Raw genomic sequence first — 224,189 nt, forward strand, 5'->3', positions numbered from 1 at the left:
CCTCTACTCACCCGCTGTCATTACGGGGCTCGCGAAGCGAGAGCCCGGAATCCATCGGACGGCGCAGACGGAGGGGGAATGGATTCCGGGCTCGTGCTGCGCACGCCCCGGAATGACGAGCGAGACTTTGGCCAGGCGCCCCACTACTCACCCGCCGTCATTCCGGGGCTCGCGAAGCGAGAGCCCGGAATCCATCGTGCAGCAGAGACGGAGGAGAAATGGATTCCGGGCTCGTGCTGCGCACGCCCCGGAATGACGGCTGCGAGCTATGCGACGATCTCGTTCAACACCTTCATCAGCGCCTCCGGCGCCGTGACATTCGGCGCATGGCTGGCGTCGAGCTCGACATAGCGCCAGCCATCCTCGTTCCTGGTGCGCTTCGCGAACTGGCCGAACACGTCGCCCGGCGGAATGCGCGTGCAATAGATGTAGCTGCGCGGCATCGCCGGCTCGCCGTGCCCGAGCCTCAAGCGTGTCTCGAAGCACTTGATCGGCATCGGGACACGGCGCGGGTTAAGCCAGTCGAGATCGTCTTGCGGGGTGTCGGGCGGCGGCGGATTCGGCGGGATGCGATAGCCGTCGCCGGCGGCTGCTGCCCTTCGCATCGGCTCGCGCCCGCCCTCATTGAGATCGAACAGCGACTGCCCGTCCCGCGGGACGAAGGCGTCGAGATAGATCAGCTGCGTCACGCGCTCGCGCGCGCGATCGGCGACGCCGGTCGCGACCATGCCGCCATAGCTGTGGCCGAGCAGGACGATGTCGCTGAGATCCTCGAAAGCGATGACATTGAGGATGTCCTGGATATGCGTGTCGAGATCGATTGCGGGGCTTGCCAGATGCGCGCGTTCACCGAGGCCGGTGTAGGTCGGCGCCACCAGGCGGTGTCCCGCCTGCGCCATGAGCGGGTGCATCTTCTTCCAGGACCATCCGCCGGACCAGGCGCCATGACAGAGCAGGAAGGTCTTCGCGCGTGCGGCCATCGGCGTTTCCATCGTTCCTGTTGGTACGACGGAGTGTACTGGCCGGCCGCGCGATGTAAACGCCGCTCAGGCGGCGCGGGTATCCGCCTTGACCAGAACCGGTGCAAGCTCGCCGGCCTCGCGCCTCAGCTTGCTCGCCTCGAAACCGTGCATGCCGAGCTGCCATTGCAGCCCGACGATGGCGCCCTTGGTCGGTTGCAGCAACGCGAGCGAGGCGACCAGCGTCACCGGCAGCCACACCGCGAGTTGCAACCATTCCGGCGGCGCATAAGCGGCCTCGACCGCGAGGATCGCCGGCACCACGAGATGGCCGACCACGACCATCACGAGATAGGCCGGAAAATCGTCGGCGCGGTGGTGAGACAGCTCCTCGCCGCAATGGTCGCAAGCCTCCGTCACTTTTAGGAAACGGCCGAACATGTGCCCTTCCCCGCAATTCGGACATTTGCCGCTGAAACCGCGCCACATCGCCTTTGCCAGAGAGACCGGCGCCAGAGAGACCGACATGACCACACCTCTTCCTTTTCGACGATCCATACAATAATATCCTGTATCCATACATTCAAAGGATATGGCGCCAAATTGCATGGATTGGACCCCTACAATCTCGGAGCTGAGCGGCCCGCGCTACCAGCGCATCGTCGATGCGATGGAGGCCGACATTGCCGCTGGCCGGCTGCTGCGCGGCCAGCAATTGCCGACGCAGCGTGCGCTGGCAAAGGCCCTCGGCATCGACCTGACCACGGTGACGCGCGCCTACACCGAAGCGCGGCGCCGCGGCATCATGGAAGCCCGCGTCGGACAGGGCTCGTTCGTGTCGGAGACCAGCGCGCGCCGCGCGGTCGACCTGCCGCATCCCGTCGCGATCGACCTGTCGATGAACGTGCCGCCGCATCCGCTGGAGGCGCAGCTCGACGAGCGCATCATCGCCGGCATGGAAGCCATCCGCGCACAATCGGGCCTGACGGCGTATCTCAACTATCAGCCGCCCGGTGGCAGCGCGCATGAGCGCGAGGTCGCGGCGCGCTGGCTACGCGCACGCGTTCCGCATGCGCAGGCCGACAGGCTCGTGATCTTTCCAGGCACGCAGACGATCCTGTTCAACCTGCTCGCCCATGTTGCGCAGCCGGGCGAAACCGTGCTGACCGAAGCCCTCACCTTCCCCGGCATCAACGCCGCCGCGGCCCGGCTCGGCGTCAAGCTCGTCGGTGTCCCCATGGACGAGGACGGCATCCTGCCGGATGCGCTGGCAAAGGCCTGCCGCGTGCACAAGCCCAAGGCCGTCTATCTCATTCCGACGCTGCACAACCCGACCACGGCGACGCTGTCCGCCGAGCGGCGCGGCGCCGTCGCGAAGATCATCCGCGATGCCGGCACCATCCTGATCGAGGACGACGCGTACGGGCTGCTGGACCGCTCGGCCTCGCCGATCGCGAACCTCATTCCGGAGCAAACCTATCTCGCGACCACGCTGTCGAAATGCATCGCGCCCGCGCTTCGCGTCGCCTATCTGGTGACGCCCGACGGCGACACCCAGCGTGACATGCGCGCCTCCTTGCAGGCAACCGTGCAGATGCCGGCACCGCTGATGGTCGCACTGGTGACGCATTGGATCGAAAGCGGCATTGCCGATCGCATCATCAGCGCCATTCGCAGCGAGGCAGTCGGCCGCCAGCAGCTTGCGCAACGCACGCTGAAGGGTTTTCAATTCCTCGCCAGGCCCGCCGCCCATCATCTGTGGCTGCGGCTGCCGGAAGGCCGGCCCGATCTCGCGGCACATCTGCTGCGGAACGGCCTTGCGATCGTCGCGGGCGATGCCTTCACGGTCGACGGATCGCCGCCGCATGCGGCCCGCGTCTCGCTGGGGGCGGCGCGCAATAGATCGGAACTCGCGGAAGCGCTGCGCATCCTGGTCGGCGCGCTGCAGAAGCCGGCCGACCCCAGGCAGATCGTTTAGATCACCGACGATGACGGCGATGGGCGGAGCGCGCGGGGGATACCACAGGTGACGGATAGGCCTGTGATGCATACGCATCGCGCGGCATTGCCTGCTGACCGAGAGCCGCGCGGCCGGCGGGCGTGAGCTGGCCGCCGTTCAGCACGTCGCGGTCGGGATGGGCGGCCTGATACGCCGCAGGCTCCGAAAATTGCGCCTGGGCCATTGTCGGCATCAACGCCGCTGCCAGCAGCGCGGCTGCAGCGGCCATCTTGGTGCGGGTCATCGTCATTCTCCATTATCGCCTTCAGCCGATCCGGACCAATGATCGCACCGGGCGGTCAAGGATTGAAGTACGACCGTCATGTAGGTGCGTCTTTCGCGAATGCCCGAACGCCGCAGATCACGCTTGCGTGCAGGATGGATTGACCTGCAAGGCGGCAGGCATGTTATGCGAGCGATGGCGATCGAAAGAATCCGGGATCGCCCTTCGCCACAAGGCTAATCTGTTGGAAACGCTCACCTACGTCCTGCTGCTGTTCGGCGCCCTGGCCGGCGGATTCGTCTCGGGCCTCGCCGGGTTCGGCACCGCGCTGATGGCGCTCGGCATCTGGCTCTACGTCCTGCCGCCCTCGCTTGCGGTCCCCCTGGTGCTGATCTGCTCGGTGATCGCGCAGACCTCGACGCTGCCCTCGATGTGGAAAAGTTTCGACCTCTCGCTAGTTTGGCCGTTCCTGATCGGAGGTCTGCTCGGCGTGCCGCTCGGGACCATGCTGGTCGCCACGGCCGATCCGAAGGTATTCAAGCTGAGCGTCGGTGTGCTGCTCCTGATCTTTTCGAGCGCGCTGTACCTCAACAAGAGACCCCTCGCCTTCAAGTTCGGCGGCAGGATCGCCGACGGCGCGATCGGCTTTGCCGGCGGCATTCTCGGCGGCCTCGCCGGTCTGTCGGGCCCGCTGCCCATCCTTTGGGCCAACATCCGCGGCTGGAACAAGCACGAGCGGCGCGGCATCTTCCAGCTCTTCAACTTCACGGTGCTCGCCACCGCGCTGGCGTTGCAAACGGCATCAGGCCTGGTCGAGCTGAAAGTGGTCTGGCTCGCACTGGTCGCGTTTCCGGGCACGCTGATCGGCGCATGGGCCGGCGCCAAGGTCTATCACGCGCTGAGCGACAAGCACTTCGGCGATGTCGTGCTCGGCCTGTTGTTCCTGTCGGGCCTGGGCCTCGTCTGGAGCAGTGTTGGCACGCACTGAAGCGCGACGACGTTTGAATCGTCATCGCGCTTTCCCATTTCATCCTTTGACAGCGCGTTGCCGGGGCCTTCGCCCCGCCGCCGCGCGCCTCACTCCGCTGCGATCTGTCCGAGCTCCACCACCTGGCGCTCGAACAGGCCGCGATAGATGCCGCCTTGCCTGGCTGCGAGCACGGCATGCGTGCCCTGCTCGACGATCTCGCCGCGGTCGAACACCAGGATGCGATCGAGGCTCCTCACCGTCGACAGGCGGTGCGCGATCACGATCGAGGTCCGGCCTTTCATCAGCCGCTCCATCGCCTGCTGGATCAACGCCTCCGATTCCGAATCGAGGCTCGACGTCGCCTCGTCCAGGATCAGCACCGGCGCATCCGCCAGGAACGCGCGTGCCAGCGCCACGCGCTGCCGCTCGCCGCCCGACAGCTTGACGCCGCGCTCGCCGACCAGGGTGCCGTAGCCCTTAGGCAGGCGCAGGATGAAGTCATGCGCGTTGGCAAGCCGCGCCGCCTGCTCGATCGCCTCGAGGCCGGCGCCCGGCCGGCCATAGGCGATGTTCTCCGCGAGCGTGCGGTGAAACAGGATCGGCTCCTGCTGCACGATCGCGATCTGGCTGCGCAGCGATTGCTGCGTGGCGAGCGCGATGTCCTGCCCGTCGATCAGCACGCGGCCGCCGGTGACGTCGTAGAGGCGCTGCACCAGCTTGACGAAAGTGGTCTTGCCGGAGCCGGAGCGGCCGACCAGGCCGACGCGCTCGCCGGCGCGGATCCTGACCGACAAGCCGTCGTACAGCGGCGCGCGATGGCCGCCATAGTGGAACGTGACGTCGTCGAACACAATCTCGCCGCCCTCGATCGCGATCGGCCGCGCGTCGGGTGCATCGGCGATCCCGATCGGCTCGTCATGGATCGCCACCAGTTCGTCCATGTCGTTGACCGAGCGTTGGAGGTTGTTGATGTGCATGCCGACGTCCCGCAAATAGGCGTGGATGATGTAGTAGCTTGTCAGCACATAGGTGACGTCGCCGGGCGAGGCGTGGCCCGCCATCCACAGCAGCACCGATCCGCCGATCACGGACGCGCGCAGGCACAGCAGCAGGGACAGCTGCGACATCGCCGTGTAATTGTAGCGGTACCAGGTCCGCCGCACGCGCACGCGCCAGCGGTTGATGACACCGGCGAGCCGCGTGTCCTCCCGCGCTTCCGCGCCGAAGGATTTCACCACCGCATTGCAGGTCAGTGCATCCGCCAGCGTGCCGCCGACCTTGGTGTCCCAGGCATTGGAGACGCGGGCCGCCGGTGCGATGTAGCGGGTCGAGAGCACCACCGTGATCGTGACGTAGAAGATCGCCCCGATCGCGATCACCACGCCGAGCGAAGCCCAGTGCATCCCGATCAGGATCATCGAGCCGACCAGCACGAGCAGCGAGGGCGCCAGCGCCATCAGGATGGTGTCGTTGAGCAGGTCGAGCGCCCACATGCCGCGGGTGATCTTGCGCACCGTGGAGCCGGCAAAGGAGTTCGCGTGCCAGTCGGTCGAGAAGCGCTGCACGCGGGTGAAAGCCTCCTGCGCGACGTCCGACATGGTCTTGAGCGTGAACGGCACGATCGCCTGGAGACCGACCAGACGCAGCACCACGGAGGCCGCGCCCAGCGCCACGATGGCGCCAAACGCGACCAGCGCGGCGTGCCGCGCATCGGGGTCGGAGGGACCGCGAGTCAGCGCATCGACCAGATGTCCGGAGAATACCGGCATGAACAGGTCAGCGACGGTTGCACCGAGCAGGCCGCCGGCCACGACAAGGCCGCGCCAGGGCTGCTTCAGCCAGTGCCGGAATACGAAGGGCAGCACGACCCGAATCGCCGCGGGTTTCTTTGACAGAGCGGTCATGACATCACCCGGCCGCACGCGCGGGCCGGCTCCATCGATGGACGCAGACCGGCCACGAAGGCCGGAACGGCGTCACGTAAGACTGATTTTGACTTGGGAGGTGGAGCGATCGGGGCGCCGGGTCGAAACCTGGGCCCAATCGAAGCTGGCGGAAGAGGCCTCTAAAAGGCCGCGTACATTCCGAGCAGCGAGATCATCGAGCGCGGGCATACGATCTGCGAATGCGACGAAATCATGCAAATCCCTCCCGGTTCGAATGAATGAGGTGCGGTTTATAGATGTGTCGTTTTCGATTTGCAACGGGGCCCGTGCGAGATCACGCACGAGTGTTGCAATTTGGTGCGCGGCGCCGCCGCTACTCTCCGCCGTCATGCTCCGCGAAGGCGGAGCATCCAGTACGCCGCGGCTTCTCGGTTCTAGCCGCGCTGTCTCGGCGGACTGGGTCGCCCGATCAAGCCGGGCAATTGCATATGGAAGCAATCTCGCCTGTGGCCATCCTTCGAGACGCCCGCCGTTGGCGGGCCCTCAGGATGAGGACCGAGTGTGTTGCGCTAGTTTCAACGAGCACCGATGCTGCCTAGCCTCATCCTGAGGGCCCGCCGGAGGCGGGCGTCTCGAAGGACGAGGCGCGCGCTCAGTTCGCGCAAAGCACCACATGCGATTGCCGTGCGGTTGAAGGCCGGACGACGACACCGATCTGTGGCCCGATCAATGCGCGTCGCCGCCGGCGCCGAACGGCGAGGCCGGCTTGTCGAGCAGCGCGACCAGCAGGCTGAGGCCGAGATAGAACAGCGTCAGCGTGAGGAACACGTCGCCGAAACTCATCACCACGGCCTGGCGGTGCACGATCTGGCTGAGCTGCTTCATCGCCATCAGCGCGGAATCCCCGAGCCCCTGGAATTTCTGCATGAACATGGTCAGCGTTTCGGTCGCGGTCGCATTGCCCCAGGTCACGCGCTCCTGGAGGCGGGTGATGTGCAGGTCGGTGCGGTCGTTGAGCACGGTGTTGATGACGGCAAGGCCGACCGCGCCGCCGAGATTGCGCATCAGGTTGAACAGCCCGCTCGCGTTCTTCACCTTCTCGGGCGGCAGCGTGCCGAGCGCGACATTGTTGGTCGGCACCATCGCGAACATCATGCCGATGCCACGCAATATCTGCGGCACCAGCAGCTCGTAGAAATCGTAATCGCGGGTGATCCAGGTCATCTGATAGGAGCCGATCGCAAACACGATCAGCCCGAACGCGATCATGTAGCGCATGTCGACCTTGGCCATGAGCCGGCCGACCAGCGGCGCGACCAGGAACATGGTGATGCCGGAGACGAACATGGTCTCGCCGATCATCAGCGCGCTGTAGCCCCGCACCTGGGCGAGATAGAGCGGATATACGTAGGTCAGTCCGTAAAGGCCGATGCCGATGCAGAATTGCAGGGTGCAGCCGACGGCAAAATTGCGATCGGAGAAGGTGCGCAGATTGACGATCGGCTCCTCCGCCGTGAACACGCGCCAGAAGAAGGCGATCGCCGAGATCGCGCAGATCCAGGCGCAGACCGCGACCGAGGTATCCTGCATCCATTCATATTGCGGGCCTTCCTCCAGCACATATTCCAGCGTCCCGAGGAAGCTGGCCATGAACAGCAGGCCCCACCAGTCGAAGCGATCGAGCAGCTCGAAATGCGGCTCGTCGAAATCGACCAGCACCAGGACGCCGATGGTGATGCCGATCCCCGGCACGACGTTGATGAAGAACAGCCAGTTCCACGACATCAGGTCGGTGATGTAGCCGCCGACCGTCGGCCCGATCGTGGGTGCGAGGGTTGCGACCAGCCCGATGATGGGGCCGACGATGTGGAATTTCGTGCGCGGAAACACGGTGTAGGCCGAGGCGAACACCGTCGGGATCATGCCGGCACCGAGGAAGCCCTGCAGCGCGCGCCAGAGGATCATCTCCTCGATCGTGGTGGCGAAGCCGCAGAGCAGGCTCGCGGCGGTGAAGCCGGCCGCCGAGATCGCGAACAGTAGCCGCGTGCCGAAGGCGCGCGACAGGAATCCGGAAAGAGGAATCGCGATCACCTCGGCGATCAGATAGGCGGTCTGGACCCAGGAGACTTCGCTCGAGCTCGCCGACAGCCCGGCCTGGATCTCGCTCAAGGAGGCCGAGACGATCTGGATGTCCAGGATCGACATGAACATCCCGAACACCATGATGATGAACGCGAACAGCCGCTTCGGCGCAATGCGCTCCGATGCGGGATCCGCCATCATGGCAGGCGAAGCGGTGGTGGCGGTGGCCATTCTCTCACTCAGCTCGCGCGAGAGGGCGCGGTCCACCTCTCCCCATCGGGGAGAGGTCGATTTGCGCCTGACGATGCGCAGCATCGTCCAGTGCAAATCGGGTGAGGGGCTCCAGCTTCCACGAGAGAGCGTAACCCCTCACCCGGATCGCATCTTCCGATGCGATCCGACCTCTCCCTTCGGGAGAGGTGAAAGAGGGAGCAGCGCTCGTCTCGATCATCACAGCGATCCTACTGCGGATGGACGGTGGGATCGTCGAGATCGACCTCGCTGTCGGCGTCGGCCGCACCCTTGTTGGTGTCGACGGTCGCATACACCGACATGCCGGCGCGCAGCAGGTTCTGCTTCGCCACCGATTTCGGCACGCGGATGCGGACCGGCACGCGCTGCACGATCTTGGTGAAATTGCCGGTGGCGTTGTCGGGCGGCAGCAGCGTGAACACCGAGCCTGCACCCGCCGCGATGCTGTCGACGACGCCGGAGAACTTGCGCATGCCGTAGGCATCGACCTTGATCGTCACCGGCTGGCCGGGACGGATGCGCTTGAGCTGCGTCTCCTTGAAATTGGCGTCGATATAGACGTCGTCGAGCGGCACGATGTTGCCGAGGCGCTGGCCGACCGCGACGAAGTCGCCGGTGTTGACCAGGCGGTTGGAGAACGTGCCGTTGACCGGGGCGCGCACCGCGGTGAAGCTAAGGTCGCGCTCGGCCTTGGCGAGCGTGGTCTTGAGCTCGGCGAGCTGCGCCTGCGCTTCGGCCTGCTGCGCCTTGGCAACGTCGACATTGCTGACGGCGACGTCGTAGGCGGCCTTTGCAGCCTTGACCGCGGCAGCCCCCTGATCGCGCCCGGCTTCCGAGCTTTCGAAGGTGGCGCGCGAGGCAAAGCCCTTGCTGCTCAGCGCCTGCTGACGCTCATAGTCGAGGTCGGCGCGCTTGAGGCCGGCTTCCGCGGAGACGAGCTGCGCTCTGGCCTGCGCGACCTGGCTGTCGAGCGCGGCGACCTGGCGGCCGATGCGGTCGATGGTGGCCTGCTGGGTCGCGATCTTGGACGCGGCGGCTTCGACCGCGATCTTGTAGTCGCCGTCGTCGATGCGGAAGACGATGTCGCCTGCCCGCACCGGCGTGTTGTCGGCGGCGAGGATCGCGGCGATGTGGCCGGCAACGCGCGCGCCCAGCATGGTGTTGTTGGCACGGACATAGGCATCGTCCGTCGAGATGTAGAAGCGGCCGACCAGCGTGTAATAGCCGACATAGCTCGCGGCTGCGAGCGCCAGCAGAAGACCGACACCCATCAACACGAATTTGCGCTTGCCGGATTTCGGCGCAGCGGCAGCGGGCGCGCTTGGCGCGGGAGCGGCTGGCCTGTCCGCCGCCGGCCTCTCCGGCTCCACCGGGAGCGGACGCTTCGCCTCCTCGGCCGATGGGTTGCGGGAGTGCTCCGCAGGGAGCGGGGTCGTCGCGGACGCAGCATCACCGCCCGCCTGATCCCCCACCTCGTCCTGACGAAGGATGCGAGCGGTCTGGTCTCTCGATACGGCCATGAAGGCCTCCCACAAAAAAGCGCGACCAGAGGGCGGCCGCGGTGCAGCCAGTTCCTCTCGCGGATCTAAATATCATTGACCGAACGGTTCGGTCAATATAAAGAAATGTCTCGCCGCGATTGTACTGCGCCAGTCCTTATTCGGGTTTCATGGCGTTGATCCCGATCGAAAAACCTTCCGAGAGCCTAAACCAATGGTTGTAGCCGCCAGCGAAGATCGCCCAGTCGTCCAGGAGGAGGACAGCTCCAAGCGCCGCCAGATCCTGGACGGTGCCCGCAAGGTGTTCATGGATCTGGGTTTCGACGGCGCCAGCATGGGCGAGATCGCGCGCGCCGCGCAGGTCTCCAAGGGCACGCTCTACGTCTACTTCGCCGACAAATCCGCGCTGTTCGAGGCCATCATCGAGGAGGAGGCGCTCCAGCATGGCCAGGTGGTGTTCAGCTTCGATCCTGCCCGCGATGCCGACGCCACGCTCAGGGAGTTCGGCCTCGCCTATCTTCACCTTGTCTGCCGGCCCGGTGGCGGATCGGCGATCCGGACCGTCATGGCGATCGCCGAACGCATGCCTGATGTCGGCCGCCGCTATTATGCGCGGGTGCTGGACAAGAGCATCAACCGCCTCTCCGATTATCTCAGGGCGCGTGTGGTCGCGGGCGATCTCGATATCGGCGATTGCGATCTTGCCGCCTCGCAGTTCATGGAACTGGCCAAGGCTTCGCTGTTCCTGCCCTTCGTATTCCAGGCCGCACCGGCGCCGTCGGAACAGCGCATGGCCGAGGTGGTCGACAGCGCCACGCGGATGTTCCTGGCGGCGTACAAGGCGAAGTAGCAGCGCGTTGCGCCTGCAGACGGGGCCGCACTATATTGCGGCCATGTCTCGTGATCTTCGCCCGCCGGTCGACATTCTCCACTACGAGATCGTCCAGGAACAAGCCTCGGCGCTCGGCCGGATGGGCCGCGCGCTCGAACAGGCCTTGGCGCGCTTGCGCGAGTTCGATGCCGCCCACGCAGGCTCGGCGACGCCGGCCTCAATGCAGCCGGCGAGGCACAAGCTGGTTCTGGCAGCCGGCCAGGCGCTCTGGATGTTCGTGGTCCAACGTGAGGCGACGGGCCTGCGCGACAGCCGCCACATCATGCGCACCTACAACGTCCCGGCCGAGGTGCAGCGCTGCATGGGGCTGGCGCCGTCGAAGCAGGCGTAGATCGCAGATTGTAGCCAGCATGAGCGCCGCCGCCTATTCGTCGATGTAATCGTCGTCTTCGCGCCTGTGCGCGGTGCTCTTGCGCGCGCCGATCGAACCGGTGACGGAGGGATCGCGCGCGTTGGCATAGGGTCTGCGCGATTGCGCGCGCGAGGCAACTTCGTCGCCCGACACTGCGGCTGGCTGGCAGATCAGGCGACGGCTCGGGCGGCGCATCAGATCGACGTGGATGTGGTCGTAGTGAAAGACGTTGGAGCCCGGCGCGAGCACGGTCGTGAAATGCGCGCAGGCCCCTGCCTGCACGTCGCGCAGGAAGCCCTGCTCTTCCGGCACGCCGCGCCAGCCGTCCTTCACGGTCACGCGGCGGCCGTCGGCCAGCACGAAGGCGGAAATGTCGAGCGCGTTGCCGAAGGCGTGCTCGGAGATGTGGGCCCGCGAGTTGCCGTTCATGCCGCGGCAGGAATAGGCGGAGATCTGCTTGATCTCGGCCACGCGCACGCCGAACCAGCGCATCGCCGCGGGCTGCACCGTGTCGGCGAGCCAGCGGTCGAGCTCGGACACGATCGGGCAGGCCAGCGTCGCCGTCGGCTTGATCGCGACGGGCCCGACGGCCGTGACGGGATTGCCCTGCGCCGGACCAAGGCGCGGCAGGGGCTGCTGCGCCGGCGGCTGCGAGTAAGGCGCCGGCCGTGTCGGATAGCTCGGCGCATTCATGTAGCGCGCGGCTCCGGCAGCATCGGTGCCTTCGGGCGGCAGATCGATCTCGTCTTCCTGCGGCGCCACGCCAGGCGCGTTCAGCGACATCGGCCCGGTCGAGGCCCCATAGCCGGACGGCTGGCGCGTCGGACTCTCGGGATAGTTCGACCGCGGCGGATAGGACGAGGCCGGGTAGTTCTGGCCCTGCGGATAGTTCGATTGCGGCTGCCTCACGGGCCAGCGCGGCTGGCTGCCGATGCTCCCCGGCGGACGCAATGGCTCGTCGGCAAAGCCATACGTGCCGGAGGCTTCGCCGATCGCTGCGACCTTGAGTGGAAATTCGGCGCCGCACTGGCCCGGGCCGGAAATCGGGTCGATGCGGACGATGTCCGCATTCTCCTTCACCGCGCCCGATTTCAAGCATGCGGCTTCCGCCTCGGCCCGCCACGGTTCGCGTTCGGCCTGGAAAAAGCCGCGTCCGCAACCCGCTAGCGAAACAAGGACGATGGAGCCGACGAGGTACAAACGAACTCCGCGCGTCATGGACGCACGTTCGGTGAATTTACTTAAAGACTCTTCAACGTATTGATTTCAGTATTCTTTAACCATGATGGCCCGGGCTTGCCTGGACCCTGCCGCCGATCCGCGACAACAAGGCTGACTTTTTTGTTGAGACACTCTCTGTTAACCATGCCGGTCGCGGCAAAGCGCGCGACCATCGGGGAGTGACCTCATGACGTTCGGCAGCAGACTGAGCGTTATCACCGCCTACCTCGCCATGGCCTTCGTCGGCGCCATCGTGCTCGGGATGGTCTAGGGGCAACAATCGACCGCACGGATTCCTCTCCTTCTCCCATTGCGGGAGAAGGAGGCGCGAAGCGCCGGATGAAGGGTTCTATCCTCCCGCGCTTGTGCTCGTGGATGAAACCCCTCACCCCGGCGAGCCCGTGTCTTCCAGCGGAGCTGCCCTCTCCCACAAGGGGCGAGGGCACAGTAACGCGCAGCGCATCACGAAGAGCTACGACCGCGCGCTCCATTCGGGTGACGTCGTGATCAGTTGCTCGCGCGGCGCCTCGACGCGCGTCCAGTCGTTGCCAGAGCACCAGAAGCGGCCGAGTGCGCAGGCTTCGACACGCAGCTTGCCGGAGCTCTTCAGCGTCATCCTGGCGTGATAGGTGTTGCCGCTGGAGCGGCTGTAGATGCTGCCGGTCCAGACATCGTGCTTCTTCGGCTTCATGTTGACGAGCACGCTCTCGCCCCTGCGCGAGGCGTCCGTCAGCGCGTAGCCGCACAGTGCAGGTCCACAACGCTCGATGCGGACGGTGCCCTTGGCGCCGGCGCTCTCCCATTCGCCAAGCGGCGTGTAGCTCTCGCCATTGCCAGGCTGCGCCACCGTTGCGGCCTGCTTGATCTGCGGACTCGGGTCGACGGCCGGCGGATCGCTACGCGGCGCATCGAGCGCGACGGTCTTCGGCTGATCGAGGCGCGGCAGATCAACGCGCGGCAGGCCGGGGGCCGGCGCGTCGAATTTTGACGTCTCGATCCCCGACGTCTCCGATCTTGACGGCGGCGGCACAACGGGCTGCGACGTCGCCGCGGCAAGGACGGGAGGCACCAACGGTTGCACGGCGGTGATTGCTTGTGGCGGCCGAGCCGGCGCTTCTGGACAAGCCGGCTGCGGCGCCTGGACGACCGGCGCGGGCGTTGATGGCAAGGCCGGTGCGCGGGCATCTGCCGTCGGCCGCAGGCTGCGATTGGAAGACACCGTGACACAGGAGGCGGATCGGCAGTTGCGCGGCGCCTCGACATGAAACCGGTGGCCGCCAATCGAGAAAGTGCGCGAGCCGGCCTCCGCCGTAGTCGCGACCGCCATCAGCGCGATCGATGTGCCAAGACAAATTGCGAGCCAAGTCGCAAGCCGGATCGCAAGCCGCTGCATCGGCGTCTCCCTCGATGTCGCGACAACTCTAGCAAGCCAGGTGCAGCTGAATGTGCGCTACCTCACCCAGGCGGCCGCGCTCGTTGTGATGCCGGTCACAGAACGCCTGACCGCCGCGGCGTAGGGTCGAGCCACGCTTCATCCACCAGCGACCAGTCCATCGGGACCGCGCTATTTTCGGAGGTTGTCATGAACAGGCTCACCATCGCCGCCGCCGCGCTCTTCCTCGCTTCGACGGCTGCCGCGCACGCCGGCAATTCGATCTCGTTCCAGATCGAGGGCCAGCGCATCCGCATCGAGACGCCGCGCAACTGCGCTTCGCTCAATTGCGTGACCATCGTGGCGCCCGGCCTGTCCGACAAGCCGATCAAGCTGAACAACATCAACCTCAAGGGTCTCGGCGGCTCGAAGGATGATGACGAAGATACCACGCCGGCTCCGGCGACGACGACGGCGCAGCCCGCGCCGGCCCCCGTCCAGCAGCAGCCCGTGCCGCAGGCGACCGCGCCGGCCGCACCAGCCGCGACAGCACCCGTGACCCCGGCCGCGAGCGTTGCTGCCGCTCCCTCCGTCGGCTTCGACGGCACGCAGCCTGCTCCCGTCGCTGCGCCTGCTCCCGTGACCGCCCCCGCACCCGTCGCTGCTGCTCCGGCACCGGCTCCCGTGGCGGCCGCGCCGGTGGCAGCGGCGAACACCCCGATCGGCATTTGGGCCACCGAAGAGAACAAGGGCAATGTCCGCGTCGAGCAGTGTGGCGTCAATCTCTGCGGCTACGCCGAGAAGACCAACGAGCGCGTCCTGATCAACATGAAGCCCGAGGGATCGAAGTGGAGCGGCCGCATTCGCGACCCCAACTCCGGCCGCAACTACGATTCCACGATCTCGATGAAGGGTCCGAACACGATGCGCGTGCAGGGCTGCGCCTTCGGCGGCATGTTCTGCGGCGGCCAGACCTGGAAGCGCGTGAGCTGATAGCGAAGGTGTCACATCGCAAAGCATACGACGTCGTCATGCCCGGGCTTGTCCCGGGCATCCACGTTCTTGGTGCCGCACGGCAAAGCGTGGATGGCCGGGACAAGCCCGGCCATGACGTTGCCGAAATAGCCGACCCCACGCTCGCATCGCGCGCTGTTTGAACCTTCCTCTCTTGCCGCCCATGTTCATCCGCCATTCAGCTGCCCGCGGCTGAAATCCGCAGCTCTCGCCTCGCGTTCTCACCGGACCTCCTCGTGACTTCATTGGTAGCCTGGCCCCGCCTCGTGTTCGCGCTCGCCCTGTTGGCCTTGCCACTGGCCGGCAGCAACATGGCATTCGGCTCCGAGGCCATCGAGCTCGCCCAGGCGCAGCCGCAGGCACAGCCGATACCCGGCCCCTCCCCGACGCCGTCGGCCTCACCGACACCCGCTGCAGACGCGCAGCCCGCCGCCGTCGAGCCGATCGGCAACGTCGCGACCGTGACGGGGATCGCGACCGTGATCCGCGACAAGAATTCCTATCCGCTGCGCGTGCGCGACGACATCTATCTGAACGACATCGTCCAGACCTCGTCGAACTCCTCGCTCGGCATTACCTTCGACGACGCCACGACGTTCAATCTCTCGGCCAGTGCCAGGATCACCATCGACAATTACGTCTATGAGGACGGCGGCAAGCAAAATTCGGCGATCTTCGACATCAGCAAGGGCACCGTCGCCTTCGTGGCGGCCGCGGTGGCGAAGACCGGCGACATGAAGATCACGACGCCGACGGCAACGCTCGGCATCCGCGGCACAACGGGCGTCGTCGACGTGCCCGAGGGTGCGGCGGCGAACAGGGCGCGCAACGTCAACATCAAGCTCTACCCCGACGCCGATGGCCGGGTCGGCCACATCGAGGTCGCCGACCGCACCAGCGGAACGCGGCTCGGCGCGCTGACGCAGGCCTCCAGCGGCTTCGCGATCCGGCCGGGTGCAGGCGGCGGCGTCATGCGCTTTGCCGCGGTGCCGCTCGCGATTCCGACCCAGCAGATCGCGCGCGACCGCGGCTTCGTCAGCCAGGTGCATCTGACGCAGACGGCGGGCCGGCAAATTATCGTCGAGCAGCGCGACTTCCGTCGCAGCAATCCGGGCGCGCTCAGCCGCATTCCTCGGCCGGTCCAGCCGCAGCAGCAGCAATTGCGGCCGGCGACGACGCCCGGACAACAGCGACCGAACGGCCAGCCCGGCCAGAACATCCGTCCGGGTCGGCAGCAGCCGGGTACGCCCGACCGGCAAGGCGCGCAGCCGCCGCAGCGGCAGGGACAAGGCGGCGCCATGCAGCCGGGTGGTCGACGCGCAGGCCAGGAGCAGCAGGGCCAGCAAGGCGCAGGTCGCCCGACAGGCGCACCTCGCCGGGGAGAAGCAACGCAGCCGGGCGCCGCCCCGCAAACCCGGCCGCAGCGCGCTGGACAGATCCAACCCCCGCCCAGCGGAATCATGCCGCCGCAGCCGGGCCGGCCGGCCGCGGCTCAACAGCCAGGCCTGCAGCGCCCCGGCGGATTCCGGCAGCGCCTCACACCGCCACGAAACCCGGCGCCATATCCGAAGGACAGGAAGGAGCGGCGGTGACAACGCCGCGCCTCCGTCGTTGCGAGGCTGGCAGAGCGGCGTGAACAGCTCTCATGCCTCGCCGCGCAGCCACGCCTTCACCTTCTGCAGCAAACCGTGGCGCAGCTCGTTGACGGACGCCGCCTCGGCCGGCGTCAGCGTCTGCAAGGCGGCATCGATGTCGTCGGCCGTTGGCGCCGGCTCAGGCGGCGGCGACGCTGCTAGCCCCGCCGCCGCGAGCGCGATCGGACCAACCTGGTTGAGGAACGCGCGTTCGTACTCGCGCGACAGGCGCGCGATTGCATCGTCCAGCGTCAGCCAGTCCACCGCCTTGACGTCGTTCATCAGCTTGCGGATCGGTCCGCCGCCCGCCTCCATCCGCCAGAAATGCACGACCTTGGAGCGCCCGCCGGATTGGTAAACCAGCGTCCCCAGAAATTCGTGCACGGCGACGTCGTGGCCGGTCTCCTCCAACACCTCGCGGTGCGCCGCTTCCTTTGGAGTCTCGCCGTCGTCGAGCTTGCCCTTGGGAAGGACCCATTCGTTGCGCTTGCGCTGGCGCACGACCGCAATCAACGGCGCCGAGCCACGCCGCAGCACAATACCCCCCGCGGCCAAGACCGGCGCCCGCGCCATCGCTCACACATCCAGAATCGTCGTCCCCGACAGACGATATAGCCAGCGGGGACGGCAGATTGAAGGCTACTTTCTCCTCAAGAGCGCTTGACCCGCACGAATACGCGAGCCCTCGGCGATGCCGTCGCAGAAGTTGAAATCGCCGGGCGCCAGGATGATGATGGTCGAGCCGTGCTCGAACCAGCCGAGCTCCTCGCCCTTGGCCACGTTGACGTCGCAAGGGAAACTGACCGGCCCCTTCGTCTGCGCGTTCAACACCATGTCGAGGAAGTGCAACCGGATGCTCGCGACCAGGATCGCCGCAACGGGCACCAGTGTCACCGCCTCGCCGGTAGAGAGGTGGGTGCGGATCACCGCGCGCTCGTTCTTGCAGAACAGCCGCTCGACACGCTTGAGCGCGATCGGGTTGACGTTCCAGACATCACCGTGGATCAGCGTGACGCGCTCGATGCGTGCATCGTAGGGCGCGTGGAAGCGATGATACATGCTCGACGTCAGCCGCAGCGTGACGAAGGAGCCGTTGCGGTGCTGATCGACCAGAGCGGAATCGCCGAGCAGATCCAAGAGCGAATAGGGCGCGCCCTTGACCTGGAACAGCTCGCTGTCGGCGATCCTGCCGTGAGCGCCGACGATGCCGTCCGACGGGCTGGCGACAACGGAAGGATCCGGATCGAACGGCCGCAGGCCCGGCTTGAGCTCGCGGGTGAAGCAATCGTGCAGGCTCCTGAAATGCGTCTTGCGCGCCTCCGACAAATCGAGATCGGAGAACAGCTTCCACAGCGCGATTGAGAAATCCCGCACCATCGGATTCTCGATCTTGGAGAACCAGCCCATGAAGCGGGTCAGGGCCGCGCGGGGGATGCGGTTGGTCAGCAGGAAGTTGAGGTCTTCCTGCTGGGTGAAAGAGGCGATGAGGGCTTTGACTGTCATGAATCTGTCAGCTCGCAGGGTTAGCGCTTGTTGTCATGGAAACGACACTCCCGATTCTCTCGATGTCCGTGGCCGCCGCAGCCTCCGCTGCCGCCGTCTTCCCGAAGCTGAAAGCGCGGGTCGAGTTGTCCCGAGCCAAGCACCGCTCGCTCGCGGGGCATTCCAAGATGTCGCGCCGGGTGGCGCGACTGCTGCCGTTCTACGAGTACGGAGAGAGCGATTATTTCTCCTGCGACGGCGCGCCCGCGAACATCGCCGCGCAGCGCAAGGACGGCTTCTTCCGTCTCGCCGCCCTCTACGCCGAGCGCTACCCGAAAGGGCGCGCGATGACGAAGGAAGCGGCGGAGACCATCTCCGACCTGAATTTCACCGAGAGCTACCGCGTGCCGTTCCAGTTCTCGCGTCTCGTCCGCGAGCACCTGGGCCCCTCGACCTTCATGGAATCGTCCAGCGGCGTCACCGTCACCGATGTCGACGGCAACACGTTCTACGACCTCACCGGCTCGTACGGCGTCAATATCTTCGGCAACGATTTCTACAAGGAGTGCATCGAGGGTGCCGAGAAGCGCGCGCATGCGCTCGGCCCCGTGCTCGGTCCGTACCACCCCGTCATCCTGGAGAACGTGCAGCGGCTCTGCCGGATTTCCGGCCTCGACGAAGTCTCGTTCCACATGTCCGGCACCGAAGCCGTGATGCAGGCGGTGCGGCTGGCGCGCTACCACACCAAGCGCACCCATCTGGTCCGCTTCGCCGGCGCCTATCACGGCTGGTGGGGCGACGTGCAGCCCGGCGTCGGCAATCCCATTCCCGCGCACGAGACCTACACCCTCGCCGAGATGTCGGAGAAGACGCTGCATGTCCTGCGCACGCGCCGCGACATCGCCTGCGTGCTGGTCAATCCGTTGCAGGGCCTGCATCCCAACGCCAACGCGCCCGGCGATTCCTCGCTGGTCGATTCCTCCCGCGGCGGCCATTTCGATCGCGCCGCTTATACCGAGTGGCTGAAGAAGCTGCGCGAGGTCTGCACCGAACGCGGCATCGTCCTGATCCTCGACGAGGTCTTCGTCGGCTTCCGCCTCGCTGCCGGCGGCGCCCAGGAGTATTTCGGCGTCAAGGCCGACATGGTGACCTACGGCAAGAGCCTCGCCGGCGGGCTGCCGGTCGGCGTGGTCTGCGGCAAGAAGGAGTTGATGCGCCGCTTCCGCGACGATCGGCCCGCCGACATCTGCTTCGCCCGCGGCACTTTCAACTCCCACCCCTACGTCATGACGGCGATGGACGAGTTCCTGAGCCGCCTCGCCAGCCCGAATTTCCGCGCGGTCTATGAGAGCCTCGACGAGACCTGGAACGGCCGCTGCGGGAAGCTCAACCGGATGATGGAGAGTGCCGACCTGCCGGTTCGGTTCGCCAACTTCTCCTCGATCTGGACGGTGAAATACACCACGCCGTCGCGCTACAACTGGATGCTGCAATATTACCTGCGCGCCGAGGGCCTGGCGCTTAGCTGGGTCGGGACGGGACGGCTCATCTTCAGCCTCAACTACACCGACGCCGACTTCACCGAGGTCGCCGACCGCTTCGTCCGCGCCGCGCAGAAGATGAAGGCCGACGGCTTCTGGTGGCACGACGGCGCGCTCACCAACAAGCAGATCAAGCGGCAGATTCTGAAAGAGATGCTGGCCAAGCGCTTCGGGCGCTGAGGCCGGCTCTCTCCACAAAGCTTCTGTCATTCCGGGGCGGTCCGCAGGACCGAACCCGGAATCTCGAGATTCCGGGTTCGATGCTTCGCATCGCCCCGGAATGACGGGACTTGGGGCCGCGCTCGATCCCACCTCCCCCCACGCCGGGAGAGGCGAAGCAAACACCGCGTTCACAGCCCCCAACACGTGGATGCCCGGCACGAGGCCGGGCATGACGTAATCATCAGACATCGGAATGGGTTCTGAGAGCCGCGCGCTCAGGCGTGCTGCTCTTCGAGCACGGGCTCGCCGACGAGACCCAGCGTATGCTCGGGATTGAGGTGCAGGCCGGGATCCATCAGCTCGCCGCGCATCAGCGCGAGCGGGGCCTTGTGATAAAGCATCAGGTCGTGGAAGGGGTCGGTCAGAATCTTGGTCATCCAGACGAGGCCGGTTTCGACGTCGCGGATGAAGAACAGATGCACGGTGCGGAACAACAGGCCGCCGCCGCCGACCACGAGCCAGATCTTCGCCACCTGGCGCATGAAGTCGGTCGCGCTCGCCCACGGCGTGAACAGGCCGAACAGAGTGGGATCGGCCAGCAGCACCAGCGGCGAGAGCGCCCAGATCGCCATCAGCACGACCTTGCGCTGAAGGTTGTAACCGACCTTGATCTCTTCCTTGTATTCGTGCGTCGCCTGGTTGACGTGATCGTAAGTGTGCGGCTCGAAGAAGAAGTGACCGGCCTGGCGCGAGGTCATCGACACCAGCCAGCCGACCAGCGCTGACACCACGGGGTCGATGAACAGCCAGACATAGGCGAACAGGAAGCTCAGCGCGCTGACGAAGTGCAGGCTCTGGTTGATGCGGCTGTGGTGATAGTAGCGATGGTCGTCCCAGCGCTGGATCCGCAGCTGCTCGAGATAATTCTTGATCATGCTCTTCCCCAAGATGCTTTCGGGTACGGGGTTAAAGGGATTCGATGTAGGCCGTGTGACAACATCATCTTGTCATGTGACGATGCGCAGCGGCGCGGTGACGCACGGTTCACACTCTCTCCTCATCCTGAGGAGAGCGGAACGCGCGTCTCGAAGGATGAAGGCCCGGCTGCAGTAACGAGGCCTTCATGGCTCGAGACGGCGCTTCGCGCCTCCTCACCATGAGGAGGGGCAGTTACGCCGCCTTGGCGAGCTCGACCTTGCGGAAGCGCACCAGCGAGAAGTGGCCGAGCGGCGGGATCAGGCGGCGCTCGGCGAGCTCCATGCCCTTCGCACCGGCGAGCCATTTGGCATAGCGAGACCAGGCGAATTCGGCGGTGCGGAAGCCGAGCGGACGCACCACCGGCTGCAGCTTCTGCTCGATGAAGCGGCGCATGCCGGTGTCGGCGCTGACGCGGGTGAGGATGATCAGTTCGCCGCCCGGGCGCAGCACGCGGGCGAATTCGTCGAGCGCCTTTTCCGGGTTCGGCACCGCGGTGACGACGTACTGCGCCATCACCACGTCGAAGGAATTGTCGGGGAATTCGAGCTTCTCGGCGTCCATCACCGCGAGGCCCTCGACGTTCTTCAGCTTCTGCTCCTTCACGCGGCGGCGCGCCTTGTCCAGCATCGCTTCCGAAATGTCGGTGCCGAAGATGCGCAGGTTCGGTGCGTAGAGCGGCAGCGAGATGCCGGTGCCGACGCCGACCTCGAGCACGCGGCCGCCGATCTTGTTGGTGGCCGCAATCGCCGCCTGCCGGCCCTTGGCGAACACGCCGCCGAACACGAGATCGTACACCGGCGCCCAGCGGTCATAGGCCTGCTCGACCGTGCCGCGGGTGAGGTCGAGCTGCTGGGTGCCGTCAAGGTTCATGATCTTGGCCATCGATGGTTCTCGCTGTGGTTCTGATTGAAGGTCAACCGCGCACCGGCCGCCGCGCCATGCGAGGCGAGGCGCGCAAGGCGCGGCTGGGCTGAAGTGAGGTGAGATTGCCGACAAACTGGCGCGCGCTGTTCTCCCAGGAGCGCTCCAGCGCGAAGTTTCGGCAGGTCTCGCGCGACATCGTGAGCGCGCGCAGGCACGCGGCGCGCAGATCGTGGTCGATCGCGCCGATCGGATGATCGGCAATGACGTCCTTCGGACCCGTGACCGGAAACGCCGCCACCGGCGTGCCGCAGGCGAGCGCCTCCAGCTGCACCACGCCGAACGTGTCGGTCAGGCTCGGAAACACGAACACGTCGGCTGCGGCGAGATGCGCGGTGAGATCCGCGCCTTTCTTCTCGCCGAGGAAGATTGCGGCGGGATATTTCTTCTCCAGCGCAGCCTTTTGCGGACCGTCGCCGACGACGACCTTGGTGCCGGGCAGATCGAGCGAGAGGAACGCTTCGAGGTTCTTCTCCACCGCCACGCGCCCCATCGTCATGAAGATCGGACGCGGCAGGTCGAGCTGTGCCGGAGCATCGGGATGAAACAGCTCGGTATCGACGCCGCGCGTCCAGAAGCCGAGCCGCTTGAAGCCGCGCTCGGAGAGCTCCTGCCGCAGCGAAGGGGTCGCCACCATGGTCATGGCGGCGGCATCGTGGAAGTGGCGCAGCACGGCATAGCCGACACTTGCGGGGATGCCGGTCCGCACCGCGACATATTCCGGAAAGCGCGTTGTGTAGGACGTGGTGAAGGCAAGCCGGTTGCGGCGGCAATAGGCCCGCGCGGCCCAGCCGATCGGGCCCTCGGTCGCGATGTGCAGCGCGTCAGGCGCCGCGGCCTCGATCCGCCGCGCGATCTCCTTCGCCGAAGGCAGCGCAAAGCGCAGGCCTGGATAGGTCGGCACCGGCCAGGACGGAAAGCCGTCCGGGGTGAGGAAGGCGATCTCGACATCGAGTGCCTTGGCCGCGTTCGCCAGCGAGGTCAGCGTCCGCACCACGCCATTGACCTGCGGATGCCAGGCGTCGGTCGCGATTAATACCCGCATCGGAAAATCCCGAGAGTTTGATGATTCTCAGGCATCGACCATCAACGAAGGATATTTCAGGCGTGTGACGTCATCGAAATGTCGGCGGGCTGTTTTGTTCGTTAACGGACGCCTACGGCCACGAAACTGTCATGAAACAATCCTTGCCGCCGTGAAACCATTTTCGGCTTTCCGCGCAAATGTCCCGAAACGCTTTGCCGTTAGTGATCTTACGCAACGGAGCACCGAAACGGTGCCGCGGTGAAAAACAACACCGAGCAAACAGGGGCGATCACATGTTCAATCTGGACACCTTCAAGACCTATTCGCGCGTCGTCGCGTTCGGTGCAGTAGCGATCTCCGCGGTCGCATTCGCCGGTGCGGCCAACGCCGCTCCGATGCAGATCTTCCCGTTCTTCCAGCCGTTGCCGCCGACGGCCGCGCCCCAGCCGTTCCAGCCCTATCAACCCTATCAGGCGCCGACCTATCAGACCGAACCGTCCGAGGATCAGGACGCCGTCGAGGTGCCGGCCCGCTTCCGCCGCCAGACCGTGTCTTATGCAACGCGCGAAGCGCCGGGCACCATCATCATCGATACGCCCAACACCTATCTTTATTATGTGCTCGGCAACGGCCAGGCCTTGCGCTACGGCATCGGCGTCGGCCGCGATGGCTTCACCTGGTCCGGCATCCAGTCGGTGAGCCGCAAGGCCGAATGGCCGGCCTGGACGCCGCCGCCGGAAATGATCGCCCGCCAGCCCTATCTGCCGCGCCACATGGCCGGCGGCCCCGGCAACCCGCTGGGCGCACGCGCCATGTATCTCGGCGGCACCATCTACCGCATCCACGGCACCAACGCCCCCGAGACCATCGGCAAGCGCGTCTCCTCCGGTTGCATCCGCATGACCAACGAGGACGTCACCGACCTCTATTCCCGCGTCAACGTCGGCACCAAGGTGATCGTGCTTCCGATGACGGAGCGCCGTGCGGACCTCGGCACCGCAACGCGATAAAGCGACAGGACACGTGACGCAAACGGCCCCGGAACCCCCCGGGGCCGTATTCGTTTGCCCTCGGCATTCCCGACGCGCGCTTGCTTTGGCGCAGGTCCCCGATGGAGGCGCAAATGCAATCACGCCTGCAATCCTCATCCAGCCCATGGCTGCACGCGATCGCCGGCGCTGGAGCATTGACGGTGCTTCTGTTCGCGCCGTCCGCGCTCGCGCAGCAATCCGCGAACGACGACGCCGGCAAGCAGGCCTTCAACAATTCCTGCCGCACCTGCCACTCCATGAAGGAAGGCGACAACCGCCTCGGCCCGAATCTCAACAAGATCGTCGGACGCAAGGCCGGCTCGTTGCCGGACTACAGCTACTCCTCCGCAATGAAGGAAGCCGGCTTCAACTGGGACCAGGACAAGCTCACCCGCTTCATGGTCAAGCCGGATGAGGTCGTGTCCGGCCACAAGATGCAGCCCTATGGCGGCATCTCGGCGGAAGAGGCGGCGAAGGTGGCGGCGTATTTGCAGGCGGCATCAGGCTCGCAGTAACGGCGTAGGTGCCGCGTGCTGAGGCTTGCATAGGAAATCGCGGCGCATCCTTCGAGACGCCCGCCTATCGGCGGGCCCTCAGGATGAGGGCGGAGTGCGCGGTCGCAATTTATCCGTGGTACTTGCGCTAGGTCCTAGCTGCCAGTTAGCCTCATCCCGAGGAGCGCGCCCTTGCGCGCGTCTCGAAGGACGAGGCGTTCACACCGGGCTTATCGGCCGAGCGCGCTCCAACCACCGCGATCAGTTTGAGCCACGCCGCTGAATGAAGCGCGCTCATCAGGAGATACATCGGTGCCATACCGCTCAGCCAAGGTCCGGCGCCGCACATCGCATCCGCCGGACCGCCGCTCAGAGCCGTCAGCAGCGCCATCATCGCGAAGGTCGGCGTGGCCGCCAATGCCAGCCATCCGGCGAGGCGGCGCGCGGCGGCGACGCCGTTGAGCCTGGGGACCGCGCTGACCGGCCCCGTCATGCCCGCTCTCCCGCCGCCTCCTCGCGAAACGCCTTCTCGCCGGCATCCGAGATTTCCACCCATCTCTTGTCCGGCGCCGCGCCTTCCGTGTAGCTGTCGTGCCAGTTCCACCATTTGTAGGTCGGCGTCTGCGGATAGCCCTGCGGCGAGTCCTCCCACACCTCCTGGCGGCCGAGCGGGGTGATGTCGAGATAGTTCCAGGTGCCGCCCATCTGCTCGTCGCCGCGACTCTTGACGAAATAGGTGCGGAAGATGCGGCTGCCGTCGCGATAGAACACATTGGTGCCGTGCCATTCGCCGACGCCGAAATCGGCATCGAAGCCGTCGGTGATGGTGACCCACGGCATGGTCCAGCCCATCCGCTGCTTCAGCCTGATGATGTCGGCTTGCGGCGCGCGGGAGGCGAACACCAGCGTGGTATCGCGGGCGTTGAGATGCGCGACATGCGCGACCTGGTCGGCGACCATGGAACAGCCGCGGCAGGCGTGATCGGGCCAGCCGAACACGCCGGGCTCGAAGAAGGCGCGGTAGACGATCAGCTGCCGCCGACCCTGGAACAGGTCGTGCAGACTGAGCTTGCCGCCAGGCCCCTCGAACGCATAGGTTTTGTCGACAGCCATCCACGGCATGCGCCGACGCTCGGCAGCCAGGGCATCGCGGGCACGGGTATGCGCCTTTTCCTTCGCAAGCAATTCCAGACGCGCCGCCTCCCAGTCCTGAGGCGACACCACCGGCGGCGTCTGCATGGCGGTCTGTTCGCTGGTTCCTGCGTTCTCAACTGATGTCATGATGACTCTCCAAATTCATCTGCGCTCCTGCCAACGATGTTTGCCGGCTCGCGGCTGCGTGGTGGGAGTAACAAGTGTGGCGCGATTGACATGGAATCGCTGATCACGGCCGCAGCGCGCGCGCTGGAGGCCGGCGATCCGCTCGGCGCGCTGAACCGCGTCGCGCTGCGCAACGATGCGCCGTCGCTGGCGCTGCGCGGCATCGCGATGGCGCAGCTCGGCGATCTCGGCAAGGCGAAGACATTGCTGCGCACGGCGGCGCGTGCCTTCGGGCCGCGCGAGGCGGTGGCGCGCGCACGGTGCATCGTGGCGGAAGCCGAGATCGCGCTGGTCTCCCGCGAGCTGAACTGGCCGGTCAAGACGCTCGCGGCGGCGCGCGCGACGCTCGAAAAGCACGGCGATCTCGCCAACGCCGCCCATGCCGGCCATATCGAGGCGCGCCGGTTGCTCCTGATTGGACGCCTCGACGAGGCCGAGCGTATCCTGGTCGAGATCCGTCCGGCGCGGCTCCCGCCCGCCTCCCAAGCCGTCCGCGAGCTCGTGGTGGCCGGCATCGCCATCAGGCGGCTCAGGACGAAAGACGCGCGCGCGGCCCTCGGCCGCGCGGCGCACGCCGCGGGGTTGGCGGAAATCCCGGCACTCGCGGCTGAGGTCGACAGCGCGAACCTCGTCCTCGACACGCCGGCAGCACGCCTGATCGCACGCGGCAGCGAAAAGCCGCTCCTGCTCGGAGAGGTCGAGAGGCTGGCGACCTCGACGGCGTTCGTCGTGGACGCTTTCCATCACGTGGTACGCAGGCGAGGCGTCGTCGTGCCGCTTGGAACGCGGCCTGTGCTGTTTACGCTGGCGCGTCTGCTGGCGCAGGCGTGGCCCGCGGATGTCTCGCGAGAGACGCTGATATCGGGCGCCTTTCATGCCAGGCACGCCGACGAATCGCACCGCGCACGCTTGCGCGTCGAGATCGGACGTCTCCGTACCAAGCTCAAAGCTCTCGCCGACATCAGCGCGACGAAACAGGGCTTCGTGCTCGCGCCGCGGAAGACGCGCGACGTCCTCGTGCTGGCGCGGCCCAATGAGGAAAAGCAAGCCGCTGTTCTGGCCCTTCTCGCCGACGGCGAGCCATGGTCGAGCTCGGCGCTCGCACTTGCGCTTCGCATCAGCCCGCGCACCGTGCAGCGCAGCCTCGACGAGCTGGCGCGGTCGGGCAAGGTGCAGTCGTTCGGACACGGACGGTCGCGCCGCTGGATGACGCCGCCCGTTCCGGGTTTCCCGACAGGCTTGTTACTCCCTGTCCCGCTCCTGAAGACGTAGGATACGCGTTGAGCACAGGGATCGAGCACATGAAACGTTCGGCTGCCGAGATCGTCACGGAGTATGGGCCCTTTCCAGGAGTCGAGGACGTGCATGGCGTCACCTATGACGGCAGGCATGTCTGGTTCGCCTCCGGCGACAAGTTGAATGCCTTCGATCCGGCCGACGGCAGGATCGCGCGCTCCATCGACGTCGCCGCGCATGCGGGAACGGCGTTCGACGGCCGCCACCTGTTCCAGATCGCCGAGGATCGCATCCAGAAGATCGACGCAGCCTCGGGCAAGGTGCTCGGCACGATTCCGGCGCCGGGCGGCGGCGGCGATTCGGGTCTTGCCTGGGCCGAAGGCTCGCTCTGGGTCGGGCAATATCGTGAGCGCAAGATCCATCAGGTCGATCCCGAAACGGGAAAGGTCCTCCGCACCATCGAAAGCAAGCGCTTCGTGACCGGCGTGACCTGGGTCGACGGCGAGCTCTGGCACGGCACCTGGGAGAACGAACAGAGCGATTTACGGCGGATCGACCCGGAAACGGGCAAGGTGATCGAGCAGATCGACATGCCTGCCGGGACGATCGTGTCGGGGCTGGAATCCGACGGCAGCGATCGCTTCTTCTGCGGGGGCGGCAATCGCGGCAAGGTGAGAGCGGTCCGCCGTCCGAGGCGTTAATCTTATCGTGATTGCTTCAGGCCCGGCCAGCGCGCGTTCTCTGCCGTAAACCTGTTCGCCCCAATTCCACCCTATCGGTGCGCTCTAGCGCCTTCCTCGCCCGCCCTGTAAAATCCCCGCTGGGGCGGCTTGGGGGATTGATGCGTCTGACATTGAACCTGAAGACTATCGTAATCGGGGTCGCAGTGCTCGCGGCGTCGTTCTTCATCAGCCTGAAGGCGATGGATTGGCTCGCGCCGCGCGCCGCCAACCCGGCGCCGCCGGTCGCGCAACTGCCGCCGCTGCCGCCGGCGTCGAAGAGCTCTATCGTGGTCGCGCCGGTCGCCATCGCGCTGTCTGCGATCCGCGAGCAGGCCGAGAAGGCGGCGCCGCGTAATTTCGCCGGCAAGGCCGAGAACCCGATCTCGCAGATCCTGGAGAACGCCGACATCGGCTGGTCCGCCGTGCGCGGGCCGATGGCGACCACCGGCGACAAGGACGTGCTGACGATCTCGACGCCGCTCACCGGCAAGCTGAACGTGACGGGCTCGCTGTCGTCGAAAGCCACCGGCGCGCTCGGCGATGCGCTCGGCAGCGTGCTCGGCGGTGACGCCGCGAAGCGGATCGGCGCGGTGAACATCAAGAACCTGAATGCCAGCGCCGAGATCAAAGGCAACGTGGTCGTCACCTCGCGCCCCAAGCTCGCCGCCGCCTGGCATCTGGAGCCCAATCTCGGCGCCCAGGTCAATCTCGGCGACACCAACCTCAACGTCGCCGGCGCCAAGGTCAACGTGCCGGCGCAGGTGAAGCCGCTGATCGACAAGAATGTCGGCGAGCAGATCAACATCGTCTCCGAACGCATCCGCAACGATCCTTCGCTGCGCGAGAATGCGAAAGTGCAGTGGGCCAAGGCCTGCCGCTCGATTCCGCTGCAAGGCTCGGGCTCCGCACTGCCGCCGCTCTGGCTCGAAATGAAGCCGATCCGCGCCATCGCGGCGCAGCCGCGCGTCGACGCGCAGGCCGTGACCCTGCTGCTCGGCTTAGAGGCCGAGACACGCGTCACCGCGACGCCGACCAAGCCCGACTGTCCCTTCCCGGACAAGATCTCGATCGTGCCGCCCACCGGCACGGGCGTGAACATCGGCGTGCCGATCGACGTGCCCTTCACCGAGATCAACAAGCTGATCGCAGGGCAGATGGTCGGCCGCACCTATCCCGAGGACGGCTCCGGCCCGGTCGACGTCACCGTCAGGAGCGTCAACGTGACGCCATCGGGCGAGCGGCTGCTGATCTCGCTTCTGGTGCGCGCCAAGGAGAAGAAAAGTTGGTTCGGCCTCGGCGCGGAGGCAACCGTGCACATCTGGGGCCGGCCGGTGCTGGACCAGGCGCAGCAGACGCTGCGACTGACCGACATCGAGCTCGCGGTGGAATCGGAGGCCGCCTTCGGCCTGCTCGGCGCCGCCGCGCGCGCGGCGGTGCCGCAGATGCAGCAAGCACTGCTCCAGAGGGCGACGCTCGACCTGAAGCCGATCGCTGCCAACGCGCGCGAGAAGATCGCCGCCGCGATCGCCGACTACCAGAAGAGCGAAGACGGCCTCAAGGTCGATGCCAGGATCGACAGCCTGACGCTTGCCGACATCGCCTTCGATTCCAAGACGCTCCGCGTCGTCGCGGAAGCGGGCGGCATGCTAAATGTGTTTGTAACGAAGCTGCCGACGAAGTAGCGCGTCGTGAGGCGAACAGACGCGACAGCGCGCCCGGTGAAAACCGGGCGCGCTTCGCTGAAGTTCAGAGCCTGATTACTCCGCGTACTTGAACTGCGGCATGTTCTTCAGCTCGTCCTTGCTCGCATTGAACACGGCATGATCCGGGTACATTTTCGATGCGGACGACGTCGTCGTGGTCGCCACAGGCCTGTCGGTGCCGGTCGCAGCGCCAGTCGTCGTGCCGGCGGGCCTGGTGCCCGTGTTCGCGGTGGTCGAGGCAACGGGCTCATTGACGAACTTCAGCTTCTCGTAGGGGACGGCAACGAGATGCTCGCCCATGCCGAGGAAGCCGCCGACGCCGATCACGGCAATCTTGATGTCACCGTTCTTGTCCATCAACAGATCATTGATCGAGCCGATATTCTCGTTGGCCTCGTTGTAGACCTTCAGCCCGTCCATCTTGGACGTGCGCCACTGGCCGGTCGCGGTGGTCGAGGCAGTCGCGGCGGTGGAGGTGGTGGTCGTGGCCGTGGCCGACGGCGCGGCCTTGTCGCCGGTGGCGGTCGGCGATTGCGCAAACGCAACGGTCGTAAGCAGGGCAGTGCCGGCAAGACCGGCGACGATCGACTTCATCATGTTGTCTTCTCCTTCACAGAAAACTTGTGCAGAGAAAACAGCGCTGGCCACGCCCGGTTCCGTGAGCGCCGCAATTTCGTCGCGCATCTGCGAACGTTCCTGCGTCACTCAGGAACATTTTGCTCTGCACGGTCCCCGCCGACGATCATGCACCCTGGGAGAAGCACGACCTCGGCGGGGCTCGCGCTGACCTGCGTGGTCAGCTCTTGTAGTCGATCAGAAGCGCGGAGAAATCAGACTTGGCGGATGAGCTGCCGTTGGCACCGTAGGACGATGCCGACGATTGCGACTGCTGCAGCGCCTCCAGGAATTGCTGGAGGATCTCGGCGGTGGTCTGGTCGGTCGAGCTGCTGCTCGTGGAATCCGTCGACGTCGAATCCGAAGAGTCCTCGTCCGGCGGCGGACCGGGCGGTGGGCCGCCTGCGCCACCCGGTCCACCCGCGCCGCCCGCGAAGGCAGACTGAAACACGCTTTTCAGCTCCTCCGCCTGGTCGGATGTCAGCGTCCCGTTCGACACTTCGCTCGAGATGAGGTCGTCGATCTTCGACTGCATCTCCTCCTTGGAGGGAGGCGCGCCGCTCGATCGGCTCTGTTGGAGCGCCGTGTCGATATCCGTCAGCGCCGTCGAGAGCGCGGACTGGTCCGACGACGCGATCGTGCCGGCCGAGACTTGCGACTGCAATTCCTGCTGAAGCCGCTGCAGCGGCGATTGATGGTTGCCGGCGGAGGCCGCCGAGATCGTGGTCATGATGGCTCCCTTGGTTTTGCGGGTTTTCGCCGCGGACCACGCCACGGTATGGTTAACGGCCTTAACGAGGACTTGCCGCTCGGCGGTGGGGCGATTGCCGCCTGTTGCGGGGCCGGCGGACAGAAACAATCCGAAACAAAAATCTTCGCCATTCGGCCCGAATTTTGGACCAACAAAGCGCATGGCCACTCCCAATCCCAATATCCTGGTCGTCGAGGACGACCGCGAAACGCGGACGCTGATTGCGAAATACCTGCGCAACAACGCCTGCAACGTCACTGCCGTCGGCGACGGCCGCGAGATGTCGCGCGCGATGGCCGACCACCGCGTCGACCTCATCATCCTCGACGTCATGCTGCCCGGCGAGGACGGCCTCAGCCTGTGCCGCAAGGTGCGCGCCCAGTCACTGACGCCGATCATCATGCTGACCGCGCGCGGCGAGGACGTCGATCGCATCGTCGGCCTCGAAATGGGGGCGGACGATTACCTGCCGAAACCGTTCAATCCGCGCGAGCTGCTCGCCCGCATCAACGCGGTGCTGCGCCGCCAGGCGGCTGCGCAGGCGGCCAGCTCGGTCGAAGGCGCCTCGACGCTCGCCTTCGAAGGCTGGCGCATCGATTTGCGGCTGCGCGAATTGCGCAATCCCGAAGGCGCGCGCGTCGCGATGACCAGCGCCGAGTTCGATCTGCTCAGGACGTTCTGCGAACGGCCCGGCCGCGTGCTGTCGCGCGACAGCCTGCTCGACCTCACGCAGGGCCGCAACACCGGCTCGTTCGAGCGCTCGATCGACGTGCTGGTCAGCCGCATCCGCCGCAAGATTGAGCCCAATCCGGCCGACCCGACCCTGATCAAGACGGTGCGCTCCGGCGGCTATTTGTTCACGCCGAGAACCGAGATTGCGGGCGCCGAAGCCGAACGGGCGGAAGCGGCGAGTTCCGAAGCGGTTGCGCTCCCCCCGGGCAGTTGATGGCGCGCCGATGAAGCCGTTCGGATTCTTCCACCTCAAGGGGATCGGCGGGCAGATCGCCGTGCTGGTGCTGGCCTCGACCGCCGCGCTCCATCTCGTCGTCACCACAGCCTTCCTGATCAGCCGGCCCGACCGCCATGACGCGCCGCCGGACGCGACGCATCAACTGGCCGATGCCGCGCTGCTGCTCGGCTCGGCCGAGGCCGGCGAGCGTCCGCGCCTGCTCGCCGATCTGGCGCGCGCCTTCCCCGGGCTCGGCATCGAAATGCTGGCGCCCGGCACTGCAAACCTCGAGGACAGCGACGCCCCGCACCTGCGCGGGATGCGCCGCCAGCTCGGCCGCGCCTACGGCACCGGGCTGCTGGCGTCAGGCGGCACCGCGCCGCGCGTCGGCGTGCGATTGCCCGACGGGGCTGTGATTGTCGGCCAGGTCGATGGCGGCCCGCGGCCATGGTTCTGGGGCAGCCCGTGGCTGATGGCGCTGATGAGCACGTTCATCTGCGTCACGGTGCTCGGCCTGTGGGCCGCGCGCGCGCTGACGAGGCCGCTGTCGTCCTTCGCCGAGGCCGCGGAAAATTTCAGCCTGGACGGCACCGCCGCGCCGTTGCCCGAGCGCGGCCCGGAAGAGATCCGCTCGGCGGCGCGCGCGCTGAACCGCATGCACGAGCGCATCGCGCGGCTGATGTCGGATCGCACGCGGATGCTGGCGGCGATCAGCCACGACCTGCGCACGCCGATCACGCGGTTGCGCCTGCGCGCGGAGTTCATCGAGGACGAGGCCAACCGCAAGCGCATGCTGATGGATCTCGACCAGATGCGCGCGATGCTGGAATCGGTGCTGTCGCTGTTGCGCAACGACCGCAAGATAGAGGCCGTGACGCTGGTCGACATCGCCAGCACGCTGCAGCTGGTCGCGGACCAGTTCGGCGACATGGGCCATGTCGTACGTTACGAGGGCCCCGCATCGGCGACCGCCGCGGCGCGGCCCGACGATCTGCATCGCGGCGTCACCAACCTCGTCGAGAACGCGGTGCGCTTCGGCGCCGATGTGACCATCCGCCTCGCCGTCGCGGGCGCAACACTCGTCATCGACGTCGAGGACGACGGCCCCGGCATTTCGGATGCGCGCAAGCAGGAGATGCTGGAGCCGTTCGTGCGCGGCGACGACGCGCGCACCATGGACGAATCCACCGGCTTCGGGCTCGGCCTGTCGATCGCCCGCGCGATCGCGCTGGCCCATGGCGGCGAGCTGTCGCTGCACGACCGCGTCCCGCACGGCCTGATCGTGCGGATGCGATTGCCGATCTCGCAGGCGAGCCGGCTCGCGGCGTGATCAAGCCGCGAGCGGCGGGTGCTCGGCCGCAGCCGGATCGAAGATCGCGACCGCTTCGAAACGGTAATTGCAGGCGCGGCACGTCCAGAGGTAGGAAATCCGCCCCGCACCGGGTTCCACCCAGTCGGGCTGGTCGATCGGCGTGCCGCATTGGGCGCAAGGGTTATGTCTGGGGATGTCGGTGGTGTATGCAGTGACGAGGTCGGCTTTTGTCATGGCACCTCTCCCGATTTGCAGCGCTTGCATACTCGCTTTCGCGAGGCAGCGCGAATAGACAGGCGTGCTGTCGCGAGCGGGGTCTTCGCCCCGGCAGCTCGATTGCGCCAGCTTTGAGTCGTAACGGCGGCACGGCACCGCAAAAACATCGACGGCGGCGTTTGGCCACATCATCGCCGCGATCTCGTCGCCTAACGGCAGCGGGCGCAGGCAATTTGAGGATATCTGATGAAAATTTTACGCGTTGCCGCGCTGCTGGCGGCCGGATTGATTTTGCCGCAGGCCGCTCTTGCCGGCGAAGCCGAATATGCCGAGATGGTCGCGGCCCATGCCCGCGCCAATGGCGTGCCCGAAGCGCTGGTGCATCGCGTCATCATGCGCGAGAGCCGCTATCAGCCGCACCTCGTCGGCCGCGGCGGAACCATCGGGCTGATGCAGATCAAGCTCGCGACCGCCCGCGGGGTCGGCTACACCGGCGATGCCGCCGGCCTGCGCGATCCCAACACCAACCTCACCTACGCCGTGAAGTACCTCGCCGGCGCCTATCGCGCCGCCAATGGCGACCATACGAGAGCCGTGCGTTATTTCGCGGGCGGCTATTACTACGCCGCGAAGCGGCAGCGCCAGGAAACCGTGCAGGTCGCAAGTATGGGCGACACCATGGGCCAGGGCGGTATGGGCCAGCCTTGGCTGGAGCCGAACGGCAATCCGCAGCCGATGTTCGGCGCGCCGACGCCGCGGAAGCTCGCCCAGCGCGTCCGCAACGCGCGAGCGCAGGTTCCGCACGAACCGTCATTCCGGGGCAGTCCGCAGGACTGAACCCGGAATCTCGAGATTCTCAGGTGCGCAATTGCGCACCGGAGTTCGGCTCTTCGAGCCGCCCCGGCATGACCGGCCTGTGCCGACACGCGTTGACACCGCCCGTCACTGTCCTACATTAGCACCGTTCCGAGGGGTGCTCCGAGGAGGAGCTGAGATACCGCTAAATGGGCAATCCTGCCCAAGACCGCGGTGACCCTTTGAACCTGATCCGGGTCATGCCGGCGAAGGGACAGGGATGTTGCAGACGACCAAGCGACCGGATTCACCGGTATCCGTCATCGGCGCAGGCATTGCCGGCGCCTGGCAGGCGCTGCTGTTCGCGCAGGCCGGCCACGCCGTCACCTTGCACGAGCGCGGTGACGAGGCGATGACGGACTCGACCAGCCATTGGGCCGGCGGCATGCTCGCGCCCTATTGCGAGGCCGAGGTCGCGGAACCCATCATCAGCCGCCTCGGCTTGCGCTCGCTCGATCTGTGGCGGCGCGAGCTGCCCGACACGCCGTTCAACGGCTCGCTCGTGGTCGCCCATCCGCGCGAGCGCAACGATTTCGAGCGCTTTGCGCGCATGACCGAGGACCACCGCCGGCTCGACGCCGCAGGCCTTGCCGCGCTCGAACCGTCGCTGGAAGGCCGCTTCCGCGACGCGCTGTTCTTCCCGGCCGAAGGCCATGTCGAGCCGCGCCGCGTGCTGCCGCAACTCCACCAGCGCATCCGCGCCGCCGGCGGCACCATCCAATTCTGCAGCGACGTCACCGCGAGCGAGCTGGCCAACCTGGATCCCAAAGCCATCGTGATCGATTGCCGCGGGCTCGGTGCCCGCGACGAGCAGAGCGAGCTTCGCGGCGTCAAGGGCGAGATGATCCTGATCGAGACGGACGAGGTGCAGCTGGCGCGCCCGGTGCGGCTGATCCATCCCCGCTGGCCGCTCTACGTGATCCCGCGCGAGGACGGCCTGTTCATGCTGGGCGCGACATCGATCGAGGCCGAGGACACCGGCGTCAGCGTGCGTTCGGCGCTGGAATTGCTGGGCGCCGCCTACGCCGTGCATCCCGCGTTCGGCGAAGCCCGCATCGTCGAGTTCGGCTCGGGGCTGCGGCCCGCTTTTCCCGACAATTTGCCGCGCATCGGCGTCCGCGGCAGCCAGATCAGCGTCAACGGCCTCTACCGCCACGGCTTCCTGATCGCGCCCGCGCTCGCCGAGCTGACGCTCGCCTATGTCCAGCGCGGCCAGATCGACAACGAGGTGATGCAGTGCGCGTGATCGTCAATGGTGAGCAGCGCGAGGTGACTTCCGCCAGCGTCGACGCGCTGCTCGCCGAGCTCGACTACGAGGGCACCCATTTCGCCATCGCGCTGAACTACGACGTCGTGCCGAAAAGCCGCTGGGCCGAGACGCAGCTCAAGGCCGGCGACGAGATCGAGATCATCACGCCGCGGCAGGGAGGGTGAGGTGATGAATGCCGCCGCAAACTCCGCCGTCATCCTGAGGTGCGAGCCGCCTTCGGCTCGCCTCGAAGGATGGCCGCAAGCGGCGCCGTCATCCTTCGAGGCGCGCAAGTGCGCGCACCTCAGGATGACGGTCTGTGCAAGTCGCCTGAGAGGAAATTGAAACCATGGTGACCTTCTACGGCAAGACCTTCTCTTCCCGCCTCCTCATCGGCAGCGCGCTCTATCCCTCGCCCGCGATCATGCAGGACGCCATCCGCGCCTCCGGCGCCGGCATCGTCACGGTGTCGCTGCGGCGCGAATCCGCCGGCGGCAAGACCGGAGACGCCTTCTGGAAGCTGATCCGCGAGCTCGACGTGTCTGTGCTGCCGAACACCGCGGGATGCCGCACCGTGCGCGAGGCGGTGACGACGGCCAAGCTCGCGCGCGAATTGTTCGGCACGAACTGGATCAAGCTCGAGGTCATCGCCGACAACGACACGCTGCAGCCCGACGTCGTCGGCCTAGTCGAAGCCGCGAGCATCCTGATCAAGGACGGCTTCGAGGTGTTCCCCTATTGCACCGAGGATCTTTCGGTCGCGAACCGCCTGGTCGACGCCGGCTGCAAGGTGGTGATGCCGTGGGCCGCCCCGATCGGCAGCGCGAAGGGAATCACCAACCGCGATGCGCTAAAACTGCTGCGCGAGCGGCTGCCCGACATCACGCTGGTGGTCGATGCCGGCCTCGGCGCGCCCAGTCATGCCGCGCAGGCGCTCGAGCTCGGCTATGACGCCGTGCTGCTCAACACCGCGATCGCGAAGGCCGCCGATCCCGTCGCGATGGCGACCGCCTTCCGTCTCGGCTGCGAGGCCGGCCGCACCGCTTACGAGGCCGGGCTGATGAACGCCCGCGATTTCGCCTCCCCCTCCACCCCTGTCGTTGGGACCCCGTTCTGGCATGCAATATCCTGATCGCTTCTATCCCGTCGTCGACAGCCTGCAATGGGTCGAACGCCTGACCAGGCTCGGCGTCGGCACCATCCAGCTGCGCGCGAAGGAGCTCGACGACTCCCAGGCGCTTCAGATCGTCTCCGACGCGCTGGCGATCACCAAGGGCACGCAGGCCAAGCTGGTCGTGAACGACTATTGGCGCGCCGCGATCGTCGCCGGCGCGGAGTATCTGCATCTCGGCCAGGAGGACCTCGCTGACGCCGATCTCGGCGCGATCCGCGAGTCCGGCCTCAAGCTCGGCATCTCCACCCATGACGATTCCGAGCTTGCCACCGCCCTCGAAGCCAAGCCCGACTATGTCGCCCTCGGCCCGATCTTCTTCACCACGCTGAAGTCGATGCGCTTCGAGCCGCAGGGCATTCCGAAGATCACGGAATGGAAAAAGCGCATCGGCGCCATCCCGCTGGTCGCGATCGGCGGCATCAAGTTCGAGCACGCCGCGGAGATCTTCGCCGCCGGCGCGGATTCGATCGCGGTTGTCTCGGACGTCACCCAGAACCGCGACCCCGATGCCCGCGTGCGGCAATGGCTCGGCCTGAAGGAGGCAGAGTGATGCGCCTCGCTCTCACCTCACCCACGCTGTCATCGCCCGGCTTGACCGGGCGATCCAGTACGCCGCGCCTTCTCGGCCCTAGCCGAACCGCCTCTGGAATACTGGATCCCCGCCTTCGCGGGGATGACAGCCGAATTTGTCTCTCGCGCAGCGACGCCAACGAACTGAGTTAAGGAGGATCCCCATGAACATCCGCTCCAATCCCGACAAAACCGTGCCCGCCGTCACCACCGGTCCGCTGCCCTCCTCGCGCAAGATCTTCGCGACCCCCGACGCCGCGCCTGACATCCGCGTGCCGCTGCGCGAGATCATCCTGTCCGAAGGCGCCGGCGAGCCCAACCTGCCGGTCTACGACACCTCCGGCCCCTACACCGACCCTGATGTCACCATCGACGTCAACGCCGGCCTGCCGCGCAACCGCAAGCAATGGGTCCTGGAGCGCGGTGGCGTCGAGGAATATGAGGGACGCCAGGTCAAGCCGGAGGACAATGGCGGCGTCTCCACCGACAAGGCCGCGCGCGCCTTCTCGGCCTATCACAAGCCGCTGCGCGGCCTCGACGGCCACAAGATCACCCAGCTCGAATTCGCCCGCGCCGGCATCATCACCAAGGAGATGATCTACGTCGCCGCCCGCGAAAACCTCGGCCGCAAGCAGCAGCTCGAGCGCGCCGAAGCCGCCCTCGCCGACGGCGAGAGCTTTGGCGCCTCCGTGCCCGCCTTCATCACGCCCGAGTTCGTCCGCGACGAGATCGCGCGCGGCCGCGCCATCATTCCCTGCAACATCAACCACAGTGAACTCGAGCCGATGATCATCGGCCGCAACTTCCTGACCAAGATCAACGCCAATATCGGCAACTCCGCCGTGACCTCGTCGGTCGAGGAGGAGGTCGAGAAGATGGTGTGGGCGATCCGCTGGGGCGCCGACACCGTGATGGACCTCTCGACCGGCCGCAACATCCACACCACCCGTGAGTGGATCCTGCGCAACTCGCCGGTGCCGATCGGCACCGTTCCCATCTATCAGGCGCTGGAGAAGTGCAACGGCGATCCCGTCAAGCTGACCTGGGAGCTCTACAAAGACACCCTGATCGAGCAGTGCGAGCAGGGCGTCGACTATTTCACCATCCACGCCGGCGTGCGCCTGCAATACATCCACCTCACCGCCAGCCGCGTCACCGGCATCGTCTCCCGCGGCGGCTCGATCATGGCGAAGTGGTGCCTGGCGCATCACAAGGAAAGCTTCCTCTACACCCATTTCGACGAGATCTGCGACCTCATGCGCAAGTATGACGTCTCCTTCTCGCTGGGTGACGGATTGCGTCCGGGCTCGATCGCGGACGCCAACGACCGCGCGCAGTTTGCCGAGCTGGAGACGCTGGGCGAACTCACCAAGATCGCGTGGGACAAGGGCTGCCAAGTCATGATCGAAGGCCCCGGCCACGTGCCGATGCACAAGATCAAGATCAACATGGACAAGCAGCTCAAGGAGTGCGGCGAGGCGCCGTTCTACACGTTGGGACCGCTGACCACCGACATCGCGCCGGGCTACGACCACATCACCTCAGGGATCGGCGCGGCCATGATCGGCTGGTTCGGCTGCGCCATGCTCTGCTACGTCACCCCGAAGGAGCATCTCGGCCTGCCCGATCGCAACGACGTCAAGACCGGCGTCATCACCTACAAGATCGCCGCCCACGCCGCCGACCTCGCCAAGGGCCACCCCGCCGCGCAGCTGCGCGACGATGCCCTCTCCCGCGCGCGGTTCGAATTCCGCTGGACCGACCAGTTCAACCTCGGCCTCGACCCCGAGACCGCGAAAAACTTCCACGACGAGACCCTGCCGAAGGAAGCCCACAAGGTCGCTCATTTCTGCTCGATGTGCGGCCCAAAGTTCTGCTCGATGAAGATCACGCAGGACGTGCGGGACTACGCGGCGACGCTGAACGATCCCAACAGCGTGGGGATGTCGATCAGCGGCACCGCCGAGGACGGCATGGCCAAGATGAGCGCGAAGTTCAAGGAGATGGGCGAGAGCTTGTATCTGGATGCTGAGAAGGTGAAGGAGAGCAATCGGGTGTTGTGAGGCAGTTCTCCGTTTGTCATGCCCGGCTTGACCCGGGCATCCATCGAAATTTGAGAGGCCGGCGGAGAGCTCGGCCTCTCTTCGTTTGACACTGTTTCGATCCAGTATGGTGGTGGAACGCTGGGACCGCTAGCTACGACGATTTTGGTACTCTTGTTCCGTGAGGTCCTCCAGCTCTAGATCTCCGATTGCAAATGACCAACTCGTCCTCTGGATGACCCGGTCATTTTGGCGATGGCCGAGAAACCACCTTGTCACCTGATAGAGTTCCCATCCTATGATGGGACCGAAATCAAAGCGCTCGCTAAATCCAATTGCCATTTCTATCGTCTTCCCGTTTTACCGCCGGTAAGCAAGCTGGATAAGCGTAGCGAGGTCTGGTGTCTTTGTCGTCCCGCATATCGCTCCGCTCCTGCGGGCTACAGCCGCGGTCAATTGACGTGCCCCAGCCCACCCCCCACCGCCTCCCCGACCTCCTCCGTCCCGACCTCCGCCTCGTTTTCGTCGGCACTGCCGCCTCGACGCGCTCGGCCGAGCTCGGGCACTACTACGCCCATCCCGGCAACCGCTTCTGGCGCGCGATCCACGAGGCCGGGATCACGCCGCGACGCTATCAGCCAAGCGAGTGCGCGTCGCTGATCGAACTCGGGATTGGCTTCACCGATCTGTCCAAGACCGGCGCCGGGATGGATCACCAGATCGCGGCGGAGACGATCGACGTGGCGGGGTTCAGGGCGAAGATGGAGAAGTACCGGCCGCAGACGATTGCGTTCACGAGCAAGAAGGCGGTGAGCTTGTTTTATCGCCGGCCGTCAGCTGCGATTTCGCTGGGGCGGCAGGTGCGCGACGAAAGCTTGCCGGAGATATTTGTGCTGCCGTCGCCGTCCGGTGCGGCTTCGGGGCATTGGACGATCGAGCCGTGGCGCGAACTTGCGGCGTGGATCGCTGCGTAGGGTGGGTTAGACGCGCGACTGCGCAAGGCGCAGGCGGCGCGGCGTAACCCACCGCATCTGTCGCCACGGACGCACAAGCTGCGTAGGGTGAGCAAAGGCGCTCTTGCGCCGGCGCACGCTCTTTCCGTGTGTCCGGCAGGTCGTGGGCACGGCGCGCGAAATGCGCGCCTTTGCCCACCCTACGGCGCTGCCGGATTGCATCTGCTCCCGTGTCCCGGCCAAGAGTAGCGCAGACCCCTATCATCGTGAAAAAAATCCAATCCGCCCACATCAATTAGAGATTGTTCGATGGTATAAGACCCCCTGTAATTGATCCATATTTGGCAGCCGCAGGGGTATTTCATGCGATTCAAATCTCGAAAGACCAATGGCTATCAGGTGTTCGCCGTGTCCGGCACCAACACCGTTTCATTCGGCATCGACTTCAAGGACGCCGACACAAAGGGGCTGCTCGGCTTCGCCGTCGAGCGAAGCGATCCGGCGGAGAAGGAGAGATACTTCATGTTCGGGTACAAGGTATTTCCGTCCGTTGTTCCAAACCCCGACGAAACGACGACGGTCAAGACCTTCGACCATCCGGTTCAGAGCTTCGTCTGGGACGACTTCACGGCCAAGCCGAAACGAACCTACGAGTATCTCTTCCATCCGCTGAAAGGCACACCGAAGAATCTGGATCGGAGCGCTCCGCCGATTTCGATCGAGGTGCGCACCGAGCCGCTGTTCTCGTCGAAGAAGCACGACGTGTTCTTCAATCGCGGAATTGCCAGCAGCCAGGCTTATGCCCGCAAGTTCGACAACAAGAAGCCGGACAAACTTGATCCAGAAAAGCGCAAAGAAGCCATGGAGTGGCTGAGCCGGAGCCTCGACGAAGCGATGCTGGAATTCATCGCCAACGCGAAGAAGAACGACACATTGCTGTGCTGCTTCTACGAATTTCGCTATCTGCCCGTTGCCCAGGCACTGAAGGCCGCAGCAGACCGCGGCGTCGAACTGCAGCTCATCGTCGATGCCAAGGTGAACGAGAGCACCGACAACAAGGGCGTGTTTCACGAAAGCTTTCCGCGCGAAGACAATCTCAGAATGTTGAAAGAGGCCGGCATTGCGAAGAGGAACGTCATCCTGCGCGAAGCGAAGCCGAATGAAATCCAGCACAACAAGTTCATGGTCCTGCTGAAAGGGAAACGCGCGGAGCCCGCCGAAGTGTGGACCGGGTCCACCAACCTTTCCGACGGCGGCATCCACGGCCAGACCAATGTCGGCCATTGGGTCCGCGACGCCCGTATCGCAAGCGAATTCAAAGCCTATTGGGATCTCCTCAGCGAAGACCCAGGCCCGAAGGACGGCGACGACGCCGCGACGGTCAGGCGCAAGAACAAGGAGCTCAGGGCCGCCGTCGAAGAGTTGCAGGAGACGCCGGCATCATTGACCGACGTCAAATCCGGCACCACCTCGATCTTCAGCCCGCGAAGCGGCTCGGACGTTCTGGACATGTACGCCCACATGATCGACGACGCCAAGAACGTCTCCTGCATCACGCTCGCATTCGGCATCAGCGAGGTGTTCAAGAACCTTTTCAGCGACAACACCTCAGCGAGCCACATCGCCTTCTTCCTCCTCGAGAAGGAGGACAAGCCGAACCCCAGGAGCAAGAAGGCGTTCGTAGGTCTCAACGCCGACAACAACGTCTACAAGGCGTGGGGTTCGTTCTTGCGCGATCCTCTCTACCAATGGACCCGCGAGACGAACGCCAAACTGCTCAAACTCAACAAGCACGTCAGCTACATTCACTCGAAATTTCTTCTGGCCGATCCGCTCTCCGACGATCCGATCGTCGTGACGGGCTCGGCGAACTTCAGCAAGCCGTCCACCAACGACAACGACGAGAACATGCTGGTCATCCGCGGAGACCGCCGTGTGGCGGATATCTACTTCACCGAGTTCAACCGGCTTTTCTTTCACTACTATTTTCGCTCGGTCCAGGAATCCACACTGAAGCTCGACGAGGACGAGAAGCGCAAGCGCGACCGGGAGAGCCTGTTCCTGGCAGAGGACGACAGCTGGATCAAAAAGTACAAGCGAGGGAGCTTGAAGCAGAAGCGCGTTGCAATCTTTTCAAGCATGACTGGCTTCAGCTAGATCGTTCGGGAGACGGTCTCCTGTCCACACACGGAAATCAATAATGGTCCCGCATGTCGCAAACGCTCATGCGGGCTACAATTGTGCGGAGACATTCGTGCTGCCGTCACCTTCCCGGGGGTGCGTCGGGACATTGGACGATCGAGCCTTGGCGCGAACCGGCGGCGTGGATCGCTGCGGAGGTGAATGAAAGCTAGCGCCGCACACGCGGTGTCGTAGGGTGGGCAAAGGCGCTCTTGCGCCGTGCCCACGATCTCTTCGCTGGTCCGGCAGGGCGTGGGCACAGCGCGCGAAGGGCGCGCCTTTGCCCACCCTACGAGATCTGCGCTCGGGTCCCGGGCAAGCGTAGCGTGACCCGGGACCCAGAAGCTTCGGCACGCGTCGTCATGGGCCCCGGCTCGGCAGCGCATCCCGCCGCGCTGGACGATGCTTCGCATCGCCATGGGCGCGCTGCACTGCGTCCGGGGCACGCCACCAGCGACACGACATCACTCCTCGAACAATTCCTTGAACAGCGTCTTCGCGCGTGCGAGTCCTTCGTCCGTGAACACCACCGACTTCACCCTGCCGACGGGATCGTCGATCATGCCCTTGTCATGCAGGCGGCCGAGCACGCCCCAGTCGAATCCTTTCCAGGCCCGATAGCCGTCGTGCAGGGTGAGATAGAGCAAGGCTAGCGCAGCGTCGTCAAGCGGCGCACTGACGTAACCCGGATGAGCGTCAGCGATATCCGGGGAGCCCGTTCCCGCATGTCGCTGCGCTCATGCGGGCGACCAGACCACCGTTGCGTCCGTCGCCATACCCCGTCATGCTTGCGACACCCCCCAGAGGAGCACGCCCATGCTGACCCTCTACTCCTACCCCCAACTCTTCGGTGTCGCCGACAACAACGGCTACGGTCTGAAGGTCTATGCCTTCCTCAAGCTCGCGGGCGTGCCGTTCGTGCATGAGCACGTCTTCGACACCTCCGCTGCGCCGCGCGGGCAGCTGCCCTACGTCGTCGACGACGGCGAGACGATCGGCGACAGCGAGACCATCATCGCGCATGCGACTACGAAATATCGCCTCTCGATCGACGCCGGCTTGTCCGCGGAGCAGCGCCGCACCAACCATCTCATGACGCGCATGCTCGACGATCTCTACTGGGTGATGTCCTATTCGCGCTGGAAGGACGAGCGCTTCTACCCGGCGTTCCGCGACGGCTTCATCGCGCAGCATCCGCAGGTCGGTAGCGAAGGCTTCGAGAAGGCCAAGGCCTACAACGCGCAGCGCTATCATTTCCAGGGCATCGGCCGCTACACACCCGAGCAGGCCTACGCGCGGGGGCTTGCGGATTTGCAGGTGCTGGCAGAGATCGTGCCGGCCGCGGGCTTCGTCCACGGCGCGGCGCCGACGAGCTGTGACGCCGGCATCTACGGCTTCATCGCGAACATCTACTACTTCCCGATCCCGACGCCGCTGAAGGCCTTCGTCGATGCGCACGGAAATCTCGTCGCGCATTGCGAGCGGGTGCATGCGATGGTCGAGAAATCGTAGGGTGGGTTAGCTTCGGGCGGCGCGAAGCGCTGTCCGACGCGTAACCCACCACTGTTCGTCTCCGGAGACGTCAAAGAGGTGGGTTACGCCCCGCGGACTCGCTTCGCGCATCCGCAGGGCTAACCCACCCTACGGCACCTCGCCCTACCTCATCGTGATCGCAAGCCCGCTGAGATCCGCATTCGCCATCAGGCCGACCTGCGTGCCGGTCAGCTCCAGCACCGCGCCCTTCTGGTTGGAGAGCACGATGGCGCGAGCGCCGCGGCCGACGGCGAGGCCGGCACCGGCGGCGCCATAGACGCCGGCGACGTCCGAGGGGCGGTTGATGTTCGAGACGCGTCCGCGCAGCACGGTCTTCGATCCCCCGAACACGAGGCCGTAGTCGAGGCCGCCGGTGGAGAGCGCGTAAGTGCGGCCGCGGAAGTTGAGCACGCCCGAGCCGCCCGAGCCGCCGATGATCCAGCCCGCCTTGTAGATCGTCAGCGTCACCGTGCCGCTATCGGCCTGCGCGGCGGTCGAGAGGCCGGCCAGAGCGGCGATCGCGACCAGCGCGGCGCGGAAGATGGATGCGAGCTTCATGGGTGTCTCCGGGGGCTATTTTTTCAAGAGTGGATTCGAATCAGACGCGGCGAATGTATCCGATCGATCGCGGCGGCAACATGATGGGGTGGATGGACGTGGGTTGCGGGCTGTTGCAACACCCCAACTGTCATCGCCCGCCTAGTGCGCAATTGCGCACAGGGGCGGGCGATCCAGTACGCCGAGAAGGTTGTGATCGAGCCGAGAAGCCGCGGCGTACTGGATGCCCTGCCTGCGCGGGGCATGACAGCGGAGATTGGAGCCGCGCACCGACCTTCGCCAGCATGCCATACTACCCCTGTATTGCCCGGCGGAGCAAGCGAATGCTTCGTCTTTTACGAATTCTGGAAAACATCAATGATTTCCGTGCGGCGCCTACTGTGCATGGGGTTGTTTTCGCACTTTCGTTTTGCGAGGCTCCTCCCTCGCCCCCGTCCATGCGTCCCGCGACCGTCCTTGAGGTGACCCCATGCCGATCCAGCATTTCGCGCCCCCGCCGCACGTCAAGGCGCCGCCGCTGTCGTTTGCGACGCGCGTCGGCGATCTCCTGTTCGTCTCCGGCATTCCCGGTTTCGACGCATCGGGCGAACTGCCCGACGACTTCGAGGCGCAGTTCGCCAACGTCGTCGTCAACATCCGCCGCGTGCTGGACGAGGCCGGCGCCACCTTCCGCGACCTCGCCAAGGTCAACGTGCTCTTGACCCGCGCCGGCGACGTCGCCGCCATGAACGCGCTCTATGCCGGCGCCTTCGGCCCGCCGCCCTATCCGGCGCGGACGACGTGCGTGGTGCAGGCGCTGCCGAGGCCGGAGATGCTGATCGAGATCGAGGCGGTGGCGTCGCTGGCGAGGTGAGCGTGTGGCCGGCCGGGCACGCGGCCGAACCAAATGCCATGGAACGACTGACATGTCCGTGAGCCGCCGCGCCCCGGCTTGCAAAGGTCCTGCTTTTACCGCACGAACTCTAGGATCCACTTTCCCACAGGAGATACTTCATGCGTCGCGTTCTCGCCCTCTGTGCCATCGCCGGCATCGCCAGTTCCGTGTTCGCCGTGCCGGCCTCGGCGGCGGTCGGCTACTACGTGATCCGCTGGGACAACACCGGCATCTGCCAGGTCTGGAACGAGGACTTGAAGTACAAGCCGTTCCAGATCGGGGTGTCGACCTACAAGGTCGTCAGCAAGCCGTTCCCGACCTTCCAGCAGGCTTCCGACCTCCAGATCAAATTGCGCTCCGAGCGCAAGTGCACGCTCTGAACGCGCTCACGACGGACCGGATTCAAAGGGCGGGTCGCGCGAGCGATCCGCCCTTTCCTTTTGAACCTCGGCGCCAGGCGGAACTACTCACGTCTTGTCCGGGGCGCAGGCCCAACCGCGTCCCGCACCACCCCTCCCGCCATTGCCGGGAGGCGCGTCACGTCATTTATTTGAGGAGCTGATCATGCGTCGTATTTCCATGCTGTGCGCTGCCGCCGGTGTTGCCATTACCGCCTTCGCCGCCGCGAGCCCGGCCGAGGCCAGCTATCACCTGATCCGCTGGCAGGACAGCGGCTTCTGCCAGATCTGGGACGAGAGCATCCCGACCACGCCGTGGCCGGCCGGCTATCATCGCGCAAGCGCGAGCGTGCCGACCTTCATCGACGCCCTCATGGTCAAGGACGCGGCGCTCAAGAGCGGCAGCTGCAAGTGGTGAGGTAATCGACCGGCGGACGAAAGACGGGCAAGGACGTGCATGCGTCCTTGCCCGTTTCTTTTCGTGCTCACGCGTCCTTGTGCGCGCCGGGATGAATCAGGACGTCGCGCGCGGCGGCAAGGTCCATGAAGGCCTGCGCGCTGCCGCCGTGGTCGGGATGCATGCCCTTGGCGGCGCGGCGATAGGCCTGGTTGATGTCCTCGCAGGTGAGCTGCACGGCGAGCGGCAGGCCGAGCACCTTGCGGGCGCGGTCCTCGCTGGAGAGCTTTTTCGGCTTGGCGTTGCGGCGCCCGAAACGCGGCGCGGTCAGATCGTGAATGACCTCGAGCACGACACCGACGCGGCGCTGCGCCGCCAGCGCGACGCTGTGATCGTCATTGTCGACGGCCTGGCGCAGCACCGGCAGCGCCTGCTCGGCGGCCTGGCGCAGCGTGACGTCGCCGCTCATCCGCGCGATCTCCGCCACGAGCCGGCCGAACTCGGCCCAGTCGGCGGATTGCGCCGACCGCACCCGTTCCAGGGCGAGTTTCCAGGTTTCGAGCCGTTCCATCATGCGCGCAACGTTTAGCAATCATGATCAGTATGCCAAGGCCGCCGTTTCCGACCCCTTAATTTCGAGTTAGCTTTTCGCAACACTTCGAAACCAAAACGGGAGGAATATGTCATGGCGCTGCTCGCCAACCACATCGCCGTCGTCACCGGCGCCGGTTCCGGCATCGGCCGGGCAATCGCGGCCGGTTACGCGCGCGAGGGCGCGCAAGTGGTGCTGCTCGACGTCAATGCCGAGACGGTGGCGGAGGCGGCGCAGGAGATCCGGACATCGGGCGGCAAGGCCGAGAGCTTTGCGCTCGACGTCACCAGGCGCGAGGATTGCTTCGCATTGGCCGGGCAGGTTGCCGACAATGTCGGGCAGGTCTCGATCCTCGTCAACAACGCCGGCATCACCCGCCGCAACGCCTTCACCGCCGAGACCGAGACGGTGGCGAAAGACTGGAACGACATCATCGCGCTCAACCTCAACGGCGTCTTCAACATGACGCAGGCGTTCCTTGTCCCCTTGCGCGCCAGCAAGGGCCGCATCGTCAACATCGGCTCGATCCAGTCCTTCGTGCATCTGCGCACGCCGAGCTCGGCGGCCTACACGACCTCGAAACACGGCGTGCTCGGTTTCACCAAGGCGCTCGCGGCCGAGCTCGGCAAGGAGGGCGTGCGCGTCAACGCGATCGGCCCCGGCTTCATCGAGACCAACATCAACGCCAATGTACGCGCGACCAATCCGGCGCTGGTGCAGGCCTTCCTCGATCACACGCCGCTGGCGCGCACCGGCAAGCCCGAGGATATCGTCGGGCCAGCGATCTTCCTGGCATCCGATCTGTCGGCCTATGTCACCGGAGCGATCGTGATGGTCGACGGCGGCTATCGCACGGTGTGAGGGAAGGCCCCCGCCAATCGCGGCCGCATCTTGGCATTCTCAAGGTCATCTGGTGCGATCGGGCGCGCTTAACCTTTCGTTAACCAAACCCGCCCACCGTAGATCTACGGCTTGGGGGTCGTTTGTTCTCGATCCGCTTTCCGACGATGGAAGCGGGCGTTGATCGGGGAGTGTATTGATGACCACTGTTCATGTCGCTGCGTCCGACCCGGGCGTCCAATTTCTTGCACCCAACCAGATCGTTCCGCTTCTGATCGGCGCCACCGTCGACGAGGTCGAACGCGAGCTCGTGCTCCAGACCCTGGCGCGCTGCGACGGCAACCGCACGCGCGCCTCGCGCGTGCTGGGCCTGTCGGTGCGCACGCTGCGCAACAAGATCAGGCTCTATGCCGCCTCCGGCATCGAGGTGCCTGCCTGTCAGGACTGACGCGACGTTCGCGCGCTTCGACGTGGACGGCGTCCCCGCGATGCGCGGGCAGAATTGCTGCTGTCGTCAAACGCCGCTAAGTAGCTGGCTTCGGGTGAAGGGAGCAGCGGCGTGGCAGACGATCAAGGACGACGGCCGGGACCTCAGGGTCCGCGCGGGCGACAGGGCGAACCGGGACGGCCGGGACCGCAGGGTCATCCCGGCCGGCGCGGCCCTGACGGGGCGCGCGGCAAGCCGGGGCCGCAAGGCAAGCCCGGGCCGATCGGAAAAGCCGGCCCACCCGGCAAGCCCGGTCCGCAAGGCAAGCCGGGCGAAGCCGGCCCGCGCGGGCCGGCCGGCGCGCCGGGTCCAGCCGGACCGCAGGGACCGGCAGGGCCTCAAGGCCCGCGCGGCGAGCCGGGTCCGCCCGGCCAATTGCCGTCGATCGAGCAGGTGCTGCCATGGCTCGACCAGCTGTTCGACGCCTGGGACGAACGCCGCCGCCAGCGCGAGCGCGAAGCCGCCGAACGCGAAGCGCTCGAGGCCGCCGTCCAGGAGACGGACGAGGCAATCACCGACGACGAGAGCGATGACGGCGACGATAACAAGAAAAAAAGGAAGAAGAAGAAGCACGGCCACAAGGACTGACGGAGCGGCCTATCTCGGCCGATCCTCGCGCCGCGGCAGCATGCCCATGCGCTCGAATTGCCAGCGCATGGCGCGGTACCAGAGATAGCCGACCGCCGCGCCGCACAGGGCGAGGATGATCACGTTGGCGCTCGAGAACGAGCCGCTCCACCACATCATCCACGCGGTCCACAGCAGCGTGAAGACGGTGGCGCCTGCTTTCAGAGGAAGAAGGGGACGGCTCATGGTCGTGCTCCGGGCGATCAAAACCCCGGCGGCCACCATCGCAAGCCGAGGCAGTGGATTCCGTGAGCCAGATCACGGACCGCCTTGTCCGAGCTCACGAACCAAAGCGGAGCCGCGAGCGCTCTTTCGCCCTCTCCGCCTCAACCTCGCGGTCGCGCGCCGGCGAATGCGTATGCAGCGAGGTCAGGAGCCTTCGCGCCGCCTCGGACACTTCGGCCACCGCACGCTCGAACGCCGCTTCGTTGACCTGCGACGGCTTGTTGAATCCGGACAGCTTTCGCACGAACTGCAGAGCGCTGGCGTGGATCTCATCCTCCGTTGCCGGCGGCTCGAAGTTGAACAGCGTCTTGATGTTGCGGCACATGCAGTCTCTCCCGGCGTTTTCCTGAAGACGAAGGTCTGAGCCGAAATCCTACATCCGCCTTCTCACTTCTGCGAAGTCCCGCGTCGATACGCCGACCGAGTCGGTGGATGCGCACCGCCACAAGCTTGCATCTCGCAGCGCATCATATGCGGCGCACCGACGCCGCATATTATTTGAGCATGCATTGCAGCGACGGCTCAGGCTTAATCCGTGCCAACGGTACGAATCGACGCGCAGGACAACCGCGCGCCAATGGCACGATCGGCGATGAGGAGGATCGCATGCACAGGCTCGCACTGTGCGTTTGGCTGGTCGCAGCGACGGCGCTGGCAAACGTTGCGTTCGCGCGCGACAACGGCCAATACGATCACGTCCCGCCCGACATCCGCGCCTGGTTCAAGAGCGTGATCGCGCCAAACGGGGTTCCCTGCTGCGACATCTCCGACGGCCACCGAACCGAATACGACGTGCGCAACGGCGCATATTGGGTGCCGATCGAGGGACAATGGCTCGAGGTGCCCGGACGCGCCATCATCCGCGACCAGGGCAATCCGATCGGCCAGGCCGTGGTGTGGTACGTCCACCATCGCGGCGCCATCATCATCAGCTGCTTCGTGCCTGCGGATGCGGTGTAGGCTTCGACAACAAGGCAGGATGGATTTCGTTGGCTGTAGAAACCTGATCGGGTAGCTTGACGCCAGCTGACAGGAGGCACGCCATTGACCGATCTTAACGCCGAAGATCTCGCCGCGATCTATGCCAAGCCGACCCCGCGCGTGATCGCGAAGGCACGGCCCGCGATCGATGCGCATGCGAAGAAGTTCATCGAGATGTCGCCGTTCTGCGTGCTCGCGACGTCAGGGGCGGACGGCAGCGTCGACGCTTCGCCGCGCGGCGGCGGCATCGGCTTCGTCCAGGTCGCCGGTCCCAATCAGTTGCTGATGCCCGACCGCTCCGGCAACAACCGCATCGATAGCTTCCGCAACGTCGTCGAAGGCTCGGGCTTCGTGCATTTGTTGTTCTTCGTTCCGGGGATCGACGAGACGCTGCGCGTCGGCGGACGCGGCACGTTGTCGGCCGATCCGGACCTGCTCGCCGCGATGGTCGAGTTCGGCAAGCTGCCCCGCGCGGTCCTCAACGTCGCGGTCAGCGAGGTTTATTTCCACTGCGGCAAGGCACTGATGCGCTCGAACCTATGGTCGTCGGAGAAGATGCAGCGCTCGGTCATGCCGAGCATCGGCGCAATCATTCACGACCAGACCGGCCTTGGCGAGCCGGCAAGCCAGGAGACCGTGGAAGAGCTCTACAAGACGCAGCTCTAGGTCGCGCGGCAATTATGGTGTCGTCCCGGGGGGCGAAGCGAGCCCGGGATCCATAACCACATACGTGGTTTGGCGAAAACTCGGAGTTACCAGCCTCGCGCCACGCTCTGCCCCAGGGTGATGGATCCCCGCTTTCGCGGGGATGACAGCGGAGTGTGTGGCAACGACGTCTGTCGCGACGCTGGAGCCTAGTGCCCGTCGCCTTCGAGCCCGCCGACGTGCTTCTGGGTGTAGAGCTCGAGGCCGATGCGGCCGATCAGGTCGAGCTGGGTTTCGAGGAAGTCGATGTGGTGTTCCTCGTCGCTCATCAGCTTCTCGAACAGGTCGCGCGTGACGTAGTCCTTGACGCCGTGGCAGTAGGTCGCCGCTTCCTGATAGAGCGCCCGCGCGCTCATCTCGGCAGCGAGATCGCACTCGATGATCTCCTTGACGTTCTGGCCGATGCGCAAGGGGTCGAGCACCTGCATGTTCGGAAAGCCGTCGAAGAACAGGATACGCTCGGTGAGCTTGTCGGCGTGCTCCATCTCCTCGATCGACTCCTTGCGCCAGACCTTGGCCATGTCCAGGAGGCCCCAATTGTCGAGGAAACGGTAGTGCAGCCAGTACTGATTGATCGCAGTCAGCTCGTGACGCAGCGCCTTGTTGAGATAGTCGATGACTTTTGCGTCGCCCTGCATGGTCCACTCCAGCTCTTGCAGTCCAAATCGGCCCTAACCGAGTTTAGAACGCTTCTAAATGACTTTCGGGAGAAGGGCAACCAGCTACGCAGACGAAGCGGGGGGAAAAGCTCAGCCGAACGTGCTGAAGTTTTCAGCAGGCCGCGAGGGCAAACTCGGCGGGTTCGGCCGTCTCGTCATTGGCGGCCACGGTGTGGGTGTGGGGACAGCCTGTGCAGCAGGACTGCGCGCACGGACCCAGCGCCTCGTCGATGATGGTCTTGATGGTCCGGGCACAGCGACCGCATTCGGCACTACAGCCGAGACATCCATAGACTTGCTTGGCATGACGCACGGCATCGTCGGCCTCGGCGACGGCAGCGCGGATATCCTCATCGCTCAGCACGTTACAGGAACAAACGATCATGGAAGCGGCAGGCCCTTCGGTGATGCGCCATCATCGATATTTAACGAGCCGGCCGGATGCAAAAGGAAAAACCGGTATTTGAAGCTATTCCAAACTGGCCCGATCAAAGCCTAGAACGGCTCTAGAATAGGCCCTTGCGCTGGATCAAGATCGTGGTCGGCCTAGTCGCCGCCTCCACCCCCTCCGCCGTCGCCACCCCCTCCGCAATCTCCCCCAATGCTGCCACTATCGCCGCTGGAACAGTTGCCCGCCGAGCTCTCCGAGCTGCCGCCGGAAAACCAGCTTCCCAGCGCAATGCCGTCACTCGCTCCGGAATAGCTGTTACCTCCGCTCCCGCCATCGCCGCCGGCGGTCGCACGGGAGCGCCGTGGCCGATTCTGGACGTGCGCGATCCAGCCATAGCCGATCGCGCAAACGACTCCGGCTGCGACCAATGCACTGACCATCGCGCTACTCATCATCCTCTCCCGGTGAAGCTGCGGTCCTGCCACTTGGTCGCCCCCGCCAAGGGGGCCGTTCATTGATCATTCAAGCGAAGTATGGAACCTTGCGTCCCAAACAGTTCCCGCGTGTTTATGCGAAAGGTCAAGCCAATGAAGAAGCTGCTCCTGGTGGTCGCCGCCGCCGCTACCGTCGCCATAGCGGCCGGAACACCGGCCCAAGCCCAGCGCGGTGTCGCTGCAGGCGTGGCGGCTGGGATCATCGGTGGTGCCATCGTCGGTGGAGCGCTGGCCTCTCCGTATTATTACGGACCCGGCTATGGGTATTATGGGCCGGGCTACTACCCGCCCCGCTATTACGCTCCCGGTCCGGGCTATGTTGCCGACGACTATTACGGCGGCTGCGTCTGGCAGAAGCAGCGCTTCTGGGACGGCTATGCCTGGCGCGTCCGCCGCGTCCGAGTCTGCGGCTGAGGCGCGCTGACCGATTCAGTACGGATGCTGCGTTCATCCTGGGGCCCGAAAAACACCGCTTTTTCTCGTCACAGCTCCGTGTGCGTTTACCGTGGGTTGACCAATTGCGCGCTTCCTAGCTGCAAGGCCAATACCATCAGAGTGTGCGTGAACCTTTGAAACCCGGGTGCCTCCGACGAGAGGAACCCATCTTTCAGGAGAGCCAAGAGCATGAAGAAGACTTTAGTTGCCGCCCTTACGGTCGCGACGGTCGCCGGTTCGCTGGTGACCGCAACGCCGCCGGCGAAAGCCGGTGACAACATCGGTGCCGGTATCGCGGCCGGGCTGATCGGTGGCGCGATCGTCGGCGGCGCGATCGCCTCGAGCCGTCCGGCCTATGGCGGTCCCGTTTACGTGGCCGAGCCTGGCCCGCCGCCCCCGCCCTGCTACTGGCAGCGCCAGCGTTATTGGGACGGGTATGGCTGGGTCGTCCGCCCGGTTCGCGTTTGCTACTGATCTGATCGCTTTGGCGCATGCGCGCCGCGATCGGAAAGCCCGGCCGAGCACCTCGGCCGGGCTTTTTATTTGCGCACGCTATCGCGCCGCCTGGATCGAACGCAGCACCTCTTCACTCGGCCAGCAATCGACCTTGAGGCCCGCCGACTTCTGATAGGCACCGAGCGCCGCACGCGTCTGCATGCCAGCCTTGCCGTCGATCTTGTCTTTGTAGAGCCCGATCCGGGTGAGCCCGCGCTGCATCGTCTCGACATCCTTGGTGCGTAGCTGCTTGGAGGCCACCCAGGGCGTCGCGAACGGCAGCGGATTGGTGATGCGGTCGGCAAGGTGGCCGACGAACAGCACGTAGAGGTCGGAGAAATTGTACTCCTTGATGACGAAGTAGTTCTTCGTGGTGAGGAACGACGGGCCGTAGATGCCTTCGGGCTGCAGCAGCGAGGCCGGCTGCGCCTGCTCGGCGGCGTTGAGCTTTTGGCCGCGCACGGGGACAAAGCCTTCGCGCATCCATTGGCCGATCGGCTTCGTCACCTCGGGTACGCCCGTGGTGCAATCGGCCTTCGCAGGCGCCTGTACCTCATAGGCCCAGCGCACACCGCTCTGCCAACCCTTGTTGACGAGCTGCTGCGCGGCGGAAGCCAGCGCATCCGGCACCGAGCGCCAGATGTCGATGCGGCCGTCGCCGTCGAAATCGACGCCGTGCTTGTAATATTCCGAGGGCAGGAACTGCGTGAGCCCGGTGGCGCCGGCCCAGGACGAGCGCATGTCCTTGCGTGTCACCACGCCCTCGCCGAGAAGCTTGAGCGAGAGTATGAACTCGTTGCGATACTGGTCCTTGCGCCGGCCGACATAGGCCTGCGTCGCCAGCACGCGCACGAGATCATAGGGCAGCGCGTAGCGGCCGTAGTCGGTCTCGCGGCCCCAGATCGCCAGCATCACGGTTGCCGGCACGCCAGACTTGTTTTCGATCTCACTCAGGACAGGGCGATATTTCTGCAGGAGCCGCTGGCCCTCGCCCGCGAGCCGCGCGATCGACGCTTCCTTGACGTAGTCGGCAGGCACCTGCACGAACTCGGCCTGTGACGGCGCGCCCGTCGCCGGCCGTCCCGGCAGGATCAAATCGGGCAACTTGTAGTCGGGCTCGAGCCCGCGCGTCTCTCGATCGAACGTCGCCCGCGAGACGCCGGCCTGTTGGGCTTCCGGCCACAGCGAGGCGATGAACTGCGTGAAGGCCGCGTCTGCGGCGCGGGCGGATGTCGAGCCGCAGGTGACCACGATCACCGCAGCGATGAGCGCCCGCCGCATCATGCAGGACTCACCGCGTCAGCTTCTTGTACTTCACCCGGTGCGGGATGATGCTGTCCTGGCCGAGACGGCGCATCTTGTCCTTCTCGTAATCCTGGAAGTTGCCCTCGAACCATTCGACATGGCTCTCGCCTTCGAAGGCCAGGATGTGGGTCGCGATGCGGTCGAGGAACCAGCGATCGTGGCTGATGATGACGGCGCAGCCGGCAAAGTCCTCTAGCGCCTCTTCCAGTGCGCGTAGCGTGTCGACGTCGAGGTCGTTGGTCGGTTCGTCGAGCAGCAGGACGTTGGCGCCGGACTTCAGCATCTTGGCGAGATGCACGCGGTTGCGTTCACCGCCGGAGAGCGCGCCGACCTTCTTCTGCTGGTCCGCCCCCTTGAAGTTGAACGCCGAGCAATAGCCGCGCGAATTGACTTCCTTCTTGCCGAGCAGGATCAGCTCGTTGCCGCCGGAGATCTCCTCCCACACGGTCTTCTTGCCGTCGAGCGCATCGCGCGACTGGTCGACATAGCCGAGATGCACGGTCTCCCCGACCGTGATCGTCCCAGCATCGGGCTTCTCCTGCCCGGTGATCATCCTGAATAGCGTGGTCTTGCCGGCGCCGTTGGGGCCGATGACGCCGACGATGCCGCCAGGCGGCAGCTTGAAGGTGAGATTGTCGATCAGCAGGCGGTCGGCAAAGCCTTTGCTGAGGCCTTCGAAATCGACCACGTTGGCGCCGAGCCGCTCGGCCACCGGAATGATGATCTGCGCGGTCTGGGTCTGCTTCTCGCTCGCTTTCTTGAGCAGTTCCTCATAACGCTGGTAGCGCGCCTTCGATTTGGCCTGACGTGCCTTCGGCGATGACGCCACCCATTCCTGCTCTCGGGCCAGCGTCTTCTGGTGCGCGGCGTCTTCGCGCCCTTCCTGCTCCAGGCGCTTCTGCTTCTGCACCAGCCAGGACGAGTAATTGCCCTCGTAGGGAATGCCGCGGCCGCGGTCGAGCTCGAGGATCCAGCCCGTCACGTTGTCGAGGAAGTAGCGGTCATGGGTGACGATCAGGATCGCGCCGGGATAGTTGCGAAGGTGCCCTTCCAGCCACGACACGGATTCGGCGTCGAGATGGTTGGTCGGTTCGTCCAGCAGCAGCAGCTCGGGCTGGTCGAGCAGCAGCTTGCACAGCGCGACCCGGCGGCGCTCGCCGCCAGAGAGTTTTGTCACATCGGCATCGTCGGGCGGGCAGCGCAGCGCGTCCATGGCCTGGTCGACCTTGCTGTCGAGATCCCAGAGGCCCTGGGCCTCGATCTCGTCCTGGAGCTTGGTCATCTCGTCGGCAGTCTCGTCGGAATAGTTGACCGCGAGCTCGTTGTAGCGGTCGAGGATCGCCTTCTGCTTGGCGACGCCCTGCATGACGTTCTCGCGCACTGAAAGTGCAGGGTCGAGCTGCGGCTCCTGCTCGAGGTAACCGACGCGGGCGCCCTCGGCGACCCAGGCTTCGCCGGTATATTCCTTGTCGAGGCCGGCCATGATCTTGAGCAGGGTCGACTTGCCCGAGCCGTTGACGCCGAGCACGCCGATCTTGGCATCGGGGTAAAAGCTCAGATGGATGTTATCGAGCACCTTCCGGGTCGGGTAGCTCTTGGTCAGCCCCTGCATGAAATAGATGAACTGGCGCGCCATGGGTCCCGTGACACCTTCAATTTGAGGAGATTTGCTGTCGCCGATGTAGCGATCCCGCCCTCAAAGGGCAATGTTTTCCGTCCGTTCACCACGGATGAATACGGTCCAGACACCATCCGGGCCAGATCCGGACAATTGAAACCATCTTTTAATCAATCAGGCCGAATGCTCGGTCTCGCGCGGCAACAGCGCCCCTCGCTCAGAACAAGCGGGAGCATAGCGAGACAGCGTCATGGCTCTGATCGACACCCATTCACTTCCTGTTCCGGCCGAAGCCGGCAGCTCCTCCGCGCTCGGCTCGGAGATCAAGGGTTTCTTCAAGCGCTTCTTCGCCACCGCCTTCAACCCCTACCGGCCCGAACTGCACTACATGCGCGGCCCCGGCCCCGCGTGGCGCGCCAAGCACGGCATGGATGCGCCGGTCCGGCTGAAGCGCCGCGATCTCTGAGCCGCTTGCCTGTCGGATTTTGACGACGCGAGCAGCTTGCGCGCGGGACTGATTGCGCGCAACCATGGTTCCGACGATGGCGCCCCGCCCGCGCCGTTACCTCACGCCATGGATGACCACTGATGAGCCGGCTGCGCTGCGCAATTCTCGATGATTACTTCAATCTCGCCCTGGACGTCGCGGACTGGTCGAAGCTATCCGACCGCATCGATGTCACCGTGTTCAGCCATCCCTTCGTCTCCGAGCAGGCCGCAGCCAGCGCGCTCGCCGACTTCGACATCATCTGCGCGATGCGCGAGCGCACCGCTTTCCCGAAGAGCCTGTTCGAGAGCCTGCCGAAGCTGAAGCTGCTGCTGACCTCAGGCATGCGCAACGCGGCGATCGACATGGAGGCAGCCAAGGCACGCAACATCGCCGTCGGCGGCACGCAATATTCCCGCGATCCCACCGCGCCGCTCACCATGGGCCTGATCCTGGAACTGACCCGCGGCATCGGCCGTGAGAACGCGCGCATGCATGCCGGCGAGCCCTGGCAGAGTTTTGCCGGCGTCGAGATCGAGGGCCTGACGCTCGGCATCGTCGGGCTCGGCAAGCTCGGCAGCAAGATGGCGGGCATTGCGAAGGCGTTCGGCATGAACGTGATCGCCTGGAGCCCGAACCTGACGCCGGAGAAATGCGCGGCGGCCGGCGTCGGCTACGCCACCAAGGACGAACTGTTCGCCAAGGCCGACATCGTCACCATCCATGTGGTGCTGAGTGAGCGCTCACGAGGTCTCGTCAGCCGTGCCGATCTGGCGCGCATGAAGCCAACGGCGTTCCTCGTCAACACCGCGCGCGGGCCGATCGTGGACGAGCAGGCCTTGCTCGAGACGCTGCAGCAGCGGAAGATCGCGGGCGCCGGGCTCGACGTGTTCTCGGTCGAGCCGCTGCCGGTCGACCATCCCTTCCGCAAGCTCGACAATCTCGTGCTGACGCCTCACCTCGGCTACGCCACCACGGACGGTCTGCGCATCCATTACGACCAGATGGTCGAGGCAATCGACGCCTTCACGAAGGGCGCAGAGCTGCCGCGCCGGCTGGCCTGAAACGACAATGGGCGTGCCCCAAGGCACGCCCATTGCAATTCGAACTCTTGTCGCAGCGCTCAGCGCACGGTGACCGGTGCGGGCAGCGGCGGCACCACGGTCGGCTGCGTCCCGGGGACCGGGCCGGCCTGGGCCGACATCGGAGCCGGACCAGCAACACCGGGTGCGGCTGCGCCCGGGGTCGGCGCGGCGGAGGCAGTTGCTGTTCCCGGCGGCGGGCCGCCCGGCAGCACGACCACGCGGGTGCCGACCTTGACGCGCTCGAACAGGTCGGAGACGTCCTCGTTCAGCATGCCGATGCAGCCGGAGGAGACGAACTTGCCGATCGTCGAGGGCTGGTTGGTGCCGTGGATGCGGTACACCGTCGAGCCCAGATACATCGCGCGGGCGCCGAGCGGATTGCCGGGGCCGCCGGCCATGAAGCGCGGCAGATAGGGCTGGCGCTCGATCATCTCGGTCGGCGGATGCCAATCCGGCCACTCGGCCTTGCGGGTGATCTTCTGCACGCCGGTCCAGGTGAAGCCGTCGCGGCCGACGCGGACGCCGTAGCGGATCGCCCGGCCATTGCCGAGCACGTAATACAGGTAGGTGTTCGGGGTATCGACAACGAGCGTGCCGGCCGGCTCCTTGGTCTGGAACGAAACCTCCTGGCGGCGCAGGTTCGGCGGCAGCTGCACCGGCGCGGCATCGGGCTGCTCCTCGGGCGGCAGCGCGGCCAAGGTCACCGGGCGGCCATCGGTGCCGACGGGCGGTTGGCCGGCCTGAACCGTGCCGGTCGCGGCGGGACCACCGACGGCCTCGGGCGGACGGAGGCCGTCATTGGCCGGCGCCTGCTGGGGAGGGCGATCAGCGTAGATCACCGCCGGCGGCGCGGCGGGGCGGCCGTAGCGGGGATCATCCGGCGACATCACGGGCCCTTGCGGCGGGGCGGCCGAGTAGACCGGCGGAGCACCCGCCGGACGGCCGTAACGCGGATCATCCGGCGACATCACCGGACCCTGCGGCGGCGCCGCCGAGTAGACCGGGGGCGCGCCAAGGGGGCGGCCATAGCGCGGATCGTCGGCCGGACCGGGCGGCGGCAGCGAAGCATGCGGCATCGCATCGTCGTCGTCATCGAGCGCGTCGAAATTGGGCGTGCGGTCACCGGGCCGGTATTCGGCCGGGGCACCGTAGCTGGGCACCTGCTGGACCGGATAGCTCTGAGCCTGGGCGAGCGAGGTTCCCGCCGCAGCGACTGTTGCGGCAGCGCATATCGTCAGAAAGTGTTTGATCATCATCGCTCTTGTATAGTCCCGAAGCCCGATCGGACCGTTAACGGCCAGATGACGGAAGATCGCGGCACATTCAAGACATATCAGGCCTATTTGCGCCGGACTTGCCGATTTGTGATCCCAAGACGACCGTTGCCCCGTTGCATCACGGGGTTGAAATCGCATCGCACCATCAAGGCCTGCGATGTTCGGCCGCGTTTTTAACGGAGCGAGGCGCAAACGTTGCGATATGGTCGAATCAGCCTGATTCGCCGCCTTTTTGAGATCTGATTCCGCGTGGCGATGCGGCAAGCAGTACCGTCACCGCGTTCGGATAGCTCTTGGGTCCCGGTCGTCTCGTCGCCGGGGCGGAAATTCGCAATCGTTCGATGCTTCCCGGCTTTCGCTTCCTGTTTGCCGCGATCCTGCTGTCAACCTCCATCCTGGTGTTCGGCCTAGGCGCCGCCGCGCTGCTGCGGGCGACCCATCAGCAGTATGTCAGCAACCCCGGCTGGCGGAACGGCCCGCAGGAGCAGGTGTTTGCGCAAGTGCCCGAGCCGGCCCAGCCGGTGCTCGCAGTGTTGCGGGACGAACCGGAGGTTTCCGCAGAGCCAGCACCGTCGCTGCGCGACCGAGTGCCGACCATCGGGCTGCCCATGAGCGAGCCCGAACAGCTCGCCGCGGTCGCGAGCGAGGCCGAGGCTCAGCCCCAGGACGCCGCGCCCGCAGCCGAAATTCCGGCTGCCGAATCGGCCAAGCCTGAAACGACCGTGGAGGCGGCAGCGCCGGCTTCGATCGACACGTTGACCCAAGCCGACACCACGGCTTCGATCGCCGAAGTCCAGCCTGCCGCAAGCGGCAGCGAGCCGACCGCCGCCGATCCCAGCGCCACCGCCTCCGCGACCGCGGCCAAGGTCGCCGCGCTGAACGATCCCGCGACCGCGGCCGTGAAGGATGCGCCCGCCAAGGCCAAGACCGAGAGCGGCAAGTCGGACACCAAGGCAACCAAGCGCACGGCGAAAGCCAAGAAGCGGCCCCGCGTGGTGCGGCGCCCGCCGCCTCAACAGCTCCAGCAGCAGCTCGATCCGTTCGGGCAGCCGCAGCAGCCGGCCTTCGCGACGTCCACGACCGCGCGCACGCGGTGAGTACGTGGATGGCCGGGTCAAGCCCGGCCATGACGATGTGGAAGCAGCGAGGCTACGCCGGGCCAGTCGCAATCGCCGGGCCGCCGGCCTGGCCCCATTCCGACCAGGAGCCGTCGTAGAGCGCGGTGTCGGTGATGCCGAGGCGATAGAGCGCGAGCGTCAGCACGCCGGCGGAGACGCCCGAGCCGCAGCTGGTCACGATCGGCGCGTCCAGCTTGACGCCGGCGGCCGTGAAGGCGGCGCGCAGATCCTCCAGCGGCTTCATCTCACCCGTCGCGGCGTCGAACAGCAGATTGTAAGGCACGTTGCGGGCGCCGGGGATGTGGCCGGAGCGGATACCCGGCCGCGGCTCCGGCGCGCGGCCCTCGAAACGGTCGGCGGCGCGCGCGTCGATCACCTGCTCCTTCCGGCTTTCGACGTTGGCGATCAGCTGCTGCATGCTGCGCACGCGGTTTGCGTCATAGTTCGCCCTGAACGTTGCGGGCGTCGGCTTGACCTCGCCACTCTCGGTCGCGCGCCCCTCGGCGCGCCACTTCTTCAGGCCGCCATTGAGGATGCGCACATTGCCGTGGCCGTAGGACAGGAACATCCACCACGCGCGCGGCGCGGCGACCCAGCCGCCGGCATCGTAGAGCACGACGGTGTCGCCATTCCCGATGCCGAGATTGCCGACGTCGCGGCCGAACTGCTCGGCGCTCGGAAACATGTGCGGCAGCGGGTTGGAATGGTCCGACACCGCATCGACGTCGAAGAACACGGCGCCGGGCAGATGCGCGGCGAGATAGTCGTCCTTCGGCAGCGGCAGCACGCCGGGCAGCTTGAAGCTGGCGTCGAGGATCTTGACGTTGGCGTCGCCGATGTGGGCGGCGAGCCATTCGGTGGAGACGAGGGGGTCGGTGGGCATCGGTATTTCCTTGTGGTCATTCCGGGGCGCCCGGAGGGCGAGCCCGGAATCCATCGGGCGGCAGAGTCGGTGGATGAATGGATTCCGGGCTCGCGCTTCGCGCGCCCCGGAATGACGAGTGGAGGGAGTGAGGCTCACCCCTTCTTCTTCGGCTCCCACTTCTCCACCGGCCCGCCGGCGTCGCGCCAGGCGGCGTAGCCGCCGGCGATGTGGGCGACGGGCTTGAGGCCCATGTCCTGCGCGGTCTTGGCGGCGAGCGCGGAGCGCAGGCCGCCGGCGCAGTGGAACACGAACTTCTTGTCCTCCTGGAAGATCGGCTTGGCGTAAGGGCTCTGCGGGTCGATCCAGAATTCCAGCATGCCGCGCGTGCAGGCGAAGGCGCCGGGGATGCGGCCGTCGCGCTCGATCTCGCGGGGATCGCGGATGTCGACGATGACGACGTCGCCATTCTTGGAGATCTCGATGGCGTCCGTGGCCGAGAGCGTCTCGATCTCGGCATTGGCCTCGTCGATCAGCGCCTTGATGCCGCGGGTGATGGTCTGGGGCATATACCTCTCCCTCTTGTCATTCCGGGGCGCGCGCAGCACGAACCCGGAATCCAATTCTCTACACATATTGCGGCCCGGTGGATTCCGGGTTCGCCCTTCGGGCGCCCCGGAATGACGGCGGGAGGCATCAGTGCGTCAATTCCTTCATCGCGTTCTCCAGCCCCTCGATCGTGATCGGATACATGCGGTTGGCGAAGATGCGCTTGATGATGGTGGTGGATTCCGAATAGTCCCAGTGCTTCTGCTGCACCGGATTGAGCCACACGGTGTGCGGATAGGTGCGGATGATGCGATCGAGCCAGACCGAGCCGGGCTCCTCGTTGACATGCTCGACCGAGCCGCCGGGCACCATGATCTCGTAAGGCGACATCGAGGCATCGCCGACGAACACGACCTTGTAGTCGTGCGGGTATTTGTGCAGCACGTCCCAGGTCGGCGTGCGGTCGGTGAAGCGGCGCTTGTTCTGCTTCCACACGCCTTCATAGAGGCAGTTGTGGAAGTAGAAATACTCCATGTGCTTGAACTCGCTCTTCGCCGCCGAGAACAGCTCCTCGACCTGCTCGATATGCGCGTCCATCGAGCCGCCGATGTCGAAGAACACCAGGAGCTTCACCGCATTGCGCCGCTCGGGGCGCATGTGCACGTCGAGATAGCCGTGATTGGCGGTCTCGCGGATGGTGGTGTCGAGATCGAGCTCGTCGGGTGCGCCGGTGCGGGCGAACTTGCGCAGGCGGCGCAGCGCCACCTTGATGTTGCGAATGCCGAGCTCGACATTGCCGTCGAGATCCTTGAATTCCCGCTTGTCCCACACCTTCACGGCGCGGTTGTTGCGGTTCTTCTCCTGGCCGATGCGCACGCCTTCGGGGTTGTAGCCGTGCGCGCCGAACGGCGAGGTGCCGGCGGTGCCGATCCACTTGCTGCCGCCCTGGTGCCGGCCCTTCTGTTCCTCGAGGCGCTTCTTCAGGGTCTCCATGAGCTTGTCCCAGCCCATGGCCTCGATCTGCTTCTTCTCTTCCTCGGTCAGGTACTTTTCGGCGAGCTTCTTCAGCCACTCCTCGGGGATCTCCGCCTTCTCCATGGCGTCGAGCAGGTTTTCCAGCCCCTTGAACACCGTGCCGAACACGCGGTCGAACTTGTCGAGGTTGCGCTCGTCCTTCACCAGCGCGGCGCGCGACAGATAATAGAAATTGTCGACCGAATAGTCCGCAAGGTCGGCGTCGAGCGCCTCCACCAGCGTGAGGTATTCGCGCAGCGTCACGGGGACCTGCGCATCGCGCAGAGAAGTGAAGAATTGCAGGAACATGGGTGACAGATTGCCCGTCGGGGGGCGAACGTCAAGGGGCGGAGACCGTCGCGCGACGCTGGACCGGCAGGCTTTTTGCTCTAGAATTGGCGGCCTCGAGGGGTTGTTTTGGGGACGTTTGCAATGGGAATTGTCGCAGCGCTGATCATTGGCGCCATCGCCGGCTGGCTCGCCGGCAAGATTGTCCACGGGGCGGGATTTGGGCTGATCGGCAACATCGTCGTCGGCATCATCGGCGCGCTGGTCGCAAGCTGGGTGCTGCCGCAGCTGCACATCCAGCTGGCAACCGGCACGGTCGGCGCCATCGTGGACGCGACGATCGGCGCGGTGATTGTGCTGGTCATCCTTTCGCTGATAAAACGGGTCTGAAAGCCTGACCGAACCAGGAACGGCCGCCGCGTGCGGCCGTTCGCTTGTCGTGACCAAGGCAAGGCCTGGGAACGACGACCAACAAGGACGTACGATGAAATTTACCGGCACCAAGGACTATGTTGCGACCGACGATCTCAAGGTCGCCGTCAACGCTTCGATCGTGCTCGAGCGCCCGCTCCTGGTGAAGGGCGAGCCCGGCACCGGCAAGACGGTGCTGGCGGAGGAAGTGGCGAAGGCGCTGAATGCGCCGCTTCTGACCTGGCACATCAAGTCTACCACCAAGGCGCAGCAGGGCCTCTACGAATACGACGCGGTGTCGCGCCTGCGCGACAGCCAGCTCGGCGATGCCAGGGTCTCGGACATCAAGAACTACATCAAGCGCGGCAAGCTGTGGGAAGCCTTCACCGCCGAGCAGCGCCCGGTGCTGCTGATCGACGAGATCGACAAGGCCGACATCGAGTTCCCCAACGACCTGCTGCTCGAGCTCGACCGCATGGAATTCCATGTCTACGAGACCGGCGAGACGATCAAGGCCAAGCAGCGCCCGATCATGATGATCACCTCCAACAACGAGAAGGAGCTGCCGGACGCGTTCCTGCGCCGCTGCTTCTTCCACTACATCAAGTTCCCCGATGCCGACACGATGGGCCGCATCGTCGACGTCCACTTCCCCGGCATCAAGAAGCGCCTGGTCGAGGAAGCGCTGCGCATCTTCTTCGAGGTGCGCGAGGTGCCCGGCCTGAAGAAGAAGCCGTCGACGTCGGAGCTGCTCGACTGGCTCAAGCTGCTGCTCAACGAGGACATGAGCGTCGAGCAGCTGCGCGAGCGCGACCCGCGAAAACTGATCCCGCCGCTGCACGGCGCGCTCTTGAAGAACGAGCAGGACGTGCATCTGTTCGAGCGGTTGGCGTTCCTGAGCCGGCGGGAAGTGTAGGGCTCTCGTGTCCCGGACGCGCTGCAGCGTGGAACGCTGCTGCGCAGAGCCGGGACCCAGAACGCGGCACGGCACAATACGGCGACATGGGCCCCGGCTCTGCAGCGCACCGCAAGGGCGCTGCGCTGCGTCCGGGGCACGAGAGCGGAACGCGGCGCACGCTCTCTTCCCCTCGTCATTGCGAGCGAAGCAAAGCAATCCAGAATCCCTCCGCGGCGGCAGTCTGGATTGCTTCGTCGCAAGCGCCCCTCGCAATGACGGAGCAAGCGGCATCGCCGGCGTTCTCCGACTCGCGTCTTGACCTGCAGACACGCCTTCGCAGCCTCGCGGCGCATCGCCCGAGCTTTGCTTCATTCCGTCGCCCCAAAGGAAAGAGGGCGCAGGGAAGGCCAGGTGCCGACAGGCACCCGCGGTCTGCTGCGCAAAAAGGCACACGCAGAACACCGCACAGCAGCATACAGGTGTCGCCGAACACTCGGCCTTCCCTGCGCGATGGTCGGACGGCTTATGCCGTGCTCTCCCGGGAGCCGAACTTTCCCTCTGGCCTCCCTCGCCCCGCGAATTGACGATGCCGTCCGCCCGGTTGGGCTCACGCGCATCTCCGCAAGAGGCTTGACCGTAGCAACGACGGCCAGGACCACACGGTTTTGCCGTACGCAGCTCATCCGGCTTGGCCAAGAGGCTTCGCCGGACTTCAGCGCCGCTCGTCCGCACGAAGCCTCGGGCTCACAGGGACTACCCGCCCTGCCCGCGCCTCTCGCGCACGACGCTGCCGCGTCCACCGCAACCCGGCCCGAGTTTCGAACGACTCGCGAACCGCCCCTCTTCGTCGGGCCGGGCTGCTGCGATGTATGCCGCAATTCCGAATTTCGGTAAAGTGGAATATTTTTGCGAGGAGGGGTTGACGAGGTGCGGGGTGTTTTGCCCGACGGGCAGTTTCGTAGGATGGGTATAGCGCAGCGAAACCCATCATCGTTCCGCGTTTGCCGAGGCGCTATGGGTTTCGCTGCGCTCTACCCATCTTATGGTTCCTTGCGAACTTTTCGGACCACACGCTTTAGTCGATATCCGTATAGACCTGAAATGGAAGATCGAGCGCGTGCGACAACTCCATAATTGGCGAGATCATCGATGCGCTAATTTTCCGGCTCACGCGAATGAAGATAAGATCATCGGAGAATCGCATCTGCGAAATCAACGCATCCAGCTTGCGGGTTTCAAATCCATCCATCCAACGTTTCAACCGCTTGCTGCGTAGAATTGACGGCTCTTCGTCGCTCGGGCCGGCTTCAAGCCGCTGACGCGCCCAGTTCCTCGCGTCGCGCGGAGAAACTCGCTCGAGGTCGGGATCGAACACAATAAAGCATACATGAGACGCTTGCCCATGCAGGCCAGGAAGATGGAAATTTTCCTCTGCCGGTGCAGCCCGCGGCAGCACGTCGTCACCAAACGCGACACGGAGGCCATGCTTCTCTGCCAGCTGCCACGCCCTGAAGACGCCCTGAAGACGCCCTGCGCCCCCACAGACGTCGCAAAGGTCACGTCAATCACATTCCGATAGCAGCAATATTCCGTACCATTGGCGTCGTCCGAGTGCGCGTCGCCAATAAGCGGAAATGAACTGCGCATGTCTTCAAGCCATTTCTGCAGCCGGGGCGAGGACAGTTCTGGCGTAGCTTGACCAAGCTTCGTGACCCTTTTGATCTCGCGCTCGATCCAGCTGCGTGGAACCGATCCCTCCGAAGCGACGCGCTCTTCAAATACGAAGACCGAGACACCCATAAAACTGGCCCTCCACGATTGCTAGTTGCGCTCCGCCCTACGATATTGCTCACGCCGCAGCCAAACTCATCATCATTCCGCGTTTGCCGAGGCGCGATGGGTTTCGCTGCGCTCTACCCATCCTACGGCTCCTCACCCACCCTACGCGCTAGAATTGCGAGGCCAGCGTCCGTCTTTTGCCGCACCGAAAAGAAGCCCCACCGTCATCGGCACCTTGGTTCTCCGTCCAAGGAGCGTCTTCACTGGACTGCTCAGCTCAAACCCTTCCCCGCCGAAATACATGTCAAAATCGAATTCCGACATGTCGACGTTGAACTGATCAGAAAATCTGCGCATGAAGTCTATCGCGTCATCTCCGTCGACGCCCAAATCCCAAGCGACGTCGGTGCCAAGCGTGATCTGCTTGCGCGTCAACGTCTCTGCCCGGACAAAAGAAAGCAAGCTTTCCAGAAGCCATGCCTCCCGGGTTCGTTTGATGTCGTTCACGACGTCCGGATCACTCAAGTCTCGGTGCCACCAATGGTTTACGAGATCCGGCGGCTGCTCCGTTCGTCGCCTACCGTCTGCAGCGGCGAGCAACTTGATGAGGAGCCGAACACGCGAGGCAGCTCAAATTCCGGAAGCGTCGCCACCTTCGCCAATTGAACCCGGAGGTTGGGCATTGCAATCAAGACGCACGGGGTAAGCGTCGGCTTCAGCTGCGACTCCGCAATTGCAATTGCCGCATCTTCAGGCTTAGGCCCTGCCTGCAATATGAAGTTGCCCAAGCCGCGAAGCAGCCTGCGCTTGTTGTCCCCGCTCTGCGCGCCGAACCAAGCCTCCCCTTCTGCATCGCTTGCGATCCCCTGCGCCAATTGGTTCAACAGGATCTCTTCATGGACATTCAGCATCGTGCCACCCATGGCGGCGCTGCCCCCCAGCACACGACTAGGGGCCGTGACTCGTCGCCGCCCACTCCAGCGCCGGAAGCACCGTGCCGATGAGCAGGCCATATGAGAAGGCTTTCTGAACTGGTGTGCTCCGAGGAAACCATGCGATTCCGCCCATGAAGCACATTGTCGCCCAGAGGCCAGCAAAGAGCGTCCAATCGCGCCAGCCCACGCGCAGCAGCAGACCGAGCGGGATAGCGGTGCAGAGAAAGACGAGGCCGCAGACGGCGATCTGGCCGACGGATTGTCGCTCACGCGAAGAGATCATCATGTTGCCACGCTTGCGTTGATCGCGAGGAGTCTATTCGCGCTTTGACAATTTAGAATAGCACCTTGTAGCGTAACGACGGACGATCTCCTAGTCCGCGCCAACGATCCAGAAGGGAGGCGAAGTGCGAAGTTCGTATCTGGAATTGCCCGCGGACTTCGACGACTAGGGGCGGAAGTGGAAGCAAAAGGATGGTTTTCCGAGGCTCGGATCATTGCGTCAGGGGTTCGCTACCGGATCAATTTTTATGATCAGGCGCGCCTCGGCCAACAGGTTCAAGACGAGCTTGCGCGCGGCCGCGCCTTCTTTGAACCCAATCTGGTCATCGTGCCCGCTGTAACACGCGCCTATATGAAAGCGGCAGCGGAGAACTGGCGCGATCGGGCGAAGTGCACTCTCTCATCGCGGAGCCATAAGCTCGTAGGGTGGGTTAGCGTCAGCGTAACCCAGCGCCTTCGCTTCCGCGTCAACAGAAGTGGTGGGTTACGCTACGCGGACTGCGCTTCGCGCAGCCGCGAGCTAACCCACCCTACGGGACGCTTCTTCTTGGCTAGTCCGCGAGCTACGCTAAATCGCTTGCGGCTTTTGTCCGCCATTGTTCCATGGACTCGAGAATGATTGTTGTGGGCCAACTTGGATCAGCCTCTTTCCTGCCGGACCACGTCAAGTGAACTTCGGCTACTCTTCCATCTTCCAGTGAGACAAGAACGTCGTCGCGGTCATCTCGCTTGGCTTGTACCTTGATCGGCAAACCGGCAAGCGGGTGACGATCGCCGACCTCCTTCCTTAACTCCTCTTCGAGAAGAAGGCGTTCCCGTTCATCATGATCTGACGCCAGGGTTCAATCACCTCACGCCATCGCCGTATCCGGAATCCTTGCGGCTTCCATCGGCACCTTGCCGCGGATCAGGTCGGAGGCACGATCCGCGATCATCATCGTTGACGCGTTGAGGTTCGCCGAGATCATGCGCGGCATCACGGAGGCATCGATGACGCGGAGGCCCTCCAACCCGTGGACGCGGAGCTGGTCGTCGACCACCGCCCAGGTGGAATCTGCAGGGCCCATGCGGCAGGTGCAGCCGGGGTGGAAGGTGGTGGTGCCGCGCTCGGTGGCGGCGTGCAGGAATTCGTCGTCGGTGTTGACGTTGGGGCCGGGAAAGTCCTCGTAGGCGTAATAGGGCGAGAGCGGCGCGGACTTCAAAAGCTTGCGCGCCAGCTTCATGCCGCCGACGACGACGCGGCGGTCGAGCTCGGCGTCGAGATAATTGGTCTGGATAACAGGCGGTGCGAACGGATCGGACGAGCGGATGCGGACATAGCCGCGGCTCTCGGGACGCTGCTGCCAGGACGCCACGGTCATGCCGGGCTCGTCCTCGAGCTGGCCCTGCACGCCTTCCTTGTAGCTCGCCGGCGTGAAGGTGAGCTGGAGGTCGGAGCTCTCGGCACTCTCGCCGGAATGCCAGAAGCAATAGACCATGGTCGGCGACAGCGAGAGCAGGCCCTTGCGCTGGGTCGCCCATTTCAACGCCTCGATCCACAGCGAGAGGCCGCGGCGGAGCTCGTTGATGGTCTTGATGTCCTTGACGCGCGCCACCGTGCGCGGGGCGTAGTGATCTTGCAGGCCCTCGCCGACGGGCAGCGCGTGACGCACTGCGATGCCGTGCTGCTGCAGCAGGTCGGGCGAGCCGATGCCGGAGAGCTGAAGCAGCTGCGGCGAATTATAGGTGCCGCCGGAGAGGATGACTTCCTTGTTGGCGCGCACCTCGACGGGCGTGCCGCCGCGGCCGCCCTTCATGTAGCGCACGCCGACGGCGCGCTTGCCCTCGAAGATGATCTCGGTCGCGTGCGCGTGGGTGTGCACGTGCACGTTGGGCCGCTTCATCGCCGGCTTCAGAAACGCGGTGGCGCCGGACACGCGCAGGCCGTTGTTGATGGTGCGCTGGCAGTAGGAGACACCCTCTTGCGTCTTGCCGTTGTAGTCGGGATTGCGGGGAATGCCGAGCGAGACCGCGCCCTCCATGAAGGCCTCGCAGAGCGGATCGCGCCAGTTCATGGTGGTGACGATGAGATTGCCGTCGCGGCCGCGATAGGTGTCCTCGCCCTCGCCGACCCGCTTCTCCAATCGCCGGAAGTAGGGCAGCACGTCGGCATAGCCCCAGCCGCGATTGCCCATCTGCGCCCAGGTGTCGAAGTCCATGCGCTGGCCGCGATTGTAGATGTGGCCGTTGATCGAGGACGAGCCGCCCAGCGTCTTGCCACGCGGCGCGTAGATGCTGCGCCCGCCGGTCCACGGACCGGGCTCCTGCTGATAGGCCCAGTTGATGCTCTTCATGTGGAAGGTCTTGATGAAGCCGGCCGGCAGATGGATGTAGGGATGCCAGTCCGACGGCCCGGCTTCGAGCACGCAGACGCTGGTGTTCGGGTCTTCGCTGAGGCGGCTGGTGAGCACGCAGCCGGCAGAGCCGGCGCCGACGATCACGTAGTCGAATCTATCCATGGTCCCTCGACCGCCCCTAGCATGTTTCGAGATTGGGTGAATTGCAGCCGCGGATTCCGACACCTCTCCCGGAGGGAGAGGTCGATTTGCTCTCGGCGATGCGCAGCATCGTCCGGTGCAAATCGGGTGAGGGGCTCAGGTCCCACGAGAGAGCGGTCCCCTCACCCGGCGCTACGCGCCGACCTCTCCCTATGGGAGAGGTGGCCGAGCCCGCGGCGACATCGTTACGAATAGCACACATCATCCCTAGCGCGGCTTGTCGTTGAGTTGAAACTCGAGATGCGCCTGCACCGTCGGCCATTCGGCGGCGGTGATGCTGTAGACCACGGTGTCGCGCAAGGTGCCGTTCGGCGCGATCTGATGGCTGCGGAGGATGCCGTCCTGCTTGGCGCCCAAACGCTCGATCGCGCGGCGGCTCTGGTGGTTGAAGAAATGGGTGCGGAACTCGACCGCGATACAGTTCAGCGCCTCGAAGGCGTGCCGCAGCAAGAGCAGCTTGCACTGCGTGTTGAGCGGGCCGCGCTGCGCGCTCTTGCCATACCAGGTCGAGCCGATCTCGACGCGGCGGTTGGCGGCATCGATGTTCATGTAGGTGGTCATGCCGACGATATTGCCGGTGGCGTCGAACACGGTGAACGGCAGCATCGAGCCCGCAGACTGAAGCCCCAGGCGGCGGTCGATCTCCTTCGCCATGCCCTCGGGCGTCGGGACCGCAGTGTACCAGAGCTTGAAGAGTTCGCCGTCCTTGACGGCCGCGACCAGCCCTTCGCGGTGATCGTGCGACAGCGGCTCTAGACGAGCGTGCTGTCCACGCAGGGTGACGGGATCGGGCCAGGGCATTTCTCACTCCATAATGACTGCCGTCATTCCGGGGCGCGACGAAGTCGCGAGCCCGGAATCCATAACCACCGCCTGGGGTTATGGATTCCGGGCCTGCGTGCTGGCGCACGCATCCCGGAATGACGACGGATGTATTGGCACGGCTTTGTCCAGATACATTCACTTATTCAAGAAATTCAACGGCAAACCGCCGCGCGGCCAGTCCATGGCGACCAGTTCGCCCTTGCCGGACAGCGTGATGTAGGCGGTCTTCAGCTCGGGGCCGCCGAAGGCGATGTTGGTGGTGACACGGTCGCTGGTCGGGACCTGCTCGACCAGGGTGCCGTCGGGCGCGATCACCGAGATGCAACCGGAGACGAGGGTGGCGACGCAGACATTGCCGCCCGCTTCCACCGCGAGCGAATCGAACATCTGGTAGCCGCCGAGGCCGCAGATCGGTTTTCCCCGCTCGCCACGATAGATCACGTCGCGCGGCTTGAGCGTGCCGGGCGCCGAGAGCTCGTAGGCCCAGAGCCGGCCGGTCGGCGTCTCCGCGATGTAGACGGTGTTCTCGTCCGGCGACAGGCCGATGCCGTTCGCCGGCAGGATGCCGTGCACGATCTCGACGAGCTCGGTCATGCCGGGCTTGAGGTAATACATGCCGCCGACGTCCATCTCGCGCGCGCGGCGCTTGCCGAGATCGGAGAACCAGAGGCCACCCTGCTTGTCGAAGACCAGATCGTTCGGCCCGCGCAGTGCGTGCTCGCCGCATTTGGTCACGAGGGTCTCGACCTTGCCCGACTGCAGATCGACGCGCTGGATCGCGCCGCCGAGATAATCGTCGGGCTGCGGACCCGGCATGATCATGTTGCGGGTCGGGATCCAAGAAAAGCCGCCATTGTTGCAGATGTAAATCTTGCCGTCGGGCCCGAGTGCGGCGCCGTTCGGCCCGCCCGGAATCTTCGCCACGATCTCCTTGCGTCCGTCGGGATAGACGCGCGTCAGGCGCTGTCCCCGGATCTCCACCAGCACCACCGAACCGTCGGGCATCACGACCGGCCCTTCGGGAAATTCGAGATCGGTGGCGAGAACGCGGATGTTGGGCGTGGCAGTGGACATTTGGGACCCTCCCGGCTGCTTGTTATGACTTGCACGGGATGTCCGGCACGGGCCCCGCAGGCAAGATTTGCCTGCGGTTATGACAAAGTCGCCAAGGCTTGCCAAGCAAGCGGGACGGTATGCCAGCTTTGCATGCTACTCCCGCACGGGTATCCAGATCTCGAAGCCGCCGTTGCCGGTCGCGGGATCGAAGGTTTCGCCGTAGCGCTCGAAGTTCGGCGCATCCGCAGCCGTGAGGCCGGACGCCGGCAGCCACTGATTCCAGATCGTGTTGACGGTGCGGCGGATCGAGGCGACGTGCTCAGTATGCGTGAACACGGCGTAGCGCTGCTCGGGAATGCGGATGCGGCCGTAGCGGCGCGGCAGGTCGGAGAAATCGGCGACCTCGACCCCGGCGATGTAGTCGAAATTGCCGGCATCGTCGCCGTTGCAGCAGACGCCGTAGGCGACTTGATGGCCGACCCGCGCGGGGATGTCGGCGACCTCCTGGTTGAAGCGGTGCCACAGGCCGGGGATCATGGCGCCGTTGTCGCAGGAGATGCGCTCGGCGGGACCGGCGACCAGGAAGGCCTTTGCGGTCTCGAAGCGCGGCGGGGAAAGATGGTCGAGGATGGTGGAGTCCATGAGGATCGGCTCCTGGAGCTGGAGATGGCTGACGCAAGTCGCGGCCCGGACCGCTTCCGGCGTGGTGCCGAACTGGTCGCGGAACGCGCGGGTGAAGGCTTCGTGCGAGCCGTAATCCGCCTCCAGCGCCAGTGGCAGGATGTCCGGTGCGCCCTTTGCGAGGCTGCGCGCCGCCTCCGTCAGCCGCCGCGCACGTACGTAGCGCATCACCGGAAGACCGACGGCCGCGGCAAACGCACGCACGATGTGGAACCGCGACACGCCGGAGATCGCGGCGATCTCGTCGAGCGTCATCGGCTCGGCCAGATGGCTCTCGATGTACCAGAGCGCACGCTGGGCTGGGTTCACGGGTATCGTCCTCGTTCGAAGCGCGGCGATGTTGCGCCGGTCGGCACCGCTCTGCTTGATCGGCATTGCTGTCGCTCGCATGAGGATAGCCGGCCAAAGGCCGCTGGCAACGCCCCGATCTTCACGGCTACACTCGCCTGAACCGCTCACGAGAAAGAGGAACCGGGTCATGGACATCACCAATGTGCGGGCGCACCATATCCGCATCCCCTATGACGCCGGTGTCGCAAGCTTCCGCCAGGGCGCTTCGGCCATTTCCGCGCTCGACATGGTGCTCGTCGAGGTCACGACCGATTCCGGGCTGACCGGCTGGGGCGATGCCTTCGGCTATGTCTGCCCGCGCACCACGCGCAGCGCGGTCGAGGAGATGATCGCACCCCAGGCCCGCGGGCTGAAGGTGCCCGATGCGGCCGGCATTCCCGCTTTCATGGAGCAGATCCAGCGCAACCTGCATCTGTTCGGCCGCTACGGCATCACCATGTTCGCGATCTCCGGGCTCGACATCGCGCTGTGGGACCTGGCGGCGAAGGTGAAGGGCGTGCCGCTGCATCGCCTGCTCGGCGAGACCAGGCGCACGGCCATTCCGGCCTATGCGAGCCTGCTCCGGATCGGCTCGCCCGACGACATCGCCGCCGAATGCAGGAAGGCGCTCGCGCTCGGCTACGGCGCGATCAAGCTGCACGAGACGACGGCGCCCGCGGTGTTTGCCGCGCGCGAGGCGATCGGGCCGAACATTCCGCTAATGGTCGACATGAACTGCCCGCTCACGGCCGAGCAGGCGATCGGCTTCGCGAAAGCCTGCCGCGACGCGCAGCCGATGTTTCTGGAAGAGCCGGTCTGGCCGCCGGAGGATTTCGCCGCGCTTGCGCAAGTGCGCAGCAAGGGCGGGCTCGACATTGCCGCCGGCGAGAATGCCTGCACCGAATATCAATTCCGCCAGATGATCGAGGCGGGTGCGGTGAGCCACGCCCAGCCCTCGGTGACCAAGGTCGGCGGCATCACGGAGTTCGTGAAGGTCGCGGGCCTGGCCGATCGGGTCGGCGTCAAGATCGTTCCGCATTCCCCTTACTTCGGCCCCGGCCTGCTGGCGACGCTGCATCTGCTCGCGACACGCGACGACGGGCTGGTCGAGATGTTCTACCTGAAGCGCGAAGCCTGCCTCTGGGGCGGCCGCATCGATGCCGATGCCACCGGCCATGTCGCAGTGCCCTCCGGCCCCGGGCTCGGCTACGAGCCCGATCCCGGCGTGATGGAGCGCTACCGCGTGGCGTGAACGGCGCGCCTATTTCGCGTCCTTGGCCGGCGGCGCGTCCTGCTTCTTCTTCAGATCCTCGACGGTCTTCGCCTGCGCGGCCTGGAGATCAGCAAGCGTCTTCTGCAAGCCGGCGAGATTCGTTTTCAGCGCGTCGATCTGGCGATTGGCGGCATCCAGCTTCTGCTGATGATCGAGGGCAAGCTTGGTAATCGTCTTCTGCAGGAAGTCGACATTGCTCTGCAGGCAACTGGTACGACGCTCCATGGTCTTCTCGACCGTGCAGATCTCGATGCCGGGCACGTCCTGCGCGAGCACGGGCGGGACTGCCTGCGTCGCGAGCAGCAACATTGCGAAACAAATGCCGACATTTCGAAGCAGCATGAAGGTTCCTCGCCCGATGATCACGGCAATTTGCGCTTATTGTGCGTAGCTGCCTGAAGCTACCACACTCGCACCGCATTCTCGCGTTGAGCTTGCATCGTTCCCTGGGACGGGGAACGATGATCCGCGCGCGGAAGAAGTGGGCGCTCTTTCCGCGGCTTTGTTTAGGGGAGAATATTGGAATGGCAACGCGCGATAGACGTTTGGCGGAATTCGACGGCGCCGGAGAACCACCGCCGGGCCTGCCACTCGAAGTGCTGTGCGAGGACCACAGCGGGACTTATCAACTGCCTTTCGCCTGCCGCTACGTCGAGGGACGCTGGCAGAACAACGAGGCCGGCATTGCGGTCGAAGCAACCGTGATCGGCTGGCGCCTGCCGCGCGTGAAGCAGCGCGGGGCTGCCTGAAGGCGGCGTCAGTCTCAAAATGCGACGGCGCCGCGCTCCGCCTTAACCTTCGGAACGCGGCCTGAACGAATCACGTCCGAATCAGCCGAATCGCCTCGTACGCACCTGTTCACGGCTAGATCTCGCTGCGGTTCGGCCAGCGCGCACAACATCTGCGCAGCTCGCCGGATCGCAAGCGCCCGCCACTGGCGCCAAAGGTTAATTGTTGCAGAGGCATAGCGGCGCGGTCGGTGCGGGAGGGCATTCGCCGCCGAAACAGGCAGGGGCGCAAAGCACGTGCCTAATATTCGACCTCAAGCTCCTCGATCTCGGCCGGCTCTTCCTTCGCCGCCGCGATCCATTCCCGCATCTCGGGCATGGCCATGATGGTGTCGGCATAGGCCTTCAGGCTCGGCTCCAGCTTGACGTCGTAGGTCACGAAGCGCGTCACCACCGGCGCGTACATCGCATCCGCCATGGTGCGCTGCGCGCCAAACAGGAAGGGGCCGCCCGATTTCTCCAGGCAGTCGCGCCAGATCAACCAGACGCGGTCGATGTCGGCCTGTGCCCGCGACCAGATCTTGAAGCCGGGAAAGTGTCCCTTCAGGTTGACAGGCAGCGAGGCGCGCAGCGTGGTGAAGCCGGAATGGATTTCGCCCGAGATCGACCGGCAATGGGCGCGCTGGATGCGGTCTGCAGGCAGCAGGCCGGCGTCCGGCATCACCTCGTTGAGATATTCGGCAATTGCCAGCGTATCCCAGACCACGGCGCCCTCGTGCCGCAGGCATGGCACCAGGATCGACGAAGACAGCAGCAGGATTTCGGCGCGCGCCGACGGATCGTCGGGCGCGGTGACGATCTCCTCGAAGTCGAGCCCGGAGAATTTGGTCAGCAGCCAGCCGCGCAGCGACCAGGACGAGTAGTTCTTGCTGCTGATGGTCAGTGTCGCCTTCGCCATATGACCCCTTCCCTGGTCCCGATCAGCACGGCGGCCCCCAGGAGGCCTGTGCTTTGCATGGCGGGAGCAGCAAGCGACGTGCCAATTCTGCGGCGGCCGATCTGGCGCCCTTATTGCATAGCAGCAACGGACGGGTGGGCATTTCAGTATGATGTCAATGTACTATCAGGCTTTTCAGAACCACATGGACCTGACGGCGCCATGGCGAGCGGGCGCTTCGTCCGCACTTAAATTCCTCAATCTGGTCCCCCAGGGCGTATCGGAGCAGGTCGTCGGCCGGCTGTCGGCCGCGCTGGAGCTGATCTCGCGCTCGACCCTCACGTACGATCGGCCCGCCTATGGCATCGGCAGCGTGATGGTGGGCAACCGCGAGGTCGCGGTCAGCGAGGAGATCGCCTACGCGACGCCGTTCGGCTCGCTGCTGCGCTTCAAGAAAGAGGGCGTCGGCGAGCAGCCGCGCATGCTGCTGGTGGCACCCATGTCCGGCCACTTCGCGACGCTGCTGCGCGGCACCGTGAAGACGCTGTTGCAGGACCACGACGTCTACATCACCGACTGGCACAATCCGCGCGACATTCCGCGCAGCGAGGGCCGCTTCGGGCTCGACGACTACACCGAGCATCTGATCGACTTCCTGGGGCAACTCGGCCCGCGCCCGCACATGGTCGCGATCTGCCAGCCCTCCGTCTCCGCACTCGCGGCCGCGGCGATCATGTGCGAGGACAACCATCCCTCGCGCCCGGCGACGCTGACGCTGATGGCAGGTCCCATCGACACGCGGATCCAGCCGACCAGGGTGAACGAATTCGCCAAGAGCAGGCCGATCGAATGGTTCGAGCAGAACCTGATCAACTACGTGCCGGTGCAGTGCCGCGGTGCCTTGCGAAAAGTCTATCCCGGCTTCGTGCAGCTCACCGCCTTCGTCTCGATGAACCTCGAGCGCCACATCAAGCAGCACATGGACCTCGCCAACCACATCGCCAAGGGCGAGAAGGACAAGGCCGCGACCATCAAGACGTTCTACGACGAATATTTCGCCGTGATGGACCTGCCGGCCGAGTTCTACATCGAGACCGTGCGCGACGTATTCCAGGAGCACCTCTTGCCGCAAGGCAAGCTGATGCACCGCGGCCGTCCCGTGAACACCCGCGCCGTCAGCCGCATGGGCCTGATGACGGTCGAGGGCGAGAAGGACGACATCTGCTCGATCGGCCAGACGCTGGCCGCGCAAGACCTCTGCACCGGCGTGCGCGCCTATCGGCGCGTCCACCACATGCAGGCCGGCGTCGGCCATTACGGCGTGTTCTCGGGCAAGCGCTGGAACAACGAGATCTATCCGCTGCTGCGGGATTTCGTGCACGTCAATTCGTGAGGGGCCTTGAATTCGTGAGGCGCCTTGAATTCGTAAAGCGACCTGGCGCAGCAGCAAAGCAGCCTCGACCGCGTTCCTAGCTCATCCTTCGCCGCAGCGTTGCCGACGGCGTCTCGCCGAATTTCTCGCGGTAGGCGCCAGCCATCCGGCCGAGATGGGTGAAGCCGAGATCGAAGGCGATGTCGGTGATGGAAGTGTCGGGCGCGGCTTGCGCGAGGCGCGCGTGGAGGCCGGCGAGCCGCAAGCCGAGCAGCATCTGAGAAATGGACACGCCGAAGTGGCGGCGGAAGCCGAGCTGGAGCGCGCGGATTCCGATGCCGGCCGCGCAGGCGAGCGCCTCGAGATCGAGCGGCTCGCCGGCATTGTCCGCCAGATGGTCGCGCGCGGCGCGGAGCGCGCGCGGCAGGCGCTCGGCCTGCCCCGAAAACGTTGCAATCGCATCCGACAGGCCGTGCCGCTGGCGATTGAGGAGATGATCGAGCAGCAGCTCGCGCCAATCCGCCATCGCCACCGGCGAGAGCCGGCCTGATGGCCCGAGACGCTCGGCGAGCGTCATCAACCCGGCGAGGCCGGCCTGCAAGGTGCGTCCGGACGGCGCTTCCAGGTCGATTACGGGATCGAACTCGACCGTGCCGGTCGCCCTGCCCGACAGCGCCGCGGCGCGCTGCTCGACCATGCGGCGGTCGAGCAGCAGGATCGCCTGTGCGCAATCGCGCCACATCATCCGGGTCGGGATGGTCGGCGACAGCAGCGACGCCGCCCGGTTCGGCGCGACATCGAGCTCGCCGACGCCTGCACGAATGCGGGCGCTGCCCGCGAGCGGCACCTGCACCAGGAAGAAGCGATCGAGACAGCCGGGATCGATGCCGACCGATCCGCCATAGGCGACGTAGTTGATGGAGAAGCCGTCGAAATCAGCGCAATTGTGCCGGGCGGAGAAGCCGGCCGCCCGCACCTCTCCGGGCTCGAGATCGTGCGGGCAGAAGATGCGGCCGATCTCTTCGGCGGCCTCGTCGACATCATCCGTGGTGACGCGGGCAAAGGCCGCGAGCCGCTCGGCTGCGGGTGCCCTTGCACTCATTTCCTGCACGGCTGCGGACATCGTCGACCACGCTTCGCGTCGCGGAATTGCTTTAAGCCTATAATAGTTCAGCGGATGCGAAAAGGGCCGTCGGCGACGTCGCGTGCTGCACGGCAACAATAGTGCCCGGATTCGTTTAGCGGATAGACAGCCGGCCCGAACCTGGCGGAAGCTCCGTCCCCGCCGGTATCCATGAGGAGGTGAGCATGACTGCACTCGAAAAGGGCATTACTGCAAACGGCACGGGCTATGGCGGCAAGAGCTGGAACATCCTGGGCCAGGTCTATTTCCCCAAGGCCGTCACCGACTCCACTTTCGCGTTCGAGACCAACAGCGATCCCGGACAGTTCGTGCCGGTGCACATCCATCCGACACAGGACGAGTTCATCCTGGTGCAGGAGGGCACGCTCGACCTCAAGCTCGACGGCGTGTGGGTCAAGGCCCATGCCGGCGACCTCGTGCGCATGCCGCGCGGCATCCCGCACGGCTATTTCAACAAGTCCGACAAGCCCTGCCGCGCGCTGTTCTGGGTCTCGCCGATGCAGAAGCTGGAGGCGCTGTTCGAGCAGCTGCACAATCTGACCGACCCTGCGGAAGTGGTCCGCATCTCGGCGCTGCACGAGGTCGACTTCCTGCCGCCCGAGGCCAACGACTAGCCGTCGCCGCTTCCTCCGCTTTCATCTGCCTGCAGCCCGGCCGGCCGCGCCTTGCGGCCGAACGCCGCCGCTTGCGCGCGAAACAGATCGAGCAATCCCATGGTCAGCCCAAAACATGTCTGCGTGATCGGCGCCGGCGTCTCCGGCCTTGCCGCCGCGAAAGCATTCTCCACCCGCGGCCACCGCGTCACCATCGTCGAACTCAGCGCCGATCTCGGCGGCGTCTGGGAGCCGGCGCGCTCTTATCCCGACGTGCAGACGCAGAGCCCGAAGGAGCTCTATCGCTACACCGACCGCGCCATGCCGGACGCCTATCCGGAATGGCCGACCGGGCCGCAGGTCCACGCCTATCTCGCCGATTACGCCAGGAGCTTCGGCCTCGACCGCATGCTGCGGCTCGACACCGACGTCGCCGGCATGGCGCGCCGTGCCGACGGCAGGCCGGGCTGGACACTCGCGCTGAAAACCAGGGATGGTGCGACGACCAGCGAAGATTTCGATTTCGTCGCGGTCTGCACCGGGCAATTCAACGAGCCGCGCGAGCTGCATTGCCCCGGCGAAGACGCGTTCCTGGCGCAGGGCGGCCAGATCCTGCATTCGTCGAAATACGGCGATCCCGCGCTGGCGAAAGGCCGCCGCGTCGTCGTGCTCGGCGGATCGAAGTCCGCAACCGACATCGCGGTCAACGCGGTGAAATCGGGCGCACGCGAGGTCACGATCGTGATGCGCGAGCCGGTCTGGCGCATTCCCTACTTCATCGGCGGTCTCGTCAACTTCAAGCGCATCCTCTACATCCGCGCGCAGGAGGAGATGTTTCCCGGCTGGGGCGCGAGTGCGATGGCGCGACTCGCCCAGCGCATCGCCGCGCCGCTCATCTGGGCAAACTGGCGCGGGCTGGAGAGCCTGTTGAAGGCCCAGCTCAAGCTGAAGCAATGCAGGATGGTGCCGAAAGAGCGGATCGAGGACGGCGTCAACTGCTCGGTGCCGATCGCAACGCCCGGCTTCTATCCGATGGTCGCCGACGGCCGCATCAAGGCGGTGTTCGGCACCTTCGACCATTATGAAGGCGACAGCATCGTGATGAGCGGCGGTGAGCGCATCGGGGCCGATGTCGCCGTGCTCGCGATCGGCTACAAGCTCGGCGTGCCGTTCCTGCCCGAGTCCTACCGGCAGAAGCTGGTGGACGCTGACGGGCAGTACCGGCTCTACCGCCTGATCGCCAACCCCGACCTGCCCGACATGGGCTTCGTCGGGTTCAACTCGTCGTTCTGCACCGTGCTCTGCGCCGACCTCGCCGCCAACTGGCTGGTGCGCTATGCCGACGGCCAGCTCGCCAACCAGCCGACCGCGCAGGCGATGCGCGACAACATCGAGATGATGCTGCATTTCAAGCGCGTCGAGCGGCCGGCCGCGGGCGTCTATGGCGGGCTGTGCGTCGCACCCTATCACTACCGCCATTTCGACGAGCTGATGGCCGACATCGGCGCGAAGAACCAGAAGACCGGCGGACTCAAAGGACGCTTCCAGCCGCCGGATGCCGATGCTTACGGCAAATTCCTCGCGACGGCGCCGGACTATCGGACGGCGTGAGAGGAGAATTGCGGCAGCTCGCCTCTGGCGTCTACGATCTCGCTGGCCATCGAATCGACGGGAACCAGCCAGAGGATCGGCCATGGGATCGAGACGACTTGCCACCGCGGCGCTTGCTGCTGCTGCCCTCTTCGTCGCGGCGCCGGTCCATGCGCAGAGGGCACCGTCGCCGCAGCAATCGGAGGCGCTCGCCAATTACGAGCGCGCGCTCGGCGACTTCAAGTCCATCCTCGCCGAGCGGCGGCGTCAGATCGAGGCCAAGGAGCCGCTGCCGAACCTGCCGGGACAGGCGCTCTATCTCGCCCGCGTCGCCGTCATCAGCACCTACAAGGATCTCACCGACGCCATGCCGTCGCGGATCGGCCGGCCCAACAAGTTCGAGATTCCCCCGGCCTATTTCGACGCCGACATCGAGCCGCTAATTGAGGAATACGGCAAGCTGTTCGACATCATGGAAGCGCCGCCTGCCGGCGCGCAGAACTCGCCGACGCCGTTCAAGGACGTCGTCGATCTCGCCGTTGCGATCGCGCGCGCCAAGGGGCTCGCGCCTGAACATGCCGAGATGGCAGGGCGCATCAGCCTCGGGCTGTTCTTTGCCGAGACCAACGGCAAGCAGAACGTCCGCAATGCGCGCTCCAACACCTATATGGGCAGCTTCCAGACCGGCCCCTCCGAAGACCGCAACGGCCGACGGAAATGGGAGAAGATCAAGGGCGACGTCGCCGCGATCGATCCGCACCTGAGTGCGCGCGACGACAAGGAAGAGGCCCGGGCCCGCGGCACCGATCAGCGCTTCAACCATTGGACCAACGTGCGCAACGGGTTGATGAACGCGCATGCCGACCTGTTCCGCGAGATCCCCGGCATCGTCAAGACGCTGCCCGACCCGATCGACCAGATGAAGCTATTCCAGTTGATCCAGATCGTTCCCACCCCGACGCGGTCCGCGCTGAAATCGGGCGATCTCCTGAACTACCGGGTCTCCAGCCCCACGATCATGAGGTACCTGCGCAACAACAGCATCTTTGCCTTCGGACAGGCCGACCGGGCGCGAACCTCGGCCAGCTACCGCGAGATCTTCGGCGCGATGTGGCTGTTCGACCGGAAGTTCGAGAAGGCGATGGCGAAGCATGCGGAGCTCAAGCGGCGGTAGTGCCGCGTGCGAGCGGTATCGCTCCTTGCTGAGCTGGGTACGAAACACAGGAGGCGATCATTTCTGCGCGAAGGGCGACCGGTTGATCGGTCGCCCTTCTCTTCATTCTTCAAATTGCGGATCAATGGTGACAATCCGCGGCCATACCCGCGTTCTCAGTAACGCATTAGGCCCGGTCCGCCGAAGCGATAGTTGATACGTGCGGTTACAATATCAATGTCCTGACCGATGCTGTTGGTCGTCGCAACGCCTCCGGGCGCCGCCGCAAAGCCCAGAGTCCGACGATCGAGGAAAATGTGATCGTACTCCACGCCGACCGACCAGTTGGGCGCGAAACCGTACTCCATGCCGGCGCCGACGCTGGCTCCCCAACGCGTATCGCTGCTGCTGTTGATCAAGGCACTGGTCGCCGTGAAGGTGTGGGTGTAGCGGCTATCCACCACGGCGGCGCCGCCCTTCACGTAGAGCAGCGCGTTGTTCCAGGCCCATCCGACCTGGCCCGTGAACAGACCGAAGGCGCGCACCCGGGAATTGATGGTGAGGTCACCCGGCGCGAACACGAAGGCCGGCGACGATACCCGCGATCCGTTCAAGTCGGCCCAGTTGCCCTGCGCTTCCAACCCGAACACCCAGGCCGCCGATTGCCAGCGATACCCGATCTGACCGCCCGCGACGGCGCCGTCTGAGTTGTGACACCCCTCGCTTGCCGTGAAGGGCGCGCCGGCGAAGCTCACGAAATCCCAGCAGTTGCGGGTGGTGCCCCATCCACCGTTGCCGCCGATGTAGAAGCCGCTCCAATCGTAAACCGCCGCGATGGGCGGCGGCGCCTTGACGTAGGGCTTGGCTGCCATATCCGCGGCGTGAGCATGCGTACTCAACGCCAGTGCCGCCACGGCGACACCGGCAAGGATTGTCGTTTTCATGTGGAGTCCCCTTTCAGCTAAATGCCGTCATGACTAGACAACAATCATCAATGCTTCGCTGTAACCGTGAAACCACGGGCACGTTGAAGTTGCGCCAAGAGAGTTCCCCTCAGAGTTGAGCGTGTGGCGCGAAAAGCTCATGTGAATCAATGAAGCTTGGCGCCAGCGCGCCGCAACATCTCGGAACCCAGTCCGTTCGGCGCGACGCTACCTGTCCTTCCGAATCGAAAAACGATTCTTTCGCTTCTCGAAGGCGAGGTATTGCTCGATGGCGGCCTGCAGTTCATCGGCCAATTCCAACCGCCGCTCGGGCGTGTTGAGACCGCGCTGAAGCTCGAGCACCCGGCCGGCCATTTCCTGGCATATCTTCGCAAGCATTTGGTTCATGGCAGCGCTTCCCTCGGGGGTTGGAACGAGAGGAAGTCGGTCTTGGATCACCTCCGACCCCGACCCGAAAGCTCGCGCCGGAGCGTAATGAGTCTGCGATGGCCGCAAACGGGCATAGCGACCAAGATCAAGGGTCTCGGAAATACTCGACCACCGTACTCCGTTCCTATTCGGCGCGTCAGGGGCTTTGTCTTCGTAAGGCTTTGCGCCGCGTGGCGTCGGTCGTGGTGGGCAATCAGGGCGCGCCAAGGAAGCGGGTTGCAAGTGCCAGCGCAGGTTGTAGTCTCGCGGTGACATCGACCACACGGACAATTCCATGCGCATTCTCGTTCTCGGCGGCAGCCAGTTTCTCGGGCGGGCTGTTGCGAGCCATGCTTGCACGGTCGGTCACGACGTGACCTGCGCAGCCCGCGGTCTTGCAGGGCCGATTGCGCCCGGCGCCCGCTTGGTGCGGATCGACCGCGACCTGGCCGACGGACTTGCGCCGCTCACGGGCGAGACGTTCGACGCCGTGGTCGATGTCTCGCGTCATCCCGGCCAGGTCCGCCGCGCGGTCGCCGCGCTGAAGCGGCCACGCGTGCATTGGACCTTCGTCTCGACGATCAGCGTCTACGCGGACAACCGCATCCCCGGGCAGCGCGCCGACACGGCGCCGCTGCGCGAGCCTGTTGCGGCGGAGATCGCGCACAGCACCGAGGCGATCTACGGCGCCGCCAAGGTCGCTTGCGAACAGGCGGTTGGCGACGATGCCTTCATCTGCCGCGCCGGACTGATCGCGGGGCCCGAGGACCCGACCGGTCGGTTCGCCTACTGGCCGGCACGGCTTTCGCGCGGCGGCGAGGTGCTGGCGCCGGGATCGCCTGATGATGCCGTCCAGTTCATCGACGTGCGCGATCTCGCGCAGTGGATCGTGCATGCGGCGGAGACCGACCTCACCGGGATCTATGACGGGATCGGGCCGATCCGCACGCGCGGCGAATTCCTCAGGGAATGCGCATCCGCGCTGGACGCGTCCTGCACCTTCACCTGGGTCGATCGCGCCTTTCTGGAATCGCATGACGTCAGGCGCTGGGCGGGCCCGCGGTCCCTGCCGATGTGGCTGCCCTTGCCGGACTACGCCGGCTTCCTGACGCGCGACACCTCGCCGGCCCGCGCGGCCGGATTGACCTCGCGGCCGATCGCCGACACGGCCCGCGATACGTTTCACTGGCTCCGCGACAGCAACGGCCCGGTCGTCGGTCTCACCGCCGACGAGGAGAAGGAGGTGCTCGCGGCGTGGCATGCGCGAGAGCCGGTTGCGACCGAATTGTAACATTGTCGTCCGCAACGCAGTCCGGCAATATCCGGTGTGGACCGTCGATCGTGCGCGCGATGAAAAGCGGTTTGTGCTGACAAATCTGTCAAAGGCCACACAGCAGTTTGCGACTCAAGGCGGGGGACTGCCATGGGTATGGTGTTCCACGCCCGTTCATTTGTTGCTAGCCTGCCGCACCGACAGACACTCATCGGGGGCTACCGCATGACCTCAGCGAATCCCGCATCTCCCGCACGGCGCGATGGAGCGTGGAGACATGTTGGGCGGGGCTTGGCGCGAGCCCTGCCAAAGGGCTTGGCTGCGGCAGCCGCCGTGGTCGCGCTCGCGGGCTGCGAGGACAAGAACACGTTCGTGGCGCCGCCGCCCCCCAAGGTGGACGTCGCGACGCCGGTGCAGCGCCCGGTGACGCGCTACATCGAGGCCACCGGCAACACGGCGCCGATCAAGAGCGTCGATCTGGTCGCGCGCGTGCAGGGCTTCCTGCAAACGATCGACTATCAGGACGGCACGTTCGTCAAGCAGGGCACCCAGCTGTTCACGATCGAGCCCGAGACCTACAAGCTCAAGCTCGAGCAGGCGCAGGCGGCCGAAGCCGGCGCGCAGGCCTCGCTGCGACAGGCGGAAGCCGACTACAAGCGGCAGGCCGATCTGGTGCAGCGCCAGGCGGTCTCGCAGGCCACGCTCGACACCTCGACCGCCAACCGCGACAACGCGCAGGCCAACCTCCAGCAGGCCCAGGCCAATACGAAACTCGCCGAGGTGAATTACGGCTACACCAAGGTGACGGCACCGTTCGACGGCGTCGTCAGCGCGCACATGGTCTCGATCGGCGAACTCGTCGGCGTCTCCTCGCCGACCCAGCTCGCCACCATCGTCGCGATGGACCCGATCTATGTGAACTTCACCGTCAACGAGCAGGACGTGCTGCGCATCCGCGCCGAGGCGACCCGCCGCGGACTGACGCCCGCGGACATGAAGCATTTCCCGATTCAAGTGGGGCTCCAGACCGAGACCGGCTATCCGCACGAGGGCAAGCTCGACTACGTCTCGCCGACCCTCAACCAGTCGACCGGCACGCTGGCGGTGCGCGGACTCGTTCCCAACGACAAGCGGGTGCTGCTGCCCGGCTATTTCGTTCGGGTCCGCGTGCCTTTCGACCAGGAGAAGAGCGCCCTGCTCGTTCCCGACACCGCACTCGGCAGCGACCAGGGCGGCCGCTATCTGCTGGTGGTCAATGGCGACAACGTCGTCGAGCAACGCAAGGTGCAGATCGGCCCCGTCGACAACGGCCTGCGCGTGATCGAGAGCGGCCTGAAGCCGGAGGACCGCGTGGTGACCGCGGGGCTCCTGCGCGTCATCCCGGGCCAGAAGATCGACCCGCAGGTGACGAAGATCGAGCAGACCCAGGCCTCGAGCAAGTAGGGGCGGCCAGCCATGATCTCAAAGTTCTTCATCGAGCGGCCGGTCCTCTCGAACGTCATCGCGCTCTTGATGATCCTGATCGGCGGCGTGGCGCTGTTCAACCTCGCCGTCGCGCAATACCCTGATGTGGTGCCGCCGACGGTGCAGGTCACCACGCGCTATCCCGGCGCCAGCGCCAAGACGGTGATCGACACCGTTGCCTTGCCGATCGAGCAGCAGGTCAATGGCGTCGAGGACATGCTCTACATGCAGTCCTACAGCGGCGCGGACGGCACCTACACGCTGACCGTGACGTTCAAGATCGGCACCGACCTCAACTTCGCGCAGGTGCTGGTGCAGAATCGCGTCTCCAGCGCGTTGTCGCAACTGCCGCAGGCGGTGCAGAACCAGGGCGTCACGGTTCAGAAGCGATCGACCTCGATCCTCCTGTTCGTGACGCTGACCTCGCCGGATGCGCGGTACGACAGCCTCTTTTTGAGCAATTACGCCACCATCAACATCCGCGACGAGCTCTCGCGCCTGCCGGGCGTCGGCAACGTCACCGTGTTCGGCGCCGGCCAATATTCGATGCGGGTCTGGCTCGATCCGAACAAGCTGCAGGCGAGGAGCCTGGTGCCCCAGGACGTCATCCAGGCGATCCAGCAGCAGAGCCAGCAGGTCTCGGCCGGCCAGGTCGGCGCACCGCCGACGCCGCCGGGCCAGGCGTTCCAGTACACGCTCAACGTCAACGGACGGCTCGAGGACACCAGCCAGTTCGAGAACATCATCGTCAAGACGGGCACGAGCGGCGACGTCACCCGCGTGCGCGACGTGGGCTGGGTCGAACTGGGCGCGCAGACCTACAGCCAGATCTTCTCGCTCAACAAGCAGCCCGCCGTCGGCATCGGCGTGTTCCAGTCGCCCGGCGCCAACGCGCTCCAGGTCGAACAGGCCGTCGAGAAGAAGATGGCCGAGCTCGCCAAGCGCTTCCCGGAAGGCATCAAGTACGACACGCCGTTCGACACCACCAAGTTCGTCGAGGCCTCGGTGCACGAGGTCTACATGACGCTGATCGAGGCCGGCCTGCTGGTGCTGGTCGTGATCCTGGTGTTCCTGCAGGATTGGCGTGCGATGCTGGTGCCGGCGACGACCGTGCCCGTCACCATCATCGGCGCCTTCGCCGCGATGGCGGCACTCGGCTTCACCATCAACATGTCGACGCTGTTCGCGATCGTGCTCGCGATCGGCATCGTGGTCGACGACGCCATCGTCGTGGTCGAAGGCGCGGCCCACAACATCGAGCAGGGCATGAACGGCCACGACGCCGCGATCCGCGCAATGGACCAGCTGTTTGCGCCGATCGTCGGCATCACGCTGGTGCTGATCTCGGTGTTCCTGCCGGCCTCGTTCCTCGCCGGCCTCACCGGGCGGATCTATTCGCAATTCGCGCTGGTGATCGCGGCGACCGCGCTGCTCTCCGCCATCAACGCCGCGACGTTGAAGCCGACGCAATGCGCGCTATGGCTGCGGCCGGCCGTGCCGCCGGAGCAGCGCAATTTCTTCTATCGCGGTTTCAACGCGGTCTATGACCGCGTCGAGCGCGGCTACAGCCGGCTGATCACCTTCCTCGTCAGGCACGCTACCGTCTCGGTCGCCTTCGCGCTCCTGGTGATCGGCGCCAGCGGCTACGGCCTGTCCCGGGTGCCGACCGGCTTCCTGCCGATCGAGGATCAGGGCTACCTGATCGCGGCGGTGCAGTTGCCCGACGGCGCCGCGCTGGAGCGGACGCAGGCCGTGCTCGACAGAGCGAGCGGCCTGATCAAGGACACCCCCGGCGTGGCGCAGGTCATCACCATCGCCGGCATCTCCGCGCTCGACAACAGCGCCAGCCTTGCCAATGCCGGTGTCGCCTACATCATCCTGAAGGATTGGGACGCGCGCAAAGGTCCCGGCGAGGATTTGCGCTCGCTGGTGTTCGGGCTCAACGACAAGCTCGCTGATATCATGGAGGCGCGCACCATCGTGCTGCCGCCGCCGCCGATCCAGGGCATCGGCAACGCCGCCGGCTTCTCGATGCAGGTCGAGCTGCGCGACGGCAACAGCGATTTCGCCAAGCTGCAGGCCATCACCGCGGCGGTGGTCTCCAACGCGCAAAGCCAGAGCGCGCTGCAGCGCGTGCAATCATCGTTCCGCGCCTCGGTGCCGCAATTCAACGTCGAGATCGACCGCGTCAAGACCCAGACGCTGCACGTGACGACGGACCAGGTGTTCGCGGCGCTGTCGACCTATCTCGGCTCGTCCTACGTCAACCAGTTCAACAAGTTCGGCCGCGTGTTCCAGGTCTACACCCAGGCCGATCCCGCCTTCCGCGTCACCGAGCGCGACATCGCCAACATGCAGGTGCGCAACTCCAACGGCGACATGATCCCGATCGGCACCGTCGCCAAGATCACGCCGGCGACCGGCCCGTCGCTGATCAGCCTCTACAACCTCTATCCGTCCTCGACGGTGATCGGCCTGCCGGCGCAGGGCTATTCTTCCGGGCAGTCGCTGAAGCTGATGGAGGAGGTCGCCGACAAGACGCTGCCGCCCGGCACTGGCTACGAATGGACCGCGATGTCGTACCAGGAGAAGGCGGTCTCGAACCAGATCTACTGGGTGTTCGGCCTCGCCATGCTGCTGGTCTATCTGGTGCTCGCCGGCCAGTACGAGAGCTGGTACGCGCCGATCTCGGTGATCCTCGCGGTGCCGCTGTCGCTGCTCGGGCCGATGCTGGTCCTCTCCGCGCTCAAGATCGACAACAACCTCTATTGCCAGATCGGCCTGATCCTGCTGATCGCGCTGTCGGCCAAGAACGCGATCCTGATCGTCGAGGTCGGGCTCGAGCTGCACGGCCGCGACGGCAAGCCGATCCTTGAGTCCGCGATCGAGGCGGCGCGGGCCCGCTTCCGCCCGATCCTGATGACGTCGTTCGCCTTCATCCTCGGCGTCGTCCCGCTGGTGCTGGCGACCGGCGCCGGCGCCAGCGCGCGCAAGTCGATCGGCATCACGGTGTTCTCGGGCATGCTGGCCTCGACCTGCCTCGCGGTGCTGTTCGTGCCGGCCTTCTTCGTGGTGGTGCAGCGCTTCGAGAACTGGCGGGCGGGGAAGAAGGCGGTGAAGGTGCAGCCGGTGGCCGAGGTGAAGACTTAGCTGTTTCTGATCCGCTCGAGACAAAAGCGCGAAAACAACCCCATGCACAGTAGGATGGGGTTTAAAAGGCTTGTTAAAATTTCGGTCTTGCCGAAGTGACTTGCTACGTCGGGCAAAACAGGCGCAGAATGGCATGATGGGCGGCATGGAGAGGCCTCGTGCCCCGGACGCTGCGCAGCGCCACTTCAGCGATGCGCTGCAGAGCCGGGGCCCATGTCTCGATGAAATGCGCAGCCTCTGGGTCCCGGCTCGGCGCCGCAACGCTTGCGCGTTGCAGCTTGTCCGGGACACGAGACTTCACACCGTCTGCGGCGTCCGGATCTCGCGGGGCAGGATCAGTGCGGCGGCGATGGCGAGCAGGCAGAGCGCGGCGAAGGCGTGCAGCATGGTGACGAAGCCGCCCTGCTCGTAGAGCCAGGCAACCAGGCCGACGGAGGCGCCGGCCGCGGTGAAGCCGACGAAATAGCGCACCGCATAGGCGCGCGAGCGCCACTCCTCGGTGGTGTATTTGCCGACCATGGCGTCGTTCACCGTGACCTGCCCGAACGCGCCCATGACGATGCCGATCGACACCAAAATCAGCGGCAAATTGTTCAGGCTCGCGGCCAGATACAGGAACGGCGCCAGCATGAACGACAGCGGCAGCGCCACCGTCTTCAGCGAATAGCGGTCGAGCAGCCGGCCGATCGTGTACTGCGTCATCGCGCCGAACACGTAGACGCCGGCCGCGATGACCCCGAGCAGCGCCGGGCTCCTGGTCAGGTCCGCAAGGCGTTCGGCGAACAGCTTCGGCAGCGCCACGGTGACGGCGTTGAAAGTGGTCGAGATCGCGATCACCACGATCAGCAGCGCCAGGATCACGCGCCACATGTCCTGCTTGGCCACCCGCGCCTGCGCCGCCGCCTGCTTCGAACCCTTGCGGTCCTCGTGCACGACCAGCATCGCAAAAGCGATGCCGATCAGCACCGTAACCACGCCGGGAACGATGAAGGCAAAACGCCAGCCGAGATATTGGCCGACCACGCCGGTGACCAGCGCCGAGGAGGCAACGCCAAGATTGCCCCAGACGCCGTTGATGCCCATCTCGCGGCCGAGCCGGTCGGCATAGGACACGATCATGGCGGTGCCGACGGGGTGATAGATCGAGGCGAAGATGCCGATCGCAAACAGCGCCGCGCCGAGCTGCGCCGGCGTCTGCACGAAGCCGACTGCGACCATGGACAAGCCGATGCCGACGAAGAAGATCAGCATCATGTGGCGGCGGCTCCAGCGGTCCCCCAGCCAGCCGGTCAGCAGCGAGCCGGCGCCGAACGCCACGAAGCCTGGCGTCGCGTAGGGCAAGAGTTCCGAATAGGCCATGCCGAGCGCCGGGCCCATGATGATGACGGCGGCGGCGAAAATCAGCATCGCATAATGGTCGATGAAATGGCCGGCGTTGACGAAACCGATGACCCGGCTGGGGCTGTTCATTCCCGAATCCTCTCCTGCTCCGAAATGAGTTATATGTCCTCCCCATGACGGGATGCTGCCAATGACTGTCTTGCAAACGCCAATCTTGGAAACGCCAATCCTGCGCGAGGTCCGGAGCAATCACCGCTCGCCCGCGGGCGTGCATCTGGTCGCCCGCGACTATCCGAAGGGGATGCGGATCGATCTGCACATGCACCGCGAGGCGCAGCTGATCTATGCGGCCAAGGGCACGATGCAGGTGACCACGCCCGGGGGACGCTGGCTGGTGCCGCCGGACCGTGCGGTCTGGGTGCCGGCCGGGCTCGAGCACGCCATCGACCTGCTCGCCGACATCGAGATGCGTACGCTCTACTTCGATCTCGCCTGGCTGAAGCGCGAAAAGCGCTATCAGGGCTTGTCCAGCGAATTCGTGGTGCGGGTGTCGCCGCTGCTCAATCAGGCGATCCTCGCCCTGTTCGACGGGCGCAACACCGAGGAGCGCACTGAGCTGCTGGTCCGGCTCGTGATGCTGGAACTGCACCAGGCCGAGGATTCCGCGACCTTCGTGCCGCTGCCGCGTGAGGTGCGCTGCCGCCGCGCCGCGATGATCGTGCTCGACGATCCCACCGGCCTGCACGACATCGACACGCTGGCGCGCGAGGTCGGAACCTCCGCGCGGACTCTGTCGCGGCTGTTCTCGAGCGAGACGCAGCTGAGCTTCAAGAGCTGGTGCCAACGTGCAAGGATTGCGGCCGCGATCCAGCTGATATCGACGGATGCAAATGTCTCGGTGAAGCAGCTCGCCACCCAGCTCGGCTACGCCAGCGTGCCGGCCTTTTCGGCGGCGTTCCGCCAGGTGACGGGGCGCACGCCGACGGAGTTTGCCTCACACTCGGTGTCGTCGCCCGGCTTGACCGGGCGACCCAGTACGCCGAGGCGGCTCGGCTAGAATCGAAAAGCTGCGGCGTACTGGATGCCCCGGTCAAGCCGGGGCATGACAGCGTGCTTTGGAGACATAGCCTGGTTTCACATGCAACAAACTTGCGCTTGATTGTGATCGGCTTCCGCCCAAATCTTGTGTAAACTTCCGCAACGCACAAACCGGAATTGAAAAGCCCCGATGGCCAACGCCTTCTTCTCCGACCTGCTCGCCACCATCTCCGAGCGCGGCCGCACGCTGCTGCGCCGTGGCGATTCCGCCGACACCAAACGCGATGCCGATGGATTGCTCGAGCTCTGCGATGCGCTGCTGTCGGGGCGCGGCGAAGCCTCCGGCACCGCGATGGCGCGCGAAGTGCTCGACGTCTACGGGGAGCTCGATGCGACCGGGCGCCGTGCCTTCTTCGAAGGGCTCGTGCGCGATTTCGGCCCGGATCGGGAGCGCCTGTCCAAGGCGATCGAGCAATGGCGCGCCGAGCCGAGCGACGAAGACGCCAGCTCGTTGCATTTCGCCTCGGAGCCGCGGCGGCAGGAGCTGATCCGCCGGCTCAACCGCGCGCCCGGCGGCACCGGCGATCTCGTCGCCATGCGCGCCGATCTGCTCGGCATGATGAACGGGCACACCGATCTCGCCGCGCTCGACCGCGACGTCTCGCATCTTCTCTCTTCGTGGTTCAACAGGGGGTTTCTCGTGCTGCGCAGGATCGACTGGTCGACCCCGGCCAACATCCTCGAAAAGATCATCCGCTACGAGGCCGTGCACGAGATCTCGGACTGGGACGATCTGCGCCGCCGCATCGATCCGGTCGACCGCCGCTGCTACGCGTTCTTCCATCCGGCGATGGTCGACGAGCCCCTGATCTTCGTCGAGGTGGCTCTCACCGAGACGATTCCCGGCGCGATCGCCCCGCTGCTCGCGGTCGACCGCCAGCACCTGCCGATCGAGAAGGCCCGCACCGCCGTGTTCTATTCGATCTCGAATACACAGCGCGGCCTCGGCGGCATCTCCTTCGGCAGCTTCCTGATCAAGCAGGTGGTGGAAGAGCTGCGCCGCGAACTGCCGAAGCTCGACACCTTCGTGACGCTGTCGCCGGTGCCGGGCTTCATGGCCTGGGTGAAGCAGGACAAGGATCTGCCGCTGTCGGACGAGGACCGCGAGACGCTGAAGCGCCTCGACGATCCCAGATGGTTCGAGAGCCCGGAGACGACCGCGCTGCTCCGCGGCGTGCTGGAGCCGCTGGCGGCGCATTATTTCCTCAAGGCGCGCACGCCGAAGGGCCGCCTGATCGATTCCGTCGCCCGCTTCCATCTCGGCAACGGCGCGCGGCTGGAACGCATCAACTGGCTCGGGGACCTCTCGCCGAAGGGCGTGCGCGAGTCCGCCGGCGTGATGGTCAACTATCTCTACCGCCTCGACGACATCGAGAAGAACCACGAGGCCTATGCCAATGACGGCGAGGTCGTGGCCTCGAGCGCAGTGAAGAAGCTGCTGAAGGGTGAAGGACGGCGGCTGCTGGATATGCGGTTGTCGTAACGACAAACTCAGCTGCCGTCCCGGACAAGCGCAGCGAAGCGGAGCGCAGATCAGGGACCCATAGCCACAGGGAGACATGGTTACGGGGACTCGGAGTTGCCTGCTCGCGCCATTGCTCCTCCCTGGGGTTATGGGTCCCCGCCTTCGCGGGGACGACACCGTTGTTGACGCGGCCGTCTCGCCTCGAACTCCGAAGCGCCCCTACTCCGCTAGCGCCTTCATCTCCTTGTACAGATCCGACTTGCCTTCGAAGCCGATGCCGGGAAGGTCGGGCATGGTGATGTGGCCGTTCTCGACGCGCACGCCGTCGGGAAAACCGCCATAGGGCTGGAACAGGTCCGGGTAGCTTTCATTGCCGCCGAGACCTAAGCCCGCGGCGATGTTGAGCGACATCTGGTGGCCGCCATGCGGGATGCAGCGGCTCGGCGACCAGCCGTGGGTCTTCAGCACTTGCAGCGTGCGCTGGTATTCACACAGGCCGTAGGACAGAGCGCAGTCGAATTGCAGCCAGTCTCGGTCGGGGCGCATGCCGCCGTAGCGGATCAGGTTGCGGGCGTCCTGGTGGCTGAACAGGTTCTCGCCTGTCGCCATCGGGCCCGGATAGAACTCAGCGATCGCGGCCTGCAGCGCGTAGTCGAGGGGATCGCCGGCCTCCTCGTACCAGAACAAGGGATAATCGCGCAGCATCTTGGCGTAGGCGATCGCGGTCTCCAGATCGAAGCGGCCGTTGGCGTCGACGGCGAGCTGCGCGTCCTTGCCGATCTCCTTCAGCACCGCCTCGATGCGGGCGCGGTCCTCGGCGATGTCAGCGCCGCCGATCTTCATCTTGACGACGTTGTATCCGCGATCGAGATAGCCGCGCATCTCGGCCCGCAGCATCGAGAGATCCTTGCCGGGATAGTAATAGCCGCCGGCGGCGTAGACGAAGACGCGCGGATTGGCGGTCACGCCGTGACGTTCGGCGAGCAGGCGAAACAGCGGCTTGCCCGCGATCTTCGCCACCGCGTCCCACACCGCCATGTCGATGGTGCCGACCGCGACCGAACGCTCGCCATGGCCGCCCGGCTTCTCGTTGGTCATCATCGCGGCCCAGACCTTGTCGGGATCGAGATTGTCCCCGGCCGCAGTTAGCAGCGACTTCGGATCGGCTTCGAGAATCCGCGCAGCAAACCGCTCGCGGATGAGGCCGCCCTGCCCGTAGCGGCCGTTGGAATTGAAGCCGTAGCCGACCACGCGCTTGCCGTCGCGCACCACATCGGTGACGACGGCGACGAGGCTCGTCGTCATCTTCGTGAAGTCGATATAGGCGTTGCGGATCGGCGAGGAGATCGGTTTGGTGATCTCCAGGACGTCGACGATGCGGACGGACATGGACGGTTTTCCTGGCTGGATCTCTCCGCTCGTCATGGCCGGGCTTGACCCGGCCATCCACGTCTTTGCCACGGAGCAAGTCTGAAGACGTGGATGCCCGGGTCAAGCCCGGGCATGACGACAGAGTGCGGGGCGACGGGCGTCTATTTCTTATCCCTGAAATACGGCTCGACCGGGCCGTGCACCTTGATGGTCAGCGGGTTGCCATGGCGGTCCTTGGCATTTCCTGCGGTGACGCGGACCCAGCCTTCGCTGATGCAGTACTCCTCGACATTGGTCTTCTCGATGCCCTTGAAGCGGATGCCGACGTCGCGCGCCAGGATGTCCGCGTTGTAATAGGGGCTGTTCGGATCGACCGACAGGCGGTCGGGAAATTCGTCGCTCATGATTGTCTCGCTCACAACAGTGTTTCGATTTGATTCCGCAATCCTTCGGGCCGTGCGGTCGGCGCGTAGCGCGCGATCACGCGGCCCTTACGGTCCACCAGGAATTTGGTGAAATTCCATTTGATGGCGGCCCCTAACAGCCCGGATTGCTGGCGTTTCAGATACTCGTACAACGGATGCGCCTTCGGCCCGTTGACGTCGATCTTCGCAAACAGCGGAAAGGTGACGTCGTAGTGGGTCGAGCAAAATTCCTGGATCTCGCTCGCCTGTCCCGGCTCCTGCGCACCGAACTGGTTACAGGGAAAGCCGAGCACGGAGAAGCCGCGCGGCGAGAGATCGCGATGGAGATCCTCGAGGCCGCGATATTGCGGCGTGAAGCCGCATTTGCTCGCGGTGTTGACGATCAAGAGCACCTGTCCCTCGAAACGCCTCAAGGCGACCTCCTCGCCGGCGAGCGAGTTGGCCTTGAAGTCGTAGATATCAGTCATCACTAGCCCACGGGATCGATCGGCGATGGCGGCACGCCGCCGGCCTCGATCGCCTCGCCTGCGAGCAGACAGAGATCCTCGCGATAACGCCCCGACACGATATGCACGCCGACCGGCGCCTTGCCGACCAGGCCTGTGGAGACCACGAGGCCCGGCAATCCCATGAAGGGAATGGCGATCTGCGGCAGCTGCGCTTCCCAGACGCGCTTGAAAGACTCCTCGTCCTTGCGGTCGAGGTGATCCGGAAACGGCAATTCGCCGGAGACCGGCGTCAGCAGCACCGCGTATTTTTCGAAGAACAGCATCCATTCACGCGTCAGCGTAGCGCGCCGCGTCAATGCCTTGGCGTAATTGGCCTGGTCCATCGGCGTGACCCTGGCGCGATTGCCGCGCAGGCACGCGAGTGCACCGGGATCGCCCTCGCGCTCGGCCGCCTCGAGCTGCGCCTCATATCCGTCGCCGAGCCAGAGCTTGATCTGCCAGTCGACCGCCTCGCGCATCGGCGGCGTGTCCTCGATCACGTCGACGGTCCAGCCTGCGCGTTCAAGCCGTTTGCCGGCATCGCTCACCGCCGCCTTCACCTCGGCCGTGGTGGCAAGGCCGCCCGGATTGAGGCAGAGTGCGGCGCGCTTGTCCCGGGCCGGGCCTTGCAGCGGCACCGGCACGAACCAGGGATCGCGGATGTCGCGGGCCGACATGGCTTCGAGCGAAATCCTGAGATCGTTGACGGTGCGCGCCAGCGGCCCCGACACCGCCATGATCTGCGGCCCGATCGGGCGTTCCGGCAGCGCGGGATTGAAGGCGGGAATGCGGCCGAGCGTCGGGCGCAATCCGTGCACGCCGCAGGCATAGGCGGGATAACGGATCGAGCCGGCGATGTCGGTGCCGTGGGCGATGTGGCCGATGCCGGCCGCGACCGCCGAGCCGGCGCCGCCGGATGAGCCTCCCGGCGTCAGCGAGGCATCCCTGGGGTTCTTGGTATCGCCGTGGATGAGATTGGTGGTGAACCAGCGGTAGGAGAAGGCCGGACAATTGGTGCGGCCGAGCAGGATGGCGCCCGACTTTCGGAAATTGGCGACCACCGGATTGTCCTCGCGCGCGATGACATCGCGCTGGAGCTTCAGGCCGTTGGTGGTGGCAAAGCCTTCCTGGTCGACATTGGCCTTGATGGTGACGGGCACGCCGGCAAGCACGCCGGGATCCTCCCCCCTCCCGATGGCGGCATCGACGGCATCGGCCTGCTTGAGCACGTCCTCAGGCCTGTGATCGATCACCGCGTTGAGCTGGGGATTGACGGCATCGAGCCGGGCCAGCCCGGCCTTGGCGGCCTCCCGGGCGGACACTTTGCGGGATTTGACGAGGGTGGCGAGGTCGGCGGCCGACAGGCGCCAGAGATCTTGCATGGCTTGCTCCGTGTAACCGGCGTCTTTTAGCGCCGGGAACGCGGCAAAGCCATGCGGATTTCGCGGGGGCGAGGGCGACGTCATGTTGTCTCAGATCGCGCCGGAGGCGCGGGTGAAGGCTCTCTCCTCTTGGGAGTTCTCGCTTGCGGAGTCACCCTCTCCGCAGCCCTCCCCGCAAGCGGGGGGGAGCGCACCGCCGCCGCGGCTGCGTCTCACTACGATCTCGACAGCTACAGCTAATGCCTTGTCGCCGACGGATCCGGCAGGTCCAGCAGCGCCTCGGTGAAGGGGAACTCGAGCACGATCTCGCCTTCGGCGTCGGTCACCTCGATCACAGCATCCAGCAGCGCCCGCTGGGCGCCTTCTGACTTCACCACCTCCAGGATCATCTGGCGCGCGACCTCCCAGGCGCGATCGGGGTTGCGCAGATCCTCACCGTCAGGATCCACGATCAATTCGTCGCCGATACGGGTGTTGAAGAAATATCTGGGCATGCCTGATCCAATAGGGTCCCTGTCCCCGAAGTGAAGCCGTTCCGCACTCACAACTCGTTTATCCCGACAGGGATCACGACCTATCGGCAATTCTGCGAATGAACTCGTACATTTCCAAGGATGCAAGACGCTCTCTTTGCAGTGCAGCAATTCTGCCAGCTACGACCGAGGTCGGGAAAATTTCACTGGCGAACTTTTCCGCCGGCATTAGTTTAACAAGCGGGCGGATACGTCCCGAATTCGCAAAGAGATGGAGAGCCGAAATGGCCTGGAAAGCCCCGAAGATCGTCGAAGTGCCCTGCGGCATGGAAATCAACATGTATGTGAGCGCCACCCGCAAGTAAGCGGTTGGTGGAAACGCGTTCTGCGCAGGTGGATCTTTCGGCTCCGCATTCGTTCGGTCACGATGCGTTTTCCGGACAACAGGATTGTGTCGGCCTGAGATCCACCTCGCAAATTTGCCCGCCAGGAGACGGATCATGCTTCGCGTCGTCGTCCTGGGCGCCGCAGCCGGCGGCGGAGTTCCCCAGTGGAATTGTGGCTGCGAGGGCTGCCGGGCGGCCCGCAATGGCGGGCCTGAGCTGCACCGGACGCAGGCCTCGGTTGCCTTCAGCGGCGACGGCCAGAATTGGTTCCTGATCAACGCCTCCCCCGACCTGCGCCAGCAATTGAACGCCACGCCGCAACTGCACCCCAGGGAGGGAGTGCTGCGCCATACGCCTGTCGCAGGCGTGATCCTGACCAACAGCGAAGTGGATGCGGTGGCGGGCCTGCTGTCGATGCGCGAGAGCTCGCCATTCACGATCTACGCGCATGAGAAGGTGCTGGCGATCCTGGCCAGCAACAGCATCTTCAACGTGCTCAACGAGAAGCACGTGCGGCGCCAGCCGATCGTCATCGGCGAGCCATTCGAGCCGCGCCTCACCGACGGCGCGCGTTCCGGACTGGAAGTGCTGCCCTTCGCGGTCGCGGGCAAGTCAGCCTGGTATCTGGAAGGCAAGACGCATCCCGGCGGCAACGGAGGCGATGGCGATACGCTGGGCCTGAAGATCACCGACAAGTCGACCGGACGATATTTCTACTTCATCGCCGCCTGCGCGGAGGTGACCGACGCGCTCAAGGCCGAAATCGACGGCGCCGCGCTGGTGTTCTTCGACGGCACGGTCTGGCGGGACGACGAGATGATCAGGGCCGGCCTCGGCCACAAGACCGGCAAGAGCATGGGCCATGTCGCGATGTCCGGCGCGGACGGCGCCATCGCGCGGCTGGCCGACCTCACACTCGACAGGAAGCTGTTTCTGCATATCAATAACTCGAACCCGGCGCTGCTGCCCGGCTCGCCCGAGCGCAAGGCCGCCGAGCAGGCGGGCTGGCAGATACCCGCGGATGGAACGGAGATCGTGCTGTGAACGCCGCATCACTGACTGGAATGACCGCGCTCTCGATCGGCAGGGACATCCGGCTCACAAGCGCCGAGGAGCTGGAGGCGGCGCTGCGCCATATCGGCGCGACGCGCTACCACAGCCTGCATCCGTTCCATAAGCTCCTGCACGGCGGCAAGCTGAACAAGGGCCAGGTGCAGGCCTGGGCGCTCAATCGCTACTATTACCAGAGCACGATCCCGATCAAGGACGCGGTGGTGATCTCGCGGTTCCGCGACCGCGCCACGCGGCTGGAATGGCGCCACCGCATCGAGGACCATGACGGCGACGTCGGCAGCGAAGGCGGCATCGAGCGCTGGCTCAAGCTGACCGAAGGGCTCGGGCTCGACACGGCCTACGTGGAATCCACCGAAGGCATCCTGCCGGCGACGCGCTTTGCGGTCGAAGCCTATGTCCATTACTGCCGCGAGAAGAGCCCGCTGGAGGCGATCGCCTCCTCGCTCACCGAGCTGTTCGCGCCGAACCTGCATGAAGAACGCATCGCCGGCATGCTGGAGCATTACGATTTCGTCAACCCCGACATCATGAGCTACTTCAAGCGCCGCCTGACCCAGGCGCCGCGCGATGCCAATTTCGCGCTCGACTATGTCAAGGCGCACGCGACGACGCCGGAACAGCGCGCGCAGGTCTGCAACGCGCTGATCTTCAAGACCAACGTGCTGTGGGTGCAGCTGGACGCGCTGCAGCACGCCTATGTCGAGGGCCACATTCCGCCGGGCGCGTTCGTGCCCAAAGCGAGCTGAAGAGGAACTGGGATGGCCGGGCCGCGTCACATCAGCGTCAGCGAGGCAAGCCGCCCCGTGCTGCCGCGGCATGCCAAGCTGAAATATGACGAGACGCGGCAGGTCTGGGTGATCCTGGCACCGGAACGCGTGCTGGCGCCGGACGAGATCGCGGTCGAGGTGCTGCAGCTGTGCGACGGCAAGCGCAGCGTCGGCGACGTTGCCGACCAACTGGCCGCGAAATACGCCGCGCCGCGCGAGGCGATCCTCACCGACGTCATCGCCATGCTGCAGGATCTCGCCGACAAGGGCTTTCTCACCGAGATCAGGGAGAAGACGTCATGAGCGACGTGACCATCCCGCCCAGCGACAGCCTCGCGGTGCTGGAGAAGCAGCGCTCGACGGCGGAGACGTTCGGCATTCCGCTTGCCGTGCTGCTCGAGATCACCCATCGCTGCCCGCTGCAATGCCCCTATTGCTCCAACCCGGTCGAGCTCGACCGTTCGGGCAAGGAGCTGACCACGGCGGAATGGAAGAAGGTGCTGACCGAGCTCGCCGAGATCGGCGTGCTGCAGGTGCATTTCTCCGGCGGCGAGCCGACCGCGCGCAAGGACCTGGTCGAGCTGGTGAAGCACGCCAGCGACGTCGGGCTCTACACCAACCTCATCACCTCCGCCGTACTGCTGACGCGCGACAAGCTCGGCGAGCTCGCCGATGCCGGGCTGTGCCACGTGCAGATCTCCTTCCAGGGCATCGAGGAAGGGCTCGCTGATCGCGTCGGCGGCTACAAGGGCGGCCACCGCAAGAAGCTCGAGGTCGCGAGGTGGACTCGCGAGCTGGACCTGCCGCTCACCGTGAACGCGGTGATGCACCGGCAGAATCTGCACCAGCTCCCGGACATCATCCAGATGGCGCTCGATCTCGACGCCGACCGGCTCGAGGTCGCCAACGTGCAGTATTACGGCTGGGCGCTGAAGAACCGCGCCGCCTTGATGCCGACCGTGGCGCAGCTCGACGAATGCACACGCACCGTCGAGGAGGCGCGCGAGCGGCTGAAGGGACGGCTGACGATCGACTATGTCGTGCCGGATTATTACGCGCTGCGGCCGAAGAAATGCATGGGCGGCTGGGGCCGGCAGTTCTTCAACATCTCGCCGGCCGGCAAGGTGCTGCCCTGCCACGCCGCCGAGAGCATCACCGGGCTCGATTTCGAATCCGTGCGCTCCAACCATTCGATCGCCTGGATCTGGCAGAACTCCGAGGCCTTTAACCGCTATCGCGGCACCGGCTGGATGAAGGAGCCGTGCAGATCCTGCGAATTCCGCGAGATCGATTTCGGCGGCTGCCGCTGCCAGGCCTTCGCGCTGACCGGTGACGCCGCCAACACCGATCCGGCCTGCGCGCTGTCGCCGCTGCACGAGACCATCTTCAAGCAGGCGGAAGCCGAGGCCGGGGGCGAGAACAGCCGCTTCCTCTATCGCAACTTCGCCGGCGGCACTCTGGAATCCGGGAATGATGCCTGACGCCGACGCGGCCACTTCCGTCAAACGCGCCGATCCGTTTGCGCCACTGACCTCCGAGATGCTCGACGTCGGCGACGGCCACGAGATCTACGTCGAGAGCGTCGGCTGCAGCGACGGCATCCCCGCGATCTATCTGCACGGCGGGCCCGGCAGCGGCTGCCAGCCCGACCATCGCCGGCTGTTCGATCCCGAGCGCTTCCGCGCCGTGCTGTTCGACCAGCGCGGCTGCGGCCGCAGCCGGCCCAAGGGATCTCGCACGCACAACACCACGGCGCATCTGATCGCGGACATGGAGAGGATCCGCGAGAAATTCGGCCTCGAACGCTGGATGGTGGTCGGCGGCTCCTGGGGCGCGACGCTGGCGCTGGCCTACGCCGAAGCGCATCCGGAGCGGGTGTCGGGTATCGCGCTGCGCGCGACGTTTCTCGGCACCCGGGCCGAGGTCGAGGCAGCCTTCACGGCTCGCCTCCCGCAATTCTATCCCGCACTCTACGAGGATTTTCTGAACGTGCTGACGCCCGAGGAGCGCGAGCGGCCGGTGGAAGCCTATTATCGCCGCATCCTCGATGCCGATCCGGCCGTGCATGGCCCCGCGGCGCGCGCCTGGCACGACACGGAGCGCGTCTTGTCGGAGCACAAGCCGGCCAAGACGCGGCTCGACCTGGCGTCGCTGAATGTCTGGCGGACATTGCCGGCGACGCCGTTCATGGAAGCGCATTACTTCATCAACGACAGCTTCATGAGCGAGAACCAGCTGCTGCGCAATGCGGGCCGGCTCGCCGGCATCCGCGGCATCATCGTGCAAGGGCGCTATGATCTGTTGTGTCCTCCCGCAACTGCACAGGCCCTTGCGAAAGTATGGCCGGGTTCCGAGCTTCGCATCGTGGAAGAAGCCGGACATTCGCTCTATGATGGCGGCGTGAGGGACGCGGTCATGAAGTCGATCGCCGACCTCGCATCGAAGATTTCGCGCTAGGTCTATCCCCTCATCCTGAGGAGCGCGCCCTTCGCGCGCGTCTCGAAGGATGAAGGCCGAGATGCGGCAGCCGGGCCTTCATGGTTCGAGACGCGCGAAGACGCGCTCCTCACCATGAGGGGTGAGCATGAAAGGACAAGAACAATGCCGCTCGCCGGAAAAGGCATGCTGCTGACGTCGATGAATGTCGATGCAGCTGACGAAGCCGATTTCAACCGCTGGTACGATCGCGAGCATCTGGAAGAGCGCGTCGCGATCGACGGATTTCTGGAAGCGCGGCGCTATGTCGCGCATGCCGCCAATCCCAAATATCTCTCGCTGTACTCGACCGAAACGCTCGACGTGCTCGACAGCCCCGCCTACCGGGCGCGGCTCGCCAACCAGACCGAATGGTCGCGGCGGACCATGGCGCATTTCAAGGACATGCTACGCGTTGTCGCGCGTATCACCATCAGCAAGGGCACCGGCCGCGGCGCCGCACTCGGGGTGGTACGGCTGCGCCCGACCCGCGACACTGCCGGCGCATGGCGTGATGCACTGCAAGAAAAGCTGGCGCCGGAGACGCACGACGGCATCATCTCCATGCATCTGCTCGAAAGCGAACCCGAATTGTCCGGCGCGACGGCGGATATTCCGGCGGTGCGCAACGAGGGCGCGCGCGACTGGTTCGTGCTGATCGACGGCACGCATGTCGGCGCGGTCTCCGCCGTGATCGCCGAGCGCTTCACGGGTCCTGCCGCATCGCCGCTGCCACCTCCCATATCCGTCGGCACGTACTGCCTGATGTGGGACCTCGCGAAGAGCGACATCGCGTAGGGGTGACCTCACAATTGCGATGTGGAGGCAGGCGTGCGCCTCTCTTCTGTCATTCCGGGGCGGCGCGTAGCGACGAGCCCGGAATCCATTTGTCCACTGACTCGCAGTCCGATGGATTCCGGGCTCGCGCCTATCGGCGCGCCCCGGAATGACGGAGAGTGATGCTGCAGCGCACGCATCTCGCGTGCGGCGTTAATGCTGTGTGCGCGTAGCTCCCATGAAAGCCGGTCCGCGCGCAAATTTGCCGTTGTACTTCGGAACGGTTCTAATAAGCTAACTCGATGAGGTCATTCAGAAACCAGATCGAGACGCGTTAAGCGTCCGCCACGCTCAACCAAAAAAGGCCGCGGGGTCGTTGAGCCTGCGCGGACAGGGTAGGAATGAAACCGACCGATATCGCGGCCCCCGACTACTTTCACAAAGTGGTCGATTGCCAATGGGCCTGTCCAGCGCACACCCCCGTTCCCGAATACATCCGACTGATCGCCCAGGGCCGCTACAGCGACGCCTACATGATCAATTGGAAATCGAACGTGTTTCCCGGAATCCTGGGCCGCACCTGCGACCGTCCGTGCGAGCCGGCGTGCCGGCGCGGGCGCGTCGAGGAGACTCCGGTGGCGATCTGCCGCCTCAAGCGCGTCGCCGCCGATTTCAAGGACGACATCAAGCAGAGGCTGCCAAGGCCCGCGCCGAAAAACGGCAAGCGCATCGCGCTGGTCGGCGGCGGCCCCGCCTCGCTGACTGTGGCGCGCGACCTTGCGCCGCTCGGCTATCACTGCACCGTGTTCGATGCCGATCCGGAAGCCGGCGGCATGATGCGCACGCAGATCCCGAAATTCCGCCTGCCCAATTCGGTGATCGACGAGGAGACCGGCTACATCCTGGGTCTCGGCGTCGATTTCAAGGGCGGACACCGCATCGAGAGCATGAAGGCGCTGCTCGCGGAGAAATATGACGCGATCTTCGTCGGTTCCGGCGCGCCGCGCGGCCGCGAGCTCGACATTCCCGGCCGCAAGGAGGCAGCCAGCAACGTCCATATCGGCATCGAATGGCTGGCCTCGGTCTCGTTTGGCCACATCGACAAGGTCGGCAAGCGCGTCATCGTGCTCGGCGGCGGCAACACCGCGATGGATTGCTGCCGAACCGCCCGCCGCCTCGGCGGCGAGGACGTCAAGGTGATCGTGCGCTCCGGCTTCGAGGAGATGAAGGCCTCGCCCTGGGAGAAGGAGGATGCGCTCCACGAGGACATTCCGATCCTCAACTTCATGGTTCCGGTCGCCTTCGTGCACGAGGGCGGCAAGCTCACCGGCGTCACCTTCCAGAAGGTGAAGGCCGAGTACGACGCCAAAGGACGGCGCAATCTCGTTCCATCAGGCGAGCCTGACCAGACCATCGCCTGCGACGACGTGCTGGTCGCTGTGGGACAGGAGAACGCCTTCCCCTGGATCGAGCAGGACTGCGGCATCGAGTTCGACAAATGGCACATGCCCAAGGTCGATCCCAAGACCTTCGCCTCGACTAACCCGAAAGTGTTCTTCGGCGGCGACGCCGCGTTCGGTCCGAAGAACATCATCTGGGCGGTCGCGCACGGCCACGACGCCGCGCTGTCGATCCACAAGATGCTCTCGGGCGAAGACATCAGCGAGCGCCCCCTGCCCGACGTGCAGGTCTCGTCCCAGAAGATGGGCATCCACGAATGGAGCTATGACAACGACATCTCGCTCGACAAGCGCTACAAGGTGCCGCATCGCGACAAGGTGGTTGCGCTCAAGGACATCCGCGCCGAGGTCGAACTCGGCTACGACGTCAAGCTGGCGCTCGGCGAAGCGCATCGCTGCCTGAACTGCGACGTGCAGACCGTATTCTCGACCTCGCTCTGCATCGAGTGCGACGCCTGCGTCGACATCTGCCCGATGGACTGCATCACCTTCACCGCCAACGGCGAGGAAGACGATTTGCGCCATCGCCTGAAGGCGCCTTCGCTGCACCCCGACCAGGACCTCTACGTTTCCTCCGATCTGAAGACCGGGCGCGTGATGGTGAAGGACGAGGATGTCTGCCTGCATTGCGGGCTGTGCGCCGAGCGCTGTCCCACCGGAGCCTGGGACATGCAGAAATATTTCATCGAGATGACCCACGCAGGTTCGACATGTCCGACAAAAAGCCGATCAGCAGCGTAAACGACTTCGTCGTCCGCTTCGCCAACGTCAACGGCTCGGGCTCGGCCAGCGCCAACGAGATGTTCGCCCGCGCCATCCTGCGCCACGGCGTGCCGGTGTCCCCGCGCAACATCTTCCCGTCCAACATCCAGGGCCTGCCGACCTGGTACGAGGTGCGGGTGACGGAAGACGGCCATCTCGGCGCCCGCGGCGGCGTCGACATGATGGTGGCGATGAACCCGCAGACCTGGGACAAGGACGTCGCCGGCATCGAGCCCGGAGGCTATCTGTTCTACGATTCAACCAAGCCGATGCCGTCGACCAAATTCCGCGACGACATCACGGTGATCGGCGTGCCGCTGACCGCGATCACCAACTCGACCTATACCGACCCGCGCCAGCGCCAGCTGTTCAAGAACATCATCTATCTCGGCGCGCTCAGCGCGCTGCTCGACATGGACCCGAAGCTGATCGAGCAGCTGATCGGCGAGCAGTACAAGGGCAAGGAGAAGCTGCTCTCCTCCAACGTCCACGCGCTGCATCTCGGACGCGACTGGGCGCTCTCGAACCTGAAATGCCCGATCGGGCTTCGCGTGAGGAAATCCGACAAGGTCGGCGACCGCATCTTCATCGAAGGCAACAGCGCCGCCGCGCTCGGCGCGGTCTATGGCGGGGCCACGGTGTGCGCCTGGTATCCGATCACGCCGTCCTCTTCCGTTGCGGAGGCCTTCACTGCCCATTGCAAGAAGTACCGGCACGATCCTGAGACGGGCAAGGCGAAGTACGCGATCGTGCAGGGCGAGGACGAGCTGGCCTCGATCGGCATCGTGATCGGCGCATCCTGGAACGGCGCCCGCGCCTTCACCGCGACCTCCGGCCCCGGCATCTCGCTGATGACCGAGTTCATCGGCCTCTCCTACTTCGCCGAGATTCCGGCCGTGATCATGAACATCCAGCGCGCCGGCCCCTCGACGGGCATGCCGACCCGCACCCAGCAATGCGACATCATCGCCTGCGCCTATGCTTCGCATGGCGATACCAAGCATGTGCTGCTGTTCCCGGAAGATCCCGCCGAAGCCTTCGAGTTCGCGGCGGCCGCCTTCGACCTTGCCGAGCGGCTTCAGACCACGATCTTTCTGATGCTCGATCTCGACATCGGCATGAACCACCGGCTCTGCCGTCCGCTGAAATGGGACGATGCCAAGCAATATGATCGCGGCAAGGTGATGACCGCAGAGATGCTGGACGAGGGCCGCGACTTCGGCCGTTATCTCGACGTCGATGGCGACGGCATTCCCTACCGCACCTATCCCGGCACGCACCCGACCAAGGGCTCCTATTTCACCCGCGGCACCTCGCGCGACCGCTATGCGCGCTATTCCGAGGAAGGCTCGGTCTATGCCGACAACATGCAGCGCCTGGTGCGCAAGTTCGAGACCGCGCAGGACCTGGTGCCGCGGCCGCTTCAGGCCAATGCGGAACGGCCGACCAAATATGGCGTGATCTATTTCGGCTCGACCTCGCCGGCAATGGACGAGGCGATCGGCCTGTTGGAAACACGCGGGCATCAGCTCGACCGGCTGCGCATCCGCGCCTTCCCGTTCCACTCGAGCGTGGCGAGCTTCCTCGCCGAGCACGATTTCGTCTACGTGGTCGAGCAGAACCGCGACAGCCAGCTGCGTCAGCTCATCGTCAACGAAAACGGCATCGATCCCGTCCGCCTCGTGCCGATCGTGCACTATGACGGCACCCCCATCACCGCCCGCTTCATCGCCAAGGCGATCGGCGACCACCAGGACCACCTCAAGGTGACCCCGCTGCGAAAGGCGGTGAGTTAGCTACGGGACGAACGCCGGGCTGGGGCGGCGGCCAGGCGCCGATAGGGCGCATTCGCGCCAATTTGTCGCGGGGCTCGCGCCGCGCTCGGCGTTCCGATGCGAAATGCTTCACACTCGGACCAGCTCGAAGGTGAGAGGATCGTCCGGCATTCGATCCCTGCGCGCTTCGAGGAAACTGACATGAAGGCAGTTGTACTGGCTTGTGTTCTTTGTCTCGTCGTGACCGGGCCGGCGGCGGCCCAGCCCGCCCCCTCGCCCACTCCGACCATCACCGTCACACCAACGCCCCGCCTGTCGGCGCTGCGGTTGACCAAGGCGACGGCAGTCCTCAAGACCGACGCCTTGCGCCGCATCGATCGCAGCATCGTCGATAAAAACATCGCCGCTCACTCTATTCCCGCTACAAAACTGATAGACGCGCGGCTGGGCAGCGCGGTCGCAGGCTTTCAGCAAAAGCTCGAGCAAATGCGACTGCAACAAGCCGCCGCCCACAAGCAGAATCCGCAATTTGTCGGCGTCATTGATTCCGTCAAAATCGGCGACACCGAAATCAGTCTCGAGCGTCGCAGAGTTCGCACCGGGCGCGGTGTCCAGAACCTGCTGCTGACCCGGTTCGGCGGGCAGTATGTCTATGACGGCGACTTGATAGTACCATGGACCGCGATCGAAACAGGCAACGCCGCCGGATTCTCCGCTGGCGTGGCCGGCACGTTCGGGAAAGGTTCGCTGTGGGACGATGCAATCATTCCCTTCGAGGCCGATTCCAACTTCTGTTGCAGGGACGCGCTTGCCGATGCCATAGCGTTCTATGAAGCGAATACCATCTTCCGCTTCGTTCCGCGCGACGGCCATGAAACCTATGTCCGCTTCATCAACGCCGAAGCGTTCACCACAAGCCGTACTGACCTGGGCAAGGCGCAGGGCGAGAACATCATTCGTATCCAGGGTACCAGGCTCAGCGGGCAACCGGTTGACGCCTTTGCCCTGAGCGGAACCATTCAACACGAGATCGGACACAAGCTCGGACTCATCCACGAGCACCTGCGTTCCGATCGAGACAAGTTCATCGCTCGCAATCCGTCATGCGCGGTCAACAACATATTCCAGGGCATCTATGAAGGCTGGATCGATGCTGGACAGGTCGCCATTGTCGACGATTCGGCCGAACTCCTCACGGGCTACGACTTCGACTCGCTCATGCACTACAATTTCCTGCTGGACACGAACGGCGATGGCTTCGGCGACTGCTCGACTTGGGTCCGCATCGCCACTTGCCCCGGTCGCGATCCGACGTCACCGGCCTGCAACAGCACCTTTTCGTCCGATCAGCTGACCAGCCGGGACATCGAAGGCCTGCACAAGCTTTATGCCCGCATACCGAACGATCCGGAGATCAGGACGTTCTCGGGCGACAATGTGCGCCACCGGGGTCGCAAGGTCGATCGCTGTCTGCAGGGACTCCCGTTCGGACAGAATGGCTGCTCGGCTGAATCCCGCGGCGCAGCCGCGGATGCATTCTGCAGGGCCAAGGGTTTCCAACATGGTGTCGGCATCACCACCGAGAGCGCCTGGGGCGAACATTCCGGATATGATGTGGTTGTCGGCTGGAAGAACGTGTGGGGGACCGACGTCATCTCCTCAGTCACCTGCGAAGGCCGAAGCTCCGATCCCGAGGCCGTCAGCAGCGGCGATCTGGAGGCCCAGATTTTCACCAGAGACGAGATCAAGGTCGGCGGCCGGCGGGTGGATCGCTGCGTTCATGGCGACAGGATTATCGGTGACCGCTGCAGCGAAGAAAACCAGCAACGGATTGCGGGCAGATTCTGCGAGCTCAAAGGCTTTGACCGCTCGTCGTCCGAAAGTACTGACTTCGCAGTGGAGATCAATGCGACGGGGTTTCACCCGTCGACCAATGAGTTCAACAACGTCAGCAGCCTCGATATATTCACCGAGGTGACCTGCGTGCGGCGCCCCCGGGCGAGAGCCGCGACAAGCCTCAGTTTCAGCGGCGCAGAGGTAGAGCATCGGGGCAAGCGCATCGATCGGTGCTTGCAGGGAACGAGCTTTGGCGAAGACGGCTGCTCGGCGGCTGCGCAAAGGCGCGTGGCCAGGGAATTCTGTCGGGTCAAGGGTTTCCGGGACGCCAGCAACGTCCAACTGCAAGGCGACGTCGGCGAACACTCGATCTTCGACAAGGTGGTCGGGTGGAAAAACGCCTGGGGGACGGACATCATTTCGGCGGTCCGATGCGAAAACGAGACGGAGGACGCTGCGGCTGTCCGAACCAACGCGCTGGAAGAACGGAGATTCAGCGGAACCAGGGTCAAGCTATCCGATCGGCATATCGATCGGTGCGTCCACGGGGACGGAATCTCGGGTGATCGCTGCAGCGTGGTCAATCAGCGGCGGATTGCGGACAAGTTCTGCGAGCTCAAGGAATTCGATCACGCGACGGTGTTTGCGACGGACGGCCGCGTCGACTTGAACACGACAGGCTTCCGACCAAGAACGGACGACTTCCAGGACGTGAGCAGCCTCGACGTTTTCACGGAGATTACCTGCGTCCGGGCACCGTCATAGCCAGAAGTCGAGGGATCGCTTCCTTCCAAAGCGAGCCTCATTCATAGACTTCTGCACTGCAAGCAAACTGCTGCACTGCGAAATAAAGTGGTGCCAGCTCGGTTCGCATCCGCGCTGGTCCGCTCGGTCCTGTATCAATTTTCCTGCAGATCGGGTAACAATGCTGTCGCGTCCACGAGAGGTGCGCCGGCAACATGACCTACATCGCAAAACCGAAATTCCATCATCCGGGCCTGAAGAAGAACGCGCTCGGCTATACGCATCGCGACTACGAGGGCAAGATCTCGACGCTGTGCGCCGGCTGCGGCCACGATTCGATCACGGCCTCGATCATCGAGGCCTGCTACGAGCTTTCGATCGAGCCGCACCGGGTGGCAAAAATCTCCGGCATCGGCTGCTCGTCGAAGACGCCGGACTATTTCCTCGGCAATTCGCACGGCTTCAATTCCGTACATGGCCGCATGCCCTCGGTGCTCACGGGCGCCAACCTCGCCAACCGCGATTTGATCTATCTTGGCGTTTCCGGCGACGGCGATTCCGCCTCGATCGGCTTCGGCCAGTTCGCGCATTCGATCCGGCGCGGCGTCAACATGACCTATATCGTCGAGAACAACGGCGTCTACGGCCTGACCAAGGGCCAGTTCTCGGCGACCGCCGACCGCGGCTCCAAGAGCAAGAAGGGCGTCACCAACACCGACAACGCCATCGACCTCGTCGCAATGGCGCTGCAGCTCGGAGCCACCTTCGTGGCGCGCAGCTTCTCCGGCGACAAGAGCCAGCTGGTGCCGCTGATCGCAGCCGCGATCCGCCACAAGGGCGCATCCTTCATCGACGTCATCAGCCCCTGCATCGCCTTCAACAACCATGCCGGCTCGACCAAGAGCTTCGACTATGTCCGCGAGCACAATGACGCGGTGAACCGGCTCGACGTGCTGGTCGGCCGCGATCCCATCGCAGTGGACTACGCGCCGGGCACGGTGCAGATGGTCGAGCAACATGACGGCAGCAAGATCGCGCTGCGCAAGATCGACGCCGACTACGACCCGCACGACCGGCTAGGCGCCCAGACCTTCCTCGCGCGCCACGCCGCCAAGGGCCAGATCGTTACCGGGCTTCTCTACGTCGACCCCGATGCGGAGGACCTGCACGAGCACCTCAACACGGTCGAGACCCCGCTCAACACGCTGGAAGCCGACATGCTCTGCCCGGGCTCGGCGGTGCTGGACAAGATCAACGCCAGCCTGCGGTGACCCTACCGGACGCTTGAACGTGGAGCGCCGGCGCCGCGACTAACGGCAGACCGGCCCGCCACCCTGCGGGTCATTGCCGCCACGCGTTCGGTGCGACCATGAAGCTTGCTCTTGTCCTTCCGCTTGCCCTTGCCGCATTCGTCGGCGCGGCCCAGGCCGAGGACGGCGACGACATCCGCGAGGCCGGCAAGGCCGAAACAGCGACCTTCAATACCCGGATGTATGCGGGCGCGCCCGGCAACAAGACCTATGCCTGCTTCGTCCGCCGCTACGATGCCGACCATCTGGCGCGGCATCCGAAGCAGAAGGTCGCCGCGATGAAGCTGCTGATCTCGGCGGAGGTCGACCCCGAGGACAGGGAACTGCATACCTCGTTCCGCCTCGGGTTCCGGTACCGTCATCGCAGCGGCGATTTCGACTCCAGCGGTTCCTGCAACCACGTCGTGTTCACTGCGAGCGGCGGCGGCGAGGTGCGCCTCGGCTGCGGCGTCGACTGTGACGGCGGCGGCATCGGCGTCGCGCTCTCCAGGGACGACAAATCGGCGATCGTGCGGCTCGAACGTGTCAGGGTCTGGCAGAACAACAAGCCGGACGACGACGCCGAGCATTCGCTGACAGCGGGCGCCGATGACAAGATTTTCCGGCTCGACCGCGCCGACAACAGCGAGTGCGCTTCGCTCGTGACCGACCGCAAGGAGCTCGCGGCGCTGCGCCACAAGTGATATGCCTGCGGCAACGCCAGGCAATCCAGGGAGAATGCCATGAACCGCCGCAGCATCTTGTGGAGCGCCGTCTCGGCCTTGGGTGCAGCGCTCGGCGCTTCGAGCGCAAAAGCCGCGACCGATGCCAGCGCCGGTACCAAGCTGAAAGTCGTGTACCATCTCAGCGACGCCGAGAAGGTCCAGTTCGTGCTCGGCAACATCCAGAACCACATCGACGGGGTCGGCGGCCCCGAGAACGTGACGATCGCGCTGGTGATCCACGGCCCGGCGCTGAAAGCGTTTCACTCCGCACAGGCCAATCCTGACGTCAGCAAGCGCGTCGGCGATTTCTCCAAGGGCGGCGTGGAGTTCGCTGCCTGCGGCAACACGATGAAGGCGCAGAACGTCACGCTCAACGAGCTGCTGCCGGGCTTCGTCAACGCCGAGAATGGCGGCGTGGTGCGTTTGGCCGAGCTGCAGTCGCAGGGGTATCTGTATTTGCGGCCGTAGGGATGCAGGGCCGCCGCATGGTATTGGACCAGCCGGGTGGCCGGTTCTGGCAGACGGGCTCGACTGGATCGACGATCTCCTGAAGAGGCTGGGCGAGGTCATGAGACAACGACTTGCGAAGCGCGCCGCGAAGGTGACGGACGCAGCCTCGCCCTCCAAGCTGATCGACGGCAGGATCAAGGAGCTCGGCGACTGGCGCGGCGAGATGCTCGCGCGCGTCCGCGGCCTGATCAAGGACGCGGATCCCGACGTCGTCGAGGCGTGGAAATGGCGTGGCGTTCCCGTGTGGGAGCATGACGGCATCATCTGCACCGGCGAGACCTACAAGCAAGTGGTGAAGCTGACCTTCGCCAAGGGCGCAGCGCTGGCGGATCCTACCGGGTTGTTCAATTCCAGCCTCGACGGCAACGTCCGCCGCGCGATCGATATTCGCGAGGGCGAGGCGATCGACGCGAAGGCGTTCAAGGCGCTGATCCGCGAGGCCGTGGAGCTGAATGCGTCGAAGAAGAAGCCGGCCAAACGTTCCGCATAGTGAAGCAGCCACGAACCTCTTCCTTCTCCCCTTGTGGGAGAAGGTGGCGCGAAGCGCCGGATGAGGGGTCTCTATCGACACGGGAATGTGCGGAGCGATACCCCTCACCCCAGTGCGTTTGTCTCCCGGCGTCGCTGCCCTCTCCCACAAGGGGCTATCGGATTCACACATCTCGAAAAGAGAATCTTCTTCAATGAGTTAGCTGAAGGCCGATATTGGGCACTCACATGCGACGGAACCGAAGAAAGTGACTCGAATGACTCGCATTTCCGGATTGGCGGGCAGAAGGCTCCGACAGAGATGTGTGAACATAGTAGCCCACAAGGGGCGAGGGCACATTAATGCGCAGCTCGCTCTTTGCCCCGCGTAGACCGCCTCACGCCACGGCGGCCGGGACCGGGCGCGGGCTGACGACGTATTCGCGCAGGACCTTGTCGTTTGCGTCGACCTCGATCAGCGCGACGTCGTAGGTCCAGAGATCGGCGAGGTGCTGGAGCACGCGCTTGGCGTCGGTCTCGTTGAGCTGCGAGCCCTTGATGACGTGGTGATGCAGGATCAGGCGGCGGTTGCCGGCGAGATCGACGTCGACCACCTCGATATTGGCGTCGATGAAGCCGACATCGTGCTGCCGCGCCAGCTCGCGGCGGACGCGGCGGAAGCCGCGCTCGTCGTGGATGGCATCGACGCGGATGCCGGCACGCTCCTCGGGATCGTCGTGCAGGTGGAACATGCGGAAGTGCCGCATCAGTTTCGGGCTCAGGAACTGGCCGATGAAGCTCTCGTCGCGGTAATTGGCCCAGACGTCGCGCAGCACGCCCATCACGTCGCCCTTGCCGGCGATGTCGGGGAACCACTCGCGGTCCTCGTCTTCCGGCCTGGTGACGATGCGCTCGATATCCTGCATCACGGCAAAGCCGAGCGCGTAAGGGTTGAAGCCGGAGAAACGGGGATCGTCGAACTCGGGCTGGAACACCACGTTGGTGTGAGACCCCAGGAATTCGAGGAAGTTGCCGTCGGTGATGCGGCCCTGCTCGTGCAGCTTGGTCATGATGCGGTAGTGGACGTAGGTCGCCGTCCCCTCGTTCATCACCTTGGTCTGGCTCTGCGGATAGAAATATTGCGCGATGTGGCGGACGATACGGAGCAGCTCGCGCTGCCAGGGCGCCAGCCGCGGCGCGCTCTTCTCCAGGAAATAGAGCAGGTTCTCCTGCGGCAGGCCGAGCAGCTTACGGCGGCGCTCGACGCTGAGCGTCGAGCGGCTCTTGGCGGCCCCCTTCGGCACCGTGCGCCAGAGGTCGTTGAAGACCTCCTCCTCGTGCTGGCGGCGTCGCCCGGCCCGCTTCTCCTCGGCGCGCAGATCGAGCTTCTTCTTGCCGGGGTAGCGGTCGATGCCGTGCGACATCAGCGCATGCGCGGCATCCAGCGTGCGCTCGACCTCGATGCGGCCGTAGCGGTCCTCGCACTGCATGACGTAGTTCTTGGCGAAGTCGAGATAGTCCAGGATGCCGTCGGCGTCGGTCCACTGCTTGAACAGATAATTGTTCTTGAAGAAATGGTTGTGGCCGAAGGCGGCGTGCGCGATCACCAGCGTCTGCATCGTCGCCGTGTTCTCCTCCATCAGATAGGAGATGCAGGGCGAGGAGTTGATCACGATCTCATAGGCGAGCCCCATCAGGCCCTTGCGGTAGGACGCCTCGTGAAAGGCAAAGTGCTTGCCGAACGACCAGTGCTTGTAGAACAAGGGCATGCCGACCGACGAATAGGCGTCCAGCATCTGCTCGGCCGTGATGACCTCGATCTGGTTCGGATAGACGTCGAGCCCGAGATCCTTCAGCGCCACCTCCTCGCAGGCATCGGTGATGCGCTGCAAGGTGTGAAAGTCCCAATCGGCGCCTTCGAACAAACGTTCCGTCATGGAGCGGCCTTCTCCTGGGCAGTGTCGCGGCGCTGGAACAGATCGTGGAACACCGGAAAGATCTCGCTGCGCTCCGAGACCTTGCGCATCGAGAGCGGCGCGCCGCTGTTGCGCAGGCGCTCATAGAGGCTCCAGAGCGAGGAGTCGGAGAGGTCGAAGGCGCTGCCGCCGGCCTCGCCGACCTCGAGATAGGCGAAGAACTGGCAGACCGGCAGGATCTTGTCGGTCAGCAGCATCCCGGTGAGCTCGCCGTCGGAATAGGAATTGTCGCCGTCCGAGGCTTGCGCGGCGTAGATGTTCCAGTCCGACGGATTGAAGCGCTCGCGCACGATCTCGTGCATCGCCTGCAGCGCGCTGGAGACCAGCGTGCCGCCCGAGGCCGGGCCGTAAAAGAAGGTCTGCTCGTCCACCTCCTCGGCACGGTCGGTGTGGCGGATGAAGACGATCTCGACGTGCTTGTAGCGCCGCTTCAGGAACACATAGAGCAGCATGTAGAAGCGCTTGGCCAGGTCCTTCATGTGCTCGGACATCGAGCCGGAGACGTCCATCAGGCAGAACATCACGGCCTGCGCGACCGGCCTCGGCACCGTCTCGAAACGCCGGTAGCGGATGTCGAGCGGATCGATGAAGGGAATGCGTTTGGACTTCGCTTTCAGCGCTTCGAGCTGGGCAATAAGCCCGGTACGCTCGTCCTCGTCCGTGCAGGCGGCGATCGCAGCTTCGAGCTCCTCGATCTCCTCCTTGCGGGGACGCTTGAGCGCGATGCGGCGCGCCAGCGCGAGCTTCACCGTGCGGCTCACCGAGATGTTGGCGGGCGAGCCCGACGTGGTGTAGCCGGCGCGCTGGATGCCCTCGCTCTCGGTCTGCGCGATCTTGCGCTTGGCGAGATCGGGAAGCTCGAGGTCGTCGAGGAACAGATCGACGAACTCGTCGCGGGACAGCACGAAGCGGAAGGCGTCCTCGCTGTCGCCTTCGCCAGGGCCGGAATCCTTCGCGCTGCCCTGGCCGGAGCGCTGGAGATAGTCGCCCTCGACGAACTTCTTGTTGCCGGGCAGGACCATGTCCCGCGTTCCGCCCTCACGGCGGAAGCGCGGCTCATGCATCCCGTCGAGCGGAATGGTGACCTCACCACCCTCCAGGACGTCCTTGATGTCGCGTTCCTGCGAGGTCTTCTTGACGGCGCCCTGCACCAGGGACTTGGCCCGACGCAAGAACCGCTGGCGGTTCTCAAGACTCTTGCCGCCTGGATTCAGGCGCCTGTCAATAATGTGAATGGGCACTTTACCATTCGCCTCCCAGCGGCCTCAGCCGGCCTGCTTCACGCGCATGTACCATTCGACGAGCCGGCGAACCTGACGCTCGGTGTAGCCGCGCTCCACCATGCGTGCGACGAACTCGCCATGCTTCTTCTCCGTCTCGCCGTCCTTCTTCGATCCGAAGGAGATGACCGGAAGCAGGTCCTCGACTTGGGAGAATATCCGCTTTTCGATCACATCGCGAATCTTCTCGTAGGAGGTCCAGGTCGGATTCTTGCCACCGTTCTGGGCCCTGGACCGTAACGAGAATTTGACGACCTCGTTTCGGAAGTCCTTGGGGTTGGCGATGCCCGCCGGCTTCTCGATTTTCGTCAGCTCCTGGTTCAAAAGCTCGCGATCGAGCAGCTGGCCGGTATCGGGGTCCTTGAAGTCCTGATCCTCGATCCAGGCGTCGGCATAGTCGACGTAGCGATCGAACAGGTTCTGGCCGTAATCCGAATAGGATTCCAGATAGGCCTTCTGGATCTCGTTGCCGATGAACTCGGCGTAGCGTGGCGCCAGATCCGCCTTGATGAACTCGAGGTAGCGCTTCTCGACCTCCTCGGGCAGCTGCTCGCGCTTTATCGACTGCTCGAGCGCGTACATCAGGTGGACGGCGTCGGCGGCGACTTCCTGCGGATCGTGGTTGAAGGTGGCGGCCAGGATCTTGAAGGCGAAGCGGGTGGAGACGCCATCCATGCCCTCGTCGACGCCGGCGGCGTCGCGGTATTCCTGGACGCTGCGCGCCTTCGGATCGGATTCCTTCAGGCTCTCGCCGTCGTAAACCCGCATCTTGGCGAACATCGTGGAATTTTCGTGCTTGCGCAGGCGCGACATCACCGAGAACCGCGCCAGCGTCTCCAGCGTCGAGGGCGCGCAAGGCGCCGACGCCAGCTCGGAACCCTGGATCAGCTTCTCGTAGATCTTCTGCTCCTCGGTGACGCGGAGGCAGTACGGCACCTTGATGACGCAGATGCGGTCGATGAAGGCTTCGTTGTTCTTGTTGGCCTTGAAGCTCGCCCACTCGGCCTCGTTCGAGTGCGCGAGGATCACGCCGGTGAACGGGATCGCGCCGATGTTCTCGGTGCCGATGTAGTTGCCCTCCTGCGTCGCGGTCAGCAGCGGGTGCAGCATCTTGATCGGCGCCTTGAACATCTCGACGAACTCGAGCACGCCCTGGTTGGCGCGGTTGAGGCCGCCGGAATAGCTGTAGGCGTCGGGATCGTTCTGCGCATAGGTTTCAAGCTTGCGGATGTCGACCTTGCCGACCAGCGAGGAGATGTCCTGGTTGTTCTCGTCACCGGGCTCGGTCTTGGCGATCGCGACCTGGCGCAGCCGCGACGGCTGGATCTTGGCGACCCGGAACTGGGAGATGTCGCCGCCGAAAGCTTCAAGCCGCTTGTAGCACCACGGGCTCATCAGGCCGGTGAGACGACGGCGCGGAATGCCGTACTTCTCCTCCAGCATCGGACCGAGCTGATCGGGATCGAACAGACTGAGCGGGCTCTCGAACACGGGCGAGAGTTCGTCGCCGGCCTTGAGCACGTAGATCGGATGCACTTCCATCAGCGACTTCAGCCGCTCGGCGAGCGAGGACTTGCCGCCGCCGACCGGGCCGAGCAGATACAGGATCTGCTTGCGCTCTTCGAGACCTTGCGCCGCGTGGCGGAAGAAGCCGACGATGCGCTCGATGGTTTCTTCCATGCCGTAGAAGCCGGCGAAAGCCGGATACGTGCGGATCGTGCGGTTCAAAAAAATACGGCCAAGGCGTGGGTCCTTGGCCGTGTCAATCGTCTGGGGCTCGCCGATCGCTGCTAGAAGTCGTTCGGCCGCGTTGGCATATTTCATGGGATCGCTTCGACACGATTCCAGATATTCCGCCATCGACATGTCGTGTTGGCTTCTCGCCTCGAACGACCGAGCGAAAGCGTTGAATAGAGAATCGTTGTACATGATCCCTCTCCGCGTGAGTTCCGCTACAAGCTGAAACGAAAGCAGTTACCGGACCGTTCCTCAGGCCGTTTTCGAATCAGCGTGAGCACATGACGATCATTGGACACCCGGGTGCCGGCTCGACGCAACGCACAACGTAGGCACTCCGTGAGTTAGGAACAGGCACCTGCCTGTAATTTGTGCGAATCTTTGTCTATTCTGGCTCATTTCCAGAAAATGTCACTCGCTCGCAACATCCGGGCGTTCCCGGGGATGGCTCCATCCGGCATCGCAGCATAGCGAGCCGGGAGCGGCGATCTTATGACACTGGCAGGGCAATGCTTTGGGCCGCGTTCATCTTCCTGCTGCATTGCGGGGTGCCGGCACCTCGCGCGTCGCGCCGAACGCGCAGCACCGTGACACAATCGCTGCCAAGCGAATGACGACGCGACCGTTCCGCTCGTAACGGCCGGCTTGGGATGCTGCGGAGCTGCCTTCTTGTCGCGGCCGCGACAATCATCAGCCGATCTCTCCGCCATCGATCGTGTGGCAGAAATTCACGCCAGCACGACTGCGAAGGACTCGATGGCGACGTCCCCCTGGTCGAGCGCAGCATTCAGATCGGCCAGATGGCCAACGCCATTTTACACAACAGTGAATGCGACGCCGGGATCGCCATGATCGCGACGGAGTTGCACCTGAGGGTATCACTCCCCGCCCCTTGATTGGTTCCCAGCGGGGCGCATGTAGGCTACAGGATAGCGCGTCAGGACCGGCGCGAAAACCCTCGTCCGCAGGCTTGGAGATAATAAGCATCATGAATCCCGTCAAAGAACTGGAAAAGCACGGACAAGCGGTCTGGCTGGACTTTCTGGCCCGTGGCTTCATCGCCAAGGGCGACCTGAAGCGGCTGATCGATACCGACGGCGTCAAGGGCGTCACCTCCAATCCCTCGATCTTCGAGAAGGCGATCGGCAGCTCGGACGAATACGACGCCCCGATCGGCAAGGCGCTGAAGCGCGGCGACCGCACCGTGGCCGACCTGTTCGAGGCCGTCGCGATCGAGGACATCCAGGCCGCCGCCGACGTGCTCCGCCCTGTCTATGACCGGCTCAGGGGCGGTGACGGCTATGTCAGCCTCGAGGTCTCGCCCTATCTCGCCATGGACACACCAGGCACGGTCACCGAAGCACGGCGGCTGTGGAAGGACGTCGGCCGCAAGAACCTGATGGTGAAGGTGCCGGCGACGCCGGAGGGCCTGCCGGCGATCGAGACGCTGATCGGCGAAGGCATCAGCATCAACATCACGCTGTTGTTCTCCAAGGCGGTCTATCTCGAGGTGGCAGAGGCCTACATCGCCGGTCTGGAGAAATACGTCGCCGGCGGCGGCGATCCCTCGCATGTCGCGAGCGTCGCGAGCTTCTTCGTCAGCCGCATCGACAGCGTGGTCGACAAGCAGCTCGACGAGAAGATCGCACGCGCCAACGATCCCTCCGAGAAGGAGCGGCTCGCCGCGCTGAAGGGCAAGGTCGCGATTGCCAATGCCAAGCTGGCCTACCAGGACTACAAGCGCCTGTTCGCAGGTCCGCGCTGGGACAAGCTCGCCGCCAAGGGCGCGAAGCCGCAGCGCATGCTGTGGGCCTCGACCGGCACCAAGAACAAGGACTACAGCGACGTCCTCTATGTCGAGGAGCTGATCGGCCCCAATACGATCAACACGGTGCCACCGGCGACGCTCGATGCGTTCCGCGACCACGGCACGCCGCGCGACAGCCTGGAGGAGAACATCGACGACGCAAGGCGCGTGCTGGAGGAGCTGGAGCGCTCTGGCATCTCGCTCGATGCGATCACCGAGGAGCTGGTCAAGGACGGCGTCAAGCAGTTCGCCGATGCCGCCGACAAGCTCTACGGCGCGGTCGCCCACAAGCGCGCCGTCGTGCTCGGGCCCGCGCTCGACCGGCAGCAGCTTGCGCTGGGCGACGGGCTCGGCAAGGCCCTGGCCGAGAGCACCGAGGAATGGCGCGCATCCGCCAAGATCCGCAGGCTGTGGCAGCGCGACAAATCGGTCTGGACAGGTGCGGACGAGGACAAATGGCTGGGCTGGCTCGACAGCGCCGCCAAGGCCGACGTCGCGGACTACGAGGACTATGCCGGCCGCGTGAAGGGCCAGAAGTTTTCCGACGCCGTCGTGCTCGGCATGGGCGGATCGAGCCTCGGACCCGAGGTGCTGGCCGAGACCTTCGGCAAGAAGCCCGGCTTCCCCAAGCTGCACGTGCTCGACTCCACCGATCCCGCGCAGGTCCGTGCGATGGAAGCGAAGATCGACATCGCCAACACCGTCTTCATCGTCTCCAGCAAGTCCGGCGGCACCACCGAGCCGAATGCGATGAAGGATTATTTCCACGCACAGGTTGCCAAGGCGGTGGGTGCGAAAGTGAAGACCGGCCATCGCTTCATCGCGGTGACCGATCCCGGCTCGTCGCTGGAGAAGGCGGCCAAGCAGCTGAGCTATGCCCGCATCTTTCACGGTGAGCCCTCGATCGGCGGGCGCTATTCGGTGCTGTCGCCGTTCGGCCTGGTGCCGGCGGCCACCGCCGGCATCGACGTCAAGACCTTCGTCAAGCATGCGCTTGCAATGGTTCGCTCCTGCGGTCCGGACGTGCCGCCCTCTGAAAACCCGGGCGTGCAGCTCGGCCTCGCCATGGGTCTCGCCGGCCTCGAAGGCCGCGACAAGGTGACGATCCTGGCTTCGAAGAAGATCTCCGATTTCGGCGCCTGGGCCGAGCAGCTGATCGCGGAATCGACCGGCAAGGATGGCAAGGGATTGATCCCGATCGAGGGCGAGCCGCTCGGCGATCCCTCCGTCTACGGCAACGACCGCTTCTTCATCGACATCCGTGTCGAAGGCGAAGCGGACGCCGCACATGACTCCCAGCTTGCCGCGATCGAGGCAGCGGGGCACCCCGTGGTGCGCATCGTCATGAAGTCGATCGAGCATCTCGGACAGGAGTTCTTCCGCTTCGAGATGGCGACGGCGGTGGCCGGCAGCATCCTCGGCATCAACCCGTTCGACCAGCCGGACGTGGAGGCCGCCAAGATCAAGACCCGCGAGCTCACCGCCGCGTTCGAGAAGACCGGCGCGCTGCCTGCGGAAGAGCCGGTGGTCAGCACCAAGGACGCCGATCTCTACACCGACGAAGCCAACGCCACGGCGCTGCGCGCTGCCGGCGCCAATGGCGATCTCGGCTCCTGGCTGAAGGCGCATCTGTCGCGTTCGGGCGACGGCGACTATGTCGCGCTGCTCGGCTATATCGCGCGCGACAAGGCCACGATCGACGCGCTCCAGGCCATGCGGCTCGAGGTGCGCGAGAAGCGCCACGTGGCAACTTGTGCCGAGTTCGGGCCGCGCTTCCTGCACTCGACGGGACAGGCCTACAAGGGCGGCCCCGACAGCGGCGTGTTTCTCCAGATCACCGCTGATGACGCACAGGATCTGCCGGTGCCGGGCCAGAAGGCGAGCTTCGGCGTGATCAAGGCGGCGCAAGCGCGCGGCGATTTCGACGTGCTCACCGAACGCGGCCGGCGCGCGCTGCGCGTGCACCTGAAGGGCGGGCTCAAGAAAGGCCTCGCGGCGCTCAATGCAGCGCTGAGCGACGCGCTGAACTAAGGGAATAATGCAGATGCAACTCGGCATGATCGGCCTCGGCCGAATGGGCGGCAACATCGTTCGCCGCCTGATGCGCCACGGACATTCGACCGTGGTCTACGACAAGGATGCCAAGGCGGTCGCAGGTCTTGCCGCAGACGGCGCGGTCGGATCGGCGACGCTGGAAGAGTTCATTGCAAAGCTCGAGCGCCCGCGCACGGCCTGGGTGATGCTGCCGGCGGGCCACATCACCGAGACCACGATCGAGGCGATCGCTGCCGTGATGCAGGACGGCGACGTCATCATCGACGGCGGCAACACCTTCTGGCAGGACGACGTGCGCCGCGGCAAGGCGCTGAAAGCGCGCGGCATCCACTATGTCGACGTCGGCACCTCGGGCGGCGTCTGGGGCCTCGACCGTGGCTATTGCATGATGATCGGCGGCGAGAAACAGGTGGTCGACCGGCTCGACCCGATCTTCGCCGCGCTCGCGCCCGGCGCCGGCGACATTCCGCGCACGGAAGGACGCGAGGGCCGTGATCCCCGTATCGAGCAAGGCTACATCCATGCCGGCCCGGTCGGCGCCGGCCATTTCGTCAAGATGATCCACAACGGCATCGAATACGGCCTGATGCAGGCCTATGCCGAAGGCTTCGACATTCTCAAGAACGCCAACATCGAGGCGTTGCCGGCGGATCACCGCTACGATTTCGATCTCGCCGACATCGCCGAGGTGTGGCGGCGCGGCTCGGTGATCCCGTCTTGGCTGCTCGATCTCACCTCGACCGCGCTCGCCGACAGTCCGCAGCTGGCGGAATATTCCGGCTTCGTGGAGGATTCCGGCGAAGGCCGCTGGACCGTGAATGCGGCGATCGACGAGGCCGTTCCGGCCGAGGTCCTGACCGCGGCGCTCTACACACGTTTCCGTTCCCGCCGGGAACACACCTTCGCCGAAAAAATTCTCTCCGCGATGCGTGCAGGGTTCGGCGGCCACAAGGAGCCGAAGCAGCCGGGCGCAGCGAAGCCGAAGTAGCGTGTGCAATAAAGCTAAGGCCGACAATTCGTGACAAAAGACCCGCAACCCAAGCGCAAGCCGGACAATTGCGCCTTCGTCATCTTCGGGGTGACCGGCGACCTCACCCACCGGCTGGTGATGCCGTCGCTCTACAATCTGGCGGCCGAGAACCTGTTGCCGGAAAAATTCTGCGTCGTCGGCGTCGCCCGCAAGAGCCAGTCGGATGACGAGTTGCGCCAGAGCCTGATGAAGGGCCTGCGCGAGTTCGCGACGCGGCCGGTCGACGACGACGTCGCCAGGCAGCTGCTGGAATGCGTCACCTTCGTCGAGGCCGATCCGAAGGACCCGCCGTCGTTCGACCGCCTGCGCACGCATCTCGATTCGCTGGAATGCGCGCAAGGCACCGGCGGCAACCGTCTGTTCTATCTGGCAACGCCGCCGGCCGCCTTCGCGCCGACCGCACGCGAGCTCGGCCGCACCGGCATGATGAAGGAGAACGGTGCCTGGCGGCGGCTCGTGATCGAAAAGCCGTTCGGCACCGACCTCGCCTCGGCCCGCGCGCTGAATGCCGAACTGCTGAAGATCATGGACGAGCACCAGATCTACCGGATCGACCACTATCTCGGCAAGGAAACGGTACAGAACATCCTGGTGCTGCGCTTTGCCAACGGCATGTTCGAGCCGATCTGGAATCGCAACCATATCGACCACATCCAGATCACGGTGGAAGAGAAGCTCGGCGTCGGCCATCGCGGCGGCTTCTACGATGCCACCGGCGCGTTGCGCGACATGGTGCCGAACCATTTGTTCCAGCTGATGTCACTCGTGGCGATGGAGCCGCCCGCACGCTTCGACGCGCATTCCGTTCGCTCCGAGAAGGCCGACGTGCTCAACTCGATCCAGCAGCCAAGCCGGGAAGAGGCGCTGAAAAATTCGGTCCGAGCGCAATATCTTGCAGGCCGTGTCGGCGACGAAGAGATCAACGATTACCGAAAGACCGCGGACGTCAAGCCCGACAGCACCACCGAGACCTTCGTCGCCCTCAAACTGATGATCGACAATTGGCGCTGGGCCGGAGTGCCGTTTTATCTCCGCACCGGCAAGGCGCTCCGCCACAAGCGGACGGAAGTGGCGATCAAGTTCAAGCAGGCGCCGCTGTCGATGTTCTCAGGCACGGACATCGACCGCCTGTCACAGAACTTCCTGACCATCGGCATCGCGCCGACCGAGACCATCGAGCTCCAGTTCAACGCCAAGATCCCGGGGCCGAGCATCACCATCGACGGCGTCGAGATGAAATTCCGCTACGGTGACTATTTCCGCGTCGATCCCTCGACCGGCTACGAGACGCTGATCTACGACTGCATGATCGGCGACAATATCCTGTTCCAGCGCGCCGACGGCATCGAGGCCGGCTGGCAAGCGGTGCAGCCGTTCCTGGACGCCTGGAAGAGCGTGGGCAGCAACGGCGTCGAGACTTATGAAGCCGGCAGTGACGGCCCGAAATGCGCCGAAGAGCTGCTCCGGCGCGACGGCCGAAGCTGGCGGAAATACTCGTGATGACGGCGGACCAGCCGAAGCTGATCGTCGAAGCCGATGCGGAAGCTCTCGCCCGCGCCGCGGCCGAACGCGTGATGGCGCGGATCGCGGCCAATCCCGGACAGATCGCAATCTGCCTCACCGGCGGCTCCAGCCCGAAGAAGCTCTATGAATTGCTCGGCAGCGAGGCCTGGCGGGGCAGAATTCCGTGGGACCGCGTGCACTGGTTCATCGGCGATGAGCGCTTCGTGCCCGCGAGCGATCCCCTCAACAACATGGCGGTCGCGCGCGCGACCTTTCTCGATCGCAACGCGCCGGCCGAACACATCCATCCGATTCCCACCGCGAGCGAAAATCCCGATCGCAGCGCCGAGGCCTATGCGCGCGAGCTGCAAGTCTTCTATGGCGCAGACCGGCTCGATCCGGCGCGCCCGCTGTTCGATCTCGTCCTGATGGGCGCGGGGCCGGACGGCCACACCGCCTCGCTGTTTCCCGGTTATCCCGAACTCGAGGAGACCCGACGCTGGGTCGTCGGCGTGCCCAAGGCCAATGTCTCCCCATTTGTGCCGCGGGTCTCGCTCACCCTGCCCACTTTGGCCTCCTGCCGCGAGATGCTGTTCCAGATTGCCGGGCACGACAAGCGGCCGATCTTGACGCGCCTCTGCAATGGCGAGAACCTGCCGGCGGTGCGCGCACACTCGAACGGCGAGACCGTCTGGCTGGTCGACAAGGCCGCGCTTCCGGAGGACATTCGTGAGCCGCGCTGACGCACCTTGTGCCTTAATCGTGATGGGCGTGTCGGGCTCGGGCAAGAGCACGGTCGCCAAGGCACTCGGCGAGCGGCTCGGCTGGCGTTTCGAGGACGGCGACAGCTTTCATCCCCCCAGCAATGTCGAGAAGATGCGGGCGGGCCATCCGCTCACGGACGAGGACCGCTGGCCCTGGCTCAATGCCATCGCCGACGAGATCGCGCGGGTCTGCGAACGTGGGGAACACGTCATCATCGCCTGCTCGGCGCTGAAGCATGCCTATCGCGACGTGCTGCTGCGCGGACGCGACGACGTCCGCTTCGTGTTCCTGAAGGGCACCAGGGAGCTGATCGCCGAGCGGCTGGCGCAGCGCAAGGGGCACTTCATGCCGCCCGGGCTGCTGGCGAGCCAGTTCGACACGCTCGAGCCGCCGGAAGCGGGCGAACACGTAGTTACCGTCTCCATCGACGAGACCGTCGAAGCGATCGTGGACGGCATCGTGCGCCAGCTGAAACCGAGCCGCGCAACACCCAAGGTTCTGCCATGACACCCATCTCACTCGTGGTCTCCGACGTCGACGGCACGCTGCTGACCAAGGACAAGACGCTGACGGAGCGCGCGAAGGGCGCGGTGCAGCGGCTGCACCAGGCCGGCATCGGCTTCACCATCACCTCCAGCCGACCCGCGATCGGCATGCGCTTCCTGATCGAGCCGCTGGCGCTGTGGCTGCCGGTCGGCCCGTTCAACGGCTCCTCGATCGTCGATCCCGAGATGAGGCCGGTCGAGCAACACCTGATCCCGGCGAGCGCAGCCGAGCGGTCGCTGCAGATCCTCCGCGAGTTCGGCGCCGACGTCTGGCTGTTCACCACCGACAAATGGCTGATCGACAATCCGAGCGGCCAATACGTGGCGCACGAGCGGCACACGATCCGCTCCGACCCTACCGTCGTGACCGACTTCTCGCCGTATCTCGCCGGCGCCTGCAAGATCGTCGGCGCCAGTGCCGACGCCGCCCGTCTCGCGGCGTGCGAGAAGGTGATGCAGGAAGCTCTCGGCAGCGAAGCGACCGCGGTGCGTTCGCAAACCTATTATCTCGACATCACCCCGCCCGGCTTCGACAAGGGCACGTTCGTGCAGGCCATGGCGAAGCGCCTGGGCATCTCGACCGACGCAGTCGCCACCATCGGCGACATGCAGAACGACCTCGCGATGTTCCGCGTCAGCGGCACCTCGATCGCGATGGGCAATGCCGCCGACAACGTCAAGGACGCGGCGACGCACGTCACCGCGAGCAACGAGCAGGACGGCTTTGCCGAGGCGATGGAGATGATCTTGAAGCGGAATGGGGTGGTCTGACGGCGGTCGGTGGTGTCACCTCTCCCGCTTGCGGGAGAGGGAGCGCACCGTCCTCGTGGGAGGCAAAGGCCTGACGGCTCTGCTACTGCTTCGACCGCTGCATCGCAGGCTTTTCGCTGTTTTGCCTAGCCGCCGACAGGTTCTGTGCCGTGTTGATCAGCGCGATGTGGGTCAGCGCCTGCGGGAAATTGCCGGTCTGTCGGCGGGCCACGGAATCGTATTCTTCGGCCAGCAGGCCGACGTCGTTGGCGATGCCGACCACGCGGTCGAGCAGAACTTGCGCCTTGTCGAGATCGCCCGAGAGCACATAGGCATCCGCGAGCCACAGTGTGCAGGCCAGGAATGCGCCTTCGAGCGGCGGCTGGTCAGGGGGAAGCTCGCGCGGGTCGTGCCGCAGCACGAAGCCGTCCTGCATCAGCCGCGTCTCGACGGCAGCGATGGTGCCGCGGATGCGCGGATCGTCCGGCGGCAGGAAGCCGACGGCCGGCAGCAGCAGCACGCTGGCGTCGAGCATCTTCGAACCATAGGACTCGACGAAAGCATTTTCCTCCGCATCGAAGCCATTATTGCAGACGTCGCGATGAATCGCGTCGCGCAAGACACGCCAGTGCACGAGTGGCGCCTTGAAGCCGAAGGTCTCGGCGCTCTTGATGCCGCGATCGAAGGCGACCCAGGTCATCACCTTGGAGAAGACGTAGTGCTTGGGCTGGCCGCGCCGCTCCCAAATGCCGTGATCGGGCCGGTCCCAAACTTCGGCCAGATGCTTGAGCACGGCACGTTCCAGCGTCCAAGTCTCTTCGTCCAGCTCGAGCTTCGCCATGCGCGATTGGTGGAAAGCGTCGATCAATTCGCCATAGACGTCGAGCTGCAGCTGCGCATGTGCGGCATTACCGACGCGCACCGGCTTCGCGCCCTCATAACCGTCGAGCCAGCCCGCTTCCCATTCCAGCAGGCGCCGCTGGCCCCAGATGCCGTACATGATCTGCATGTTCGCCGGTGAACCCGCGGCGGCGCGCAGCAGCCAATTGTGCCACGCCAGGGCTTCCTCGGTGTAGCCCGAGTTCATCAGCGCCAGCAGCGTGAAAGTGGCATCGCGCAGCCAGCAGAAGCGGTAGTCCCAGTTCCTGCCGCCCCCGAGCTTTTCGGGCAAGGAGGTGGTCGGTGCCGCGACGATGCCGCCTGTCGGCGCGAAGGTCAGGGCCTTCAGCGTGATCAGCGAACGCAGGACGAGCTCCTGATAGTCGCCGTCGCGGGTGCAATGGCCGGACCAATCCTCCCAGAATCTTTCGGTCTCCCGAAGCGCCAGTTCGGGATCGATCGGCGCGGGCGGGTCGAGATGCGAGGGACCGTAAGCCAGTACGAAAGGCACGGTCTCGCCTTCCTTGACCTCGAAGTCCGAGACGGTGGTCAGATCCTCGCCGCGGGTCTCGACCGGCGTGCGCAGCACCGTCATGTCCTGGCCGGCTACGGCCAACAAGGAATGGTCGATTTGCCGCACCCAGGGAATGTCGGCACCGAAGCCGAAGCGGATGACGAGCTCCATCCGCATCTTCACGGTGCCACGGATGCCGCGGACCAGCCGCACGATGTCGGACGCCTTGCCGCGCAGCGGCATGAAGTCGATCAGCGCGACGGTGCCGTCTTTCGTCTCGAACCGCGTTTCGAGGATGAGGGTATTGCCGAGATAGCGCCGCGAGATGGTGGCTGCACCCTCGCTGGGCGCGATCAGCCAGCGGCCGTTCCTGTGCGTGCCGAGGATGGCGGCAAAGCAGGCGTCGGAATCGAAGGCGGGCCAGCACAGCCAGTCGATCGAGCCGTCGCGCCCGACCAGCGCCGCGGTCTCGCAATCGCCGATCAGCGCATAGTCCTCGATCTTCTGAGACAATGTCGTTCGAACCTTGCAAGCCCCGCCGATCAACTCCCGCCGTTCAACGACCGTTCCCGCGTCGCCGCTCGCAAGGCCGTGAGGTCGACCTTCGAGGCGATCTTGTCGAGTGCGACAGGAAGACGCTGGCGCCAGTTCGGATGCTCGTCGATGGTGCCGGGAATGTTGGGCTGGTCGACCACGCCGAGCAGATCCTCCAGCGACACCGCAAGCAGCCGCGACGGCGTCCGCGACAGGAAGGCGAGCACCGAATAGAGATCGTTCGCCCTGATGCCGCTCTGCCGCAGGATCTCGTCGAGCCTGCCGAGCGCATCCCAGCGCGCCTGGTCGGTCTCGCCGGGATCGAGCCCGAGCGAGCGCTTCATCCTGAGATCGCCGAACGAGCGCCAGCCGGCATAGGTCGACAGGTCGTGCGTGTTCAGCGTGACCAGGGCGTTGGGCCGGTAGTGGTCGACATTGCGGAAATGGCCGGCATCGTCGCGCTCGAACATCATGACCAGATAGGACCAGATGCCGAAATCCTGCATCGTCTCGCGGAAACCTTGCGGCACGGTGCCGAGATCTTCGCCGATCACGATGCATTTGTGGGCCGCGCTCTCGCAAGCCACCGCCGCCAGCAGCGCCTCGAACGGCATCTGCACATAGGCGCCGTTGTCGGGCTTGAAGCCGCGCGGCACGAGATAGAGCCGTTTCAGGCCAAGAACGTGATCGAGCCTGATGGCGCCGGCATGACGCATCGAGGCCGCCAGCATGTCTGCGAACGGCACGAAGGACTTCGCCTCTAAGCCACCGGCGTTGAAGCCGGCAAGACCCCAGTCCTGGCCGATGGTGTTGAGCACGTCGGGCGGCGCGCCGACCGCGAGATGGCGGGAAATCGCGGTCTGCTCGTTCCAGGCATCGAAGCCGTTGGATTGCACGCCGACGGCCACGTCGAGATAGAGCCCGACGCGCATGCCGAGCTGGCTGGCGAGCGCCTTGGCGGCATGGAGCTGGCTGTCCGCCGTCCATTGCACGAACTCGACGAACTCGATCTCGCGTCTATCAGGACCCTTGCGCAGCCCGGCGCACTTCGCCTCGTCCGGCTGCTGCCATTCCGCCGGCCATTCCCACCACGGCCCGGCGAAGCGATGGCGCAGCACCTCAAAACAGGCAAAGCGCGACAACAGCGGCGCGCGGGCGGCACGGAAGTCCTCGAACGCCTTGCGGCGCGCCTCGCTCGCGCTCGTCACGAAACTGTCGAAGGCGGCGCGCAGACCGCGCCATTTCAGCGCCGCCATGTCGGTATAGGGGACGCGATCACCCTCACGCAGGCGGGCCGCGATCGCGGCCGCGTCGGGCACAAGCTCCGCCGAGAATTCCGGGATGGCCTCGATGTCGATATAGAGCGGATTGAGGAAGAGCCGGCTGTTCGGCGAATAGGGGCTGCAGTCGGCCGGCTGGTCGTCGAACAGCACGTGCAGCGGATTGAGCCCGACACCGTCGGCCCCGAGCTGCTTGGCGAGACGGACGAGGCCGGCGAGATCGGTGAAATCGCCGATGCCCCAATTGCGGTCCGAACGGACGCTGTAGAGCTGCACGGCGAGCAGCCAGCCGCGATCGAAATCGCCGCCGAAGCAGCGTTCCGGCGCCACGATCATCGGCACCTCTTCGCTCACCCCGCCGGCATCGGTCAGCGTCAGGCGGTAGTATCCCAGCGCCAGGCCGTCGGGCCAGGCGATGACGGGTTCGCGCGTCTCGCCTCGCGCGATCACAGTGCCATTGTCGGTGATCTTCCACTGCAGCGGTGGGACGCCCAGGGCGGCCAATTCGGTGCGCGGATGTCCCAGCGCACGCACAACGACGGGCGCGCTGACGAAGCGGTAGACCCGCTTCTCCGGCAGGGCGTCGAGGATGGATTTGAGCGCCTCGGGCGCGGTCACCCGCAGCTTGCCGAGGGCGTCGACGAATTCCGATTGAACGCCCTTGGTCTGGGCTTGAGCTAAAAGATCCATTCGGCACGCAGCTTGCAGGCCATTGTCCGGCCAGGGTTATTGATTTTAACAAAGTCGCGAAAGAGGTTAGCCAGATTTAACTCGCAGACTGCGCTTGCCGTTCCCCAGGGAACCAATGACACACAAGCGGCTTTCTATCATGGTACCAGCGTGGGTTCCCCGACAAGGGAAACGGGCTCCTGCTTTCTTGTCAATGGCATCACCGTGAACAAGACAATTCAAACTGTCGAGAGTGCTGCGGCCGGCGGCGCTTTCCTGATCGAGGACGTCTATCCCTCAATCGACGGCGGCCGCTTCGCCGTGAAGCGGATCGTGGGCGAACCGGTCGAGGTCTGGGCCGACATCTACCGTGACGGCGAGGCCGTGATATCGGCCGCGCTGATCTGGCGGAAGGAGCAGGAGCGCGAATGGCGGAGCGAGCCGATGACCCATCACGGCAATGACCGCTGGTCCGGCGCATTCGCGCCCCCTGAGCCCGGCCAATATGTCTACGCGATCGAAGCCTGGACCGACGAGTTCGCAACCTGGTCGCACGCGGTCGCGCGCAAGCGGCGCACCGGCGTCGATGTCAGCCTCGATGCGCTCGAAGGCGCTGGCCTTTTGACCAAGGCGCATGGCGCGGGGCAGGACGCCGCCGCGATCATCATCAGGCAATGCGAGGATTACTTGCGGAACGGCGACGTCGCCGCGCTGCTCGCAACCGAGCTCGGCGAAGCCATGGCCGGGAGCCAGTCCCGGCCCGACCTGACGCGCTCGCAGCCTTTCCCGCTGACGATCGACCGCGACAGGGCGCGCTTCAGCGCCTGGTATCAGATGATGCCGCGCAGCCAGAGTGCCTTGGCAGGCCGGCATGGCACGCTGCGCGACTGCATCGCGCGCGTGCCCGACATCGCTGCCATCGGCTTTGACGTGCTCTACTTCACGCCGATCCACCCGATCGGCCACACGAGCCGCAAGGGCCGCAACAACGCCCCGGTCGCGGGCGCCGGCGATCCCGGCTCGCCCTATGCGATCGGCTCGGCCGCGGGCGGCCACGATGCGCTGCATCCCGAGCTCGGCACCATCGAGGATTTCCGCGCACTGGTCGCCACCTGCCTCGAATACGGCCTCGAGCTGGCGCTCGACTTCGCCGTGCAATGCTCGCCCGACCATCCCTGGCTGACGCAGCACCCGGAATGGTTCAAATGGCGGCCAGACCGCTCGGTGCGGACGGCGGACGGCCCCTATTCCGACATCGTCATCCCCGATTTCAACTCCGTCGACAGGGCCGGGCTGTGGAACGCCTTCCGCGACACCATGCTGTTCTGGATCGACCATGGCGTGACCATCTTCGCCATCGACAATCACGACACCGCGCCGCTTGCGTTCTGGGAGTGGCTGATCCGCAACATCCGCCGCCGTCATCCCGAGGTGATCCTGTTCTCCAAGACCTATGCACGGCCGAAGCTGATGAAAGGCCTCGCCAAGCTCGGCTTTGCGCAATCCTTTACCTATTTCCCCTGGCGCACCTCGCGGTGGGAGCTGGAGCAATATCTCGGCGAGCTGACACGTCACCCGGAGCGCGATTTCTACCGTCCGCACATGTTCGTGAACACGCCCGACCTGTTGCCCTATCACCTCCAAAGCGGCGAGGCTTGGGCGTTCAAGTCGCGCATCGCGCTGGCGGCGACGCTGTCGGGCAATTACGGCATCCATAGCGGCTTCGAGCTGCTGGAGCACGAGGCGATTCCGGGCCGCGAGGAATATCTGGATTCCGAGAAGTACCAGATCAGGCAGCGCGACTGGAACAAGCCCGGCAACATCAAATCCTACATCGCCGCGCTCAACCGCATCCGCAACGAGAATCCGGCGCTGCAGCAGACGACAAACCTGCGCTTCCTCGGCATCGAGGACGGCGAGACGATCGCTTTCGTGAAGGAGGCGACCGATCCGGCCAACACCGTCGTCATCGTGATCGCGCTATCGCGCCATCCGCGCGAATGCTGGCTGCCGCTCGGCGACGTCACCGTCGACGCGGGTGGGCAGCGCCACCATGTGACGACACTCGAAAACCTCATCACCGGCGAGCAGTCCCGCATCGAATGGGGCGGGATCAAGTTGCGTATCGATCCCGACCGCGATCCGGCACTTCTGTTCCGCTGCCTGGCGTAAGGGTTCACGCCATGAATGTTCTGTCTTCCGTCGACACCAAGAAGATCGAGGCTGCCGAGATCGTGGATGAGCTCTGGTACAAGGACGCCATCATCTACCAGCTCCACGTCAAGGCCTTTGCCGACAGCAACAACGATGGCATCGGCGACTTCGCCGGGTTGACCGAGAAGCTGCCCTATCTCCAGGAGCTCGGCGTCACCGCGCTGTGGCTGCTGCCGTTCTACCCCTCTCCGGGCCGCGACGACGGTTACGACATCGCCGACTACGGCGCGGTCAATCCCGATTTCGGGACGATGAAGGATTTCAAGCGCTTCATCCAGGAAGCGCAGAAGCGCGGCTTGCGCGTCATCACCGAGCTCGTCGTCAACCACACCTCGGACCAGCACAGATGGTTCAAGCGCGCGCGGCGCAGCCATCCGGGCTCCAGCGCCCGCAACTGGTATGTCTGGAGCGACACCGACCAGAAGTACCAGGGCACGCGCATCATCTTTACCGACACCGAGAAGTCGAACTGGACCTGGGATCCCGAGGCAGGCGCATTTTACTGGCACCGCTTCTTCTCGCACCAGCCGGATCTCAATTTCGACAATCCGCGCGTGGTCAGCGCCATCATCCAGGTGATGAAGCGCTGGCTCGATGCCGGCGTCGACGGCTTCCGGCTGGACGCCATTCCCTATCTGTGCGAGCGCGAGGGCACCTCGAACGAGAACCTGCCGGAGACGCATGCGATCATCAAGCGGCTGCGCCAGGAACTCGACGCGTATTCAAAGGGCAAGCTGCTGCTGGCCGAGGCCAACCAATGGCCCGAGGACGTGCAGGAATATTTCGGCCGCGGCGACGAATGCCACATGGCCTACCATTTCCCGCTGATGCCGCGCATCTACATGGCGATCGCGCAGGAAGACCGCTTCCCGATCACCGACATCCTGCGCCAGACGCCCGACATTCCGGCAAGCTGCCAATGGGCGCTGTTCCTGCGCAACCACGACGAGCTGACTCTGGAGATGGTCACCGACGTCGAGCGCGACTATCTCTGGACCACCTACGCCAACGATCCGCGCGCCCGCATCAATGTCGGCATCCGCCGGCGCCTCGCGCCGCTGATGGACAACGACCGCCGCAAGATCGAGCTGATGAACTCTCTGCTGCTGTCGTTCCCGGGCACGCCGATCATCTATTACGGCGACGAGATCGGGATGGGCGACAACATCTATCTCGGCGACCGCAACGGCGTGCGCACGCCGATGCAATGGAGCCCGGACCGTAACGGCGGCTTCTCGCGCTGCGACCCGGCCCGGCTCTACGCCCCTCCGATCATGGATCCCGTCTACGGGTACCAATCCGTGAACGTGGAGGCGCAATCGCGCAGCCTGTCATCCCTGCTCAGTGCCACCAAGCGACTGATCTCCGTGCGGAAGTCGACGCTCGCCTTCGGCCGCGGCACCATGACCTTCATCCGCCCGGCCAACCGCGCCGTGCTTGCCTATGTCCGGCAGTACCGCGACGAGGTGATCCTCTGCGTCGCCAATCTCTCGCGCGCCGCACAGGCCACCGAGCTCGACCTGTCGCCGTGGAAGGACCGCATCCCCCAGGAGATGCTCGGCCGCACGCGCTTCCCCGCGATAGGCGAGCTGCCCTACATGATCACGCTGGGACCTTACGGCTTCTACTGGTTCCAGCTGCAGGAGCGCGACAAGTCCGAGCCGGTGACGCCGCGCGCCGTGCCGGAGTTCGAGACGCTGGTCGTGCCGGTGAACTCCAACTGGGTCTCGCTCGCCCGCGAGCGCGGCGTGTTCGAGCGCGACGTGCTGCCGGGATTCCTGGCGCGGACGCGCTGGTATCCCGAGAACAATCCCAAGCACATCCGGACCACGCTGACCTCCGCGGTACCGTTCAGCGACATCGGCGACAACCGGCCCTGGATCGCGTTCTTCGAGACGACGCGGGACGAGGTGACGACGCGGTACGTGATGCCCATGCAGATCGAATGGGTGCGCTTCGACCGCGAGCGCTTCAACCCGAAGGCGCTCGCCGCCGTCCGCCAGGGCGCACGCGAAGGCACGCTGCTCGACGTCGCGACCGACCAGATCTTCATCGGTCTGTTCTTGCGAGGTCTGTCGCAAAACCTGGTCGTGGACGAGAACAATCTGCGGCTGGAGTTCAAGGCTACCAGCCGTTTTGCCGACTACACCATCAAGGAGCCCGAACGCATCCGCGCGATCGAACAGTCGAACAGCACCGCGCTGGTCGACAACAAGTACGTCGCCAAGATCTATCGCCGACTCGAATGCGGCATCAGCCCCGAGATCGAGATCGGCTACTACCTGACGGAGGTCGCCAACTTCCCCAATACGCCGGCACTACTCGGCAGCGTCGAGCTGGTCGAGGGCAACCAGCGCAGCGCGCTCGGCGTGCTGCATGCCTGTGTCGAGAACCAGGGCGACGGCTGGACCGTCACCACCGGATATCTCGACCGCTATATCGACGAGCAACGCGTGGCGCCGGCGGACGAGATGCCGCGAGAGACCCAGGAGCAGGCGCCCTATCTGCATTTCATCGCGCAGACCGGCCGGCGGCTCGCCGAGCTGCATGTCGCTCTCGCCGCGGCAAAGCCCGACGATCTCGCCCCCGCGCCGATCGAGCCCGCCCAGATCAAGGCCGCGCTATCCGACCTCAAGGCGCGGGCCGGGCGGGTTCTGGAGCTGCTTGCCGACAGCCGCGACGGGCTGCGGGAGACGGACCGGCCCCAGGTCGACCGGCTCATCGCCGCGCGCGTGGACCTGCTCGACCGCGTGAATGCGCTCTTGCCATCCGACATCGACGGGTTGAACATCCGTCATCATGGCGACTTCCGGCTCGGGCAAACTCTGATCGTGAAGGACGACATCTTCATCATCGACTTCGACGGCGATCCGCGTGAACCGCTGGCCAACAAGCGCCGCAAGGCGCCGGCCGCCCGCGACGTCGCCGCCTTGATTCGCTCGATCGACCTCTCGGTCCATGCGGCGCTGGGCCGTGCGCGTACCGGCGGTTCCGACGAGCAAGACCGGCTCGTGGCCGCGCTCGACGAATGGCGAGAGCGCGCCACCGCGACCTTCCTGTCCGCCTACCGCGAAGCCATGACCGATCGCAGGCTATGGCCGAAGGATCGGCCGTGTGCGGACGGCCTGTTGAGATTTTACCTGCTTGATCAAGTGTTCGACGAACTAGAGTACGAGCTGTCCCACCGGCCTGAGGGGCTTCATGCGCCGCTAACCGGACTGCTTCGCATTCTGTCCAGTGCCGAGAGCGAAGCCCATGCCTAAATTGCCTGCCGAAGCCTATGCCATCATCGAGGGACGCCACTCCGACCCCTTCCACTATCTCGGGATACATCCCGAGGGCGGCAAGAGCGTCGTCCGTGCGTTTCTGCCCGAAGCCGTCAATGTCGAGGCCGTGGGCGAGCATGGCGAGGTCGCCGCGCTCGACCGCGTCCACGACGCAGGCCTGTTCATCGGCTCCCTGCCCAACGGCTCGAAGCACTACCAGTTGCGGGCAAAATTCGGCGACAGCGTCGTCGAGTTCGAGGATGCCTACCGCTTTCCGCCGATCCTGACGGATTTCGACCTTTACCTGCTCGGTGAAGGCACCCATCAGCGCATCTACGACAAGCTCGGCGCGCATCCGATGCGGCTCGAGGGTGTCGACGGCGTCGGCTTCGTGGTGCTGGCGCCCAATGCCAGGCGCGTCTCCGTGGTCGGCGATTTCAACTTCTGGGACGGGCGGCGTCACCCCATGCGGGTGCGCGGCAACGGCCATTGGGAATTGTTCATCCCGCATGCGAAGTCCGGCGATCACTACAAGTTCGAGATCATCGGACCGCATGGCCATCTGCTGCCGCTGAAATCCGACCCGCTGGCCTTTGCCAGCGAGCTGCGCCCGAAGACGGCCTCCATCGTGTTCGACGAAGCGCATCTGCCGCGGCCGCGCCCGGCCCCCGACGGCATCAATTCACTGTCGGCCCCGATGTCGATCTACGAGGTCCATCTCGGGTCGTGGCGGCGCAAGGACAACAATGAATGGCTGACCTATCGCGAGCTGGCCGAGCAGCTGCCGGCCTACGCCCGCGACATGGGCTTCACCCATCTCGAATTCCTCCCGGTCAGCGAGCATCCCTTCGACGGCTCCTGGGGCTATCAGCCCACCGGCCTTTATGCGCCGACCAGCCGCTTCGGCACGCCCGATGATTTTGCTGCTCTGGTCGATGCCTGCCACCGCAAGGGCGTCGGCGTGCTGCTCGACTGGGTGCCGGGCCATTTCCCGGACGATCCGCACGGGCTCGGCCATTTCGACGGCACCTCGCTCTATGAGCACGCCAATCCGCTCCAGGGCCGCCATCTGGACTGGGGCACGCTGATCTACAATTACGGCCGCACCGAAGTGACGAACTTCCTGGTGTCGAACGCGCTGTTCTGGCTGGAGCGCTACGCGATCGACGGCCTGCGCGTCGATGCGGTCGCCTCCATGCTCTATCTCGACTACAGCCGGCCGCCCGGCGCGTGGATTCCGAACCAGCATGGCGGACGGGAGAACATCGAGGCGATCGACTTCCTGCGCCGCGTCAACACCGAGGTCTTCGCCCGCTTCCCGCAGGCGACCACCGCGGCCGAGGAGTCCACCGCCTGGCCGCAGGTCTCGCGGCCGGTCGAATTCGGCGGGCTCGGCTTCGGCTACAAATGGAACATGGGCTGGATGCACGACACGCTGAACTACATCAGCAAGGACCCGATCCACCGCAAGCACCATCACGGCGACATCCTGTTCGGCCTGCATTACGCGTTCTCGGAGAACTTCATCCTGCCGCTGTCGCATGACGAGGTCGTGCACGGCAAGCGCTCGATCCTCGGCCGTATGCCGGGCGACGAGTGGCAGCGCTTCGCGAACTTGCGCGCCTATTACAGCTTCATGTTCGCCCATCCCGGCAAGAAGCTGCTGTTCATGGGCGCAGAGATCGCGCAGAGCCGCGAATGGAATCACGACGAGTCGCTCGACTGGCACCTGCTCGAGTACAAGTACCATTCCGGCGTCCAGTCGCTGATCCGCGACCTTAACCGGCTCTATCGCGCGGTGCCTGCGCTGCACCAGATGGATTGCGACCAGGCCGGCTTCGAATGGCTGATCACCGATGACGCCAATCGCAACGTGTTCGCCTGGCTACGCAAGGGATTCGACGAGCATGCGCGCTGCCTGGTCATTCTCAACTTCTCGCCGAACGTCTACCAGAACTATCGCGTCCGCGTGCCCTTCGGCGGCAAGTGGAAGGAAGTGCTCAATTCGGACTCCGCCCATTACGGCGGCAGCAATGTCGGCAACATCGGCGAAGTCCATGCCGAAGACGGCGAGCTCCGCCTCACCATTCCGCCGCTTGCCGCGATCTTCCTTGTTCCGGAAAGCTGATCGATGCGCCTGACTGCTGGATCGCCGGCACGCCTCGGCGCAAGCTGGGACGGACGCGGTACGAATTTCGCGCTGTTCTCCGCCAACGCGCAGAAGGTCGAGCTTTGCCTGTTCGACATGCAGGGCCGCCGCGAGCTCGAGCGCATCGAGCTGCCCGAGAAGACCGAGGACGTCTGGCACGGTTATCTCAACGACGTCTCGCCCGGCCAGCTCTACGGTTACCGCGTGCACGGCCCTTACGAGCCGGAGCACGGCCACCGCTTCAATGCCAACAAGCTGCTGCTCGATCCCTACGCCAAGCGGCTTGCCGGCCGCCTGGTCTGGAGCGATGCGCATTTCGCCTACCGCACCGGAAGCGCGCGCGAGGATCTGTCGTTCGACCGGCGCGACAATGCGCGCGGCATGCCGAAGGCGGTCGTGGTCGACGAGACCTTCAACTGGGGCCGGCGCGAAATCCGGCCCAACATCCCCTGGGAAGACACCATCATCTACGAGGCGCACGTCAAGGGCCTGACCCAGAAGCGCGACGACGTGCCGCCGAATCTGCGCGGCACCTATGGCGGCCTGTCCTCGCCCGCCATGATCGAGCACCTGAAAAGGCTCGGCGTCACCACGGTCGAGCTGCTGCCGGTGCACAGCTTCGTCGACGACCGCATCCTGATGGAGAAGAAGCTCGCCAATTACTGGGGCTACAACACGCTGTCCTTCTTCGCGCCGGAGCCGCGCTACGCCCAGGACAACGCGCTGGATTCCTTCCGCACCACGGTGGCGCGGCTGCACGACGCCGGCATCGAGGTGATGCTCGACGTCGTCTACAACCACACCGCCGAAGGCAATCACCTCGGCCCGACGCTGTGCTATCGCGGCATCGACAATGCCTCGTATTATTGGCTGAACCGCGAGAACCCGCGCTATTACGACGACTTCACCGGTTGCGGCTCCTCCGTGAATCTCGCCCATCCGCGCGTGCTGCAGATGGTGATGGATTCCCTGCGCTACTGGGTCGAGGTCTGCCATGTCGACGGCTTCCGCTTCGATCTGGCCACCACGCTGGCGCGCGGGCCGAACGGATTCGATCGCGGTAGCTCCTTCCTGACGGCGGTGCGGCAGGACCCCGTGCTGGCCACGGTCAAGCTCGTCGCCGAGCCGTGGGACCTCGGCCTCGGCGGCTATCAGGTCGGCGCCTTCCCCTCGCAATGGTCGGAATGGAACGACCGCTATCGCAGCGCGATGCGCCGCTACTGGAGCGGCGAAGGCAGCCTGATCGGCGACATCTCCAGCCGCATGACGGCGTCGTCCGACCTGTTCAATCACGACGGGCGGCGGCCGCGCGCCAGCATCAACCACATCACCGTCCACGACGGCTTCACGCTCGCCGACCTCTTCAGCTACAACGAGAAGCACAACGAAGCCAACGGCGAGGATAATCGCGACGGCTCCAACGACAATCACAGCAACAATTGCGGCGTGGAGGGTCCGACCGGCGATCCCAAGATCATCGGCCTGCGCCGCCAGCTGCGCAAGAACGTGCTGGCCTGCCTGATGCTGGCGCAGGGCGTCCCGCTGATCCTCGCCGGCGACGAGGTCGGCAATTCGCAATCCGGCAACAACAACGCTTATTGCCAGGACAACGAGGTCGGCTGGGTCGGCTGGGACAATCTCGGCAAGGAGGGCGACGACATGATCGATTTCGTCGCCCATCTCGCCGACATTCGCCGTAGGTTCTCGCAGCTGCGCAGCCATCGCTGGCTCGATGGCCGGCCCAAGGACGGCGTCTCCTACGGTGCGCTGTGGCTGACGCCCGAAGGCAACGAGATGACGGAGAGCGACTGGACATTCCCGGATGGGCGGTTCCTCTCCTATGTGATGGGCCCGATGGAACCGGGTGGGGCCGCGATCTTTATCGTACTGAACGCCGCTCCCGAAGAGATCGCATTCAAATTGCCGAAAATGCCCGAATACCAGAGCTGGCAGCAGATCCTGAACACGACGGATGCCAAGCTGAATACGATCGACTTCCTGCCGGGGAGCGACAGCAAGGCGCCGCCGCGCTCGGTGCTCGCCTTCGCGGGCGCGCTATGAGGCCCTCCTTCGGGGCAAGGCCGACGAAGGAGGGCGTGTCGTTCCGGCTGTGGGCGCCGGCGGCGCGGCGTGTCGACCTCCTGCTCGACAGCAGGCACGTCATGCAGCGCCGCCAGGATGGCTGGTACGTCGCCGAGATTGCCGGCCTGCCCTCCGGCAGCACGTACAAATTCAGGATCGACGACGAGATCGACGTGCCGGACCCCGCTTCGGCCTTCCAGCCGGAGGACGTGTTCGGCCCGAGCGAGGTGATCGATCACGACGCCTTCGCATGGCGCGCGCGCGAATGGCGCGGTCGTCCCTGGGAAGAAACGGTGCTGATCGAGACCCATGTCGGCACCTTCACGCCCGAGGGCACCTACCGCGCCATGATCGACAAGCTCGATCATCTCGCCGCGACCGGCATCACCGCGCTGGAATTGATGCCGCTCGCCGATTTCGCAGGACGCCGCGGCTGGGGCTATGACGGCGTGCTGTGGTATGCGCCCGACAGCGCCTATGGCCGGCCCGAAGACCTGAAGACGCTGATCGACGAGGCGCATCTGCGCGGGCTGATGGTGTTCCTCGACGTCGTCTACAACCATTTCGGCCCGGAAGGAAACTACCTCGGCCGCTACGCGCCGACGTTCTTCACCGACGCGCACACGCCGTGGGGCAGCGCGATCGATTATCGCGTGCCGCAGGCGCGCGCCTTTGCCGTCGAGAACGCGCTGTCATGGCTCAGCGATTACCGCTTCGACGGCCTGAGACTGGATGCTGCCAACCACATCATGGCGATCCCAGGCGAGCAGTCCATGCTGCAGGACCTCAGCGTCGCCGCCGGCGAACTCGCCAAGGCCACGGGACGCCACATCCATCTCGTGCTCGAGAACGGCGACAACCGCGCCAGCCTGCTCGACGCCGCGCAGGAGCCGCCGAACGGCAAATATCGCGCACAGTGGAACGACGATTATCATCACGCCTGGCACGTGATGCTGACCGGCGAGCATGCCGGCTATTATGGCGACTACCAGACGCCGCGCATGGATCTCGCGCGCGCGCTCGCCTCCGGCTTCGTCTACCAGGGCGAGATCTCCGAGTTCTGGGGCAAGAAGCCGCGCGGCGAGCCGAGCGGCAAGCTGCCGCCGGCGACCTTCGTCAACTTCCTGCAGAACCACGACCAGATCGGCAACCGCCCGCTCGGCGAACGGCTGGAAAGCCTGGCATCGCCACAGCAGATCGAGGCCGCGCTCGCTGTGACGCTTCTTGCGCCGATGGTGCCGATGCTGTTTCAGGGCAAGGAATGGGGCTCGACGGTCCCCTTCCCGTTCTTCTGCGATTTCCAGGGCGGATTGGCCGAAGCCGTGCGCAAGGGGCGCAAGCAGGAATATGCCTGGGCTTACGAAAAATACGGCGACGAGGTCCCCGACCCACTCGATCCGGCAACGCTGCAATCGGCCGTGCTCGACTGGACCGGCCGCACGCCGGAGCAGAACGCGCGATTAGCTCTCGTGCGCGACCTGCTCGCGCTGCGGCGCAAGGAGATCGTGCCGCGCTTGAAGGGCGCAAGCTTCGGCGATGCCGAGGCAGCCGACAACGGCCTCCTCACCGCCCATTGGCGCATGGGCGACGGCGCGACCTTGCGCCTCGTCGCCAATCTGTCGGATCACGAGATCGTCGCCACGCCCGGTGCGGGCACGCCGATCTGGGGCAGCGGGGCCGGCGAGCGGCTCCCGCCCTGGTCGGTGGTCTGGCATCTCGGAGGTTAGCATGGCTCCCCCGATTCCGCTCGCCACTTACCGGCTCCAGCTCACTGCGGATTTCGACTTCGACAAGGCCGCCGCGGTCGTGCCCTATCTGAAGGCGCTGGGGATCACGCACCTCTATACTTCACCGGTGATGAAGGCCCGCAAGGGCTCGACCCACGGCTACGACACCGTCGACCACGGCCAATTTAATCCCGAGCTCGGCGGCGAGGCCGGCTTTGCGCGGCTGAGCGATGCGCTTCAGCAGCATGATCTCGGGCTCATCATCGATTTCGTCCCCAACCATGTCGGCGTGCATTTTGCCGACAACCCCTGGTGGCTCGACGTGCTGGAATGGGGCCAAGCCTCACCGCACGCCGTCTCCTTCGACATCGACTGGGATCAGCTGGCTTTTCGCGCCCGCGGCGGCGTGCTGCTGCCGATCCTCGGCGCGTCCTATGGCGAGGCGCTGGAGGGCGGCGATATCGAGCTTCGCTACGCCCCCGATGAAGGAAGCTTCTCCGCCTGGTATTTCGAGCACCGCCTGCCTATCGCCCCGGAACGCTATGGCGAGATATTGCGGATGATCGTCAAGGAGGCGGACGCGGCGGACACGGAGCCGGGCAAGCGCCTGCTCGCGCTGGCGGCACGCTACACCGGATTGCGCCGGCCCAATCGCAAGGAAGCTCCCGCCTTCAAGTCCGAGCTGAAGGAGATCTCAGGCGCTGCCGACCTGATCGCGCAAGGCCTTGCCGCCTATCGCGCCGCCAAGGACCGCCCGGCGCAGACGCTCGCGCTGCATCATCTGCTCGAACGCCAGCACTACAAGCTCGGGCACTGGCGGCTCGCCTCCAGCGACATCAACTATCGCCGCTTCTTCGACGTCAACGGGCTCGCAGGCCTGCGCGTCGAGGACGCGAGCACGTTCGCTGCCACGCACCGCCTGGTCAAGCAGCTCGTTGCAGAAGGAAAGCTGCAAGGCATCCGTCTCGACCACATCGACGGCCTGCGCGACCCCGCACAATATTGCCAACGATTGCGCCGGCTGGTGCGCGATGCCCAGGGCAATACAAAGCCGTTCTACACCGTGATCGAGAAGATCCTGTGCGAGCACGAGCGCCTGCCGCATTTCGCCGGAGTCCAGGGCACCACCGGCTATGAATGGATGAACGTCATCACCCATGTGCTGATCGATCCCAGGGGGCTGGAGGCGCTGGACGAGACCTGGCGGCAGATCAGCAACCGGCCGCCGCAGCTTGCGCCCTACGTCAAGGACGCAAAGCGCCGGGTGCTGGAGACGCTGCTCACGAGTGAATTCACCGTGCTGACGCGCCTGCTCGCGCGCATCGCCAACGGACATTACTCCACGCGCGACTTCTCGGCCGACAGCCTGCGGCAGGCGCTCGAGCTTTATGTCCTGCATTTCCCGGTCTATCGCACCTATCTGACGCATAGCGGTCCGACTGCTCCAGACCGCAAGCTGATCGACGACACCATCGCGCGCGCCCGCCGGGATTGGTTTGCCGCCGACGAAGGTATCTTCGACTTCCTGCGCGATGCGCTGACCATGGACCTGCTCAAGCCCGGCCGTCCCCCGCACAGCGCCCCGCGCGTGCGCCGCTTCGCGCTCAAGGTGCAGCAATTCACCGGGCCGATGATGGCGAAGTCGCTGGAGGACACCGCGTTCTATCAATTCCACCGGCTGCTCGCGCTGAACGAGGTCGGCGGCGATCCCGCGAGTACCGGGCTCACCATTCCCGACTTCCATGAGGCCATGCAGGCCCGCGCCAGGGAGTGGCCGCACGGCATGACCGCGACGGCCACCCACGACACCAAACGCGGCGAGGATGCCCGCATGCGGATCGCGGCGCTCAGCGAGATTCCCGGCGACTGGACCAGCGCGGTGGCGCGCTGGAAAGTGCTGAACGCGCCGCAGCTCACGTTGCACGGCAACTTCCGCGCGCCATCGGCGACGTTCGAATACATGCTCTACCAGACCCTGCTCGGCGCCTGGCCGCTCGAGGAGCCGGCCGATTCCGGCTTCGTCGAGCGCATCCAGGCCTATGCGCTCAAGGCCGCGCGCGAGGGCAAGGAAGAGACGAGCTGGCTCAACCCGCATGAAGCCTATGAGAACGGCATCCAAGACTTCGTCGCGAAGATCCTCGACCCCGCCAGGTCCGCGGAATTCCTGGAGGCGCTGCAGACGCTGGCGCGCCGCGTCGCACTGCTCGGCACGCTGAACTCGCTGAGCCAGCTCACGCTCAAGGCGATGCTCCCCGGCGTGCCGGACTTCTATCAAGGCACCGAATTCTGGGACCTGTCGCTGGTCGACCCCGACAACCGCCGGCCGGTCGACTTCGCTGCACGTCATGCAGCCCTGTCAGCGTTGGAGGCGCCGGATTGGAGCGGTTTGACCAAGGCCTGGCCGGATGGCCGGCTCAAGCTGGCCTGGACACGGCATCTCCTGGCACTGCGAAGCCGTCTTCCCGATATTTTCGTCCACGGAGGCTATCAGCCGCTCGACGTGCGCGGCCCGCATGCCGACCACGTCATTGCGTTCGCTCGCACCCACGGACGCACGGCGGCCATCGTCGTCGTCGGACGTCATTTCGCGCTGTTTACGCAAGGCGGCCGGGACTGGCCGGCGCCGCTAGGATTCGACGGGGCCGTCGACATCTCCGGCTACACAGGGCCGGGCCTTGACGGCAACGAACTGCCGCTCGCGCAAGCCTTGCGTGATCTACCCGTGGCCGTCATCGAGGCGCGCAGCACGACTGCAGCGAAGCGTGCGCCCGCCTGAAGTCACTTGCCGCCATCCTTGGTGAGCAGCAATTGCCCGCGCTTCTTGATGGTGGCTTGCGCCATCTCGGCAAAGCGCTGCAACAGCCAGGGCAGCACCACCTCGACCCGGACCTGATCGTCGCCGACCTCGACCTGACCGCTCGCGACCTGCCCGAGCGCGCGGATGCGGAAATTCATGCAGTCGCCGCTCCAGCGCTCCTCCTCAACCTGCATCACGGGAATGCTCGCCGCGGCCCGGCCGAGCCCCGTCTTGAGCCGGCGCACCGCCTCCTCGCGCCCGAGACGATGCGGAATTGAAACGACGAGCGGTGCTGACATGGCGGGACCTCTTGTGACTGACTTCAGATAGTCATGCCGGGTCGATCCACAAAGGTTCCATGCGCGTTCGATCCGCCCGCCGTGTTTCAAAGGCGGAACTTTACAATCTGCGATAAGTTGCCCCCTCACAACGGGACAGGTGCAAACGACCCTTTCCATGAAGGGCTGAGGAGATTCGCATGTCAATCGGCACGATCATTCTGATCATTCTGGTCATCGCTCTGCTGGGCGGGTTCAGCGGCATCGGCGGCGGGCCGTTCTACGGCACCGGCTATTACGGCGGGGGTGGCCTTGGCCTCGTCATCGTCATCTTGCTGATCCTGCTCCTGATGGGGCGGATATAGTCGCGCAGTCATTCCGGGGCGCGCGCAAGCGCGAACCCGGAATCTTGCGCCGCATAATCTCTGGATTCCGGGTCTGCGCGATCGCGCAGCCCGGATGACGTTTTGGAAGGCGCCTACTTCACCTTCCCCGCCAGCTTCTTCATCGCCGCCTTGATCGAAGCGGCCGCATCGTCATAGCTCTCCCAGGCCTTCGTTCGCGCCAGCAGGCCCGGCACGGTGCGCAGCGTGTAACGCTTTGGATCAAGATCGCTCTTCACTTGCGCCCAGGTGACCGGCATCGACACGGTCGCGCCGGCGCGCGCGCGCGGCGACAGCGGCGCGACCGCGGTCGACATGCGGTCGTTGCGCAGGTAATCCAGGAAAATCTTTCCCTCGCGCAGCTTCTTCGACATGTTGAGCAGATAGCGTTCGGGATCGTCATCCGCCATCCACTGGCAGACGCCCTGCGCGAAGGCCTTGGCCTCTTTCCAGCTCACCTTGTCGCGCGCACCATGGCGCAGCGGCACCACGACGTGCAGGCCCTTGCCGCCCGTGGTCTTGCAGAAGCTGTCCATGCCGAGATCGGCGAGCCGCTGCCGCATCTCCTTGGCGGCCTCGACCACGTCGGCAAACACGACGTCGGGCGCCGGGTCGAGATCGAACACCAGCCGGCCTGGTGTGTCGTAGGCGTAGGGCGCGCAATTCCAGGGATGCAGCTCGACGCCGCCGATCTGCGCCACCGCGGCAAGGCCCTCGACGCGATCGATCTGGAGATACGGCTTGCGGTCGCCGGAGACCCGCGCCAGCTCCAGAAGGTTCGAGGTACCCTGCATCGCGTGGCGCTGGAAGAAGGATTCGCCCTTGATGCCGTCGGGGGCGCGGATCAGCGAACACGGCCGCCCTTTGAGGTGCACGATCATCCATTCGCCGACGGCTTCGAGATAGCGCGCAAGGTCCAGCTTGGTCACGGGAGCGCCCTCGCCGTCATCCGGCCAGAGCGGCTTGTCCGGCTTGGAAATGACGACGCCCATCACCTCGGCATTTTGCGCGGCCTTGTTCGACGACCGGCCCGCCTTTGTGCGCGCCGGCTTCCGGGCTTTGGGCTCGGCAAGCTCGGTATCGACGGGCTTCTCCGCCTCGACCTCCTCGGCCGGCTTGTCCTGCCGCAATCCCTTGAACGCGGCCTGGCGGATGTTGCCGTCGGCGGTGAAGCCGGCGAATTCGATCTCCGCGACGAGCTCCGGCTTCAGCCAATGCACCTCGCGGGACTTCTTCGGCGCATTCTTGCCGCCGAACGGGCTTTGCTTGGCCTCCACCGCCTTCAGGACGGGCATGAGGTGCTTGACCTTGTCGGCGCCGAAGCCGGTGCCGACCATGCCGACAAAGGCGAGATGATCGCCGCGCTGGACGCCGGCCATCAGCGAGCGGAATTTGCCGTTGGTGGTCTTGTAGCCGCCGATCACCACCTCGTGGCCCGCGCGGCATTTCGACTTGACCCAGCTCTCGGTGCGGCCGGACCGATACGGCGCGCTGAGCTTCTTCGACACCACGCCTTCGAGCTCGAGCTTGCAGGCCGATTGCAGCACGGCATCGCCGCCGCTCTCGAAATGCTCGACATAGCGGATCTGGGTCGATTTCCGCTTGCGCTTGTCCAGCAGCTTCTTGAGCTGCGCCTTGCGCTCGTCGAGCGGTAGCCGGCGAAAATCCTGACCCTCTGCGAAAAGCAGATCGAAGCCGAAGAAGATCAAATCGTCGGTCTTGCCGTCGGACAGCGCAGCCTGCAGCGAGGAGAAGTTCGGCGCGCCGTTGTGGTCGAGCGCGACGATCTCGCCATCGATGATCCCATCCGGCAGCGCCGCCGCTTCCTTGGCAATGGAGCCGAACTTGGCGGTCCAGTCGAGACCCTTGCGCGTCTTCAGCGTCGCCTCGCCGTCCTCGACCCGGAGCTGCACGCGATAGCCGTCGAACTTGATCTCGTGGCACCAACCCTGGTCCCCGGGCGGCCGCTCGACCAGCGTGCAGAGCTGCGGCGCCACGAAGTCCGGCATCGCCGAGACCTTCCTGGCGCTGGTCGCGGTCGTCGCGCTCTTCTTTGCCGCTTTGCCGCGCTTCAGCGCGGTACGCGGCGCCGGCTTCACCGTGCGCCCTTTCGTTTCCTCGGCACGGTTGGACTGCCAGACTGCATCGGCCTTGGCCTTGCCGCCCCTCGCCAGCATGAACGGCCTCGGCGCGCGGCCCTTGCCTTCGGCGATCTGCTCCATGGCGCGGCCGGAGGCGACGGACTTGTCCTGCTCGAGAATATCGTTATCCGCGCCTTCGCGGACGTACTCGTCACGATGCTTGATCAGGAGCCAGTTGGTCCGCTTCTCGCCGCCGCGGTTGCGCATCCGCACCAGCACCCAGCTACCGTGCAGCTTCTCGCCGTGCAGGATGAACTTCAGGTCGCCCTTCTTGAATCCCGCTTCCGGATCGTCCGCCTCCCAAGTGCCGCGGTCCCACAGCATCACCGTGCCGCCGCCATATTGCCCTTCCGGAATCGTGCCTTCGAAATCGCCATAATCGAGCGGATGATCCTCGACCTCGACGGCCAGCCGCTTGTCGTGCGGATCGAGCGATGGGCCCTTCGTCACCGCCCAGGACTTGAACACGCCATCGAACTCGAGCCTGAGGTCGTAGTGAAGCCGGGTGGCATCATGCTTCTGGATCACGAAGCGGCGCTGCTTCGAGGGCGCGATCGCCGTCTTGCCCGAAGGTTCGGGCGTCTTCTCGAAGTCCCGCTTCTGTCGGTAAGTGGAGAGTTTCTGCAGCACGACCGATCCCGCTTCTCTTTCGGCACTCAAAGCCTATCACGGCGAAAGTCCCGCCCGGAACCAAAACCCTATGGGACGGTTGGGGTTCCAAATCGCCTTGAAGCAAAACGCCTTGAAAACGCTGGAGAATGGAATGGCCCCGCGCGCCTATTGGAAGGGAACGTTGAAGCTGTCGCTGGTCAGCTGTCCGGTCGTGCTTTATCCGGCGACGACGGCGGCCGAGAAGACGCGGTTTCACCTGATCAACCGGGAGACCGGAAACCGGCTCAAGCAGCAGATGATCGATTCCGAAACGGGCGACGTCGTCGAGAGCGACCAGAAGGGCCGCGGCTACGAAGTGCGCAAGGGCAAATATGTCGAGATCGAGCCGGAAGAGCTGGACGCGGTCCAGATCGAGAGCAATCACACCATCGATATCGAGAGCTTCGTGCCGCGCGAGGAGATCGACCAGCGCTTCCTCAACCATCCCTACTACATCGCCCCCGACGGCAAGGCCGCGGTCGACGCCTTCGCCGTGATCCGGGACGCCATGAAGGACCAGGAGCGCGTGGCGCTCGCCAAGATCGTCCTCACCAACCGCGAGCACGTCATGGCGATCGAGCCGCGCGGCAAGGGCCTGCTCGGCACCACCCTGCGCTTCCCCTACGAGCTGCGCGACGAGGACCAGTTCTTCGACGACATCAAGAGCCCCAAGATCACCAAGGATATGGTCGAACTCGCCGGCCACATCCTGCAGACCAAGGCGGCGCATTTCGACCCCAGCAAGTTCAAGGACGAGTACGAGAACGCGCTGAAGGCGCTGGTGAAGCGCAAGGCCAGCGGCAAGAAGATCGAGCTGCCGGAGCCCGAGGAGCGGCCGAGCAACGTCGTCAACCTGATGGATGCGCTGAAGCAGAGCCTGAAGGGACGCGGCGGCAAGAAGGCCGCAGCGAAGCCGCACCCGCGCCGTGCGACCGGGCGGAATCGAAGTGCAAAGAAGGCGCATCGGTCGACGGCGCGGCAGAGGAAGGCGGGCTGATTTACTCCGTCCTTGCGGAAGCAGGCGGGCGCCACAACTTCCGTCGTCATGCCCGGGCTTGCCCCGGGCATCCACGCGCGTCCTGGTATGCCGATAGACGTGGATGGCCGGGTCAAGCCCGGCCATGACGAGTTTGCCTCAGGCCGGCACGCGATGCCGCGGAGCTACGCTCAATCCCCCGCCTTCAGCCGATACCCGATCCCCGTTTCCGTCAGCACATATTGCGGCCGCTCCGGATCGGCTTCAATCTTCTGGCGGAGCTGGCGGACATAGACGCGCAGATATTGCGCGTCGGTCAGCTCGTCCCAGAGCTCCCGCAGCAGGAAGCGGTGGGTGAGCACCTTGCCAGCATGCTGCACCAGCACCCGCAACAGGTCGTACTCCTTCGGCGAGAGCTTCACCTCGCGCTCGCCGACCTTGACGATGCGGCGAACGAGATCGACCGAGAGATCGCCGGTGCGGAACACCGGGCGCTCGCCCTTGACCTGAAGCTGGTGGCGCAGCGCGGCGCGCAGGCGCGCCAGCAGCTCCTCCATGCCGAATGGCTTGGTCAGATAATCGTCGGCGCCGAGATCAAGCGCCTGGACCTTGCCGGCTTCGTCGCCCCGGCTCGACAGCACCACGATGGGCACGCCTTCGTTGCGGGTGCGGATGGTGCGGAGCAGCTCGTGCCCCTGCACGTCGGGCAGGCCGAGATCGAGAATGATCAGCGCCGGCTCTTCGGCAAGCTTCTCCAGAGCCATCTTTCCGTTCGACGCCTCCAGGATGTCGTAGCCTTGCGTGGTCAATCCCATCCGCAGCAATTTGCGGATCGGCGGCTCGTCGTCGATGACCAGGACCTTGATCGGAGCAGCGCTCATGCGGCGGTATCCAATGCGTGGCTCTCTGCCGGAACGGGCAGCCGAATCGTCAGGACCGCGCCGCTCCGCCCGCCGCGATTGGCGGCGGAGATCGTGCCGCCCATCGCTTCGACGAAGCCGCGGGAGATGGCAAGTCCGAGCCCCGTCCCGGGGCGGACGTGATCGCCCTTCTGCACGCGGTAGAACTTGTCGAACACGCTTTCGAGTTCGCCGGGCGGAATGCCGGCTCCCTCGTCGGCGATCTCGAGCACGACCTGACCACCGTCACGCCGGCCACGGATCATGATCGTGGTCTCCGGCGGCGAATATTTGGCCGCGTTGTCGAGGAGGTTGAACAGCACCTGCTCGAACAGCACGGCATCGAGCTGAAGCATCGGCAGCTCGGCGGCCAGCACCAGCTCGACCTTGTGCCGGCTGAGGATCTTGCTGGCGCGCCGCAGCGCGCTGCCGACGATCTCGCCGAGGTCGTGCAGCGCCGTGTTGGGCACGATGGCGCCGGATTCGAGCTTGGTCATGTCGAGCAGATTGGCAATGAAGCGGTTGAGCCGCTCGGATTCGTCGATCACGGTGGCCAGCAGGTCGCGCTTCTCGGTGTCGGAGAGAGCGCCGGCGAGATCGCGCATGGTGGAAGCCGCTCCCAACACGGAGGCGAGAGGCGTCTTCAAATCGTGCGAGATCGAGGTGAGCAGCGCCGAGCGCAGCCGCTCGGATTCGACGGTTCGCTTGACCCGGTCCATGTCCTCGACCAGCAGCACGCGCTCGATCGCGAGCGCGCCCTGGTCGACCAGCGCATCGAGCAGCCGGCGCTGGTCCGGCGTCAGCAGCGGGCCGGTGCGATCGTTGTCGATGCCGATCACGCCGATCGGGCCGCGCCCGGTGCGCATCGGCAGGAACAGCCGCTTGGCGCCCGGCAACGTGTCCGAGCCGCGGCCGGCGGGGCGATCGTTGCGCCAGGCCCAGTTGGCGGCGGCGAGGTCGGCCTGATCGAGCTCGTCTTCGGGCGGATAACCTGACTTCACCGTGAGCAGGCCCGCGTCCGGCAACAGCAGCACCACGCGCACCTTCAGCATCAAAGCGATCTGGTAGGCGCTGGCCCACAGCACGTCGTCGAGCGTCGCGGTGCCGGCGAGCTTGCGGCTGAAGGCATAAAGTTGCTCGGTCATCCTGACCCGGCCTATGGCAGTGTCGGCCTGGATGCGCACGCGCGCGGCGACATTGGAGACGATCATCGCCACCACCAGGAACAGCAGGAAGGCGGCGACATTGGTCGGATCGGTGATCGTGAAGGTGTAGAGCGGCGGCAGGAAGAAGAAATTGTAGCACAGCGACGCCGCGACGGTCGCCAGCAGCGACGGCCATAAGCCATAGCGCACGGCAACCGCGACCACCGCCGTCAGCAGCACGAGGTCGACGTTCTCGATGCCGAACCGGGGCTGGATCAGCTCCGCGGCGCCGAGGCCGATCAGCACGATCCCGAGCGCCTTCAGATAGGGCAGCGGATCGAACGGCTCCGACCGGGCGGCGGTCTGCACCGCGGTCTTGGGCGCGGCCTCGCCGGGCATCTCGTCGCCGGCGATGACGTGGACGGTGATGTTGCCGGCGCGGCGCACCAGGTCGTGCACGACCGAGCCGCGCGTCATCTCGAACCAGCGCGAGCGGCTCGACTTGCCGATCACGATCTGGGTGACGTTGTTGCCTTGGGCGAAATTGACGACGTCGTCGGCAATGCGGCGCCCGACGGCGGGAATGGTCAGCGCTTCGCCGCCGAGCGATTCCGCCAGCCGCAGCGTATCGGCCAGCCGATCGCGCTGCTCGTCGGACAATTGCAGGGATCGCCGCGTCTCGATCGAGATCGCGGTGAACGGCGCATGCAGCCGGTCGGCCAGCCGCTTGGTGTAGCGCACGAGGCCGGCGGCGCGGGGATCCTCGCTGACGCAGACGAGGATGCGCTCGCCCGCGGCCCAGGGCCCGGCAATGGCATTGGCCTGCATATGGGTGAGGAGCTGCTCGTCAACCCGCTCGGCGGTGCGCCGCAGCGCCAGCTCGCGCAGCGCGGTGAGATTGCCCGGAGAGAAATAATGCTCCAGTGCCCGCTCGGCCTGCTTGGGCACATAGACCTTGCCCTCCTTCAGCCGCTGGATCAGATCGTCCGGCGTCAGATCGATCAGCTCGATCGCGTCGGCGCGGTCGAACACCGAGTCCGGCACGGTCTCGCGAACCCGGACATGGGTGATCTGGGCGACGACGTCGTTCAGGCTCTCGATGTGCTGGATGTTGACGGCGGTGTAGACGTCGATTCCGTGGGAGAGCAGCTCCTCGACATCCATGTAGCGCTTGGGATGGCGGCTGCCCGCCGCATTGGTGTGGGCGAGCTCGTCGGCCAATGCGATCTGCGGCCGCCGCGCAATCACCGCATCGAGATCCATCTCCTCGACGATCTGGCCGCGGTAGTCGAGCCTCTTGCGCGGGACCACTTCGAGGCCGCGCACCAGCGCCTCGGTCTCGGCGCGGCCGTGGGTTTCGACGAAACCGACCACGACATCGATGCCGGCCTTGCGCTTGGCATGGGCGCTCTGCAGCATCTCGTAGGTCTTGCCGACGCCGGGGGCGGCGCCGACGAAGATCTTCAGCTTGCCGCTCGCGCTCTCCTCCCGGCGCGCAGCTTCCAGCAGCGCCTCGGGAGACGGACGTTGTTCGGGATCGCGGCGCTCTCGGACCATCAGGGCAGTATAATCATCCGTCCACTGCGAGCCTAGACGGCTACTTCGCCGCCATGCGGTCGAGCCCGAGGTTCAACGCCAGAACATTGACCCTGGGCTCGCCGAGGAAGCCGAGCAGACGGCCTTCCGTGTGGGCGGTCACGAGCTGCCTGACCTGATCTTCCGGCATATTTCGCGCCTTGGCCACGCGCGGCACCTGGAATTGCGCCGCTTCCGGCGAGATGTTCGGGTCGAGGCCGCTAGCCGAGGTCGTCACCAGGTCGACCGGCACGGCCGCGTTCGGATTCTCGCTCCTGAGCTTGTCCACATCCTCCTTCAGCCGGTCGGCCAGCGCCTTGCTGGTCGGGCCGAGATTGGAGCCGCCCGAATTGGCGGCGTTGTAGGGGGCCGGCACCGTCTTGGTCGAATCATTCGGGTCCGGCGCAACCGTCGCCGACGGGCGGCCATGGAAATACTTGTCGTCCTTGAACTCCTGCCCGATCAGGGCGGAGCCGATCACCTTGCCCCCCTTCTCGATCAGGCTGCCCTGCGCCTGTGTCGGGAAGATTGCGCCGGCAATGGCCGTCATCGCCAGCGGATAGGCCAGGCCGGTGATGGCGGTGAGTGCCAGCAATAGGACGATGGCGGGGCGGATTTCTCTGAGCATGTTAAGTCTCCAATGATTTTGTCATTGCGAGCGAAGCATCTCTCCCGTCGTTCCGGGGCGGTGCGAAGCATCGAACCCGGAACCTCGAGATTCCGGGTTCGCCTCTTCGAGGCGCCCCGGAATGACAGAGAGAATTTGCTCCTCGCATGACAACGGTCAAGCCAAGTGGAAGGCGGTCACGACGAGGTCGATCGCCTTGATGCCGATGAAGGGGATGACGATGCCGCCGAGGCCGTAGATCAACAGGTTACGCCGCAGCAGCGCGCCAGCGCCGACGGCGCGATAGGCGACGCCCTTCAGCGCGAGCGGGATCAATCCGATGATGACCAGCGCGTTGAAGATGATCGCCGACAGGATGGCGCTCTGCGGGCTCGACAGGTTCATGACGTTGAGCACGCTGAGCTGCGGGTAGAATGCCAGGAACATCGCCGGGATGATCGCAAAGTACTTGGCCACGTCGTTGGCGATCGAGAACGTGGTCAGCGCACCGCGGGTCATCAGGAGCTGCTTGCCGATCTCGACCACCTCGATCAGCTTGGTCGGGTTGGAGTCGAGGTCGACCATGTTGCCGGCCTCGCGGGCGGCCTGGGTGCCGGTGTTCATGGCGACGCCGACGTCGGCCTGCGCGAGCGCCGGCGCGTCGTTGGTGCCGTCGCCGCACATGGCCACCAGCTTGCCCTTGGCCTGCTCGTCCCGGATCAGCTTGAGCTTGTCCTCGGGCGTTGCCTGCGCCAGGAAGTCGTCGACCCCGGCTTCGGCCGCGATGGCGGCAGCCGTCATCGGATTGTCGCCGGTGATCATGATGGTGCGGATGCCCATGCGGCGCAGCTCCGCGAAGCGCTCGCGAATGCCGCCCTTGACGATGTCCTTGAGCTGGACGATCCCGAGCAGCCTGCCATCCCTGGCGACAGCCAGCGGCGTGCCGCCCGATTTGGAGACCTCGTCGGCAATGGCGCTGATCTCGCGGCCCGCCTCCGACAAGGCCACGGGCTGCATGGCCCGCGCCGCATTGCCCGAGGCGATCGCGGTCGGTGCCCCGCCGCCGACATAATTGAGGATGGCGTCGACCGCGCCCTTGCGCACCGAGGAGCCGCCGGCATCGACGCCACTCATGCGGGTCTGGGCCGTGAACGGAACGAAGGTCGCGCCCAGCTCCGCCATGTCGCGGCCGCGGATGCCGTACTTCTCCTTGGCCAGAACGACGATGGAGCGGCCTTCCGGCGTCTCGTCGGCGAGCGAGGCGAGCTGGGCGGCGTCCGCCAGTTCCTGCTCGGTGACGCCTCGCACGGGACGGAACGCGGTCGCCTGCCGGTTGCCGAGCGTGATGGTGCCGGTCTTGTCGAGCAGCAGCGTGTCGACGTCTCCGGCGGCCTCGACCGCGCGGCCCGACATCGCCAGCACGTTGAAGCGGACGAGGCGGTCCATGCCGGCGATGCCGATCGCCGACAGCAGCGCGCCGATCGTGGTCGGGATCAGCGTCACGAACAGCGCCACCAGCACGATCACCGAGATCGAGCCGCCGGCATAGGCCGCGTAGCTCGGGATCGTCACGGTGGCGAACACGAAGATGATGGTGAGGCCGGCGAGCAGAATGTTGAGCGCGATCTCGTTCGGCGTCTTCTGCCGCTCCGCGCCCTCGACCAGCTTGATCATGCGATCGATAAAGGTCGAGCCCTGGGCTGCCGTGATGCGGACGCGGATCCAGTCCGACAGCACCTGCGTGCCGCCTGTCACCGCCGAACGGTCGCCGCCGGACTCGCGGATCACGGGCGCCGACTCGCCGGTGATGGCGGCCTCGTTGACGGAGGCGACGCCCTCGATCACCTCGCCGTCCGAGGGGATCGTGTCGCCCGCCTCGACCAGCACGAGATCGCCGACCTTCAGGCTGGTGCCCGAGACGAGCTTGTAGTCGCCGCCCACGCCACTCAGGAGCTTGGCCTGGCTCTCGGTGCGAGTCTTCCGCAGCGTCTCGGCCTGCGCCTTGCCCCGGCCCTCGGCCACCGCTTCAGCAAGGTTGGCGAACAGCACGGTGAACCACAGCCAGAGGATGATCTGGAAGGTGAAGCCGAGATTCTCGCCGCCGGTGAGAAGATCGCGCAGGAAGATCACGGTGGTGAGCGCGGCGACGATCTCGACCACGAACATGACGGGGTTCTTGATCATGGCGCGCGGATCGAGCTTGGCGAAGGCCGCGCCGATCGCCGGCATCACGATCTTCGGATCCAGCATCGCCGAGACGGGCATGCGCTTGTTGGGTTTATGGACGGGTTCCATGGAGGTCACTCCGAAAGAGCTGGATCAGAACAGGTTGCCGGCGTTCATCGCGAGGTGCTCGACGATGGGGCCGAGCGCGAGCGCCGGGAAGAAGGTCAGGCCGCCCATGATCAGGATGACGCCGACGACGAGGCCGACGAACAGGCCGCCCGTGGTGGGGAACGTCCCCATCGACGGCGGGATCGATTTCTTGGCCGCGAGCGAGCCCGCGATCGCCATGGCCGGCACGATCATGAAGAAGCGGCCGACGAACATCGCGCTGGCAAGCGTGAGATTGTAGAAGAAGGTGTTGCCGGTGAGGCCCGCGAAGGCCGAGCCGTTGTTGGCCGCCCCCGAGGTGAAAGCGTACAGCACTTCGGTGAAGCCGTGCGGCCCGGCATTCGCCATGGAGGCGACCGCCGCCGGATAGACCACGGCGACGGCGGTCCAGCCGAGAATCATCAGCGGCAGGACGAGAATGGCGAGCATCGCCATCTTGACCTCGCGCGCCTCGATCTTCTTGCCGACATATTCCGGGGTGCGGCCGACCATGAGCCCCGCGACAAAGATCGCGAGGATGACGAACAGCAGCATGCCGTACATGCCGGCACCGACGCCGCCGACGATGATCTCGCCGAGCTGCATGTTGATCAGCGGGATCATGCCGCCGAGCGCAGTGAAGCTGTCGTGCATGGCGTTGACGGCACCGCAGGAGGCCGCGGTCGTGATCACGGCGAACAGGGAGGACGCGACGATGCCGAAGCGGACCTCCTTGCCTTCCATGTTGCCGCCGGTCAGGCCCAGCGCATGCATTGTCGCGGTGCCGCTGGCTTCCGCCCAATAGCAGACGCCGACGCCGGCGACGAACAGCACGCCCATCACCGCGAGGATCGCCCAGCCCTGGCGCTGGTTGCCGACCATCCGTCCGAACACGTTGGTGAGCGCCGCGCCGAGCACGAAGATCGAGAGCATCTGCACGAAGTTCGACAGCGCGGTCGGATTCTCGAACGGATGCGCGGCGTTGGCATTGAAGAAGCCGCCGCCATTGGTGCCGAGCATCTTGATCGCGACCTGCGAGGCGACCGGGCCGACCGCGATGGTCTGCTTGGCCCCCTCGAGCGTGGTCGCCTCGACATAGGCCCCGAGCGTCTGCGGCATGCCCTGCCAGACCAGGAACAGCGTGTAGACGATGCAGATCGGCAGCAGGACGTAGAGCGTGCAGCGGGTGACGTCCACCCAGAAATTGCCGACCGTGCGTACGGAGGCGCGGGCAAAGCCGCGGATGAGGGCAACGGCCAGCACGATGCCGGTCGCCGCCGACAGAAAATTCTGGTGCGTGAGGCCGACCATCTGGGTCAGATAGGACAGCGTGCTCTCGCCTCCGTAGTTCTGCCAGTTGGTGTTGGTGATGAAGGAGATCGCGGTGTTGAAGGACAGATCCTCCGCAACCGCGGACTGCCCGGCCGGATTGAAGGGCAGCATGGCCTGGAGCCGCATCAGGCCGTAGATGACGAGGAAGCCGCCGACGTGGAACAGCAGCATGGCGACCGTGTAGGTCAGCCAGTGCTGCTCGCGCTTCTCGTCGACGCCGGAGATCCAGTAGATGCCGGCCTCGATCGGGCGCAGGACCGGCGACAGGAAGGTGCGCTCGCCGCCAAACACGCGCGTCATGTACCCGCCGAGTGGCTTGGTCAGCGCGACGACGATCGCGCAATAAAGAATGATCTGGAACCAACCGATCACAGTCATGGCATTAACCCTTCAGGCTTTGGGTCCGGCGCAACAGCGGCAGGAGCAACGCAAGCAGGCCCGCAACGAGCGCGGCGTCGGCCAGCAGCAATTCGACAAGCAGCAGCACGGCGTCAAAACCGCTCGGGCCGCAGCAGTGCATAGGTGAGATAGATCAAGAGGCCGAACGAGACGGCGCCCGCGAGCGTGTAATCAAAGATCATGGCCCGCTCCGTTACAGCCGTTCACAGGCGTAGGTGTAACCGATCGCGAGGGCGAAAAAGGCGACGGCGAGCGCCACCATCAGAAGGTCCATCATGAAAGTGCTCCTCGTTGCGACAACCTTGGACGCAACCCCATTTTCTGCTTCCGGCAGCCCGCTTGCGATGAATCAATCACGGCACATGTTCCGTGGCGCCCGCCGGGAGCTCTCACCGCGCTGAAGTGCCATCCGGGACATAGGTTTTCGAGATGAGGGCTATGGCAAAGTTATAGGAATCTCATAAAAGCCCGCCCCCTCGCACGGTCACAGGCAGGCTGATCGGCTGCCCTCTCCGCGTTCGCCGGGTGAGTGGAGCATGGCGCAAAGCCCCGCACCTTTTATGATATCCCTATATCTCCCGCCCCCTCATCATCTCGTTTTCAAATGCCATTCCAGCCATCTTGGAGAGGCCGGCCGACTGACCGACGCCAAATTCCAGGAGGCCTGACATGACCGCCGCTTTCCGACGTTACGATGCACCATCACTCGGCGACCGCTTGGGCAATGCGCAGGCGATGACGCGGCCGCTGATGCTCGACATCATCGCACACGCCTGCCGGCGCATCCCCTCGCGCGGCCAGGACGGCCGCACCGCACGCCTCACGCGCCTGATCGACGCCGAGGCCTGGGCGGACGCGGCGCTGGTGCTGATGGAGCTGGAGCTGCCGATGTGGCAGGTCCGCCGCATCGCCTATGACGAGGGCGAGTGGCATTGCGCGCTCTCGCGCGAGCGCGAGCTGCCGGACTGGCTGGATGCCGCGGTCGAGGCGCGCCATGCCGACCTCGCGCTCGCCCTGCTGTCGGCGTTCCTCGAGGTGCAGGGGCTGGCGGCGGATGTACCGCGGCCCAGCGTTCCTTTTCGTCCTGCCGTCCGTCCTGCGCCGGATCCGCTCTGCGAGCCGGTGGTCTGCGACAATTTCGGCTAGACTCGCCCGACGGATCGACGCCATGCCGCAAGCTCCGGACATGCTGCGCACGCTGAGCCCGCGCGCGTGATCGCGCGATTCGCCGTCCGTCTCGTGCTCCTCATGGGCTTTGCCGCATTCGGCAGCGTCGGCTTCGGCCGAAGCCTCGCCGTGCTGCTCTGGATGTCGATCGTCCTGTGCGCGCTCGCCAGCCTCGTCAGGCGGGAGCCTCTGTTCGGGGCCGCGCTCAATCATTGGGACGAGGCAGTCGCCTTCGCCGCGCTGTTCGCGCTGGTCCACATCGTCATCGATCCGGCCTGAACGGCACAGCGCCGGCTTTATAACCTTCCTATGAGATCGCCGCGCACTCGCCCTCGAAATCATATTCGCGGCTGGCGATATTGAGCACGCCGGCAAGGAGATGCGTCCGAGGCCGGCATCGTTCAAAAGGATCAAACCCGTGAAACTCGTCGAACCTCCCTCGTGCAGCTCGCCTTCGACCGTCGTCTTCATCGGCAGGAATCGCCGGGGACAATGGGTCGCCCAGGAGCAGAACGGCCTCTATGGCGGCCTGTTCGTCAGCCGCGCCCAGGCAATCAAATATGCGCTGTTCGAGAACGGACAGCATCCCGAAACCATCGTCGAGTTGCCGCGCGAACTCGAGCTGGACATGGGCAAGCGCCCCGACATCATCGTCTCGCGGAGCGCCGCTTGAACCGGCGCCGACAGGCAACCACCATGCTCATCCCTCCCGCTGCCTGGTTCACCGGATTCATTCCTGACCTGCCGACCCCGTTCGACGCGGCGGATGGGATCGACCTCGAGGCGTTCGCCGCGCTGTGCGAGCGACAGGTCGCGGCCGGCGTTCCCGCCATCGTGGTCTGCGAGACGGCCGGGGAAGCGCCGACACTGTCGCCGGCCGAGCAGGAGCTCGTCATTCGCACCGCGGTCGACGTCGCCCGCGGCCGCGTGCGGGTCATCGCAGGCGCCGTCTCGAACTCAACCAGCCACGCCATCGAGCTTGCGCGGCGCGCGGAGGCGGCCGGCGCCGACGCCGTCATGTCGGTCGTGCCCGCCTACAACAAGCCGATGCAGGAAGGCATGCTCGCGCATTTCCGCACCATCGCCGGCGCGATCGGCCTTCCCGTGATCCTGCACGACATTCCCTCCCGCACGCTGCGCCCGCTTGGCGACGAGACGCTTCTGCGCTTGCTCGAATCCCGTCAGCTCGTCGCTCTGCGCGACGGGAGCGGCGACATCACCCGTCCGATGCGGCTGTCACGCAATCTGCCGGCGAATTTTCGCTTTCTCTCCGGCGACGACAGCACTGCGTTCGCTTTGATCGTGGACGGCGGCGACGGCGCCATCTCGGAGGTCGCCAACATCGCTCCGGATCTCTGCCGGACGATCTTCTCGCATGTGAGGCAGGGCAGGCTGCAATCCGCCCGCTACCTGCACAAGCGCCTGATCCCGCTCATCGCCTGCCTGTCCAGGGAAAGTCCTGCCGCGCTCAAATACGGTCTCAGCGTCCTCGGCCTGACGTCGGCCGCCACCCGGCTTCCGATCGTGCCGATGGACGCCACGGCGCAGAGAGGCGTAGTGCGCGCATTCGCTGCGATCGCCGACGAGGAATTGATCGACAGCATCGGAGCCTGACGCGGCGAGGCCCGTCCGGAATTGCATGCTCAACCCTCTTGATGGATCTGACAGGCTGCTCCACCCCTGGAAGCTGGCGCTGCTGCGCCTTGCCGTGACGCGAGATGAAGCCGACAGGCTCAACGTTGCAGCACTCGCGGCGGAGCTCGATCGCCTCGGGGGACGGCGCACCGCCGACGAGACGTTCCACTTCTTCCGGCGAACCAGTTCGCAGCTCTGCGCGGCGATCAGCGGGGAGCCACAGAACGCGTCGGACATTCTGGACCGGTTCTGCCAGCAAATCGAGGAGCCGCGGCTGCGCCTCGCTTTTGCCGCGGCGGTCGGGATCACGCATTCGGATCCCGCGCCGTCTCGGGCCCCCCGACCGAAGCGGAGCCGCAATCTCTTCAGAGGTCTGCCGGCGCGTGGATCGGCATCTTTATGACATTCCTATGCGGATGCGCCGGCGCTCATCTCGCAATCCTACGCAACGATGGACATCATAAGCGGCAGATTGGAGCGGCCGTCTTGCTGCGCCAGGGACAAGGACTTCCACGATGTCGATCCTGACACATGGTTTCGACCGGCCCTTCGAGGCCGAACGCACGGCGCGCATCTCCGAAGCGCGCAAGGCCCGGCTCGAGCGTATCGCGCTCCAGGCGCTCGGCCTGCTCTCGATGGGCAGCGTGCTCACCGCGCTGATCGCGCTGAGAACCGCAATCCATGTCTGGCATCTCCCCGCCTGACCGGCGCGGCAGACGTCATGACCTTGCAGATGTGTGAGGAGGCCGCCATGGCCGCGATCGCCCTTCAGGCCGTGCACCGCCTGCCGGCGTCGCGAACGACGGCGCCTGAAATCGGCGCGACAACGGCACTGAGGCCACTCGACCCTGATGTCGTCAGTGCCGCCATTCCCGCTTTTTTCATCGGACGTAACCGTGGCGGGCTCTGGGTGGCCCGCGAGGCCAGGGGGCGCGTCGGCGGCCTCTTCCTGTTCAGGAGCTCCGCGATCGATTTCGCCAACCGGCAGAGCGCACCGGCACGATGCGCGCTGGTGTTTCCTGCCGAGACCTTCGAGCTCGACGTCGCGAACCAGGGCAATCCGCTCGACGCGCTGGCGGCGCGATGGCTGAGCGGGGTGAAGCGGCGCCTGGCGCGCCTTGCGAGGTAACGACATGGTCGAGCTCAAGATCATCATGCTCGTCGCATTGATGGGCGCATTGCTGCTCGGCATGCACATCACTGCGAGCCCAGCCTCGGACCGGTAGCAAGCAACCTTCAAGGGAACGCTGGAGCAGGCAGTCGCCGTGACCGTTCTGACAATGACGCTGAGCCTGGTCTGGGGCGGCATCCTGGCGCTCGTGATCACGCTGGTGGCGCGCGGGCTTGGAGTCTAGCTCATCCGCTCCGCTTCGATCAGCCGTGCCAGCTCCCCCGCGGTGACCTCGATCGGCCGGCGGCTACGCTCGACGCGGGCCTGGATCAATGCGCCCTGCAGCGCCGACGTGCAGAGCACGGCCAGCGCCTCCGCCCGCGGCCTGGCGAAGCCGTCGGCGACCAGCTTGTCACGCAGGATCGATAGACGCGCGGCATAGGCCTTGCGACCGGCCTCCGACACGGCCCGTTCGCGCGGCGCAAGCTCGAGCAGGACGGTCGTGATCGGGCAGCCGTTGCGGAAGCCGGAGCCCTGCATCCAGCCTGCCAGCAGCCTTGCGTGCGCGCGCAGGAGCTCGCCGGTCGAGCCGCACTCCGCCGCGAGCTTGGCGACCGTCGCCGCGACGCGGCGGCCCGCCTCCTCCACCGCTGCCACCGCGATCGAGGATTTTCCGTCCGGAAAGTAATGGTAGAGCGAGCCCTTCGGCGCGCCGCTGACGTCGACGATGTCGTTGAGGCCGGTGCGGGCAAATCCCTGCCGGCGGAACAGGGTCACCGCGGCATTGATGATGGGCTGACGGTGCTTTGGCACGGCCGGCATGGCACTCTCCTTCGGTCAAGAATTATATTGATTGGTCTACATCAGCCTCCGACAGTCAAGACATGACCATGACAGGGAGAGGCAGATGCCCAAGGGAGTGACCTACGAACTCGGAGACGGCGTGGCGCGGATCGGGCTCGACGACGGCAAGGTCAATGCGATGTCGGCCGCGATGCTGGGCGAGATCGCAGCCGCCTTCGACCGTGCCGAAACGGAAGCGGAGATCGTGGTGCTGCGCTCGGCGCGGCCGGGCGTCTTTTCCGCAGGCTTCGACCTGAAAGTGTTCGCCTCGGGCGATGCTGCCAGGAGCCTCGAGATGGTCCGGGCCGGCGCGGAGCTTGCGCTGCGGCTGATGTCCTTTCCGCACCCGACCATCGGCGTGATGGAGGGCCATGCTTACCCGATGGGGACGTTCCTGCTGCTCGCCTGCGACGTCAGGCTCGGCGCCCGCGGACCGCACCGCATGGGGCTGAACGAGGTCGCGATCGGCATCGCGCCACCCAGCTTCGCCATCGAGCTCGCGCGCAGCCGCCTGCATCCGGCCTGGCTCAGCCGGACCGCCACGCTGGGTGAGATGTACGAGCCGGAGGAGGCGTTGACCGCTGGTCTTCTCGATCGCGTGGTCGCGCCGGAGATGGTCGACACCACGCTCGATAAGATCGTCGCTGACTTGCGCGCCATCCACAAGCCGTCGCATGCAGCCGCGAAGAGGCGCCTGCGCCAGCCGGCCATGGACGCCATGCGCATGGCGATCGACCGCGAGCTGACCATGGCGGCCTACGAGGCGAGCAACCGCGCCCGGAGCGCCGTCGCGATGCCCGGTTAGGCCGCGTCTCTCACGGAAAGGGCCAACCCGATCTGGCGCAGTTTCACGGAACCGTGTAGATCGGTTTCATGAGCATCGGCAACGTCAACGTCGTCACCCATCCCCTGGTCCAGCACAAGCTCTCCTTGATGCGGGAGAAGGACCGCTCGACCAAGAGCTTTCGCGAAATCCTTAACGAGATCGGGATGCTGCTGGCCTACGAGGTGACGCGCGACCTGCCGCTGGAGCTGGTGGACATCGAGACGCCGATCGCGCCGATGCAGGCCCCCAAGATCGCCGGCAAGAAGCTCACGCTGGCGCCGATCCTGCGCGCCGGCGTCGGCTTCCTCGACGGCATGCTCGCCTTGATGCCTTCGGCGCGTATCGCCCATATCGGCCTCTACCGCGACCCCGAGACGTTGCAGGCCGTGGAATATTACTTCAAGGCGCCGCAGGACCTGTCGGACCGCACCGTGATTCTGATGGACCCGATGCTGGCGACCGGCAACTCCGCCTGCGCCGGCGCGTCCCTGCTCAAGGCGCGCGGCGCCCGCGATATCCGCTTCGTCTGCCTGCTGGCCGCCCCTGAAGGCATCGCCCAGTTCGAGAGCGAGCATTCCGACGTGCCGATCTGGACCGCCGCGATCGACGAGCGGCTCAACGACCACGGCTACATCGTGCCGGGCCTCGGCGATGCCGGCGACCGGATGTTCGGCACAAAGTAGACAGGTTGGCGCGATCGGGTTAGTCCGGTGGCATGAGCGCCAACGACGTGTCATTGCAATCGCTGATCCGGATCGAGCCCGCCGCCGATCCTGCCTTCATATGCGACGGCGCAGCCGTCTCTCGCGCGGAGTTCTCCGCGAAGATCGAACAGACCGCCGCCTGGCTTGCCGCGCAAGACATCGGCAAGGGCGACGTCGTCGCGGTGTGGCTGGTCAACCGGGTCGAATGGCTGACGCTGCTGTTCGCCGCCGCACGGCTCGGCGCGGTCGTCGCCGCCGTCAATACGCGCTACCGCAGCGCGGAAGTCGCGCACCTGCTCAAGCTGTCAGGCGCGAAGCTCATGGTCGTCGAGGCGGCATTCCGCGCCATCGACTTTACCGCCATCCTTGCGGGCATCGCCAAGGACGAGGTGCCGGCGCTGCAACGGCTCGCGGTGGTCGGCGCGGATGCCATCCCGGCACACTGGCCCTGCGTGCGGTTCGATGCGTTCGACACGCCCTACCCGCCGGCTCCAAAGCCCCAGGATGATGTCGATCTCCCCGTACTGCTCTACACGACGTCAGGCACGACCAAGGGGCCGAAGCTCGTCGCGCATTCGCAAGCGACGCTGGCGACGCACGCCGTCTCCGTCGCACGCGCGCTCCAGCTCGATCCGCAACGCCATTCGCTGCTGGCGATGCTGCCGTTCTGCGGCACCTTCGGCATGACGAGCCTGCTCGGCTTCGTCGCAGCCGGCGCGACCGTCCATGTGCTGGACGCCTTCGAGGCGGCGCCGGCCGTGAAGATCCTTCGGGAACAAAGGATCACGCACTCTTTCGGCTCCGACGAGATGTTCCGCCGCATCCTCGCGCCCACAGATGCGCCACGTCCGTTTCCGCACCTTGAAGTCTGCGGCTTCGCCGCGTTCCAGCCCGGCTGGCGCGAGTTGGCGGCGGAGGCTGAAGCGCGCGGCTTGCCGCTTTACGGCCTGTACGGTTCGAGCGAGGTGCAGGCGCTGTTCTCGATCGCCCGCCCCGGGGACGCCTTCGCCGATCGCATCGAGGGCGGCGGCTGGCCGATGTCGCCGGACGCGAAAGTGCGGGTGCGCGATGCCGAGACCGGTGAGCTTGCCCCCAGTGGCGTGTCCGGCGAGATCGAGATCAGCGCGCCGTCACGCTTTCTCGGCTATTTCAACAATCCCGACGCCACGCGCGAGGCGATCACCGCGGACGGGTTCTTCCGCACCGGCGACATCGGCCGGCTGCGCGGCGACGGCTCCTTCGTCTACGAGACCCGCGCCGGCGATGCGATGCGGCTCGGCGGCTTCCTGGTCGCGCCCGGAGAGATCGAGGACGAGCTCAAATCCTGCGCAGGCGTCGCCGACGCCCAGGTCGTCGCGGTCGATCTGAGGGGCCAGGCGCGCTGCGTCGCCTTCGTGATCCCGGCAGGGGAGCTGCCTATGCAGGAGATGCTGTTCGCACGCCTGCGCGAGCGGCTCGCCGGCTACAAGGTGCCGGCGCGGATCTATGTCGTGGACGCCTTCCCCGTCACCGACAGCGCCAACGGCGTCAAGATCCAGCGCGCCAGGCTCCGTGCCATCGCGATGGAGCGGATCGCGGCCGAATAGGCCGCCTATCTGGCTTGCGCCAGACTCGTTCAGTACGACTTCGCGAGTCCCAGCACCTTCTCCGCGATGAAGCTCAGCGCCAGTTGCGGGCTGACCGGCGCGATGCGCGGGATCAGCACTTCGCGCAAGTAGCGCTCGACGTGGTATTCCTTGGCATAGCCGAAGCCGCCATGGGTCATCACCGCCTGCTCGCAGGCCGAGAAGCCCGCTTCGCCGGCGAGATATTTCGCGGCATTGGCCGCGGCGCCGCACGGCATGCCCTTGTCGTACTGCCAGGCCGCCGACATCACCATCAGCCAGGCGGCCTCGAGCTCCACCCAGTTCACTGCGAGCGGATGCTGGATGCCCTGGTTCTTGCCGATCGGGCGATTGAACACGACGCGGGTCTTGGCGTATTCGGTGGCGCGAGACAGCGCGAGCTTGCCGAGGCCGACCGCTTCCGCGGCAATCAGGATGCGCTCGGGGTTCATGCCTTCGAGGATGTACTCGAAGCCCTTGCCCTCTTCGCCGATCCGATCCTCCATCGGAATTTCAAAGTCCTCGAAGAACAGCTCGTTGGAATCGACGATCTTGCGGCCCATCTTCTCGATCTCGTGGACCTTGATCCTGGTGCGGTCGAAATCGGTGTAGAACAGGCTGAGGCCATGCGTGGGCGAGCGTACCTCTTCCAGCGGCGTGGTACGCGCCAGCAGCAGGATCTTGTGCGCGACCTGCGCGGTCGAGATCCACACCTTCTGGCCGTTGACGATGTAGCGGTCGTTCTTGGCGACCGCGCGGGTCTTGAGCTGCGTGGTGTTGAGGCCGGTGTTCGGCTCGGTCACCGCGAAGCACGCCTTCTCGCGGCCCTCGACCATCGGCGGCAGCATGCGCCTGCGCTGCTCCTCGGTGCCGAACACGACGACGGGATTGAGGCCGAACACGTTGATGTGCACGGCCGAGGCGCCGGACATGCCGGCACCGGATTCGGCGATGGTGCGCATCATGATCGCGGCTTCCGTGATGCCAAGCCCGGAGCCGCCATATTCCTCGGGCACGCAGATGCCGAGCCAGCCCGCGTCCGCCATCGCCTTGTGGAAATCGTGCGGGAAGCCGCCGTCGTGGTCCTTCTTCAGCCAGTAAGCGTCGGGAAAGCCCTCGCAGACCTTGGCGATGGCGTCGCGAATGGCTTCCTGCTGCTCGGTGAGCGCGAAATCCATGGTCTTGATCTCCTCCTCGGGAGCTGCGCCCGCGCCATCTCCCTTCGCATTCTCCGCGCAAACCGTTAGCCGCTTGCTGCGCCCGAACGTGCCTCACCCGCGTTCTTAGCTCGAAAAGCAGCGCACAGATACGTGAATTTATCCGCGAACTGTGTCTACCATGCATGGGGTCATGCGGCGCAGGCTGCGAGCGCGCCGTTATTTCGCAAGGAGGAAACCGCGATGGCCGGGCTTTACTTCGAAGACTTTTCCGTGGGCCAGGAGTTCAGGCATCCGCTGACCCGGACCGTCACGGAGATGGACAACACCATGTTCAGCCTGCTGACGCTCAATCCGCAGCCGCTGCACATCGACGCGCATTTCGCCGAGAAGACCGAGTTCGGCCAGCGCATTTTCAACAGCCTTTACACCCTCGGCATCATGATCGGCATGACGGTCTATGATACGACGCTGGGGACCACCGTCGCCAATCTCGGCATGACGGACGTCACCTTTCCAAAGCCGGTCTTCCACGGCGACACGTTGCGGGCGACGACGAAGGTGCTTTCGGTGCGGGACTCAAAATCGCGGCCAAGGGCCGGCATCGTCGAGTTCGAGCACCACGCACTCAACCAGAAAGACGAGATCGTCGGCACATGCCGCCGCATGGCGATGATGCACAGGAGGCCGGTCTGATGCGCTCGATGCTGTTCGTGCCGGGCGATTCCCCGCGCAAATTCGAGAAGGCGAGCGAAGGCAAGGCCGACGCACTGATCATCGATCTCGAGGACTCCGTCGTCGCCGAGAAGAAGCCGGAGGCGCGCACGCTGACGCTTGCGATGCTGAAGAGCCGCCCCGGCCCGCATCAGCTCTATGTCCGCGTCAACGCGCTCGACACCGGCCTGACGCTGGCCGATCTCGCCGCGGTGATGCCGGGCAGGCCCGACGGCATCGTGCTGCCGAAATCGCAAGGCGGCGACGACGTGAGGCAGGTCGCAACCTGGCTCGAAGCTCTCGAAGCCGCAGCCGGCATCGCGATCGGTTCGACCCGCATCGTCTGCGTCGCGACCGAGACCGCCGGCTCGATCTTCGGGCTCGGCAGCTACAGGGGCTGCTCCCCGCGCCTCGCCGGGCTGATGTGGGGCGCGGAGGATCTGTCCGCTTCGCTCGGCGCCACCGAGAAAGCCTCGGGCGGCGTCTTCCACAGCCCCTATCGCCTCGCGCGCGACCTCTGCCTGATGGCAGCGGCCGCGGCCGAGGTCGCCCCGATCGACACCGTCTACACCGACATCGACAATCTGGCCGGCCTCGAGCAGGAGACGCGCGCCGCGCGGCGCGACGGTTTTTCGGCCAAGGCGCTGATCCATCCCAAGCATGTCGACATCGTCAACGCGGCCTTCGCGCCAACGGAGGCCGAGCGCGCCTGGGCGGAGAAGGTGATCGCGGCGTTCGCGAGCAATCCCGATTCCGGCACGCTGCGGCTCGACGGCCAGATGACCGACAAGCCGCACCTTCGCGCCGCGAAGAAGATCCTCGGCCAAGCCTAGATCGGAACGCAAGCTCGCGACTCCGAACATCTTGACACGCTTCGCTTGCTGCCTATTTTTTCCGCCGAGAAGAGACTTCTCATCCTCGAAAATCAAAGGACCAACACGACCGTCTGGAGAGACGATGATGATCGATGAAAATCTGGCCCGCATTCGCGCCCACCGCAACAACATTCACCGCTACCGGCGCCTGCTGCGAACGAAGCTGTCGGAGCTGGAGCGACATTTCATCGAAAGACGCCTCGCAGAGGAGCGCTCGGCGCTCGATGCCTTGACGGCGACGGCATTCCCGGTCGCGTTCCGCGCTTCCGCAGCGCAGGCCAATGCGATGGAGGTGTTGCAATGACCAATCAGCGCGACCTGCTCATTCGAGGCAGCGAAAAAGTCATAGTCCATTATGAGCTGCTTCTGGCCAGCGCGAAGAGCGAGCACGAGCGCGAGCTCTACCGCCAGCGCATCGAGCGTGAGAAGAGGCTGATCCGGGACCTGCAAGGCGAGCCGGATCACCGCGCGGCCTGAGCTGGAAGATCGCAGGCCCCTGGACGATGCGGCGGCATCGGCAGTGGGCTCCCTCCCCCGCTTGCGGGGGAGGGTTGGGGAGAGGGTTTCTCCGCGCTGGGATTATTGAGATTGACTGAGGATTTCCCTGTGCGGCGAAAGCCCTCACCCGCCGCGATCTGCGAGCGCGGCGGCCTCTCCCGCAAGCGGGAGAGGCGGAGCAAGCCGGACGTGCCCGTGTAATTCATCTGCCATAGCAGGGAATGGAGCGATTCCGCGGCTCGTCTCCGCATTCGATTCAGCGGACGAGGCGATTGGGGCCGGCCTGCGCACTGCTCGGTTGGTTCGCCGGCGCCACCTTCACATTGGCCGTGAACGGCGCGCCGTTGCGCAGCAGCGTGAGCTTCACGTCCTCGCCGACGCGCGCGAGGCCGATCGTGTTGCGGAGCTGGGCGGCGGTGCGGATCGGGCGGTCGTCGGCTCCGGTGACGACATCCCCCTTGCGCAGGCCTGCCCTCTCCGCAGGCGAATCCGCCGCGATCTCCGCGATGACGGCGCCCTGAGCGAGTCCCTTGTTGACCGAAGGATGCAGGTCCTTCAGCGACACGCCGATGCGGCCGCGCTCGACACGGCCGCTCACGATAATCTGCTCCATCACCTTGCGGGCCATGTTGATGGGAATTGCAAAGCCGATGCCGACATTGCCGCCGGCGGGCGAGATGATCGCCGAGTTGATGCCTACGAGCTCGCCGCGCAGGCTGACAAGCGCACCGCCGGAATTCCCGGGATTGATCGCGGCGTCGGTCTGGATGAAATCCTCATAGCCCTGCTTGCCGAGGCCGGTGCGCCCCAGCGCGCTGACGAGCCCCGAGGTCACGGTCTGGCCGAGGCCGAAGGGGTTGCCGATCGCGAGCACGAAATCGCCGACCTCGAGCCCGTCGCTGTCGCCGAAGGCAAGCGCCTTGAGCCCGGCCGGGTTCTGGACCTGGAGCACGGCGATATCCGTGGGCGGATCGCGGCCGATCACCCTGGCGGAAAACTGCCGGCCGTCCTTGGTCGTGATCTGGACCGCGGACGTGCCTTCCACGACGTGATTGTTGGTCAGCACGTAGCCGCGCTGGGCATCGACGATCACGCCGGAGCCGGTGGCGTTGACCTCCTTCTCGATCTGCCGGGGAACGTCGAAGAACTCGCGGAACAGCGGATCGCGATAGAGCGGATTGTCCTCGCGCACGCGGCCGTGCACGGAGATGTTGACGACGGCCGGCGTCACCTGGCGCACCAGGGGCGCCAGCGTCGGCACCGGGCCGCCCGTCTTCGGATCTGCAATCTGGCCGGCGGCAGGCTGCGATGCCGTGAGCGTCAGCACCAGCAAGGTCAGCAACAGCAGACGCACAGCATTCATCATCGTCACCCTGCCGCTTCGCGTTGCGCGGATATGCGAGATTGTCGTTTTAGCCCTCGCCGCGTGATGCGACGATCCAGCCCTGCAGGGCCAGCAACGGGACGACCCAGGCCGCCGAGGCCTGGCCGACCAACACGAGGCCGAGAACGGCCGGCGTGACCATCATGCCGCCTGCCTCTCTTCGGCGGCCCAGGGCCGCCGCAGCCGCATCGGCACGCCACCGCCCCGCGGCGGTTCGTCATTGTCGTTGTCGCCGTCGAGCTTGCGCAGCGCACCGAGAATGTCGACGAGCCTGACGGTGTGGCTTATGCCGGGAATTTCGCGCAAGGCCGGACAGGATTCGACGGCGTACATGTCGGAGGCCCAGGACGACAGGATGATCCGCTTCTCCGGCGCGGAGAGATCCCTCGCATTCAGGACCTCGGCCGGCGAGTCGTAATGAGCGGCGGGATGAAACAGCGGGTTGAGAGTGCCTGGATTGGTATTCACGTTGGTCATCGGTCGTGCCTCCCTCAAGCTCCTTTCCAAAGGGACGGGGTGTTGACGGCGGGACGGCGGCGCCGATCGCCGCAGTCCCGCCATTCGATTGATCGAGCGCTCAGGCTGCCTTTTTCTGCTCGATCTGCGATGCCGCAGGAGTGCCGCCCGCGATCGGAATCCGGCGCGGCTTCATGGCTTCCGGAACCTCGCGGACGAGGTCGATGATCAGGAGCCCGTCCTGGAACGACGCCTGCTTCACCTGGACATAGTCGGCCAGGTTGAACACGCGCCGGAACGGACGCGCGGCGATGCCCTGGTACAGATATTCGCGCGCGGCGGTCTCGGGCTTCCGCCCCTCGATCGTGAGTGCGTTCTGCTCGGCCGTCACCGTGATGTCGCTGGGCCCGAAGCCCGCCACCGCAAGGCTGATCCGGTAATGGTCCTCGCCGGAGCGTTCGATGTTGTAGGGGGGATAATTGTCCTCGGTCGCCTGGCGCAGCGTGCTGTCGACGAGGTCGGCCAGGTGGTCGAAGCCGATGGTGGAGCGCCACAGCGGCGCGAAGTCGAAACTGGTCCTCATAACCAAGTCCTCCTGAGAGCAAGATGGATACGAAGGAGCGCAGGACGGGGTCTCAGACGAGGGTCCGAAGGCCGGCCCGGCGCCCGTACCGGACCCGATCAGGCATCCGGCACACCGCTCTCGCGGCGAAAAACGACTTAGAAAGCCGGAAATCGCTTTCAAGGGGGCGGGCCAAAAAAAATCTTGGACCGTCGCCCCCCCTGGCGGCCCGGACCCTCAGGATCTCAGCGGGTCCCGGGCCGTCTCCGGCGCCAGCAGCGTGGCGATGATCGTGATGATCGACAGCGCGATGATGTAGACCGACACCGCCCAATAGGAGCCGGCCCAAGCGAGCAGCGCGGCCGCAATCAGCGGCGAGAAGCCGCCGCTGAGCGCGGCCGCGACGTTGGCGCCGAGCGAGGCGCCGCTGTAACGCACCTTTGTGCGGAACAATTCCGGCATGAAGGCGGCCTTCGGCCCGAACAGCAGCGCATGGGTCAGCGTCATCGTGACAACGAGCGCGAACGTGATCAGCGCCGGATCCCTGGTGTCGAGAAACCAGAACAGCGGAAAGGCCAGCGCCACCGTGAACACGGCGCCGGCCAGATACAGCGCCTTGCGACCGAAGATATCGGACAGCCAGCCGGCAATCGGCAAAGTCGCGAACTCGACGATGGCGGCATAGACCACCGCATCCAGGATCACCTGCCGTGGCAGGCCGAGCTTCGTCGTGGCGTAGACCACGGTGAAGACGGTCAGGAGGTAGGCGAGCCCGACTTCCGACACCGTGATGCCGACGGCGAGGAGAAAGCTGCGCCAGTCGCGGCGGAGCACCTCGAGCACCGGCTGCGCCAGCACCTCCTTGCGCTCGACCACTTCCTTGAAGTGCGGCGTCTCCGCAAGCTTGAGCCGCACGATGAAGCCGACGCCGACGAGCAAGATGCTGATCAGGAAAGGCACACGCCAGCCCCAGCTGAGGAAGTCCGCCTCGGGCAGCTTCGTCATCAATGCGAAGATGCCCGTGGAGGCGGCAACGCCGACGGGAAATCCGATTTGCACCAGGCTGCCGTACAAGCCGCGGCGTTTTCCGGCGTGCTCGATCACCATCACCACCGCGCCGCTCCATTCGCCGCCGAGCCCGATGCCCTGAACGAAGCGCAGGCAGATGAGCAGGATCGGCGCCCAGATGCCGATCTGATCGTAGGTCGGCAGGCAGCCAATCAGGAAGGTGCCGAGGCCCATCGCGATCATGGTCGCGACCAGCATGGTCTTGCGGCCGAGGCGGTCACCGTAATGCCCGATGATGGCGCCGCCGATCGGCCGCGCCACGAAACCGACCGCATAGGTCGAGAATGCCACGAGCGTGCCGACGAAGGGATCGAAGCTTGGGAAGAACAGCTTGTTGAAGACGAGCGCCGCGGCCGTGCCGTAGATCAGGAAATCGTACCATTCGATCGCAGTGCCGAGCGCGCTCGCCCACACCACATGCGCCGTCGCCGATTTCTCCGCGGAAGCGGAAACCCCCACTGCTGCCGTCATGCCCTGCCCCACCGATTCCAGTGGGCATCATGAATAATCGGGGTGAGGGTTGCAACCTGCCCGCGCACTTCGTCGCTCTCGTGCCCCGGACGCAACGCAACGCCTCTTCGGCGGTGCGCTGCAGAGCCGGGGCCCATCTTTCCGCGAGCCGTCTGTGCGGCATGTGTCCCGGCTCTGCGCAGCAGCGCAACAGCGCTGCAACGCGTCCGGGACACGAGAGCTTTGGCTGCCGCTAGGGCAGAACCCGCCGTCCGATATTATTCGCGATTGACAAATGCATTCGCTATTATCTAATTTACCGCTACAAAAACCTGCCGCACCAAGCGGCCAATAAGAGAGGAAACGACGATGAGAGGGCTCCTGGCCTGCACGATGCTCGCGGCCATGACTTCCGCGGCGATGAACACCGCCGCCACCGCGCAAATCTCCGACGACGCAGTGCGGATCGGCGTGCTGACGGATCTGTCGAGCTGGGGCCGCGACAATTCAGGGCCGGGCTCAGTCGAGGCCGCGAAGATGGCCGTGGAAGAATTCGGGCCGACCGTGCTCGGCAAGCCGATCGAGATCATCAGCGCCGACCACCAGATGAAGACCGACGTCGGCGTGCAGATCGTGCGCGGCTGGTTCGACAACGGCAAGCTCGACGCCGTCGTCGACATTCCCAATTCCGGCATCGCCATCGCCGTGCACAACATGGTGCGCGAACGTGGCAAGGTCGCCCTGCTCTCCGGTCCCGGCGCGAGCTCGCTGACCGACGAGCTGTGCAGCCCGAACACCGTGCACTTCACTTATGACACCTATGCGCTGTCGAAGGTGACCGCCTCCGCCGTGATCAAGGAAGGCGGCAAGTCCTGGTACTTCATCACCGCGGACTATGCCTTCGGCCAGCAGCTCGAGAAGGACGCCACCCGCTTCATCAACGAGATGGGCGGCAAGGTGCTCGGCGGCGTCAAGCATCCCACCAACACCGCCGACTTCTCCTCCTTTGCGCTGCAGGCGCAGAGCTCGAAATCCGACGTGGTCGCCTTCGCCAATGCCGGGCAGGACACCGACAACGCCATCAAGCAGTCCGGCGAGTTCGGGCTGGTGCAGGGCGGCCAGAAGCTGGTCGGCCTGTTGATGTTCGACACCGACGTGCACGCGATTGGCCTCAAAGCGGCGCAGGGCACCTATATGACCACGGCGTCCTACTGGGCCATGGACGAGGCCACGCGCGCCTGGTCGAAGAAGTTCTACGAGCGCACCAAGGTGATGCCGACCATGATCCAGACCGGCGTCTACGGCGCGGTGCTGCACTATCTCAAGGCGATCAAGGCCGCCGGCACCGACGAGTCCGCCAAGGTGATGGCGAAGATGCGCGAGCTGCCGATCGAGGATATCTTCGTCCATGGCGGCAAGTTGCGCGAGGACGGCCGCGTCATCCGCGACATGTATCTCGCCAAGGTGAAAAAGCCCGAGCAGTCCAAGGAGCCGTGGGACTATCTGGAGATCGTCAAGACCGTGAAGGGCGAGGACGCCTTCCGTCCGGTCTCCGAGTCCAAATGTCCGCTCCTGAAAAAGTGAGGTGAGCAATGACCGGCAACGAGCATAGCGCGAGTGAGACCTACGAGTGCGACGTGCTCGTCGCCGGATCGGGCTGTTCCGGAATGTCGGCTGCGATCACAGCACGGTCGCGCGGCCTCGACGTGCTGATCGTCGAGAAGGAGCCGCGCTTCGGCGGCACCACCGCGCGCTCCGGCGGCTGGCTGTGGATTCCCGGAACGTCGCTGGCGAAGGCCTACGGCATTGAAGAGACGCCGGAGCAGGCCCGCACCTATTTGCGGCACGAGGCCGGCAACAACTTTGATGCCGCGCGGGTCGACGCATTCCTCAGCGCAGGTCCTGAAGCAGTCGACTTCTTCACCAGCAAGACCGCGCTGCGTTTCGACATGCCGCTGGTGTTTCCGGACTATCACGCCGAGGCACCGGGCGGCGCCCAGGGCGGCCGCTCCATGGTGACGCGCCCGTTCGACGGCCGCGAGCTCGGCGACCTCATCAAGACGCTCGGCATGCCGCTGCCCGAGCTCACCGTGTTCGGCATGATGCTGGGAAGCGGCAAGGAGATCATCCATTTCATGCGGGTGACGAAGTCGCTGACCTCGGCGGCCTATGTCGCCAAGCGCCTGTCACGGCATCTGGTGGACGTGCTGCGCTACGGCCGCGGCATGACGCTGACCAACGGCAATGCGCTGGCCGGGCGCCTCGCCAAATCCGCGCTCGACCTGAAGATTCCGATGTGGCTGTCCTCGCCGGTGCGCGAGCTGACGGTCGAGAACGGCACCGTCACCGGCGCGATCGTTTCGCGCGAGGGACGCGAGGTGCGCGTGCGTGCGCGCCGGGGCGTCGTGCTCGCCTGCGGCGGTTTCCCGCATGACGTCGAGCGGCGCAAGAAGATGTTCCCGCACGCGCCGACCGGCAACGAGCATTATTCGCCGGGTCCGACCGGCAATACCGGTGATGGACTTCGTCTGGCGGAGCGAGCAGGCGGGCATGTCGAGGACCGCCTGCCGAACGCGGCAGCCTGGGTGCCGGTGTCGCTGACCACGCGCAAGGACGGCTCGAAGGGCGTGATGCCGCACTTCATCGACCGCGCCAAGCCCGGCGTGATCGCGGTGATGCGCGACGGCAGGCGCTTTGCCAATGAGGGCAATTCCTACCACGACTTCGTCCAGGCCATGGTCAAGGCCGCGAAGCCCGGCGAGGAGATCGCAGCGTTCCTCGTCTGCGATCACAGGACGTTGCGCAAATACGGCCTCGGCTGCGTGCCGCCCTTCCCGATGCCGCTGGGTCATCATCTCAAGTCCGGTTACCTCATGCGCGGCGAGACGCTGGAGGCGCTGGCGGCGAAAGCCGGCATCGATGCCAAGGCGTTCACGGAGACGGTCAAGCAGTTCAATGCGACGGCCCCGCTCGGACACGATGCCACATTCGGCAAGGGCTCGAAGGCCTATAACCGCTATCAGGGCGATGCGTTGCACGGACCGAATCCTTGCGTCGCGCCGATCGAGAACGGCCCGTTCTACGCCATCAAGATGGTGATCGGCGATCTCGGCACCTATGCGGGCATCGTCACCGACGAGAACGCGCGGGCGCTCGACGCCGAAGGCCGGGTCATCCCGGGGCTCTACGCTGCCGGGAACGACATGGCGAGCATCATGGGAGGCAATTATCCCGGCGCCGGCATCACGCTTGGGCCGGCGCTGACCTTCGGCTACATTGCCGGCAGGCATCTTGCCGACAGCGCCGAGAAGCGCGACGCGGCGTAGAGCATGATCCGGAAGAGTGTGCAGCGGTTTTCCGAAGAGATCATGCTCAAAGAAAAACTTGGACGCACGCCAGGAGACTCATGAGCAGGGACAGCCGCGGCATCCAGTCGATCGAGGTCGGCGGCGAATTACTCCGCGCGCTCGCTCGCAGCGGCGAGCCGATGATGCTGCGCGATCTCGCGCGCGAGGCCGGCATGTCTCCGGCCAAGGCGCATCCCTACCTCGCCAGCTTCTCGCGCATCGGCCTGATCGAGCAGGACGAGAGCACCGGCCGCTACGAGATCGGCGCGCTGGCGCTGGAGCTCGGCCTGATCAGCCTGCGCCGCCTCTCTGGCGTGCGTATCGCGCGTCCAAAGATCTCCGCGCTGGCAAGCCAGATCGGACATGCGGTCTCGCTCGCGGTCTGGGGCACGCACGGCCCGACCGTGGTGCAGCTCGAAGAGCCGGCCCAGCCGGTGCACATCGTGATGCGCGCCGGCTCGGTGATGGCGCTGCTGGAGACCGCCACGGGCCGGGCCTTTGCAGCCTTCCTGCCGGAGCAGACGATCAACGCCGCGCTCGAAAGCGGCCTCGATCGTCACGGCGTCGGCTACAATCCGAAGCGCGCCGTGAAGGGCGCCAAGCTCGCGGAGATGCTGACCGAGGTGCGCAAGCATGGCCTTGCCCGCGCCCTTGGCGATCCCCTGCCCGGCGTCAATGCGTTCTCGGCCCCGGTGTTCGACCATTCCGGCCATGTCGCGCTGGTTATCACCGCCATGGGCCCGGAAGGCACGTTTGACGCGCGCTGGGACAGCCCGATCGCGCACGCGCTGCGCGACTGCGCGGGGAGCATCTCGAAGCGGCTGGGTTACGGGATCAATGTTGCGGCGGAGTGAGGCTGTGGATACGCCGTCATGGCCGGGCATAGCCGTCCGAAGGACGGCGTCGCTTTCCGCTTGCCTATGTCCCGGCCATCCACGTAGCACGGAGACTGCCGACAGACGCGGATGCCCGGGTCAAGCCCGGGCATGACGACCGAGAGACAGTGACGCCCCTACGTCTCCTTCACCGGCACCGTGTAGTTCAGGACCAGCCGTCCGCCGTCCGGATAGATCGTCTGCCCGGTGATGTAGGACGCATCGTCGCTGGCCAGGAATGCCACGACGGACGCCACCTCGCTCGGCTCGCCGCCGCGCCCCGCAGGCGTGCGTGACATCACGGTCTTGCGGGCGTCATCCGACGTGTAGATCGACGATTTCACCATGTCGGTCAGGATCGTGCCGGGCCCGACTGCGACGACGCGGATGTTGTGCGGAGCGAGCGCGACGGCAGCGACGGAGGTGAGCTGCTTCATGCCGCCCTTGGACATCGCGTAGGTCGCGAGCGCCGGGATCGCCAGCAGCGCATTCACCGAGGACATGTTGACGATGACCCCGCCGCCGCCTTGCGCGATCATCTGCTTCGCCGCCGCCTGCACACCGAAGAAGGCGCCCTTCAGATTGATGCCGATGATCTCGTCGAATTCCTCTTCGGTGATCTCGAGAATGTCCCGGTTGCGGGCGACGCCGGCATTGTTGACCATGATGTCGAGCCGGCCGAACTCCTTCACGGCGGTTGCGACCAGCTGATCCACGTCAGCGCGCTTGGCGACGTTGCCGACGATCGTGCGCAAGGCATCCGGCCGGGCGAGCTCGGCAGCGGTCGCAGCCAAACCCTCGGCATCGACGTCGGAGATGACGACCTTGACGCCGTCGTCCAGGAATCTCTTCGCGCAGGCCTTGCCGATGCCACGCGCCGCGCCGGTGATGGCGGCAACCTTGCCCGATAGTTTCATGGGTTCACTCCGGAATAGCTGCTCGCGGCAGGCGGACGCTGGATGAGACATCCGGCTTGGGCCGCCGCGAAGCCGAGATGAGCACGGAACCAGCTCTTGATAAAGGCAGCATCGGCCGCGCCCCTCAGAGGAAACGACCGGGTGCAAACGGCGCGAGCTGGATCTCGGGCTGCTTGCCGCTGACGAGCTGAGCGACGAGACGCCCGGTGCGGGCCGAGCCGACCAGGCCGACATGACCGTGGCCGAAGGCATAGACGATGTCGCGCGAAGCGCGCGCGTAGCCGATGCAGGGCCGTCCGTCGGGCATGCTCGGCCGGTGGCCGAACCAGCTCTTGATGCGCGATGGCGGGATCTCCCTCGGCAGGTTAGGGAACATGCCGAGCAAATGTTTGCGAAGGATCTCGGCGCGCTTCCAGTTCGGCGCGGCCTCGAGCCCCGCGATCTCGACGGTGCCGGCGGCGCGCAGGCCCTTGTTTGTCCAGTTCACCACCATCTTGGCGTCGGAGGCCATCATCGAGCTGCGCGGGCCTACTTCCGGATTCTCGATCATCACGTGATAGCCGCGCTCGGTCTCGAGCGGCAAGGGATCGCCGACCGACGCGGTGAGCTGCTTCGAGCGGGCACCCGCCGCGACCACAGCGGCATCGCATGCGATCTCGCCGGTTTCGGTGACGACCGCGACGAGCTTGTCCCCGGCGAGCCTCAAGCCGGTCGCCTTCGCGCGCACGTGCTTCGCACCGCAGGCGAGCGCGTGATTGGCGAGCGCCGCGACATAGGCGCCGGGATCGCGGCAGCGGCCGGCCTCCTCAACCACCACGCCGAAGGTATAGCGCGGATGCAGCTCCGGCTCGCGCTGGCGCATCTCGTCAGCGTTGAGCTCCAGCCATTCGACGCCGACTTTCTTGCGCAGGCGCCAGCCGAGATCGTCGTCGAACTTGTCGCGCGAGGTGAAGATGTGCATCACGCCATTGCGCTCGATCAGCTCGGGGACGCCGGCCTCCTCCGCCAGCTTGCGGTGCAGCAGCGGCGCATCCTTCAACAGGTCGCGCAGCGCGAACGCCGTCGTCTCGACCCGCGACTCGGTCCATCCCGACAGCAGATATTTGACCAGCCAGGGCAGCGCCTTCGGCAAGTAGGACCACCGGATCGCGAGCGGCCCGAGCGGATCCATCAGATAGCCCGGCACCTTCTTCCAGATGCCCGGCTCGGCCGGCGGGATCACCGAATGCGACGACAGCCAACCGGCATTGCCGTAGCTCGCCGCCTGCTCGCCGCCGGGCTCACCGGGATCGATCAGCGTGACGCGATGGCCTTCGCGCAGCGCCTCGATGGCGCTGATCACGCCGACCGCACCGGCTCCGATGATGGCGACGTGGCGTCCGGCCGACATCGCCTTACGCCTTCACCGCGGGCGTGAAATCCTTGCCGACCGAGATCGCGCGGGGATCGATGATGCAATGGAGGATCGACGGCTTGCCCGAGGCCAGCGCGCGCTCGAACGCCGGCGCGAATTCTTCGGTGCGCTCGACGCGCTCGCCATGACCGCCGAACGCCTTCGCATACATCGCGAAGTCCGGGTTCTTGAGCTGGGTGCCGACGACCCGGCCAGGATAGTCGCGCTCCTGGTGCATGCGGATGGTGCCGTATTGCGCATTGTCGACGATGATGACGATCAGCGGCGCATCGTATTGCACGGCGGTCGCGAACTCCTGACCGTTCATCAGGAAGCAGCCGTCGCCGGCAAAGGCGACGACGATTCGATCAGGATATTGCCGTTTTGCCAGGACGCCAGCCGGCACGCCGTACCCCATCGAGCCTGACGTCGGCGCCAGTTGCGCGGCAAAGCTGTGGAAGCGGTGATGGCGATGGATCCAGCCGGCATAATTGCCGGCACCGTTGCAGACGATCGCATTCTTCGGCAGACGGTCGCGCAGCCAGGTCATCACCTCGCCATACTGGAACCTGCCCGGCAGCTCGCGCGCCTTCTCTGTCCAGGCGAGATAATCGGCGTGCGCCTTGGCGGCCTCGCCCTTCCACGCCACCGCGCCCGGAGGCTTCAGCGTCTCGACCGCGGCAGCAAACGCGGCAGGGGTCGCCTGGATCGCCAGATCAGGCTGGTAGATGCGGCCAAGCTCTTCAGAGCCTGGATGCACATGGATCAGTTTCTGCTTCGGATTGGGAATGTCGAGCAGCGTGTACGACGAGGACGGCATCTCCGACATGCGGCCGCCGATGAGGAGAACGACGTCGGCATTCTCGATGCGGGCCTTCAGGCCCGGGCTGGGCCCGATGCCGAGATCGCCGGCATAATGCGAATGGTCGGCGTCGATCAGCGAAGCCCGGCGGAACGAGGTCGCAACCGGCAGGTCGAAGCGCTCGGCAAAGCGGGCGATGCTCTTGGTGGCATCCTCGGTCCAGCGCGAGCCGCCGAGGATGACGAGCGGCGCCTTGGCGGACGCAAGCATCGCGCCGAGCTTCTCGATATCGGCCGGCGCGGGCCAGCTCACCGCCGGCTCGATGCGCATTGCATCGGCGACGGCGGCCGTCTCGGTCAGCATGTTTTCCGGCAGCGCGATCACCACGGGACCGGGGCGGCCCTGCATCGCGACGCGGAAGGCGCGCGCCACCAGCTCCGGAATGCGGTCGGGACGATCGATCTCGACCGCCCATTTCGCCATGGAGCCGAACACCGCCTTGTAGTCGAGCTCCTGAAACGCCTCGCGCTCGCGCATGCCGGTGTCGACCTGACCCACGAACAGGATCATCGGCGTCGAATCCTGCATCGCGATGTGGACGCCATGGCTGGCATTGGTGGCGCCGGGACCACGGGTGACGAAGCAGATTCCGGGCCGGCCCGTGAGCTTGCCATAGGCCTCCGCCATCATGGCCGCACCGCCCTCGGCGCGGCAGATCACGACGTCGATCGGGCTGTCATGCAGCGCATCGAGCGCCGCCAGATAGCTCTCGCCCGGCACGCAGGTGACGCGCTCGACGCCTTGCGCGACGAGCTGATCGATCAGGATCTGGCCCCCGGTGCGGGTGTTGCGGATGGTCATGTCGGCTCCCTCGAGACTCTGGCGCTGCTCTATTTCGGGAACTGGGTAGGACAGGCCGCGAGAGCGCGCAAGATCGAAAGGCTTCTCGCAGCCTGCGCAGGCGTCATGCCAGTCCCTGCTGTTTGCACTACAGCACGTGCGGCGGCCCTGATGGCGAGCTGTGCGATCTTCGTCTACGATCCGACCGAACCAACTCGCCTGGAGCACCGGAATGCAAACCATCGGCCTGATCGGCGGCATGAGCTGGGAGAGCACCGCGCTCTACTACAAGCTCATCAACGAGCGGGTTCGGGATCGCATGGGAAAGCTGCATTCCGCTCCGCTCTTGATGTATTCCTACGATTTCGAGGAGATCAAGCAGATGCAGTACGGCGGCCGTTGGCAGGAGGCGGCGGCCACCCTTGCAGAGGTCGCACGACGCCTCGAAGACGCCGGCGCGCGTGCGATCGTTTTGTGCACGAACACGATGCATAAGCTGGCGCCGGAGATCATGGCGAGCGTGACCGTTCCGTTCATCCACATCGGCGACGCCACGGCGCAGCGGATCCGGACAAAGGGATATCGACGGGTCGGACTCCTCGGCACGAAGTTCACGATGGAGGAAGACTTCTACATCGACCGGCTGCGCGCGCACGATCTCGACGTCCTGATCCCCTCCGCAAGCGAACGTGCGGAGATAAACCGCATCATCTACGACGAGCTCTGCCTCGGCATCGTTACCGATGCCTCGCGCCGTCGCTACCAGGAGGTGATGGCGGCCCTGGTCGCCGGCGGCGCCGAATGCATCATCCTCGGCTGCACCGAGATCACCATGCTGGTCGGCCCGGACGACACTTCGGTCGAAACGTTCGACACCACGGCCATCCACGCCGAGACCGCCGCCGATTTCGCGATCGGATGATCCGTCCAGGCGCGCGGGGCCGGCGTTGTGCCGGTCGACCTGGCCCGCGCGATAAGGGGAGGTGACCGTGGTATCGGCTGGAATTCCATCTGGAATGCTGCACTGCGGCCAAAATCGACGGAAGTCGCGCTTGATTTTTCCCGGTCCTTGCCCCACCCGATAGCGATGGGAAAGGACACCAAGGTCATTGCCGCCAACGCGGCCTTCTACGCCGCGTTTTCTACGGGCGACTTTGCCGGCATGGAACGGATGTGGGCGGACGACGACGCCATTTCCTGCATCCATCCCGGCTGGCCGGCCATCATCGGCCGCGCCACCGTGATCGGCAGCTGGCGCGACATCCTGCAAGATCCGCAGCGGCCGCAGATCGTCTGCGCCGAGCCGCAGGCCATCGTCGACGGCGACAGCGCGCGCGTGCTCTGCATCGAGATCGTCGACGGCACCGCCCTGGCCGCGGCCAATCATTTTCGCCGCGTCGGCGACGACTGGCGCCTGGTGCACCATCAGTCGAGCCCGATCGCGCAGATTGTCGAGCAGGCCGAGGACGATAGAACGAGTCACCGCGTCCACTAAGCACCGCGATCACGCCGGCGTGATCTACTGTGCATGGGGTTGTTTTTCAGTTTTTGGTTGGCGCTGCCGAGTTCCGACAGATCCTCCAACACGGCCCGGGCCCCGGTGAAGTCGTCATCCCGGCAGAACATGCTGCGCGTGATCAGGACCGGGATGCCGGCGCGCGAGGCCGCCATCAGCCCGTTGCCGGAATCCTCGATCGCGACGCAGTCGTGCGCTTCCAGCTGCAACCGCGCCAGGCTCTCGAGATAGACGTCCGGCGCGGGCTTCTTGTGCCTGACGTCGTCGCCGGCGACGATCGCGTCGAAGTCCGCAGCCCAGCCCGTCCCCAGCGCCTGCGACAGCAGCGCATCGATATTGACGTGCGAGGTGGTGGTTGCGATCGCAAGCCGCTGGCCACGCGCCTTTGCATCTGCCAGCAGCTCCGCCACGTCCGGCCGCAACGGGCAGCAGCCGGTCTCGACCAGCCCGGCATAATGCGTGGTCTTGACGCGGTGAAGCTCCGCAATGTCCGCGTCCGACAATGGCGGGGCAGCAACCAGACTGGTGTGGTAGGCGCGCATACGCTCCTTGCCGCCCGTCACCCGCAGCAGATCCCTGTAAACCGCGCGGTCCCATGCCCAGCCAAGACCGTGGCGGGCGAAGGCATGGTTGAAGGCCTGCCGGTGCAGCTCCTCGGTTTCGGCCAGGGTGCCGTCGACATCGAAGATCAGCGCAGCCGCGCGCCGGATCAGATCGGCGGCATCCACTGGCGCCTGAGCGAGCGCGTCTGCCTGCATGGTCGTGCCTCCCTGTGCCAGGCGACCATCGCCGGAGGCGGGAGGCGAGACAAATCGCAATATCTTTTGCCGGACCCAAAAATCTTTTATGAGCAAAAGGCGCGCGACGTTGTGCGTGGGGACTCGACCTGCACGGGAGACGCATGCGGCTCTTCATCCTCGGCCTCGGCTACAGCGCCCGGCACTTCGTCCGCCGACACGGCAGCAGCTTCTCGCACGTCGCCGGCACCGTGCGCGATCCGGCGCAGCGGAACGATCTCGCCGGCCTCGAGGTGCACGCCTTTTCCGGCGAGCCCTCAGGGCGCGAAACGGTGGAACGGGTTCGCGAGGCCGATGTGCTTCTGGTGTCGATCCCGCCCGGGAGCGCCGGCGATCCCGCGATCGCGGCGTTCGGCGACATGCTGCAGGGGAGCCGCCGCAAGGTGGTCTATCTCTCCACCATCGGGGTGTATGGCGACCACGGTGGTGCATGGGTCGACGAGAGCACGCCGCCGCAAGGGACGCTCGATCGCAACCGCATGCGGATCGCCGCGGAGCAGGCCTGGACGGATGCGACGGGCGGCGATGCGGCGATCCTGCGGCTTGCCGGCATCTACGGTCCTGGCCGCAACGCGCTGGCGACGCTGCTCGCGGGAACGGCGCGGCGCATCGTCAAGCCGGGACAGATCTTCAACCGCATCCACGTCGACGACATCGCAGGTGCGATCATGGCCGCCGTCCATCGTCGAGGCGGCGGCATCTGGAACGTCTGCGACGACGAGCCCGCGCCGCCGCAGGACGTGATCGCCTATGCCGCGCAGTTGATGGGCGTCGCGCCGCCGCCCGAAGAAGTGTTCGCGACCGCCGAGATGTCGGTAATGGCCCGCAGCTTCTATGCCAGCAGCGCCCGCGTATCCAATGCGAAATTGAAACGGGAGCTCGGCGTTACGCTCGTCCACCCGACCTATCGGCACGGTCTGGACGCGCTGTGGCGTGCAGGGGCAGATGGCGCGCGCGACTTAACCGTCTAGCTGCATTGCAGCGCAACATCCATTAACCGAGAAAGCCGGTTCTTTTGCGGGCGATCCGACGGCCCCGGTGTCGCGGTGATTGCGCCTGTTCGCACGCGCGACAGGCTCTGCACAACAAATGGCAATCACGGCGCCGCAACGACACATCATCTTGCTCGTCTATCGCATCTCCTCGCCAATCAGTGCGCAGACCGTCGCCATTTGAGTGAAATTTTCAGATGATCCGGTGCGTGCAATTTACTCGGCCTTTCTTTGTGACACCCTAGTTCCACGGCCGGAAGTTTCATCACCGGAAACGGAGAAGCTCTTCCACCGACGCGCGATGGCCGCCGACGGAGCGCGCGAGCGGGTTTCATTTTCGTTCATTCACTGTGCCGTTTAGAGCCAATTGAATAAGCGTTTATCGACCTGGAATTGAAATGAAGTTGGCCCGTGAATCGATTGAACTGCTGGAGCAAGTTGCACGAATCCTGTGGTTTGAAGGCACCAAGCACGGCCTGCGCGACCGCGAATGGATGGCGTTGCGCTTCCTCTCTCGCGCCAACCGATTTTCCCGAACGCCGTCGGCGCTGGCGAGCTATGTCGGCACGACGCGTGGCACTGCCTCGTTCATCATCGGCGAGCTCGAGCGGCTCGGCTATCTCGAGCGAAAGCGCTCGGCTACGGACAAGCGGTCGGTGATGCTGAGCATCACCCAGCAGGGCAAGAAGTTCCTGACGCGCGATCCCGTCAACGTTCTCGTCGAAGCGATCGCCGTTCTCGACGACGACGTCAAGATCCGCTTCCGCGACACGTTCCGGCACGTGCTGGACCATTCGGATGCCGCCGAGCAGCGGCACCACACCGACGTCTGCAAGCGGTGCATCTTCCTGCGGGAAGATCGTAGCACCACGGACGTCAAGGCAACCCTCGAATTCAGCTGCCGTCTGTTTCGCGCGCCGATCGCGGAGGCCGAGATCGACCTGCTATGCACCAGCTTCGAGCATCACCGTCATTAAGGAACGCGATCAAGGCGTGGCCTTGCGTGAAGAATAGACCACGCCACCACCGCTGAGATCCACCGCTAGCCGTCCGTTCTCGCTCCTGATCTCTTCGATGCGGCCAAGACCCGGCACCTGTTGTCCCAGCACCGCCTCGATGACGCCGTTCGGGCCTTGCAGGATCGCGATCCCATCATAGGCCTGACGAACCGACCAGCCCTTGATCGTCTTGCGCGGCGGCGACGCGCGCTCGGGCGCAGGGACCGATCCCGTGAATTCGGGCGCGGCGGCCGACGCCATCATCGGCCCTTGCTGAGGCACGGGCTGCGGTTGCACCGCTGCCGGCGCGGAAGCCTGGGCTTGCACCTGGGCGAGCTTGTCGAGCTTCGCCGTCGAGGCCGAGCTCACCCGCTCGATCCGGTCCAGGTTCTCGGCAAACCGGCCGAAGCGATCGTTCGTCACCTTGCTCGACTGATCGACGGCGGTACGCAAGCCGTCCAGATTCTCGGACACGCCCGATATTTGCTTGCGCAGTTGCGCGACGGTCTCGCGCAAATTCCTGATCTCCACCGAAGACGCAGCGTTGCTCTGCGCGGGCTGGGTGGTGAGATAGGCGATCACGCCGGTGCAGGCGCACACCACCAACATGGCAGCGGCTGCCAGAGTTGCGAGCGGCGCGACCCATGTCGGACGAGGTGGCGGCGGCTTTGCCACGATCACGGCAGGCTTGATCACTGCCGGGGCAGGTTTCGGGATCGCCATTTTGTCGAGGCGCGCCTTGGCACGAATACGCTTCAAGCCCTCGAGTGCCTCCTTTGCGAGAGCTTCGTCGCTCGACGCGGCCGATACACGTTTTGCGCTTGCGGCAGGCGTGGCCGTCCGCGTCGAGCCGTCCTTAGTATCGCTCGCCTCCGGTCCCCGCTTCGCCGCCGTTGAAGCATCCGCGGTCGCGTTGGGACGAGCCTGTCCATCGGACAACATGTGAAGATGCTCCGTTCGGGTTCGATCTGTCGAAGGATGACGTTATTTGCCGAAGCTTGCCTGAAACGTGCGCATCGAAACTTTTCATCGCACGATGCGCCGCCTCACGAGTCGATCGCGTCATGCACGTGGCGATAGTGCGACTCGAAAGACACACACTCGCCAAGTTTTCACCAAGCTCGAGTCCTCGCGCGACATGAGTCGAATTGCCGCACGTGGAAAAGTCGGCCCCGAAGTCAATTTCAGATTGAAGATGCGTCAATGTACCCGACCGGGGGCACCACCCGAAATAGCTGTAATCCTACGGGGATGCGGAACTATACAACCATTAGGGTGCAAAACTAGTTCGCGATCCAAATCAACTGATGCGATTGAATACATCAGAAACAACCCGAAACGAATCAACAGCATCAAGCACGTATAGCAATCGCTTTCTTCCACGCGCTTGATCGGGATTCGGCAATTGTTACGGTCCTACTCAAGTGATTCTCGCCAGTCGGCGAGGTGAGCGACACGGTTCAGCAGTGTTTGGACGCGATGAGCAATTCGGCGCAGCTGTTCTAGGTCCGTTTCTCAATCCGCTCCGCGGGGTGGTCCGTAACAAACCCGCCGAGCCCCACACAGTAAGCGTTTCAGTATCGAGTTGAAGTCACAGGCCTGCGAGACGCAGGCACTGAACGCGTAGGGCTGCCCGCGAATATCGAAACCACAACAACGGTTCGCGGGATGGAATGTCGTCAAACAGCATCGTTGCCGAGCCGGGGCATCACAACAACCAGCCGGCCGCAACAAGTGCGAAACAGGGGCGAAAGACTGATGTATATTATCGTTGATGATCGCGAGAGCGTCGCAAACAGCTACGTCGGAGGGCTGGTTCGCGAAGGCGTGTCGTCGATCGGCTTCTCCTCCGGGGAATTTTGGGATTGGCTGCAATCTGCGAGTGAATCCGATCTGGCTGCGGTGGACGCCTTTCTCCTCGGGGACTGCGATGGCCGTGGAAGCCTGCCGCGAGCCATGCGCAAGCGATCCTCGGCTCCCATCATCGCCATGAGCGGCCAGAGGATGCTCAAGAACACGCTCGAGCTGTTTGAGGCGGGTGTCGACGACGTCGTGCACGTGCCGGTTCACCTGCGTGAGATCCTGGCCCGAACGGCTGCGATCGCGCGGCGCCGGGTGGGCGAACTGCCGAGGCCCTGCGAGAGCAGGATCCAGGTCTTCTTCAACGGCCGAGACCCCGAGATCGCCGGCCACGCCCTCACCCTCCCCCGCCGCGAACTGCGCATTCTCGAATATATGGTCGCCAACCACGGCAAGTGGATCACGAAGACGCAGATCTTCAACGCGATCTACGGCCTCTTCGAGTCCACCTTCGACGAGAGCGTGATCGAGAGTCACGTCAGCAAGCTGCGCAAGAAGCTCCGCGACCGCCTCGGGTTCGACGCGATCGTCGCCCGCCGTTACGTCGGATACCGCCTCAACATCCCGGCCGGCGAGCCCCTCGAGGAGCCGTTGCAGGAGCTTGATGAGGTGGGCATCCTCCTGAACAGGGCGCAAGCCGCTCCGGCGGCCTACCCGGCCGGCGCCTGACGGTCCACAGCGTGATGGCCGGACTTGTCCCGGCCATCACTCCTTTCCACGGGCATGACGAGCCTTGTGAGCCTCACCCAAAAGGCGAGGTGTCCTATCTGGAAGCGGTTTCGCGCGCGGCCATCCTTCGAGACGCCCGCCCTCGGCGGGCCTCGGGACGAGAACCGGGTGCATCGTGCTGGTCTTGGTGGACTCCGGCGTTCATGTCGCGCACAGCGCCTTATGCGATTGCCTTGCCCGCAAGGCAGGAGGGACAGAAAGAGTCTTGCTGCTGACCGAACTGAATTGGTCGTCCAGCCCCCGCCCCCCTCTACGGCTTCTGCTGGAATTCTTCCCTTGACACGTAGTTGAAGTCCTCGACCAGGACGTCCTGGACGATGTCACCCTGCATCCGTTCGTTGACGCGCTGCTTGATGGCTGTCGTCAAGACGGAAAGGTCGTAACGGGCGAGCCTCCTGAAGTCGAGCCGGTCGTCGGCATAGATCCGGCGGAAGGCCTCGTCGACGACGAACGGCTCCGGCGGAACGTTCAACTGCTGCACGGTGCGCCCTTCGATGGTGTAGACGAAGCGCGCGACGATGTAGCCCTGCACATTGCCGTTCTCGACCATGGGCACGCTCAGCGCCCGCGTCTTGTGATATTGCAGCCCTTCCAGATATTCGTCCTTTGCCGGCAGCAGGCTGCCCTTCTCCTTCCAATAGGCGACGGCATAGCTCGTGCCCGCAGTGAGGATGCATACCCAGAGCCCGGCCAACACCAGCCTGATCATCTTCCATCCTGCGCTGCACGACCGGTATAGGTGCCGTCCGACTCGGCCTCCTTGATCGCCTTGACAATGATGCCGGCGACTTCGCGCACCGCATCGTAGTGCATTTCCAGAATCGAACGATTGCGCTCGAGCTTCTCGCGCAGCCGCCGGATCTCCTCGGTGATCTCGACTTCGCCGCCGAGATGCATCCCAGCCCGCATGAGGCGGACGAACTCGAGCATGCCGCGGCTCTTCCGGGCGCTGAAGTCGTCGAAATCGATCTTCTGGCTCGTCGTGAGCGCGGCCGTCTCCTCCTCGACGATACTGGCGAGACGGCGGATTGCGGCCAGCAAGCCGCCTATCTCATCCGATCTCGCCGCATCCGCGCCCTCGACCACGGCCTCGTTGCCTGCGATCGGCAGCAACACGGGCAGCAGCGCTTCGCCTGGTGCTTCTGTCCGCGTCAGTCCGGTGTCGGCTAGTGCCTGGTCGATTGCCATGGCCGCCGCGCCTTCTTGTGTCTGCATAGAAAATTCACCCCTCAACTTCTGTCAACCGTTCGCGGATCATCATCCGCCCTTCGCCCCGGCATCCGATCCCGCCGGATGTGCGGCGGCGAGCTGCTTGGCGATGCCGATGCCCTTGCCCTTTGCCAGCTGGCTGCCGAGCTGCTCGGCAAGCATCGACTTCCAGATGCCGCCGGCAGTGCCCTTGCCGAAGACCTCCTCCGATTCCTTCGGCAACATCGTCTCGACGAAGGTCTGGAGGATGAAGGCCTCGAACTTCCGGTAGACCTCGCCGGAGGCCGGCGCCTTGATCACCTGCACCGGGGCCCCGTTCACTGCACCCGACTGTGCCTCGGCGGCATTCGCCGCGGCTTGAACGGCGGTCGTGGCCCTGGCCTTGCCGGTTTCCGCGTCCATCGTGGCGGCGAAATCGGCATCCGATGCTTTCAGCGCATCGAGCTTCGCGGTCGCCGCGCGCTGCGTCACGGGGTCCGCGGCTTCGAGAACGTCGAGGACGAGGTCGGTCGTCGCTGTCACGATCATGTCTTGTTCCGGTTGGCTGGCGGTGGCGTCCACGCATGCACGGCAGGGTTTGTTCCCGTCATCTCCTCGAGGGAGCGCTTCTCGGCGTCGCGAAGCTTGTCGGCGAGCGCCGCCTTCGCGACCTCCTCGAGTTGCTTGACGCGACGGCTCTCGCGACGAACCTGGTCGAGCTGCTGCGCGGCCTCTGCCTGGACAGCGCGCGCACCGACGCTGGTCGTGTTGAGGCGACGCGCGATCGATTCGCTCGACGATCCCGCCGGGGGCGTTCCATGGTTCAAGGCTCCGACCAGCCATTCCTGCTCGTCCTCCAGGCTGCGCTCCCGCTGCCGCAATTGCGCGAGCTGCCATTCCGAGAGCCGAAGCTGGAGCTTCACCAGGGAGACCAGCCGGCCGAGCTTGTCCGCGCGCGACGTCATCACCGGGTCACTCCGCCAGCCAGGAGGAGACGCCGAGCATGAACTGCGTCAGCAGCTCGTCGCTGGTGAGGTAGAGCAGCAGGAAGCCGCCGAACAGCACGAACGGCACCGAGATGAAATAGACCGGGATTGCCGGCGTCAGCTTGTTGATCAGGCCAATCGCCAAATTGACGATGACCGAATACACGATGAAGGGGCTCGAGATCCGCAGCGTCAGCACGAACGCTTCGGAAAGGCGGCCAACCAGCAGGTCGAGCGCCACGCTGCCGCCGAGCCTGTTGCCGGGCTGCCAGACCTCGTAGGAGTTCATCAGCCCGCGCAGGACCTGCCAGTGCTGGTCGGTCATGAAGAACAGCGTGGTGACGGCCGCCATGATCAGCGGCACCAGCGCGGGCGCCGGATCCGTGTCGCCGATCGGGGTACCCGGAATATTGCTGAGCCCGATGGCGCTCGCCATCATGGTCGCCATGGTCTGGAGCGCGAGGAAGAACATGCGCCCGCCGAGCCCGATGACGCTGCCGACCAGCAGCTCCGAGCAGATCAGCAGCGCCAGGGTCAGCGGCGCCGCATTGTCGGTGAGCGGTTTCAGGACCGCGATCAGGATCGGCGTCAGCGCAAAAGTGGTGACCAGCGCAACGAACAGACGCACCTGCGGCGGAACGTTGACGCTGGAATATCCGGGCACCAGCATCAAGCAGGCGCCGATGCGGCAGAACACGATGAACGTCACCAGCACGCTGTCGGCGAGCCCGGAGATCACGATATGGCTCCGAGGGCCCTGATCTCCGCGCTCCGGGCAACTTCGACGTGCGACAGCACCGGCAGGGTCGGGAACACCCGCTCCAGGATCATCCGGACATAGGGGCGGGCTTCGGGGGTCACCGCAAGCACCAGGCTGGTGCCGCTCTCCGTGAATTTGCGGATTGCGGCGCTGGCATCGGTCGCGAATTGCTCGATCAGGCGCGGGTCGGCGTCGAACTCGACGACGTCGCCCTTGGCATCGCGCTTCAGGCTCTGGTGGAACGCGAGATCCCAGCGATTGCCCAGACGAAGCACGTTGAGCACGCCGTTGTCGGAGAGATCGCCGCAGATCTGCTGGGCAAGCCGCGTGCGAACGTGCTCTGCAACCTGCTCGGAGCGCCGCACATGGGGCGCGATCTCGGCGATCGCCTCGAGGATCAGGTGAAGATTGCGAATGGAGACGCGCTCGGCCAGCAAAATCTTAAGGATCGCCAGCAGGCCGGAATAGGAGATTTGCGACGGGCAGAGATCCTCGACCAACCGCTTGTATTCGGGATCAAGCCGGTCGAGCAGCGCGCGCATATCCTTGTAGGACAGCAACTGGGCGAGGTTGGCCCTGATCACCTCGCTCAAATGCGTGAGCAGCACCGAAAGGTTGTCTACCGGCTTGCAGCCCTGCCGCTTGACTTCGTCGGTGAAGGCTTCCGTCACCCACAGCGCCTTCATGCCGAAGGCAGGCTCGATCACCTCGTCGCCAGGCACGTCAGGCTTGCCGTCCTTGTCGACCAGCACCAGCACCTCGCCGAGCCTGAGCTCGCCATGGGCGATGCGGGTGTCGTGGATCCGGATCTGATAGCTCTTGGGGTCGATCGACAGATTGTCGGTGAGCTTGATCTCCGGAATGACGAAGCCGTACTGCTTGGCGAACTTCTTGCGTATCTTGGCGACGCGGTGAGCGAGCTCGGTGCGCGAGCCCAGCAGATGGACCGAAAGATGGCCGCCGAGCGCCAGCTCGATCTCGGCGGTCTTGAGCTGCTCCTTGACGGATTCCTTGGCCTCGGCCTGGGCGCGCTCGTCGGCCTTGGATGCCGCCTCCTTGCGCTCCCGCGCCGCCTGTCGCCTCGGCAGCGAATAGCCGACGAAGGCCATGAGGCCGCCGAGCAGAACGAACGGCGCCATCGGCAATCCCGGCATCAAGGCGAGCACGAACATCATCAGCGCGGCGGCCGACACCGCGCGCGGATAGCCGCCGAGCTGCCGCAGCACCGCCTGTTCCGCCGACCCCCTGGTGCCGCCCTTGGAGACCAAAAGACCCGCCGACAGCGACACGATCAGTGCCGGCATCTGCGACACCAGACCATCGCCGACGGAGAGCTTGGTGTAGACGTCCGCGGCGCGCGACAGCGTGAGCCCATGATGGGTGACGCCAATGACGATACCGCCGAAGATGTTGATCGCTGTGATGATGAGACCGGCGATGGCGTCGCCGCGGACGAATTTCGAGGCGCCATCCATGGCGCCGAAGAATGCGCTCTCCTCTTCGAGCTCGCGCCGCCGGCGCTGGGCCTCCTTGTCGTCGATCAGGCCGGCAGACAAATCCGCATCGATCGCCATCTGCTTGCCGGGAATGGCGTCGAGAGTGAAGCGCGCGCCGACTTCGGCGATGCGGGTCGCCCCCTTGGTGATCACGACGAAATTCACCGTGACCAGGATGGCGAAGATGATCAGGCCGATGACGAAGTCGCCGCCCATGACGAACTTCGAGAAGCCGGCAACGACGTGGCCGGCCGCGTGCTCACCCTCCCCGCCCCGCGACAGGATCAGACGCGTCGTCGCGATGTTCAGCGCCAGGCGCAGGATCGTGGCGATCAGCAGCACGGTCGGGAAGGCCGAGAAGTCGAGCGGCCGCTGAATCCACAGCGCGACCATCAGGATCAGCGCCGACAGTGCGATCGAGAAGGCGAGGCCGAGATCGATCAGGATCGGCGGAATCGGCAGGAACAGGATCGTGAGCATGGCCACGATGCCGGCCGCGAAGAATGCGTCCGCTCCGAGGCGGCGCGGATTGGGCAGGCTGGCAGCTAGCGTATCGGCCATGGGTCACCGGCAGAGGGGTCCATCGATAATCTGCCGCGCAAAGCTTACGCGAGGGTGGTGGCAGGTCGTCGTCCGGATCAGAAGCCGCGTTCGATCCGCGAATAGACCATCTCGGTGAAGGTGGACAGATGCGCACCGATGAAAGAGCCGGAGACGGCAACGACCAGCAGAATCACGATGATCTTCGGAACGAAGGTCAGCGTCACCTCCTGGATCTGGGTCAGGGCCTGGATCAGCGCGATCACGGTGCCGACCAGCATCGCGGCGCCGACCGCTGGCCCGGAGGCGACGATGATGGTCCAGATCGCCGCCTGGACGATGTCGAGGGCGTCCCGCTCGTTCATGACTGGCTGATCGTGAGCCCCGGTCCGACCGCGACCTTGGTGCCGTCCTGAAGGGTCGCGATGGAGCCGTCGCTGTTGATGGAAACCGAGACGACCTTGCCGGAGAAGCTCGCGCCGGTAGAATCGGTGAAGCTCACCGTCTTGCCGATCAGCCCGTTGGCCTGCGACAGCGACTGCGAAGACAGCAGCGCGTCCAGTTTCGAATTGGTCTGCATCGCCTGCTCGACCGTCGAGAGCTGGGCGAACTGGCTCATGTACTCCGCAGTGTCCATCGGATTGGTCGGATCCTGGTTCTTCATCTGGGCGATGAGGAGCTGAAGGAACGTATCGTAGTCGACGGTACTGCTGGACGTCGTCGAGCTGGTGTCGGTCGAACTGGATCTGCTGGTGCTGTCGGTCGCGCTGGTGACGTTCATGTGTCTCTCCGCTGTCAGGCAGCCTCGAATGGTGAAACGGTGGCGGCGCCGGCCAGGATGGCCTGCTCCACCGGGAACAAGGCGCGGATCCGCTTGAGCGCCTCGAAATAGCGCGTCGCCTGGACCAGCTCGTCGACCGCGCCTAGCCCAGCCAGCATCTCGCCGTTCTCGCACACCGCGCACAGGGCCGCGTGATGCTGCGCGTAGAGCGCCGCGGCGTCGCGGACGTCGGTCGGATTCATCAGCATGAGCTGGACGATGAAATAGAGCTGCCGCAGTGCCGTGGTGGCGTCGGAAGCCTGCATGACCTGCCCTTCGAGCAGGAACATCACGTCGTTGACCAGCTCGACGGAGACCTTACGGTCCACGCGGAGCACCGCGCCGTTGATGTAGATCCGTTCGCCTGCACGCAAGGAGATCTTCATTAGAGCGCGTCTCGGATCAGCCGGTTGATTTCGATGAGCTGCACCACGTCGTTCGACCGCTGTTCGCGGAGACGGTCGGCTTCCTTGACCACCCACAAGCCGATCGAGATGATGTCGGCGCGCAGCTTGTCCGGCAGGCCGTTGTCCGGGTGGGCGAGATCCTCGATGAAGATCGTCCATAGCCGCCGCACATAGAGCAGGCTCTCGACCAGGTCCTCGAAACTGAAATGACCCGTCTGGATCCGCTCGAGCTGGTCGATGCCGAGGCTGAGCGCCTGCCGCTCGCGGGTGCGCGCCTCATATCCACTATCGTCAACGACCGCTTCATAGGCTTCAAACGTCATCAGGACCACTCTTCACGGAAGACCGAACAGCTGGACGAAGGTCTCGAGCCTCGACAAGGCGTCCCTGGCTCAGAGATAGTTGATGAGGCTGATCTTCTGGAGCTGCGAGGTGAGCGCCAGCGCCGTCTGAATCTGGGTCCGCAAGGTCTCGACCCGAACCGAGGCTTCGGTCGGGTCGACCGCTTCCATTCCGACGATCTGATTGTTCAGAATGTCCTGCTGCGTCTTGAGCTTCGCGGTCGCGGTGGTGACCCGCTGCTGGACCGTGCCGACGCTGCCGCCGAGCGCAGCGAGGTCGTTGATCGCCATGCCGACGAGGCCGATGGCCTTGTCCACGACGACCTGGAACGTTTCCTGGCTCAGGTTCACATTGCCGAGATCGGCCATCATGGTGTAGGCCTCGGCGAGCCTGCGGAAGCCGATCTCGTTGGCGCTCACCGATGTCTCCGCGATCTCGGTGGTGGAGATGCGGCTTTGCATGGTCTGGTCCGTCGCCGACGACCAATTGGTGTTCCAGGCCGGGCTCGCGAACTCGGCATCGAAGGTGGTGTCCAGGAAGGTCTGCATCTGTGCCGGAGTGATGGTGGCCACGGCGGGCGAGGATTGCGCGAAGCCGAAGGTCGCGAGAAAATCGGCATCGACCTGGTTCTTGCTGGCAGAGCCGGCGGCGTAAGGTGTGATCGGCGCGTTCTGCGTGTTGATGCCCGAGAACAGCGAAGAACCATTATACGAGACATTCAGCGCGCCGATCAGGTCCTGGAGATTGGACGACGCTGGCGGCAGGATGACCCGGCCGCCGCCGTCGGTGCTGCGGGCCGCAATCAGATCCTTGAGGAAGTCGGTCGCGGTCTTGTTGAGCTGGGTAATCCGGTTCTGCGTCACGTCCAGGCGTCCCGCGACGAGGCCGTTGGTGTCGACCAGCTGGTCGGCGAAGCTCCAGTCCGCCCGCAGCGTGAGGTCGCTTCCGGTCGTGGCACCGAGCTCGAGGCCGACATCGTAGAAGCGTCCGGTGGTCGCCTCGGTCGACGCCCTGCTCAGCGCCGCCTGGTTGTTCGTGATCGAAGACCGCAACGACGAGGACAACATCAGGGTGGAAATGTAGTTCGCGCTCATCATGACTCAGTTCCCCACGGCAGCGAGCAGGCTCTGCAACATTTCATCGACGGTCGAAATGATCTTCGACGATGCCGAATAGGTACGCTCTACCTGGAGCATCAAGGCCATTTCGTCGTCCATGTTGACGCCGCTGACGTTCGACAGCGCGGCGATGCTGCGGTTGAGGAGCGTGCTCTGGTACTCGGAATTGGCATCGGCGGTCTTTCGCTGGTCTTCGATCCAGCTGGTCGATGACGATGCGAAGTCGATCAAGCTGCCGTTCGGCTTGCCCTGCGTGGTCGCGTCGAAGGGCTGCGAGGCGTCGATGCCGCCGACGAGCTGATGCAGCCGGGCGGAATAGCCGCTGTTGGCGGCGGTGTTGTATCGATAGGCGGGATTGCCGCTGATCGCGCCGTCGCGCAGCAGGTTCGGATCGCCGCCCAGGGCCGGATCGACCGATGCCGCAACCGAGATCGTGCCGGCGAGGCCCACCGAGACGGTGGCGCTCGCAGGCATTGCCGGCGCACCGGGATAAGTGAAGAGGCCGGGAACGTCGGGCAGCGCTGCGGCGGTTTGATCGCTTTCCCGGAACGTATTGATCAAGCCGCGCGCGATCTCGTCGAGCTGGCTCTGATAAGTGACGGTGTCACGGTCACGCAGCTGCGCGAGGCCGGCGAGCTTGCCCGATTTCAGCGGCATCACCGAATTGGCTCCGGTCACCGGGACGCCGTCGATGTAGACGGCGTTGCCCGTGGTGCCGGCAGTGTAGATATTCGTCGCCGCGAAGCTCACGGCCCGCGCCGTCTTGTCGAACAGCACGACGCCGCTGTCGGCGTAGAGCGCGGCGTCGCCGTTGGGACGGATCGACATCGTGACGCCGACCTCCTCCGACAGCTGCGAGACGATGTTGTCGCGCTGGTCGAGGTAGTCGGTGATGTCGTCGCCGGAGATCGTGCCTTTCACGATCGCGGTGTTCACGGTCTCGAACTGGGACAGCAGCCGGTTCATGGTCTGGACCGAAATGTTCATGTCGGCATCGGCGCTCTCGCGGGCCGACTGCACCGTCTCTGTCGCCTGGTTGAGCGCAGTCGCCATGTCCTTGGCCGACGTGACAGCCGCCTGCGCCAGCGTGGTGTTGTCAGGAGCGTTGGCAAATTTCTGCAGCGCCTGCTTCAGGGCGTTGAGTTGCGCCGTCGGCGAATGGTCGATCTCCGGATCGTCCACCGTCGCGGCCGCGATCTTCTGCAGGCCGTCATAGATGGCGCTTTGCTTGGCGGAAGACGAGGTCGCGATCAGAACGTTGTTGTAGAGACCCGAACTGGCGGCGCGCTGGATCGCCGCGACATAGACCCCGGCGCCGGGCAGATTGTCCAGCACGGTGAGCTTGCGCGAATAGCCGGTGGCGCCGGCACCAGCGATGTTGCGCGAGATGACCGACGACTGGACGCTCGACGCCATGAGCGAGGAGCGGGCCGAGTTGAGAGCGGCGGTAAGCGACATGGCGTGCTCTTGCCCGAGACGAGCGCCGAAGAATTCAGCGCTTCAGGTTGACGACGACGTCCAGCAGATCCGAGCCGGTCTGGAACGATTTCGAGTTCGCCGTGAAGCCGCGTTGGGCTTCGATCATGCCGGTGAGCTCGTCCGCGAGGTCGACGTTGGAATCCTCCAGGGCGCTGGACTGGACCGTGCCGAGCCCTCCGGTGCCGGCATTTCCGACCTGCGCATTGCCGGAATTCATGTTGGTCGAATAGACGTTGCCCGGCTCGGGCGTCAGATTGTCGGGGCTCGCGACGTCGGCGAGCATGATCGTGTAGAGCGTCAGCTGCTGCCCGTTCTTGAGGATCGCCGTCACGTGGCCCGCATCGTCGATATCGACCTTCTCGATGGCCGATGGGACACTGCCATTGACGGTGGCCTTGAAGCTGAAATCGGTGCCGACCTGGGTCAAATTCGACAGGTCCAGGGTCATCGCCGCACCTCCGGGAACGGTGAAGGCGAGACCGGTCGGGCTCGCCGCGTCCAACGCGCCCCTGCCGGCCGCCGTGGTGTCGAAAGTGAAGGTCGTGGCGGCACCGAGCGAGGTGCCCGTCGCGGAGTCGTAGACCCCTATCTGCCAGGTATCCAGGCCGGCAGCCGTCGCCGTGTGGGACATGTAGACGTCGAGCGTAACGGCCTGGCCGATATTGTTGTAGGCCACGATCGAGCTCTTCGATGAATATGAGGCCGGGCCGGGTGGGCCAGCAATGACGGCCGCTTTCGGATCCAGATTGCCGGTCGTGAGCGTGCCCGCCGTCGACGGCACCGGCACCTGCGAGACCTGGGCGATGTTGACGATCTGCATGCCTGACAGGCTGTTCTGCGAGAAATTGCTTACGTTGCCGGGCTGGCCCAGGAGGTAGTAGCCGGCGGCGTTGTACAGATTGCCCTGGCTGTCAGGCACGAAAGAGCCGGCGCGCGTCAGATATTGCTGCGTGTTGTTGGCGTTCGACACCACGAAGAAGCCATTGCCCTGGACGCGGAGGTCCGTGGTCGACGTGGTATACTGGGTATTGCCGCCGTCGCTGATGGCATAGCGGACCTTGGTTTCGACCGCGCCGGAATCGTAATTGCCGGAGCCGCTCTTCAGGATCAGCGAGGAGAATTCGGTGGAAGCCCGCTTGTAGCCCACCGTGTTGACGTTGGCGATGTTGTCCGAGACCGTCGACAGCTTGTTGGACTGCGCGTTCATCCCGGAAACGCCGGTGCGCATAACACCATACAGGCTCATGAATTGGGCTCCTTTGGTAGCTTGCAGTTACAATGGGGGTTCTTGCTTGCGCGGGGCTGATGATGGGGCGCGATGCACAACTTCATGTTATCAGCTCGTTTTTGACTGGCAGAAGGTGCGCGCTTTGTCGGTCCATGCGCCGAAGCCGCTCGAGACGAGATGCGCAACGATGTGGCAGACATAGCGCTTCTGCGCCGGCTGATTATTGGGACCCGCATTGTAGCGGGCCACCGCCATGGTCCAGCTGCCTTCGCGCTGCTTCAACTCCTTGAGGAAGCGCGCGGCGTACTCGACGTTCCCCGCGGGATCGAACATCGCCCGTACCGACGCGAACTTTTCGCCGTGATAATAATGGTTGATCTGCATGCAGCCGAGATCGATCAGCTTGATGCCTCTGCTGCGTATCGCCTCGAAATGCGAGATGGCGTCGTTGATGTCCTTGGCGAACACGGTCTGGCCGTCGGCCCCGAGCGCGTAGGGATGCAGCGCGCCGCGCCGACCGGTCTCGGTGAGGCCGACGGCATAGAGAATGCCGAGCGGAATCCCGTGCCGTTGCGCGGCACGCGCCATCTCCCGTTCGCAAGGGCGCGCGGCTTCGGCGGCCGCCTGCGCAGCGCTCGCGTTAGAGATAAACAGGGCCGCGACGATGATGCGGCGCCACGTCCTGGTCATGACGGGTCTCCTGGTTGGACTCGCGCTCCTGGCGAGCTTGCTTCGCGCCGCCGTCGGATTGCCCCGGCGACGCGCCGGCACCGCCGAAAGTGCCTTGCGACTGCGGCGAGGATTGTTGCTGGCCCGGGCCCTGCGGCTGCGACTGGCCGGAGCCGCTCTGGAATCCGTCCAGCGAGCCGTGCTGCACCGGTGCGACGTCGGCGACGTAGCCCGCCGACTGCATGAGATCGCGGATCTGGTCGCGCTGCTGGTCGAGCATCTGGCTGGTGTCTTTCCGCTCGGCCGCAAGCTGGACGGACACTTCGGTGCCGACGAGACGCAGGCGCACGGTGACGTTGCCGAGCGCGGGCGGCTCGAGATTGACGGTCAGGATCTTCAATGGCTGATCCGGCGCGTTGGTCTGGGATGCCGCGAGATCGGTTGGCGTGGAGGCCGGCGGTGCCGAAGACTCCTTCAGCCCGGAGGCCACCGCATTGGCGACCTGTTGCGGCGCGTTGAACTGCGCCGGCGGCAGATGGGTCTCCTGCTGGACCACGGTGACCTTGGTCATCTCCGGCAGCGCGTCACGGCCGGCCGCCCTGGCGGCGCGCTCGACATTGGCCGTGACGGCCTCGAAGCCAGGTGATACCGGCATCGCGCTCTGAGCTTCCGTGCCTTGCGTGGACCCAAGCTGCGACTCGGCCACTTCATGCGAAACCGCGGCCTGCGAGCGCGCGCCGGAAGTGGCGGCATTCACCGTTGCTGCCTGCGTCACGCCAGCGGCGGGGGTCTCGCGCTTCGCCGTGGAGGGACGCTCATCGCGCGCGGGCGCGTCCTTGTCTCCGGACTGCAATTGCATCTGCGGCTTCATGGCAGGCGCGGCAGCGATCTCCTGCCCGACCGCGACAACTATGCCAGCTTGGTCCTGGACGCCCGTCCCCGCCGCAGGATCGTCCGGACGTTGTTCTACCGCCGGGGTGCTGGTCTTCTTGTCGGAGGGCTTGCCTGCGGACTTTGGATGTGCGGTGGCGGCGATGTGTTCGCGCAGCGTCTCCTGCGTCGGCTTCTCCTGTTCGGTCGGATGGTTCCGCAAGCGCAGCGTTCCTGTCTTCGCGACCGTCTCGTTGCCATCATCATTCAGTGCCTGCTTGGCGAGGTTCGAGACGGTGTGGAGCAGATCGTTGAAGGACGAATTCGCCTGCGGTTTGGTCCCGGCGCTCTTGGCTGAGCGCGCGCCGCGGATGTTGAGGCTCTCGGCGAGACCCGAGAAGAGCTGTCCGGAGGTTCCGTTGAGCTTGGTCATGGACGGCGGTCCTTGGTCAGAAGTTCGAGTTCGCCGAGCTGCTTCCGTGCGCGCGCGAGCGTCGCAGTCGATGACGCCAGATCGAGACGCGCCGGCGTTGCCGGAGGCTTGTCGGCCGCGGCGGCAGATCCGCCGGGGAACGGCTTGCGGACGTCGAGCGCGAGCTGCACCGCTGCATTGAGAAGGGGGACGTCGCGTTCGGGCAGCTTCGCGCGGTCGAGCGCCTTCAGCTCGGCGAGACCGCCGTCATATTCGTCGGTGAGCACGCGCGAAGCGCCTCGGAAGAAATGCGCCCGTTCGCGCTCCACTGATGCGTCGGGGCTGAGCGCCAACGCCCTCTCGCCGGCGAGCCGGGTCACGGCCATCTGTCCGCGCACCATCGCCGCGCGCGCGATCACGAGATAGAGCTTGAGGCGGCTGGCCCGATCGATCTGTTCCAACAGAGCCGCGATCCGTGCGAAGCGGCGCTCGTCGTGCGCCAGGTTCGATTGGGTCAAGCCGCTGGAGAAGCGCTGCCAGAAATCGCCGGCATAGATCGATTTGCGGTAGTGGCGGAGATAGGCCAGCGTCAGGAACTCGAACTTCTCGAAATCCCCCGCCTGCCCCACCAGCAGGATCTCGCGCCGCAACGCCGCCTCCTCCACCAGCGTGCCGGGCAACAGCAGGCGCGCATCGTCGAGGCGCTCGATCGCGAACGATGCCTCGGCGCGCGCGAACAGCGCGCCCTGAACCAGCGCGACCTGTCCGCCCAGACCGGAAGCAATCGTCCGCGGCTTGATGTCCTTGAGCAGCTCCCGCGCTTCATCCTGCCGCCCCTCGACATAGGCAAGCGCACCGTTGAGCAGCCGCTCGTCGACGTTCATCTTGTCGCGCGGCAGCTTGCGGACGATCTGCGGCGCACCGCCGCTGAGCAGGTAGATGACGACGGCCTGGCCGTTCTGCGGCTTGCTCCACACCGCGGGATCAGCAGCGAGGAACTTCTCGCCGATCTGCCGGATCAGCGTGATATGACTGCCATGCGCGGCGGTATCGCCATTGGCGATCCCGTCCTGCACCGCCTGCAACGCGCGGACGAGCTCGTAGGGTTCGCGGCCCTGGGGCGCAGGCTGAGCAAGCGCATTCGCCGCCATGAACGGCAGCAACAACAGCAAGGCGCCGCGGTGCAGCAGCCTGATCAAGGGCGCTTCTCCCGGATCAGGATCTCGATCCGGCGGTTCTGGGCGGCCGCCGGGTCGTTCGGAAGCTTCGGCCGCCGGTCGGCGTAACCTTCGATATGCTCGATCCGCCGCGCATCGACGCCGGAGCGAACCAGCATGTAATAGGCCATCTGCGCACGCGCCGTCGACAGCCGCCAATTGTCGTAGGTGTCAGACCGATACGGCCGATTGTCGGTATGGCCGCGCACGATGATCAAGCCCTGGCGCCTGGTCAGCAGCGGCCCGATCTTGTCGATCACGCGGATCAACTCGGGACGCGGCTCCGCCGAGCCGACCGCGAACATGCCGAAGCTCGCATCGTCGGTCAGGCTGACCAGGAGCCCTTCCTCGACCTGACGCACCTCGGCCGCCGGCCCCGCCCCCGCTTTGATGTCCGACAGCGCGTCCGCTATCGCGGACTGAAGCTGCTTGAGGGTCGGTTGCTGCGCTTGCGACGCATCGCGCGCTTCGGGCCCCTTGGCCGTATCGTCGGAACGCGCCGGCGGGGCGGCATTGGCCTGGACACCAGCCTGGCTGCTACCCTCGCGAGAGGATTGCGCCGCTGCAGGACCTGGCGGCAGCAGCGGCGACAGGCTCGTCGATGAGTTCTCTGCGTTCGGCGCTACGCTTCCGCCGGCATCATCCGTCCTGCCGCGGCGCGGCTGCGCATCTGCCTGTCTTGGGCCGGACGCACTGTCGCGCGCAGACGCATTCGGCTTGGGCTCGCTGTCGACGAAGCGATCGGCGTCCTTCGCCGCCTGCGGAGCCAGCCTCCAATAACCGGGATCGAAGGGATCACGATAGGCGTCGCCGCCCTTGAGGCCGTCCTCTTCGGCCGACGTCAGAGCGCCGGCACGCCGCTGACCCGTGGACTGGTTCGCGCTATTGGCGATCTCGGAGAGCGTCGCATAGGGATCGCGGAACAGGACCTTCTCCTCGTAGGACGCCGGCTTCTCGGCCGTCGGAGAGTCGCCGCGGCGTTCTTCGTTCGGCCCGGCCGGCTGACGCTTGCCGTCCTGGCCTTCGAACGACGCCGGCTCTTTCTGGGAGAGATCCTTGAGGCCCTTCGGAGCAGGTGCGTTCTCCGCAAGCTTGATCGGGTTGAAATAGCTCGCGACGACCTGCTTCTGGTCCTGGTTGAGCGCGTTGAGCAGCCACATCACCAGGAAGAACGCCATCATCGCGGTCATGAAGTCCGCATAGGCGATCTTCCAGACCCCGCCGTGATGTGCCTCCTCGGCGAAGGCGCTGCGCCGGCGGACGATCACGATCTCATGCTTGACCTCTTCCATGGCGAGCTACCGGCGCGCTTGCTTGAGCCGTTCACTCCAGGCCGAGAGCTGCGTCTCGATCACGGTCTGGTCTGCAAGGACCCGGACTTCGAGAGTCTCGGACGTCTCGTACACGATGCCCGCTCGCCTGGATGCCTCGAGCTGCGTCCTCACGAGGTCGAGCAGCTCGCTCGGGCCGGTGACCTTGAACGCCGGCACCGACGAGTTGCCGGTCAGCGCAGAGATCTGCTCGACCAATGATCCGATCGCCTTGTCGCGCACGGCCTCGCCGAGGAACGGCAACAGGATCCGCGCAACGGAGCTGGCGATGTTGGCCTCGATCTCGCGACAGGCGCCCTCGAAGCCATTGACAAGAGTGACCGCCTGCTGGTCGGACCATTTGGCCCGCTCCTCGCCGAGCCGGATCGCGCCGCGGACGCGCTCCTCGGCCAGCTTGGCGTCGCCTTCCGCGAGGCCGGCCGCATGTCCGCGCCGATAGGCATCGTCCAGGAGATTGGCCGGCGGAGCTTCCGTCGCGGCCGCCGGAGATGGCGGGGCCTGAAGCTGCGGCTGCGCCTGGGTCTGAGGCTGTGGTTGAGGCTCGCGCCGGGCTTCCTTCGGCCTGGTCAGCACGTCCTGGATTTTCGGCGGCGCAGGCGGCGGCGACTTGACCCGTCCATTTGCGTCGAACTGCGTCAGGAATTTTCCGATTGCCGCGTTCATGCCGCCTCCTCGCGTCGCATCCAGTCCTTAAGGATCGCTGCCGCCTGCATCTGATCGAGCCGGACGATCTGCTCCAGCCGCTTCTGCGGCGTTCGTTGCATCTTGCCTTCGAGGTCTTCGACGAGGTTGAGCTCGGCGTCCTCGCTGTCGGGTAGTGCAAGGGCTGCGGCGGCCTCGAGCTGGGCGGCCTCAGCCGCCTCGACCTGCTCCTGCTGCGCGCGATGGGTCAGAATTCCGTTGACCGCGGGCCGAAGCCCGAACCAGACCAGCATCGATGCGACGGCCAGGATCGTCACTGCGTTGATGACGCTCCCGAGCTGCTTGTTGATCATCTCGACGAAGCTGATCGGCGGCACCGGCGCCAGCTCACGCGAACCCTCGATGAAGTCCACCGCCGTCACCTGGATCTGATCACCGCGCGTCTTGTCCAGTCCGCCCGCGGTCGCCGCCAGCTGACTGATTTCGGCGAGCTTGCTGTCGACGATGGCCTGGTTGCTCTTGTCGCCGAGATCGGCGATCAGCCGCGTACGGTTGACCAGGACGGCGATGAACAGCTTCTTGACCGTATAGCCGTCGCTCACCGTCGTGGTGGTCTTGGACGAGACTTCAAAATTGGTGACGTCCTCGCGGCGCGTCTTGTCCTCGCTGGAGTTCTTGCCGCCCCCGGCATTCACCTGCTGATCGGGCAGATTCTGCTGCACCGTGGTCGGCGTCGAACGGTCGGCGTTCTGCGAAGACTCCTTCTCTCGCACGGCCCGCACCGACCGCTCGGCCCGGCTCTCGGGATCATAGACCGTCTCGTTGGTGTGCCGCTTGTCCGTGGACAACTGCGGCGCGACGCTCACCTCGAAATTGTCGAGGCCGAGATACGGCGTCAGCGCCTTGCGGATGTTCTCCTGCACCATACCACCGACCGTCTTCTGCAGGCTCGCCATTTTGGTCGGAGCGGCGCTGGCCTCGTCCTCTTCGGCGAGCAGCATCGAGCCGTCGGCATCGAGCACCGTCACCTTGTCGCGGCTCATGCCTGGGATGGCGGCGGCGACGAGATGCCGGATCGACTGCGCCGTGCGTGCCTCGATCGCGCCGTCTGTGCGCAGGACGACCGAGGCCGACGGTGGCTGCTGCGTCGCGCGAAACGAGCCGCGCACCGGCAGCACGATATGCACCCGTGCCGCTTTCACGCCCTTCATCAGCTGGACGGTGCGGGCGATCTCGCCCTCGAGCGCACGCAGCTTGGTGACCTCCTGCATGAACGAGGTCAGACCTAGCGAGCCGATCTTGTCGAACAGCTCGTAGCCGGAATTGGCGCTGGCCGGCAACCCCTTCTCGGCGAGCAGCATCCGCGCCTGCATGGTCTGGCTCGGACGCACCGAAACCGCATCGCCGGCGGAATTGACGTCGAAGGCGATGTTCTGCTCGCGCAGTGCCGCGCCGATGCGTGTCACGTCTTCGCGGGTGAGGCCGGTATAGAGCGTTTCGAACTCGGGCCGGCTGAGATAGTAGGCGCCGCCGACGACGGTGACGAGGACTGCAAAGCCGATCAGCCCCAAGGCCATCAGGCGTCGCGGCCCAAGCTCCAGCAGATTGTTGAGCAGTTGCTGTACCTGCGCACGACTGAGCATATGACCTCGTACCAATGCGAACGGTGAGGACACTCAGCTGCCAACCTTGTCTGAAGGTTGCGCGAGGACACGAGTGTGTCGGTTCGCAGGTACTGCGTTGCAATTTTACAAGAAGCTCGGGTGACGCGACCGATCGGCCGGCATGCGGACGCGCCGGCGCATCCTGGTGCGATCGGTTGCGGCGTATCTTATGTGCTCTGGCGTCGGGGTCGGGTGCCGGCACGTCCCGTGCCGTCGCGCCCGCCGATCACGGCGGAGACCGTGCTCCCGAAGGGAGCACGGTCGTTTTCGAAAGCGCCGCTTAGCCGCGGAACAACGACAGGATGCTCTGGCTGTTCTGGTTGGCGATCGAGAGCGCCTGAACGCCGAGCTGCTGCTGGGTCTGCAGAGCCTGGAGCCGGGTCGATTCCGCGTTCATGTCGGCGTCGACGAGCTGGCCGACACCGCGATCCACGGAGTCCATCAGGGTCTTGACGAACTCCGAGTTGGTCGAGATGCGGTTCTTGACCGCACCGAGGTCGGCAGCGGCCGAGGCCACCGAGTTGATCGCGGCGGTGACCTTCGAGATGTAGCCATCGAGTGTGGTCTGGTCGGCCGCCGAGTCGGTCAGCGCAGAGATGTTGATCGTGTCGACCGAGGCGCTGGCGGCCACGGTGTCCAGAATACCGGTCTGCGTGGTGGAGTAGAGCGTGTAGTTGGCGGTCGTGATGGTGATCGACCCGATTGTCGGGGTGCCGCCGACGCGCGAGTAGGACGAAACGAGGTTGAAGCTCGTCGGGGTGGTACCCGTCGTCGTGCTCAGCCAGTTGATGCCGTTGAAGGTGGCCGAATTGGCCTTCAGCTTCATGTCCTGCTGGATCTGGGTGATGTCGGCCTGGATTTTGGTGCGGTCGATACCCGCGGTCTTGGCTTCGACCAGCAGCGCCTGGAGCTTGGTCAGGCCGGATTCCTTGTCGCCGATCACCGAGGTCAGGGCGGTATATTCGGTGTCGACGGTCGCGGCGGAGAGGCCGAGCGAGTCGGAGACCGCGGAGAGCGCTGCGTTATCGGAGCGCATCGAGGTTGCGATCGACCAGTAGGCGGCGTTGTCCGACGCGGTGGCGACGCGCTGGCCGGTGGAGATCCGGTTCTGCGTGGTGGCGAGTTGGGCGCTGACAGACCGCAGGGTCTGGAGCGCGGTCATGGCGGAGGAGTTGGTGAGAAGACTAGAACCCATTTTGATGTCCCTTTGGAGATTGTCGTGAGTGAGGGGACATACCGGGCTTGCACCGGTACGGCAGAGCGGCGTCATGCCTTTGGGCGCCCGCAAACGCGGGTTCTAGGCCCAACCTGTCGTAGCGGCGAGGTTAGCGAGCCAAGCTTGTGCGGAGCTTGTGGCTCTGTGCTCTGCCTGCAACAGGCCAGCCGAAACGGCGGCGCGCGGCACGCCAAACGACAAGGGCCGCACTTCGCGAGAAGCGCGGCCCTTGCTTCGATGACGTCAGTCTTAGCGGAACAGCGACAGGATGCTCTGGCTGCTGTTGTTGGCGATCGATAGCGCCTGCACGCCGAGCTGCTGCTGCACCTGCAGGGCGGCAAGGCGGGTGGATTCCGCGTTCATGTCGGCGTCGACGAGCTGGCCGACACCTCGGTCAACCGAGTCCATCAGCGACTTCACGAAGTTCGTGTTGGTCGAGATGCGGTTCTTGACGGCACCGAGATCGGCGGCGGCCGAGGCCACCGAGTTGATCGCCGCAGTGACCTTCGAGATGTAACCGTCGAGCGTGGTCTGGTCGGCCGCCGAGTCGGTCAGCGCGGAGATGTTGATCGTGTCGACCGAGGCACTGCCGGCCACGGTGTCCAGAATGCCGGTCTGCGTGGTCGAGTAGAGCGTGTAGTTGGCCGTCGTCACCGTGATCGAGCCGATGGTGGGCGTGCCGCCGACGCGCGAGTAGGACGACACCAGGCTGAAGCTCGTCGGAGTGGTACCGGTCGTGGTGCTCAGCCAGTTGATGCCGTTGAAGGTCGCCGAATTGGCCTTCAGCTTCATGTCCTGCTGGATCTGGGTGATGTCCGCCTGGATCTTGGTGCGGTCGATACCTGCGGTCTTGGATTGGACCAGCAACGCCTGGAGCTTGGTCAGGCCCGAGTCCTTGTCGCCGATCACCGAGGTCAAAGCGGTGTATTCGGTGTCCACGGTCGCGGCCGACAGGCCGAGCGAGTCGGACACCGCCGAGAGCGCGGCGTTGTCGGCGCGCATCGACGTTGCGATCGACCAATAGGCGGCGTTGTCCGACGCGGTGGCGACGCGCTGGCCGGTCGAAATCCGGTTCTGCGTGGTCGAGAGTTGCGAACTCACAGACCGCAGGGTCTGGAGTGCGGTCATGGCAGTCGAGTTCGTAAGCAGGCTTGACATTGCGAATGTCCCTTTGTTGTACGCGATACATTTTCACGAGGGGACATACCGGGCTTTCACCGGTACGGAGGGGCGGCATCATGCCTTTGGACTGGTGTGGGTGGGGTCCAACCCGCCGTGCCGCATTGCTAGCACGCCGAATCTTGCCTCCAGCTTAAGACAGGACGAAATTCCGCAGCAAAATCATATGGTTAATTATTACAGACTGCTAACCATATCCGGCGCTTATTGCTTAACCATACCCGCCCCGCCTGCGATCGCCACTGTCACGAGAACGACCGCACCAGTCCGGAGGCAAGCAGGTTCCAGCCGTCGATCAGCACGAAGAACAGCATCTTGAACGGCAATGCGAGGATCGTCGGCGGCATCATCATCATGCCCATCGACATGGTCAGCGTCGCGACGATCATGTCGATCACCAGGAACGGCAGGATGATGAGGAATCCGATCTCGAACGATCGCCTGAGCTCGGAGATCATGAAGGCCGGAATGATGACGCGCAGATCCACCCTCTTGTCGTCGAACTTCCTGCGGAAGCTCTCCGCGGCGAGCGATTCGAAGGTCTGGAGATCCTTGTCCCGGACATGGGCCAGCATGAATTCGCGGAACGGGTCCGTGATCTTCAGATAGGCTTCCTCTTCGGAGATCTCGTTCTTCATCAGCGGCTGGACGCCGGTTTCCCAGGCCCGGTCGAAGGTCGGCGCCATCACGTAGAAGGTCATGAACAGCGCGAGGCTGATCAGCACCAGATTGGCCGGCGTGGTCTGGAGGCCAAGCCCTGCGCGCAGGAACGACAGCGCCACCGCAAATCGCGTGAAGCTCGTCACCATGATGAGCAGCCCCGGCGCCACCGACAGCACCGTGATCAGGGCCATCAGCTGGATGATCCGGCCGCTGGTCGAACCGTTTCCGGGCGGCAGCAGGGAATTCAGGTCCGGGATCTGGGCCAGCGCCGCTTCTGGCAGCACGACCAGAACCAGCGCGAGCAGCAGGATTTTCGCTCTCACTGGATCACCAGCGTCTCGATGATCAATTCGCGGACCTTGCCCGACGAGCGGATGTTGGCGCGCTCGGTCAGATCGTCACGCAGATGCTGGAGCCCCCGCGATCCCTCGAACTGCGCGACCGTCGCCGACCGCAGATAGGTCACGATGTCTTCGCTGATATGGGCGGCCAGAATGCCGGCGTCCTCGTCGCTCATGCTGTCGGTCACCATGGAGGCTTCGATGCGCGCCCAGTTGTTGGCGGGCGCGGCGAGATTGGTCACGATCGGTGAGAGTTTCCTGAGTCGCGCGCTGCCGGCGTAACTCGACGCGATCGGCGGCGCCGCAGCGCCCTTCTTCGCGTCGGCGACGCGCTCGGCGGTCGCGATCAGATGCAGGCCGGCAACGGAGCCCGCGCCGATCGCGATCAGGGTCAGCACGAGGATGGCGGCGATCAGGCGCATGGCGTCCCCTGCCATCGCGGCGCGATCCGTCCGGCTCGTGCCTCAGAATGGTGCCACGGTGTCATAGATCCGGTGTCCCCATCCAGGCTGCTGCACGTCCGACAGATTCCCGCGCCCGCCATAGGACACGCGCGCCTCGGCTATCTTTTCGTAGGAGATGGTGTTGGTCCGCGAGATATCGCGCGGACGCACGATGCCGCCGACCTTGAGCACGCGCATCTCCGTGTTGACTCGAAACTCCTGCGAACCGCTGATCATCATGTTGCCGTTCGGCAGCACGTCGGTGACGACGGCCGCGATCGACAGTCTGATGTCCTCGGTGCGGTCGATCTGGCCGTTACCCTTGATCTGGGTGTTGGTGCTGAGATTGGCGTTGGCCTGGCCCGTGTCGTTCCATCCGGCGATGTCCATCAGCCAGTCGAGCCCGAACTTGACCTGCGAGTCGCGCGAGCGACCGGTCTTGTTGTCGAGCTTGGCCTTGTCCTGCATCGAGATGATCACCGTCACGACGTCGCCGGTGCGGCGGGCGCGCGGATCGCGGTAGAGATCGGTGCCGTCGTCCCAGGTCGAGCGATAGCTGACGGGCGTGCGCATGCGCGGCGTCACCGGGATCGGATCGGCCTGCATCCTCAGGCCGCTGCCGACGGGTGACATCTGCGGACCGATCAGGACTTCGGCCGGATCATGGTAGCATCCGGCCAGGAACACGGATGCCGCGAAGAGTGAAAGGATGAGGCTCGGCTTGTTCATCTATCTGGTCTTTCCGTCGTCCACGCGACGCATGCCGCCGAGCAGGTCGGCGAGATGCGCCGCGCGTGCCGTGTCCATCTCGTTGAAGATCGCGCTTGAGCTCCGCGGGCTGAGCTTGGCGAGCACGGCGGCGGCGGTCTCGTCGCTCATGCCGGCGATCTGCGTCGCCGCGGCTTCGGGCTTCATGCGCGAATAGATTTCGATCACGCTCGCTTCGGCCTTCTTCAGGAAGTCGTCGCGCAGCGCCATCCACTTCTCGTATTCGGCGCGCTTGGCCTCGACTTCGGCGATGCGCTCGCGCAGCAGGCTCTCGGCCTTTTCCAGCTCCTTGAGCTGCCAGGCCAGCCTTGCATCGACCGCGGCATCGCCGACGTTGCTGCAGAACTGGGCGATTTCATTGTCCGGGGCCGGCGCGGCCTGCGGCGGCGCGGACTTCGCCGGCGCCGTGACGCTGCCGGGCTTGGCCGGACGTGCAGGTGCTGGCGCGGGTGTCGGCGTCTCCGGACCCGGCACTGCACCGGTGACGGCGGGTGCTGACTCTTCGGCCGCCCATGCCGTCGCCCGGACCGAAGCATTGTCGCCTGGCATCGGCGTGGCCGACGACGGCGGCTTCTGCGATCCAGGGGCGCGCGCGCGGGCGAAGGAGAGCAGGTTCAGCGGCTTCGACGACTTGGCTTCCTCCAGCGCATGCCCTGGCGCGGCGCTCGCGAGCACCAAAGCTGCGGCCAGCAGGAGGAGTTTGGCTCTGTGTTCCAGCTTCAGCATCGGGCCGTGTGCGATTCTCGCTTCAGACCTGAGCATTGAGCGACCAAGCTTGCACGGCGCTTGCGCATCATTGCACGATGACATCGGCCTGGAGCGCGCCTGCCGTCTTGATCGCCTGGAGGATCGCGATGATTCCCGACGGCTTCAGGCCGATCTGATTCAGCCCGCGCACCAGGCGCTGGAGATCGACCCCGTTCAGGATCGCCACCTGCGATCCCGCCTCGTTGGCTTCGACCACGGTCTGCGGCACGACCACCGTCTGTCCTCGCGAGAACGGCGCCGGCTGGGAGACGACCGGCATCTCCGTGACGCGGACCGTCAGATTGCCGTGGGTCACCGCAACGGTCGATATCCGCACGTCGCGGCCGATGACGACCGTGCCGGTGCGCTCGTTGATCACGACCCGCGCCGGCGTGTCCGGCTCGACCACCAGTTCGCCGATTTCCGCGAGGAATCGGACCGGGCCGATATGGCGCGGCTTCGACAGCACGATGGTGCGGAAGTCGCGCTCGAAGGCGATCTGCGCGCGATAACGACCACCGGCATACCGGTTGATGGCATCGAGGATGCGCGTCGCGGTGACGAAGTCCGGGTTCTTCAACTGCAGCACCAGGAACTCCATCTCATGGAGGCTTCCGTGCACCTCGCGCTCGACCAGCGCACCGTTGGGAATGCGCCCGGCCGTCGGCGTACCCTGGCTGACGTTTTGCGCCTGGCCTCCGACGCTGTAGCCCGCGACTGTGATCGCGCCCTGCGCCACCGCATAGACGGCGCCGTCCGCGGCGCGCAGCGACGTCATCACGAGCGTGCCGCCGAGCAGCGAGGTCGCATCGCCTAGCGAGGATACGGTGACATCCATGCGTTCGCCCGGCCCTATCGAGGGCGACAGGTCCGCGGTCACCATCACGGCGGCGACGTTGCGCGTGCGCAATGTCGTTGGACGCGGGGGGTTGTTGGTGCTCGTTGTCTCGTTCCTGACGTTGATGCCCATGTTCTCAAGCATCGATTGCAGGGACTGTTCGGTGAAGGGAGCGTTGCGAAGCGTGTCGCCCGTGCCGTTCAGGCCGATGACGAGGCCGTAACCCACGATCTGGTTTTCCCGCAGGCCCTTGATGTCCGCGATGTCCTTGACGCGGACGGCGGCCTCGGCGCTGGCGGCCGACAGGAGCAGGACGAGCGCGAGCAAAAATCTGATCATGACCCGTCCACGACCTTGACGGTGCCGTCCGGCTGGACGACGCCCTTGATGATCACCCCGGTGTCCGTATTGCGCACCGGGATCAGGGCGCCCGAGGCGCCCGATTGCATCGCCGAGCCGTAGGTGACGATGGACAGGCCGCTGTCCTCGACAACGACCTTGACCGTGGCGCCGCGCGCGACGGTCCAGGGGTCCTCGACCGCATTGGTCGGAATGGGCTGGCCTGGAAACAGCGCGCGTCGCGCCATGCGGCCGACCAGGACCTGACGCCCCTCGATGAACATGGCCACGCCGAGCAGGCTCGGCGCGAAGGCACGCTCGGTGATCATCTCCTCCCGGATCAGCTCGCCGGCGCGGATCGAGACGGCCGGCACGGGAAGCCGCTTCTCCTCGGCCGCTGCGCCGCGCGCCGCGACGAAGACCAGCAGCGCGGCGGCCACCCCGCGCATGATCAGGCCCACTCTGTTCAACATCGAGACACCAGGACTAGCGCATGCCCTTCGAGACGGTCTGGGCCATTTCATCCGAGGCCTGGATGACCTTGGCATTCATTTCGTAGGCGCGCTGCGCCGAGATCAATTCGGTGATCTCCTTGACCGGGTCGACGTTCGAGGCTTCGAGCCATTTCTGGTTGATCTTGCCGTAGCCGGCATCGCCGGGCAGACCGACGACCGGCGTGCCGGATGCCGTGGTCTCGCGGTAGAGATTTCCGCCGAGCGGCTCCAAGCCTGCCTCGTTGGCGAAATTGGCGAGGTTGAGCTGGCCGATCTGGCGCGGGTTCACCTCCGTATCCAGCTTGGCGAATACCTGGCCGGTGGCGTTGACCGTGACCTCGACCGTCCCCTGCGGCACCGTGATCGCGGGATCCAGGAGATAGCCGTCGATCGTCACGAGCTGGGCGTTGGCATTGGTGTTGAATGAGCCCGCTCGGGTGTATTGCACCTCGTTGTTCGGGCCGAGCACCTGAAACCAACCGCGGCCGTTGATCGCGAGGTCGTATGGATTTCCGGTCTGCGTCAACGCGCCCTGGATGTGCAGCTTGCGGATCGCAGCCGACTTGACGCCGAGACCGAGATTGGCGCCTTCCGGAATCGGAGAGGAGCCGTTGACATTGGCGACGCCCTGCATGCGGTCCATCTGGTAGAACAGGTCGGTGAACTCGGCCCGCGCCCGCTTGTAAGAAGTCGAATTGATGTTGGCGATGTTGTTCGCGATGACTTCGATGTTGGTCTGCTGGGCGTTCATGCCCGTGGCCGCAATGGCGAGCGATTTCACTTATTTCATTCCTTCCGATCAGATCGACATCCGGACGACTTCCTGGTAGGCCTGCACGACCTTGTCGCGCACCGCGACCGCCGTCTGCAGAGCCTGCTCGGCCGACATCAGCGCCTCCACGACGCGGCGGGTCGATTCCTTGCCCTGCATCGCGGAGATCGAGGCGGCCTCGCCTGCCTTCAACGTCCCGATCGCGTCGCTCGTCACCTGCTTCATTACCGCCTCGAATCCGACCTCGTCACTCGACTGGATCGCGGTAGCCGCGGCGGGCGAGACGGCCTGCGTCTCGGTCGCGCGAGTCGTCGCCTGGCCGGCGGAAATCGCGGTGGATGAAATTGCTTCGATCATTGTCAGCTCCTCAGAAGGTCGATGGTCATGCCGAGCATCGACCTCACCTGTTTCACGACCTGGAGATTGGCTTCATAGGATCGGTTGACTTCCCGCATGTCGGCCATCTCGATCATCATGTTGACGTTCGGCAGCTTGACGTAGCCGGCCTTGTCGGCAGCGGGGTGCCCCGGATCGTACTCGACGCGGTAGGGCGTTGTGTCGACCCCGATCTCCTTGACCTTCGCCAGCTGTGTGCCCGAGGCGCGGTCCATCGCGGCATCGAAGGTGATGGTCTTGCGCTGATACGGATCTGCGCCGGCGGAGCGCCCCGAGGACGTGGCATTCGCAAGATTCTCCGAGACGATGCGCATGCGCGTCGACTGCGCTTCGAGCCCGGAGCTCGCGACAGTCAGGGAAGCGCTCAGTGAGTCCAGCATGTCAATTCACCTCAGCCCTTTGCGCTCGACAGGACCATGCGGTGAAACGACCGCACGATCGCAGCGTTCATCGAATAATCGCGATTGACATCGCTGCCCTTGATCATTTCCTGCTCGAGGCTGACGGAATTGCCGGAGTGAACCACTTCCCAGCTGTCCTTCTTCGCGGTCGCCCGCGTATCGGTCTCGACCGCGGACAATTGCAGGTGGGATGGCGACGTCGTCGCGAGCCTGACCGGCGTGCCGTCGAGCACCTTGTCGAAGGGCTCGACGTCGCGCGCCCGAAAGCCCGGCGTGTTTGCGTTCGCCACGTTGGTGGCGATGGTCGATTGGCGCAGTTCGAGGTACCGCGCCTGCGACGATGCGAGTTCGAAGAGGTAAAGCGGTCCCACGACAGCCCCATTCTGATCCGTTCGGGAGGAGCCTAGGGCGTTAAGCTTTCGTCAAGCTGTTGGGCCGGACCTCATCATCGGAAATCTACTGCGCCTTCTCGGTCCGCCGCGCCTGCTTCGACTGCAGGAAGTAGATGATCTCGGCGACGGGCCGGAAGAATTCCGCCGGAATCACCTGATCGACCTGGACCGCCTCGTAGAGTGCGCGCGCCAGTGCCTTGTTCTCGATCACCGGGATCCGGTTCTTCTCGGCGACCTCGCGGATCTTCAGCGCGATCACGTCCATGCCCTTGGCCACCACGAGCGGCGCGGGGTTCTCCTCGCGGTTGTAGCGCAGCGCGATCGCGAAGTGGGTGGGGTTCGCGATCACCAGCGTCGCGCGCGAGGCCGAGGCGATCATCCGCTGCCGCGAGCGGTCGCGCGCCAGCGAACGCAGCCGCGCCTTGATCAGCGGATCGCCCTCGGCCTGCTTGTGCTCGTCCTTGATCTCCTGCTTCGTCATGCGCAGCTCGCGCCGCCAGTGGAAGCGCGCCCAGGCGAGATCGACCGCAACCAGGACGATGGTCGCGATGCAGATCGCCGAGACGATCCGCATCGCAATGCTGAGGATCATCTCTGGCAGCGCGACCGGATCGGTGTACATTGCCTCGAAAGCCCTCGCTTCGGACGCGCGCAGCACGAAAGCGACGACGGCGGTCACCGCGGTGAGTTTGAACAGCGACTTGGCGAACTCGATCAGCCCTTGCGTTCCGAACAACCGCTTCCAACCGCTGACCACAGAGATTCGCGACAATTCCGGCTTGATGCGTTCGAGCACGAGGCGCGGCGCGTTCTGCAGCAGCGAGGCTGCGAGGCCGAACGCCACCAGGATGACGAGCAGCGGCGCCAGGAACCGCAATGCCTGGAGGCCGATCACGGCGAGCAGGTTCTGCACGTCCGCGCCGTTTGCGAGCGGGAAGCCGCCGGGATCGTCGAGAAGGCTCTTCAGCGTCGGCGTCAATTGCTGCACGCCCTGGCCGATCAGGAACGACAGGATCACCATGAGCGCGGCCATCGATGCGAAAATCGAGGCCTCCCGAGAGACCGGGATCTTGCCCTGTTCGAGGGCGTCACGGACTTTCTTCTCGGTCGGCTCTTCTGTCTTGCTGTCCTGATCGGATGTTTCTGCCATGCCCGTTCAGCGGTCAGCGGAAGACCAGCTCATCCTCCTGCTCGGGGTTGAGCTCGATCTCACCCTTCTCCGCCAGTTCGAGCGCAAGGTCGGTGATCACGCGCCGGGCCTCCAGCACGTCGCGCTGGTTGGAGGGCTCGCCGATCGCGAGCTCGTGCTCGACGACGCGGCGAACACGCGAGGCCACCGAGGACAGGATCAGCTCGCGGAAATGCTTGTCGGTGCCCTTCAGCGCGACGACGATGCGATCGGTCGGAACCTGATCGAAGATCATGGTCCGCGCCTTCGGCGTCAGATTGACGACGTCGTCGAAGGTGAACAACAGCTCCTTGAGCACCTCGGCCGATTTGGGGCGCTTCTCGGACAGGCTCTTCAGCATGTCCTCGATATGGCCACGCTCCATCTTGTTGATGATGTCCGCGACGCGGGCGTAGGTGTCGGCGCCGAGGTTGCGGGCGAAGTTCAGCGTCAGGTCCTCGTGCAACGTCTTCTCGATGATGCGCATGGCATCGTCGACGATCGGCTTGAGGCTCAGAACGCGCCGCATCAATTCGTTGCGCAGGCTCGAGGGCAGCTGGCTCATCACCTTGGCGGCGCAGGCCGGCTTGACCTTGGACAGGATCAGCGCCGCGGTCTGCGGATGCTCCTTGGACAGGTAGCTCGCCAGCGAGTTTTCGGACACCGACGAGACGCGGTCCCACACCGATCGGCTCGAATTGCCGAGCAGATCCGACATGATCTGCGAGACCTGGTCGGCCGGCAGCACGTCGCCGAGCACGGCTTCGAGACCGCCGAGGGTGCCGAGGATGTTGGCTCCCATGGAGAACTGCTGGGCGAACTCCTCGACGATCCCCTCGAGCTCCTGCGCGGTGATCGGCCGCAGTTCGGCCGCCGCCTTGGTGACGATGCGGATCTCCTGCGGCTCGAACTGCTGCAGCACGCTCGCCGCGGCCTGCCGGCCCATCGCCAGCAGGAGCGCGGCGACCTTTTCCGTGCCGCCCAGCGTGGTAACGCCTCGCTGCTTGACGGGAGCGATGCCGACCGGTGCCGCCATGGTCAGCTGTCACCCTGCCCCAGCGGTCCGACGATCTCGGTGAGCGAGACGCCGAAGCGTGAATTGTCCTCCTCGACGACGACCACCTCGCCGCGAGCGACGATGCGGCCGTTGACCACGACGTCGACCGGCTCGCCGACCCGGTGATCGAGCGGGACCACCGCGCCGCGTCCGAGCTTCATCAGGTTTGCCACCGGAATGGTCGCCGATCCCAGCACGACCTGCATGGTGACGGGAATGCGCAGGATGGCGTCGACATTGGCGAACTTGCCGGTCTCCTCGGCCGTGCGCTGGGCGATCTCCGCCAGCCGCTCCAGCGGAGACGTCTCGGCCTCGTCCGATGCGGATGCAGTCTCATAGTCGAAGGATTGCGCCATTTGGTTTCGCCTCTTGGTAGTTCCGTTCCCGGAGCGCCGCGGCGTCCCGATCGTATTGGTTGCGCCGGCTTCGGCTTCAATGCTTGTTCAGTTCGGTGCCGCCTGCGCTCGCCGCAGGCGCGAGCCCGTTCCGCGCGTCGAGCGCGGCGATCGCCTCGTGAGCCTGATCGATCTTCGTGCTCAGCACATTGGCGAGCCGTCCGAGGTTTGCGGTGGAATCGTGCGCCGCGGTGATGACCGTGTCGAATGCACCCGCCGTCTCGCGCACGATGGTCGAGAACTCGCCCTGATAGCTGCGCAACCGCGCCAGCTCACGGTGCATCCTGGTCACCCGCATGCTGGTGAATGCGAGCGCAACCAGCAGCACGGCATCAACGAGATAGGATATCATCGACGAACTCCCGCTTCTGATCGACGGGATCGGCCACCTGCATGGCGTAATAGCCATCGAGCTGGCCGATCTGGCACCAGAACAGCACCTGATTGTTGCTTTCGAGGCGAGCCAGCGTGCGCGGCGTGGCCTCGAGCTCGAGCACCTGCCCGATCTGGAACTTCACGACGTCTCCGAGCGTCACCATCTTCTCGTCGAGCACCGCGCTGAGCGTCACCTCGGTGCGATGGACCTCGCTCTCCATCTGCTCGCGCCAGCGCGGGTCGGCCGCGCGACCGTCGCTGACCACGACGTGAGCGAGCTTCTGTCGCAGCGGATTGAGCGCGGAGTGCGGAATGATCAGGAACATCTGGCCGCCGCGGTAGAGCGCCTGCAGCATGATGTTCGCGCAGATCGACATGTTTCCGCTTCGCCCGATCGCCAGCGAGGCCATCGCCGTCTCGACCCGCTCGACGCGAAAGGTGACGTTCGACGTACCGGCGAAGGCGGATTGCAGCGCCTTGGCGAAGCGCTCGAACAGAGCCTGCACCAGGCGGAGCTCGATGTTCGAGAAGGAGCGCTCGACGTCGAGCGGCGGCTCGGCGCCGTCCGAACCGAACATCGCCTCGACCATCGTGAACACGAAGTCGCGGTCGAGCATGATGATGATGCGGGAATCCCATTGCTCGGCATAGAGCACTGCCGCGACCGCATTGGCCTCGTAGTCCTTGATGATGTCGCCGACGCGGTCATTGGTGATGCCGTTGACCGAGAAATAGCATGGCGTTCCCGCCATCGGCTGCAGGCTGTCGGTGCAGGATGCCGCCATGCGATCGAAGATCACATTGAGCATCGGCATACGTTCGATCGATATGCCGGCGGCGTCCAGCAGGTAGTTCGGCAGCTGCTTGCGCTGATCGATTTCGGCGTCTTCCATCATCATGCGCGAGCCGCCTTCGGTTCAGGTTCGGCAGCGACGGCCTTGGGACCTGCGATCGTCTCGTTCTCGACGACGTCGATCGACGGACGCTCGCTGCTGGAGATCATCTTGCGGCCGTGCTCGACCGCGATCTGCGGCATGGCGCCGTTCATGAAGGCCAGCAGCGTCTGCTTGACGATGATGTACGGCCGGCACTTCTTCTCGCGCATCATCTTGATCTTGATGGCGAAGGGCGAAATGATGCCGTAGGACAGGAAGATTCCGGCGAAAGTGCCGACCAGGGCGGCGCCGATGTAGCCCCCGAGCAACTTCGGCGACTGGTCGAGTGCGCCCATCGCCTTGATGACGCCGAGCACCGCGGCGACGATGCCGAGCGCCGGCATCGCCTCCGAGACCGTCACCAGCGCGTGGTACGGTGCCAGCTTGCCCTTGACGATGGTGTGGATCTCCTCGTCCATCAGCGCTTCGATCTCGTGCGTGCGCGCGTTGCCCATGATGATGAGACGGACATAGTCGCAGATGAACTGCAGCACCGAGGGATCGCCGAGCACGCTGGGGAACGCCTTGAAGATCTCGGATGACGAGGGATCGTCGATATGCGCCTCGACCTCGTTGCGGCCCTTGCCCCGCAGCTCGCGCATCAGGGCATGCAGCGCCCCCAGCAGGTCAAGGTAATAGCGCTGACCCGGCACCGCGTTGGTGATGGCCTGCACGCAGGCGACCCCGCTGTCGAGGACGGTCTTCCAGGGATTGGCCACGATGAATGTGCCGATCGCGGTGCCTATGATGATCACGAACTCCCACGGCTGCATGAGCACGGCCAGATGCCCGCCCATGGCGGCAAAGCCGCCGAGCAGCGCCGCTACCGTGATGAAAATCCCCACGAAACTGCCCAACGCGCCGCTCCATCGCCGATCCCACCGGCAATATCTAGTCGGCGACGCTTGCGCGAAGCTGGCTTCGGGCTCGCCAGCCCCGCGCAAGCATCCGGCGGCAGCTTGGCGGCGCCGCAACGGCGGCCAGAGGGGCGCGTGTCATGCTATCCACCATCGCGGACTACACCAGGCTGACCAAGGACATGGGCAAGTCGCTGACGCAGGTCGCGAAGCAACCGGATGTCAGCCGGGAGACCGACTATTTCCTCAGCCACATCGGCAACGTGAAGACAATCGACGATTTCCTGAAGGACTATCGTCTCTATTCCTACGCGATGAAGGCCTACGGACTCAGCGACATGACCTATGCCAAGGCGTTCATGCGCAAGGTGCTGACGGAGGGCGTCGCGAGCAGCGACGCCTTCGCCAACAAGCTGACCGACACCCGCTACCGGCAGTTCGCCGCCGCCTTCAATTTCGCCGCGCTCGGTGACAAGGCGACCCAGGCCGCTGCGGCCACGACCGGTACCGCGACCCAATACGTCACGCAGACGATGGAGGAGAAGGCGGGCGATCAGAACGAGGGCCTGCGATTGGCGCTGTATTTCACCCGCAAGGCCTCGACGATCACGACCGCCTACCAGATCCTCGCCGACAAGGCGCTGACGCAGGTGGTGCAGACCGCGCTCGGCTTGCCGGCGACGATCAGCTCGGCCGACATCGACGCCCAGGCCAAGCTGATCGCCAGCCAGATCAAGCTCACCGATTTTCAGGATCCGGCCAAGGTCACCAAGTTCGTGCAGCGCTTCGCGGCGATGTGGGATGCGACAACGGCCCAGAGCGACGCCTCGACCAACTCCGCCCTGGTCCTGATCGCCGGCGCCGCGACCTCGAGCAGCCTCGATACCAACATGCTCACGACACTTCAGAACATCAAGTTCAACAGGTAGGTCATGCAATCGGCTCTCTATGTCGGCTTGTCGGCGCAGGTCGCGCTCGAGAAGCGCCTCCAGACGATCGCCAACAACGTCGCCAACGTCAACACGGCTGCGTTCCGCACCGACGTGGTGAAATTCGAGACCGTGCTGTCCAAGGCGGGGCCGACCCCGGTGGCGTTCTCCTCGCCCGGCGACAACATCATCTCGCGCGAGATGGGCAACATCACCGAGACCGGCAACCCGCTCGATGTCGCGGTGGTGGGACAAGGCTGGATCGCCTTCGCGGGTCCGAACGGCACGGTCTACACACGCGACGGCCGTCTCCAGATCGCCCCGAACGGCGATCTTCAGACCGTGAGCGGCTTTCCGGTCGTCGATTCCGGCGGCGCGCAGATCACGCTCGATCCGAACGGCGGGCCGATCTCGGTCGCGCGCAGCGGCGCGATCATCCAGGACAACAACGAGATCGGCACCATCGGCCTGTTCAGCATTCCGCCCGACGCTAATCTGGAACGCTACGGCAATTCCGGCGTGACCCCCGACCGGCCCGCGACCGCCATCGCCGACTTCTCGCGGGACGGCTTCAAGCAAGGTTATGTCGAGGGCTCCGGCGCCAATCCGATGCTCGAATTGACGCGGCTGATCTCGGCCTCGCGCGCGTTCGACGGCACCAACTCGATGATCGAGGGCACCGAGAGCTCGCTTCAGAACGCCATTCGGACGCTGGGCGAACCCGGCAAGTAGACTGTGCGCCAAGCGCGCAGGATTGAGGTTGGACGGTTTCCTTGAACGCTCTTCGGCAACTCGAGTGGGCGCTGCTGGAGCTTCAGCAGAGCACTCCCCTGGTCAGCGTCAGCGGCGCGATCTCCGAGATCGCACCGACGCATTTCCGCGTGTCCGGACTGTCGCGCTTCGTCAGGCTCGGTGAGCTCATCGGGGTCGATTCGGCCGGCAAGCGCCAGATCGGCGAGGTGGTGCGGATCGACAGCGAGGGCATCATCGCCAAGCCGTTCGACCGGCAGTTTGCCGGCGGTCTCGGCTCGGCCGCCTACCGGATGCCGCCCCTGTCGTTCGCGCCCGATCCGAGCTGGAAGGGCCGCGTCATCAACGCCCTCGGCGCGCCGCTGGACGGACAGGGGCCACTCGTCCAGGGAGCCCAGGCGGTCTCGGCCGAGGCCGAGGCGCCGTCGGCCATGAAACGCGCACGCGTGCACAAGCCGCTGCGCACCGGCGTGCGCGTCATCGACCTGTTCGCACCGATCTGCGCCGGCCAGCGCGTCGGCATCTTTGCCGGATCGGGCGTCGGCAAATCGACGCTGCTGGCGATGCTCGCCCGCAGCCAGGGCTTCGACACCGTCGTGCTGGCCCTGGTCGGCGAGCGCGGCCGCGAGGTGCGCGAGTTCATCGAGGACGTGCTGGGCAGCGACCGTCACCGCGCCGTCACAATCGTATCGACGGGCGACGAAAGCCCGATGATGCGGCGGCTGGCGCCGAAGACGGCAATGGCGGTCGCCGAATATTTCCGCGACCGCGGCGAATCGGTCCTGCTGATGGTGGATTCGATCACCCGTTTCGCCCACGCTGCGCGCGAGGTTGCACTCGCCGCCGGCGAACCTGCAGTCGCACGCGGCTACGCGCCCACAGTCTTCACTGATCTGCCACGCCTTCTGGAGCGCGCCGGCCCGGGTGAGGAGGGATCCGGCACGATCACCGGCATCTTCTCCGTTCTGGTCGACGGCGACGATCACAACGAGCCGATCGCGGACACCATCCGCAGCACGCTCGACGGGCACGTCGTGCTTTCCAGGCACATCGCCGACCAGGCGCGCTATCCTGCGGTCGACGTTCTGGCCTCGGTCTCCCGCCTCGCCCATAACATCTGGGAGCCCGAGGAGCGCGAATTGGTGAGCAAGCTTCGCGCCATGATCGCGAAATACGAGGACACGCGCGATCTGCGCCTGATGGGCGGCTATCAGTCGGGACGCGATTCGGGCCTCGACCAGGCAGTCGACATGGTTCCGCGAATCTACGATGCGATGCGGCAGGGCGCTTCAGCCCCGCCGAGCGCCGATCCGTTCCGCGAGCTCCGCGACATGCTCAAGGGCGAATGACGGGTGGAGAGGGTGAGGCGGCACGCGATGGGCCGCCGGCCGCCGTTTGTGGTTTTCGACAGGAGATTGCGCATGTCGCTACGCCTGCAGCGCATGCGCGCCCACTTCGCGCGCCGATCTTCGCGAGCGCATCCGCCCTACCGGTGAGCACAACGCGCCTGGACGCATTGCAAATGGGCGAGTCGACGATTCCGGGAGACGAACGAAACAACCATCGCGTGTAATCCTGACGAATTCCCTCGGCGATTCCCGGGCAGAGCGTGCAAGTTGTGGATGACGTGCCGCGAAACATCATCGTCATGCACAAGCTTCGGTCAATTTGCGTCGAGGACAGACAACAAACGTGCCGCGCAGTCAAACTCTCGCAATGCCGAGTGCATAATATTCGTCGTGCAGCGTATTCGTTCACCATCATGTGTCCCGATGAGCGAGGTTTGTCTTGAACGTCAGGTTCGCCTGCAACGACATCCAGTCTGCGAGAGGGTCTCTACTTGATTTTGTTGAGAAGCTCATTCATCGTTTGGTTGAGTATAAGAAACGTCCGCTCGTGACTTGAACTTTGGGGGCTTCGGTTGAGCTACTCAGATCTGCCGGCGACGGCGACCCGAGCTCGCGCGCGACGACGATGCTGTTGGCATGCCATCAGCAATACGGCATCTCGCTCCGGACCATGCGGGGCCCATCAGCCGAGATCGTGCGTGTTGCGATTCCTGCCATTACCGGAGAGTTCGACACCACCTGCTCGTCCGACACTCAGGGCGCAAAGCGGCTTCGGGACGCCGCAGACGAAGTTTCGGGGGCGAGGTAGGTAATGCCATTGGCGCGAGAGGCCGTCGAGCTGCTGGTTCAGGCGGCGAGGGCCTGGTACTTCGAAGGCAATCAGCATGGATTGCGCGATCGAGAATGGATGGCGCTGCGCTTTCTCAGCCGCGCCAACAGGTTTTCCCGCACGCCTTCCGCGCTGGCCGGCTTCATCGGAGCCACGCGAGCGACTGCATCGCAGATCGTGAAGACGCTGGAGAGCAAATCCTTTCTGGTGCGAAAGCCGTCGCATGAGGACAAGCGTTCCGTCGTCCTGCACGTCACCGCCCAGGGCGAGAAGTGCCTCAGCCAGCACGACCCGATCAACCACGTAGTGAACGCGGTCACCGCGCTCGGGACCGACGAATGCATCAGGCTGCGCGACTCGCTCCGCGAGGTTCTCAATCATCTCGACGCGGCCCATCAGCGGCTCGATGCCAGCATCTGCCGGGACTGCATGTTTCTCGCAGAGCGTAGCCCCGGCACCGGCAAGGGACGAGCAACCGCCGAATTCATGTGCCGGCTCTATCGTGCTCCGATCTCTCTCGATGAGACCGAACTGCTCTGCACCAGTTTCGAGCGCACGCGCGACCGCCCCAGGATCGAGCAGCATCCGGATCGCGCGCGCGCGGCCAGCCAGGGGTGAGTCGCCTGATGCCAGCATATCGAGCCACCGGATCGGCGCGAAACGCAACCCACTGACGGGCTCCGGCGAGGACTCCCATACGCCGCGGCCATTTGGTTCGATTGCGACTGTCTCCAGAATACTGGATTGATGACAGCGAGTGTGTGATGGCGAACGTGCAGAACACGCCTTCCCGGCCTCGCGGCTGATTTCGCCCGAGCTTTGCTTCATCTCCTCACTCTCTCGATCGAGAGGGCGCAGGGAAGGCCAAGGTGCCGACAGGCACCCGCGGTCTGCTGCGCAAAAAGGCACACGCAGAAAACCGCACAGCAGCATACAGGTGTCGCCGAACACTCGGCCTTCCCTGCGCGATGGTCGGACGGCTTATGCCGCGCTCTCCCGGGAGCCGAACTTTCCCTCTGGCCTCCCTCGCCCCCACGGAATTCACCGTCCCTCACGCCGGTTGACGCGAGAGCCGCCTCCGCAAGAGCTTGACCGTAGCAACGACGGCCAGGACCACACGGTTTTGCCGTACGCGCGGTTCGCTTGACCCCCACCGGCTCCGACGACGTTGTGCACGTTGCCATCGAAGACCGGCGGGACGAACCTGCCAGCGCCGTTCGTCCGCACGCGGCCACGAGCTCACCGGGGACTACCCTCCCTGCCCGCACCTTTCGCGCCCGACGCTGCCGCGTCCACCGCAAGCCCGGCTCGCGAACATGACGACCTCACGATCGCCCCTCAAGGATGAGCCGGGATGGGCGAGACATACGATAATTCCGAATTTCGGTAAAGCGAAATATTTTCGCGGAGGCGGATTGACAGAGGGCGACACAGCAAGCCCCCTCGCCGCCTCCGCATGCGAGGGAGGGAGCCCACCGCCGATGCCGCCGCATCGTGCACACCATATGCGATAGCCATGGCTCGCCAGTGGGTCTCGCGCAACGTCATCCAGCGATCGCGTCTCAAACGTCCGGATCTTCGCAGCGCGCGACGGAACAACGATCCAGCTGGCATAGCCCGCACCGGGCACGCAAAAAAACACCCGGCGGTTTCCCGCCGGGTGCTGGTCGAAATGCTTCGACAGATCTTACCAGTTGCGCTGGGCGCGGAGCAGCAGGGTGATGCTGTCCTGGTCCTTCAGCTCGTACACAGCGGTCGGCTTGGCCGTGTTGGCAGCCGGGCTGAGCACGGCAGTGCCCGAGTACTTCTGGTCGAGACGGGTCCAGTTCAGGTCGCCCGAGAAGGTCAGGTTCTTGACCGGGGTCCAGCGGGTGATGAGACCGATCTGGCCGATGGCGAAGTCAGGGTTACAACCCGTGACGCCGGCGAGACCGCCGAACACGCCACCAGCACCGCCTGCGCCGCAGAGCGCAGTCTTGGCGAGACTGCCGAACTGGGCCTGAGCGTAAGCACCGTAGAGCGCGGTGTTCCAGTAGGGATTCCAGTTGTGGGTGTAAGCACCACGGAAGCCCCAGGTCTTGACCGTCTCCTGCTGCGAACCCGTGACGTACACGGTATCCGGAGCATTGGCAAAGCCGACGCTCTGGTAGGCAATGCCCGAGCTGCCGTACATCTGGTAGGAGCTGCCCGCCAGGTTCTGGAAGTTGTAGCGGGTCGCGCCGTCGGTGTAGACGCCCTGGATGTTGATCACGTCACCCGCACCGGTCGGGATGTTCTTGATCGACAGAGCGAGCTGAACCGCCCAACCCCACTTGTCGTCGGGATGGCCAGTGGTCTCGGTCGCGCCGTAATAAGCAACGTGGTTGTCGTGCGCGGCGACCGATGCCTGGAACAGACCCCAAGCCTGGTCGACACGAACCATACCGACGAGGTTCGGCGAACGCGAGCCGCCGATGGCGTTGGTGCCATACGAACCGCCAACCATGCCAGCAGCCGTTGCGCCGGTCATGTTGAGGTTGCCGGCCTGGTAGTAGGCCGTCGCGTCTTCGGCTGAGAAGGCCGCCGTCACGCCCTGGCCGAAGTCAGCGGTGTAGGTGAACTGGTTGACACCAGTGACCGTGCCGCTGCCGCCGACGAGGCTATCGATGTTGTTGCCGGGATAGTTGGTCCAGGGCGCGTCGAACTGCGACACGGCCTTACCCATGGTGAAGCCGGCGAACTGGATGAAGGCATAGTACACGCCGAGCGAACCGCCCGAGGTGCCGCCGTCCGACGGATTGCCGACAGGAGACGACCCAGAATAGGCCGTAGCACCGGTGCCGGAGCCCGTGCCGGTGTAGCCACCGGTCGTCCAGGTGAAGACCGCGTCGAAGTAGGTGCGGACGACGCCGTACTCGGTCGCGGTGCGCGTGTCGATGTTGAGATCCTGACGAGCGCGCATGTTGTAGTAGTTGCTCAGGCGGTTGTGCGCGCCGGCGGGAGCACCGTTCGAGATGCCGTAGTTGCTGTTGGTGTTGAGCGCGACTTCAGCGCGCAGATAACCACCCAGCTTGATGCAGGTGTCGGTGCCCGGGATGTAGTAGAAGCCGGCGCCGTACAGCGAGCAGATCTTCACGTATTCGACCGCCTTGGCCTTCACGGGAAGATCGGCTGCAAACGCACCGGAGACGGCCATCAGGCCGGCTGCCGAGCCGAGAAAGAGCGACTTCGTCAAGTTCATTAGTAAACCTCCACGTCGGTTCAGGGGGCTCGGCTCCTCGGCGGAGGCCGCTCTACCCTCTTTAATTTCCGTTCAATTCAGGTCCGCACTGAAGGTCCGGACCGAAACGACAGTGAGGTGCCCCCCCTCCGTCGTGACTCACGTATAGTTTATAAAATCCATTGCCTCAATTTATTGATCTCGTGAGTTGAAACTTCGCGCGAGCATGTTGCTGCGGAGCAACATCCGATCTTTAGGCACGTATTCAACATACTGTAATAAAAGAAAAAACCCTCAGGGGGCATCCCGAGGGCTTTCTTGGAGGTCTCACATTGCTGCCGATCGCAACGGTCAAGAGCAGCAAATTTTGAGTGCGGGAGACGTAATCCAATTAGTTGTTTTTTGCAAGCATCGAATCCCGCTTGTTGGTGGGACGCGGCGTCAACGGCCCATCATTGCGCGAAGTCCGAGACGGCTCTCCAATATCCGGCTAGAACACTGCTCCAACAGCAATAAGAAAAACGGTCAGTGCAAATTGGGGGACCCGATGATCGAGAGGAAACTCGACAGGGCGATCACAGACTTCATCTGGAACGTCGTCGAAATTCACTCGCAGCTGGAGAACATTCACACCAGCTGGGCGGGATTGCTGGGCATTACCCAGCCGCAATGGCTGATCCTGATGGCGATCACCGAACTGGACGATGGACACGGCGTCGCCGGGATCGACATCGCCAACAAGCTGCGGGTCCACCCGGCTTTCGTGACCAACCAGACCAAGTCCCTCGAAAAAGGCGGTTTTCTGTCACGACGACCGTCGGCG

Annotated in this window: 215 protein-coding genes, 1 pseudogene and 1 riboswitch (1 of these 217 only partly in view); of the genes and pseudogenes, 104 read left to right on the forward strand and 112 right to left on the reverse strand. The window is 65.0% G+C overall.

What is annotated here, in order from left to right:
• Positions 1-266: 266 nt before the first annotated feature.
• The gene (locus AC3WLX_RS14675; protein WP_492336477.1) at positions 267-980 is read right to left on the reverse strand and encodes an alpha/beta fold hydrolase; all 714 of its coding nucleotides are present in this window, start codon (positions 978-980) and stop codon (positions 267-269) included.
• Between the two features lie 66 nt (positions 981-1,046).
• Positions 1,047-1,517, reverse strand: coding sequence for a DUF983 domain-containing protein (locus AC3WLX_RS14680; protein WP_492336478.1), 471 nt, complete (start codon positions 1,515-1,517; stop codon positions 1,047-1,049).
• A gap of 49 nt (positions 1,518-1,566) precedes the next feature.
• Here AC3WLX_RS14680 and AC3WLX_RS14685 point away from each other — a divergent pair, with 49 nt between their 5' ends.
• Positions 1,567-2,937: an aminotransferase-like domain-containing protein gene (locus AC3WLX_RS14685; RefSeq protein WP_492336479.1), complete on the forward strand. Its 1,371-nt coding sequence runs from the start codon at positions 1,567-1,569 to the stop codon at positions 2,935-2,937.
• A 1-nt stretch (position 2,938) separates the two neighbouring features.
• Here the strand turns inward: AC3WLX_RS14685 and AC3WLX_RS14690 are convergent, their stop codons facing one another.
• Entirely contained in the window at positions 2,939-3,202 is a 264-nt protein-coding gene (locus AC3WLX_RS14690) for a hypothetical protein (protein ID WP_492336480.1), read from the reverse strand.
• Positions 3,203-3,425: 223 nt separating this feature from the next.
• On the opposite strand from AC3WLX_RS14690, the gene AC3WLX_RS14695 reads away from it, so the two are divergent.
• The gene (locus AC3WLX_RS14695; protein ID WP_291625373.1) at positions 3,426-4,169 is read left to right on the forward strand and encodes a sulfite exporter TauE/SafE family protein; all 744 of its coding nucleotides are present in this window, start codon (positions 3,426-3,428) and stop codon (positions 4,167-4,169) included.
• Between the two features lie 89 nt (positions 4,170-4,258).
• Here the strand turns inward: AC3WLX_RS14695 and AC3WLX_RS14700 are convergent, their stop codons facing one another.
• From AC3WLX_RS14700 to AC3WLX_RS14710, 3 genes are all read right to left on the reverse strand, one after another.
• On the reverse strand, positions 4,259-6,055 hold the full coding sequence (locus AC3WLX_RS14700; RefSeq protein ID WP_492336481.1) for an ABC transporter ATP-binding protein: 1,797 nt from the start codon (positions 6,053-6,055) through the stop codon (positions 4,259-4,261).
• A gap of 708 nt (positions 6,056-6,763) precedes the next feature.
• Entirely contained in the window at positions 6,764-8,350 is a 1,587-nt protein-coding gene (locus AC3WLX_RS14705) for a DHA2 family efflux MFS transporter permease subunit (RefSeq protein WP_492336482.1), read from the reverse strand.
• 230 nt (positions 8,351-8,580) lie between these two features.
• The gene (locus AC3WLX_RS14710; RefSeq protein ID WP_492336483.1) at positions 8,581-9,891 is read right to left on the reverse strand and encodes an HlyD family secretion protein; all 1,311 of its coding nucleotides are present in this window, start codon (positions 9,889-9,891) and stop codon (positions 8,581-8,583) included.
• Positions 9,892-10,084: 193 nt separating this feature from the next.
• On the opposite strand from AC3WLX_RS14710, the gene AC3WLX_RS14715 reads away from it, so the two are divergent.
• Both AC3WLX_RS14715 and AC3WLX_RS14720 read left to right on the forward strand, forming a co-directional pair.
• Complete coding sequence (locus AC3WLX_RS14715; RefSeq protein ID WP_492336484.1) at positions 10,085-10,720, forward strand: TetR/AcrR family transcriptional regulator; 636 nt, start codon at positions 10,085-10,087, stop codon at positions 10,718-10,720.
• Between the two features lie 43 nt (positions 10,721-10,763).
• Positions 10,764-11,093, forward strand: a complete 330-nt coding sequence (locus AC3WLX_RS14720; protein ID WP_492336485.1) for a DUF6665 family protein — start codon at positions 10,764-10,766, stop codon at positions 11,091-11,093.
• 33 nt (positions 11,094-11,126) lie between these two features.
• Here the strand turns inward: AC3WLX_RS14720 and AC3WLX_RS14725 are convergent, their stop codons facing one another.
• Together AC3WLX_RS14725 and AC3WLX_RS14730 are read right to left on the reverse strand one after the other, a co-directional pair.
• Positions 11,127-12,332, reverse strand: coding sequence for an extensin-like domain-containing protein (locus tag AC3WLX_RS14725; protein WP_492336486.1), 1,206 nt, complete (start codon positions 12,330-12,332; stop codon positions 11,127-11,129).
• A 475-nt stretch (positions 12,333-12,807) separates the two neighbouring features.
• Positions 12,808-13,728, reverse strand: a complete 921-nt coding sequence (locus AC3WLX_RS14730) for a DUF2147 domain-containing protein (RefSeq protein WP_492336487.1) — start codon at positions 13,726-13,728, stop codon at positions 12,808-12,810.
• Between the two features lie 189 nt (positions 13,729-13,917).
• Here AC3WLX_RS14730 and AC3WLX_RS14735 point away from each other — a divergent pair, with 189 nt between their 5' ends.
• Entirely contained in the window at positions 13,918-14,700 is a 783-nt protein-coding gene (locus AC3WLX_RS14735; protein WP_492336488.1) for a DUF2147 domain-containing protein, read from the forward strand.
• Between the two features lie 266 nt (positions 14,701-14,966).
• Positions 14,967-16,313: a FecR family protein gene (locus AC3WLX_RS14740; RefSeq protein WP_492337292.1), complete on the forward strand. Its 1,347-nt coding sequence runs from the start codon at positions 14,967-14,969 to the stop codon at positions 16,311-16,313.
• A 51-nt stretch (positions 16,314-16,364) separates the two neighbouring features.
• Here the strand turns inward: AC3WLX_RS14740 and AC3WLX_RS14745 are convergent, their stop codons facing one another.
• Positions 16,365-16,928 (reverse strand): NUDIX hydrolase, encoded by a 564-nt coding sequence (locus AC3WLX_RS14745; protein WP_492336489.1) that lies wholly within the window; start codon positions 16,926-16,928, stop codon positions 16,365-16,367.
• A gap of 66 nt (positions 16,929-16,994) precedes the next feature.
• The gene (asd, locus tag AC3WLX_RS14750; protein ID WP_492336490.1) at positions 16,995-17,858 is read right to left on the reverse strand and encodes an archaetidylserine decarboxylase; all 864 of its coding nucleotides are present in this window, start codon (positions 17,856-17,858) and stop codon (positions 16,995-16,997) included.
• 35 nt (positions 17,859-17,893) lie between these two features.
• Here asd and AC3WLX_RS14755 point away from each other — a divergent pair, with 35 nt between their 5' ends.
• Entirely contained in the window at positions 17,894-19,558 is a 1,665-nt protein-coding gene (locus AC3WLX_RS14755; protein ID WP_492336491.1) for an aminotransferase class III-fold pyridoxal phosphate-dependent enzyme, read from the forward strand.
• Between the two features lie 257 nt (positions 19,559-19,815).
• Here AC3WLX_RS14755 and AC3WLX_RS14760 read toward each other — a convergent pair whose 3' ends face one another.
• The 3 genes from AC3WLX_RS14760 to AC3WLX_RS14770 all read right to left on the reverse strand — a co-directional run bounded on the left by AC3WLX_RS14760 (position 19,816) and on the right by AC3WLX_RS14770 (position 22,484).
• A complete protein-coding gene (locus AC3WLX_RS14760) occupies positions 19,816-20,475 on the reverse strand; it encodes a hypothetical protein (RefSeq protein WP_492336492.1) in 660 nt (219 codons plus the stop codon).
• A gap of 235 nt (positions 20,476-20,710) precedes the next feature.
• Positions 20,711-21,400 carry a class I SAM-dependent methyltransferase gene (locus tag AC3WLX_RS14765; protein ID WP_492336493.1) on the reverse strand — a complete coding sequence of 230 codons (690 nt, stop codon included), beginning with the start codon at positions 21,398-21,400 and terminating at the stop codon, positions 20,711-20,713.
• A gap of 31 nt (positions 21,401-21,431) precedes the next feature.
• Complete coding sequence (locus AC3WLX_RS14770; RefSeq protein WP_492336494.1) at positions 21,432-22,484, reverse strand: glycosyltransferase family 4 protein; 1,053 nt, start codon at positions 22,482-22,484, stop codon at positions 21,432-21,434.
• A gap of 275 nt (positions 22,485-22,759) precedes the next feature.
• On the opposite strand from AC3WLX_RS14770, the gene AC3WLX_RS14775 reads away from it, so the two are divergent.
• Positions 22,760-23,476: a L,D-transpeptidase gene (locus tag AC3WLX_RS14775; RefSeq protein ID WP_291631643.1), complete on the forward strand. Its 717-nt coding sequence runs from the start codon at positions 22,760-22,762 to the stop codon at positions 23,474-23,476.
• 113 nt (positions 23,477-23,589) lie between these two features.
• Positions 23,590-24,012: a c-type cytochrome gene (locus AC3WLX_RS14780; protein WP_492336495.1), complete on the forward strand. Its 423-nt coding sequence runs from the start codon at positions 23,590-23,592 to the stop codon at positions 24,010-24,012.
• Positions 24,013-24,163: 151 nt separating this feature from the next.
• Here AC3WLX_RS14780 and AC3WLX_RS14785 read toward each other — a convergent pair whose 3' ends face one another.
• Positions 24,164-24,484, reverse strand: a complete 321-nt coding sequence (locus AC3WLX_RS14785; RefSeq protein ID WP_492336496.1) for a hypothetical protein — start codon at positions 24,482-24,484, stop codon at positions 24,164-24,166.
• On the reverse strand, positions 24,481-25,275 hold the full coding sequence (locus AC3WLX_RS14790) for a DUF899 domain-containing protein (protein WP_492337293.1): 795 nt from the start codon (positions 25,273-25,275) through the stop codon (positions 24,481-24,483). The genes AC3WLX_RS14785 and AC3WLX_RS14790 overlap by 4 nt, the downstream gene beginning before the upstream one ends.
• Before the next feature lie 87 nt (positions 25,276-25,362).
• On the opposite strand from AC3WLX_RS14790, the gene AC3WLX_RS14795 reads away from it, so the two are divergent.
• From AC3WLX_RS14795 to AC3WLX_RS14805, 3 genes are all read left to right on the forward strand, one after another.
• Positions 25,363-26,583 carry a helix-turn-helix domain-containing protein gene (locus AC3WLX_RS14795; RefSeq protein ID WP_492336497.1) on the forward strand — a complete coding sequence of 407 codons (1,221 nt, stop codon included), beginning with the start codon at positions 25,363-25,365 and terminating at the stop codon, positions 26,581-26,583.
• Positions 26,584-26,612: 29 nt separating this feature from the next.
• The gene (locus tag AC3WLX_RS14800; protein WP_492336498.1) at positions 26,613-27,248 is read left to right on the forward strand and encodes a Vgb family protein; all 636 of its coding nucleotides are present in this window, start codon (positions 26,613-26,615) and stop codon (positions 27,246-27,248) included.
• A gap of 140 nt (positions 27,249-27,388) precedes the next feature.
• A complete protein-coding gene (locus AC3WLX_RS14805; RefSeq protein WP_492336499.1) occupies positions 27,389-28,951 on the forward strand; it encodes a DUF4403 family protein in 1,563 nt (520 codons plus the stop codon).
• A 75-nt stretch (positions 28,952-29,026) separates the two neighbouring features.
• Here AC3WLX_RS14805 and AC3WLX_RS14810 read toward each other — a convergent pair whose 3' ends face one another.
• Positions 29,027-29,569: a PRC-barrel domain-containing protein gene (locus AC3WLX_RS14810; RefSeq protein WP_291624666.1), complete on the reverse strand. Its 543-nt coding sequence runs from the start codon at positions 29,567-29,569 to the stop codon at positions 29,027-29,029.
• Between the two features lie 199 nt (positions 29,570-29,768).
• Positions 29,769-30,317 carry a hypothetical protein gene (locus tag AC3WLX_RS14815; RefSeq protein ID WP_492336500.1) on the reverse strand — a complete coding sequence of 183 codons (549 nt, stop codon included), beginning with the start codon at positions 30,315-30,317 and terminating at the stop codon, positions 29,769-29,771.
• A 181-nt stretch (positions 30,318-30,498) separates the two neighbouring features.
• On the opposite strand from AC3WLX_RS14815, the gene AC3WLX_RS14820 reads away from it, so the two are divergent.
• Together AC3WLX_RS14820 and AC3WLX_RS14825 are read left to right on the forward strand one after the other, a co-directional pair.
• Positions 30,499-31,284: a response regulator gene (locus AC3WLX_RS14820; RefSeq protein ID WP_291624668.1), complete on the forward strand. Its 786-nt coding sequence runs from the start codon at positions 30,499-30,501 to the stop codon at positions 31,282-31,284.
• Positions 31,285-31,294: 10 nt separating this feature from the next.
• Positions 31,295-32,617, forward strand: coding sequence for an ATP-binding protein (locus tag AC3WLX_RS14825; protein ID WP_492336501.1), 1,323 nt, complete (start codon positions 31,295-31,297; stop codon positions 32,615-32,617).
• Here AC3WLX_RS14825 and AC3WLX_RS14830 read toward each other — a convergent pair whose 3' ends face one another.
• Positions 32,618-32,833, reverse strand: coding sequence for a hypothetical protein (locus AC3WLX_RS14830; RefSeq protein WP_492336502.1), 216 nt, complete (start codon positions 32,831-32,833; stop codon positions 32,618-32,620).
• A 228-nt stretch (positions 32,834-33,061) separates the two neighbouring features.
• On the opposite strand from AC3WLX_RS14830, the gene AC3WLX_RS14835 reads away from it, so the two are divergent.
• From AC3WLX_RS14835 to AC3WLX_RS14870, 8 genes are all read left to right on the forward strand, one after another.
• Positions 33,062-33,652: a transglycosylase SLT domain-containing protein gene (locus AC3WLX_RS14835; RefSeq protein WP_492336503.1), complete on the forward strand. Its 591-nt coding sequence runs from the start codon at positions 33,062-33,064 to the stop codon at positions 33,650-33,652.
• 122 nt (positions 33,653-33,774) lie between these two features.
• Positions 33,775-33,903, forward strand: a riboswitch (TPP riboswitch).
• Complete coding sequence (locus AC3WLX_RS14840) at positions 33,891-34,916, forward strand: FAD-dependent oxidoreductase (RefSeq protein WP_492336504.1); 1,026 nt, start codon at positions 33,891-33,893, stop codon at positions 34,914-34,916. It overlaps the preceding riboswitch by 13 nt.
• Positions 34,907-35,104: a sulfur carrier protein ThiS gene (gene thiS / locus AC3WLX_RS14845; protein ID WP_492336505.1), complete on the forward strand. Its 198-nt coding sequence runs from the start codon at positions 34,907-34,909 to the stop codon at positions 35,102-35,104. Before AC3WLX_RS14840 ends, thiS begins: the two co-directional genes overlap by 10 nt.
• A gap of 164 nt (positions 35,105-35,268) precedes the next feature.
• Positions 35,269-36,051, forward strand: a complete 783-nt coding sequence (locus AC3WLX_RS14850) for a thiazole synthase (RefSeq protein WP_492336506.1) — start codon at positions 35,269-35,271, stop codon at positions 36,049-36,051.
• Complete coding sequence (locus AC3WLX_RS14855) at positions 36,038-36,643, forward strand: thiamine phosphate synthase (protein WP_492336507.1); 606 nt, start codon at positions 36,038-36,040, stop codon at positions 36,641-36,643. Before AC3WLX_RS14850 ends, AC3WLX_RS14855 begins: the two co-directional genes overlap by 14 nt.
• 184 nt (positions 36,644-36,827) lie before the next feature.
• The gene (gene thiC / locus AC3WLX_RS14860; RefSeq protein WP_492336508.1) at positions 36,828-38,726 is read left to right on the forward strand and encodes a phosphomethylpyrimidine synthase ThiC; all 1,899 of its coding nucleotides are present in this window, start codon (positions 36,828-36,830) and stop codon (positions 38,724-38,726) included.
• Positions 38,727-39,166: 440 nt separating this feature from the next.
• The gene (locus tag AC3WLX_RS14865; protein WP_492336509.1) at positions 39,167-39,679 is read left to right on the forward strand and encodes a mismatch-specific DNA-glycosylase; all 513 of its coding nucleotides are present in this window, start codon (positions 39,167-39,169) and stop codon (positions 39,677-39,679) included.
• A 342-nt stretch (positions 39,680-40,021) separates the two neighbouring features.
• Positions 40,022-41,815, forward strand: coding sequence for a phospholipase D-like domain-containing protein (locus AC3WLX_RS14870; RefSeq protein ID WP_492336510.1), 1,794 nt, complete (start codon positions 40,022-40,024; stop codon positions 41,813-41,815).
• Between the two features lie 488 nt (positions 41,816-42,303).
• Here AC3WLX_RS14870 and AC3WLX_RS14875 read toward each other — a convergent pair whose 3' ends face one another.
• Positions 42,304-42,543, reverse strand: coding sequence for a DUF6429 family protein (locus tag AC3WLX_RS14875; protein ID WP_492337294.1), 240 nt, complete (start codon positions 42,541-42,543; stop codon positions 42,304-42,306).
• A 112-nt stretch (positions 42,544-42,655) separates the two neighbouring features.
• Here AC3WLX_RS14875 and AC3WLX_RS14880 point away from each other — a divergent pair, with 112 nt between their 5' ends.
• Positions 42,656-43,351 (forward strand): glutathione S-transferase family protein, encoded by a 696-nt coding sequence (locus tag AC3WLX_RS14880; protein ID WP_492336511.1) that lies wholly within the window; start codon positions 42,656-42,658, stop codon positions 43,349-43,351.
• A 144-nt stretch (positions 43,352-43,495) separates the two neighbouring features.
• Here AC3WLX_RS14880 and AC3WLX_RS14885 read toward each other — a convergent pair whose 3' ends face one another.
• Positions 43,496-43,930 (reverse strand): hypothetical protein, encoded by a 435-nt coding sequence (locus tag AC3WLX_RS14885; protein ID WP_492336512.1) that lies wholly within the window; start codon positions 43,928-43,930, stop codon positions 43,496-43,498.
• Between the two features lie 469 nt (positions 43,931-44,399).
• Here AC3WLX_RS14885 and AC3WLX_RS14890 point away from each other — a divergent pair, with 469 nt between their 5' ends.
• From AC3WLX_RS14890 to AC3WLX_RS14900, 3 genes are all read left to right on the forward strand, one after another.
• Positions 44,400-44,783, forward strand: a complete 384-nt coding sequence (locus tag AC3WLX_RS14890) for a RidA family protein (protein ID WP_492336513.1) — start codon at positions 44,400-44,402, stop codon at positions 44,781-44,783.
• A gap of 140 nt (positions 44,784-44,923) precedes the next feature.
• Positions 44,924-45,184 (forward strand): hypothetical protein, encoded by a 261-nt coding sequence (locus tag AC3WLX_RS14895; protein ID WP_492336514.1) that lies wholly within the window; start codon positions 44,924-44,926, stop codon positions 45,182-45,184.
• A 184-nt stretch (positions 45,185-45,368) separates the two neighbouring features.
• Entirely contained in the window at positions 45,369-45,620 is a 252-nt protein-coding gene (locus AC3WLX_RS14900) for a hypothetical protein (protein ID WP_291624706.1), read from the forward strand.
• A 67-nt stretch (positions 45,621-45,687) separates the two neighbouring features.
• Here AC3WLX_RS14900 and AC3WLX_RS14905 read toward each other — a convergent pair whose 3' ends face one another.
• A complete protein-coding gene (locus AC3WLX_RS14905; protein WP_492336515.1) occupies positions 45,688-46,173 on the reverse strand; it encodes a J domain-containing protein in 486 nt (161 codons plus the stop codon).
• Between the two features lie 111 nt (positions 46,174-46,284).
• Between AC3WLX_RS14905 and AC3WLX_RS14910 the strand changes: the two genes are divergently transcribed.
• From AC3WLX_RS14910 to AC3WLX_RS14920, 3 genes are all read left to right on the forward strand, one after another.
• Positions 46,285-47,052: an SDR family NAD(P)-dependent oxidoreductase gene (locus tag AC3WLX_RS14910; protein WP_492336516.1), complete on the forward strand. Its 768-nt coding sequence runs from the start codon at positions 46,285-46,287 to the stop codon at positions 47,050-47,052.
• A 178-nt stretch (positions 47,053-47,230) separates the two neighbouring features.
• The gene (locus AC3WLX_RS14915; RefSeq protein WP_291624709.1) at positions 47,231-47,479 is read left to right on the forward strand and encodes a helix-turn-helix domain-containing protein; all 249 of its coding nucleotides are present in this window, start codon (positions 47,231-47,233) and stop codon (positions 47,477-47,479) included.
• 111 nt (positions 47,480-47,590) lie between these two features.
• Positions 47,591-48,106 (forward strand): collagen-like triple helix repeat-containing protein, encoded by a 516-nt coding sequence (locus AC3WLX_RS14920; protein ID WP_492336517.1) that lies wholly within the window; start codon positions 47,591-47,593, stop codon positions 48,104-48,106.
• Positions 48,107-48,115: 9 nt separating this feature from the next.
• On the opposite strand, the gene AC3WLX_RS14925 is transcribed toward AC3WLX_RS14920, so the two are convergent.
• Both AC3WLX_RS14925 and AC3WLX_RS14930 read right to left on the reverse strand, forming a co-directional pair.
• Positions 48,116-48,331, reverse strand: a complete 216-nt coding sequence (locus tag AC3WLX_RS14925) for a hypothetical protein (RefSeq protein ID WP_492336518.1) — start codon at positions 48,329-48,331, stop codon at positions 48,116-48,118.
• Positions 48,332-48,425: 94 nt separating this feature from the next.
• Entirely contained in the window at positions 48,426-48,695 is a 270-nt protein-coding gene (locus tag AC3WLX_RS14930) for a DUF2277 domain-containing protein (RefSeq protein WP_492336519.1), read from the reverse strand.
• A 281-nt stretch (positions 48,696-48,976) separates the two neighbouring features.
• Here AC3WLX_RS14930 and AC3WLX_RS14935 point away from each other — a divergent pair, with 281 nt between their 5' ends.
• Together AC3WLX_RS14935 and AC3WLX_RS14940 are read left to right on the forward strand one after the other, a co-directional pair.
• The gene (locus AC3WLX_RS14935; protein WP_291624713.1) at positions 48,977-49,330 is read left to right on the forward strand and encodes a hypothetical protein; all 354 of its coding nucleotides are present in this window, start codon (positions 48,977-48,979) and stop codon (positions 49,328-49,330) included.
• 84 nt (positions 49,331-49,414) lie between these two features.
• Entirely contained in the window at positions 49,415-50,017 is a 603-nt protein-coding gene (locus AC3WLX_RS14940) for an MSMEG_1061 family FMN-dependent PPOX-type flavoprotein (protein ID WP_492336520.1), read from the forward strand.
• A gap of 188 nt (positions 50,018-50,205) precedes the next feature.
• Here the strand turns inward: AC3WLX_RS14940 and bfr are convergent, their stop codons facing one another.
• Together bfr and AC3WLX_RS14950 are read right to left on the reverse strand one after the other, a co-directional pair.
• Positions 50,206-50,694: a bacterioferritin gene (gene bfr, locus AC3WLX_RS14945; RefSeq protein WP_291624715.1), complete on the reverse strand. Its 489-nt coding sequence runs from the start codon at positions 50,692-50,694 to the stop codon at positions 50,206-50,208.
• Positions 50,695-50,827: 133 nt separating this feature from the next.
• Entirely contained in the window at positions 50,828-51,100 is a 273-nt protein-coding gene (locus AC3WLX_RS14950) for a (2Fe-2S)-binding protein (protein WP_291624716.1), read from the reverse strand.
• A gap of 593 nt (positions 51,101-51,693) precedes the next feature.
• Between AC3WLX_RS14950 and AC3WLX_RS14955 the strand changes: the two genes are divergently transcribed.
• Complete coding sequence (locus AC3WLX_RS14955) at positions 51,694-52,014, forward strand: hypothetical protein (protein WP_492336521.1); 321 nt, start codon at positions 51,694-51,696, stop codon at positions 52,012-52,014.
• A 210-nt stretch (positions 52,015-52,224) separates the two neighbouring features.
• On the forward strand, positions 52,225-52,509 hold the full coding sequence (locus AC3WLX_RS14960; RefSeq protein WP_028179902.1) for a hypothetical protein: 285 nt from the start codon (positions 52,225-52,227) through the stop codon (positions 52,507-52,509).
• A 78-nt stretch (positions 52,510-52,587) separates the two neighbouring features.
• On the opposite strand, the gene AC3WLX_RS14965 is transcribed toward AC3WLX_RS14960, so the two are convergent.
• Entirely contained in the window at positions 52,588-53,814 is a 1,227-nt protein-coding gene (locus tag AC3WLX_RS14965) for a lytic murein transglycosylase (RefSeq protein ID WP_492336522.1), read from the reverse strand.
• 7 nt (positions 53,815-53,821) lie between these two features.
• Positions 53,822-55,471, reverse strand: a complete 1,650-nt coding sequence (gene ettA / locus AC3WLX_RS14970; RefSeq protein ID WP_291624607.1) for an energy-dependent translational throttle protein EttA — start codon at positions 55,469-55,471, stop codon at positions 53,822-53,824.
• A 232-nt stretch (positions 55,472-55,703) separates the two neighbouring features.
• On the opposite strand from ettA, the gene AC3WLX_RS14975 reads away from it, so the two are divergent.
• Both AC3WLX_RS14975 and AC3WLX_RS14980 read left to right on the forward strand, forming a co-directional pair.
• On the forward strand, positions 55,704-55,919 hold the full coding sequence (locus tag AC3WLX_RS14975; RefSeq protein ID WP_291624606.1) for a hypothetical protein: 216 nt from the start codon (positions 55,704-55,706) through the stop codon (positions 55,917-55,919).
• A gap of 122 nt (positions 55,920-56,041) precedes the next feature.
• Positions 56,042-57,004 (forward strand): D-2-hydroxyacid dehydrogenase family protein, encoded by a 963-nt coding sequence (locus AC3WLX_RS14980; protein ID WP_492336523.1) that lies wholly within the window; start codon positions 56,042-56,044, stop codon positions 57,002-57,004.
• A gap of 59 nt (positions 57,005-57,063) precedes the next feature.
• Here the strand turns inward: AC3WLX_RS14980 and AC3WLX_RS14985 are convergent, their stop codons facing one another.
• On the reverse strand, positions 57,064-58,278 hold the full coding sequence (locus AC3WLX_RS14985) for a L,D-transpeptidase (RefSeq protein ID WP_492336524.1): 1,215 nt from the start codon (positions 58,276-58,278) through the stop codon (positions 57,064-57,066).
• 317 nt (positions 58,279-58,595) lie between these two features.
• Between AC3WLX_RS14985 and AC3WLX_RS14990 the strand changes: the two genes are divergently transcribed.
• Positions 58,596-59,399, forward strand: a complete 804-nt coding sequence (locus tag AC3WLX_RS14990; protein WP_492336525.1) for a hypothetical protein — start codon at positions 58,596-58,598, stop codon at positions 59,397-59,399.
• Between the two features lie 52 nt (positions 59,400-59,451).
• On the opposite strand, the gene sseA is transcribed toward AC3WLX_RS14990, so the two are convergent.
• The 3 genes from sseA to AC3WLX_RS15005 all read right to left on the reverse strand — a co-directional run bounded on the left by sseA (position 59,452) and on the right by AC3WLX_RS15005 (position 62,154).
• Positions 59,452-60,303 (reverse strand): 3-mercaptopyruvate sulfurtransferase, encoded by an 852-nt coding sequence (sseA, locus tag AC3WLX_RS14995; RefSeq protein ID WP_492336526.1) that lies wholly within the window; start codon positions 60,301-60,303, stop codon positions 59,452-59,454.
• A gap of 134 nt (positions 60,304-60,437) precedes the next feature.
• On the reverse strand, positions 60,438-60,851 hold the full coding sequence (locus tag AC3WLX_RS15000) for a rhodanese-like domain-containing protein (RefSeq protein WP_291624601.1): 414 nt from the start codon (positions 60,849-60,851) through the stop codon (positions 60,438-60,440).
• Positions 60,852-60,978: 127 nt separating this feature from the next.
• Positions 60,979-62,154, reverse strand: coding sequence for a vWA domain-containing protein (locus AC3WLX_RS15005; protein WP_492336527.1), 1,176 nt, complete (start codon positions 62,152-62,154; stop codon positions 60,979-60,981).
• A gap of 123 nt (positions 62,155-62,277) precedes the next feature.
• Here AC3WLX_RS15005 and AC3WLX_RS15010 point away from each other — a divergent pair, with 123 nt between their 5' ends.
• A complete protein-coding gene (locus tag AC3WLX_RS15010; RefSeq protein WP_018318587.1) occupies positions 62,278-62,523 on the forward strand; it encodes a GlsB/YeaQ/YmgE family stress response membrane protein in 246 nt (81 codons plus the stop codon).
• A gap of 94 nt (positions 62,524-62,617) precedes the next feature.
• Positions 62,618-63,460 carry an AAA family ATPase gene (locus tag AC3WLX_RS15015; protein ID WP_018641030.1) on the forward strand — a complete coding sequence of 281 codons (843 nt, stop codon included), beginning with the start codon at positions 62,618-62,620 and terminating at the stop codon, positions 63,458-63,460.
• Between the two features lie 1,057 nt (positions 63,461-64,517).
• Here the strand turns inward: AC3WLX_RS15015 and AC3WLX_RS15020 are convergent.
• The 8 genes and pseudogenes from AC3WLX_RS15020 to AC3WLX_RS15055 form a co-directional block, all read right to left on the reverse strand.
• The gene (locus tag AC3WLX_RS15020; RefSeq protein WP_492336528.1) at positions 64,518-64,898 is read right to left on the reverse strand and encodes a hypothetical protein; all 381 of its coding nucleotides are present in this window, start codon (positions 64,896-64,898) and stop codon (positions 64,518-64,520) included.
• A 485-nt stretch (positions 64,899-65,383) separates the two neighbouring features.
• Entirely contained in the window at positions 65,384-65,728 is a 345-nt protein-coding gene (locus tag AC3WLX_RS15025; RefSeq protein WP_492337295.1) for a DUF1493 family protein, read from the reverse strand.
• Between the two features lie 78 nt (positions 65,729-65,806).
• Positions 65,807-66,234 (reverse strand): annotated as a pseudogene (locus AC3WLX_RS15030) (DUF5958 family protein); the annotation flags it as partial.
• Positions 66,170-66,442 carry a hypothetical protein gene (locus AC3WLX_RS15035; RefSeq protein WP_492337329.1) on the reverse strand — a complete coding sequence of 91 codons (273 nt, stop codon included), beginning with the start codon at positions 66,440-66,442 and terminating at the stop codon, positions 66,170-66,172. The pseudogene AC3WLX_RS15030 and the gene AC3WLX_RS15035, both read right to left, overlap by 65 nt.
• A gap of 847 nt (positions 66,443-67,289) precedes the next feature.
• Positions 67,290-68,936, reverse strand: coding sequence for a GMC family oxidoreductase (locus AC3WLX_RS15040; protein ID WP_492336529.1), 1,647 nt, complete (start codon positions 68,934-68,936; stop codon positions 67,290-67,292).
• A 246-nt stretch (positions 68,937-69,182) separates the two neighbouring features.
• Complete coding sequence (locus AC3WLX_RS15045; protein ID WP_492336530.1) at positions 69,183-69,776, reverse strand: GNAT family N-acetyltransferase; 594 nt, start codon at positions 69,774-69,776, stop codon at positions 69,183-69,185.
• 159 nt (positions 69,777-69,935) lie between these two features.
• Positions 69,936-70,874 carry an SMP-30/gluconolactonase/LRE family protein gene (locus AC3WLX_RS15050; RefSeq protein ID WP_492336531.1) on the reverse strand — a complete coding sequence of 313 codons (939 nt, stop codon included), beginning with the start codon at positions 70,872-70,874 and terminating at the stop codon, positions 69,936-69,938.
• 135 nt (positions 70,875-71,009) lie between these two features.
• Complete coding sequence (locus AC3WLX_RS15055) at positions 71,010-71,846, reverse strand: AraC family transcriptional regulator (RefSeq protein WP_492337296.1); 837 nt, start codon at positions 71,844-71,846, stop codon at positions 71,010-71,012.
• 169 nt (positions 71,847-72,015) lie between these two features.
• Between AC3WLX_RS15055 and AC3WLX_RS15060 the strand changes: the two genes are divergently transcribed.
• The gene (locus AC3WLX_RS15060) at positions 72,016-73,119 is read left to right on the forward strand and encodes a mandelate racemase/muconate lactonizing enzyme family protein (RefSeq protein WP_492336532.1); all 1,104 of its coding nucleotides are present in this window, start codon (positions 72,016-72,018) and stop codon (positions 73,117-73,119) included.
• A 9-nt stretch (positions 73,120-73,128) separates the two neighbouring features.
• Here the strand turns inward: AC3WLX_RS15060 and AC3WLX_RS15065 are convergent, their stop codons facing one another.
• Positions 73,129-73,482 carry a hypothetical protein gene (locus tag AC3WLX_RS15065; protein WP_492336533.1) on the reverse strand — a complete coding sequence of 118 codons (354 nt, stop codon included), beginning with the start codon at positions 73,480-73,482 and terminating at the stop codon, positions 73,129-73,131.
• Between the two features lie 182 nt (positions 73,483-73,664).
• Here AC3WLX_RS15065 and AC3WLX_RS15070 point away from each other — a divergent pair, with 182 nt between their 5' ends.
• The gene (locus tag AC3WLX_RS15070) at positions 73,665-73,889 is read left to right on the forward strand and encodes a hypothetical protein (RefSeq protein ID WP_291629856.1); all 225 of its coding nucleotides are present in this window, start codon (positions 73,665-73,667) and stop codon (positions 73,887-73,889) included.
• 280 nt (positions 73,890-74,169) lie between these two features.
• On the opposite strand, the gene AC3WLX_RS15075 is transcribed toward AC3WLX_RS15070, so the two are convergent.
• On the reverse strand, positions 74,170-74,826 hold the full coding sequence (locus tag AC3WLX_RS15075; protein WP_492336534.1) for a glutathione S-transferase family protein: 657 nt from the start codon (positions 74,824-74,826) through the stop codon (positions 74,170-74,172).
• 148 nt (positions 74,827-74,974) lie between these two features.
• Between AC3WLX_RS15075 and AC3WLX_RS15080 the strand changes: the two genes are divergently transcribed.
• Positions 74,975-76,198 carry a polyhydroxyalkanoate depolymerase gene (locus tag AC3WLX_RS15080; RefSeq protein WP_492336535.1) on the forward strand — a complete coding sequence of 408 codons (1,224 nt, stop codon included), beginning with the start codon at positions 74,975-74,977 and terminating at the stop codon, positions 76,196-76,198.
• 76 nt (positions 76,199-76,274) lie between these two features.
• On the opposite strand, the gene AC3WLX_RS15085 is transcribed toward AC3WLX_RS15080, so the two are convergent.
• The gene (locus tag AC3WLX_RS15085; RefSeq protein WP_492336536.1) at positions 76,275-77,300 is read right to left on the reverse strand and encodes an AraC family transcriptional regulator; all 1,026 of its coding nucleotides are present in this window, start codon (positions 77,298-77,300) and stop codon (positions 76,275-76,277) included.
• A gap of 185 nt (positions 77,301-77,485) precedes the next feature.
• Between AC3WLX_RS15085 and AC3WLX_RS15090 the strand changes: the two genes are divergently transcribed.
• The 3 genes from AC3WLX_RS15090 to AC3WLX_RS15100 all read left to right on the forward strand — a co-directional run bounded on the left by AC3WLX_RS15090 (position 77,486) and on the right by AC3WLX_RS15100 (position 80,678).
• Entirely contained in the window at positions 77,486-77,935 is a 450-nt protein-coding gene (locus tag AC3WLX_RS15090) for a cupin domain-containing protein (RefSeq protein WP_291625361.1), read from the forward strand.
• Between the two features lie 99 nt (positions 77,936-78,034).
• Positions 78,035-79,525 (forward strand): flavin-containing monooxygenase, encoded by a 1,491-nt coding sequence (locus AC3WLX_RS15095; protein WP_492336537.1) that lies wholly within the window; start codon positions 78,035-78,037, stop codon positions 79,523-79,525.
• 82 nt (positions 79,526-79,607) lie between these two features.
• Positions 79,608-80,678, forward strand: a complete 1,071-nt coding sequence (locus tag AC3WLX_RS15100; protein WP_492336538.1) for a hypothetical protein — start codon at positions 79,608-79,610, stop codon at positions 80,676-80,678.
• A 155-nt stretch (positions 80,679-80,833) separates the two neighbouring features.
• On the opposite strand, the gene AC3WLX_RS15105 is transcribed toward AC3WLX_RS15100, so the two are convergent.
• Both AC3WLX_RS15105 and AC3WLX_RS15110 read right to left on the reverse strand, forming a co-directional pair.
• Positions 80,834-81,601, reverse strand: coding sequence for an outer membrane protein (locus AC3WLX_RS15105; RefSeq protein ID WP_492336539.1), 768 nt, complete (start codon positions 81,599-81,601; stop codon positions 80,834-80,836).
• Between the two features lie 207 nt (positions 81,602-81,808).
• Positions 81,809-81,988, reverse strand: a complete 180-nt coding sequence (locus AC3WLX_RS15110) for a hypothetical protein (RefSeq protein ID WP_492336540.1) — start codon at positions 81,986-81,988, stop codon at positions 81,809-81,811.
• Positions 81,989-82,304: 316 nt separating this feature from the next.
• On the opposite strand from AC3WLX_RS15110, the gene AC3WLX_RS15115 reads away from it, so the two are divergent.
• From AC3WLX_RS15115 to AC3WLX_RS15125, 3 genes are all read left to right on the forward strand, one after another.
• Positions 82,305-83,300, forward strand: coding sequence for an NAD-dependent epimerase/dehydratase family protein (locus AC3WLX_RS15115; protein WP_492336541.1), 996 nt, complete (start codon positions 82,305-82,307; stop codon positions 83,298-83,300).
• A gap of 207 nt (positions 83,301-83,507) precedes the next feature.
• The gene (locus AC3WLX_RS15120) at positions 83,508-84,725 is read left to right on the forward strand and encodes an efflux RND transporter periplasmic adaptor subunit (RefSeq protein WP_291625368.1); all 1,218 of its coding nucleotides are present in this window, start codon (positions 83,508-83,510) and stop codon (positions 84,723-84,725) included.
• 12 nt (positions 84,726-84,737) lie between these two features.
• Positions 84,738-87,896, forward strand: a complete 3,159-nt coding sequence (locus AC3WLX_RS15125; RefSeq protein WP_492336542.1) for an efflux RND transporter permease subunit — start codon at positions 84,738-84,740, stop codon at positions 87,894-87,896.
• Between the two features lie 297 nt (positions 87,897-88,193).
• Here AC3WLX_RS15125 and AC3WLX_RS15130 read toward each other — a convergent pair whose 3' ends face one another.
• Positions 88,194-89,366 carry an MFS transporter gene (locus AC3WLX_RS15130; protein ID WP_492336543.1) on the reverse strand — a complete coding sequence of 391 codons (1,173 nt, stop codon included), beginning with the start codon at positions 89,364-89,366 and terminating at the stop codon, positions 88,194-88,196.
• Between the two features lie 52 nt (positions 89,367-89,418).
• Between AC3WLX_RS15130 and AC3WLX_RS15135 the strand changes: the two genes are divergently transcribed.
• Together AC3WLX_RS15135 and AC3WLX_RS15140 are read left to right on the forward strand one after the other, a co-directional pair.
• Entirely contained in the window at positions 89,419-90,294 is an 876-nt protein-coding gene (locus tag AC3WLX_RS15135) for an AraC family transcriptional regulator (protein WP_492336544.1), read from the forward strand.
• A 171-nt stretch (positions 90,295-90,465) separates the two neighbouring features.
• Positions 90,466-91,818, forward strand: coding sequence for a malonyl-CoA decarboxylase (locus AC3WLX_RS15140; RefSeq protein ID WP_492336545.1), 1,353 nt, complete (start codon positions 90,466-90,468; stop codon positions 91,816-91,818).
• A gap of 201 nt (positions 91,819-92,019) precedes the next feature.
• Here the strand turns inward: AC3WLX_RS15140 and tarD are convergent, their stop codons facing one another.
• The 5 genes from tarD to AC3WLX_RS15165 form a co-directional block, all read right to left on the reverse strand.
• A complete protein-coding gene (gene tarD / locus AC3WLX_RS15145; protein ID WP_492336546.1) occupies positions 92,020-93,189 on the reverse strand; it encodes a D(-)-tartrate dehydratase in 1,170 nt (389 codons plus the stop codon).
• A gap of 143 nt (positions 93,190-93,332) precedes the next feature.
• Positions 93,333-93,575, reverse strand: coding sequence for a DUF3297 family protein (locus tag AC3WLX_RS15150; RefSeq protein WP_029674077.1), 243 nt, complete (start codon positions 93,573-93,575; stop codon positions 93,333-93,335).
• Positions 93,576-93,586: 11 nt separating this feature from the next.
• Positions 93,587-94,063, reverse strand: a complete 477-nt coding sequence (locus AC3WLX_RS15155; protein ID WP_492336547.1) for a glutathione peroxidase — start codon at positions 94,061-94,063, stop codon at positions 93,587-93,589.
• A 2-nt stretch (positions 94,064-94,065) separates the two neighbouring features.
• Entirely contained in the window at positions 94,066-95,466 is a 1,401-nt protein-coding gene (locus AC3WLX_RS15160; RefSeq protein ID WP_492336548.1) for an amidase family protein, read from the reverse strand.
• Positions 95,467-95,702: 236 nt separating this feature from the next.
• A complete protein-coding gene (locus AC3WLX_RS15165; RefSeq protein WP_492336549.1) occupies positions 95,703-95,960 on the reverse strand; it encodes a DUF6894 family protein in 258 nt (85 codons plus the stop codon).
• A 263-nt stretch (positions 95,961-96,223) separates the two neighbouring features.
• Here AC3WLX_RS15165 and pqqA point away from each other — a divergent pair, with 263 nt between their 5' ends.
• The 14 genes from pqqA (at position 96,224) to AC3WLX_RS15235 (ending at position 111,009) form a co-directional block, all read left to right on the forward strand.
• Complete coding sequence (gene pqqA, locus AC3WLX_RS15170) at positions 96,224-96,304, forward strand: pyrroloquinoline quinone precursor peptide PqqA (protein ID WP_007595659.1); 81 nt, start codon at positions 96,224-96,226, stop codon at positions 96,302-96,304.
• Positions 96,305-96,439: 135 nt separating this feature from the next.
• Positions 96,440-97,369, forward strand: a complete 930-nt coding sequence (gene pqqB / locus AC3WLX_RS15175) for a pyrroloquinoline quinone biosynthesis protein PqqB (RefSeq protein ID WP_492336550.1) — start codon at positions 96,440-96,442, stop codon at positions 97,367-97,369.
• A gap of 20 nt (positions 97,370-97,389) precedes the next feature.
• Positions 97,390-98,145: a pyrroloquinoline-quinone synthase PqqC gene (gene pqqC, locus AC3WLX_RS15180; RefSeq protein WP_492337297.1), complete on the forward strand. Its 756-nt coding sequence runs from the start codon at positions 97,390-97,392 to the stop codon at positions 98,143-98,145.
• 12 nt (positions 98,146-98,157) lie between these two features.
• Entirely contained in the window at positions 98,158-98,469 is a 312-nt protein-coding gene (gene pqqD / locus AC3WLX_RS15185) for a pyrroloquinoline quinone biosynthesis peptide chaperone PqqD (RefSeq protein ID WP_291622920.1), read from the forward strand.
• Positions 98,466-99,647 (forward strand): pyrroloquinoline quinone biosynthesis protein PqqE, encoded by a 1,182-nt coding sequence (pqqE, locus tag AC3WLX_RS15190; RefSeq protein ID WP_492336551.1) that lies wholly within the window; start codon positions 98,466-98,468, stop codon positions 99,645-99,647. Before pqqD ends, pqqE begins: the two co-directional genes overlap by 4 nt.
• The gene (pip, locus tag AC3WLX_RS15195; RefSeq protein WP_492336552.1) at positions 99,637-100,623 is read left to right on the forward strand and encodes a prolyl aminopeptidase; all 987 of its coding nucleotides are present in this window, start codon (positions 99,637-99,639) and stop codon (positions 100,621-100,623) included. Before pqqE ends, pip begins: the two co-directional genes overlap by 11 nt.
• 144 nt (positions 100,624-100,767) lie before the next feature.
• Complete coding sequence (locus tag AC3WLX_RS15200) at positions 100,768-101,439, forward strand: hypothetical protein (protein WP_492336553.1); 672 nt, start codon at positions 100,768-100,770, stop codon at positions 101,437-101,439.
• A 380-nt stretch (positions 101,440-101,819) separates the two neighbouring features.
• On the forward strand, positions 101,820-103,619 hold the full coding sequence (locus AC3WLX_RS15205; protein ID WP_492336554.1) for an FAD-dependent oxidoreductase: 1,800 nt from the start codon (positions 101,820-101,822) through the stop codon (positions 103,617-103,619).
• The gene (locus tag AC3WLX_RS15210) at positions 103,589-105,436 is read left to right on the forward strand and encodes a 2-oxoacid:acceptor oxidoreductase subunit alpha (protein ID WP_291622930.1); all 1,848 of its coding nucleotides are present in this window, start codon (positions 103,589-103,591) and stop codon (positions 105,434-105,436) included. The genes AC3WLX_RS15205 and AC3WLX_RS15210 overlap by 31 nt, the downstream gene beginning before the upstream one ends.
• A 180-nt stretch (positions 105,437-105,616) precedes the next feature.
• A complete protein-coding gene (locus tag AC3WLX_RS15215) occupies positions 105,617-108,016 on the forward strand; it encodes a M12 family metallopeptidase (protein WP_492336555.1) in 2,400 nt (799 codons plus the stop codon).
• 194 nt (positions 108,017-108,210) lie between these two features.
• Positions 108,211-109,266 (forward strand): 2-oxoacid:ferredoxin oxidoreductase subunit beta, encoded by a 1,056-nt coding sequence (locus tag AC3WLX_RS15220; RefSeq protein ID WP_492336556.1) that lies wholly within the window; start codon positions 108,211-108,213, stop codon positions 109,264-109,266.
• 98 nt (positions 109,267-109,364) lie between these two features.
• Positions 109,365-109,988 carry a hypothetical protein gene (locus tag AC3WLX_RS15225; protein ID WP_492336557.1) on the forward strand — a complete coding sequence of 208 codons (624 nt, stop codon included), beginning with the start codon at positions 109,365-109,367 and terminating at the stop codon, positions 109,986-109,988.
• A gap of 39 nt (positions 109,989-110,027) precedes the next feature.
• A complete protein-coding gene (locus tag AC3WLX_RS15230; protein ID WP_291622938.1) occupies positions 110,028-110,477 on the forward strand; it encodes a DsrE family protein in 450 nt (149 codons plus the stop codon).
• A 100-nt stretch (positions 110,478-110,577) separates the two neighbouring features.
• Positions 110,578-111,009, forward strand: a complete 432-nt coding sequence (locus tag AC3WLX_RS15235) for a DUF1801 domain-containing protein (RefSeq protein WP_492336558.1) — start codon at positions 110,578-110,580, stop codon at positions 111,007-111,009.
• A gap of 376 nt (positions 111,010-111,385) precedes the next feature.
• On the opposite strand, the gene AC3WLX_RS15240 is transcribed toward AC3WLX_RS15235, so the two are convergent.
• The 3 genes from AC3WLX_RS15240 to AC3WLX_RS15250 are packed head-to-tail and all read right to left on the reverse strand — an operon-like array spanning position 111,386 to position 116,172.
• Positions 111,386-112,924, reverse strand: coding sequence for a SpoVR family protein (locus AC3WLX_RS15240; RefSeq protein ID WP_492336559.1), 1,539 nt, complete (start codon positions 112,922-112,924; stop codon positions 111,386-111,388).
• The gene (locus tag AC3WLX_RS15245; RefSeq protein WP_291624976.1) at positions 112,921-114,198 is read right to left on the reverse strand and encodes a YeaH/YhbH family protein; all 1,278 of its coding nucleotides are present in this window, start codon (positions 114,196-114,198) and stop codon (positions 112,921-112,923) included. The genes AC3WLX_RS15240 and AC3WLX_RS15245 overlap by 4 nt, the downstream gene beginning before the upstream one ends.
• 30 nt (positions 114,199-114,228) lie before the next feature.
• Positions 114,229-116,172, reverse strand: coding sequence for a PrkA family serine protein kinase (locus AC3WLX_RS15250; protein WP_291624972.1), 1,944 nt, complete (start codon positions 116,170-116,172; stop codon positions 114,229-114,231).
• Between the two features lie 796 nt (positions 116,173-116,968).
• On the opposite strand from AC3WLX_RS15250, the gene AC3WLX_RS15255 reads away from it, so the two are divergent.
• The 6 genes from AC3WLX_RS15255 to AC3WLX_RS15280 are packed head-to-tail and all read left to right on the forward strand — an operon-like array spanning position 116,969 to position 124,456.
• Positions 116,969-119,818 carry a bifunctional transaldolase/phosoglucose isomerase gene (locus AC3WLX_RS15255; RefSeq protein ID WP_492336560.1) on the forward strand — a complete coding sequence of 950 codons (2,850 nt, stop codon included), beginning with the start codon at positions 116,969-116,971 and terminating at the stop codon, positions 119,816-119,818.
• A gap of 13 nt (positions 119,819-119,831) precedes the next feature.
• A complete protein-coding gene (gene gnd, locus AC3WLX_RS15260) occupies positions 119,832-120,830 on the forward strand; it encodes a phosphogluconate dehydrogenase (NAD(+)-dependent, decarboxylating) (protein ID WP_492336561.1) in 999 nt (332 codons plus the stop codon).
• 30 nt (positions 120,831-120,860) lie between these two features.
• Positions 120,861-122,372, forward strand: a complete 1,512-nt coding sequence (gene zwf, locus AC3WLX_RS15265; RefSeq protein WP_492336562.1) for a glucose-6-phosphate dehydrogenase — start codon at positions 120,861-120,863, stop codon at positions 122,370-122,372.
• Complete coding sequence (pgl, locus tag AC3WLX_RS15270) at positions 122,369-123,118, forward strand: 6-phosphogluconolactonase (RefSeq protein ID WP_492336563.1); 750 nt, start codon at positions 122,369-122,371, stop codon at positions 123,116-123,118. The genes zwf and pgl overlap by 4 nt, the downstream gene beginning before the upstream one ends.
• Positions 123,119-123,140: 22 nt before the next feature.
• Entirely contained in the window at positions 123,141-123,647 is a 507-nt protein-coding gene (locus AC3WLX_RS15275) for a gluconokinase (protein WP_492337298.1), read from the forward strand.
• On the forward strand, positions 123,644-124,456 hold the full coding sequence (locus tag AC3WLX_RS15280) for an HAD family hydrolase (RefSeq protein WP_492336564.1): 813 nt from the start codon (positions 123,644-123,646) through the stop codon (positions 124,454-124,456). The genes AC3WLX_RS15275 and AC3WLX_RS15280 overlap by 4 nt, the downstream gene beginning before the upstream one ends.
• A gap of 82 nt (positions 124,457-124,538) precedes the next feature.
• Here AC3WLX_RS15280 and AC3WLX_RS15285 read toward each other — a convergent pair whose 3' ends face one another.
• On the reverse strand, positions 124,539-126,341 hold the full coding sequence (locus AC3WLX_RS15285; RefSeq protein ID WP_492336565.1) for a glycoside hydrolase family 15 protein: 1,803 nt from the start codon (positions 126,339-126,341) through the stop codon (positions 124,539-124,541).
• A 29-nt stretch (positions 126,342-126,370) separates the two neighbouring features.
• Positions 126,371-128,332: a 4-alpha-glucanotransferase gene (gene malQ, locus AC3WLX_RS15290; RefSeq protein ID WP_492336566.1), complete on the reverse strand. Its 1,962-nt coding sequence runs from the start codon at positions 128,330-128,332 to the stop codon at positions 126,371-126,373.
• Positions 128,333-128,536: 204 nt separating this feature from the next.
• Between malQ and AC3WLX_RS15295 the strand changes: the two genes are divergently transcribed.
• Genes AC3WLX_RS15295 through treY form a run of 6 tightly spaced genes read left to right on the forward strand, consistent with a single transcriptional unit; the run spans position 128,537 to position 142,525 of the window.
• Entirely contained in the window at positions 128,537-130,483 is a 1,947-nt protein-coding gene (locus AC3WLX_RS15295; RefSeq protein WP_492336567.1) for a maltotransferase domain-containing protein, read from the forward strand.
• 11 nt (positions 130,484-130,494) lie between these two features.
• Positions 130,495-133,788 carry a maltose alpha-D-glucosyltransferase gene (gene treS / locus AC3WLX_RS15300; RefSeq protein WP_492336568.1) on the forward strand — a complete coding sequence of 1,098 codons (3,294 nt, stop codon included), beginning with the start codon at positions 130,495-130,497 and terminating at the stop codon, positions 133,786-133,788.
• Positions 133,781-135,919, forward strand: coding sequence for a 1,4-alpha-glucan branching protein GlgB (glgB, locus tag AC3WLX_RS15305; RefSeq protein WP_492336569.1), 2,139 nt, complete (start codon positions 133,781-133,783; stop codon positions 135,917-135,919). The genes treS and glgB overlap by 8 nt, the downstream gene beginning before the upstream one ends.
• A gap of 3 nt (positions 135,920-135,922) precedes the next feature.
• Positions 135,923-138,001, forward strand: coding sequence for a glycogen debranching protein GlgX (gene glgX / locus AC3WLX_RS15310; RefSeq protein WP_492336570.1), 2,079 nt, complete (start codon positions 135,923-135,925; stop codon positions 137,999-138,001).
• On the forward strand, positions 137,998-139,749 hold the full coding sequence (gene treZ, locus AC3WLX_RS15315; protein ID WP_492336571.1) for a malto-oligosyltrehalose trehalohydrolase: 1,752 nt from the start codon (positions 137,998-138,000) through the stop codon (positions 139,747-139,749). The genes glgX and treZ overlap by 4 nt, the downstream gene beginning before the upstream one ends.
• 1 nt (position 139,750) lies before the next feature.
• On the forward strand, positions 139,751-142,525 hold the full coding sequence (gene treY, locus AC3WLX_RS15320) for a malto-oligosyltrehalose synthase (protein WP_492336572.1): 2,775 nt from the start codon (positions 139,751-139,753) through the stop codon (positions 142,523-142,525).
• A gap of 2 nt (positions 142,526-142,527) precedes the next feature.
• Here treY and AC3WLX_RS15325 read toward each other — a convergent pair whose 3' ends face one another.
• On the reverse strand, positions 142,528-142,845 hold the full coding sequence (locus AC3WLX_RS15325) for a polyhydroxyalkanoic acid system family protein (RefSeq protein ID WP_291627678.1): 318 nt from the start codon (positions 142,843-142,845) through the stop codon (positions 142,528-142,530).
• 179 nt (positions 142,846-143,024) lie between these two features.
• On the opposite strand from AC3WLX_RS15325, the gene AC3WLX_RS15330 reads away from it, so the two are divergent.
• The gene (locus tag AC3WLX_RS15330; protein WP_018318514.1) at positions 143,025-143,189 is read left to right on the forward strand and encodes a DUF3309 family protein; all 165 of its coding nucleotides are present in this window, start codon (positions 143,025-143,027) and stop codon (positions 143,187-143,189) included.
• Between the two features lie 113 nt (positions 143,190-143,302).
• On the opposite strand, the gene ligD is transcribed toward AC3WLX_RS15330, so the two are convergent.
• Positions 143,303-145,978, reverse strand: coding sequence for a DNA ligase D (gene ligD / locus AC3WLX_RS15335; RefSeq protein WP_492336573.1), 2,676 nt, complete (start codon positions 145,976-145,978; stop codon positions 143,303-143,305).
• A 133-nt stretch (positions 145,979-146,111) separates the two neighbouring features.
• Between ligD and ku the strand changes: the two genes are divergently transcribed.
• Positions 146,112-146,996: a non-homologous end joining protein Ku gene (gene ku / locus AC3WLX_RS15340; protein ID WP_291631492.1), complete on the forward strand. Its 885-nt coding sequence runs from the start codon at positions 146,112-146,114 to the stop codon at positions 146,994-146,996.
• Positions 146,997-147,166: 170 nt separating this feature from the next.
• Here the strand turns inward: ku and AC3WLX_RS15345 are convergent, their stop codons facing one another.
• From AC3WLX_RS15345 to AC3WLX_RS15370, 6 genes are all read right to left on the reverse strand, one after another.
• On the reverse strand, positions 147,167-147,856 hold the full coding sequence (locus AC3WLX_RS15345; protein ID WP_492336574.1) for a response regulator: 690 nt from the start codon (positions 147,854-147,856) through the stop codon (positions 147,167-147,169).
• Complete coding sequence (locus tag AC3WLX_RS15350) at positions 147,853-150,576, reverse strand: DUF4118 domain-containing protein (RefSeq protein WP_492336575.1); 2,724 nt, start codon at positions 150,574-150,576, stop codon at positions 147,853-147,855. The genes AC3WLX_RS15345 and AC3WLX_RS15350 overlap by 4 nt, the downstream gene beginning before the upstream one ends.
• A 40-nt stretch (positions 150,577-150,616) precedes the next feature.
• A complete protein-coding gene (locus AC3WLX_RS15355) occupies positions 150,617-151,222 on the reverse strand; it encodes a K(+)-transporting ATPase subunit C (protein ID WP_492336576.1) in 606 nt (201 codons plus the stop codon).
• A gap of 156 nt (positions 151,223-151,378) precedes the next feature.
• A complete protein-coding gene (gene kdpB, locus AC3WLX_RS15360; RefSeq protein ID WP_492336577.1) occupies positions 151,379-153,496 on the reverse strand; it encodes a potassium-transporting ATPase subunit KdpB in 2,118 nt (705 codons plus the stop codon).
• A 24-nt stretch (positions 153,497-153,520) separates the two neighbouring features.
• Entirely contained in the window at positions 153,521-155,224 is a 1,704-nt protein-coding gene (gene kdpA / locus AC3WLX_RS15365) for a potassium-transporting ATPase subunit KdpA (RefSeq protein WP_492336578.1), read from the reverse strand.
• 113 nt (positions 155,225-155,337) lie between these two features.
• A complete protein-coding gene (locus tag AC3WLX_RS15370) occupies positions 155,338-155,427 on the reverse strand; it encodes a K(+)-transporting ATPase subunit F (RefSeq protein WP_035677463.1) in 90 nt (29 codons plus the stop codon).
• Positions 155,428-155,914: 487 nt separating this feature from the next.
• Between AC3WLX_RS15370 and AC3WLX_RS15375 the strand changes: the two genes are divergently transcribed.
• From AC3WLX_RS15375 to AC3WLX_RS15405, 7 genes are all read left to right on the forward strand, one after another.
• Entirely contained in the window at positions 155,915-156,391 is a 477-nt protein-coding gene (locus AC3WLX_RS15375; RefSeq protein ID WP_492336579.1) for a hypothetical protein, read from the forward strand.
• A gap of 102 nt (positions 156,392-156,493) precedes the next feature.
• The gene (locus AC3WLX_RS15380) at positions 156,494-156,691 is read left to right on the forward strand and encodes a hypothetical protein (RefSeq protein WP_492337299.1); all 198 of its coding nucleotides are present in this window, start codon (positions 156,494-156,496) and stop codon (positions 156,689-156,691) included.
• Positions 156,692-156,830: 139 nt separating this feature from the next.
• Complete coding sequence (locus AC3WLX_RS15385; protein WP_492336580.1) at positions 156,831-157,085, forward strand: hypothetical protein; 255 nt, start codon at positions 156,831-156,833, stop codon at positions 157,083-157,085.
• A gap of 23 nt (positions 157,086-157,108) precedes the next feature.
• Positions 157,109-158,026 (forward strand): 4-hydroxy-tetrahydrodipicolinate synthase, encoded by a 918-nt coding sequence (dapA, locus tag AC3WLX_RS15390; protein WP_492336581.1) that lies wholly within the window; start codon positions 157,109-157,111, stop codon positions 158,024-158,026.
• Between the two features lie 25 nt (positions 158,027-158,051).
• Positions 158,052-158,450, forward strand: coding sequence for a hypothetical protein (locus AC3WLX_RS15395; protein WP_492336582.1), 399 nt, complete (start codon positions 158,052-158,054; stop codon positions 158,448-158,450).
• A gap of 112 nt (positions 158,451-158,562) precedes the next feature.
• Positions 158,563-158,751, forward strand: coding sequence for a hypothetical protein (locus AC3WLX_RS15400; protein WP_492336583.1), 189 nt, complete (start codon positions 158,563-158,565; stop codon positions 158,749-158,751).
• 47 nt (positions 158,752-158,798) lie between these two features.
• Entirely contained in the window at positions 158,799-159,176 is a 378-nt protein-coding gene (locus tag AC3WLX_RS15405; protein WP_492336584.1) for a hypothetical protein, read from the forward strand.
• Between the two features lie 222 nt (positions 159,177-159,398).
• On the opposite strand, the gene AC3WLX_RS15410 is transcribed toward AC3WLX_RS15405, so the two are convergent.
• Positions 159,399-159,980, reverse strand: coding sequence for a TetR/AcrR family transcriptional regulator (locus AC3WLX_RS15410; RefSeq protein WP_319327975.1), 582 nt, complete (start codon positions 159,978-159,980; stop codon positions 159,399-159,401).
• An 85-nt stretch (positions 159,981-160,065) separates the two neighbouring features.
• Between AC3WLX_RS15410 and AC3WLX_RS15415 the strand changes: the two genes are divergently transcribed.
• From AC3WLX_RS15415 to AC3WLX_RS15425, 3 genes are all read left to right on the forward strand, one after another.
• Complete coding sequence (locus tag AC3WLX_RS15415) at positions 160,066-160,806, forward strand: crotonase/enoyl-CoA hydratase family protein (protein WP_492336585.1); 741 nt, start codon at positions 160,066-160,068, stop codon at positions 160,804-160,806.
• 68 nt (positions 160,807-160,874) lie between these two features.
• Positions 160,875-161,510 (forward strand): uracil phosphoribosyltransferase, encoded by a 636-nt coding sequence (upp, locus tag AC3WLX_RS15420; protein ID WP_492336586.1) that lies wholly within the window; start codon positions 160,875-160,877, stop codon positions 161,508-161,510.
• A gap of 32 nt (positions 161,511-161,542) precedes the next feature.
• The gene (locus AC3WLX_RS15425) at positions 161,543-163,117 is read left to right on the forward strand and encodes an AMP-binding protein (RefSeq protein ID WP_492336587.1); all 1,575 of its coding nucleotides are present in this window, start codon (positions 161,543-161,545) and stop codon (positions 163,115-163,117) included.
• Positions 163,118-163,146: 29 nt separating this feature from the next.
• On the opposite strand, the gene AC3WLX_RS15430 is transcribed toward AC3WLX_RS15425, so the two are convergent.
• The gene (locus tag AC3WLX_RS15430; RefSeq protein ID WP_291628379.1) at positions 163,147-164,313 is read right to left on the reverse strand and encodes an acyl-CoA dehydrogenase family protein; all 1,167 of its coding nucleotides are present in this window, start codon (positions 164,311-164,313) and stop codon (positions 163,147-163,149) included.
• Between the two features lie 132 nt (positions 164,314-164,445).
• Between AC3WLX_RS15430 and AC3WLX_RS15435 the strand changes: the two genes are divergently transcribed.
• The 4 genes from AC3WLX_RS15435 (at position 164,446) to AC3WLX_RS15450 (ending at position 166,358) form a co-directional block, all read left to right on the forward strand.
• Positions 164,446-164,988, forward strand: coding sequence for a MaoC family dehydratase (locus tag AC3WLX_RS15435; protein WP_492336588.1), 543 nt, complete (start codon positions 164,446-164,448; stop codon positions 164,986-164,988).
• Complete coding sequence (locus tag AC3WLX_RS15440) at positions 164,988-165,839, forward strand: HpcH/HpaI aldolase/citrate lyase family protein (protein WP_492336589.1); 852 nt, start codon at positions 164,988-164,990, stop codon at positions 165,837-165,839. The genes AC3WLX_RS15435 and AC3WLX_RS15440 overlap by 1 nt, the downstream gene beginning before the upstream one ends.
• Positions 165,840-165,963: 124 nt before the next feature.
• Positions 165,964-166,185 carry a hypothetical protein gene (locus tag AC3WLX_RS15445; RefSeq protein ID WP_492336590.1) on the forward strand — a complete coding sequence of 74 codons (222 nt, stop codon included), beginning with the start codon at positions 165,964-165,966 and terminating at the stop codon, positions 166,183-166,185.
• Entirely contained in the window at positions 166,182-166,358 is a 177-nt protein-coding gene (locus AC3WLX_RS15450; protein ID WP_492336591.1) for a hypothetical protein, read from the forward strand. The genes AC3WLX_RS15445 and AC3WLX_RS15450 overlap by 4 nt, the downstream gene beginning before the upstream one ends.
• A 277-nt stretch (positions 166,359-166,635) precedes the next feature.
• On the opposite strand, the gene AC3WLX_RS15455 is transcribed toward AC3WLX_RS15450, so the two are convergent.
• From AC3WLX_RS15455 to AC3WLX_RS15470, 4 genes are all read right to left on the reverse strand, one after another.
• Positions 166,636-167,742, reverse strand: coding sequence for a trypsin-like peptidase domain-containing protein (locus tag AC3WLX_RS15455; protein WP_492336592.1), 1,107 nt, complete (start codon positions 167,740-167,742; stop codon positions 166,636-166,638).
• 162 nt (positions 167,743-167,904) lie between these two features.
• On the reverse strand, positions 167,905-168,240 hold the full coding sequence (locus tag AC3WLX_RS15460) for a hypothetical protein (protein WP_492336593.1): 336 nt from the start codon (positions 168,238-168,240) through the stop codon (positions 167,905-167,907).
• Between the two features lie 100 nt (positions 168,241-168,340).
• Positions 168,341-168,802 (reverse strand): Hsp20 family protein, encoded by a 462-nt coding sequence (locus AC3WLX_RS15465; protein ID WP_291629689.1) that lies wholly within the window; start codon positions 168,800-168,802, stop codon positions 168,341-168,343.
• Positions 168,803-169,018: 216 nt separating this feature from the next.
• The gene (locus AC3WLX_RS15470; RefSeq protein ID WP_492336594.1) at positions 169,019-170,320 is read right to left on the reverse strand and encodes an MFS transporter; all 1,302 of its coding nucleotides are present in this window, start codon (positions 170,318-170,320) and stop codon (positions 169,019-169,021) included.
• 348 nt (positions 170,321-170,668) lie between these two features.
• Here AC3WLX_RS15470 and AC3WLX_RS15475 point away from each other — a divergent pair, with 348 nt between their 5' ends.
• From AC3WLX_RS15475 to AC3WLX_RS15485, 3 genes are all read left to right on the forward strand, one after another.
• A complete protein-coding gene (locus tag AC3WLX_RS15475) occupies positions 170,669-171,883 on the forward strand; it encodes an ABC transporter substrate-binding protein (RefSeq protein ID WP_492336595.1) in 1,215 nt (404 codons plus the stop codon).
• 8 nt (positions 171,884-171,891) lie between these two features.
• Positions 171,892-173,625, forward strand: coding sequence for an FAD-dependent oxidoreductase (locus AC3WLX_RS15480; protein ID WP_492336596.1), 1,734 nt, complete (start codon positions 171,892-171,894; stop codon positions 173,623-173,625).
• Between the two features lie 80 nt (positions 173,626-173,705).
• Positions 173,706-174,500 (forward strand): IclR family transcriptional regulator, encoded by a 795-nt coding sequence (locus AC3WLX_RS15485; RefSeq protein ID WP_492336597.1) that lies wholly within the window; start codon positions 173,706-173,708, stop codon positions 174,498-174,500.
• A 158-nt stretch (positions 174,501-174,658) separates the two neighbouring features.
• Here the strand turns inward: AC3WLX_RS15485 and AC3WLX_RS15490 are convergent, their stop codons facing one another.
• The 3 genes from AC3WLX_RS15490 to AC3WLX_RS15500 all read right to left on the reverse strand — a co-directional run bounded on the left by AC3WLX_RS15490 (position 174,659) and on the right by AC3WLX_RS15500 (position 178,494).
• Positions 174,659-175,438 (reverse strand): SDR family NAD(P)-dependent oxidoreductase, encoded by a 780-nt coding sequence (locus tag AC3WLX_RS15490; protein WP_492336598.1) that lies wholly within the window; start codon positions 175,436-175,438, stop codon positions 174,659-174,661.
• A 124-nt stretch (positions 175,439-175,562) separates the two neighbouring features.
• The gene (locus AC3WLX_RS15495) at positions 175,563-176,828 is read right to left on the reverse strand and encodes an NAD(P)/FAD-dependent oxidoreductase (RefSeq protein WP_492336599.1); all 1,266 of its coding nucleotides are present in this window, start codon (positions 176,826-176,828) and stop codon (positions 175,563-175,565) included.
• A 4-nt stretch (positions 176,829-176,832) separates the two neighbouring features.
• On the reverse strand, positions 176,833-178,494 hold the full coding sequence (locus AC3WLX_RS15500) for a thiamine pyrophosphate-binding protein (RefSeq protein WP_291622549.1): 1,662 nt from the start codon (positions 178,492-178,494) through the stop codon (positions 176,833-176,835).
• 211 nt (positions 178,495-178,705) lie between these two features.
• On the opposite strand from AC3WLX_RS15500, the gene AC3WLX_RS15505 reads away from it, so the two are divergent.
• Together AC3WLX_RS15505 and AC3WLX_RS15510 are read left to right on the forward strand one after the other, a co-directional pair.
• Positions 178,706-179,395: an aspartate/glutamate racemase family protein gene (locus tag AC3WLX_RS15505; RefSeq protein WP_492336600.1), complete on the forward strand. Its 690-nt coding sequence runs from the start codon at positions 178,706-178,708 to the stop codon at positions 179,393-179,395.
• A 165-nt stretch (positions 179,396-179,560) separates the two neighbouring features.
• Positions 179,561-179,968, forward strand: coding sequence for a nuclear transport factor 2 family protein (locus AC3WLX_RS15510; protein WP_291622545.1), 408 nt, complete (start codon positions 179,561-179,563; stop codon positions 179,966-179,968).
• Here the strand turns inward: AC3WLX_RS15510 and AC3WLX_RS15515 are convergent.
• Complete coding sequence (locus AC3WLX_RS15515) at positions 179,965-180,747, reverse strand: HAD family hydrolase (RefSeq protein ID WP_492336601.1); 783 nt, start codon at positions 180,745-180,747, stop codon at positions 179,965-179,967. The two genes, AC3WLX_RS15510 and AC3WLX_RS15515, sit on opposite strands and share 4 nt — an antisense overlap.
• A 143-nt stretch (positions 180,748-180,890) precedes the next feature.
• On the opposite strand from AC3WLX_RS15515, the gene AC3WLX_RS15520 reads away from it, so the two are divergent.
• Positions 180,891-181,757 carry an SDR family oxidoreductase gene (locus tag AC3WLX_RS15520; protein WP_492336602.1) on the forward strand — a complete coding sequence of 289 codons (867 nt, stop codon included), beginning with the start codon at positions 180,891-180,893 and terminating at the stop codon, positions 181,755-181,757.
• Positions 181,758-182,176: 419 nt separating this feature from the next.
• On the forward strand, positions 182,177-182,755 hold the full coding sequence (locus tag AC3WLX_RS15525; protein ID WP_492336603.1) for a MarR family winged helix-turn-helix transcriptional regulator: 579 nt from the start codon (positions 182,177-182,179) through the stop codon (positions 182,753-182,755).
• 9 nt (positions 182,756-182,764) lie between these two features.
• On the opposite strand, the gene AC3WLX_RS15530 is transcribed toward AC3WLX_RS15525, so the two are convergent.
• Positions 182,765-183,718: a hypothetical protein gene (locus AC3WLX_RS15530; protein WP_492336604.1), complete on the reverse strand. Its 954-nt coding sequence runs from the start codon at positions 183,716-183,718 to the stop codon at positions 182,765-182,767.
• An 816-nt stretch (positions 183,719-184,534) separates the two neighbouring features.
• Here AC3WLX_RS15530 and AC3WLX_RS15535 point away from each other — a divergent pair.
• Positions 184,535-185,305, forward strand: coding sequence for a winged helix-turn-helix transcriptional regulator (locus AC3WLX_RS15535; RefSeq protein WP_291622535.1), 771 nt, complete (start codon positions 184,535-184,537; stop codon positions 185,303-185,305).
• A gap of 310 nt (positions 185,306-185,615) precedes the next feature.
• Here the strand turns inward: AC3WLX_RS15535 and AC3WLX_RS15540 are convergent, their stop codons facing one another.
• The 37 genes from AC3WLX_RS15540 to motA form a co-directional block, all read right to left on the reverse strand.
• Complete coding sequence (locus tag AC3WLX_RS15540) at positions 185,616-186,074, reverse strand: hypothetical protein (protein ID WP_492336605.1); 459 nt, start codon at positions 186,072-186,074, stop codon at positions 185,616-185,618.
• Positions 186,071-186,580: a flagellar biosynthesis protein FlgN gene (locus AC3WLX_RS15545; RefSeq protein WP_291622531.1), complete on the reverse strand. Its 510-nt coding sequence runs from the start codon at positions 186,578-186,580 to the stop codon at positions 186,071-186,073. Before AC3WLX_RS15545 ends, AC3WLX_RS15540 begins: the two co-directional genes overlap by 4 nt.
• Positions 186,581-186,622: 42 nt before the next feature.
• Complete coding sequence (locus tag AC3WLX_RS15550; RefSeq protein WP_291622529.1) at positions 186,623-187,102, reverse strand: rod-binding protein; 480 nt, start codon at positions 187,100-187,102, stop codon at positions 186,623-186,625.
• The gene (locus AC3WLX_RS15555) at positions 187,099-187,518 is read right to left on the reverse strand and encodes a hypothetical protein (RefSeq protein ID WP_492336606.1); all 420 of its coding nucleotides are present in this window, start codon (positions 187,516-187,518) and stop codon (positions 187,099-187,101) included. The genes AC3WLX_RS15550 and AC3WLX_RS15555 overlap by 4 nt, the downstream gene beginning before the upstream one ends.
• A gap of 7 nt (positions 187,519-187,525) precedes the next feature.
• Positions 187,526-188,278: a flagellar biosynthesis protein FliR gene (gene fliR, locus AC3WLX_RS15560; RefSeq protein WP_492336607.1), complete on the reverse strand. Its 753-nt coding sequence runs from the start codon at positions 188,276-188,278 to the stop codon at positions 187,526-187,528.
• Entirely contained in the window at positions 188,275-190,356 is a 2,082-nt protein-coding gene (gene flhA, locus AC3WLX_RS15565; protein WP_492336608.1) for a flagellar biosynthesis protein FlhA, read from the reverse strand. Before flhA ends, fliR begins: the two co-directional genes overlap by 4 nt.
• Before the next feature lie 77 nt (positions 190,357-190,433).
• Positions 190,434-190,700, reverse strand: a complete 267-nt coding sequence (gene fliQ / locus AC3WLX_RS15570) for a flagellar biosynthesis protein FliQ (protein WP_025034323.1) — start codon at positions 190,698-190,700, stop codon at positions 190,434-190,436.
• Entirely contained in the window at positions 190,697-191,116 is a 420-nt protein-coding gene (gene flgD / locus AC3WLX_RS15575; protein WP_492336609.1) for a flagellar hook assembly protein FlgD, read from the reverse strand. The genes fliQ and flgD overlap by 4 nt, the downstream gene beginning before the upstream one ends.
• 14 nt (positions 191,117-191,130) lie before the next feature.
• Positions 191,131-191,541: a flagellar biosynthesis repressor FlbT gene (flbT, locus tag AC3WLX_RS15580; protein WP_492336610.1), complete on the reverse strand. Its 411-nt coding sequence runs from the start codon at positions 191,539-191,541 to the stop codon at positions 191,131-191,133.
• Entirely contained in the window at positions 191,541-191,885 is a 345-nt protein-coding gene (flaF, locus tag AC3WLX_RS15585) for a flagellar biosynthesis regulator FlaF (protein WP_492336611.1), read from the reverse strand. The genes flbT and flaF overlap by 1 nt, the downstream gene beginning before the upstream one ends.
• A 69-nt stretch (positions 191,886-191,954) precedes the next feature.
• Positions 191,955-193,001 (reverse strand): flagellar hook-associated family protein, encoded by a 1,047-nt coding sequence (locus tag AC3WLX_RS15590; protein ID WP_492336612.1) that lies wholly within the window; start codon positions 192,999-193,001, stop codon positions 191,955-191,957.
• Between the two features lie 3 nt (positions 193,002-193,004).
• A complete protein-coding gene (gene flgK, locus AC3WLX_RS15595; protein ID WP_492336613.1) occupies positions 193,005-194,480 on the reverse strand; it encodes a flagellar hook-associated protein FlgK in 1,476 nt (491 codons plus the stop codon).
• Between the two features lie 34 nt (positions 194,481-194,514).
• Positions 194,515-195,747, reverse strand: coding sequence for a flagellar hook protein FlgE (locus AC3WLX_RS15600; RefSeq protein WP_492336614.1), 1,233 nt, complete (start codon positions 195,745-195,747; stop codon positions 194,515-194,517).
• 90 nt (positions 195,748-195,837) lie between these two features.
• Positions 195,838-196,419, reverse strand: coding sequence for a transglycosylase SLT domain-containing protein (locus AC3WLX_RS15605; RefSeq protein WP_492336615.1), 582 nt, complete (start codon positions 196,417-196,419; stop codon positions 195,838-195,840).
• Positions 196,370-197,701: a flagellar hook-length control protein FliK gene (gene fliK, locus AC3WLX_RS15610; RefSeq protein WP_492336616.1), complete on the reverse strand. Its 1,332-nt coding sequence runs from the start codon at positions 197,699-197,701 to the stop codon at positions 196,370-196,372. The genes AC3WLX_RS15605 and fliK overlap by 50 nt, the downstream gene beginning before the upstream one ends.
• Positions 197,698-198,879: a chemotaxis protein gene (locus AC3WLX_RS15615; protein ID WP_492336617.1), complete on the reverse strand. Its 1,182-nt coding sequence runs from the start codon at positions 198,877-198,879 to the stop codon at positions 197,698-197,700. Before AC3WLX_RS15615 ends, fliK begins: the two co-directional genes overlap by 4 nt.
• Positions 198,876-200,189 (reverse strand): MotB family protein, encoded by a 1,314-nt coding sequence (locus AC3WLX_RS15620; RefSeq protein ID WP_492336618.1) that lies wholly within the window; start codon positions 200,187-200,189, stop codon positions 198,876-198,878. Before AC3WLX_RS15620 ends, AC3WLX_RS15615 begins: the two co-directional genes overlap by 4 nt.
• A gap of 6 nt (positions 200,190-200,195) precedes the next feature.
• On the reverse strand, positions 200,196-200,891 hold the full coding sequence (locus AC3WLX_RS15625) for a hypothetical protein (RefSeq protein WP_492336619.1): 696 nt from the start codon (positions 200,889-200,891) through the stop codon (positions 200,196-200,198).
• The gene (gene fliF / locus AC3WLX_RS15630) at positions 200,888-202,513 is read right to left on the reverse strand and encodes a flagellar basal-body MS-ring/collar protein FliF (RefSeq protein WP_291624005.1); all 1,626 of its coding nucleotides are present in this window, start codon (positions 202,511-202,513) and stop codon (positions 200,888-200,890) included. Before fliF ends, AC3WLX_RS15625 begins: the two co-directional genes overlap by 4 nt.
• A gap of 301 nt (positions 202,514-202,814) precedes the next feature.
• Positions 202,815-203,729: a flagellin N-terminal helical domain-containing protein gene (locus AC3WLX_RS15635; protein ID WP_291624007.1), complete on the reverse strand. Its 915-nt coding sequence runs from the start codon at positions 203,727-203,729 to the stop codon at positions 202,815-202,817.
• Between the two features lie 270 nt (positions 203,730-203,999).
• Positions 204,000-204,908, reverse strand: coding sequence for a flagellin N-terminal helical domain-containing protein (locus AC3WLX_RS15640; protein ID WP_459596626.1), 909 nt, complete (start codon positions 204,906-204,908; stop codon positions 204,000-204,002).
• Positions 204,909-205,174: 266 nt separating this feature from the next.
• The gene (gene fliP / locus AC3WLX_RS15645) at positions 205,175-205,915 is read right to left on the reverse strand and encodes a flagellar type III secretion system pore protein FliP (RefSeq protein WP_492336620.1); all 741 of its coding nucleotides are present in this window, start codon (positions 205,913-205,915) and stop codon (positions 205,175-205,177) included.
• Positions 205,912-206,355 (reverse strand): flagellar basal body-associated FliL family protein, encoded by a 444-nt coding sequence (locus tag AC3WLX_RS15650; protein WP_492337300.1) that lies wholly within the window; start codon positions 206,353-206,355, stop codon positions 205,912-205,914. The genes fliP and AC3WLX_RS15650 overlap by 4 nt, the downstream gene beginning before the upstream one ends.
• A 42-nt stretch (positions 206,356-206,397) precedes the next feature.
• Positions 206,398-207,105 (reverse strand): flagellar basal body L-ring protein FlgH, encoded by a 708-nt coding sequence (gene flgH, locus AC3WLX_RS15655; protein WP_492336621.1) that lies wholly within the window; start codon positions 207,103-207,105, stop codon positions 206,398-206,400.
• Entirely contained in the window at positions 207,106-207,870 is a 765-nt protein-coding gene (locus tag AC3WLX_RS15660) for a MotE family protein (RefSeq protein WP_492336622.1), read from the reverse strand.
• Positions 207,871-207,937: 67 nt separating this feature from the next.
• Positions 207,938-209,068 carry a flagellar basal body P-ring protein FlgI gene (gene flgI / locus AC3WLX_RS15665; RefSeq protein ID WP_291624019.1) on the reverse strand — a complete coding sequence of 377 codons (1,131 nt, stop codon included), beginning with the start codon at positions 209,066-209,068 and terminating at the stop codon, positions 207,938-207,940.
• On the reverse strand, positions 209,065-209,541 hold the full coding sequence (gene flgA / locus AC3WLX_RS15670; RefSeq protein WP_291624021.1) for a flagellar basal body P-ring formation chaperone FlgA: 477 nt from the start codon (positions 209,539-209,541) through the stop codon (positions 209,065-209,067). Before flgA ends, flgI begins: the two co-directional genes overlap by 4 nt.
• Positions 209,542-209,554: 13 nt before the next feature.
• On the reverse strand, positions 209,555-210,343 hold the full coding sequence (gene flgG, locus AC3WLX_RS15675) for a flagellar basal-body rod protein FlgG (RefSeq protein WP_035670189.1): 789 nt from the start codon (positions 210,341-210,343) through the stop codon (positions 209,555-209,557).
• An 18-nt stretch (positions 210,344-210,361) separates the two neighbouring features.
• Entirely contained in the window at positions 210,362-210,691 is a 330-nt protein-coding gene (gene fliE / locus AC3WLX_RS15680) for a flagellar hook-basal body complex protein FliE (protein ID WP_291624026.1), read from the reverse strand.
• A gap of 2 nt (positions 210,692-210,693) precedes the next feature.
• On the reverse strand, positions 210,694-211,110 hold the full coding sequence (flgC, locus tag AC3WLX_RS15685) for a flagellar basal body rod protein FlgC (protein WP_492336623.1): 417 nt from the start codon (positions 211,108-211,110) through the stop codon (positions 210,694-210,696).
• 11 nt (positions 211,111-211,121) lie between these two features.
• Entirely contained in the window at positions 211,122-211,502 is a 381-nt protein-coding gene (gene flgB / locus AC3WLX_RS15690) for a flagellar basal body rod protein FlgB (protein WP_291624030.1), read from the reverse strand.
• Positions 211,503-211,587: 85 nt separating this feature from the next.
• Complete coding sequence (gene flhB / locus AC3WLX_RS15695) at positions 211,588-212,673, reverse strand: flagellar biosynthesis protein FlhB (protein WP_492336624.1); 1,086 nt, start codon at positions 212,671-212,673, stop codon at positions 211,588-211,590.
• A 13-nt stretch (positions 212,674-212,686) separates the two neighbouring features.
• Positions 212,687-213,727 carry a flagellar motor switch protein FliG gene (locus tag AC3WLX_RS15700; protein WP_157281925.1) on the reverse strand — a complete coding sequence of 347 codons (1,041 nt, stop codon included), beginning with the start codon at positions 213,725-213,727 and terminating at the stop codon, positions 212,687-212,689.
• A 2-nt stretch (positions 213,728-213,729) separates the two neighbouring features.
• The gene (gene fliN / locus AC3WLX_RS15705; protein WP_291631899.1) at positions 213,730-214,104 is read right to left on the reverse strand and encodes a flagellar motor switch protein FliN; all 375 of its coding nucleotides are present in this window, start codon (positions 214,102-214,104) and stop codon (positions 213,730-213,732) included.
• Between the two features lie 76 nt (positions 214,105-214,180).
• Entirely contained in the window at positions 214,181-214,495 is a 315-nt protein-coding gene (locus AC3WLX_RS15710; RefSeq protein WP_492336625.1) for a hypothetical protein, read from the reverse strand.
• A complete protein-coding gene (locus AC3WLX_RS15715) occupies positions 214,476-215,417 on the reverse strand; it encodes a flagellar motor switch protein FliM (protein WP_291628161.1) in 942 nt (313 codons plus the stop codon). The genes AC3WLX_RS15710 and AC3WLX_RS15715 overlap by 20 nt, the downstream gene beginning before the upstream one ends.
• Positions 215,414-216,310 (reverse strand): flagellar motor stator protein MotA, encoded by an 897-nt coding sequence (gene motA, locus AC3WLX_RS15720; protein WP_492336626.1) that lies wholly within the window; start codon positions 216,308-216,310, stop codon positions 215,414-215,416. Before motA ends, AC3WLX_RS15715 begins: the two co-directional genes overlap by 4 nt.
• A gap of 140 nt (positions 216,311-216,450) precedes the next feature.
• On the opposite strand from motA, the gene AC3WLX_RS15725 reads away from it, so the two are divergent.
• The 4 genes from AC3WLX_RS15725 to AC3WLX_RS15740 all read left to right on the forward strand — a co-directional run bounded on the left by AC3WLX_RS15725 (position 216,451) and on the right by AC3WLX_RS15740 (position 220,785).
• Positions 216,451-217,239: a DUF1217 domain-containing protein gene (locus AC3WLX_RS15725; protein ID WP_291628165.1), complete on the forward strand. Its 789-nt coding sequence runs from the start codon at positions 216,451-216,453 to the stop codon at positions 217,237-217,239.
• A gap of 3 nt (positions 217,240-217,242) precedes the next feature.
• Positions 217,243-217,971: a flagellar basal-body rod protein FlgF gene (gene flgF, locus AC3WLX_RS15730; protein ID WP_291628167.1), complete on the forward strand. Its 729-nt coding sequence runs from the start codon at positions 217,243-217,245 to the stop codon at positions 217,969-217,971.
• A gap of 41 nt (positions 217,972-218,012) precedes the next feature.
• Positions 218,013-219,338: a flagellar protein export ATPase FliI gene (gene fliI, locus AC3WLX_RS15735; protein WP_492336627.1), complete on the forward strand. Its 1,326-nt coding sequence runs from the start codon at positions 218,013-218,015 to the stop codon at positions 219,336-219,338.
• Between the two features lie 811 nt (positions 219,339-220,149).
• Positions 220,150-220,785, forward strand: coding sequence for a MarR family winged helix-turn-helix transcriptional regulator (locus tag AC3WLX_RS15740; RefSeq protein WP_492336628.1), 636 nt, complete (start codon positions 220,150-220,152; stop codon positions 220,783-220,785).
• Positions 220,786-221,854: 1,069 nt separating this feature from the next.
• Here the strand turns inward: AC3WLX_RS15740 and AC3WLX_RS15745 are convergent.
• Positions 221,855-223,387 carry a porin gene (locus AC3WLX_RS15745; protein ID WP_492336629.1) on the reverse strand — a complete coding sequence of 511 codons (1,533 nt, stop codon included), beginning with the start codon at positions 223,385-223,387 and terminating at the stop codon, positions 221,855-221,857.
• 526 nt (positions 223,388-223,913) lie between these two features.
• Here AC3WLX_RS15745 and AC3WLX_RS15750 point away from each other — a divergent pair.
• Positions 223,914-224,189 carry the 5' portion of a MarR family winged helix-turn-helix transcriptional regulator gene (locus AC3WLX_RS15750; RefSeq protein WP_366865483.1) on the forward strand. 204 nt of this gene lie beyond the right edge of the window, so 276 of the gene's 480 nt are visible here — the first part of the coding sequence; it begins with the start codon at positions 223,914-223,916; its stop codon lies beyond the right edge, outside the window.

It is taken from the genome of Bradyrhizobium sp. FW305-F6 (genome assembly GCF_058782905.1).

Bases quoted from the DNA above. Each gene is read 5' to 3' on its own strand.
- AC3WLX_RS14675 (WP_492336477.1), bottom strand. From the start codon at position 980: ATGGCCGCACGCGCGAAGACCTTCCTGCTCTGTCATGGCGCCTGGTCC.
- AC3WLX_RS14680 (WP_492336478.1), bottom strand. From the start codon at position 1,517: ATGGATCGTCGAAAAGGAAGAGGTGTGGTCATGTCGGTCTCTCTGGCG.
- AC3WLX_RS14685 (WP_492336479.1), top strand. From the start codon at position 1,567: ATGGATTGGACCCCTACAATCTCGGAGCTGAGCGGCCCGCGCTACCAG.
- AC3WLX_RS14690 (WP_492336480.1), bottom strand. From the start codon at position 3,202: ATGACCCGCACCAAGATGGCCGCTGCAGCCGCGCTGCTGGCAGCGGCG.
- AC3WLX_RS14700 (WP_492336481.1), bottom strand. From the start codon at position 6,055: ATGACCGCTCTGTCAAAGAAACCCGCGGCGATTCGGGTCGTGCTGCCC.
- AC3WLX_RS14705 (WP_492336482.1), bottom strand. From the start codon at position 8,350: ATGGCCACCGCCACCACCGCTTCGCCTGCCATGATGGCGGATCCCGCA.
- AC3WLX_RS14710 (WP_492336483.1), bottom strand. From the start codon at position 9,891: ATGGCCGTATCGAGAGACCAGACCGCTCGCATCCTTCGTCAGGACGAG.
- AC3WLX_RS14715 (WP_492336484.1), top strand. From the start codon at position 10,085: ATGGTTGTAGCCGCCAGCGAAGATCGCCCAGTCGTCCAGGAGGAGGAC.
- AC3WLX_RS14720 (WP_492336485.1), top strand. From the start codon at position 10,764: ATGTCTCGTGATCTTCGCCCGCCGGTCGACATTCTCCACTACGAGATC.
- AC3WLX_RS14725 (WP_492336486.1), bottom strand. From the start codon at position 12,332: ATGACGCGCGGAGTTCGTTTGTACCTCGTCGGCTCCATCGTCCTTGTT.
- AC3WLX_RS14730 (WP_492336487.1), bottom strand. From the start codon at position 13,728: ATGCAGCGGCTTGCGATCCGGCTTGCGACTTGGCTCGCAATTTGTCTT.
- AC3WLX_RS14735 (WP_492336488.1), top strand. From the start codon at position 13,918: ATGAACAGGCTCACCATCGCCGCCGCCGCGCTCTTCCTCGCTTCGACG.
- AC3WLX_RS14745 (WP_492336489.1), bottom strand. From the start codon at position 16,928: ATGGCGCGGGCGCCGGTCTTGGCCGCGGGGGGTATTGTGCTGCGGCGT.
- asd (WP_492336490.1), bottom strand. From the start codon at position 17,858: ATGACAGTCAAAGCCCTCATCGCCTCTTTCACCCAGCAGGAAGACCTC.
- AC3WLX_RS14755 (WP_492336491.1), top strand. From the start codon at position 17,894: ATGGAAACGACACTCCCGATTCTCTCGATGTCCGTGGCCGCCGCAGCC.
- AC3WLX_RS14760 (WP_492336492.1), bottom strand. From the start codon at position 20,475: ATGATCAAGAATTATCTCGAGCAGCTGCGGATCCAGCGCTGGGACGAC.
- AC3WLX_RS14765 (WP_492336493.1), bottom strand. From the start codon at position 21,400: ATGGCCAAGATCATGAACCTTGACGGCACCCAGCAGCTCGACCTCACC.
- AC3WLX_RS14770 (WP_492336494.1), bottom strand. From the start codon at position 22,484: ATGCGGGTATTAATCGCGACCGACGCCTGGCATCCGCAGGTCAATGGC.
- AC3WLX_RS14775 (WP_291631643.1), top strand. From the start codon at position 22,760: ATGTTCAATCTGGACACCTTCAAGACCTATTCGCGCGTCGTCGCGTTC.
- AC3WLX_RS14780 (WP_492336495.1), top strand. From the start codon at position 23,590: ATGCAATCACGCCTGCAATCCTCATCCAGCCCATGGCTGCACGCGATC.
- AC3WLX_RS14785 (WP_492336496.1), bottom strand. From the start codon at position 24,484: ATGACGGGGCCGGTCAGCGCGGTCCCCAGGCTCAACGGCGTCGCCGCC.
- AC3WLX_RS14795 (WP_492336497.1), top strand. From the start codon at position 25,363: ATGGAATCGCTGATCACGGCCGCAGCGCGCGCGCTGGAGGCCGGCGAT.
- AC3WLX_RS14800 (WP_492336498.1), top strand. From the start codon at position 26,613: ATGAAACGTTCGGCTGCCGAGATCGTCACGGAGTATGGGCCCTTTCCA.
- AC3WLX_RS14805 (WP_492336499.1), top strand. From the start codon at position 27,389: ATGCGTCTGACATTGAACCTGAAGACTATCGTAATCGGGGTCGCAGTG.
- AC3WLX_RS14810 (WP_291624666.1), bottom strand. From the start codon at position 29,569: ATGATGAAGTCGATCGTCGCCGGTCTTGCCGGCACTGCCCTGCTTACG.
- AC3WLX_RS14815 (WP_492336500.1), bottom strand. From the start codon at position 30,317: ATGACCACGATCTCGGCGGCCTCCGCCGGCAACCATCAATCGCCGCTG.
- AC3WLX_RS14820 (WP_291624668.1), top strand. From the start codon at position 30,499: ATGGCCACTCCCAATCCCAATATCCTGGTCGTCGAGGACGACCGCGAA.
- AC3WLX_RS14825 (WP_492336501.1), top strand. From the start codon at position 31,295: ATGAAGCCGTTCGGATTCTTCCACCTCAAGGGGATCGGCGGGCAGATC.
- AC3WLX_RS14830 (WP_492336502.1), bottom strand. From the start codon at position 32,833: ATGACAAAAGCCGACCTCGTCACTGCATACACCACCGACATCCCCAGA.
- AC3WLX_RS14835 (WP_492336503.1), top strand. From the start codon at position 33,062: ATGAAAATTTTACGCGTTGCCGCGCTGCTGGCGGCCGGATTGATTTTG.
- AC3WLX_RS14840 (WP_492336504.1), top strand. From the start codon at position 33,891: ATGTTGCAGACGACCAAGCGACCGGATTCACCGGTATCCGTCATCGGC.
- AC3WLX_RS14850 (WP_492336506.1), top strand. From the start codon at position 35,269: ATGGTGACCTTCTACGGCAAGACCTTCTCTTCCCGCCTCCTCATCGGC.
- AC3WLX_RS14855 (WP_492336507.1), top strand. From the start codon at position 36,038: ATGCAATATCCTGATCGCTTCTATCCCGTCGTCGACAGCCTGCAATGG.
- thiC (WP_492336508.1), top strand. From the start codon at position 36,828: ATGAACATCCGCTCCAATCCCGACAAAACCGTGCCCGCCGTCACCACC.
- AC3WLX_RS14870 (WP_492336510.1), top strand. From the start codon at position 40,022: ATGCGATTCAAATCTCGAAAGACCAATGGCTATCAGGTGTTCGCCGTG.
- AC3WLX_RS14880 (WP_492336511.1), top strand. From the start codon at position 42,656: ATGCTGACCCTCTACTCCTACCCCCAACTCTTCGGTGTCGCCGACAAC.
- AC3WLX_RS14885 (WP_492336512.1), bottom strand. From the start codon at position 43,930: ATGAAGCTCGCATCCATCTTCCGCGCCGCGCTGGTCGCGATCGCCGCT.
- AC3WLX_RS14890 (WP_492336513.1), top strand. From the start codon at position 44,400: ATGCCGATCCAGCATTTCGCGCCCCCGCCGCACGTCAAGGCGCCGCCG.
- AC3WLX_RS14895 (WP_492336514.1), top strand. From the start codon at position 44,924: ATGCGTCGCGTTCTCGCCCTCTGTGCCATCGCCGGCATCGCCAGTTCC.
- AC3WLX_RS14900 (WP_291624706.1), top strand. From the start codon at position 45,369: ATGCGTCGTATTTCCATGCTGTGCGCTGCCGCCGGTGTTGCCATTACC.
- AC3WLX_RS14905 (WP_492336515.1), bottom strand. From the start codon at position 46,173: ATGATGGAACGGCTCGAAACCTGGAAACTCGCCCTGGAACGGGTGCGG.
- AC3WLX_RS14910 (WP_492336516.1), top strand. From the start codon at position 46,285: ATGGCGCTGCTCGCCAACCACATCGCCGTCGTCACCGGCGCCGGTTCC.
- AC3WLX_RS14915 (WP_291624709.1), top strand. From the start codon at position 47,231: ATGACCACTGTTCATGTCGCTGCGTCCGACCCGGGCGTCCAATTTCTT.
- AC3WLX_RS14925 (WP_492336518.1), bottom strand. From the start codon at position 48,331: ATGAGCCGTCCCCTTCTTCCTCTGAAAGCAGGCGCCACCGTCTTCACG.
- AC3WLX_RS14930 (WP_492336519.1), bottom strand. From the start codon at position 48,695: ATGTGCCGCAACATCAAGACGCTGTTCAACTTCGAGCCGCCGGCAACG.
- AC3WLX_RS14935 (WP_291624713.1), top strand. From the start codon at position 48,977: ATGCACAGGCTCGCACTGTGCGTTTGGCTGGTCGCAGCGACGGCGCTG.
- bfr (WP_291624715.1), bottom strand. From the start codon at position 50,694: ATGCAGGGCGACGCAAAAGTCATCGACTATCTCAACAAGGCGCTGCGT.
- AC3WLX_RS14950 (WP_291624716.1), bottom strand. From the start codon at position 51,100: ATGATCGTTTGTTCCTGTAACGTGCTGAGCGATGAGGATATCCGCGCT.
- AC3WLX_RS14955 (WP_492336521.1), top strand. From the start codon at position 51,694: ATGAAGAAGCTGCTCCTGGTGGTCGCCGCCGCCGCTACCGTCGCCATA.
- AC3WLX_RS14960 (WP_028179902.1), top strand. From the start codon at position 52,225: ATGAAGAAGACTTTAGTTGCCGCCCTTACGGTCGCGACGGTCGCCGGT.
- AC3WLX_RS14965 (WP_492336522.1), bottom strand. From the start codon at position 53,814: ATGATGCGGCGGGCGCTCATCGCTGCGGTGATCGTGGTCACCTGCGGC.
- ettA (WP_291624607.1), bottom strand. From the start codon at position 55,471: ATGGCGCGCCAGTTCATCTATTTCATGCAGGGGCTGACCAAGAGCTAC.
- AC3WLX_RS14975 (WP_291624606.1), top strand. From the start codon at position 55,704: ATGGCTCTGATCGACACCCATTCACTTCCTGTTCCGGCCGAAGCCGGC.
- AC3WLX_RS14980 (WP_492336523.1), top strand. From the start codon at position 56,042: ATGAGCCGGCTGCGCTGCGCAATTCTCGATGATTACTTCAATCTCGCC.
- AC3WLX_RS14985 (WP_492336524.1), bottom strand. From the start codon at position 58,278: ATGATCAAACACTTTCTGACGATATGCGCTGCCGCAACAGTCGCTGCG.
- sseA (WP_492336526.1), bottom strand. From the start codon at position 60,303: ATGCCCACCGACCCCCTCGTCTCCACCGAATGGCTCGCCGCCCACATC.
- AC3WLX_RS15000 (WP_291624601.1), bottom strand. From the start codon at position 60,851: ATGCCCCAGACCATCACCCGCGGCATCAAGGCGCTGATCGACGAGGCC.
- AC3WLX_RS15005 (WP_492336527.1), bottom strand. From the start codon at position 62,154: ATGTTCCTGCAATTCTTCACTTCTCTGCGCGATGCGCAGGTCCCCGTG.
- AC3WLX_RS15010 (WP_018318587.1), top strand. From the start codon at position 62,278: ATGGGAATTGTCGCAGCGCTGATCATTGGCGCCATCGCCGGCTGGCTC.
- AC3WLX_RS15015 (WP_018641030.1), top strand. From the start codon at position 62,618: ATGAAATTTACCGGCACCAAGGACTATGTTGCGACCGACGATCTCAAG.
- AC3WLX_RS15035 (WP_492337329.1), bottom strand. From the start codon at position 66,442: ATGATGATCTCTTCGCGTGAGCGACAATCCGTCGGCCAGATCGCCGTC.
- AC3WLX_RS15040 (WP_492336529.1), bottom strand. From the start codon at position 68,936: ATGGATAGATTCGACTACGTGATCGTCGGCGCCGGCTCTGCCGGCTGC.
- AC3WLX_RS15045 (WP_492336530.1), bottom strand. From the start codon at position 69,776: ATGCCCTGGCCCGATCCCGTCACCCTGCGTGGACAGCACGCTCGTCTA.
- AC3WLX_RS15050 (WP_492336531.1), bottom strand. From the start codon at position 70,874: ATGTCCACTGCCACGCCCAACATCCGCGTTCTCGCCACCGATCTCGAA.
- AC3WLX_RS15060 (WP_492336532.1), top strand. From the start codon at position 72,016: ATGGACATCACCAATGTGCGGGCGCACCATATCCGCATCCCCTATGAC.
- AC3WLX_RS15065 (WP_492336533.1), bottom strand. From the start codon at position 73,482: ATGCTGCTTCGAAATGTCGGCATTTGTTTCGCAATGTTGCTGCTCGCG.
- AC3WLX_RS15070 (WP_291629856.1), top strand. From the start codon at position 73,665: ATGGCAACGCGCGATAGACGTTTGGCGGAATTCGACGGCGCCGGAGAA.
- AC3WLX_RS15075 (WP_492336534.1), bottom strand. From the start codon at position 74,826: ATGGCGAAGGCGACACTGACCATCAGCAGCAAGAACTACTCGTCCTGG.
- AC3WLX_RS15080 (WP_492336535.1), top strand. From the start codon at position 74,975: ATGATGTCAATGTACTATCAGGCTTTTCAGAACCACATGGACCTGACG.
- AC3WLX_RS15085 (WP_492336536.1), bottom strand. From the start codon at position 77,300: ATGTCCGCAGCCGTGCAGGAAATGAGTGCAAGGGCACCCGCAGCCGAG.
- AC3WLX_RS15090 (WP_291625361.1), top strand. From the start codon at position 77,486: ATGACTGCACTCGAAAAGGGCATTACTGCAAACGGCACGGGCTATGGC.
- AC3WLX_RS15095 (WP_492336537.1), top strand. From the start codon at position 78,035: ATGGTCAGCCCAAAACATGTCTGCGTGATCGGCGCCGGCGTCTCCGGC.
- AC3WLX_RS15100 (WP_492336538.1), top strand. From the start codon at position 79,608: ATGGGATCGAGACGACTTGCCACCGCGGCGCTTGCTGCTGCTGCCCTC.
- AC3WLX_RS15105 (WP_492336539.1), bottom strand. From the start codon at position 81,601: ATGAAAACGACAATCCTTGCCGGTGTCGCCGTGGCGGCACTGGCGTTG.
- AC3WLX_RS15110 (WP_492336540.1), bottom strand. From the start codon at position 81,988: ATGAACCAAATGCTTGCGAAGATATGCCAGGAAATGGCCGGCCGGGTG.
- AC3WLX_RS15115 (WP_492336541.1), top strand. From the start codon at position 82,305: ATGCGCATTCTCGTTCTCGGCGGCAGCCAGTTTCTCGGGCGGGCTGTT.
- AC3WLX_RS15120 (WP_291625368.1), top strand. From the start codon at position 83,508: ATGACCTCAGCGAATCCCGCATCTCCCGCACGGCGCGATGGAGCGTGG.
- AC3WLX_RS15125 (WP_492336542.1), top strand. From the start codon at position 84,738: ATGATCTCAAAGTTCTTCATCGAGCGGCCGGTCCTCTCGAACGTCATC.
- AC3WLX_RS15130 (WP_492336543.1), bottom strand. From the start codon at position 89,366: ATGAACAGCCCCAGCCGGGTCATCGGTTTCGTCAACGCCGGCCATTTC.
- AC3WLX_RS15135 (WP_492336544.1), top strand. From the start codon at position 89,419: ATGCTGCCAATGACTGTCTTGCAAACGCCAATCTTGGAAACGCCAATC.
- AC3WLX_RS15140 (WP_492336545.1), top strand. From the start codon at position 90,466: ATGGCCAACGCCTTCTTCTCCGACCTGCTCGCCACCATCTCCGAGCGC.
- tarD (WP_492336546.1), bottom strand. From the start codon at position 93,189: ATGTCCGTCCGCATCGTCGACGTCCTGGAGATCACCAAACCGATCTCC.
- AC3WLX_RS15150 (WP_029674077.1), bottom strand. From the start codon at position 93,575: ATGAGCGACGAATTTCCCGACCGCCTGTCGGTCGATCCGAACAGCCCC.
- AC3WLX_RS15155 (WP_492336547.1), bottom strand. From the start codon at position 94,063: ATGACTGATATCTACGACTTCAAGGCCAACTCGCTCGCCGGCGAGGAG.
- AC3WLX_RS15160 (WP_492336548.1), bottom strand. From the start codon at position 95,466: ATGCAAGATCTCTGGCGCCTGTCGGCCGCCGACCTCGCCACCCTCGTC.
- AC3WLX_RS15165 (WP_492336549.1), bottom strand. From the start codon at position 95,960: ATGCCCAGATATTTCTTCAACACCCGTATCGGCGACGAATTGATCGTG.
- pqqA (WP_007595659.1), top strand. From the start codon at position 96,224: ATGGCCTGGAAAGCCCCGAAGATCGTCGAAGTGCCCTGCGGCATGGAA.
- pqqB (WP_492336550.1), top strand. From the start codon at position 96,440: ATGCTTCGCGTCGTCGTCCTGGGCGCCGCAGCCGGCGGCGGAGTTCCC.
- pqqC (WP_492337297.1), top strand. From the start codon at position 97,390: ATGACCGCGCTCTCGATCGGCAGGGACATCCGGCTCACAAGCGCCGAG.
- pqqD (WP_291622920.1), top strand. From the start codon at position 98,158: ATGGCCGGGCCGCGTCACATCAGCGTCAGCGAGGCAAGCCGCCCCGTG.
- pqqE (WP_492336551.1), top strand. From the start codon at position 98,466: ATGAGCGACGTGACCATCCCGCCCAGCGACAGCCTCGCGGTGCTGGAG.
- pip (WP_492336552.1), top strand. From the start codon at position 99,637: ATGATGCCTGACGCCGACGCGGCCACTTCCGTCAAACGCGCCGATCCG.
- AC3WLX_RS15200 (WP_492336553.1), top strand. From the start codon at position 100,768: ATGCCGCTCGCCGGAAAAGGCATGCTGCTGACGTCGATGAATGTCGAT.
- AC3WLX_RS15205 (WP_492336554.1), top strand. From the start codon at position 101,820: ATGAAACCGACCGATATCGCGGCCCCCGACTACTTTCACAAAGTGGTC.
- AC3WLX_RS15210 (WP_291622930.1), top strand. From the start codon at position 103,589: ATGTCCGACAAAAAGCCGATCAGCAGCGTAAACGACTTCGTCGTCCGC.
- AC3WLX_RS15215 (WP_492336555.1), top strand. From the start codon at position 105,617: ATGAAGGCAGTTGTACTGGCTTGTGTTCTTTGTCTCGTCGTGACCGGG.
- AC3WLX_RS15220 (WP_492336556.1), top strand. From the start codon at position 108,211: ATGACCTACATCGCAAAACCGAAATTCCATCATCCGGGCCTGAAGAAG.
- AC3WLX_RS15225 (WP_492336557.1), top strand. From the start codon at position 109,365: ATGAAGCTTGCTCTTGTCCTTCCGCTTGCCCTTGCCGCATTCGTCGGC.
- AC3WLX_RS15230 (WP_291622938.1), top strand. From the start codon at position 110,028: ATGAACCGCCGCAGCATCTTGTGGAGCGCCGTCTCGGCCTTGGGTGCA.
- AC3WLX_RS15235 (WP_492336558.1), top strand. From the start codon at position 110,578: ATGAGACAACGACTTGCGAAGCGCGCCGCGAAGGTGACGGACGCAGCC.
- AC3WLX_RS15240 (WP_492336559.1), bottom strand. From the start codon at position 112,924: ATGACGGAACGTTTGTTCGAAGGCGCCGATTGGGACTTTCACACCTTG.
- AC3WLX_RS15250 (WP_291624972.1), bottom strand. From the start codon at position 116,172: ATGTACAACGATTCTCTATTCAACGCTTTCGCTCGGTCGTTCGAGGCG.
- AC3WLX_RS15255 (WP_492336560.1), top strand. From the start codon at position 116,969: ATGAATCCCGTCAAAGAACTGGAAAAGCACGGACAAGCGGTCTGGCTG.
- gnd (WP_492336561.1), top strand. From the start codon at position 119,832: ATGCAACTCGGCATGATCGGCCTCGGCCGAATGGGCGGCAACATCGTT.
- AC3WLX_RS15275 (WP_492337298.1), top strand. From the start codon at position 123,141: ATGGGCGTGTCGGGCTCGGGCAAGAGCACGGTCGCCAAGGCACTCGGC.
- AC3WLX_RS15280 (WP_492336564.1), top strand. From the start codon at position 123,644: ATGACACCCATCTCACTCGTGGTCTCCGACGTCGACGGCACGCTGCTG.
- malQ (WP_492336566.1), bottom strand. From the start codon at position 128,332: ATGGATCTTTTAGCTCAAGCCCAGACCAAGGGCGTTCAATCGGAATTC.
- treS (WP_492336568.1), top strand. From the start codon at position 130,495: ATGAATGTTCTGTCTTCCGTCGACACCAAGAAGATCGAGGCTGCCGAG.
- glgB (WP_492336569.1), top strand. From the start codon at position 133,781: ATGCCTAAATTGCCTGCCGAAGCCTATGCCATCATCGAGGGACGCCAC.
- glgX (WP_492336570.1), top strand. From the start codon at position 135,923: ATGCGCCTGACTGCTGGATCGCCGGCACGCCTCGGCGCAAGCTGGGAC.
- treZ (WP_492336571.1), top strand. From the start codon at position 137,998: ATGAGGCCCTCCTTCGGGGCAAGGCCGACGAAGGAGGGCGTGTCGTTC.
- treY (WP_492336572.1), top strand. From the start codon at position 139,751: ATGGCTCCCCCGATTCCGCTCGCCACTTACCGGCTCCAGCTCACTGCG.
- AC3WLX_RS15325 (WP_291627678.1), bottom strand. From the start codon at position 142,845: ATGTCAGCACCGCTCGTCGTTTCAATTCCGCATCGTCTCGGGCGCGAG.
- AC3WLX_RS15330 (WP_018318514.1), top strand. From the start codon at position 143,025: ATGTCAATCGGCACGATCATTCTGATCATTCTGGTCATCGCTCTGCTG.
- ku (WP_291631492.1), top strand. From the start codon at position 146,112: ATGGCCCCGCGCGCCTATTGGAAGGGAACGTTGAAGCTGTCGCTGGTC.
- AC3WLX_RS15345 (WP_492336574.1), bottom strand. From the start codon at position 147,856: ATGAGCGCTGCTCCGATCAAGGTCCTGGTCATCGACGACGAGCCGCCG.
- AC3WLX_RS15350 (WP_492336575.1), bottom strand. From the start codon at position 150,576: ATGGTCCGAGAGCGCCGCGATCCCGAACAACGTCCGTCTCCCGAGGCG.
- AC3WLX_RS15355 (WP_492336576.1), bottom strand. From the start codon at position 151,222: ATGCTCAGAGAAATCCGCCCCGCCATCGTCCTATTGCTGGCACTCACC.
- kdpB (WP_492336577.1), bottom strand. From the start codon at position 153,496: ATGGAACCCGTCCATAAACCCAACAAGCGCATGCCCGTCTCGGCGATG.
- kdpA (WP_492336578.1), bottom strand. From the start codon at position 155,224: ATGACTGTGATCGGTTGGTTCCAGATCATTCTTTATTGCGCGATCGTC.
- AC3WLX_RS15370 (WP_035677463.1), bottom strand. From the start codon at position 155,427: ATGATCTTTGATTACACGCTCGCGGGCGCCGTCTCGTTCGGCCTCTTG.
- AC3WLX_RS15375 (WP_492336579.1), top strand. From the start codon at position 155,915: ATGACCGCCGCTTTCCGACGTTACGATGCACCATCACTCGGCGACCGC.
- AC3WLX_RS15380 (WP_492337299.1), top strand. From the start codon at position 156,494: ATGGGCTTTGCCGCATTCGGCAGCGTCGGCTTCGGCCGAAGCCTCGCC.
- dapA (WP_492336581.1), top strand. From the start codon at position 157,109: ATGCTCATCCCTCCCGCTGCCTGGTTCACCGGATTCATTCCTGACCTG.
- AC3WLX_RS15395 (WP_492336582.1), top strand. From the start codon at position 158,052: ATGCTCAACCCTCTTGATGGATCTGACAGGCTGCTCCACCCCTGGAAG.
- AC3WLX_RS15400 (WP_492336583.1), top strand. From the start codon at position 158,563: ATGTCGATCCTGACACATGGTTTCGACCGGCCCTTCGAGGCCGAACGC.
- AC3WLX_RS15405 (WP_492336584.1), top strand. From the start codon at position 158,799: ATGGCCGCGATCGCCCTTCAGGCCGTGCACCGCCTGCCGGCGTCGCGA.
- AC3WLX_RS15410 (WP_319327975.1), bottom strand. From the start codon at position 159,980: ATGCCGGCCGTGCCAAAGCACCGTCAGCCCATCATCAATGCCGCGGTG.
- AC3WLX_RS15415 (WP_492336585.1), top strand. From the start codon at position 160,066: ATGCCCAAGGGAGTGACCTACGAACTCGGAGACGGCGTGGCGCGGATC.
- upp (WP_492336586.1), top strand. From the start codon at position 160,875: ATGAGCATCGGCAACGTCAACGTCGTCACCCATCCCCTGGTCCAGCAC.
- AC3WLX_RS15425 (WP_492336587.1), top strand. From the start codon at position 161,543: ATGAGCGCCAACGACGTGTCATTGCAATCGCTGATCCGGATCGAGCCC.
- AC3WLX_RS15430 (WP_291628379.1), bottom strand. From the start codon at position 164,313: ATGGATTTCGCGCTCACCGAGCAGCAGGAAGCCATTCGCGACGCCATC.
- AC3WLX_RS15440 (WP_492336589.1), top strand. From the start codon at position 164,988: ATGCGCTCGATGCTGTTCGTGCCGGGCGATTCCCCGCGCAAATTCGAG.
- AC3WLX_RS15445 (WP_492336590.1), top strand. From the start codon at position 165,964: ATGATGATCGATGAAAATCTGGCCCGCATTCGCGCCCACCGCAACAAC.
- AC3WLX_RS15450 (WP_492336591.1), top strand. From the start codon at position 166,182: ATGACCAATCAGCGCGACCTGCTCATTCGAGGCAGCGAAAAAGTCATA.
- AC3WLX_RS15455 (WP_492336592.1), bottom strand. From the start codon at position 167,742: ATGAATGCTGTGCGTCTGCTGTTGCTGACCTTGCTGGTGCTGACGCTC.
- AC3WLX_RS15460 (WP_492336593.1), bottom strand. From the start codon at position 168,240: ATGACCAACGTGAATACCAATCCAGGCACTCTCAACCCGCTGTTTCAT.
- AC3WLX_RS15465 (WP_291629689.1), bottom strand. From the start codon at position 168,802: ATGAGGACCAGTTTCGACTTCGCGCCGCTGTGGCGCTCCACCATCGGC.
- AC3WLX_RS15470 (WP_492336594.1), bottom strand. From the start codon at position 170,320: ATGACGGCAGCAGTGGGGGTTTCCGCTTCCGCGGAGAAATCGGCGACG.
- AC3WLX_RS15475 (WP_492336595.1), top strand. From the start codon at position 170,669: ATGAGAGGGCTCCTGGCCTGCACGATGCTCGCGGCCATGACTTCCGCG.
- AC3WLX_RS15480 (WP_492336596.1), top strand. From the start codon at position 171,892: ATGACCGGCAACGAGCATAGCGCGAGTGAGACCTACGAGTGCGACGTG.
- AC3WLX_RS15485 (WP_492336597.1), top strand. From the start codon at position 173,706: ATGAGCAGGGACAGCCGCGGCATCCAGTCGATCGAGGTCGGCGGCGAA.
- AC3WLX_RS15490 (WP_492336598.1), bottom strand. From the start codon at position 175,438: ATGAAACTATCGGGCAAGGTTGCCGCCATCACCGGCGCGGCGCGTGGC.
- AC3WLX_RS15495 (WP_492336599.1), bottom strand. From the start codon at position 176,828: ATGTCGGCCGGACGCCACGTCGCCATCATCGGAGCCGGTGCGGTCGGC.
- AC3WLX_RS15500 (WP_291622549.1), bottom strand. From the start codon at position 178,494: ATGACCATCCGCAACACCCGCACCGGGGGCCAGATCCTGATCGATCAG.
- AC3WLX_RS15505 (WP_492336600.1), top strand. From the start codon at position 178,706: ATGCAAACCATCGGCCTGATCGGCGGCATGAGCTGGGAGAGCACCGCG.
- AC3WLX_RS15510 (WP_291622545.1), top strand. From the start codon at position 179,561: ATGGGAAAGGACACCAAGGTCATTGCCGCCAACGCGGCCTTCTACGCC.
- AC3WLX_RS15515 (WP_492336601.1), bottom strand. From the start codon at position 180,747: ATGCAGGCAGACGCGCTCGCTCAGGCGCCAGTGGATGCCGCCGATCTG.
- AC3WLX_RS15520 (WP_492336602.1), top strand. From the start codon at position 180,891: ATGCGGCTCTTCATCCTCGGCCTCGGCTACAGCGCCCGGCACTTCGTC.
- AC3WLX_RS15525 (WP_492336603.1), top strand. From the start codon at position 182,177: ATGAAGTTGGCCCGTGAATCGATTGAACTGCTGGAGCAAGTTGCACGA.
- AC3WLX_RS15530 (WP_492336604.1), bottom strand. From the start codon at position 183,718: ATGTTGTCCGATGGACAGGCTCGTCCCAACGCGACCGCGGATGCTTCA.
- AC3WLX_RS15535 (WP_291622535.1), top strand. From the start codon at position 184,535: ATGTATATTATCGTTGATGATCGCGAGAGCGTCGCAAACAGCTACGTC.
- AC3WLX_RS15540 (WP_492336605.1), bottom strand. From the start codon at position 186,074: ATGATCAGGCTGGTGTTGGCCGGGCTCTGGGTATGCATCCTCACTGCG.
- AC3WLX_RS15545 (WP_291622531.1), bottom strand. From the start codon at position 186,580: ATGCAGACACAAGAAGGCGCGGCGGCCATGGCAATCGACCAGGCACTA.
- AC3WLX_RS15550 (WP_291622529.1), bottom strand. From the start codon at position 187,102: ATGATCGTGACAGCGACGACCGACCTCGTCCTCGACGTTCTCGAAGCC.
- AC3WLX_RS15555 (WP_492336606.1), bottom strand. From the start codon at position 187,518: ATGACGTCGCGCGCGGACAAGCTCGGCCGGCTGGTCTCCCTGGTGAAG.
- flhA (WP_492336608.1), bottom strand. From the start codon at position 190,356: ATGGCCGATACGCTAGCTGCCAGCCTGCCCAATCCGCGCCGCCTCGGA.
- fliQ (WP_025034323.1), bottom strand. From the start codon at position 190,700: ATGAACGAGCGGGACGCCCTCGACATCGTCCAGGCGGCGATCTGGACC.
- flgD (WP_492336609.1), bottom strand. From the start codon at position 191,116: ATGAACGTCACCAGCGCGACCGACAGCACCAGCAGATCCAGTTCGACC.
- flbT (WP_492336610.1), bottom strand. From the start codon at position 191,541: ATGAAGATCTCCTTGCGTGCAGGCGAACGGATCTACATCAACGGCGCG.
- flaF (WP_492336611.1), bottom strand. From the start codon at position 191,885: ATGACGTTTGAAGCCTATGAAGCGGTCGTTGACGATAGTGGATATGAG.
- AC3WLX_RS15590 (WP_492336612.1), bottom strand. From the start codon at position 193,001: ATGATGAGCGCGAACTACATTTCCACCCTGATGTTGTCCTCGTCGTTG.
- flgK (WP_492336613.1), bottom strand. From the start codon at position 194,480: ATGTCGCTTACCGCCGCTCTCAACTCGGCCCGCTCCTCGCTCATGGCG.
- AC3WLX_RS15600 (WP_492336614.1), bottom strand. From the start codon at position 195,747: ATGAGCCTGTATGGTGTTATGCGCACCGGCGTTTCCGGGATGAACGCG.
- AC3WLX_RS15605 (WP_492336615.1), bottom strand. From the start codon at position 196,419: ATGACCAGGACGTGGCGCCGCATCATCGTCGCGGCCCTGTTTATCTCT.
- fliK (WP_492336616.1), bottom strand. From the start codon at position 197,701: ATGACCAAGCTCAACGGAACCTCCGGACAGCTCTTCTCGGGTCTCGCC.
- AC3WLX_RS15620 (WP_492336618.1), bottom strand. From the start codon at position 200,189: ATGGAAGAGGTCAAGCATGAGATCGTGATCGTCCGCCGGCGCAGCGCC.
- AC3WLX_RS15625 (WP_492336619.1), bottom strand. From the start codon at position 200,891: ATGAACGCGGCAATCGGAAAATTCCTGACGCAGTTCGACGCAAATGGA.
- fliF (WP_291624005.1), bottom strand. From the start codon at position 202,513: ATGCTCAGTCGTGCGCAGGTACAGCAACTGCTCAACAATCTGCTGGAG.
- AC3WLX_RS15635 (WP_291624007.1), bottom strand. From the start codon at position 203,729: ATGGGTTCTAGTCTTCTCACCAACTCCTCCGCCATGACCGCGCTCCAG.
- AC3WLX_RS15640 (WP_459596626.1), bottom strand. From the start codon at position 204,908: ATGTCAAGCCTGCTTACGAACTCGACTGCCATGACCGCACTCCAGACC.
- AC3WLX_RS15650 (WP_492337300.1), bottom strand. From the start codon at position 206,355: ATGCGCCTGATCGCCGCCATCCTCGTGCTGACCCTGATCGCGATCGGC.
- flgH (WP_492336621.1), bottom strand. From the start codon at position 207,105: ATGAACAAGCCGAGCCTCATCCTTTCACTCTTCGCGGCATCCGTGTTC.
- AC3WLX_RS15660 (WP_492336622.1), bottom strand. From the start codon at position 207,870: ATGCTGAAGCTGGAACACAGAGCCAAACTCCTCCTGCTGGCCGCAGCT.
- flgI (WP_291624019.1), bottom strand. From the start codon at position 209,068: ATGATCAGATTTTTGCTCGCGCTCGTCCTGCTCCTGTCGGCCGCCAGC.
- flgA (WP_291624021.1), bottom strand. From the start codon at position 209,541: ATGTTGAACAGAGTGGGCCTGATCATGCGCGGGGTGGCCGCCGCGCTG.
- fliE (WP_291624026.1), bottom strand. From the start codon at position 210,691: ATGATCGAAGCAATTTCATCCACCGCGATTTCCGCCGGCCAGGCGACG.
- flgC (WP_492336623.1), bottom strand. From the start codon at position 211,110: ATGCTGGACTCACTGAGCGCTTCCCTGACTGTCGCGAGCTCCGGGCTC.
- flhB (WP_492336624.1), bottom strand. From the start codon at position 212,673: ATGGCAGAAACATCCGATCAGGACAGCAAGACAGAAGAGCCGACCGAG.
- AC3WLX_RS15700 (WP_157281925.1), bottom strand. From the start codon at position 213,727: ATGGCGGCACCGGTCGGCATCGCTCCCGTCAAGCAGCGAGGCGTTACC.
- fliN (WP_291631899.1), bottom strand. From the start codon at position 214,104: ATGGCGCAATCCTTCGACTATGAGACTGCATCCGCATCGGACGAGGCC.
- AC3WLX_RS15710 (WP_492336625.1), bottom strand. From the start codon at position 214,495: ATGATATCCTATCTCGTTGATGCCGTGCTGCTGGTTGCGCTCGCATTC.
- AC3WLX_RS15715 (WP_291628161.1), bottom strand. From the start codon at position 215,417: ATGATGATGGAAGACGCCGAAATCGATCAGCGCAAGCAGCTGCCGAAC.
- AC3WLX_RS15725 (WP_291628165.1), top strand. From the start codon at position 216,451: ATGCTATCCACCATCGCGGACTACACCAGGCTGACCAAGGACATGGGC.
- flgF (WP_291628167.1), top strand. From the start codon at position 217,243: ATGCAATCGGCTCTCTATGTCGGCTTGTCGGCGCAGGTCGCGCTCGAG.
- AC3WLX_RS15740 (WP_492336628.1), top strand. From the start codon at position 220,150: ATGCCATTGGCGCGAGAGGCCGTCGAGCTGCTGGTTCAGGCGGCGAGG.
- AC3WLX_RS15745 (WP_492336629.1), bottom strand. From the start codon at position 223,387: ATGAACTTGACGAAGTCGCTCTTTCTCGGCTCGGCAGCCGGCCTGATG.